Source organism: uncultured Chitinophaga sp., assembly GCF_937898475.1.
GTDB lineage: Bacteria > Bacteroidota > Bacteroidia > Chitinophagales > Chitinophagaceae > Chitinophaga.
In genome coordinates this window covers 1-230686 of record NZ_CALEJS010000011.1, presented here as the reverse complement: position 1 = coordinate 230686, position 230686 = coordinate 1, and the positions used below count along the sequence as shown (strand labels likewise).

The window sequence follows — 230686 nt, the reverse complement described above, 5'->3', positions numbered from 1 at the left end:
CTTGTTATCATCCAGCCACATGGTATACTCCGGCAAATTGCTGGAAAACTGCAGGTGGATCTGCTGTTGTTCAGCAAGGTCATTGAAGCTGTCGCAGAGGTCCTGCAGGAAGGAGATGACCTCCACTTCCCGTATCTGCAGCTTCATACGCTGGTGCTGAAGCTTGCGGAAGTCCAGCAACTGATCGGCCAGGCGCATGAGGCGTTGTACATTCTTCTGCATGATGTGCAGGTGCCGCCCGTTATGTAAGGCCCCCTGGCGGTTGTCCAGCAGGTTTTCCATGGCGCTGACGATCAGGGACAGCGGCGTACGGAACTCGTGTGATATATTGGTGAAGAAATTGAGCTTGTACTCTGTCAGTTCTTTTTCCAGCGCAACGGCGTGTTGTAAACGGAAGATGCGTTTGCGTACAAAACTGATGGCCGCTATCAGTCCGCTGATCACACAGATGTACAGTATAAAAGCCGGTGTAGAGCGCCAGAAGGGCGGCAATACGGTGATGTGGATAGCGGCTTCCTGTTTGCTCCAGCTGCCGTCATTGTTAGTGCCTTTTACACGGAAGGTGTATTCGCCCGGGGGCAGATTACGGTAGGTGGCTACATTATAAGCGGCAGGCGGGTTCCAGTCCTCTTCATAATTTTCCAGTATATAGGTATACTTGTTCTGTTGCGGATTGCGGTAGGCCAGTGTGGCGAACTCGATGCTGAACACTTTCTGATTGGGCTCCAGGGTGATCGTTTGTGCAGCGTTCAGCGCCTGTTGCTGCGGGCTGCTGCGTTTCAGCGGATTGCCGGCAACACTGAACCCGGTGAGCACTACCGGTGCATCGCCGCTGTCTGTATGCATCAGTGCGGGATGACAGCTGTAAAAGCCATCCAGGCTGCCCCAGAGATGCTGTCCATTTCTTCTTTTACAGCAGGCAGCTTCTGTAAAGAGATTGCCGAGAGTGGTATTGGAGAAGTAAAAGATCTCAAAGGTGTTCTTATCCGGATTAAAACGGGTGAGGCCATTTTCGGTACTGATCCACAGATCGCCCTGTTCATCTTCCAGCATGCCATTTACAATATCATGCGAAAGTCCCTGTTGGGTGCCAAAGGTCTCAAAGTAAGCAGCACGGTCTTTAGTGGCAGGAATAAAGCGGCTGATACCGCCGCCGGAAGTCCCCGCCCAGATACGGCCTTTATGATCTTCGCAGATGATCTTGACTACATTGCTGGTTAGCCCGTTGGGCTGCCCGGGATCTGAACGGTACAGGGTAAACGCTTTGTTGTTTTGCAGCAGCGCCTCCGGCCGGAAGCGCAGCAGGCCGTTGTTGGTACCCGCCCATATATTTCCCTTGCGATCCTGCCGCATACAGCGTATATCCTTCAATGTTTCATGTGTGCCAAAGAAGTTACGGAATGAAATATGCTGCCCGCCGTTGTAGACAGCGAGATTCAGTCCACCACCAAAGGTGCCTATCCACATACGCTGCCGGCTGTCTTGCAGGATGGTATACACCTGGTTGTTTCTACTGGCGCCGGGCGCCGGTTCCGGTAACTCAAAATGGCGGGCCGCCTGCTGCAATGAATCCAGGTGTGCGATGTACAGTCCCTGGCCTTTGGACCCCAGCCAGATGAAACCTTTACTGTCCTCCTGTATGCAGTATATATTGGGGCTTTGCCCATGGAAGAGGTGGGAGAGCGGACGTATGTTTTCCAGTGCAGGGTCATACAGGTACAAGGCGCCGTTCTTGGTGGTCACCCATATATTACGGCGGCTGTCTTCAAAGAGTGTTTTTACAATATTGGCGCTGTAAGGCCTGTGATTTTTTGTGTCAGGATAGAGATGCGATACAGAGAATGATTGTGGTACCAGTTTGTTAAGACCTGTATGTTCCGCCCCTACCCAGATCAGACCGGAACGATCTGCGAGTATGCTTAAGAGATAGTTGGAGCTAAGGCCGTTGGCATTGTCGCCGTTATGGCTGAAATGCTGCAGCGTATCCCTGAGACGGTTGTAACAATACAGTCCGCCGCCATAGGTAGTAAGCCAGGTATTTTCTTTATGATCCGTTTGAATGGCAAGGCGGTCATCATCCACCTGGTGCATCACCTGCGGGGAGACCAGTGTAAAGCGGCGTGATTGCTGCCTGCGTATATCGTAATACCATACAACGCCTGTATGATTATTAAGCCAGATACCCTGTGCTGCGCTGACCGTGATATCTGTATGGCCGGATATAAGCTCTTTAAAGACCGTTTGTGCGCTGTGCACCTGGCCGCTTTTTAACTGCAGTATCCAGGCGCCTTCGCCCTGCGTACCCAGCAGCAGCTGTTCAGGATTAAGGAGCGCGCCACTGCTAAGCTGCAGGGAACGGTCCATAGCCAGTTTATTGAATTGCCGTTGCTGGAGGTGGTAGGTAAATATGCCGTTGTTGCGGGTAATAAAATAAAGGCGGCCATTAGCGGGCAGCGCCTGTATAAAATCATATCTGCTCTTTTCCCTGTAGGCCGCTGTAATGCTGCCATCCGGGTTTAAAAGGTACAGTCCATTGGCCGTACCGACCCAAAGATGGTGCATTACATCTTCAAACATGAAATTTACCTGGTTGCCTGCGGGAAGATCATAATGGCGGGTAGTGAACACCCCATTCTCACGGCGGATGCGCAGGCATCCGCTTGCGCGGCCATATAGCCAGGTATCGCCGCCGGTGCTTTCAAACCATTGTTCAAAAGGCAGTTGCTCCTTAGCCTGGCCGTATTCGATAAAATCTTCCTTTACCGGGTCAAAGCAATGAAAGCGGCCTTCAAAGGTCTTTACCCAGATAAACCCATGACGGTCTTCATGCAGTTCACGGATGCGGGTATCGCTGATGGAATGAGGGTTGCCGTATTCGGGGCGGTATACTACAAACTTTTTGCCATCGTAACGGTTCAGGCCATTCAGGGTGCCGATCCAGATGAAGCCTTTTTTGTCCTGCAGGAGGCAGCGTACCGTGTTCTGCGAAAGTCCGTCGCGCGTGGTCAGCTGTTCCAGGCATATGTTATTATTCAGGCGGGCGGGCTCAGTAGGTTCGCTGGTGGCAATAGCAGCCGTGGAGGGTAATAACAGGAATACGCAGCTGCAAATGTTGGATAGACATTTGGTTAATCTCATAACGGGAAAAATTCCAGATCCCAATATCCAAATTCCAGGCATCCGGTTTTGATATCCAAGGTGCTTTCAGGATCCGGTATCTGGAATTTGGGATTTTAATTCCGGAAATGCATCCTATACTTTCCCAGTGGGCGCGTTACTGCGTACATTTTTACAGTATAAAGTCAATTTCTCCATGTTGCCGGCTGCGGTTTCCTGTCATCTTTACACTTTCAATGACGGACATATGCGGAAGACATTTTTTATACTATGTACGGCAGTCTTTTATGCATGGCAGGTTTTTGCGCAGGCAGGAGATTATCGGCAGGATCTTAAGCGGGAAGGCAACATCTTTCATTTTACCACTACAACAGGGCAGGTGCAGCTGGAATTCTGTACACCCTCCCTTTTCAGGGTAAGAATGAGCCGTAACGGCGGCTTTGCCCCCAGTGAGCCGTGGATGGTGATGCAGTATCAATGGAGCCAGGTGCAGGTACAGGTATCGGAAACAGCGCAGCAATTCCGGTTGCAGACCCAGGATCTCTGCATTATCGTACGGAAAAAACCTTTTGCTATTGATGTATGGAGCTCCGACGGAAAACTGCTATCCGCAGAATCCGGCCTGTCAGGCAATGGCGCATTTTTAATCGGCGATACGGCCGCCTGCCGTAAGACTCTGCAGCAGGATGAACATTTCTTTGGTTTCGGTGAGCGCATGGATTTTTTGGACAGGCGCGGCAAAAAAGTAAAGCTGGATGTGGGCCGCGGGGCAGGTATGCCGCACATTACCGGCGCCTATAATATACTGGCCGCCAATTATAGTCCGGTACCCTTTTTTATGAGCACCCGTGGCTATGGTATCTTCCTGCACACCAGTGTGGCTTCTTCGTGGGATATGGGCCAGGCGCGACCGGATCAATATAGTTTCAGCGCACATGAGGGCAACGGAGAGCTGGACTATTACTTTATATATGGTCCCCGTTTTGCCACCATCCTTGAACAGTATACCCATCTGACCGGGCGTTCGCCTCTTATGCCCCTGTTTGCGATGGGACTACACGTGGGTACTTACAGCGGCGGTACCTGGGGGCATGAAAGTGAGACCTCCGATGCTTATGTAATAGCGCTGGCCCGGCGTTTCCGCGCGATGGGCATACCGGTGGATATACTTTTCCTGGATTCTACCTGGCGGCTCTTTGGCAAGAACGGCGGTAAAGGCGCTACCAGTTATGAATGGCGGGAAACGTTCCGCGACCCGCGTGCCATGATGGATAGTTTGTACGCCCTCCATTTTAATATGGTGGGCCTGCACATACGGCCGCGGCTGGATAACGGGTTGCATAACCGTTTACTGGATAGTGCCGCTGCACTGGGCTATACCTATCCGGAAGCCAACAGTGCGGGTGAGTTCCTGAACTTCTTTGACTCTACTGCGGTGAACTGGTGGTGGCGGCATGCCGCTATGAAAGTAGCGGGTATGGGCGCCCGTTTCTTTAAAACAGATGAGGGCAGTGCATTTGGTCACCTGGCCAATGAAAGTAACAAAACGGGTCCTACAGATGCCAAAGCCAGGCAGCTGCATAATATATTCCCCATTGCCTATGCTAAAGCGGCGTATGAAAAATTTGCGCTTCACAACGGTATGCGCGGCATGAACCACACACGGGAGGGATATGCAGGCATCCAGCGTTATCCTTTCATTTTTGCGGGCGACTGGCCCAGCGAATGGCAGTATTTTGAACCGGTGATCCGCGCTGGACTGAACATTAGTCTTTCGGGGGTGGGATACTGGGCGCATTGTATGGGCGGCTTTGAGCATCCGGCAGATCCTGAACTGTATATACGCTGGTGTCAGTTCGGAATGCTGAGTCCCGTGGCCATGTTATTCGGGATGGATCACCCGGGATATAAAGAGCCCTGGAACTATGGTAAAGAAGCGCTGGAGATTGTTACACAGTACACCCGTTTACGTTATCAGCTGCTGCCCTACCTGTATCAGCACGCTTATGAGATGTATGCCACCGGAATGCCGCTGATGCGTGCACTGGTACTGGAATACCAGGACGATCCCAACACCTATAATATCACTGATCAATACCTGCTGGGCAGCAGCATTATGGTTTGCCCCGTTACGCAGAAAGGGGCTGCCACACGGGTGGTTTACCTGCCGGAGGGGAAATGGATAGATTACTGGAGCGGAAAACGTTATGAAGGCAAACAATACCTGAATGTACTGACGCCTCTTGATAAAATACCGCTGTTCATTAAAGCCGGCAGTATTATTCCCACACAACCCGTATTGCAATACACCGGAGAGAAAACCATCGACACAATAACACTGGATATCTATGCCGGTGGCAACGGCGTTTGCCGCCTGTATGAAGATGATGGTAAGAGTCTGCAGTACCGGGAAGGACAGTTTGCCATTACAGCAATCAGCAGCACAACAGCACCCGGTGAAATAAGCATTCACTTTCAGCCTGCCAGGGGTAAGTACCACAGCACGCTGAAGGGCTATCAATTGAAAGTACATCTGCCTGCCCGGCCATCGGCTGTAATTACTGCCAATAAGAACCGCTGGGATTATGACAGCGTATCGCAAGTATTGCACATTACGGGGGTACCGGCAGGACAGGAAAACCGGGTGACTGTCAGATTTTCCATGTAATTGTATGATCCTCCATTGGTACAGCTACCGCCTGCCGGTAATTTAGGCCCTGAGTTGATACAGATGGAGCATCCATATAAACAACAGGAAAATATGAAGCGCATTGCGAAGCTGAAACGGCTGGAGCGGATATTGATACTGGCCTTCATCCTTGTTTGTGCCCTGTTAATATATTTTCTGACAACCGGATAAATACTATCACAAGATGGATTACATAAACAGCCGGGGACTGTTCCGATTATTATGCTTTTTTTGTATGCTGATGGCGGGGACGGATGTTGTACATGCCCAGCCACCAGCTTCCACCGAAGCAGTATTAAGAAAGATAGCCAACCGTATTGTGCAAAGCACGCCTTACCAGTTCATTGATCCCAATACACAGCAGACCTATAGCAACCTGGCGGGAGTGCCTTTCTCTATGGACATGAAGGTGAAAAGCCAGTATAACGACTGGCACTATACCAACGGGCTGTTGCAGATCGCGATGATGGAGCTGTCGGATCAGCTGAAGGATACGCAGTACCTCCGTTATGTGAAGCGTAATATGGAGTTTGTCTTTGACACGGCCAACCTTTCTTATTTCCGCAGGCAGTACAATACCTGTATACAGCGTCCGGATGGCGATGAAAAAGCGCGCCGGTATTCCTGGCATATGTTCTTCCGCATGGTACGGCTGGATGATTGCGGCGTGATAGGTGCCAGCCTTATTGACCTGTACCAGCGGGATAAACGCGCCGCTTACAAAAACTATTTCGATAAAGTAGCGGAACACCTGCTGCAGCGGGAGCCCCGCCTGAAAGATGGTACCATTGCACGTTTATGGCCGCATGAAATGACGATATGGGCAGACGACCTGTATATGAGCGTATGCTTCCTGGCGCGTATGGGGCGGCTCAGCGGCAACCGGCGTTATTTTGATGACGCAGCCAGACAGGTGATCCAGTTTACCCGCTATCTCTGGGATGCAGAGAAGCAGCTGTACTATCATTGCTACCATTCTGATGTGCAGCAGCATGGGGTAGCTTACTGGTCAAGGGCCAATGGCTGGGTCATGATGGCGCAGTCAGACCTGCTTGCGGTATTACCGGCTGACCATCCCCAGCGGGCAGCACTGCTGAAGATCTTTCAGCAGCAGGCCGCAGGTATTGTGCGGTACCAGGGGCCATCGGGTTTGTGGCGGCAATTGTTAGACAAAGGAGACGCCTATGAAGAAGTAACGGGAACGGCTATGTTCACTTATGCCCTGGCCACCGGTGTTAAGCGGGGATGGCTACAGCGCGACTACGCCTATGCGGCGGAGCAGGGTTGGAAGGGCATTCTTACAAAGATCAGCGATGCGGGAGACATAAGCGGTATTTGTACGGGTACCGGTATTATGCCTTCGCTGGTATTTTATTATAACCGGCCCTTAGAAACCAATACGCCTATGGGGGAGGCGCCGGTATTAAGAGCAGGTATTGCGATGATGGACCTGCCGCCGTTCAGGGATCCGCCGGCGCATTTACAGTATCCGCGTATCCGGGCAAACAGGAATGAATAATTAATCATTAAGCATTCATAATTAAGAATAGATTCCACATGAAAACTGATACTAACCGCAATTGTGCAGGGCGGCCTATATTGTTTTGGCTGCTATGCCTTGCACTCCTATTACAACATCTTCCGGGGTATGCCTTCCAGGGCAAAGAGGGGGTAGGGGGCCGGGTTACAGACCAGCTGGATCATGTCCCGTTGCCAGGGGTGAATGTCCGCATAAAGGGGAGTAATAAAGGCACGGTGACGGATGGATCGGGACAGTTCTTTGTTCCTGCTAAAACCGGCGATGTGCTGGTGTTCACCTATGTAGGTTATGAAAGCAAAGAAGTGACCTTAACCGGTGCAGCGGAGATCTCTGTCAGCATCACTAAAAGCAACCAGGATCTGAACGAGGTGCTGGTTGTAGGTTATGGCACACAGAAGAAAGCCAATGTTACGGGGGCTATTGCCACCCTGAACGCACAGCACCTGGACGAGCGCCCTATTGCGCGGGTAGACCAGGCGCTGGTAGGGCAGATGGCCGGCGTGCAGGTAAAGCAGATCAGCGGTGCCCCGGGTAAGGGCTTTCAGATAAAGGTGAGAGGCACCGGCTCTATCAATGCAGGTACAGAGCCGTTGTATGTAATAGACGGTTTTCCGCTGGATGTATCCAGCGCCAGTGCCAGTGGCGGTTTTGCCCAGGGCTCTGCGCTGGACAATATCAACCCTAACGATATCGCTTCCATACAGGTACTGAAAGATGCTGCGGCCGCCGCTATCTATGGCTCGCGCGCGGCGAACGGTGTGGTGATCATCACCACCAAATCCGGCAAGTCAGGCAGGAACCGTATGGAGTTCAACACGTATGTGGGGTGGCAGGAAACCGTGAAAAAACTGGACCTGCTTTCTGCAGAAGAATGGATAGACCGGGCACGGGAGATCATTGACTACAACTATGTGAATCCGGCGCTGGGCAGGCTTGCCAGCGATGACCCCGAAGTAAGGCGGCAAAAGCTGGGAGGTTTTGATTTTAACAGGATCTATGATGAACGCTGGTATCAACCGGGACACCCGGGATTACGGTATGTAGACTGGCAGGACGAATTGTTCCGCAGGGGAATGGTGCAGAGCTACCAGCTGGCGGCTTCCGGCGGTACGGATAAGGTTACCTACCGCATCTCCGGCGATTACCTGAACCAGGAAGGTATAGTCATCCACACAGGGTATAAAAGATATTCCTTCCGTTCCAATGTAAACCTGAAAGTGAATGAGCGCATCAACCTGGGCCTTAACCTGGCGCCTTCGTATAGCGTGGTCACAGACCCGGGCGCAGAAGGTAAAGATCAGCAACTGCATAAGGCTGTGAGTGCAACGCCTGTGGTGGAAGAAAGTGCAGGACTGGAAACCGGTGTTGTGCCCAACCCGCGTTATACCTGGGCCAGTACCACGGTGAGCCCCGTGGCCGTGCTGCGTGAACAGATGGGAGAGGAACGTACGCTGCGTACACTGGGTAGTATTTATGGCGACTATAAACTGCTGGACGGACTGGTGTTTAAGAGCACCCTGAACCTGGATAATGCAGATTATCGCCGTAAAGCTTTTTCGCCCAGCGTGATCAGGAACGGTAACGCGGGAACGGGCTCTTCCCGCACCTATCGTAAAACCACACTGGTAAATGAGAATACTTTATCCTATAACAAGCGCCTGGGCAGTCATGATATAGCCGCTGTAGCCGGTTACGCCTATAACCAGACGAATTTTGAAGAAGCCAGGATAGGCGGCTCCAATTTCAGCACAGATGATATCTATACGTTGAACGGTGCAACTACACTTACACTATCAGATACGTATACACGGGAAACCAAGAATGTGCTCATCTCTTATTTCGGAAGACTGCAATATGGTTACCGCGACAGGTACCTCCTGTCTGCTTCCCTGCGCAGGGATGGTTCTTCCCGTTTTGGCGCCAATACCAAATGGGGCATCTTCCCGGCGGTATCTGCCGGATGGCGGGTACTGGAGGAACCGTTCATGAAAGGGCTGCCCCATGTAAGCGAATTGAAACTCCGCGGCAGCTGGGGACTTTCCGGTAATAACAATATAGGCGACTTCAGCCAGGCGGCTCTGCTGGGCTTTTACAACTATGTGCTGGGCACCGGCGAAGGCGCATTGGTAAAAGGGCAAACAAGCTCCAATATCCCGAATCCTGACCTGGGCTGGGAGAAATCAGAAACCATTGATGCAGGTCTTGACCTGGGGTTATTTGATAACCGCATCTTTGTTTCTTTTGATTACTACCGTAAGCTGAATACAGACCTGCTGTTAAATATACCGGTGGCAGCGGTAACCGGTTTCAATACGGCTATCACCAACATCGGTAAAGTGGAGAACAAAGGATGGGAGCTGGAGCTATCTACCCGTAACCTTACGGGTAAGCTGGAGTGGAGCACCAACCTTAACCTGAGCCACAACACCAATAAAGTACTGCAGCTGGGGCCGAACAATACACCCATCATCTACGGCAATTTTGATAATATGGGCCATCATATCACCACCGTTGGCCAGCCGATAGGCGCGTTCTATGTAATAGAAACGATCGGTGTGCTGAAGACGGCTGCAGAAGCAGCATCCAGCCCGATCATTGCCGGTGAGGAAGCAGGTGATCCCAAATACCGTGATGCCAACAATGATAAGGTGATCGATGTAAAAGATGCCGTAATAATGGGACAACCGGATCCTACCTATGTATGGGGCATTACCAACAATTTCAGCTACAAGGGCTTTGACCTGAGCTTCCTGTTCCAGGGACAATGGGGCAATAAGATCTATTCCACATTTGGCCGAGCCATAGACCGTATGGGAAGCGGTATTGTAGATAATTCACTGGGTATATGGCGCGACCGCTGGCGTTCTGAATCGGATCCCGGCAATGGCATTGTGCCCAAGGCCTGGCCCATTACATACGGGCGCCTGAAGGATTCACGCTGGTTGTACAATGCGAGCTACTGGCGTTTGAGAACAGTTACGATGGGATATAACCTATCTAAACTGCTAAAACACATTCCAGGTGTGAACGGCGCCAGGATTTATGTGTCTGCTGAAAATATATGGGGAAAGGATCATTATACCGGTGGTTTTAACCCGGAAGCAATCAATGATTCAGGCGATGATTACGGAGCTTTCCCGCTCGCGAAGTCATTCATCTTAGGTGTTAACATTTCATTCTGAGCTTATGCAACTTACAAACGCTGCAAAACATCAACTGCATGCCATAAACTGGTGGATGCTGCTGATCATCCTCATCCTGAACAGCTGTACAAGCAAGCTGGATGTAAAGCCGATCTCTGATCCCAGCGTGGAAAACTTTTACCGTAACCAGCAGGATTTTGAGCAGGCGGTGAATGCTGCCTATAACGGGCTGGGTACATATCCTACCCGTCACTTCTTTTTGTCGGAGATAAGGTCTGATAACATGTATGTGCCCGGAGACGGCGGTACCTACGACTGGAACCCGGTGAACAACTTCATTGTAAATGCTTCCAATACGCTGATGTCAAGTGCATGGAGTGATTGCTACAATACTATCATGCGTTGTAATTCCGTACTGGACAATATTAACGAACAGAAAGTTCCAGATCAGGCTGCCCGCGATCAGCTCACAGGAGAGGCAAAGTTCATCCGCGCGCTGATGTATTTTGACCTGGTGCGTTTCTTTGGCGCCGTACCGAAGATCACGAAACTGGTGGGTGCTGCTGAAGCGCAGGAGATTGCCCGGTCTCCGGTGAGTGAGATCTATGACGTGATCATTGCAGACCTGGAATCCGCCAGCCAGCTGTTACCAGACACTTACAGCGGAGCGGCCAAAGGCCGCGCTACCCGTTATGCCGCTGCGGGTTTGCTGGCGCGGGTGTATCTTACCCGGTCCGGGCCGGTGTTATTTGACAAAGGGCCGGTGCTTAATTCCAATGAGTATGGCAAAGCACGTGATCTGCTCAGGAGCATCATCAACAGCGGTAAGTATGCTTTTATCAGCGACTATGCACAGATCTTCAGTTATGATAATGAGAACAATTCCGAATCCCTGTTTGAAGTGCAGTTCAAGAGCGGTGGCACAGGTACAGGAACGGTGATACCTGCGGAAATGCTGCCTACCGTATATATGCGCGCCGCCAAGATACCTGTACAGGGCGGTAATGATTTTAAATTTGTATCCAATGATCTGCTGCAAAGTTACCCGGTAGCAGATATGCGACTGGCGTTTAATATACTGCAAGGCTACACCGATGAGGGTGGTAATTTTGTGAACCAGAATTATTTTAAGAAGTTTCTCGATCCCAAACGTTATGGTGTAGACCTGCGCGACTGGGGCATTAATCAGCCTGTATTACGTTATACTGATGTGCTGATGATGTATGCAGAAACATTGCTGCATACCGGCGGCAGCCAGGCAGAAGCAGATAGTATTGTAAACATGGTGCGCACCCGTGCAGGTTTGCCTGCTGTGAACGGCGTGAATGCAGACCAGTTACTGGAAGAACGACGCCGGGAATTTGCCGCAGAAGGGCTGCGATGGCATGACCTGGTTCGCACGGGTAAAGTGGTGACCGTGATGAATGCCTGGATGGCGAAAGAAGATGAACGCCATGTAATGAAGCCGATGCAGCCAGCGTATATACTGTATCCCATTCCGCAGACGGCGATTAATATCAGGCCGGGATTGTATGAGCAGAATGAGGGGTACAATTAGCCGGTATAATTTGTAATTTAAGCGGACCACTTATGAAAAGACGAACCTTTATTACCGGATTGGGCGCTTCGCTCCTGTATGGAAAACTTGTTGCCGTTGCGCGAAGCGGAGATCCCGTGTCTGCATTCGGCAAACACCTGCAGCCGGTAGGGCGTGCGCTGGAGATGAAGGATTATTATGTATGGTGTAACAGCCCCATAGAAGGTCCGGATGGTAAGATACACGTTTACTTTTCCCGCTGGCCTGCGGCACGCGGTATGGGCGGTTGGATCAACTGCTCTGAGATTGCCCATGCGGTTGCGCCTGATCCGGAATCACCTTTTGAGTTTGTGCAGACTATACTGTCGCCAAGAGGTCCGGGTTACTGGGATGCTACTACCTGTCATAATCCGCATATACAGCACCTGAACAACCGTTACTACCTCTTTTATATGGGCAATTCCAACGGCAGGACCAATACCAAGCGTATAGGCCTGGCAGTGGCAGATTCGCCCTACGGCCCCTGGTCGCGCAGCGATCAGCCGATATTGGAAGCCGGCCCGGCAGGCGCCTGGGATGATCATTGCACTACAAATCCATCACTGGTGCATCACCCCAATGGTGAATACTGGCTATACTATAAATCCTGGAATACGGCGGAGTATGAACAGGCAAACGGCGCTATCAGGGGCAATCGTAAATACGGCCTGGCTGTTGCACAAAAGCCCGAAGGCCCTTATCATAAGTATCCGCAAAATCCTTTAATAGATTTTTCGAAGCTGGGAAACAACAAACAACTGGAAGATGCCTTTGCCTGGTACGGGAACGGGCGGTTCAATATGCTGGCCAGAGATATGGGCGTGTATGATCAGCAGTCAGGATTATACATGGAAGCAAAAGATGGATTGCAATGGTCTTTTCCTTCCATTGCTTATTATAATGTAGCTCACTATATACAGGAACCGCCCCCCGCACCGCATCTGAAAAGATATGGCCGCTTTGAAAGACCACAACTACTGATGCACAAAGGCAAACCCGCTTACCTTTTTACCGCAGCACAAGGCGGACAATACATGACGGCTTCCGCTTTTATATTCAGGATAAAACCATGATACCATGCGTATGTACAGGAAAGGACTACTGACCGGATGTTTACTGATCATTTGCCTCATGGCCAAAAGCCAGTTGAACTGGCCACGTGCTACAAGAGAGGCGCAACCCTGGACACGCTGGTGGTGGCTGGGCAATGCGGTGGACAGTGCTAATCTCTCCTATAGCCTGCAGCAGTTCCGAAAGGCAGGGATAGGAGGTGTGGAGATAACTCCTATCTATGGCACCAAAGGTTTTGAACAGCAGTTCATCAATTTTCTGTCGCCGCGGTGGATGCGGCTATTAGGCTACACCATCAGTGAGGGCAAACGTCTGGGCATTACCGTAGATATGAATACGGGTACGGGCTGGCCTTTTGGCGGACCGGATATCCCCCTGAAAGATGCCGCCGGTAAGGTGTATTTCAGGGAGTTCACAATGCAGGGTGGTGAATCGCTCAAAGCGCCCGTACGCTATGAAGGCTCCAGCCAGCAACCGGCCCCTTTGCAGGTATTAATGGCGTATGGTCCGGCTCATCAGAAGCTGAACCTGACAGCGAAAGTAGATGCAGCAGGTAAACTGCAATGGACAGCCCCTCCGGGCAGCTGGCAGCTGGTAGCCCTCTTCAATGGAAAGACCGGACAGAAAGTAAAAAGAGCTTCTCCCGGCGGAGAAGGATGGGTGATGGACCATTTCTCAAAGCGGGTGGTCAGCGGCTATCTGCAGGGATTTACAAAGGCATTTACACAAACACATACACGGATGCCGCATGCATTCTTCAATGACTCTTATGAAGTGTTTGGTGCAGACTGGTCTGCTGATTTGCTAGCCGAGTTTGCCCAACGCCGGGGATACCAACTGGAAGATTACCTGCCCGCATTTCTGGGACAAGGTAATCCTGATACGGTACGCCGTGTGGTGAATGATTACCGCGTTACACAGTCTGATATGCTGCTGGAAAATTTTACGCATAACTGGGTAAACTGGGCGCACCAGCTGGGTAGCACTACCCGCAACCAGGCGCATGGTTCGCCGGCCAACCTGCTGGACCTTTATGCGGCGGTGGATGTGCCCGAATGTGAATCGTTCGGCACAACGCATTTCGATATACCAGGACTACGTGTAGACAGCAACGAAATAAGGCATACTGAGTCTAATCCCCTGATGCTGCGCTTTGCCGCTTCTGCAGCGCATGTTACGGGGAAGCGTTATGTATCGGCAGAAAGTTTTACCTGGCTGACAGAACATTTTAAAACAGCTTTGTCGCAGTGCAAACCGGAGCTGGATAACCTTTTGTTGTCGGGCGTGAACCATGTGTTGTTCCATGGCACGCCCTATTCTCCCAAAGATGCACCGTGGCCGGGATGGTTGTTCTATGCATCTGTGGAATTCTCTGAAGCGAATACTTTCTGGCGTTATATGCCTGCTTTCTGTAGTTATATTACCCGTGTGCAATCTTTTCTGCAGGATGGACAGGCAGATAATAATGTGCTTTTATACTGGCCGGTGTACGATGTGTGGCAGTCGCCCATGGAAAACCAGTACTACCAGTTTGTGATAGGTAAGACATCGGAATGGATGAAGCCTTTCCCTTTTTATGATGCAGCTGCAACATTGGTAGAGAAAGGCTATGGCGTTGATTTTATATCAGACCGTCAACTGCTGCAAACCAAAGTGGATAAAAAAGAGATCCTTACAACAGGGAACCGTTATAAAACCATTGTAGTACCTGCCTGTAAGTATATGCCGACTGCCACCATGCAACAGCTGGTGAAGCTAAGTAAGGACGGCGCTACGGTAATATTCCTGGAACACCTGCCGGGAGATGTGCCCGGACTTCACCAGTTAAAGCAACGCAGACAGGCACTGCAGGCGTTGAAGCAATCTGCGAAAGGTCATGTCATTACGGCTAGTACTGTAACGGCAGCGATGGCTGCTGCAAAGATAGCCCGTGAGCCGATGGTGGATGAAGGCTTGCGATATGTTCGCCGCAGACATAGTACAGGGCACTATTACTTTATTGCCAACCAGCAGGGCAGGGAGACAGACGGGTGGATAGCGTTGGGCACTGCTGGTCGTGCTGCTGCCTTGTTCGATGCCTATAGCGGAAACAGTGGCATTGCACGTACCAGGGAACAGCACGGACGTACGGAGGTATACCTGCAACTGAAACCCGGTGAATCAGTGATCATTAAAACGGATACTACGGGGGCATTACGGGGTGCCGCCTGGCCTTATACGCAGCCAGCGGGCACACCGCAGGAGATCCATGGAAAGTGGGCGCTTTCTTTTACGGATGGTGCGCCGGCTATTAATAACAGGTTTACACTGGATAGTTTGTATTCATGGACATTATTGCCGGATAGTGCGGCTAAGATATATGCGGGCGCTGCGCGGTATCGTATCAGTTTTGACAAGCCGCCTGCTGCAGCGGATGATTGGGAACTGGACCTGGGAACGGTACGGGAGAGTGCCGTGGTACGTTTGAATGGGCGGATAGTAGATACATTGTGGGCATTGCCGTTTAGTGCACGGGTAGGTGCGTTTTTAAAAGAAGATAAGAATGAGCTGGAAATAGAAGTGATCAATTTACCGGCTAACAGGATAGCGGATTATGACAGGAAGGGGAAAGAGTGGCGGATATTTTATGAGATCAATTTTGTAAATGTATTTTATAAGCCGTTCTCCGCGAAGGACTGGGCGCCGGTGGAGTCTGGATTGTTAGGGCCGGTGCGGTTGAAGCCGTTGAAGAAGATTTGAGGTTGGGGGGATGGACGGCCCCCGCAATGACGCCCATAAATCACCCACATTAAAAAGCCCGCCGGCAATTCTGCCGGCGGGCTTTATTTTATCCATCCTCAACGTATCAACCTGTGTTCTTACGTGTTAAATATACAGTTCGTTTGAAAGAGACGACCGGGGCTAGACAACCCCGGTGATTGCATTATTCATATTTAAACTAAAACCTGTGTTGATAACGACCTCAGTAGTTAAATCCTTTGCGTTTGAACATCCAGAGGTTGCGCCAGCCATCGCCCTGCTGGGCCAGGGTGAGCTCATTCTGGTTCAGGGTAACTACCACGTAGGTGATGCCAGCGCCATAACTGATGTCTGAACCTAATATCCTGATGGTCCTGTTTAGCGTGTCGAGTACGAACAGGCCTTTGGTAGTACCGGTGGGCGTTACTTTCGTGAAGTTGGCAGCGCCTTTCAGGTCAAAGGTCATTTCATCACTGGCCACTCCCCAGCCGGTAACATCGGCGGGGGTAGGCTTCCACCATTCAGGGGCGGCGGCGCCGCCGGAGCCATTGCCGTAAGGAGCGCCGCCGGGTGTGTCCATGGCCCATACCCATGTTTTGCCCTGGTCACCATTGGTGAGCAGGTTCCACATAGGACTGCTGAAATAGCCGGGATCATTTTCTGTAACGGTGATCTGGATGGAGTCCTGTACGGGACCACCACCCGCATACGCGGTGTATTTGATATAGTAAGATCCTGCAAACGGAATATTGATAGTGTCTTTAGCCTTGTTGGAAAAACCGGTGCCATAGTCCCAGAAGGGCAGGGCGCCTTTGGTTTTGCTTTCCAGGTATACCACGTTGTCGTAACCTGCTTTTTGTGTAACAGAGAATTCCATTTCAGATGACTGCATAGGTGCAGGCAGATCGTCGCGATCTTCCCGCGGATCACAGGCGGCCAGTGCGCACAGCGCCAGGCAGGAATAAAAGATATTGCTGATGTTCGTTTTCATTACGTGTTGTTTTGGCTTGGTCATTATTGATTCCATCCTTCGTTTTGCTTCAGGGTACCGTTAGAGAGGTTTAGCTCCTGCTGTGGTATCTGGAACAGTCCCTTTGTTTCGGGCCGGAAGTTTACCCTGAACTGCGGGTCAGGATTGTTGTCGCTGATGGCTTGCTGGGCTACGGGTATACCCTGGCGGAGCAGGTCCCAGTAGCGGTGGCCTTCCAGCGCAAGTTCATAGCGACGTTCGTCCATGATCAGCTTTTTACCGGCGTCACCGGCAGACAGTGTTCTGCGATGGGTCTGATCCAGGAAGGCGCGGTCGCGCACCATATCGTAGTAACGCTGCGCTTTACCCAGGTCGCCATCCAGGTTCAGCTCTGCACCCATTAGCAGTACATCGGCAAAGCGGATGGCTACGTAATCGTAGAAGTTGTCGATCTGGAAATTACCATTGTGGTCTTCCGCTTTCATGTCCACCATCGGCATATACTTTTTCCACATGTAGTTGGTCTTCTGTGGATACACTTTGGGATAGTCCAGGTTTTCACCGGTGATGGAGATAATGGAACCTGCGCGGCGGGTATCGCCCACTTCAAACGCTTCCCACAGTCTGGGGTTTACCGGACCGGCTCCCCATCCCATGTAGTAAGGACCTACGGCGCCATCGCGGAAGCCGATCATCACCTGCATGCGGTTGCCATCGTGTTTGTCCCAGTTGCCCAAGCCTTTCCAGGTGTATTTGATGGCGAATACGGTTTCCTTGTTATCCTCGCCCACAAAGCGGGAGAGGGATGCCTGCCACAGGCGGGGGAAGGAGTCTACCAGTCCATGGCCGCTGGTATTAATCACATCATCAATGTAAGTGCGTACATCCTGTTTGGTAACGATGCCGGGTATATCGGGTTGGTTGTAATAGCCGGTGTAATACAGGAACACTCTTCCCAGCAAAGCGGCTGCCGCCCATTTTGTTACGCGGCCGTATTCTGCCCGGGGAATGGCGTTGTAGGGGGTGCTGGCCAGGTTGTCTGCCGCAAAGCGCAGGTCGCCGGCTATCAGTTTGTACACGTCTTCCGGTTTGGCCTGGGGAACATTGTATTCGCCGGGCACCAGTGGTGTTGTTACCAGGGGCACATTACCGAACATGCGTACCAGGTCAAAGTAGAAATAGGCGCGCAGGAAGCGGGCTTCTGCTTCGTAGCGTGTTTTGAGTGCCGCATCGCTGCCCCAGTTCACGCCTTCCAGTTTGGAGAGCAGGATATTGGCGCGGTAGATACCGGTGTAGTATTTGGTCCAGTTACCGAGGTTGGTATTGTTGTCGTTCTCGAAACGGTCCCATCTTTTCCAGGCAATATCCGTTTCACTGCCGCCGCCAAAGCAGTTGTCGCTTGCTATTTCAGATACCAGCTGTATATTATCATAGTCGCCGTACTGCAGCTCGTCATAAGCTGCTACCAGGCCTTCGAGGGCATCCTGCGGCGTTTTGTAAAAGGTTTCTTCCACCTTCCGGTCTATCGGCTCCCTGTCCAGGAAGCTCTTGGAGCAGGAGAGGGCGGTGGTTAATATGATTGCAGATACTATGAACTTCTTCATCCCGAAATAATTTGATGTGTTGCGTAATGGTTTATGATCAGAACTTCGCGCTTAACCCTACAATGAATGTACGGGGCTGCGGATAGGTACCCAGGTCTATTCCGGAGGCCCAGCTAACGGGGCCATAACCTACTTCGGGATCCATGCCTTTGTAGCCGGTAAAGGTGAACAGGTTGGTGCCCGAAACGTAGAGGCGTAACTGTTGCAGGGGTACATTGCGCAGCAGGGTCTTTTTAAAGTCATAACCCAGGTTAATGCTTCTTACCCGCAGGAAGGAGGCATCTTTCACAAACAGGTCGGAAGAGCGGCTCCAGTTCTGGTTAGCATCATCATTGAGCGTTACGCGGGGCAGCTTGTTGGAAGTGCCTTCCCCGTGCCAGCGGCCCAGAATCTCTGTGGTATAATTGCTTAAGGGAGAGCCAAAATCACGGGCGCCTTCGTGCACCTGGTTGCCGCTTACACCGTACAGTGATACGCCCAGGTCAAAGCCTTTGTAGCCCAGGTTAAGGTTCAGGCCATAGGTAAAGTCCGGGTTGGGATTGCCGATGATGGTCTTGTCGCGGCTGTCTATCACGCCATCACCGTTGAGGTCTACAAAGCGTACATCGCCGGGTAGCGCATTAGGCTGTATTACGGTACCTTTTGCATCGGTATAGCTTTGCACTTCTGCTTCGTTCTGGAAGATACCGGCTGTTTTCAGGCCGTAGAAATAGCCGATAGGATAGCCTACCTGCGCCCGGTATATTTCATCGATGGCTACGAATGTAACATTCGCATCGCCTACGATGATCTTTTCGGCATTGGGAATGTTGGTCACCTTATTATCATTCTTCGCCAGGTTGGCGTTGATGCCCACGCTAAGATCACCGAAGGTGTGGTTGTAGCCGAGCGACAGTTCTATGCCTTTGTTGGTAACGTCGCCGCCGTTCACATAGGGCGCCGGTGCGCCACCGATAGCGGGTATGGGAACTACCAGGATCCAGTCTTTCGTGGTTTTGTGGTACCAGTCAAAATTGATGGTGAAGTTTCTGAACACATTTGCATCAAAGCCAACGTTCAACTGTTCGGATGTTTCCCATTTCAGATTGGGGTTTGGTATCCTGTCTGGTGAAGAGCCAGTGAACTGCGTCTCATCGCCGCCAAAATAGTAATCTTTATTCAGGGAGCTGATGGTAGCCATATAGGCAAAGCGGTCTTGCGGTATGTTACCGTTGCGTCCCCAGCTGGCGCGCACTTTCAGGAAGTCGAGCCAGTTGGTTTTCATGAACTGCTCATTGCTGGCCACCCAGCCTGCAGAGAAAGAGGGGAAATTACCGAAGCGGTTATTGGCGCCAAAGCGGGAAGATCCATCTCTGCGAAAGATAGCGGTGAACAGGTATTTATCGTCATAGCTGTAGTTTAAACGGCCAAAGTAGGAGAGCAGGGCAGATTCGTTGCGGTTGCCAAAGATATTCTGTGTGCTCGCGTTGGTACCGTTGTCTATGATCGCGTGATCCAGGTCAGGTATGGTAAGGTCTTCCTTGTAGCCGTTCACGTACCAGGTGTTATCTTCCCAGGCAGTGGTACCAAGCAGCACGGTGGCATTGTGCTTACCGAAAGCGCGCTGGTAGGAGATGGTATTGTCCCAGTTCCAGGCGGTGTAACGGTTAAAGCCCATGGTAGCGCGTGAGTGCAGGTTGGAGATATTGGCGGAAAGATTGTACACGGGCAGAAAGCTGTTGTCGGTGGTATTGTTCAGGTCCAGCCCGAAATCACTGCGCAGGGTTAGTCCTTTAATGGGCGTCAGTTCCAGGTAAACATTGCCGAGTATACGGTCTGTTTTGGTCTTGTTCTGGTTCTGATAGTCCATCAGTGCAACGGGATTGGCTTCGTTGGTATTGAAAGCAGACCTTGCATAGGCGCCGGTGGAATCATACACCGGGTAGAGCGGATTGGCGTTCAGCGCCGCACGCATGGTATTGCTGTAGATGTTGCCTACGCCCACGCCTCTTTTGTTGGAAAGCGTGTAGGTAAAGTTCTGTCCGAATTTCAGTATGTCTTTATACACATTATGTGCGGAGTTCATCCGGAAAGCCACCCTGTTGTACTGCGACTGGCCTTCCAGGCCCAGCGTACCCTCCTGTTGCATAAAGGAGATGGAGGAAGAATATACGGAACGGTCGTTACCGCCGGAAATGTTCAGGGTATGACTTTGCGTAGGCGCGTTCTTGTTATACAGTGCTTCCTGCCAGTCGGTACCCTTGCCCAGGTTGTTGATCTCGCTTACCGGGATCCTGGGCGCCTGGCCGGAGTTGAGGTAGGCTTCGTTCATGATGATGGCATATTCCTTTGCATTGAGCACGGGTAGTTTGCGGGCCGGGTTTTGAATGCCATAGAAGCCATCATAGGAGATCTGCGTTTTGCCTTTGACGCCTTTTTTGGTGGTAATGAACACCACGCCGTTGGCTGCCCTGGTACCGTAAATGGCCAGGGAGGCAGCGTCTTTCACTACGTCCAGACTGGCGATGTCTGCGGAGTTAAGGTAGCCGATATCGTTGGTGGGCACTCCATCCACTACAAACAGTGGATCTGCGTTACCGATAGTACCGGTACCACGCATACGGATCTTCGGACTTTCACCGGGTTGGGCAGACATGGAGGTTACCTGTACGCCGGGTATCTGTCCCTGTAGGGCCTGATCTACCCGCAGGGTATGGTTCTCTTCCAGGCTGGCGCCCTTTACCTGGCCAATAGCGCCGGTGGTAAGGCGTTTCTTCGAGGTGCCGAAGCCTACCACCACTACTTCATCCAGGCCGGTGGTAGCGTCCTGCAGGGCGATGTTAACCGTGGTCTGGCCGTTTACCTGGAAAGATTGTTTGGTAAAGCCGATGAGCGACACTTCAATAATGTCTGTATCTGCTACCTGCAGGGAGAATTTCCCATTGGCATCGGTCAGTATTCCGCTGGTAGTGCCTTTGATCAATACTGCAACGCCGGGCAGCGGGCTGTTGTCCTTTGCGGAGCTTACAGTTCCGGATAGCTGATGTTTGTTTGCCTGGGCAAGGGCGCTGTTCACGGCCAACACGGGGGCCAGCAGCAGGATGCCACAGGCAGCCCAGGTGAATAGTTTTTTGTACGCGTTTTGCATGTGAAATTTGTTTGTCTACGGTGAATTGCTGGTCGGTCCGAGCTTTATTGTGTTTTCATAATTTTTCGTGGCATATTAACAGGGTGTTCATGGTAAACGGCGCTGCTATTGCAGCAGCACCGTTTGTTCCTTACCGTTATATTGCACCGTTTTATCTGGTTGTTGGTCAATATCCAGTCCTTTGGCTTTATCCTTGCTGATCTTTATTATACGGAATGTGCGCTGCTGCAGCATACCGGCAAAGCTGCCGGTTGTGGCGCCGATGCTGAGTGTTTGCCTGGCTTCGTTCCAGTGCAGCGCAATGCTGCTGAACTGTCCTTTCTCGTAGTTATAGTTCAGGCCTTCATCTTCATAAAGCGTGAATGTGGCGTCTTTACCTGTGTATACATAGAGTGTGATCGTATCTGCTGCTATTTCGCCGGTGTATTGCAGTGCCGGGCCAAAGGGCAGGATACTGCCTTCTTTTACGTACAGGGGCATACGCTGTAGCGGAGCAGCGGCTGAAATATGCTGTCCGCCATTATTATATTGACCGCTGTACAGGTCATACCAACCGGTGTTGGCGGGGAGGTATAGTTCCCTGCTGCGGGCCTGGTAAGTATATACCGGGTTTACCAGTAACGCAGGACCGAACATGAACTGATCTTTAATATTGCGTACGGCAGTATCCGCGGCAAAATCCATGATAAGTCCGCGCATGATCGTATAGTCCTGGTGGTAAGTAGCCCCTGCCAGTGAGTAGATATAGGGCATCAACCGGTAGCGCAGCTGGTTGTAGTACAGCATTGACTGATATTCTGTACTGTTCTCCGGCGCGATGTTAAATACTTCGCGGTAGGGGAATTGACCGTGACTGCGGAACAGCGGACAGAAAGCGCCGTACTGGAACCAGCGGGTGTTCAGTTCTCTCCACTCCTGCAGGGCGGCGCCCTGGGGAGCAGGCTGATCGTATTTATCTTCTACATAGAAGCCGCCGATGTCGGTGGTCCAGTAGGGCAGGCCGGAGAGCGAAAAGTTAATACCGGCGGGTATCTGGCGGGCCAGCTCATCGAAGCGGGAAGCAATATCGCCGCTCCATGTAGCAGCCGCATACCGCTGGATCCCTGCGTAAGCAGAGCGGGTGAGGATGAACACGCGCTGATCTGGTTTGGCCTGGCGTTGTCCTTCATAGATGCCGCTGGCGTTCATCAGCGCATAGCCATTGAAGTACTGGGTGGCGGGGCCCAACGCAGTAGGGTTCATCAGCTGCTTACGGTGTTCAATGCTGGCGTTGGATAAGATATCCGGCTCAGTGGCATCTAACCACCAGGCATCTACGCCTTTACTGAACAGGTGTTTGTCTAACAGGTTCCAAAACAGTTTACGGGCGTCTGCATTGTAGGCGTCATAGAAAGTGGATACATAACCTTTACCGATCCAATCGCGCTGGCGGTCTTTGATATTCTGTTTATAGAGCCATCCCTTTTCATCAAAAAGGCGGTAGTTTTCAATGCCCTCATAGAATTTGGGCCATACAGAGATCATGAAATGGGCATTGTACTGTTTGTGCAGTTTATCGATCATACCGGAGGGATCAGGGAAGCGGGTGGAGTCAAAATCCTGGCTGCCCCAGGCGTCTTCTTTCCAGTAGGACCAGTCTAACACGATGTTATCCAGCGGGATTTTCCGCTTGCGGAATTCGGCTACTGTCTGCTCAATTTCCTGTTGTGTTTTATATCGTTCGCGGCTTTGCCAGAAGCCCAGCGCCCAGCGGGGCAGCATGGTGGCGCGGCCGGTAATGCTGCGGTAGCCGCTGATCACTTCATCTGTATTGTTGCCGTATACAAAGTAGTAGTCGATCTTTTCACCTGCTTCTGAAGTGAGCGCCCATTTGTTCTGGAGGGTTTCCGGTGTTGGGCTCAGCCATTTGAGGGACACAAAGGCCTGGGTAGACTCGGGGATCCACTGTACTTTTAGGGCATGCTGTTTTCCTTTGTACAGCTGGTGCTGAAATACGCTGGGGCCGGGGTTCCATCCCTCGCGCCATTTATCCAGTACCAGGGCGCCGTCTACCCAAACTTTAATATACCCTGAGCTGGTCATAAAGAATTTATGCACCCCATCGGCCGAAGGCTCAATGAATCCTTCCCAGGTGACCTGGCCCTTGTCCATCGGGAAGATGGCCGGAACCTTTTCGAGGTCGGGCAGGAAGGTGTAATCGATCTTGTTCTCTTCCTGTTCCAGGAACACCTGGGAGGGTTGCTGGCGGGACGCATATGTAGCTGTCAGTCCGCCGGGTTTGTGCGCTTTGTTATATAAGGTAAGGCTGCCCAGCTGTTCATGGGGGCGGTCATCGCCAAAGCGGGTAATGGAATAGTTATCCCATAAGATACCGTAGTTGCGGCTGGACACCAGGAAGGGCACCACAGCGATGGAATTATACTGGGTCAGGTCAATATCCTGGCCTTTATAGTTCATTAAGCCGGTCTGGTGCTGGCCCAAACCATAGAAGGCCTCATCTGCCGGGGATTCAAACACCTGGCGGAGGCGGTACAGCGATTTACCGTCAATATTCACCGGGGTGAATGTCTTACTCTCTTCCGCTTCCTGTAGTACGGGATGGCCGTTGGCATCGGTAAAGGTGATGCGGCCATTGCTGAGCAGCACACGAGCCGTAATGGCAGCTGTTTTTAACAGCACGGTATCTCCCTTCTCTTCAGAGGTCCACTGTACGGCCGGATGATTGCCGGCGGCAGCCATGAGGCTGGATGTGGAGGAGATGTCGTTTTCGGGACCGGCTGACACGTGGATCACCTTGTCTGTAAGCACCTGGAGCTTGAGCTGCCGGGCGCCGTTTGCTGCCGGCTGTTTTAATTTAATGAGCAAACCATCATTCAGCCTGTCGATATTACCGGTATTACAATAACTCATCAGTAACGCGGATAGCACAACCGGGATCGTCCTCTTTTTGATCATATACATGGATTTAAATAGCAATGCTGGCAAATAGTGAATGTGTGGAATAATGATAGTATCAGTTTCGGATGTAGTTTTAGTTTAAACGTGTTAAGACAAATCTAACAGGAGGGATTGAATGGCAGGGTACGGTATTGTTTATGATTAGGGGTAAAAATGTTAACCCATGGGGGGTAAAATATGGATGAAAAGGGTGGTTAATGTAAAAAAGGAGGGTAGGGAATGTTAAGGGAAGCCGGGAATTGCTGCTGATAATCAGCAGTTTAGTGTTATCGGGACCATCTTTATTACGCTTCTTCGTCTTCTGGTTTCACCTGGCGGGTGATGAGCACTTTATCGATCCTTCTGTCGTCCATATCCACGATCTCGAAGGTAAAATCGTTCCAGGTGATCCGTTCACCTGCCTGAGGAATGTGGTGCAGGTGTTCCAGCAGGAAGCCGGCGAGGGTGTTAAAATTACCGGCGTCTTCGTCATGTTCGGGGAGCTCGAAGTAGTTGAGGAACTCAAAATAGGGGTACTGGCCATCCGCAAGCCAGGAGTGCTCGTCCCGTTTTACGATCTGGTATTCATCCTGGTTATACTCCGTGGTGTCTCCCACCAGGGCATCCACCACATCGTCCATGGCGATCATGCCCTGTATGGAGCCGTATTCATCTACCACGATGGCATAATGCAGGCGGTTGCCCTTGAAATGTTCCAGCGCGCGGTAGGCGGGTGTGCTTTCATGAAGGATAAGGGGTTTGCGGATGTATTGTTCCAGTTTGAAATCGTTGTTATTCAGGTTCTCGGGAAAAAGGTCTTTGACCGATATCACGCCCAGGAGGTTATCCAGGTTGCCGTTGGCCACGGGGTAAACAGAATGCAGCTCTTTGGCGGCTTTCTGCTTGATGGTCTGCAGGTTGTCTTTGATATCGAACCATACCAGGCCTGTGCGGTGGGTCATGAGTTCGCCTACTTTACGGTCGCCCAGGGCAAACACCCGTTCCACAATATCCTGTTCTATTTCCAGTATGGCGCCGCTTTCGGCGCTTTCCTGGATGATGATGCGCAGCTCTTCCTCAGAATGGATCTCACCGGTGCTGTGGATAGGACGGATACCCAGCATACGGAGGATGCTGTTGGCAAAGCCATTGAGCAGCCATATGAAGGGCCTGAAAATATAATAGAAGATGCGCAGCGGCAGGGCTACGGCAAAAGTTGTATTGGAAGGATAGCGGATGGCCAGCGACTTGGGCGCCAGTTCTCCGAAAACAATGTGCAAGATGGTGATCACGATAAAGGCGGTGGGAAGGGCCAGGTTGTGGGCAGCTGCAGGGGTAAGGGGGAGGTTAAACAGGTTAAAAAGTTTCAGCATAATAGCGGTTACCACATCTTCACCTATCCAGCCGAGGCCCAGACTTGCGAGGGTAATGCCCAGCTGTGTAGCCGCCAGGTAAGCATCCAGGTTATTAACGATCAGTTTAGCGAGTTTTGAAAGCCTTTTGCTGACGCCCTCTTTTATATCAATCTGCGACGATCGGACCTTTACAATGGCAAACTCGGCAGCCACGAAAAAGCCATTCAGCAAGACGAGTAATAAGGTTAGAAAAATATCGAGCACCATGCAGGCAAATATAATTAAATAAGTTATGTCGTATCATGTTGACGCCTTCCATATGCAGATGGCAGTACATTATACTCCATCTTAAAATACCTGGAGAAATACTTCGGGTTATTAAAACCTACTTCATACGCCACTTCCGCTACGGTGAGCTGGCTTTTCTCCAGTAGATGAGCAGCCCGTTTGAGGCGGATGGAACGAATAAATTCTATGGGTGTTTTTCCCGTAAGGGCAGAGATCTTTTTATAGGCGGATACCCGGCTCATATGCAGGGCGCGGCTTAGTTCTTCTACAGAGAAATCAGGATCAGCGATGTGTTGTTCCACTACCTGCAAGGCCTGCTGAATGAACTGTTCATCGGCAGAAGACACAGCTATTTCACTGGGATTGGCCTCTATCCGTTTGCGGAAGGACTTTCTCAGCTGGTCCTGTTGGGAGATGAGATTGCGGATGCGGGACAGCAGTACTTCAAAATTGAAAGGCTTGGTGATGAAATCAGTAGCGCCATGGTCCAGCGCTTCCAGCTGGTCTGCTTCCGTGGCGCGGGCGGTGAGCAGTATAATGGGAATATGGGCTGTGGGATGATGTGCCCTGATGCGGCGGCATAGTTCCAGTCCGTCTACCACAGGCATGCTCACATCGCTCACCACCAGGTGGGGCGTTTGCTGCTGCAGTATATTCCAGGCGCTTTGCCCGTTCTCCGCGGTAATAATCTGGTAATAAAGCCCCAGGTTATCTTTCAGGTAGAAGCGGAAGTCTTCATTATCTTCTACCAGTAGCACTACCGGCTTTTTGCTGTTATTGCGTATATCCGTTCCTTTTATTTCGGCAGCCTGGGAGGAATGGATGGCAGTAGTTGTGATATTGTCGGCGGGGAATATGCCGCCTGTCATTTTCAGCGGCAGCAGGATGGTGAAGCAGCTGCCCATTTCAGGTGCACTATCCACCGTAATGACCCCGCCGTGCAGTTTTACAAATTCTTTGGTGATGCTCAGGCCGATGCCGCTGCCCTGGTTCAGCAGGGAGCCCTGGCCTTCGTGCTGGAAGAAGCGGTCAAAGATGCGGTCCTGCTGTTCAAGCGGGATGCCGATACCTGTATCCTTTACCATTATCGCCAGTGTATTGCCTCCCTGCAGCTGCAGCTCTACGGAGATGCTGCCATGTTCCGGCGTGAATTTAAAGGCATTGCCCAGGAGGTTGAAGATGATCTTGCCTATTTTATCCGCATCATAATGCATTTGCAGTTGTGCCACTTTGCTGCTGAAGTATAGCCGTACCTGTTTCTTTTCAGACAGGTCAGAGAAGGAGGTCGTCAGTTCTTTTATATATTGAACGATATCTCCTTCGGTGGTATGCAGTTTTATTTCCTGTACTTCCATCTTGCGGAAGTCCAGCAGCTGGTTCACGAGGTTGAGCAGGCGTTTGGCATTACGCTGTACCAGTTCCAGCTGGTTTTTGACATTGACTTCGCCAGTGTTCCTGATGATCTTTTCCAGCGGGGTGATGATGAGGCTGAGCGGCGTGCGGAATTCATGCGATATATTGGTGAAGAAGCGGATCTTGAGCGCATCCAGCTCATGCATGCGCTGCGCTGCTGTTCTTTCCTGTTCTATGCGGAAGCGGAGCCGTTCTCTTTCGCGTATCACGCGTCTCCATAGCAGGAGGGCGCCTATGATCAGCAATGCGTACAGCACAAAGGCGAGCGGCGTTCTCCAGAAGGGCGGCAGTATGCGGATATGCAGTTCCAGCGCATCCTGTGTCCATACGCCATCGTTGTTGGAGGCTTTTACGCGGAAGATATAGCTGCCCGGGTTCAGGTTAGTATAGGTGGCGGTACGCTGTCCTGCACCAGTGGTGAGCCATTCATCGTTAAAACCTTCCAGCTTATAGGCATAGCTGCTCTTTTCCGGGTGGAAGTAGCTGAGGGCTGCGAAGGTAACGGAGAAGACGTTCTCCCGGTACTTCAGCGTGATGTCTTTGGCGGTGCTGATATCCTGCTGCAGCAGGATGCGGCCGTTAATCTTCTCGCCCGCTTTGACGCTTTTATTGAACACCTGGAAATCGGTAAATACCAGGGAGGGTACATGTTTATTTTGCCCGATGGTATGCGGGTAAAAGATGTTAAAGCCGTTGCCGCCGCCAAAGATCAGCTCTCCCTGGCGGGTGCGCAGGGCAGCGTTCTCATTAAAGGCAGCGCCCTGCAGGCCGTCTGATGCGTCGTAGTTACGGAAGCTGTACGTATATTCCTGGCTGTTAGCTGCCTGGCTGATGCTGAGATGAGAGAGCCCGTTGGTAGTGCTCATCCAGAGCGAGTGGGTCTGGTCTTCCAGGATGTTAAGTATCGTATTATCAGGCAGGCCCTGTTCTTTGCGGAAGATGCGGAACTGCTGCTTTTGCGGATAGAAGAGATTCAGTCCTTCGCGCGTACCGATCCAAATCCAGCCGCGGCTGTCTTCAAACAGGCACATGACCGTGTTGTTACTGAGGCTTGCAGGCTGGCTGACATCGTTCACATATGAACTGAAGCGGCCTGTTTGGGGATGCCTCACGTCGAGTCCATTATCGGTACCGATCCACAGATAGCCCTGTTTATCTTCCAGCAGCGCGGCGATATAATTGGAATGGATGGAGTTAGCCTGCTCCTTTCGGAAAACGCGGAAGCTTTGGGTAGCGGGATCGAAGAGATTGAGCCCGGCGCCCAGGGTGCCTATCCATAACTGCTGCCGGTTGTCTTCAAAGATCTCCCAGATGCTGTTATCACTGATGGAGGATGGATTGTCAGGATCGTGTGTATAGTGTATGAAGCGGCCGTTCTCAAAACGGTCCAGTCCACCAAAATAAGTACCCACCCATAACTGCTGCCGGTGATCGATGAAGAGGCTAACCACCACATCGCTGGCAAGGCTATTGGGATTGCGGGGATCGTGGCGGTATTGGGTGAAGGTATGATTGCTGCGGTTGAAGTAGATAAGTCCGCCGCCGTTGGTCCCGATCCAGAGATTGCCTGCGGCATCTTCCACAAAACGGTTCACGTCATCATAGGGCAGGCTGCCGGCCGTAAAAGCCTGGTGCTGGTACAGCGGGAATTTCACGATATTCTCGTGGTAGTAGCTGATACCTTTTTTATAGGTGCCCACCCATATGATACCCGTGTTATCTTTATACAAAGCGGTAATACTGTTCTGTGCCAGGCTTTTGGGGTTCTCCGGCATATTGGTAACGTAGTATATCCGATGTCGCTGTTTATCGATGATGTTCACGCCGCCGTGATCGGTGCCTACCCATATCAGTCCCTGGTTATCCTGTACTACACCTCTGACGATGTTATTATTTAGTTTAATAGGACTGCTGTTCTGATCATAATGGGTAAAAGTTTCGGTGGCGGGATCAAAGTACCAGATACCGCGTGCTTCTTTGGTGCTGTAGATCCAGAGGCCGCCATCACGGTCGGTCATGAGGGCATAGCCGGGCTGGCTGATCTTATTTTGCAGGTAGAGGTAGTCAATACGGTTGGTGATGCGGTGGGTGCGGGCATCCATTTTTTCGAGTACGCCGTTGTTGTGCAGTATCCAGTTAACATTGCTGGCGCCGGGAGCAAAGGCAGCAATATTGTTACCAGCTGCTTCCAGGTGAACGGCGGGTTTTGTGCCGGGCGTATAGCAATACAGGCCTGTTGTTGGGTGGATCAGCCATAAGTGTCCCTGTTCATCCTTCACGATATTGGTGAGTGCATTACCGGGAATGCCGAGTTGTTGCAGCAGCGGTTGCGGATCGCGGCGGAAGGTGTTGGTGGAGGGATCGAATATATGCTGACCATCGCGGGCGTAGATCCAGAGCAGGCTGTCGGGGCCGTCGGTAATGCGTTCAATAAAATTATCCGGCAGGGAGGTGGAGTCGTGGAGGTCGTTGCGGAAGATTCGGAAGGAGTATCCGTCATAGCGGTTGAGGCCCGACATGGTGCCGAACCACATGAAGCCTTTATTGTCTTTATATATACAGTTGATCTGGCTGTTAGACAGTCCCTGGTCTGCATCGATGCGGGTAAACTGGTATTGCGGCGTTTGGGCCACGGAGGGCAGAGCAGTCAACAGGCATAACAGGAAAAATATAACGGCGTATTGTTTCATCCCTTCCCTATCTCATTTACATTCACGGATTGTGTTGCCGTAAATTAAACTAAAAAGGTCGAAAGAATTCGACCTTTTGTGCTAAATTCCACGTTATGGTACTCAGGTCCATAATATAAGTAAAAATAAGCGGTGCTAAACCGCTGTCCAAATTTTAGCATTGCTTTTTTACGCAAACGATTGCACCAGGAGTGAAAATGGGGAGATAAGGGGCAATATTTGGAGTGGGAGCTTATTCACGCATATAATGACGTTGAGCGGTCAGCGAATGAGGTAAGAATAGCTTACTATCGCCCTGCGTAGCGCCTGGGAATGTTAAGGGCTTAACAGAGATAAGGTGGACTTGATCAGGAGTTGATGCGGGGAAGAAGAAAAGTTGGGTTTGAGGACAGACAACCGGCTACAGGATCTTTTCGGTTACAAAAGCGGCGTTTTGGGCAGGGTAGGGTAGGCCGGCCGTCTGCCGGGTTGATGCTTTTTGCGGGCAAGAGTTGCGGCATGAGGGGCGGAACTACGGCGATGATAACCTGCGGCGGAATACCGGAGGCCGCCAGTGGGGCATAGTTTTCCAATGCAACTGCCAAGCGCACGTGCCTGTACGACTACTATGAGTGTGCCTTTACCGGGAACAGGCGCATAAAGTTCTGTACCCTGGAAGGCTGATCCGGCTTACATATTTTCACATTTGTATTTACATTGACGATCCTTCTTTCCGCGAAATGAATGGGGGCGGTGATCAGCGTGATCTCCAGGTGACCGGCTTTTCCCGATTGGGCAGTTCCTGTGGGGGGATGTGCACACGGCTATCTTCCATAAGCTCTGGTGACAGGGGAAGGAGCTTTTTCAACGCGGTAAAACGGTTGAATTGAAAGCCATGGACGCCCTGCAGCTGGTGGTTTTCTCCCTGTATCAGCGCGGCGTTGAGGCGGTTGATGATGGTACCGTCATATTGCGCGTCCAGATAAGGACGAACGGCTTTCCGGAGGAGTTTTCCTTTACGGCTGGCCATGCCGAAGCGGCGGGCAGCCTGCCGGGTAGCGGAAGATTGTCTTACTTTTCCGGGCATGAAACGAACGCACCGGACGCCTTTACGGCGATAGCCAATGACGTTATCCAGTTTGCCGGTGAATTTGAAAAGGCCTGTTAGTTTTGCCATGATTTTTTTCTTTAAAATTACCAATGAAGAATGAGGGAAAAACTGATCTGGATCATCAAAATGGCTTTGTAACCTGCTGTATAACATAAATTATTGAAAAGAAAATACTGCATGAAACAGGAAATATTTTCTAAATATGTTTTTGAATTCCTGGAAGGATCATTCCCTGAATTTATTACAACCATAAAATATCATAAAGACGGGTCCTTTGATTGTAGCTTAAGAAACCCCTCTGGGGAATTTTCAATATGGATTGCAACCTGCAATGAGGAAATTACCATTGGCATAGCGGCGCCAGACGGCAAAACCGACATTCATACCCACATTAGCTGTTATGAAATTGATGACCTTCATGATTGCTTTAAACAGCTGACAGTGTTAATAAATGATATAAAGGACAATAAGGTTATTGTTTATGTTAACAATCAGAATGTGTATGCTTGGATAGACTACCATCGCTTAATTGAAAAGGAAACAAAGAACGGAACGAACTTTCAAAAGTATTTCTGGTCGGGCAGACCCTGAACATGTGAATAATCCCCACTAATTAGTATTTTGTACGTTTGAATTCCATGTACAAGATGCAACCTAAAATAAAACTACTCTCCATACTGCTGCTGACCGCAGGTATGGCCACGGCACAGCAACAGCGCGAGCCCGTGCTGAAGCTCTCGTATAAGCAACCCGCCAGGGAATGGACCGCCGCTTTACCTGTGGGCAACGGCCGCCTGGGCGCTATGGTATTTGGCGGAGTGGAGGAAGAGCTGATACAGTTGAATGAAGCAACTTTATGGTCCGGCGGGCCCGTAAACAACCAGGTAAATCCCAATGCTGCCAGCCATCTGCCGGCAGTAAGAGCTGCGCTGCGTATGGAAGATTATGAAGGCGCAGCAAAAGAAGTGCAGCAGATGCAGGGCGTATACAGCCAGTCTTACCTGCCGCTGGGCGACCTGAAAATCACGCAGCTGCTGCCTGAAGGGGCAAAACCTGAAGATTACCGCCGTGAGCTGGATATTCGCGGGGCGGTTACCACCACCAGTTTTACCATCAATCAGAATAAATATACCAGGGAGATCTTTGCTTCTGCACCTGACGAGGTGATCGTTATCAAGCTGAGCGCTGGCAACCGGCTATTGAATTGCAGGATCAGCGCCAGCAGTCCTTTACGCTATCACCCGGAAGTAAGCAGTAAACAGGAGCTCAGCCTGAAAGGCAAAGCCCCTGCACAGGTAGATCCCAGTTACGTGAACTCCGCCAACCCGATCATCTACGAAGATGTGAACGGCTGTAAAGGCATGCGTTTTGAATGGAAGATCCGCGTGGGCAGTACAGACGGTACGGTTAGTACAGATACCAGCGGCATTACTATTAAAAACGCTTCTGAAGCGGTACTGCTCGTATCTGCTGCCACCAGCTTTAACGGTTTTGATAAATGTCCCGACAGCGAAGGAAAAGACGAGCACCAACTCGTGACGGGTTATATAGCGAACGCATCCCACTATAACTACCAGCAGTTGCGTGCGCGCCACCAGGAAGACTTCAGCCGCTATTTTAACCGGCTCAGCCTTTACCTGGATGGCCGCCCTTCGGCCAAAACACCGTATACAGATGAACGTCTGCGGCAGTATGCAAAAGGCGCACAGGATCCGGAGCTGGAGATGACCTATTTCCAGTTCAGCCGTTACCTGCTCATCTCCAGCTCCCGCCTCAAAGGTGTGCCGGCCAACCTGCAGGGCATCTGGAACAAAGAGCTGCGCGCACCCTGGAGCTCTAACTACACCATCAATATCAATACCCAGATGAACTACTGGGCCGCAGAAGCGGTGAACCTCCCCGAAATGCATCAGTCGCTGCTTACCCTCATACCCGAGGTAGCTACCACCGGTCGTTACACCGCACAGCATTTCTACGGCACCAGGGGCTGGGCGGCAAATCATAACACCGATATCTGGGCACTGTCCAATCCCGTAGGAGACCTGGGCAAAGGCGATCCGCAATGGGCCAACTGGCCGATGGGCGGTAACTGGTTATGCCAGCACCTCTGGGAACATTACCGTTTCAGCGGCAATAAAGCATTCCTGCGGGATACCGCTTATCCCGTAATGAAGGCGGCAGCGCAATTCACGCTGGACTGGCTCATAGCAGACAGCAGCGGTTACCTGGTAACAGCGCCTGCTACATCGCCGGAGAACGTGTTCATTACAGAGAAGGGCACCAAAGGCGACGTGTCTGTTGCTACCACCATGGATATGTCCATTATCCGCGATCTGTTCAGCAACCTGATAGATGCGGCTGATGTGCTGCAGGAAGACCTGGCCTTCCGCGATACCCTGCTGCGGGCAAGAAGCAAACTGTTTCCTTTGCAGGTAGGCAAAAAAGGTAACCTGCAGGAATGGTATAAAGACTGGGAGGATGAAGATCCGCAACACCGTCATATCTCGCATCTCTTCGGACTGTTCCCCGGCAGGGAAATATCTCCGCTTATAGATCCAAAATTTGCAGAAGCCTGTAAGCGGACCCTGGAGATCAGGGGCGATGGCGGCACCGGTTGGAGCAAAGCCTGGAAGATCAATGTATGGGCGCGCCTGCTGGATGGCAATCACGCTTACAAACTACTAAGAGAGCTGCTGAAACTGACGGGCGACGGATCTACCGACTACCACAATGCGGGTGGCACCTATCCTAACCTGTTCTGTGCGCATCCGCCTTTCCAGATTGATGGTAACTTTGGCGGACTTTCAGGCATGACCGAAATGCTGCTGCAAAGCCAGCAGGAGGCCATACAACTGCTGCCCGCTTTACCGGACAGCTGGTCAAAAGGAGCGGTAAAGGGATTGGTAGCCAGGGGCGGTTTCGTGATAGATATGGATTGGAATAATGGCAGGCTGGCTATAGCTGCCATACAATCCAGGAATGGCGGGCCCTGCCAGCTGCGTACGCTGCAGCCTGTGAAAGGCGCGGGCGGTCTGCAGCTGACCGAATTGCCAGGGGATGGCTACGGTTACCGTTATACGTTTAATACTACGCCCGGAAAAACCTATGTGTTGCAAACTAAATAGCAGATAAAGAGAGAGATTCTATGCAAAACCGGCTTACTGTACTTGCTTGCTTATTATCAGTGGCATGCCCTTTTATGGCATTTGCGCAAACGGCCGCCAACGGCGGTAAGATAGACAGGCATGCATTGGTTACCCGTCATAACGTGATCGTGCAAAGCTTTGATTCGCTGTCATCCCTTTCAGTAGGGAACGGCGAATTCGCTTTTACGGTAGATGCTACCGGACTGCAAACCTTTCCGGAATATTATGAAAAAGGCGTACCGCTGGGCACGCAATCGCAATGGGGATGGCACAGCTTTGCCAATTCCTATAATTACCAGCGCGTGGAAGTATGGAAGAACTACACGATGAATAACAGGCAGGTACCTTACCTGTATGCGCATGATGGGCCGCCGCGCAAGAGAGATGCCAGCAACTGGTTAAGGGCCAATCCGCACCGCCTGCACCTGGGCATCATCGGCTTTAATATACTTAAGAAAGATGGTACTCCTGCGCAGATGAAAGACATACAGCGTATTCACCAGGAGCTGAACCTGTGGAGCGGGGAGATCAACAGTTCTTTTGAAGTGGAGGGCGTACCGGTGAAAGTACGTACGGTGTGTCATCCGCAGCTGGATATGGTAGCCGCTACAGTGCAGTCGCCCCTGGTGGCCCAACGCAAACTGAGCATCCATATCCGTTTTCCTTATCCCAAAGGCGACTGGGAAGGCGGTATTGATCTGCAGCAGCCAGATAAACACCGGACCAATGCACAATACCTCAACGACAAGCAGGTGTTGTTTGAACGGGAGCTGGACAACAGCCACTACAATGTAATGCTGCAATGGATCGGTGAAGAGTCGCTGTACAGGAAGGCGCCGCATGATTACTACCTGCAGCACCTGGGGGATGAAGATGAGCTTTCTTTCAGCTGTCACTTCTCGAAGTCTGCGCGCAAAGAGGCGGGCGGAGGATCCGGAGGGCCTTCTGCTGTTGATGCGATGAAAAAACATTTTCGTCCCTTTACATACAGGCAGATCAGGATGATCAACCGGGAGTTCTGGCAGGAGTTCTGGGAAAGCGGTGGAGCGGTAGATCTTTCGGGCAGCACAGATCCCCGTGCCAGGGAACTGGAACGCCGTATTGTATTGTCGCAATACCTTACCCGTATACAATGCGCTGGCACTATGCCGCCGCAGGAAACGGGCCTTACCTACAACAGCTGGTATGGTAAATTTCATATGGAAATGCACTGGTGGCATGCAGCGCATTTTGCCTTGTGGAATCGTCCCGCACTACTGGAGAGAAGCTTGCCCTGGTATTCGGCCATCGTGAGCAAAGCCGCGGAAACCGCGAGGTTCCAGGGTTTCAAAGGAGTGCGCTGGCCTAAGATGACAGACCCATCAGGCAATGAAAGTCCTTCGCCTGTTGGGCCCTTCCTCATCTGGCAGCAGCCGCATATCATTTACCTGGCAGAGCTGTGCTACCGCGATCATCCTGATCAGCAAACACTGGAGCAGTATAAAGACCTGGTATTTGCTACTGCAGAATTCATGGCTTCCTATCCCTGGTACGACAGCGCCAAACACCAGTATGTACTGGGCCCCGGGTTGATACCTGCGCAGGAGCGTTTTGATCCGGCTACTACCATTAATCCGTCTTTTGAGCTGACATACTGGCGCTGGGCCTTACGCACTGCGCTGGAATGGCGACACCGCCTGGGTATGGCGCCGGAACCGGAGTGGGAGAAAGTACAGGCGCAGCTGGCGCCTTATCCCACAAAAGATGGTCTTTACCTGGCAGCAGCATCAGCACCGGATTCGTATACCAATCCCCGTTATATGACGGATCATCCCACGGTACTGGGCATCAACGGTTTTGTACCGGCTGATTCAACGGTAGACAGGGCCACCCTTTTACGTACCTTTAACAAGATATGGACTTCCTGGAGTTGGGACGATACCTGGGGATGGGATTATCCACTGGTAGCCATGGCGGCCACCCGGCTGGGAGAACCCCAGGCAGCTGTTGATGTGCTACTGAAACAGGTGACAAAAAATACTTTTCTGCCTAACGGGCATAATTACCAACGCGACAACCTGCGGATCTATTTGCCGGGTAATGGGGCGTTGTTATCTGCGATTGCATTGATGTGTGCGGGCTGGGATGGGTATACAGGACCGGATGCACCGGGCTTTCCGAAGGATGGGAAATGGGTGGTGAAATGGGAAGGGCTGCAGCGGATGCCGTAGTTAGCGGTCGGTAGATTTTTATAGTCAAAGAAAGCATCGATATCTGCATTTAACATATTGCATTTAAAATTAGGAGTATCATACGGAGTAAACGGGTGGGTAGTGCTGATTTTAGCTTTTGAGGGGATATAAAGGTCCGAATACTGTTGCCACTATAGCATGTAATGGAGTATGCTTCGGATATATTAATGAATTCAGGATTTGCAAAATGCCTCATTCTCATTTCTTTTTAAGAATTAGTTCATTAATAGAATTTTCAATTTTCGCCTAAAGGAGATCCATCAGATTTAGTGTATCCAGCTTTAGGCAAATTCTCTTTTTTGCTTACGATTTCAAACCTTTCAAAGCTTACACCACCCCCTATATAATAAAAATACATCTTCTTTTTCGTTTAGTAAGGTGGCATACTTGTCTGCCTTTAACGGCACACTATCCGATAGTTGGCCATCCCGGTCATATACAAACATTTTTCCTGGTACCTGTTTGTTTAACATGATCCGGACAGCAGATGAAAGGGGATTGGCATTATAGTAAATTGTAGTATCGCCTTTATGCATCATCTTCCCCGCCAGCTGTTAACGAAGTTGAAAACTGTTATTGGGAGTCAATCTTTGAGGAGTGCTGGTATCAAAAAGAGATAGTTGCAGGTACAGGCATCCCATCAACTTTTCCATAGCCACCTCTTTTTGTAGTGTACTTCCGGCCTGTTGTACAGTGGGATAGGTATATACCTGATGATAAATACTGCCGGTATCTTTTAACGCATCTTCACCCTCTTGCCGAAGTCTTGTATCGGCGAGCCTTACATGGGAAAGTAAGTCGAAAAAGTAGTCCTTATAATAATCAAACGGGTTAAGGCTACCCGATTTGATCCGATATAAACGATATCTGTAAGCCTACATACATCAAAAGCCTGACCACGACAGGTGAACCAGGTAAGCGTACGGGTACTATCAACAATCACGGCCATATTCACGTACTTATCGTCTTTCCTGCCAAACATCGTCAGCCCGGGATGTTTTGCATCTACCTGTTTTAATAATGGGTCCACACGTCCGTCCTACTGGATTTTCGTTTGTACGTTCGTGCTAAGATGAATGAAAATGAATAGTAGGGTAAAAGGTTGGATTAACCGTCTTATTAGTATAGGGTAGATAGGTTACCAAAAATCACTGATTATTATGTGCGAAAAGTAATAAATAATCTGGAAAAACAGAAAGCAATAGTATTCTCCTCAAACAGATTGATACGTTTGTGTTATGTCACTTTTTTGTAATCTTACAACTACTCCGTCCGCAAACGCTACACCGGGTTTACCACCGCTGCCTTAATCGCCTGAAAACTGACCATAAGCACTGCTATCAGCATAGCCAGCAATCCGGCTAATACAAATAGCCACCAGGAAATATCCACACGATAGGCAAATTTTTCCAGCCATTTATGCATGAAATACCAGGCCACAGGGGCATCAGGTGGATTGCTGCACAATCAGGTTAGTAGCCAGTATCTTTCTTTCAAACTCTTTAACAGGCCTTTTGCTTTCTATCAGCTGCAGCAGCAGTTCTGTGGCTACCTGTCCCATTTCAAAAGCAGGTTGTCTTACAACGGTCAGCGGAGGGTCCAGCAGTTCGATCAGGTCGGAATTGGAAAAGCCTACAACGGCAATATCGTCTGGTATGCGGAGGCCTTTCTTTTTGAGCACGCGCATACAGCCGGTGGTGAGCTTGTCGGAGGAGGTAAAGATGGCATCGGGCCGGGGATTTGTTTTTATCAGCTGGGTGATGGCCTCTTCCACTTCAGAGAGGATCATGCCGCCGTGAAAACAGTATTTGATCATTGATTTGCGCGTCTTGATATTCTTTTGCGCCAGGGCTTCCGAATAACCGGCTACCCGCTCGCGGGTAATGGAAAGATGCTCTGAATTGCTGATGGCGGCGATATTTCTATAGCCCTGTTTGATGAGGTGCATCGTGGCGTCGTACGCACCGCGGAAATTATCCACCATTACCTTGTGGGTATTGATGTCTTCCACGATACGGTCAAAGAATACGATGGGGAAGCCTCTTTCATGCAGCGTGCGCAGGTGCTGCAGGTCCTGGGTGGCCGTAGATACTGATATCAGTAATCCGTCGATAGAGCGGGAGGCGAGGTATTGAAGGGTCATCACCTCTTTGTCATACGATTCATGGCTTTGTGAGATGATCACATTGTAGCCTTTATCGTATGCCACAGATTCAATACCGTTAATAGCCTGTGAAAAGAAACTGTTGGCAATTTCTGCTACGATCACCCCGATGGAGCGGCTCCGCTTCTCCTTCAGGCTGAGGGCAATCGGGTTGGGATGGTAATTGATCCGGGTGGCGTATTCCAGCACCAGTTGCTTGGTTTCCGTACTGATCTCGTGGCTGTCGCGCAATGCGCGCGATACCGTTGATGTTGACAAGCCGAGGGCTTTGGCAATATCTTTTATAGTTGCAGCTTCAAATTTCATAACGTGCTCTAAAAATAAGGATTTTTAATAGTTTTGTCTAATAGTGTAGCAATTACACTTATAACACGTTTTGAAAAGCCACTTTGCATGGGAAGAACTTTTTGGGCGATGGCAGCCTGCTGCCTCTCGTTATCCGCACAGGCACAACAGTCATTACAGACAGCATCACAGGAGATTTCTAAAGTGTGGACGCCAGACCTGGGGAACGGGCAATACAAAAACCCGGTACTGTATGCAGATTATTCCGACCCGGATGTATGCCGCGCCGGTAATGATTACTACCTTACCGCTTCCAGTTTTAACGCGATACCCGGGCTCCCCATATTGCATTCCAAAGACCTGGTGAACTGGCGCATTATCGGTCATGCGTTGCTGCGACAGCCACCCTTTGAACATTTTGAGCGCCCGCAACATGGCAATGGTGTCTGGGCGCCTTCCATCCGTTATCACCAGGGCGAATTCTATATCTACTATCCCGATCCGGATTTCGGCATTTACATGATAAAAGCGAAACAGGCTGCTGGTCCCTGGACAGCGCCGGTGATGGTGAAAGCGGGCAAAGGACTGATTGATCCTTGCCCGCTTTGGGATGATAACGGGGATGTATACTTAGTACATGCGTATGCAGGCAGCCGGGCAGGCATCAAGAGCATACTTACCATCAACCGTATGAACAGTGAAGGCACAACGGTAACCGATGATGGTATACTGGTATTTGACGGGCATGATGCGCATCCCACCCTGGAAGGCCCCAAACTGTATAAGCGTAACGGTTACTACTATATTTTTGCACCCGCAGGAGGTGTAAGCACCGGCTATCAGCTGGTATTGCGCTCGCGTAATATCTATGGCCCATATGAGGAGAAGATTGTGATGGATCAGGGCAGTACGCCGGTGAACGGCCCCCACCAGGGTGCCTGGGTAGCATTGCCATCCGGTGAGCATTGGTTCCTGCATTTCCAGGACCAGGAGGCTTATGGCCGTGTAGTACATTTGCAGCCCATGCGCTGGATAAACGACTGGCCGGTGATTGGAGCAGACAAGGATGGCGATGGAAAAGGAGAACCCGTACTCACTCATAAAAAGCCCAATGTCGGGAAGGAATGGCCCGCTGTTACGCCGCAGGAGTCTGACGAATGCAACACCCCGACTTTGGGCCTGCAATGGCAGTGGCATGCAAATCCGAAGGCCACCTGGATGATGCGCGCAGCTAACCTGAGCTATATGCGGCTCTTTGCCGATAAGATTCCTGACAATGCACGCAATTACTGGGAGGTACCCAACCTGTTGCTGCAGAAATTCCCGGCGGCGCAATTTACAGTAACTACAAAACTGACGTTCAAACCGCGCCTGGAAGGAGATAGAACAGGTTTGATCATCATGGGCGCCAGTTATGCGTACCTGAGCCTTACCAGAAAAGGAGATGCCATAGCAATTGACTACCGCACCTGTAAGCAGGCAGACAAAGGCGCCGCAGAAACCTCACAAATACTGGGCAAATGCAACGGAACAGACATTTACCTGCGCGTAAAGGTAACGAAAGGCGGTATTTGTACATTCAGCTACAGCGAAGACGGTAAACAGTTCTCTGCAATTAATGAAACATTTACCGCGGTTCCCGGCCGCTGGATAGGCGCCAAAGTTGGATTATTCTGTACCCGTACCCGGCAAACCAACGACTCCGGCTTCGCCGACATCGACTGGTTCAGGATCAACAACGAACCATGAACATTCCATAATTCCGCCACCCCTCCGCATCTCTTAAATATTCATTATTAATTCCCCTGTTATCGTTCCCGGTAACGTTTGCGTAAATAAATACATTCAAACACTTCTGCATTCCCGAATATATCATTAGACTTGCCATATCGGATACCGGTATTCAGAAACTGATACAAATTTGCTGTGCCACGAAAGGGGGGTACGGTAGTGTAGTTATAATCAAAATCGCTCGCATGGAAATAGTACTGTTCCACGATACAGAAACAGCGTAACATCCATTCATATCACCAATTCACCCTACGTTATGAACAGAATTTTATTTATCTGCTGGCTGCTCCTGGGCAGCGCCGGATGGTGTCTGGCGCAAACACAGACCATAAGAGGAAAGGTGACCGATGCTAACGGGCAGGCACTGCCTTTTGTGAATGTGCAGCTTAAAGGAGCCAGTACCGGAACACAAACAGATGCATCCGGTAATTATTCACTCTCTGTACCGCAAGGAAAAAATGCTGAACTCCTGTTCAGCTATATGGGCTATCAGCCGGTAACGCATCATGTTAACGGTGATGGCCCGGTGAACATTCAATTAAGAACAGACAACAAAAACCTGGATGAAGTGATTGTAGTTGGTTACGGACAAGTGAAGAAGAGAGACCTTACAGGAGCCGTGGTTTCTGTAAAGGGAGATGAATTGAGAAAAGTGCCTGTTACCAACGTCATGGAATCTGCGCAGGGTAAGCTGCCCGGTGTTGATATTACCCGCAGCAGCGGGGCGGCCGGCGCCAAGGTAAATGTAACGGTTAGGGGTAACCGCTCTATCACCGCCAATAATGGCCCGCTGTATATTGTAGACGGCGTGCAGTATGGCAGTATAGAAGACATTAACCCCAATGATATTCAATCCATGGAAGTGTTGAAAGATGCTTCCTCTACCGCCATTTACGGTTCAAGAGGCGCTAACGGGGTTATAATCGTAACTACCAAACGGGGCACGGGCGGGCGGCCTAAAGTGAATGTCAGCTCTTATGTCGGCATTTCGCAGGTGGCAGGCTACCCGGCAGTGAGTACAGGTCCGCAGTATGTAACACAGAAAAGAGAAGCCAACCGTACCACCGGTACCTGGAACAGTGAGGCGGATGATCCGAAGATATTCAATGCATTTGAACTGAATGCCATACGGAATAACCTTTGGACCAACTACGCTGATGAGCTGATACACGATGGCTTGCAGCAGGATTACCAGGTAGGTGTGTCCGGCGGATCAGAAAAGACCAAAGTGTATCTTTCGCTGGATTATTTTGATGAGAAGGGCCTCTTCAAACTGGACCGTCTCAAACGTTATTCCGCCCGTCTGAATATTGATCAGACCATCAACGAAGTGTTGAAGGTGGGCATGCAAAGCCAGATCACATACTATGACCAGAGCACCCGCCGCGACCCGCTGAACCAGGCTAACAAGATCATTCCACTGAGCCGTCCATATGATTCAACAGGTGCGCTGGTACTCTTTCCCAACAACGGATCGGCCATCAACCCGCTGGCAGATGAACAACCGGATGCATACCAGAACCAGAACCGTATTACGCGCACATTCGCCAATGCCTATGTGGAGCTTACGCCCGTAAAAGGTTTAACCTTCCGCTCTAACTTTGGTGTTACACTGGAGAACCTGCGTACCGGTATTTTTGCATCCCGGTATACCATAGACCGTGCTACTTCTTCCACCTCCAGGGCGCAGTATAATACGGGCGCCATCCGCAACCTGAACTGGGAGAACGTACTGACCTACCAGCATACCGCAGGCGATCATTCCTTTGGTATTACCGGTGTAACCAGCTACCTGTCTGACAGCCGCGATTCCAGTTTCCTGCAGGGTGAAGGCCAGCTGTTGCCAAAACAATTGTATTATGCTTTGCAGAACAATTCCAGCGGCATCGCTATCAGGAGCGCATACCAGTCGAGCAAACTGATCTCCTTCACCGGCCGTATCAACTACGCCTATAAAGGAAGATACCTGTTGTCACTGACAGGCCGTTCAGACGGTTCTTCCAAACTGGCGCCGGGTAACCAGTGGGCTTTCTTTCCCTCGGTGGCAGGCGCCTGGCGCATCAGCGATGAGCAATTCATGCAGTCACAACGGGTTTTGAGTGATCTGAAGCTAAGGGCCAGCTGGGGTATAGCAGGTAATGACGCTATCCGCCCTTATTCCACGCAAACATATGTGTCCAAGATCCCCTTCTCATTTGATGATACCAATGCGGCGCTGGCTTATGGCCTGAGCGACCAGGTGGGCAATAAACAGCTCAAATGGGAGCTGTCTGCCACCACCGATATAGGATTGGATATAGGCCTGTTTGATGGCCGTATCAGTGCTGCTATCGACTATTACGATACCCATACCAAAGACCTGCTGCTGCAACGCACGCTGCCTACTTCCAGCGGTGTGAACACGGTTGTGCAGAACATTGGCAAGACCAGGAACAGGGGTATAGAGATAGGCATCAATACCACCAATATCAGTACAAAGGATCTCACGTGGACCTCCGGTATTGTGTTCTCCCGCAACAAGGAAGAGATTGTATCCCTCGCAGATGCAAATACCAATGACGTTGCCAATAAATGGTTCATCGGCTCCCCGGTTAAGGTGTATTATGATTACGAAAAGGTGGGCATCTGGCAGCAGAAAGATGCAGACCTGGCCGCCAGTTATGGTCCGTATAAACCTGGCGACATCAGGGTACGCGACGTGAATAACGATGGCCAGTTCACTACCACAGACCGTGTAGTGCTGGGCGCCCAGGTGCCTAAATGGAGCGGTGGTTTCAACAACGATATCCGTTATCGCAATTTTGATCTCAACATCTACGTATATGCCCGTATCGGGCAGTGGATCCTGTCTGAATATGAGGCCAAGTTTGATCCGCAGGGACTGGAGAACAGCGCACAGCTGAACTACTGGACGCCGGAGAATCCTACCAATGATTACCCGCGTCCGAATGCCAGCCGTTCAAAGGCCAGCACACCTTTCATCAGCTCACTGGGCTTCAGGGACGGTTCATTTGTGAAGATCAGGAACATTTCGCTGGGCTATAGTTTCCCGGCTGAAAAGCTGAAGTCCATACATCTCAGCGCACTGCGTATATACGTAACAGGTAAGAACCTCTTCACCTTCAGCAAAGTGAAGAACTATGACCCGGAAAGAGGGGGAGATCTGAGCAACCCGATGACCAAACTGTATGTGGCAGGTTTAAATGTTGAGTTTTAACGGCTAAAAAAAGAAGTTATGCAACTGAGTATAAAGAAAGCAATTGTATTACTCGCGCTTTCAGCTGCCGGCTTTACCGCCTGTAACAAACAGCTGGAAGAGTATAACCCTTCCGGCCTGACGGTAGACGCTATACTGTCTACCCCCGATGGCATGGAAACACTCGTGAATGCGGCTTATACCTATACCCGCTGGTGGTATGGGAAAGAGCAGGGATATAACATCGCTGAAATGGGTACCGATATCTGGACCAGCGGCACCGGCGACGTGTATCCTGATCTTACCCGCTATGATAACCTGCAGGGCAGCAACGCCGTGGTAAGCCTGGAATGGAAGCAGCTGTATGCTGCCGTGAATGTCTGCAATACCGGTCTGTCGAAGATCGCTGATGTTGGATTCCCGGATGATAAACGCAGGCAAAGAGAAGCGGAGCTGCGTTTCCTGCGCGCCTTCTATTACTGGCATATTGTAGAAACATGGGGTGGGGTACACTTTACACTGGAGCCTACCACAGACATCACTACCACTGCCAACCGTACACCGGTAGACACTTTCTATGCACAGATCTTCCGGGATCTTGAGTTTGCCACCGCCAACCTGGCGGCCACGAATGCAGATTACGGCAGGGCCACCAAACCGGCGGCAGAGGCTTTCCTGGCCCGTATCTGTCTTACCCGTGGCAGGAACCAGGAGGCGGCAGATCTGGCGGAAAAGGTGATCAGCGAATACGGATATGGTTTGCTGGATGATTATGCTGACTTGTGGAGTATGGATAACCTGAAGAACAAAGAGATTATCTGGGCGGTAGACTATATGAAGAACCTGGTGTTCAACGACCGTACAGATGCTACCCTGTTTCCCAACGGTCACTCACGTGGCGCTAATAACGGTCACCTGCTGTTCTGGATGAAATATGATGATCTGCCCGGTATGCAGCGCGATATTGCCAATGGCCGTCCGTTTAACCGCTATATGCCTTCACGCTTCCTGCTGGATCTTTTCGATGAAACGGCAGACGCCCGTTATGAAGCCAGTTTCAAGCAGGTATGGTTCTGTAACAATACCAATACCGCGCCCGCTGGTATGCAGATCGGCGACAGCGCCATCGTGATCACCAAACAGGTAGTATCTGCCGAAGAAAGAGCCAAACACCTGTACCGCATCTACGACAGGAACGATATCTATAATACAGATGGCACCGGGAAAGACCGCACCCGTTATATCTCCCTGCAGAAATTTGCTGATCCTACACGCGCGGGCAGCAATGAAGAACAGAGCGCAAGAGACGCCTATGTGATCCGCCTGGCAGAAATGTATCTGATTGCGGCAGAAGCGCAGTTAAAACTGGGCAATGCAGGCGGCGCAGCCACTTACCTGAACACATTACGCAGGCGCGCTGCTATTCCCGGACGGGAAGCCGCAATGGAGATCACAGCCGCCAATGTAACGCTGGACTTTATACTGGATGAAAGGGCCCGGGAGCTGGCGGGCGAACAGTTACGCTGGTTTGATCTTAAACGTACCGGCAAGCTGGTAGAACGTATCACCCTGCACAACCCGGATGCAAAGAATAACATTCAGGCTTATCACCTGGTACGGCCTATTCCGCAAGACCAGGTAGATGCGGTGACCAATAAAGGAGAGTTTAAGCAGAATGAAGGGTATCAATGATCAAAATCGTATTTTGTAAGTAGTAATAAAGGGAACCGGATGAAAATATATCTTACCATACTGTTATCGCTGTTAGGACTTGTTGAGCAGGGGCCTGAACCCCGTATATTCATGATCGGCGATTCCACAATGGCCAACAAGCCATTGATCGATAACCCGGAAAGGGGCTGGGGTCAGCTGTTCCCCATATTTTTTGAACCCGGTGTGGAAATAAAGAACTACGCTGTGAATGGCCGGAGCACCAAAAGCTTTATCAATGAGCACCGCTGGGACAGCGTGCTGGCGCAGCTAAGGCCGGGCGACTGGGTGATGATCCAGTTTGGACATAATGATCAGAAAGTATCTGACAGCAGCCGGTATGCGGCTCCTCATACTACTTACAAACAGAACCTGGAGCGCTTTGTACAGGATACCCGGGCAAAAGGCGCTCACCCTGTGCTGCTGACGCCTGTGATGCGCCGTAAGTTTGATGATAAAGGCCGGTTTGTAGACCAGCACGGAGAATATCCCGGAGTGGTAAGAGCGGTGGCTGCTGCTAACGACGTGCCGCTGATAGACCTCCATAAAAGCACGGAAGCGCTGCTGGCGCGGCATGGTGTTGAAGGTTCTGTGAAGCTGTTCAAGACAACCCCCGCAGGACATTACAGCACATTGCCCAACGGCGTGGAAGACAATACGCATTTTAACACGTATGGAGCCACCCTGGTAGCAGGTCTTGCTGCCAAAGCCATCTATGAGCAAAAGCTGCCGCTGGCCCAATACCTGGCTAAAACACCGTTTGAAGGCAAGTACCGTTTTGACCTGCCGGAGATCTATGAACCCCATTTCAGAAAAGACACCTTTAACATACAGGCCTTCGGTGCCAAAGCAGACGGCTTTACACTCAATACACAGCCTATCAACAAGGCCATTGAAACCTGCAGTGAGAAAGGTGGCGGCGTGGTGCTGATACCGGAGGGCATGTGGCTGACCGGGCCTGTTACTATGAAGAGCAATGTAAACCTTCACCTGGTAGCCGGAGCAGTACTGCAGTTCACTGAAGATCACAGCCAGTATCCCATGGTTGAAACTACCTACGAGGGCCTGCAGGCTTACCGCTGCCAGGCGCCTGTCTGGGGCGTTAACCTGGAAAATATAGCCATTACCGGTAAGGGGATTATCGATGGAAATGGCGACAGCTGGCGCGCTGTGAAGAAAGATAAGCTTACGGAAACACAATGGAAGAAGCTGGTAGCATCCGGCGGTCTGACAGGAGAAGGAAAGGACAGTTCTACCTGGTACCCTTCTGAAGGATCTTATAAAGGCTCTAAGATAAAGCTGGCAGGTGTGATTATGCCGGGTAAAAAAGCGGCTGATTATGCAGATATAAAAGATTTCCTGCGGCCTAACCTCATCAGCTTAACGGGCTGTAAGAACGTGCTGCTGGAAGGTGTTACATTCCAGAACTCACCTGCATGGTGCCTGCACCCGCTTTTATGTGAGCACATCACCCTGCGGAACGTGTATGCAAAAAATCCCTGGTATGCACAGAACGGGGACGGGCTGGACCTTGAATCCTGCAGCTATGCACGCGTTACAGGTTGTACCTTTGATGTAGGCGATGATGGCATCTGTATCAAATCTGGCAGGGATGAGCAGGGCCGTAAAAGAGGCAAGCCCACGGAAAATACAATTGTGGACAACTGTACCGTATATCATGCCCACGGTGGTTTTGTGATAGGCAGCGAAATGTCGGGCGGCGCACGTAATCTTTTTGTATCCAACTGTACCTTCATGGGTACCGATATAGGCCTCCGATTTAAAACCACCCGCGGCCGCGGTGGGGTAGTAGAGAAGATCTATATCTCCAACATCACCATGAAGGATATTCCTGGCGAGGCCATCCTGTTTGACATGTACTACATGGCAAAAGACCCGGTGCCGTTGGCAGGAGAAAAAAGGGATGCACCAAAAGTACAGGCCTTCCCAGTAACGGAAGCTACGCCGCAGTTCAGGGATTTCCATATCAGCAACGTGGTATGCAGGGGCGCCGCCAAAGCAGTGTTTATCCGCGGTTTGCCGGAGATGCCGATCAGCGGCATACATATCGATCACCTGGCTATCAGCGCCCGCAAAGGCATTGAATGCATGGAAGCAAAAGATATTCACCTCACGGATGTGCAGCTGTTCACCAAAGAGGAAGGCCCCCTGGTAACGGTACGCGGCAGCCAGGATATCAGCCTGAACAATATCCGGTATGACCAGGCAGCCACCTTTCTGTCTGTTCAGGGAGAGAGCAGCCGCAATATCCTTGTTACGGGTACAGACGTACGTAAGTCGAAGGAGAGCGCACAATTCAGCGCAGGGGCAACGTCCAAAGCCCTTCAGGTGCGTTAAAAAGGATATAAGTAAATACTCAGATACATATGCGGAAACAAAAAGCACTGATCATTACTACACTGGCGCTGGTGCTAAGTACTACCTTCGTTTATGCCCAATCGGCTGAAATGGCTGCCACTATGATGCGCATCTGGAAAGACGCAGCTTCCGGTCCGCCGCGCTGGACCTATGACCAGGGCGTTATACTGGAAGGTATTGCCGGCCTCTGGAAAAATACCGGCGACGGTAAATACTTTGAGTATATCCGCCAGAGCATGGATGCCTTTGTGGATGATCAGGGAAATATACGTACCTACAAAGAAGAAGACTATAACATAGACAATGTCAAGAATGGCCGCACGTTGTTACTGCTCTACCAGGTAACCAACGAGGAGAAGTATAAAAAGGCGGCGGACCATCTGCGTCAGCAGCTGCGTAAACAGCCGCGTACGAACGACGGCGGCTTCTGGCACAAGAAACGCTATCCCTACCAGATGTGGCTGGACGGACTTTACATGGGAGAGCCCTTCTATGCGGAGTATGCACAGCTATTTCATGAAGAAGATGCATACAACGATATTACCCGTCAGTTTGTGCTGATGGAAACACATGCACGTGATACCCGCACCGGTTTGCTGTATCACGGATGGGACGAATCGCGTCAGCAGCGCTGGGCGGATAAGTCCACAGGACGCTCTCCCAATTTCTGGGGCAGGGCCATGGGCTGGTATGCCATGGCGCTGGTAGATGTGCTGGATCATTTTCCCGCCAAACATAAAGGAAGGGACAGCCTGATTGCCATACTCAGCCGCCTGGCAACAGCGGTTAAGAAATACCAGGACCCTGCTACAGGACTATGGTACCAGGTGCTGGATAAGGGCACTGCAAAAGGCAACTACCTGGAAGCATCGGCCTCCTGTATGTTCGTATATGCATTGCAGAAGGGCGTACGTAAAGGATACCTGCCGGAAAGCTATCACCAGGTAGCACAGAAAGGCTTTGCAGGTATCAACAAACAATTCATTAAGAAAGCCCCCGAAGGTGGTGTGAACCTGGAAGGCACGGTAAGCGTAGCCGGTCTTGGTGGCGACCCCTACCGGGATGGCAGCTATGAATATTACCTCAGCGAAAAAGTGGTGACCAACGATCCGAAAGGAACCGGCGCCTATATGTTGGCTGCCAATGAAATGGAGATCGCACCTACGCTGCACAAGGGTAAAGGGCTGACCATCAAGCTGGATCAATACTTTAATAACGAATGGAGGAAGGATGCTACCGGCCGTATGATGCGCTGGCACTATGTATGGGATGAGCTGGACAATGGCGGCTTTTCACTCTGGGGACACATCTTCCACCGCTATGGCGTGAAGACGGATACTTTGTCTGTAGCACCAACTGCCGCTGGTTTGAAAGATGCGGATATCTACCTGATCGTTGATCCGGATACAGAGAAAGAAACCGCCCAACCCAATTATATGACAGCAGCAGACGCTGACCAGATCTACAACTGGGTAAAGGCAGGCGGTGTGCTGATACTGATGGAGAATGATTCCATTAATGCAGAGTTTAAACACTTCAACATACTGGCAGAACGTTTTGGCATGCACTTCAACCAGGACAGCCGTAACCGTGTACAGGGACGGCAATTTGAACAGGGTGCATTTATCATTCCCGCAGGGAATCCCGTATTCAGCCATCCTGGTAAAGTACATATCAAAGAACTGAGCAGCCTGGAAGTGAAACCACCCGCAAAAGCGGTGTACAAAGACGGTGATCATGTGATCATGGCGGTAGCGCATGTAGGCAAAGGCGCTGTGTTTGCAGTAGGTGATCCCTGGTTTTATAATGAGTACCTGGATGGCCGCCGGCTGCCGGTTGAATATGAGAACTACCAGGCAGCTACTGACCTTGTTCAATGGGTGATCAGGCAGAAGAAAAAAGGGAATTAATAGTGAATAGTTAATAATTAATAATTAATAATTAATAATTAATAATTATAGGGCGCGTGTCAGGCTGAGCACCGGTGTAGCTGGTTATTAGTTGTTAGTTCTTAATTGAATTAAAGAATGCAATGAGATTATCGAAAGAGTTGTTACCCGTGTTAGACGGTAAGAAGGATATACAGGCGCCAGTAGAAGACCATTTACGGCTACCTGAAAAGGTATTGCAATTTGGCACGGGAGTGCTGTTACGCGGACTACCGGACTACTTTATAGATAAAGCTAATAAGACTGGCTTATTCAATGGCCGTATTGTGGTAGTGAAGTCCACCGGGAAAGGGACTACTGACGCCTTTGCGGAGCAGGATGGTTTATATACGCAATGTATCCGCGGGATTGAAGATGGGCAGGCCAAACAGGAAAATATCCTTAATGCAGCTATCAGCAGGGTGTTGAGCGCCGCAACGCAATGGCAGGAGATATTGCAATGTGCGGAGAATCCTGCGATGGAAATAGTGATCTCTAATACCACAGAAGTAGGCATCACGCTGACGGATGATGATGTACACGCCGTACCACCCGTATCTTACCCGGGCAAGCTGCTGGCATTCCTGTACAGGCGTTATGAATATTTTAAGGGTAGTGCAGACAAAGGGATGGTGATCATCCCTACAGAACTGATACCGGATAATGGCAGGAAGCTCAGGGATATTGTGTTGGAGCTGGCCGCCAGCAACAATCTGCCGGAGGCTTTTATCCGGTGGCTTAGCAGCGCTAATCATTTCTGTAATTCGCTGGTAGACCGTATTGTGCCTGGCGCATTACCGGCTGCGGAACAGCAGGAAATGGAAGCGGCGCTGGGGTATGAAGATGCGTTAATGATCATGTCTGAAGTGTATCGCCTGTGGGCTATTGAAACAACGGATGCAGGTGTAAAAGAGCGACTGGGATTTGCTGCGGCAGATAAAGGAGTGGTGCTCGCTCCGAATATCAATGTATTCCGCGAGTTGAAGCTGCGCCTGCTCAATGGTACGCATACACTGAGTTGCGGACTGGCTTTCCTGGCCGGTTTCGATACAGTACAGGCGGCCATGGAAGCTCCTGACATGGAAGCCGCTATCACAGCTTTAATGATGGAAGAAATGGCGCCCGCCATTACGGATATCTACATTACCGAAACGGCGGCTACACAGTTTGCCGCCAGTGTGCTGGACCGCTTTCGTAACCCGCATATTGCACATCAGTGGTTAAGCATTACGATGCAGTATACCTCCAAAATGAAGATGCGTAATGTGCCCGTGCTGCTGCGTCACTATCAGCGTTCACAGGAAGCGCCGCACTGGATATCACTGGGCTTTGCCGCTTACCTCCTGTTCATGCGCAGCGAGCGCGGTGCTGACGGGGCCTTTAAAGGGACGGTCAATGGTGAAACTTATACCATACAGGATGATCATGCCAGTTGGTTCTATGAACAGTGGAAACGACTGGAGCCTTCTGTACTGGTCAAAGAAGTACTGGCCAATACCGCATTGTGGGGCACTGATCTTACCTTACTGAAAGGCTTTGCACCTGCCGTGAACAATATGCTGCAGCAGCTGCTGCAACACGGTGCAAAGGCGGTAGTAGAAAATTTTAATCATGCGAATGCGGGTAAATGAAAAGGTCCTACCCGTTTGTAATATTTAATCATCGTAAATTATGAAAAGGTTCCTCGACGAGCATTTCCTGCTGAATACGCCCACTGCTCAACGTTTATATCATGAATATGCAAAAGAAATGCCGGTGATAGATTATCATTGTCACCTGCCGCCTGCACAGATAGCGGCAGACCTGCAATTCGGGAATCTGACACAGGCATGGCTGTATGGAGATCACTATAAATGGAGGGCCATGCGCACCAATGGCGTACCGGAGAGCTATTGCACCGGCAACAAATCTGATTGGGAGAAATTTGAGAAGTGGGCGGCTACTGTGCCCTACACCCTGCGAAATCCTTTGTATCACTGGACGCATATGGAGCTGCAGCGTTATTTTGATGTGAATGATATCCTGAGCCCTGCTACTGCTGCCAACATATACGGCGCTTGTACAGAGAAGCTGCAGTCGCCTGATTACAGTGTGCGCAACCTGCTGCGTAAAATGAAGGTGGCCCTGGTATGTACCACCGATGATCCGGTAGATTCACTGGAACACCATGTGCAGTTAAAACAGGAAGGCTTTGAAATACCGATCCTGCCGGCCTTCCGGCCTGACTATGCCATGAATGCAGATGACCCGGTGAAATATAACCAGTACCTGGCTAAGCTGGAAAAAGCCGCAGATATGTCTATCAGTACCTATGATGAACTGCTGCAGGCATTGAGAAACCGGCATGATTACTTTGCCGCCATGGGTTGTTCCGTTTCCGATCATGGTATAGAAGAGATCTATGCAGATGAATTTACGGAGGCAGAGATCAAGGCTATTTTCCTGAAAGTAAGAGGAGGCATAGTATTGTTGCCGCAGGAAAGCAGGAAGCTGAAAGCGGCCCTGTTGCTTGAACTGGCGGAGTGGGATTGGGAGAAAGGCTGGGTACAGCAGTACCACCTGGGCGCATTGCGTAATAATAATGCCCGTATGCTGCGGCAGCTGGGACCTGATACCGGCTGGGACTCCATCGGCGATTTTCCGCAGGCAAAGGCGCTGGCAAAATTCCTTGACCGGCTGGACAGCCGTGATAAACTGGCCAAGACCATCCTGTATAACCTTAACCCGGCGGATAATGAGCTGATGGCCACAATGATCGGCAATTTCAATGACGGGTCTGTAGCCGGTAAGGTACAATTCGGCTCTGCCTGGTGGTTCCTGGACCAGAAGGACGGTATGATCAGGCAGTTGAATGCATTATCCAATATGAGCCTGCTGAGCCGTTTTGTAGGTATGCTCACCGATTCACGCAGTTTTCTCTCTTACCCCCGGCATGAGTATTTCCGCCGTATTGTGTGCGACCTGTTCGGACAGGAGATAGAGCAGGGCGAACTGCCCGGTGATATTGACTGGGTAGGAAAAGTGATTCAGGACATCTGCTATTTTAACGCACAGCAGTATTTTAACTGGCAGTTCCTGGAGCAGCAGACAGCAGCTGTTTCCTGATCACGAGGCCACATTGGTTGAATTAAAATAGAACGGCACGGACATACAGGGTATGTCTGTTGCCGTTTTTTATATGACTTATTGCCGTTTGGCCGCCAGCTGTTGCAGGGGCGGTAAGGCCATGGCGAACAGCATTAACACTACGCCGCTCCATTGCAGCAGGGAAATATGTTCATGCAATACCAGCCGCGCCGTAATCACTGCCACCGGCAGCTCTACCGTCATCAGGAGCGCGCTGAGTATTACGCCGGTTTTAGGTATACCGGCGGAGAAAAGCAGCGGCGGAATAATGGTGCCGAACAATCCCAGGAAGATGGTCCATTTGACCAACCCGCTTAAGAGCTTGGGCATGAACAAAAAGCCTGGGGTGGCCACCAGGAAAATGGCGGCGGTAGAGCCGGTCATGATCAGCGCGCTTTTCTTCAATGCCGGAAGTTCGTTTCCGATGCGGCCGCTGGCCACTATGTATATGCCGTATACGGTGGCGGCAGCTATCGCCAGCAATACCCCTTTTACAGGCAGGGCCATGTGATGCCGAATGGACATTCCGCTGGCCATGATGGTACCTGTCATGATGAGGAAGGCCGCTATCCCCTGGAGCAGGGAGGGGCGTTTGCCGTAGATCAGCCATTCCAGCAGCAGTCCGATCCAGGTGAACTGCATCAGGAAGATAATGGCCACAGAGGCAGGGATCCACTGTACGGATAAGTAATACAGGTGCGTGCAAAGCCCAATGGAAGTGCCTGCCAGCATCACTTTCCAGGAGGCTGTATGTGGCTGGCTGGCGGAAGGGCTTTTCTGCCGTTGCAGCAGGTAAAGTGCCCACAATACGAGCATGCCAAAACATGCCTGGGAGCCGGAAATATCAGCGGTGGAATAACCTTCGTGGTAGGCCACCTTTACAAAAGTAGAGAGGATGCCAAAGCAACAGGCCCCGGCAAAGACCATGATAATATATCTTGTCATTGAACAATCAAGCTGTGTAAATGATAATGGTGAAGATCAACAGGAGAGGCAGGGGTATAACGATTCCGGGCAGTAATACGAAGTCTTACTGCTGATCACTGATGAAGGCACAATGCCGTGATCACTACCTGCCTTGGGTAAAAGGCGGGGGAGGGGGAGTGGATAAACCGCCGTTTGCACGGATGGCCACAGGGCGGTAATATGTTCCGGGTAAAGTCATAATGGATCGTTCTAGGCTGTAAATATAATTATTTTAATTTTACACAGATTTATTAGTCCCCCCTACATGGAGAAGATCGATATAAAGCAACTGGCCAAGGACCTTAATTTGTCAACTTCCACGGTGTCACGGGCCTTTCGTGGCAATAGCGATATTAACCCGCAGACCAAGGAGCGCATCCTGGCCAGAGCGCGGGAGCTGAATTATCAGCCCAACCTGTATGCCAGCAGTTTGCGGGAGAAGAAAAGCGATACCATTGCCATTATAGTACCCGAGCTGGCCAATAATTTCTTTGCACAGGCCATCAGGGGCATTGAGCAGGTAGCCCGTGAAAAAGGCTACCATACACTGATCTACGTAACAGATGACGAGTACCAGAAGGAAGTATCTTTCATTGATAACCTGTCAAACGGAAGGGTAGATGGCATCATCATGTCTGCTTCCGGAGAGGCGAAAGATCATGCCTACCTGAATAAGCTGAAGCCCCGCCATATGCCGCTGGTGTTCTTTGACCGTGTGTATGATGATATAGATGTGGCGAAGGTGACCACGAATGATTATGACGCCAGCTTTAATGCCACACGGCACCTGATAGATGCTGGTTGCCGTAAGATTGCTTTCCTGGTTATCAACAAGAGCCTCTCTATCGGCAAAATGCGTACCCAGGGCTATATAGACGCACTGGAAGCAGAAGGGCTGACATACGATAAAGACCTCATCATTGATTGCAGTAACGATCATAAGAAGAATTATAACATTCTCTCCAAGGTGATGAAGACGCTTAAGCCTGACGGGCTGTTCGCCTCTGTAGAGCGTTTGGCGATTGCCAGTTACTATGTGTGCCAGGACATGGGCATTGCTATTCCCCGGAAAGTGAAGATCATCGGCTTTTCCAGCCTGGAGATTGCGCCACTGCTGAATCCTTCCTTATCTACCATTACACAGCCCGCGAGAGAGATGGGTATCCATGCTGCACAGCTGTTGTTCAGGACGCTGGAAAGCAATCATCCGGTACATGATCATGTGGTGCTGAAGTCCAAGATCATTGCGCGGAAATCAACAAATGGATAAGGGCGCTCGTTTTTAGGCGTTTTTCATCTTTATCTGCGTCACTGCGGGATGCTCCAATTAAAATTTTTTTGTCGCTTTCAAAATTTCCTTACTTTAGCTGCACGTTATGTAATATTTTTTTGCCACGTATCGGGAACGTTCCCGGCATCGTTCCCGAATAGAACTAAAACTGAACAAAAATTTCACAGAGATGCAAAAACTTCTATTACTGTTGTGCTTTACGGCCCTATCCCTCGCCACTTATGCGCAAACAGGAAGTATCAGTGGAAAGGTGAGCGACGAAACAGGTCAGCCTTTACCCGGCGCCACCATTTTCATCAAGGGGACCAACCAGAACACAATTGCCGGGGCTGACGGCAGCTTTAAACTGCAACCGGTAAACGGCACAGCCACCATCGTGATCAGGATGATCGGTTATCAGCCTATAGAAAGACAATTGAGCGTGAACGGAGATTTGCAGCAGGATTTTCAGCTGACGGCAGATGCAAAGGGCCTCAACGAAGTAGTGGTGGTAGGGTATGGTACACAGAAGAAAAGCGACCTGACGGGCTCCATTACCGCCATTTCCTCCAAGGACTTTAACAAGGGGGTGGTAGCTACCCCAGAACAACTGATCATCGGTAAGGTAGCCGGTGTGCAGATCACCAACAACAGCGGTGCTCCCGGAGCAGGCAGCAGGATCCGCATTCGTGGTGGTTCGTCACTGACGGCCAGCAATGATCCGCTGATCGTAATAGATGGAGTGCCGCTGGATAATGCGGAGCTTAAAGGTTCTTCCAACCCGCTGAGCTTTATCAATCCAAATGATATTGAATCCTTCAACATATTGAAAGATGCATCTGCTACCGCTATCTACGGATCACGTGCATCAAACGGCGTGATCATCATCACCACCAAGAAAGGAAAGGCCGGCGACCAGTTGCGCTTCAATTTCAGTACACTGAATTCTGTTTCCCGGAAAACAGGCACGGTGCCTGTACTGACGGCAGACGAGTTCAGGAAAGTGGTGAATGAAAAAGGTACGCCGGATCAAAAAGCCTTGCTGGGCACTGCCAATACAGATTGGCAGGAAGTGCTTTACCGTACTGCTTTCAGTACAGATAATAACCTGAGTGTAAGCGGTGCACTGAAACAGTTACCCTTCCGCTTGTCTGTGGGATTCACCAACCAGGATGGCATCCTGAAAACTTCCAGCATGCGCCGTACTTCTGCAGGCTTAAGTCTGAGTCCGCGTTTACTCGACGATCATCTGAAAATAGATGTGAACGTACGAGGCGCTATCACCAACAGCCGCTTTGCAGACCAGGATGCGATCAATGCTGCGTTAAACTTTGATCCTACACAACCCGTGCACAACGGCAGTAAATTTGGCGGTTACTTTGAGTGGGTAGACCCTACATCCGGAGGCCCCTATACATTGGCAACGCGTAATCCATTGTCCATGCTGGAGCTGAAGAATGACAAGGGCGAAGTAAAAAGAAGCTTAGGCAACATCCAGTTCGATTATAAATTTCACTTTCTGCCCGAGCTGAGGGCCAATCTAAACCTGGGGTACGACGTATCCAAAAGCGAAGGCCGTAACCTGGTACCTTCGTACGCTGGTAATGCTTATAACCGCGGTGGCATCGATAAGGCCTATTCACAGACCAAGAATAACAAGCTGCTGGACTTTTACCTGAACTATGCAAAAGAGCTGAAAGGCATCAGCAGCCGTATCGATGTTACCGGCGGTTATTCTTACCAGGATTTTATCCGTACAGAACCCGCTTATGCCGACCTGAATGAAAAAGGTGATACGATTAATGCCGCCGCACCATTTCCCTTTAAAACACAGAACACGCTGGTATCTTTCTTCGGCAGGCTGAATTATACGCTGCTGGACAAATACCTGCTCACGGTAAATGTTCGCCGGGATGGTTCTTCCCGCTTTCGAGACCATTGGGGTACTTTCCCTTCTGTAGCCCTGGCATGGCGTATTAACCGCGAAAATTTCCTGAAGAACTCCACTCTCTTTTCTGAGCTGAAACTGCGTGCAGGCTATGGTGTTACCGGTCAGCAGGATCTGCTTACCAATGACTATCCCTACCTTCCCCGTTATACCAATGGCGATGCGAATGCACAGTACCAGTTTGGCGGTACCTACTATATGACCTTGCGCCCGGAAGGATATGACGCCAATATCAAATGGGAAGAGACAGAGACCTATAACATCGGGCTGGACTTCGGTTTCCTGAATAACCGGATCTCCGGTAGCATAGACTACTATAAAAAGAAAACAAAAGACCTGCTTAGTGTGATACCTGTAGCAGCAGGCTCCAATCTCACTAACCAGCTGCTTACCAACGTTGGTAATATCGACATCAAAGGCCTGGAATTTACTTTGAATGCAACGCCCGTCAGCACGAAAGACTTTAACTGGGATGCAGGGTTCAACTTTACCTACAATACCCTTGAGATCACCAACCTGAGCCGGGTTAAAGATCCGGATGCGATCGGTATAGAAGTGGGCACCATCTCCGGTGGAACCGGCAACACCATACAGGTGCATACAGTTGGATATGCACCTTACACCTTCTTTGTGTATAAGCAGCTGTATAAAGACGGCAAGCCGCTGGATGGCCAGTATGAAGACCTGAATAAAGACGGAAAGATCGATAAGGAAGACCGTTACAGGTATAAATCACCTAACCCTAAATACTTGCTGGGCTTCAATTCACAATTCTCTTACAAACACTGGAATGCAGGCTTCTCCATGCGTGGCAGTTTTGGTAATTATGTATATAATAACCCGAGCTCCGACCTGGGTTCTTACCGTAACATCACTTTCCCGAACTACCTGGCCAATATGCACAGCAGTGTGCTGGAAACCAATTTTACCAACCAGCAATTTTTCTCTGACTACTTTGTAGAGAATGCCTCTTTTGTGCGCATGGATAACATCAGCCTGGGATACAATTTTGGCCGCGTGCTGAAGGATAAAGTGAACCTGCGCGTATCCGCTACCGTACAGAATGTATTTGTGATCACCGGCTATAACGGCCTTGATCCGGAACTCGGGAATGACAAGGTGGGTACTAACAATATCGGCGAAGGTATAGACAACAAATTCTATCCCCGCCCGCGCATCTATTCCCTGGGCCTGAATCTCGATTTTTAATTTGACCAAAACCGGAAAAAATGATCAAGCAATATATCAATAAATGGACGCTGGCAGCTTGTATGGGATTAACCTTGATGACCGCTTCCTGTACAAAAGACCTGGACCGCGTACCTTTCTATGACCAGACATCCGCCAGTGTATACAACGATTTCAGGAACTATAAACCGATACTGGCCAAAATATATGCTGCCTACGCCATCAGCGGTCAGCAGGGTCCCGCGGGTAAACCTGATCTGACAGGTATTGACGAAGGCTTTTCCAATTATATCCGTCAATACTGGCAGGCGCAGGAGTTGTCTACAGATGAAGCCGTAATTGCCTGGAATGATGGTAACCTGAAAGACTATCATTTCATGACCTGGACCTCCGGCAATGAGTTCATCAAGGCTGTATACGACCGTATCTTCTACGTGATAGCGGTGGCCAATGAATTTATCCGTGAAACAACAGATGATAAGCTGGGTTCACATGGTATCAGCGGCGCAGACCTGGAAGAAGCCAGACAATTCCGTGCAGAGGCCCGCTTCCTGAGAGCGCTGGCGTATTACCATGCACTGGATCTTTTTGGGAATGTGCCATTTGCTACAGAGAATGATCCGGTGAGTGCCTCCTTCCTGCCAAAACAGATCAGCCGTGCAGACCTGTACACCTATGTAGAGTCTGAGCTGAAAGCAATAGAAACCGAACTGGTAGCTGCCCGTCAGAATGAATACGGACGTGCAGACCAGGCAGCTGCATGGACTTTACTGGCTAAGCTTTATCTCAATGCAAAAGTGTATATCAACCAGGATAAGTATACAGATGCGATCACCTATTGCAATAAAGTGATCGGCGCCGGTTATGGATTATCTGATGAGTACCACAAGCTATTCCTTGCTGATAACAATACTTCCCCGGAAATGATTTTTACCATTACCTATGATGGCCTGCGCACCAAGACTTATGGCGGCATGACTTACCTGGTGCATGCGCCTGTTGGCGGCAGTATGAGCGCAGCCAGCTTTGGCATTAACGGGGGATGGGCAGGCCTGCGTACCACCGCCGCCTTTGTAAACCACTTTTCAGATATCAGCGGCAACACCGATAAGCGTGCCATGTTCTACACCAATGGCCAGAGCCTGGAGATCGATGATGTGTTTAACTTTACCAATGGTTATGCCATTGCAAAGTTCAAAAATATAACCGTTGCAGGAGAACAGGGCTCAGACAAGACAGGCGATTTTCCTGATACGGACTATCCCATGTTCCGCCTGGCAGACGTATACCTGATGTATGCAGAAGCTGTATTGCGCGGCGGCACCGGCGGCAGTACTGCAACCGCGCTGCAATATGTGAACCAGCTCCGCCAGCGCGCCTATGGCAACGCCAACGGCAATATCACCGGCACACAGCTTACGCTGGATTTCATACTGGCAGAAAGAGGCCGCGAACTGTTCTGGGAGGGGCACCGCAGAACAGACCTGATCCGCTTTGGAAGGTTCACCGGCAGCACGTACATCTGGCCCTGGAAAGGAGGTGTGAAGGAAGGAAAAACAGTGGAGGACTTCCGCTCGCTGTACCCGATACCTTCTGCAGACAGAACTGCTAACCCGAACCTGGTACAGAATAATGGATATTAAAAGATGAAATTGAGACGCTATTTACTGGTATTAATTTGTATCTGTATTGCAGGTCCGCTGGCGGCACAGATACCCGCCCTGGAACGTATTGAACCTGCAAATTGGTGGACAGGCATGAAGCATCCCTTCCTGCAGCTGATCGTACATGGTAATAACATTGCACAACGCGATGTTGCGCTGCAGTACCCGGGAGTAACGCTCAAAGCGGTTCATAAGGCAGAAAATCCCAATTACCTGTTCTTGGACCTGGACATCAGCGCAGGCACAGCGCCGGGCACTTTTCCTATCCGCTTTATCAAAAAAGGAGAGAAGGAGCTGCGGTACACCTATGAACTGAAAGCGCGTGATCATGCGGCAAAGGCACAGGGCGTAACCAATGCAGATCTTATCTACCTGATCATGCCTGACCGCTTTGCAAATGGCGATAAAAACAATGATATTGTTAAGGGCATGCAGCAAACCACGCTGAACCGTGATTCGATGTATTACCGTCATGGTGGAGATATACAGGGCATCATCAATCACCTGGATTATCTGCAGGAGCTGGGCGTTACTGCGCTGTGGCTGAACCCCGTACTGGAAAATGATCAGCCTGCTGCTTCCTACCACGGTTATGCGGCTACAGAGAATTATAAAATTGACCGCCGTTACGGAACCAATGAGCTGTATAAACAGCTGATAGATGAGCTGCACAAGCGCGGCATGAAAATGATCAAAGACCTGGTGCATAATCATATCGGCAGCCAGCATTGGACCATGCGTGATCTGCCTTCCAAAGACTGGGTGCATCAATGGCCTGTATTCACCAAGTCAAATTTTAAGGAGCAAACCGTGTATGATCCTTATGCCGCTGCGGCAGATAAGCAATTAATGACAGACGGATGGTTTGACGGACACATGCCGGATATGAACCAGGCTAATCCTTATGTACGCAATTACTTTACACAAAGCCATATCTGGTGGGTTGAGTATGCGGGGGTAGACGGCTTTCGCCTGGACACTTACGGGTATAACGATCCCGGGTATATGAAGGAGTGGGGAGAGGCTGTCAAGGCAGAATATCCGCAACTGACCTTCTTTGGCGAAACATTTGTGCGTGGTACTGTTAACCAGGCGGTGTTTACCCAGGGGAATACGATGAACCTTGGATTTGATACACAGTTGCCGGGCGTAACGGATTTCCAGTACCTCTGGGCCATCACAGACCTGGTGAGTGGCAAAACTTCCGCACAGGATGGGGTAACCGGTATCTACAACACCTTGGCCAAGGATTTTGTGTACCAGGATCCCACCCGTAATGTGGTGTTCCTCGATAATCATGACCTCAGCCGCTTTTTCTCTGTAACAGGGGAGAACGTTGCAAAATATAAAATGGCTTTAGCCGGTTTGCTGACTACCCGTGGTATTCCGCAGCTGTATTACGGAGCCGAGATACTCATGAAGAACTTCTGCAATCCCGACGGCCTGGTAAGAGAAGACTTCAAGGGCGGCTGGCCTGGCGATAAGGAAGATAAATTTACTTCCGCCGGCCGTACTGCTGCAGAGAACGAGGTGTTTGAATACCTGCGTGCACTGGCTAATTACCGCAGGCAGAATGCCGTGCTGCAAAACGGCCGTATGATGCAATATGTGCCGGAGAATGGTGTGTATGTATACTTCCGCTATAATGAGGCAAAGACAGTGATGGTGATCATGAATGGCGATGATAAAGCGCAGGAGCTGTCAACCCACCGCTTTACTGAAAGGATAGGATCCTTCAGCAAAGGCCTGGATGTGATCAGTGGTCAGGAACAATCTATTACAGATACAATACAGGTACCGGCGTTCACCACGCTGGTGCTGGAACTAAAGTAAGAATGATCCAAGCATGCATTTTTGACCTGGATGGGGTAATCGTTGATACAGCTGTGTACCATTACCTGGCCTGGAAACGACTGGCCAATGAACTGGGGTTTGATTTCACCGAAGCACAGAACGAACGCTTAAAAGGTATCAGCAGGATGCGTTCCCTGGAGCTGATCCTGGAGTGGGGCGGCATCCGCAAAACCGCTGCAGAGCAGGAGGTGCTTGCCACCCGTAAGAATGAATGGTATGTGGAGATGATCAGCCACATGACACCACAGGAAATACTGCCGGGAGCCAAGGCATTTCTTGAGGCGGCAAGGAACGCCGGGCTTAAAACAGCCCTGGGCTCTGCCAGTAAGAATTCTTCTGCCATCCTCGAACGTACAAAACTATTGCCATTGTTTGACGCCATCGTAGACGGCAATACGGTTACTGCCTCCAAGCCAGACCCGGAAGTATTCCTGAAAGGCGCGGCAGCCCTGGGCATTGCGCCTGCAGATTGTGTGGTGTTCGAAGACGCCATTGCTGGTATAACAGCCGCCAGGGCCGCCGGTATGAAGGCGGTCGGCATCGGGCAGCAGGAAACCCTCACCGGGGCGGATATGGTAGTGCCGGGCTTACAGTTTATGTCTATTGAAAAACTAAATAAGCTGGCAGCTAACAGCTGACAGCTGTATGAATGCATATGAAGCAGTACATCAAAGTTGATGAGTGGAACATCATCGAAGAAGGATTTGAACCCCGCCTTAACAAGATCTCTGAAAGCCTTTTCAGCATTGGTAATGGAAGAATGGGCCAGCGGGCCAATTTTGAAGAGGCATATTCCGGGGAAAGCCTGCAGGGAAATTACGTAGCGGGCGTTTACTACCCGGATAAAACGAGAGTTGGCTGGTGGAAAAATGGTTACCCTGAATATTTTGCCAAAGTACTGAATGCCGCTAACTGGATCGGCATCGATATACGCATCAATGATGAAGTGCTGGACCTGCATACCTGCACCGTGGAAGATTTCAGGCGGGTGCTGAATATGAAAGCCGGCTACCTGGAGCGTTCCTTCACCGCTACATTGGCCAGTGGCAGACAGGTGAAAGTTTTATCGCGCCGCCTTTGCAGTATTGTGGATGATGAAGCCGGCGCTATCCGTTACAGCATAACACCACTGAACTTCGATGGGCAGCTGACCATTACACCTTTTATAGACGGAGATGTGAAGAACCAGGACGCCAACTATGATGAGAAGTTCTGGGAAGAAGTACAGCGGGAAGTAAACGAAGGCAGCGCCTACCTTACTTTGCGCACCAGGAAAACCGGCTTTGATGTATGTACGGGTATGAAGTTCCAGGTGCTTAGAGATGGTTTAGTGGCAGAAGAACCTGTTATGACGGTAACGGCAGAGAAGTATGTAGCGGGCCGTATTACACTACCGGCGAGATCAGGACAGGAAGTGCTGGTCATCAAGTATGCCGCTAATCTTTCTTCTGAAAATCATGCCCGGGAAGACCTGCAGAGCGCCTGCAGGGCAGTACTGGAAAAGGTAATGGCAAAAGGGTTTGACCGGATGATGGAAGAACAGGCGGCTGCATGGGCGGCCAAGTGGGAAGAAAGCGACATTGTCATCACGGGAGATGCAGCAGCACAACAAGGCATCCGCTTCAATATATTTCAGCTGAACCAAACCTACACCGGAGAGGATGCACGCCTGAATATAGGACCTAAAGGCTTTACCGGTGAAAAGTATGGTGGCGCCGCTTATTGGGACACGGAAGCATATTGCATTCCCTTTTACCTGGCTACTGCCAACCCGCAGGTAGCGCGTAATTTGTTACTGTACCGTTACCGCCATCTGCCAAAAGCCATAGAGAATGCAGCTAAGCTGGGTTTCAAAGACGGCGCTGCACTGTTTCCCATGGTGACCATGAACGGTGAAGAATGCCATAATGAATGGGAGATCACTTTTGAAGAGATACACCGTAACGCCGCTATTGCTTTTGCCATCTTTAACTATACACGTTATACAGGTGATACCAGCTACCTGGTGGAGTACGGACTGGAAGTGCTGATCGCCATTGCGCGGTTTTGGGCGCAGCGGGTAAACTGGAGCGATGCCCGCAACCAATATGTGATGCTGGGCGTAACAGGGCCCAATGAATATGAGAACAACGTGAACAATAACTGGTATACCAATACCATGGCCAGCTGGTGCATGGAATATACATTGGAGGTAATAGATCATGTGAAAAAACAGGCGCCTGAGCAGTATACCTCACTGGCCACACGCATCGGCTTCCGTGAACAGGAAGAAACCACCAAATGGCAGCACATCATTAAATACCTGTACTTCCCGGTAGATGAAGCAACGGGCGTTTTCCTGCAACAGGACGGTTACATGGATAAAGAGCAAATTTTGGTTAAGGATCTGGATCCTGCACAACGCCCGCTCAACCAGCACTGGAGCTGGGACCGCATACTGCGCTCCTGCTTTATCAAACAGGCGGATGTATTACAAGGCTTTTACTTCCTGGAAGACCGTTTTGATGAAGATACGCTGCGCAGGAACTTTGATTTCTATGAACCGCGTACCGTGCACGAAAGTTCGCTCTCGCCCTGTGTGCATGCTATCCTTGCCGCTAAGCTGGGAGATGGGCAGCGGGCCTATGAATTTTACCTGCGCACCTCCCGCCTTGACCTGGACGACTATAACAACGATACGGAAGATGGCCTGCACATCACCTCTATGGCAGGTACCTGGATGAGTGTAGTAGAAGGCTTTGCCGGTATGCGGGTGAGTAATGGACGTTTAAAATTTGCGCCTTTCCTGCCGGATAAATGGCAATCTTTCGCCTTCAAGATACGTTTCAGGGGCGCACTGCTGAAAGTGGAGATCAATAGAAAAGGTGTATTGATCCATAACTATTCAGATAAAGCAATAGAGATATACCTATATGAGCAGTTGCATGCAGTGAAGGCACAGGCCCAGCTGTTTGCGGCCAGTGAAGGAATAAAAGTATAAATTACGCTGAGCGCGAACCGCTAAAAGCAGGTTGCCGGCAGCGTTTTGCGTATCACATCAGCCTTAAGCGCCAGATACATGAATATGAGCAAGGATAAGCCTGGGATGAGTTTCCGGGAGATATTGAACATGAGCTTCGGCTTTCTGGGTATCCAGTTCGGTTTTGCCCTGCAAAACGGAAATGCTTCCCGTATACTGCAAACCTTTGGCGCCGATGTGGAGCATTTGTCCCTTTTCTGGCTGGCGGCCCCGCTTACCGGTATGATCGTGCAACCGATCATCGGGCACTACAGCGATCGAACCTGGAACCGCCTGGGAAGACGTAAGCCTTATTTCCTGGTAGGTGCTTTGGCAACTGCCCTGGCGCTGGTGTTGTTGCCCAATGCGGGCCTCATCACCGCTATATTGCCGCCTGTACTGATAGGGGCAGGCATGCTGATGATCATGGATGCTTCCATTAATGTGGCCATGGAACCATTCCGGGCACTGGTAGCAGACAATCTGCCGGATGCGCAACGCAGTACCGGTTTCTCCGTGCAGACCTTCCTGATAGGGATAGGGGCCGTAGTGGGCTCCTGGCTGCCTTACCTGCTGGCTGCTTATGCCAATGTACCTAAAACAGCGCCTCCCGGGCAGGTGCCTGCTAATGTAAGTTATTCGTTCTATATAGGAGCAGCGGTATTGCTGGGTTCTATATTATGGACGATCATCAGCACAAAAGAATATTCTCCGCAGGAACGTGCGGCTTTCCACCCTGCGGAAGCAGAAACAGCAGATCAGCATAAAGGAATAGGGGCGATCTTCGGGGACTTCTCCCGGATGCCCACGCCCATGCGGCAACTGGGCCTGGTTCAATTCTTTTCCTGGTTTGCACTGTTCTCTATGTGGGTATTCACTACACCTGCCATTGCGCACCATGTTTATCATGTGATGCCCGGCGATACTGCTTCCGAAAAGTTTGCAGACGCAGGTAACCAGGTGGGCGTGCTCTTTGGCGTCTATAATGGTGTGTCTGCGGTGTATGCTTTACTGCTGCCTGCTATCGCAAAAGCTACCAGCCGCAAAACAGCGCATGCCTTGTCACTGACGGCCGGCGGCCTTAGCCTGCTGTGGATCTATTTTATCCAGTCGCCTGCCATGCTGATCTATCCTATGATAGGCATCGGACTTGCGTGGGCCAGTATCCTTTCAATGCCCTATGCAATGCTATCCAGCGTATTACCGGTGAAGAAGATGGGCGTTTACATGGGCATCTTCAATTTCTTTATTACTTTTCCGCAGATCGTGAACGGATTGTTTGGAGGACTGATCGTAAAGTATTGTTTTGGCGGACAGGCAGTATATGCATTATCAATGGCGGGTGTTTTCATGTTGCTGGCCGCCGTAGCAGTCATGTTTGTAAAGGAAGGCGATAAAAAAACAAGGCTGCCTAAAACAGTGCGTCTTAGTCAGCCTGGTGAAGTTTAATGTTCTCCTCTCTTTACATATAGAACTGTTCGGAAATTATTTTTCCGTCTTTCACCTGGTACACACCCAGCTCGCCCATCTTCATACGGCTTTTTCCTTTCATGGTCATGTCCATGGTCATTACAAGTGCAAAGGAGTTTTCGGCCACCAGGGGCTCGGATACACTGTTGCTATGCATCTCTTCCACCATAGCCTCAAATTTGCGGCCTTTCTCTATAATAGCGTCCAGTCCTTTTGTTTCTTTCGCAAAGTCAGGTGTTTCATAAGGCTCTATGCTGATGGCATCATCGGCATATAACTCTTTCTGCGCAGCTTCATATTGACCCAGGCGGCAAAGTTCAGCGAGGCGGGTAGCAATCTGCTGAGTGGTCAGTGTCGTTTGTTGTGTGGTCATGATGGTAAATTTTTTGATGTGAGTACAGTAAAATAGTATATAAAGATACTGCCCTTCGCGCAACCACACAAAATGGACAGGTGATGATTGCGACATGATAATTTTTCATATCTTCAAAACATGTTCAACATTGTTTGCTTCGGAGAAATGTTATGGGATGTGCTGCCCGACAAAGAACTGCCCGGCGGCGCCCCTATGAATGCAGCCTATCATCTGCAGAAACAGTCCCAGCAGGTAGCGGTCATATCAAGAGTTGGAAAGGACGATTATGGAGAGCGGTTGCTGGACCTGCTGCGCAGGAACGGCCTGAACACTGCATGTGTTCAGCAGGATCCGGTACATGGCACTGGTAAGGTATTGGCACAGCCAATCAGTGATCATGATGTGCAGTACAACATCCTGTTCCCGGCAGCCTGGGATTTCATTACTTGGGATCCTGCATGGGAGAACCCGTTAAGGCAGGCGGAATATTTTGTATTTGGCAGCCTGGCTGCGCGCCATGAGGTGTCCCGCGAGGCCCTGTACAAAGTACTGCAATACAACGTGAAGAAAGTACTGGATATTAACCTGCGGCCGCCGCATTACACGCAGGAAGGAGTGAGCTATTTACTGCAGCATTGTCATATACTTAAACTGAACCAGGCAGAGCTTGAGCTCATCAGCAGCTGGCTGGGTGATTATCCTGCAAGAGAAGATAAGATGAAGGCGATCTCAAAAAAATACAATATCAGAACGATTGTTGTGACCATGGGAGGAGAGGGCGCTATACTATATATGTATGAACGTTTTTACTACCACCCCGGTTTCCGCGTACAGGTAGCAGACACCATCGGCAGCGGCGATGCCTTCCTGGCAGCTTTTCTCAGCAGCCTTATCCACGGGCGTACAGCAGAACAGTGCCTGGCCTATGCCAATGCTGCCGGTGCATTGGTGGCTGCGCGTTCAGGCGCCTGCCCCGATTATGACGTGTGGGAGATTGACACACTCCTCGATTAAGGCACCTCATCCCTTTTCAGCAAGGGCAGCAGTATAAAGCGGGTGCCAATGATCCCTACCAGTACACCTATTGCCAGGATGATCAGCAGTGAATTCAGCGGAATGCTGTGACACTGTTCCGGGTTATCAGTGATACCCAGCCATGGCAGGTGTTTACTCAGGAAGATAGCCATTGCGCTGGTGATCACCATTAAGTGCACCAGTATCATCAGCAATACCAGCGTTTTCTTTTTCAATTTCCACTCGTCGCCATTGCTACGTATACCGGCCACATAAAAAATAGCTGTTGCCAGCGTTAAGCAAGCCAGGACAATAGCGGCTATCGGAAAGTAGTGGTCTCCGGCATAATCGGTGGTTTTAACACTGCAGGGATCTTTGAACATCTGGTGATAGGCATTCAGTTCCCTTTTTACCTTCTGCCAGAAAGTGAGATGAACGGGGGCGGGGGGAATAAGCCGGATAGTGTCCAGGTATACCGTATCCATTACTACAAATTTATCTACCAGCTCATCCCACAAATCAGCATAGCCGTCATCTGCTCCCAGTGTCCAGATAGCCACGCCTCCCAGATCGTTATTTAATACATAATCATATTTAGGGCCAAGTGTACTGGCGTCATCAAACCATATTTCCTCGGCTACCTCGCCGGCAGTATTCTTTACTTCAATAAATGCAGAAGAGGCCGTTTCATCATAAAGAGCCACCGTATCTACAGGGTAGCGTGCTTTTATTTCGCGATAGGAAATATAATTACTAAAGCCGTCCGGCTGGCCGGGCAGCCCTTTTTTCCATACCGCTCCATAGTAGGGTAGCATCAGCACAAATTTGGCCGGGGGGATATCCCTTTGCAGGTAGCGGGCGACAGTGGCATCTATAGATTGGGCGGGATTCCCTTTCAGGGGCGCCAGCGCGCCGGCGTTGTGACCCGAGGCCCGGCTGAAATCTATCATGAAAAAAGTAACAGCGGTGTTCATGGCTTTCAAGTCGTAAGCAAGATCCTTGTCAAAAGAAGGGATCACCACGTTCACCGCATAATTAATGTTGTAAGTACGCAACTGGCTGCTCAGGGTGGAAATAAAATGACTGAATGCCTGCCGTTGTTTACCGGTCAGCTGTTGGAAGTAGATGGTCACCGCCGTAGCATTTTGCTGGGCCAGCACGCGTGCCAGCGTATCTGCAAAGATCAGCTGTACTTCCGGATGTTGCAACAGCGCGTTGATGTTAGCGGTATTTTTGTCGGATATGATCAGTTGAATATTACAGCCCGCTGTTCTGGCTGCCTGCACGGCTTTCAGATCACCCTCTTTGAACGCAGGTTTGACAAAACCTGTTTTGCCGTCCATCGTATAGCCCAGGAAACCGAATGTAGTGAGGGCAATGAAATTGTAATTAAGAAATTTGTCGCCCATCCAATAAGGATGGATGCCGGTTACATTTACTTTTTGTGTGAGGTCCAGGGTATATCGGACGCCTGTGCTGTCGCTCAGGGCAAGTGTATCCACCTGGTCGCCGGGACGGCCATATACGGCCCTTACCTGTTTCAGCTTTTCCTGTTTGGCTTTTTCAGATTGAGCGAGGTCAGTTTTCTGCTGAAGTATAGGAAGCATTTTATTGACCAGTGCATTCAGGTCATTTTCTGAACCGGATGCGCTGCCAGCGTCTGTTGCAGGTTGCGGCGTATCTGTTGGAGGCGGAGGTGGTACGCGGCAACATCCGAAGGTGTTGAGCAGTGCCACCAGTGAATCGAAATGCTGGTTCTCCGTTTTAGACAGCTCCTCATTCAGCAGTTGTATATCCCTGTTGGTTACTACCAGTGAGTCTGAAAGTACCTGGTTGATGATTGCGATAATACGTTCCTGTTCGCGGGCCCTTGCGTTTTTCCGGAACTTGAAAGCATTGAGTATTTTTTTGATCAGTTTAGTTTTTGCTTCCGCATCTTCCGGAGGTTTAGGCAAACTTGCCTTCTCCGGCATCTTTGGTTGCTGACCATAGGTGACCGTTATGCCAGTACTTAAAATAAGGAATAGGAAAGTACACAAGGCTATTTTTCGGGAGGGACTCATTGTCGTGCTTAATGTGTATAGAAGATAGAAAATTAAATTTTAAATAAAAATTTTTATCTTAATTTTTAAGCGACTATATTGTGGCGATAATTAGTAACACTGCAGCTATTACTCAATTTAACCAAAGTTTTTCAAAATAACTAACAGACAGTAACAATCAATCACCTTTACCTTAGGTCTGTCACAAGACAGCAAATTAAAACTTAATGATCTATGAAACCTTGATCTGCATTACAGACGAGATTAATAGCAATTTCAAGAGGAAGCTCCAAACTAATGAAGAGAAAGCGATCTTATCAGGTATTGTCAACCAGGATGGAACGGTTGCCATACAGGGTGAGAATAAGATCATAGTAACATTGTTGAATGTAGAGAAAGATACAATTGGTAGGAACGCTGCCGGGCTTCCTATTGGTGTGGCATCTCCAAACACAGCGCCGGCGGTTAATATCAATCTCTATGTCTTATTCTCTGCCTATTTCAGCAGTACAAACTATCATGAAGCCCTTAGATTTCTTTCCTTTGTAGTTGCCTACTTTCAGTCAAAGAATGTTTTTACCAATGCTAATACACCTGCTATGGACCCTAGGATAGGAAAACTCATTTTTGAACTTGAAAGCCTGGGAGCAGATAAGCTGAATAATATATGGACCACGCTGGGAGCCAAATATATGCCTTCCGTTGTGTATAAGGTGCGTATGCTTACGTTTGATGATTCTATTATCAGGGAGTACAGGCCGGTTATAGACGACGCCTCCGGAAATGTAGGGCCTGCATGACCACAACATATCTCAACTGATATAAGGTGAAATATGAGATACTGACCGCAGTATTCTACCGTCATACTTTTTCTCAGGGTTCCGGTTATGAAGGATTCAGCGTTGGTGTCCCTGCGCATACGGCAAAATGTATGTCTCAGCACGGTTTAATATGTAAACCGGTGCGCGATGGTTTTTTACTGTTACACCATACCAAAGCAATGGACGTTTTGCTGAAGGAGAAATTACGCCTGGTATTTGACCTGGCATTGAAAGATGCCTTGTTCTATAATTATACGCAATTGAGTGCCGGCAATATTGCCGGTAGCTTTTTTCGTTTTAATAATGAGCAGGAACGTGCATCAGCTGAGCTGTTGCACAAGGATGCGTTTGTAAAGGAAGAAGATTTCCGGCCTTTGACTGACCTGACAGAAAAGTATTTCGTCAAACCATTCGGGCAGGTAACACTGTTGCTGGACGAACAGCTGTTATCTTCTTACTACATCTCCTTTCAGGCCCGCGCTACCCGCTGGTGCTATTTTCTGATGAGTGAAGACCTGAAGGCGCTATCTCATCCGGCGATAATAGGTACTAACGGTAACGGGCATTTTGATTTACCGGTAACAGTTACGCTGCCGGACAATACAAAGGCGCCGGTGTTGATATCAAAAGCGCCTGTGCCGCTGGGAGCGGCTGCTGCGCATGCGTTTCAGCTGGTAGATTATACTGATGCAGCAGCAGGTCGCTACAAGGTGATCATTCCATCGTTGCCGGCGCCGGATATCAGCAGGATTTCAAATGCGGCCGCTGCCTTGTATGAAAAAGGGAATAATTACTCCGAAATATTTTTATACTAATCACAAAACTCACAAGATATGGCTTCAACATTAATGACCCCTGGGGTATATATTGAAGAGAAGAACGCCTTCCCAAGTTCGATCACTGCCGTTGCAACGGCAGTACCTGTATTTATCGGCTATACGCAGAAGGCCGAGCGGAACGGTAAATCGCTGGTACATAAACCTACCCGGATCACTTCTTTTGCCGAATACCTGGAGAATTTCGGCAGCGCGTTCAGGCCTAAGTTCACACTGGGCGAGCCTGATCCTAATGTGAAACAGGAAACTTTCCGATTAAACGGCAAGGCCACTATTGTAAAGCTGAATGATAAGAACACAGCTTATCTGTATAACAGCATCCGGCTGTTCTATACCAACGGCGGCAGTGTTTGTTATATACTTTCTGTAGGCACCTATGAAGAAACGCCGGATGGATTTGAAATAGCTGCGGATGATTTTATCGGTTCCGATTCAAAACCCAATGTGTTTTCTATCCTTGAAAAAGAACCGGAGCCTACCCTGATCGTAATGCCGGATGCCATTGCACTCGGTGAAGATTGTTATACCAGTGTTTATACCCAGGTGCTGAATCACTGTGCTGCCATGCAGAGCCGTTTCGGCATCTTTGACCTGGTAAAACAATCGCCTGCAGATACCACCGATGCCGTTGTTGGTGCATTCAGGGATAAGATAGGTATTAACTTCCTGAACTATGGCGCTGCCTACTATCCCTGGCTGAAAACAGCCATCGTACAGCCCGATGAGGTATCCTTCGAAAACCTCGATGCGTCTGTTGATCTTGAAACCGTGCTGCCCGAACCCGCTGCAGGCCAGATCGTAAAGAAGTATAAGGAGATTGCAACGCCGGATGCGCATGCCAAAAAGAACTATCATCAGTCTTTAAAAGCGGCCAGCCCTACTTATGTGCATATACTGGATGAGATCCGCTCCATGCTGAATGAAATGCCCCCCAGCGCCGCTATGGCAGGTATCTATACTTTGGTGGATAGTTCGCGTGGCGTATGGAAGGCTCCCGCCAATGTATCACTGGCTTCCGTAAATGCACCTACCGTAAATATATCCAACGAAGAGCAGAAAACACTGAACGTGGATATCATGGCGGGTAAATCCATCAACGTGATCCGGCCTTTCCCCGGCGTGGGCACACTGGTATGGGGCGCCAGAACCCTGGATGGCAACAGTCTTGACTGGCGCTATATCAACGTAAGGCGTACGCTGATCATGATAGAACAATCTGTGAAGCTGGCCAGCCGTTCCTTTGTGTTTGAACCGAATGACAATTCTACCTGGATCTCCCTGCGCACCATGATCAGCAACTTCCTGGAGAATTTGTGGAAACAGGGCGCCCTGGCAGGATCTGCCCCGGCGCAGGCTTTTGACGTGCAGGTAGGCCTTGGGGCTACCATGACGCCGCAGGATATCCTGGACGGTCTGATGCTGGTAACTGTGAAGGTAGCCCTTACACGCCCGGCAGAGTTCATCGTGATCACTTTCCAGCAGCAGATGCAGCAGGCATAAGTAAACAGTACATTCACCTCATTCCTAACCATAAAATTTTTAAGTCATGCCAGCAACAGACGGCTCAGCGCAATCAGCTAATGTATGGCCATTGGTCCGGTTCTCTTTTAAAGTAACCTGGGACGGCAACGAGATTATCTTCCAGGAAGTAACCGGCCTTACTTCAGAAACACAGGTGATCGAATACCGCGGCGGCAGCGCCAAGATCTACTCTACGGTGAAGATGCCCGGTATTCCCAAGTACAGCAACGTAACATTCAAGAAAGGCACTTTTGTAGGCGATACTACAATATGGAAGCTGTATACCGGTAATACCGGCATCAAGATGAACACCATCAAACGTGCCACCATTGTAGTAAGCCTGCTGGATGAAACCCAGGCCATTGTAATGAGCTGGACACTCACCAACGCTTTTCCCGTGAAGGTACAGGTAACCGATATGAAATCAGACGCCAATGAGGCCGCCATTGAAACAATGGAAGTTGCCCATGAAGGGCTGATGATCACAGAGCCGAAACTAAGCTGATATGCCTGAACCTACTGCTTCTTATTATCCGCCGTATGCATTCCATTTCAGTGTAACAGTGGATGGGTTCACCGGCGCGAATGAAGGGAGCTTCCAGGAAGTAAGCGGCCTTTCGGTCAAAATGACTCCAATGGAGGTAAAGGAGGGAGGGGAAAACCGCTTTGTACGGCGGTTGCCCGTCCCTCCCAAATATGAAAACCTGGTGTTAAAACGGGGCATGCTGGTAGGCTCTTCACTTACTAAATGGGTGCAGAACAGCCTTACCACATTCTCATTCACGCCTAAAACGGTATTGGTAAAGCTGCTGGATGGCGATGACAGTGTAATCGCTGCCTGGTCTTTCAGCAATGCCTACCCGGTGGCGCTGAAGGTGTCTGATTTCAAGGCGATGGAGAACAGTCTCGCCATTGAAACCCTGGAGCTTGCCTTTGATTATTTTAAACAAACAAAATAGCAATGCCGCTTGAAATCAGAGAGCTGGTGATCAGGGTCAGTATAGAAGAGCATACTGCCGCACCCGTGAATAACATCGGTGCCAAAGAATTGCAGGCGCTGAAAGATAAGATCATACGGGAGTGTATGGATAAGCTGCTTAGCAATCTGGAGAACTTATCAGTAAGGTAAACAGTAGAAAGACATGCCGAATTTCCCACCGGCCCAGCCAATAAAATTGTTGATACAGGGTTATTCAGACCCAAATGCTGTATCGGGATTGATGGGTTCAGTAACGGCTGCCATCAACCCGGAAAGCTATTCGCTGAGTTACAACATCGCATATAAACAAGCCGAAACATTGGGCGGCGCAGCTCCGACTGAGATATTCACACGGATGGACTCCGGCGATTTTGAGCTGGAGCTGCTGGCAGATGGAACAGGCGTAACGCAATTGTCAGGTGCTGCTAACGTAGACGAATATGTTAAAAGTGTAAAGAACCTCGTTTACAACTACCAGGGCACGGTACACCGCCCCAACTATCTGCGGATCACCTGGGGCAAAACCGTATTCACCGGGGTTTGTAAGAACATTACGGTAAAGTACACACTGTTCAACCCGGACGGCTCGGCCCTGAGAGCGCTGATCAAGCTAAGCCTGTCAGAATCGGTGCCGCTTACCACACAGGGACAGCAGGCGCAGAAGTCCTCTCCGGATCTTACGCATATGCGTACGGTGAAAGCCGGGGACACCCTGCCCCTGATGACCCATCGCATTTACGGGGAGCCTTTTCACTACATGGAAGTGGCCCGCGTAAATGGCCTGAACAGTATTCATGATATTAAACCGGGAGATGAGCTTTATTTCCCGCCACTAAAAAGATGATCCATGGCAGGTGCCATTCCTACAAATATACAGGACCCTACACTGCGGGTAACCGTTACCGCTAACGGTACCGCCATACAGGACCTGTTCTCACTGGTGTCAGTACAGGTGCATCATGAGATCAATAAAATATCCACAGCGGAGATTGTGATCACTGATGGCACCACTTCCGAGGCTTCGGGCGGCGTGGTAGGAGACTATCCCGCCAGTGACAGTTCTTATTTTATACCCGGCACTGCCATTGTTATTGCTGCCGGTTATGGTGTGCTGCCTGCAGAACAGCTGTTTTCGGGAATAGTGGTGAAGCAGGCCATACAGGCAAATGAAGACGGGCGGTTCAGCCTTATAGTAACCTGTAAGCACCCTGCGGTAAAGATGACCATCAGCAGGAAAGATGCGGTGTTTGCCAGTCAGACAGACAGCGCCATCATAGCCACCCTGGCAGGTAATTATGGTTTATCCGCCACAGTCACCTCCACATCAGACGTCAATGAGCTGATGTTCCAGAAGTTTGCTACAGACTGGGATTTCCTGTTGGCGCGTGCGGAGTTTAATGGTTTTATTGTTAAGCTGGTGGAGGGCGGCATCACCGTGGCGCCGCCTTCGGTATCCGGTTCGGCAGTGTTGCTGGTGGCCTTTGGGCAATCGATCAACAGCTTTCATGCAGAACTGAATGCTGAACGGCAGATCCCCTCCCTATCGGCTGCCGCCTGGGATCCACAGACGCAGACCATGCTTACGTCCAGCGCTGCAGAACCAACCCTGAACACGCAGGGTGTACCCGCCCCCAAGGCGCTGGCCGATGTTTTAAGCCAGACGGCAATGGAGATGGTAACAACATCCCCAATGACGCAGGCAGAACTGCAAACCTGGGCCAATAGCAGCCTGTTACGCCTGCGGCTGCAGGCAGTGAAGGGCAAAGTATCTTTTATGGGTAATGCCTCGGTATTGCCAGACACTATTATAGAACTATCCGGCGTGGGTTCCCGCTTTGACGGCAACGCCTACGTAACGGCTGTTACGCATGTAATGAAAGAAGGACATTGGCATTCGCACGTAAAGTTCGGACTGGATAGTAAACCGATCTATGAAAGAGAAAATTTCTCTTATCATCCTGCCAATGCACAGCTGCCGGCTATACGCGGTTTGCAGCTGGGAGAGGTGGTAAGCATCTCAGAGGATCCCGGCGCAGAATACAGGGTACAGGTAAAGCTGGCCTCCAATGCAGCCGGGCAGACGGGTACCTGGGCGCGCCTGGCCAATTTCTACGCAACCGCCAATGCAGGGGATATTTTTTACCCCGAGATAGGAGATGAAGTGGTAGTAGGTTTCCTGGAAAACGATCCCCGCTTCCCGGTGATCCTGGGAAGCCTCTACAGCAAGGGCAAAACGCCTCCGGTAGTACAGTCAGACAATAACAACTATACGAAAGGATTGTATACCAAAAGCCAGCTGAAACTTACATTCGATGATCAGAATAAGGTGATCACGATCGCTACGCCCGGTGGTAACACAATTACCATGAGCGATACAGACCAGGGCATCACAATCACAGACATGAACCAGAACAGCATCAAAATGTCTTCTTCCGGCATCAATATCAACAGCATGTCGGATATTTCGATACAGGCAACCGGTAACCTGTCGCTTACCGGGAACGCTGCGGTCAAGGTCTCATCGCCGGTAGATGTAACAGTAAGCGGCGCCAATGTTTCCGTTAGTGGCACGGCCGGTTTTTCGGCAACAGGGGCGAGCTCCGTTTCTGTAAGCTCCGGTGGAATGATGTCGCTTACCGGCGCTACTGTGATGATAAATTAAATGAAAGATGGGACAACCAGCTGCAAGATTAACAGACATGCATACCTGCCCCCTGGTGACGCCCGGTTTACCGCCCATTCCGCATGTAGGCGGACCGGTTATCGGTCCCGGTGTGCCCAACGTGCTGATAGGTGCGCTACCGGCTGCTGTGATGGGAGATATTATTACCTGTGTGGGACCTCCGGACACCATTGTCAAAGGTTCTGCCACGGTATTTATAGGCGGCCGTCCGGCAGCCCGTATGGGCGATACAACAGCCCATGGTGGTGTGATAGTGACAGGCTTCCCCACCGTATTGATAGGAGGATGAATTATGGCAAAAGAAATTCAAACATTTTTAGGCACAGGCTGGAGCTTTCCGCCTTCATTTGATAAACTGGATGCCAGTGTGCAGATGGTATCCGATGTTGCGGATATTGAAGAAAGCATCCGCATCATACTGAGCACCATCCCCGGCGAGCGGCTGATGCAGCCGGATTTTGGCTGCGACATAAAAAAGCTGGTGTTTGAAATAGCAGACACCTGGCTGGTGACCGAGCTGAATCATATTATCTATCACGCGCTGCTGCAGTATGAGCCCCGTATCAATTTCATTGGATTGACGGTGGCCGACAGAAGTGAGCAGGCTGGCGTATTATACGTACAACTTACCTACACCATTATTGCCACCAATACCAGGCACAATATGGTATATCCCTTCTATTTCCAGGAAGGTACCAATATCAGTGACTGATGAGCAATTTCTTTGAACATATAGAGGATGGTATCAGTCAGTTAGAAAGGCAGCTGGAATCGTTGATGCCGGACTATGTAAAAGTGGACGAAAGATCGCCGCATGAATTGTTACAGTTGCTCGCACGCCTTTCTTCCCAGTTTAATTACTATGATTTCCAGGACCGCATAGACGGAACCTGGGAAGAGTTTTTTCATGCCGACCTGCTGGTAATGCTCATTACCGCCGGCAGCCTGGATTTTACCCGCTATGAAGCTGATTTTCTACGCATCCGTAACAATCTTCACCAGGCAGAAAATGATGACAGCCTCTTTGACCATACACGCGCCCTTTTCCTCTTACTGTATGATATCGGCATTGTGCTGATGGACCTGATGTACAAGCTGCAGCGGGCAGACAGAAATTACCAGATAGGGCGGTACCTGGTACAGGTGATGGACAGCCTGGAAGAAGATATGACGCGCTTACACCGCTTTGAATACCAGGTGAGCAACCTGTTTCCGCGACAGCTGGCCCTGCATGAGCACCGTATACGTCCCCTGGAAACAACCCATCGTCTGCGCCGTTTATACCCTAAGGCATTTGATAATCCCGGTGAGGGACAGGAAGTGTTTGAAGGGTTCTTTTCCCTTAATACGCTGTATGATTCCCTTCGTTCAAAATTTTACCAGGTATCCAGTTCCGCTACCTATTACCTGCGTACCCAGCTGCAGGAAGTGCAGCACACCCCGCATATGGGGCTGCTGATCGCGTTCCTGGAGCTATATAAACATCTGCAGGCACAGATCAATAAAATACCCAAACGGCATCTTGATTTTTATTACCGGCAGATATTAGGCGTACAGGTGCTGCCCGCCGTGCCGGATAAAGTGCATATTTTCCTGGAGCCCGTGCCGCATATCCTCAGCTTTACCATCGAGAAAGGGCAGGTGCTGCTCGCAAATGTGCATGCAAGAAAAGAACCGTTGCAGTATATGCTGGAGGAAACGGTGAAGGTGCACAATATAAAGATCATGTCGCTGCATACCTTGTTTGTAAGCGACTATCTGCAGATCAGTGCTCCCGCTTTAGACCAGCAGGATATCAGGGAAGCGCAGGCCTACCTGGCGGTGCACCCCGTGATCCAGCCGGCTGACCTTGAGAAGGAAGGCACCGTTATCCGCCCCTGGCCGTTACTGGGAGAAGATCAGCATGATCTTTCCCCTTCCAGGCGTACAATGGAGGATACGGATATCGGGTTTATCGTAGGTTCGCCGGTGTTATACCTGCAGGAAGGCAGCCGCCAGGTAACAATAAAGCTTTACTTCGAGCCATCCACTTTCAGCGCTTTCCTGGCTTATATAAAGAATTTTGCCGCCGTGTCTAACCGCAGCGAAGCTGTTACGATGACCCAGTTACTTTCCGGCGCATTTCATCTGTACTATACAACAGAAGAAGGGTGGGAAACCGTATCCCGGTTCAGCGTCAGAAGCTCCCGGGAGACGCTCAATGAAACCTGCCTGGAGATCAATTTTTTGCTCGACGTTACAGACAAGGCCTGGCGCACCTATAATGAAGCAGTGCATCAGTGCGGGATAGATGCCCGCAGTCCCTTGCTGAAAGTGTTGCTGAACAACGCCTGCTTCCATCACCCCTACTCATTTCTGAGCAACCTGGTACTGGAACGTGTGAGCATGAACGTGAGAGTGGAAGGACATCGTTACGTTAAAATACAGAATAACATCGGGCTGCTGAGCCCTGCAGGCGCATTCATGATGTTTGGCCCCCAGCCTTATGTAGGCGCCTTTCTCGACATCAATAACAGCAATATCTTTAACCGGTTTACACGCAGCTTCAGCATAAAGCTGGAGTGGCTGAATCTGCCGAGGGATGAAAACGGCTTTGAAGCCTATTATGACGGATACGACGCAGGCTATCGCAATGATGCTTTTAAAATAGGCATCAGCAGCCTGAATCATGGCGCCTATTTCCCTGAACGGGATAGTCAGCAGCAGCTCACGCTTTTCCAGACCACGCGGGACAGGGAAGGAAATATCTATCTCGCGGAAGAAACGCTGCTGGAAAATATAGATATTTCCAAGCTCTCTTTTTCCAATGACATGCTGCTGGAAAAAGAACAAGGGCAACATGTGCCTTTATACATGGAAGGAGGCGTACGCCTCTACCTGGCAGCACCGGATGAAGCGTTCGGGCATCGCCTGTTTGAACAGATCTATCCCGGTGTGGTAATGTACAATTCACAGCACACCCTCTTGCCCAGGAAAAAAAAGCCGGTGCCTGGCCTGCCGTATACGCCAAGGGTAAAGACCCTCTCACTTAACTATACCCTGGAACATACGGAAGCGTTGAAATCAGTACAGTCGGCGCAGCAGGGCGATGGCCTGGAGGTATATCATGCCATGCCATCAGGTTTCAGCAAAATATATCCCCAGCCGGGAGGAAACACCTTTTCACTATTGCCACAGGCGCCTGATATGGCTAATCTATGCATTGGTTTTAACAGGCTCCATGGCAACGAAGAGCTGTCTTTGCTTTTCCAGCTGGATGAAAAGTATTACAGCGATACGGCATCAGCCAACGGGCCTTTAAAATGGAGCTACCTGGATAATAATGCCTGGGTACCTTTTGCAAGAACGCATATCCTTTCTGATGATACCAACAATCTGCTGAAGAGCGGTATCGTGAAGCTCCGCATACCCGCCGGTATCCGTAATGGTAATACCATACTGGATCCCGCCCTGTACTGGATCCGGATATCCTCCGAAACGGCCCTGAGCGCCAATCCCAGGGTAGTGGGCATATTCCCCAACGCGGTAGTGGCCCGGCGGCAGACGGAAGACATTGCACAAACACTGGAAGAAGCTTTGTCCATCGCTCCCTTTTCTATTAAGAAATTTAAGTCTGATATCAAGCCGCTGCAGCATGTATGGCAACCCTTTCCATCTTTTGGCGGCCGCCGCCAGGAAACGGAAGCGCAATACTATACCCGGGTAAGCGAACGCCTGCGGCACAAGGCACGGCCCGCCTTCGGCTATGATATTTCCCAGGTGCTGCTGCAGGAATTCCCAGAGCTGCTGATCGTAAAATGCCTGAGCGTGGAAGATCAGCAGTTTCACATGCCGGATATGCCAGACATTATGATCATTGTAGTGCCCTGCCAGACGGCCAACGGCTTGTTCAATACACTGGAACCCAAAGTAGACCTGGCCACACTATACAGGATACAGGCCTTTGTGCAGCGTACCATCTCTTCTTTTGTGAAAGCAGAGATCCGCAATCCCGTGTATGAGCGGGTAAAGGTAGTATGTAAAGTGCGTTTCAACGGGGAGCAGGATAATCAGAACGAGAACCTGTATCTCCAGATGCTCTATGATGATATTAAACGTTACCTGTGCCCCTGGCTCTTTGGGGAAGCGGCTAATTTTAAAGTAGGCAGCGTGTTGTACCGCTCGGAGATACTGAACTTCATTAACCGGCTCCCTTATGTGGATTATGTGACGGGGTTTTCACTGGTACATTTTTATTACGAGAAACACCCGCGTACAGGACAGGTCACCGCATGCATCACAGATACCGCACTGGATGACAGGCCTTTCATACGGGTATCTGTTCCCGAAGGCGTATTTATTCCCGCTGCCGAACACCTGATCAGCATATTACCCGAACCGGGTTACGAAGACCCTGCTCCGCTGGGTATACAGGGCCTGGAAGTGGGAGACGAGCTGCTGGTAGGAAAAGATCACGATACAGGTCCGCCGCCGCAGCCGCCGCCAGATCCTTTTGATGAGGAACTACTCACTATCACCATTCACCCAAAATAAAATTTCGCTGATATGGAACCTAAACAAAATAAAAAGGTATACGGCCGTGAAGAGCTTAAACAGTATTTCCGGAATGGAAAGATGCCGTCCGAAAACCATTTCGGCTACCTGATAGATTCTACCATTAATAAACAGGAAGACGGCTTTTCAAAAGATGAAGAGAACGGGTTGCAGATAGCCGCCCTCGGATCCTCCAAGCGGCTGCTCTCTTTCTACAAAGCTACCGACGACCTGGAGCCATTCTTTTTTGTGGAGAAAGATGAGTACGAGTATCCCGCGCTGCGCCTGCAGCCCTATCTTAACGGACAGGACGCCAGGGATGAAAAGAAGGATACCAGCGGTTTCTTCTTTCATACAGACGGTAAGCTGGGCATCGGTAAGAAATGCGATCCTGATTTTAAAGTGGATATTAAGGGCTTTACCGCCATGGAAGGGCGTACCGGCAGCTACAAGGTGGGAACGGTGCCTGCGGATGGAAAATGGCATCCCGTATTACAGGAGCTGGACAATTGCCAGGCATTCGAAATTGTAGCAAGAACGGGTCTGAAGCACGCCGGCCGTCACGCTATGATGCATGCATATGCGGTGAGCACTTTCGGCAGCTCGCGGAATAAGATCCGGCAGACATGCGCCTATTACGGGTTCTGCTGGAACAAGATCAAGGTACGCTGGAAGGGAAGTACCCATAACTATGAGCTGCAGATGCGCACCAACAGCAACTATGGCCTCGGCGTGGATATCTATTACCGCATTACCCGGCTCTGGGCCGATGAAATGTTTATGCCCGAAACCTATTACTATTAAAATATACTATCATGCCCGATACCCATATTGTTATTGAACGGGATAAGCGCCGGGATCCGGGATTTGATTATGAACAGCTGCGCCGTGAAGCCATTGAACATGTGCAGCGCTTATCTGGTAAAACGTGGACAGACTATAACCTGCATGATCCAGGGGTCACTATCCTGGAACAGCTGTGTTATGCCATCACGGATCTGGCATACCGTACAGATTTTCCGATAGACGAAATACTCGCAGATAGAAAAGGGGATATAGATCCGCTGCTACATGCTTTCTTCTCAAAAGGAGCGATCATGAGCAGCGCCGCCGTTACGATCAATGATTACCGTAAGCTGGTGCTGGATGAGGTGGATGAAGTGGAGAATATCTGGATAGAACCGGTAAAAGGGCTGCAGCCCTATGCATGTACAAAAGGCGTGTACAGGGTGTTCCTGCAGATGGAAGATGCATTGGTGGATGCCAGGCCGGAAGCACAGCAGGCAGTTATTGACGCCGTTTGCAATTGCCTGATGTCTCACCGGAACATCGGGGAAGATGTGGAGGAGATCATCGTGCTGCAACCCCAGTTCATGGCCGTACAGGCAGAGATACTGGTAGACGGGCGATTCGATGCCCAGGAGATAGCGGCGCATGTCTGCAATGCTTTTGAGTTTGCCATGCATCCGCCCGTACGCTATTTTACGGAAGATGAGCTGCTCAATAAAGGATATGCCGTGGAGGACATTTACAGCGGTCCCTTGCTGAAGAAGGGGTTTATCGCTGACAGCGATCTGACAGAACGCAAAACAATGATCGATCCGGCTGATCTGATGAAAGTGGTGTCTGAAGTACCGGGCGTACTGAAGGTAAAGAACCTGAATATTGCCGGTGAAGATGGTGTGTTCACCTCAAGACCGGTCATGGTAAAAGAAGGGCATTATCCTTTTTTGCAGGTACCCGGTGAAAAGAATGATATCAGGATCTTCAGTGACAAGTACGAATATCTTTTAAGGGATGTAGTGTTCTGGAACGCTTACCAGAAAGCAAAGACCATTACCCGGCGCAGGTTTGTCGGTCAGAAAACAGGAGAGGCTTATCCGCGCTTAAAAGCGGAATACCGCAGCGTAAGCCGTTACTACTCATTGCAACATCATTTTCCCGGTATATATGGAATAGGGTCTGAGGGACTGGATGCATCATCGCCCGACCGGCGCAAGGCACAGGCCAAACAGCTGAAGGCCTATCTTTTATTCTTTGAACAGCTGCTGGCTAACTACCTGGCACAGCTGGGCAACCTGGGCAGCTTTTTCTCTCCGTTGGCTGGTAATACACCGCCCTATACCTATGCTATCCAACCGCTTTATAATGTGCCGCATGTACGGCCACTGATCAGCGCGTTCACCAACGAGGCCCTGCCTGCGGGTAAGACCTGGGAACAGTTTGTACAGGATACCGGGAACGCCTATATAAAAGCTTTGCTGGAAGGGAATGAAACCGATAAAGTATACCAGGAAAGAAAGAACCGCATCCTGGACCACCTGATGGCACGCTTCAATCTTTTCCTGATCACCTATCCCGTCAGCTTATATCACCAGGTTTATGATGACCAGACCTCCAATAACAGGGTGAGCGCTGAACTGGAATGGAAGGCTGATATCCTGCGTCATGTAGTACGGCTGACCGGTAACCGCTTGCGTTCTTTCAACTACCGGGATGACCTGCTGGAACCGGGCCAGCTCTCCGGTTATGAAAGATGGCTCTATAAACTGTTATACATACCCGATGAAAAGAAGAAACGGCTCAGCGCTGTTTTTGACGCTCCTCACCTCAAAGTAAATGTGGGCAGCAGGACGGCGCATCAATCGCACTTCCATTTTATCAGGGAATATCATTTAAAGGATGAGGTACTGAAAGTAGAGCTGACAGACGCGCCTGCGGTAGCAGATCAGCCTCCGGTCTATAATTTTGCGGGCCAGCCCTTATCCTTTCTCAGAACGGGCCTGAGCATGGACAATTACCGGATCGTTCATGATGAAGAAACGAAGGAACACCTGGTAGTGTACCGTCACCATCACCATGATGCATGGAAGATCGTGCTCAGGGCAGCTGGCCGTGATCGTGCCGCTGCAGCGCTGAAAGATATGATCCGCCACCTGAAACAGATCAGCACAGATTCAGAAGGCTTTTACCTGGTAGAGCACCTCCTGCTGAAACCCAGACTGACAGAAGCCCGTTTCGGGTTCCGCATGTTTGACCGCAATGGACAGCAGTTACATCAGCATCCTTACTGGTCTACCTTTGAAGAAAGAGAAGCGCAGCTGCGCGCCTTGCAGGATGAGGCAGCAAAGCAACAGGCGTATTTTGAATACTATGTCAAACATGACTCCGGTAGAATGCTGCGGGAAGATTTTTTTCGTTTCGGGCTCACAGTAGTATTCCCCGCATGGCCTGCACGGTTTCAGCTGCCCGAATTCAGGGACTTTGCAGATGGATTGTTCAGGGAACGTACACCGGTACAGCTTCGTCTGCAGTTAAAGTGGCTGGGTATCGCCGCCATGCGCACTTTTGAAGAACATTATTTTAACTGGTTAAAAGCCATGCAGGATAACCGGGATGTACAGGCAGCCGCGCAGCCGCTGATCTCTTATCTTGCCAATGATCAGATGACCTGGTAACAGATCTGCATGAGCGCCTCTCACCATATTATCCGCCGTTATACATTTGATGTCCGGTTCAGCGCAAAGGCAAAAGCAATGGCATTGCAGGACAGCATCAGCAGCCTTTTCAGGCGAAGACTGGCAGCTGATACGGACGAGCTGCTGCAGCAGCTTTTGCCCGAAGATGTGGTAGCTGTACTGGATACACTGGAGCTGGATCTGGGTAGCATATCGTACAGGGATATGGAGACACAGCTGCCGCTTAAATTACTGGAAGCGCTGGAAAAAGCGCTGACGGGTATCCTGCGTAGCGGCACACCCGGTTCGCAGCATCAGCTGAGTGGCCAGGTAAGGGTGAAGACAGGCAGTGAACGGCTGGGCGAATTGCTGGAATATTACCTGCTTAGTGGCGCTATGCCCTGGTGGGCTGCAGCAGCAGAGCGGGAGCAACCAGACCAGGTGATCTTTCGGCTGGCAGCAGACGCGCCGGCACTGCTGGCAGTACTGATACGTAAGCTGGGCCAGTTGCAATATGTACGGAAACGCATTGCCTGGCAGTTCTCTATCACTGCCATACAACAGATCGTGCATGTATTGGAGCCGGCTGAAGCTGCATTCATGCTGGAGTATAGCCGCGAAGTATTGCATATACAACAGCACCGGCAGGTGGTGCAGGCAGAAGGCAAAGCGCTGGAGAGAGCGGTGTGGTGGTTTGTGCTCACCTACCTGCTCACAGACCGCGGTTCCAATTTTAACCGCAGGGAGTTTGTCCGCAGCCATCTCACGCAGATGGCGCATCATTTTAACGTGGACTATGATGCATTGCTGCAGCTGTTCTATGATGCCCTGGTATTTTACAGACAGGATATCCAGGCCGCTACCATAGGCGGTTTTATCAGGTCGCTGTACAGGGAGCAATACCCGGCAGGCAGTACCCGGTTCGGGGATCTTACCTCACGGCAACAGGACGAACAGGCAACCGCGCCTGTCAACCTGTTACGTTACTACCTGCAATCCGGATCCTTTCCCTGGTGGGCAGCACCCGCTTCGCTGACCACCTTGTATGAGGCCCTGTTATTATCTGCCCGCCGGTCGCCGGCGCAGCTGAAGGAAATGCTGACACTCAGCCTGCAACAGGCAACCGCCTGGAAGAGGTGGACAAACCTCTTTGCACCTGCGCAGCGCAGCACCCTGGTCATGCAGCTGAATGACCAATGGTTGCTGCAGGCCAATGAACAGTATTTTACCAGGCCATCGGCAGCGATAACAGGCACGCCATCATCCGGAGAACCTGAACATATTTTGCTGAGAGATGTGATCCTCTATCGCTTGTTGTATGGCAGCGTTCCCTGGTGGGGAAAAACTTATGCACATTTTTCCATTCACAGTTTGTTACAGCAGCTGATGGAGCGGTCGGAAACAGAACTGGTAATGGTTTTCAAATATGCCGGAACACATGCTTATACGATGGAGCGATGGCTGTCCGGTATCACAGCAGAACAGTTCTTTGCAATCGCACGCGCAGCCGGTCTCACAGATGCTGCCCGGGAGGCCTATGAGCAGGTGTATACATTATTGGCATCGGTGCACCGTTACATGATATCAGGTGTAAAAGCCGCCATCCTGCAGCAGCAGGTAATGAAGGCCTTTTGGCAGGTGTGGGCAGATGCGGGATATGGGCACTTTAATGCCGCCAGCTTTGCAGAAGAAGCGCTACATCATTGGGCAGCAGTAAGCGGCACTGGCTCCGGCAGCCTGGCAGTGCTTATGAGAAGTGTGTTACCAACGATCAGCGCAGCGGATGCAGGCGCTTATCAGTGGCTGGACAATCATCTGCAACAGCTTGTGAATGGCTGGCAAACAGCAGCAGCATCGCTATATCATGCATTTGCATCCGGCCATGTTCCGGAAACTTCGCAACACCTTCATCCGCTGATACGGTTTATCCGGGATAACGGGGCGCCTGCTACGATGGAGGAAAAGGAAGGAGCTGGCGCTACCATTACCACCTGGCTGCGGCATTTCCTGGAAGAAGGAACGCTGCCCTCGCAGGCGGGTTCCTTTACTGCAAGCGAGACCATCTGGTTGAGCGCCCGTATGCTGGAATGGCTGTATATCAATTATAAGGAAAAGCTGGCGGATACCGCCGCCGTTATACAGCGGTTGCCGTTTATGCTTAACCGTGTGTATGATCTTTGGCAGGTAAGCACTGCCCTTGCACCTGTCAGGGAGCTGTTGATGTCATGGATGAAACAGGTGCTGGCTCCGCCCGAGACCGGAACCATGGTGGTAATGGACGGCTTGTGGCAGGAGCTGCCGCAGCAACCGGAGCCGCCGCTGAGAGAACAACGGCCGGGCCTCCCCGCAGCGGTATCCCGTTTGCTGCACAGGTTCAGTCAATACGACACCATCACCAGCGCAACAGAAAAGCAGGAATGGCTGGAGCAGGCTATTAATTTGCTGAGTTACTTCCTGTCTTATAAACGCCTGCCCGACCATCTGTATGGAGTGGATGGCGCCACCGTACAGACCCTGCTGAAGCAATCTGTTATACTGCTTTTCCGCGAAAAGCCTGCCGTGTTGAACGCCCTGTTCAATGAGGGGAAAGGTTTACTGTCGGCAAGGATGGAGATATACCAGGTATTCACACCGCCCGTGGGGGGGCTGCAGGAGAACAATATCAGGCAAAGCCTGGAAGCTTTTGCAATAGCAGACAGCCTGCTGATATTGCAGGAAACGGTTGCGCCTTCCCTGAAAAATGCTGTTAGCAGCTTCAGGGATGCCGTGCGTTTTTATAAGCAACAGGGCAGGCAGGAAAGACAGCAGTTTTATAAACGCATCTTTCACTACCCTGCGCTGGTGCAGTATGCAGCGCAGCAGCTGGATGATGATACCTTCCTGGACATAATGGGAGATATTGAGATAGGATGGGGGCATCCCGCTACCGCAGCCCTGCGTGAGCTGCAACAGCTTTTTGACAGGATGGTAACAGATAGCGGAGAAAGAGCGCAGCTGCGCATATTGTTCAGGCAGTTTCATATTTTGCTGTTAACGGGGCAGTTCACATTGCCGGATGCAACGACATATGCGGCGCGTTTCCTGGAGTTCTTAATGAATAATGGCGCCGCCATTGCACGCGGTTTTATTGAAGAGCTGGTGGAGGTGAATGAGAAGACCGTCATCTCTTCTTATAATCATTTGCGTAATATCCTGCCTGCTTTGCAGCAACGCGCCATTAAGTATGCGCGGACGCATCTGCATACGGACAATATCCGCAGCAGTATGTATGAGAAGGATCTGCAGCTGCTGTCACCACGGCAGGTGCCAAACTCCGCATTGCCGGCTGTAAAGCCATCCGGGGCTGCAGCACAGCAAAATGATCGCCCTTTGCAGCAGGAGCAGCCCGCCAGGGAATACGAACCCTTAAAGATGCCCGAGCCGGATACTGTTTATGTAGGTAATGCAGGACTGGTGTTGCTGTACCCTTTCCTTACCTTCGCTTTTCAGCGCCTGGGATATGTAGCTGCGGGGCAGTTCACCAGCCCGGAAGCGCAGATAAGGGCCATACATTTTTTGCAGTATACCGTGAACCTGAAAGAAGAACATGCCGAGCATGAGCTGGTGCTGAATAAAGTATTGTGTAATTTCCCTTTGGAAGAGCCGGTGCCCCTGGAGTTGACATTGAAGGAAGAAGAAAAGCAGTTGTCGCAGGAAATGCTGCAGGTGGTGCTGCAACAATGGGAACGGATGAAGCATACTTCCGTTGAAGGCTTCCGGGAAGCCTTCCTGGTGAGAGACGGCGCATTATGGCAGACAGAAGAAGCCTGGTTCCTGCGGGTAGAGCAGCGGGGATACGACATGATATTACAGACCCTGCCCTGGAGCTTTGGTATGCTCAAAACTTCCTGGATGGACAAAATGTTATATACAGAATGGGTATTTCAATGATACAGGATAATGTAGCGGTGTTAAACCGGGAGCTAAGCTGGTTTCAGCAGCTGGCAGACCTGCGGATGAAAAGATACTTTGCAGCAGACGATACAGGCAGCGAACAGGAAGAGCCACCGCCGCCCGATCTCAGCGGAGAGCCGGCCGTATATGCACAGATCGTGCTGCATTACAAAATGAACACAATGGAAAGGCTGGTGTTGCTGCTGGCATTGATCCCGCATATCCGTCCGCAGTTACTGGACGTGTTCTTCATCAGGAACGCCACTTACGACCGTGGGTTTACGGAGTTTGGCGGGATTAAAGGCCTGCATCACGGCGGCTTTCTGCCTACCGGCGAAACGGCGGCATTCCTGCTGGCGGCCAACAGCCTGCAGCAACGTTTTCAGCTGATAGAGCTTTTCGGACCGGATCATTTCTTTGCCAAACACGCTATACTGAAGCTGATCCCCGCCAATGCAGAAGAACCGTTCTTAAGCGGCACGCTGAGCCTGTACCCGGAATACCTCAGCTATTTCACACTGGGTACCGCCCATAAACCGGATTACAGTATACACTTCCCGGCAAAACGTATCCATACGGGCCTCGAATGGAGCGACCTGGTACTGGAAGATCATACCATGGAGGAAGTGGACGAGATCCGCGCATGGATTGAGCATGGTGATACCCTGATGAACGAATGGGGTATGAGCCGTAAGATCAAGCCGGGCTACCGCAGCCTGTTCTATGGCCCGCCGGGCACCGGTAAATCGCTGACTGCCTGTTTGCTGGGAAAGAGCTTTAACATGGATGTGTATCGCATAGATCTTTCCATGATCGTGTCCAAATACATTGGTGAAACAGAAAAGAACCTGGCCCAGGTATTTGACAGGGCGGCGCACCAGCACTGGATACTGTTCTTTGATGAGGCAGATGCGCTGTTTGGCAAACGCACACAAACATCGTCTTCCAACGACCGTTATGCCAACCAGGAAGTAGCTTATCTATTGCAGCGGATAGAAGACTTCCCGGGAATGGTGATCCTCGCTACCAATCTAAAGGCAAATATTGACGAAGCTTTCAGCCGGCGTTTTCAATCGATGATCTATTTCTCCATGCCGGGGCCTGAGCACCGTTTACGTTTATGGCAGCAGGCTTTTCCGGCGCACCTGCAACTGGAGGATAAGCTGGACCTGGAAGATATCGCCAGGAAGTATGAGATGGCAGGAGGCGCTATTATCAATATCAGCCGTTATAGCTGTTTAATGGCGTTGAAACGGGGCAGCCAGACTATCCTGTATAAAGATGTGATGGCGGGTATCAGGAAAGAGTTTGGAAAGGAAGGAAAGACAGTGTAAGGGGAGTGTTATTTTGATATAAATATTCCTGACGGTGTTAACGCGTAATTAACTTATTTTCCGTTTAAGGGCTTTATTATTGCGCTTTATTTGATGAGTGTTATTAGTAAAGCAATAATCAGATGAACCAACCATCCTATTTGTTCACCCGCGTTAGTTCTGAACGATATGTTTTTGTAAGCTCAGGGAAGCAGGAAATTGAGAAAGCTGTAGAGTTTACGGCAATGGAAATACCACGGTACTATAATATTGGATTCGGTGATCAATTGCCAAATGGAACCCTGGACGATACTGTCGGTTCTAATAATGGCGATATCATAAAAGTGCTGGCTACGGTAGTTAAGATAATAGTATCCTTTTTAAGTGAGCTTCCCGATGCCACAATATTTTTTGTTGGTAGCAGCAGCGACCGTACCAGGCTTTACAGGCGCATTTTACGGAACTACTATTATGTATTTAGCAACGAATATTTAATCACCGCATTAGTGCTATCCGATGGTAACCTGGAAGAAGTCTCTTTCGATCCCTCATCAGCTATTGATTATCATGCATTTTTTGTCAGGAAAAATACTTAAATTTATGATTATGTCTATTATCAAAAGAAGCAATAAGAAAACTCAGAAGCGTACAATAATCCTGGAGCTTCCGGATGGTGAATCGGTAGTTGTTACCAGGAGCACCGTTGATGGTACATTGTTTCCTGAAAAGCTTGCAAAGGCAAATGCGATGTTGAAAAACGCTAAGTTGATGGATCGGAAGTAAGCGTTATCCCTCTGCCGCTTTTTGCCCCATCCTATCCGCTTCCTGTTCCAGCCCCGGATCATCATTCACCGGAATGCTTTCTTTCATTTGCATGGTAGGCTGCACCCTTCCCTGGCGTTGCTGCACTACATGCCAGGCCTCATGGGGCAGATGTTTTTCCTGGCCGGGCCCTACATGTATATCATTCCCCTGCGCGTAGGCGAGCGCGCTCAGCTGGGCCGGCTGACTTGAATTATAGTGTACTTTAACGTCTGACATATCCATCCCGGATAGCTGCTCTATTCCTGATTTCAGTTTATCCGGCATACCGGTTTTATTCTCCTTCAGCTGGGCCGGAAATTTTCCCTGCAGCAGTTGCTCCTCTTCCTTGGCTGCTTTCTGCAGCACAAACTTTCCCTGTACGGCTTTTTCCTCTTCCTCGGGCAATTGCAGCTGTGTAACGAATTTTCCCTGCAGCATCTCATCTTCTTTCGGTGCTTTCATTTGCAGGGCGGAGGTGGAAACGGCTTGATCCGCAGCAGCGCGGGAACCGGCAGAAAAGGTATCTTTTGAGGATTGTTGTGTAAACATGGGCATCAGGGTTTACCAGGTATGACATAAATGTAGGGAAAAAATTGTATAACCGGAAATATAGCTGGCAGCTATTAACGGTGAACCATTTACCGTTCCTGTAAGCAACAGTAACCTATCGTATTGTGGCATTGTCTTTGTTATATGAGTGCTATATTTAATATTCCGCGCACGAATATATCAAAACCTTCACAGCATGAAAACGTTTTTATTTTTACCGGTTCTTTTAATGGCCGTGCTATTTACGGGCTGCACCAAGAAATATGAGTATGTTACACCTAATCAGACGATCTTTTTCGATGTGGCAGCTACCGACTGGGAGCTGATCCCGAACCAGAGCTGGGTGGTTACCCTTCCCATCCCCGAGATCGATGGCCGGGTAAACCAGGATTTTGGCATAGTCGTGTCCATCTCCGGCGATAACGGTGGCACCTATGAGGCTTTACCGGAAGTTTATGCGGGTTTCTCCTACTCATATACCCACACCCAGGGAAGTCTTTCCATTGAAAGACAACTGCCAAACGGTACCCCGGGCGGTGCGCCGGAGGGGGCTGTCAGGGTAAAGATCGTATTGGTTGAGTCTCAACAGTAACCCGGACTGGTATAGATCCGGTAGTGAACTTAAGGTATTTCCGTAGACATTATATTGTAGTTATGTAGATGATGTGTATCTTTTAAGATACATATCATCTACATAACATGTACATAACATCTACATAACATCCTGCGGTAATTAACGAATATTGCATACCTCCACACTGCTTACCGGCTACCCCATCATTATGTAGTTGGCCAGAATATAAATATCCGTACCTTCATCTTCCGTTTCCATTATACAGTGTAGAGCCGTCATTAATATATGTCAAAATAACTTTAGATACGATACCAAGACCGGAATGACTGGTACAACAAGATCATTTTAGAAAACCCCCGTTAAACCTGTTTTAAACGTATGCTTAGGAAAATTCCACTTAGTCGCAGCAGTGTGCGCAACTATGCCATATTGTTACTTTCAATGTATTGCCCTTTAGTTACGGTTGCCCAGGGACCCGAAGCCGCTTCAAAGTTCTATGCACAATGGACCGCTAATGCAAGGCTTACCATTCAGTATGAACAGGTAAGTATATGCCAGGGTGATAGCGCTACCCTTACTGCCACCACCAGCACACCTTTTCCCGAAACGTTGTGGTATGATGCACCTGCAGGAGGGAACCTGCTGCATGTTGGCAGCCGGTACACCGTGAGTCCGGGAGTAAGTACTGTTTATTATGTTGTTTCCGAATTATTTGCTGACGACAGGATCCGCGATTCCATCACGGTAACGGTTAGTCCCTGTCAGCGCCAGCAGGCGATAGGAGATGCATCTGGCTTTGTAACCGTACCGCCAAAAGCGGTAAAACTGCATTTATCATCCAATACCTCTTCGGGAGAGTTATTGCTGGTAGGTAATGAACAATGGGCCGGCAGCCGGTTATCCATTCATGATATCAAAGGTAGGGAAATGCAGCATGAATTACTGGAAGACCGGCGCTTCCGCCTGTCCGGTCAGTATACAGACGGCGTGTACATTGTCAATGTAACTACGCCGCAAGGAAAGGTGATGATAGGGAAAGTAAGGCTATATCAGTAGCCAACTGGCATATGAAGCCACGAAACCACGAAGCAATCTCTTAACACCATCTTCTATTTCACCTTCATGAAGATAACGTTAAGAGATTGCTGACATCAGGGCAACCGTCGTATTAATTATTAATCCTTAATTACTCCAACCTCCACTTATTATCATAAAATCCAGCGGCCTTCACCGCATTGATATCCCCTTTCAGAAGTTCGGCGCTGAAGATCATATAATCGGGAAAGCCGCTGCCCCCTGCAAAATACTGGTTGGCTTCTGCTGCGCGGAGGCCGTTTAAGCCGGTGCCGCTGATCACTGCCACGGAAGCGGTTTTGCTGTCTTCCCTTGGCCAGACAAAATACGCGGCCAGGTCATCGCCGGTAAATTGCTTGTTGCCGGCCTGCAGTTTCCCCCTGTTAACCTGTATGGGGCAATGCTGCAGTAAGCTGTTCCATGCCTTGTTACTGGCTGCATGTCCGTATAAAATTACCCCTCTGTCTGCATAGGCGGCTGCGCTGAAATCCTTGTCTGCTATAAGATCCACCGCGCCATTACCCCTGTAGTACCATGTTTCCGCATCATAACGGGCTTTGTTATAGGCCCATTCATTTTCTTCCTTTGTTCCTGTTGTGCCATACACAAATACCATCCTGTTGTTGAAAGCTTCTTTAAGTGTGCCATTTCGTTGTACGCCTTTTTCGCCGGCAGGAGGTAATGTGCCTGTAGTCCACTGCGATGCCTTGTGCAGGTACAATGTATCGGTGTTTTGTTTGGTATAGGCAATAGGCGCTTCGCCATCCAGCTGTATGCGGACGGTGGTGCCAGGTGCGATGTCAGACAATATAAGTATCAGCGTTTGTACGTTGGCGGTAGTACCGCTGATGGTTTGCCTGTCGGCGCTCCTGCTTAGCTGTATGCGGCTAAACTCCAGGGACTGCTGTTGCTGTAATATATGCGCCCAGCGCATGCCTGAAGAGATAGCCGGATTGGCGGTGGTAAAGTCGATATTATTATAGCTGCTGTCTGGTGTGATAGTATGCCATTTGAAATAGGCAAACAGCGGATCCCAGTCCACACACTGGTTACCATACCAGTGTTCGCCACCCGGGTATTCATAGTAACTGAAGTCGGGATGAAAGCCAGACAATACCTGTTTCATCTGGCGGGCATAGTTTACAGATACCACTTTATCGCTATCCCCATGCAATATGTATACACCGGCTGCTTTATAGTTGGTGGCCAGCTGCAGCACATTGCTTGGGTTGCTGGCCCTGAGCAGCACTTTCTCTGTATTGTTGCGAGGTGAATCCGGTATGAGACCGTCTGCTGATCCGTAACCCATCAAAGTAGGATAGCCGGAGCAGGGAGCGATGGCCGCCCATTTGCCCGGGTAGGTGGCGCCCAGGTACCAGCTGCCATGCCCACCCATGGAATGGCCGGTAAGATAAATACGGCTGGGATCTGGCGAAAAGGTTTGCCGGGCGATAGTCAGTACTTCCAGTGCATCCAGCCTTCCCCAGTCTTCCCAGTTAAAACCTCTTGGGCGGCGGTTGGTAGGCGCCACCAGTACGCCCCAGTCTTTCTGCACATAGGCGCGGGCCTGGTTAATAGCCTGTACTTCAGCGCCGTGAACAGAAAGGAAAAGGGCAGGGGCTTTGGCAGTATCAGCCGCCGCGGGTACCTGTGGGGATACACTGTAATACTGAACACTGCCGTCAATATTACTTACAAAGGTGCTGCTGTAATGTTCACCGGCATCTGCTACCTGCAGGGCCAGTGTTTTTTCATCAACAGATTGTTTGTTATTGATCAGCGTCAGTGTGCAGGTGGCATCGCCTTTCTGACGAACGTTGCCGGCGTTTATCCGGAAACCAACCTTGCGGGTGGTCATCGGTGCAATGTCAGCTATTGCTGTAGTGATCCCTTTACCCGCTACACTGGCTCTCAGTTGCAGTCCTTTCAGTGGTTTGGCGGTAGTATTGACGATTACCACCGCGCCCCACAAGCCGTCATTTTCCTGACCGTTGACTATAAAAGGCATGGTGGAATCTGCTTTACTGATATACACGGGTTGCTGCGGAAATAGCAGTTGTGCCTGTATGCCTTGCCTGCCCCAGCTTCTGGCCGTACGTACATAAAATTCATTCAGGCCTTTTTTAAGCTGTATGGGCGAGTACATCCAGCCATAACGGTAGATATCGCCTGCATGCGGTACGCCATTTACATACACCATCTGGTGGCCGCTGATATTTAACACTGCTGTTTGTGCAGTAGCTGATTCATACGTTAGATAAAGATAGCCGTTATTGATAGCCCGTCCTTTGAACATGCCTGCGCTATCTGCCAGGATAGCCTGCCAGCTGCCGGCGGCATCTTTATCATTAACAGGAGCAGTGCCGCCTTCCACGGGTGCTGGCAGCTTACCCGCATTCAGCATCCAGGCCAGCTGGTCGGTAAAAAGGGCTTGTCTGCCATATTGATGGCATGGGCCGCTGATCAGTCCTTTGGTAAAAACATACTTTTCCTGGGCATGCAATATCGTTTGCCCCAGCAGTAAGATCCATAGTAACAGGGTTCGTCTGAGCATCATAAATCTGGATTATCGTTTTGCCGGTCAAAATAAAGAATAGGAAAATTAATCTGAAAAGAATAGGGGAAAGCGGTCATTTACAGGTTTGAGCGTATAGTTGCCTATACCAACTTTAGTGTTATAAGGCAAAGAGAAGAGTGTACTTATCAACGTAAAGCACATTTGCAAATATTTTAATTTAAATTTTTGTTATAAAGTCATAAGAAATGTCAGTATTTTATAGTTCAAAAAAAGGGAACTTTTGCTTTGGGGGAAGCGGGACTGCTTTTACAACCAAATGCCAACATGAACACACTAGATGCTGTATTAGTAGAAAGGTTACATAAAAATGATGTAGCCGCCTTTGATACCCTATACTGGAAGTATCACGAAGTGGTTTACCGCAATATCCTCAAATTTGTGAAGGAAACAACGGTAGCCGAAGATATCTTACAGGAGGTATTTATAAAGCTTTGGGAAAAAAGACAGGAGATCAGCGCCTCTCAATCCGTGGCTGGCTGGTTGTTTGTGATCAGTTTTAATCTATCTGTGAACTATACCCGGAAGAAACTGCGCGAACAAAACCTGCATAAAAAGCTACTGGCGCAGGAACTGGGAGACGAGTTATCCCTGGATTATAAAACCATGCAGGAAGGACAGTACCATCTGCTGGAAAAAGCCATTGCCGAATTATCCCCGCAAAGGCGTAAAATTGTTACCCGCTGCAAGCTGGAAGGTAAAACCTATGACGAAGTGGCCAGCGAGCTTAATATTTCCCGTAACACCGTGAAAGAACACCTCTCTGCCGCCATGGTAAAGCTTAATGACTATATCCAGAAAAACACGGAGCACAAGTTCATAGTGCTTTTACTACTGTTCCTCCACAACGACTTATAACGCGGAAAATGCATAACTTGCCAGCAGATGTATATTATTGTTAAATATATGTGATTATTTTGGGGAATACACCCACCCTTTTTTATCACCTCATTGTATTTAATTTAAACAACCGAACAGCGTGCACAATAGGAAGGAATATCTCAGGCATTTATTACATACCGAGGAGTGGACGATTGCTGAAAGGGAATGGATGCTGCAATATCTGGATGGGAATGATCTTTCGGAGCTGGAGCAAATAGCAGCGGAGGAATTTGATGCAGACCTATTATCTGTCAAGCACACCCTGGACAGGAAACTGTCAGAGAAGCTCTTAAAGAGAATTCATAAAGATATACCTGTTCCCACCGTTGCCGGTGGAAGGAAGATAAAGGTATATCGTTTACGGATAGCGGCAGCGGCAGCTATATTGCTGGCCCTGGGCATAGGATACTACCGTATAAGCAGGCAAACGCCCGCGCAGCTGGTGGTAAGCACCACCAGGGAGCGTAAAGCAATTACGCTGCCCGACGGATCACTGGTATCCCTGGAGCCTGGCTCTACCCTGCAGTATCCGCAGCACTTTAACCAGGGAAAGAGGGAAGTGAACCTGGAAGGTGAAGCTTTTTTTGAAGTGGCCCATAATGAAAAACACCCTTTTGTGATTCATTCGTCACTGATCAATACCACCGTACTGGCTACGTCCTTTAATATAGAGGCCCGTAATGCAAAAGAAGCGAGAGTAGTGGTAGTAACGGGCCGGGTACAGGTGCTCGCAAAAGGCGAGCCTGACAGTAATGCACAGGCGATGATCGTCACAGCCAATAAAAGCGCTGTATATAATAAGGCCACAGATCACCTGGAGATGAAGGATGCTGTTGACGATGCCCGCTTCTATGCGCAGAAACACAGCGGCAGGTTCATGTACAAAGGCGTACCGCTTGAAAAGGTTGTGAATGACCTGGAGCGGTATTATAACACAAGGATTGAAACAGACAGGAAGATCAGATCCTGCGCCTTTAACGGAGATTTTGATGTGGATGAAGACCTGGACAAAGCGCTTACGCTCATTGCAATATCTTTAAATGCGAATATTCATAAGGACAGCAGTACCAACAGCTATCGCATTACCGGAGGCAGCTGTCAGTAGTAAGTAATCTAAACTAAAACCTAGTTGAAAACCAAAATTCAATCGCTATTATGAACAGTCCCTATTTGACCCGGCCAAAGTAACCTTTCAGGTACAAGGAGGGTAAGGTTAATCCAGCAAACATTGTATTTGCAGAGAATCTATTGGTGTTTCTGGTGTCGTTAAACGACCGGAACGGGCTCCTATGCCCCTGTACTAAGTAGCATTGTGCATAATAAAGTAATACAACCTATTAAGAGTCAACCAAACTGAATCACTATGATGGAAAGTTATCAATTACCGCCAACCGGTTAGTCAATCATTTTACAGGATTATCCAATGTAAAAATCACTGCGCTGTATAACAGCTGCTGAACTATTGCCTGTTCCTGCAAAAGAACAGGACCGGCACTCTATTTCCTTAACTGTACAAGGCACCCGCAAAAACACAGGCGGATGCTAACGGCGCCCTATTGCCCTATACCTTGTACTTAACGCTCATTAAATCAACAAGTGCAACATGCGCATTAAAAAGAGGCTCCTTTTAAAACTATCAACACTGGTGCTGATGCTCTTACTGAGCACAATGAAAAGCCCGAAGGCTGCAGGTATGAGCACGCAGAACGCGCTCGACAAAAAGATCACTGTCGAATTAAAGGACGTGCTGTTAAAAGATGCACTGGAGAGGATAGGAGACCTGGCAGATATATCTTTTGTGTATGTAAATAACGAAGCACTGGATATTAACAAAGTGACGCTGCACGCGCATGACGAAAAGGTAGGCGCATTGCTTGACAAACTGCTCACACCTTATTCTCTTTCTTACTCGCTGGTGTATGACCGCATTGTGATCCGTAAGATAGAAAAGAAAGCGGCCCGCGCTGCAGAGGCGCTGAACATTGAACCAGTTATCGTGCCACAGCAAAAGGGTATTATAGATGTAAAGGGCGTCGTTACTTCTGAAAAGAAAGAACCTTTACCCGGCATTACGGTGGGCGTAAAAGGTGTTGCACGCGGCGCTATCACCAACGAGAACGGAGCGTTTGAGCTGAAGCGCATCAGCAGCGATGCCATACTGGTGTTCAGCGGTACGGGCTACCGGGTGGAGGAAGTTCATCTCAGCACGTTCAAAGGCGGCCTGCTGGCCGTACAGCTGAAAGAGAAGCCAACCAGTTTACAGGAAGTAGTGGTAACGGGTTTCCAGAACATAGATAAGAACAAATTCTCCGGCGCCGCTACCCGCCTTAAAATGGAAGACGCCAAAATAGAGGGTGTAGCAGATGTAAGCCGTATGCTGGAAGGACGGGTAGCCGGTGTAGCAATACAAAACGTTTCGGGCACCTTTGGTACGGCCCCCAAAGTACGTATCCGCGGCGCCACTTCCATTAACGGTGATAACAAACCGCTATGGGTGGTAGATGGCGTGGTGCTTGAAGATGTAGTGAATATTTCCAACGACCAGTTGTCCAGCGGTGATCCTACCACCTTGCTGGGTTCTGCCGTTGCGGGACTTAACTCCAACGATATTGAGAGCTTTGACATCCTGAAGGACGCCGCCGCTACTGCACTGTACGGCGCCCGTGCAATGAACGGCGTAGTGGTGATCACTACCAAGAAAGGACGTGTGGGCAAGGCCGTTGTAACTTACACCGGTAACTTCAGCACCCAGCTGAAACCCTCCTACAGCAATTATAACATTATGAACTCCGCGCAGCAGATGTCTGTGCTGGGTGAGCTGGAACGCAAAGGTATACTGACCTCTGACATTCTTTCCCGTGGTGACATTGGGGTGTATGGTAAAATGTACGAGCGCCTGAACGGGGATGACAACGGAAATTTTCCTTTGGAGAACACGCCTGCCGCCAGGAAAGCCTTCCTGATACGTTATGCCAAAGCGAATACAGACTGGTTTGATATTCTTTTCCGCAACAACTTTATCCAGGAGCATTCCTTAAGCATATCCACCGGGACAGACAGGTCGCAATCCTATTTTTCCACCAGCTACTATGGCGATAATGGGTGGACTATAGGAGATAAGGTGAACCGGTATACGGTGAACTATCGTAATAATTATAAATTTTCCGACCGGCTTTCTACCGGTTTTTCTACATTGGGATCTGTGAGGCAGCAAAGGGCGCCGGGTGCTTTAACCCGTACCAGCAACCCGGTAGAAGGTAAGTATGACCGTGACTTCGATATTAATCCCTTCAGCTATTCCCTCAACACCAGCCGCACTTTAACGGCTTTTGACGAGAATGGCAACCTCGAATATTTCAGGAGGAATTTTGCTCCCTTCAACATCATCAACGAGCTGCAGAACAATTACCTGAACCTGAATATGATCGATCTGCGCCTGCAGGGAGATCTTTCCTTTAAGCTGAACGATCATATCCGCTATGAATTTGTGGGCGCCCTGCGTTATGTGAAATCATCCCGCGAACACCAGATCACCGAGAATGCCAACATGGCCAATGCATACCGTGCAAACGGCAATGCTACCATTGCAGAGAACAATAAATTTCTTTACAGGGATCCGAACAATCCTGACGGGCAGCCTATTGTAGTACTGCCCTACGGCGGATTTTACAACCGTTCAGAAGATCAGCTGGTGAACTATGACTTCCGCAACAGCCTTACCTATAACAACACTTTTGGCGAGAAGCATAACCTGAACGTACTGGTAGGTCAACAGGTGAAATACGCCGACCGCCAGGCAGCTTCCAGTACAGGGTATGGATACCAGTATGAGAATGGTGGCGTACCCTTTATTGACTACCGTATCCTTAAACAAACCATCGAAGGAAACTTCCCTTACTACGGCATGAGCAAGGATTTTGATCGCTTTGCCGCTTTTTACGCAACCTCCACCTATGCTTACGATAGTAAGTATAATCTAACCGGTACGGCCCGTTATGATGGGTCAAACAGGTTAGGGCAGTCCCGCAAGGCCCGGTGGTTGCCAACATGGAGCGTGGCAGGTTCCTGGAATGTGGACAGAGAGCCTTTTATGCAACGGGTAAACGTGGTTGACTACCTGACGCTGAGGGCCAGTTATGGACTAACGGCCAGTATGGGACCTGCCACCAACTCCAACATCGTGTACCAGACCATCAACACCAACCGCCCTCACCTCAACGAGGTGGAATCTGTTATTAAGCTGGCACACCTGCAGAATGATGATCTCACCTGGGAGAAATTGTACACCACCAACCTGGGGGTGGATGCGAGCTTCTACGACAGAAGGCTGACCCTCAGTATGGACCTCTACACCCGTAAGAGCTTTGACCTGATCAGTGTTATTAAAACTTCCGGTATAGGCGGAGAAATCTATAAAGCTGCCAACTATGCCGATATGCAATCCAAAGGAATGGAGGTGATGATCGGCGGCCAGGTTATACGCCGTAAAGACTGGGGCTGGAGAACCAACCTTACTTTCGGTTACAACACCAACAAGATCACCAATGCCAAGAACATCCCCACCATCTTTGACCTGGTGGTGGCAGAAGGCGGAAACAAAGAAGGATATCCCGTAAGGGGGCTCTTCTCTATCCGGTACAAAGGCCTGGATGGCCGTACCGGTCTGCCGCTGTTTGTTAACCAGAACGGGGATAGTAAATCAGATGTATACCTGCAGGATAACCAGACCGCCCACCTGGTATACGAAGGGCCGGTAGACCCGCCTGTTACAGGCGGCTTCTCCAACACCTTTAACTACAAGGCGTTTTCACTGAATGTGTTCTTCACTTACCAGTGGGGAAACAAGATCCGCCTGTACCCGGCTTTCAAAACAGATTACTCTGACCTGGACGCTATGCCGAAAGAGTTCTATGACCGCTGGATGATGCCGGGCGAGGAGAAGCTGACAAACGTGCCTTCCATTGTAGATGCTTTTGAGCAGATCCTGTTTGGCGGCGCATATCCTTACAACAATTATAACTATTCGACCGAAAGGGTGGCAAAGGGGGACTTCATCCGTTTGAAGACCGTATCGCTCACTTACCAGATGCCGCCGGCGCTCATCAAGCGCGCAGGCCTGAGCACGATGTCGGTTACGGCGGCAGCCATCAACCCCTGGCTGATTTATGCAGACAAGAAATTAAAGGGACAGGATCCGGAGTTCTTCAATTCGGGCGGGGTTGCACAGCCTATCCAGAAACAATTCACGCTCTCATTAAAAGTAGGTATTTAAAAAGGACAGTATGATAAAACAACGTATCATAATCTTCTCTGTGTTTTTAGGGACGATGATATTTGCCGGGTGTAACAAATACCTGGACCAGGTGCCGGATAGTACCTGGACAGATCTCAGCACACCGGAAAAGGTATCCCGTTTACTGGGAACTGCTTATCCTAAATCAAATTACATCACCTTCTGCGAAGCGATGACTGATAATGTGACCGATAAGGGCACTGGTGTGGTAGAGCGGGTGAACCAGGATCCATTCATGTTCAATGATGTGCAGAATGATAAAGAAGACTCACCGGAAGCGTATTGGCATGCCTGTTATAATGCCATTTCTGCCGCCAACCATGCGTTACAGGCCTGTGATAAGGCCGGTAATACGCAGGCCTACATCCGCCAGCGCGGAGAAGCGCTGGTGGCAAGGGCCTATGCTCATTTTATGCTGGTTACCTTCTTCTCTAAATTTTATGATCCCGCTACTGCCGCTTCAGACCCCGGTATACCTTATGTAACGGAGCCGGAAACGGTGGTGATCAAACAATATGAGCGTAAGACGGTGGCCTATGTTTATGATATGGTGGAAAAAGATCTTTTGGAAGGCTTGCCATTGATCAGTGATGATATTTACTCAGTTCCACGTTATCATTTTAACAGGGCCGCTGCTTATGCTTTTGCCACCCGCTATTACCTGTTCAAAAAGGATTATGCCAGGGTGGTGGAATATGCCAACCAGGTGTTTGGCAATAACGACCTGGCCTCCAACATGCGGCCCTGGAACACCACTTACGCCAATATGTCGCCCGCACAGATCTGGAACACGTATGCCAATGCTACAGAAAATGCGAACCTGCTGCTGGCGGAAACCGCTTCTCTCTATGGAAGGTATGGCCCCCGTTACCGTTATGGTATGGACTATGCGCGGCAGACTTCCATACTGGCCTATAATGTAACTGGCGGCAGATGGGCCTATCCCGTATACTACTATGGTAACCAGGATTACTTCGTACCCAAGCTCACTGAATACTTTGTAAAGGCTTCCGTAAATGCAACGATTGGTGATCCTTATGTGATGGTGCCCCTGTTCACCACGGAAGAGGTGCTGTTTAACCGGGCGGAGGCTAATGCTTACCTGGGTAATACCGCTGCTGTGCTGCAGGACCTTAACCTGTTTGCCAGCAAAAGGATCAGCAACTACAACGCATCGCAGCATGCGGTTACGGCCGCGAAGATCCGGACTTATTACGGCACCAGTGATGTGCAGACTGGACTGCTGGCCACCATACTTGATTTTAAACGCGCTGAGTTTGTGCAGGAAGGTATGCGCTGGTTTGACCTGCAACGCTACAAGGTAGCTGTTACACATGGAACAAGGACCGGGCAGACTTATGTGCTGGCCGCCGATGATAAACGCAGGGTATTACAGATCCCGCAGTCAGCCACTACTTCCGGTATAGCATTAAATCCAAGATAAACATCATTTACCCGGCGCAATATAAAATAACCAAGCATGAAGACGATTAGCACACTTTTATTCTGCATATCGCTGGCGTTGCTGGCGGCCTGCTCCAAAGAGGATGATCTGGGTGAGATAGAAGATATTCCCGGCCTGGGTGGCGATACCTGGACGCCCGGTCCGCTGGACCACTGGCTGTACGATACCCTGACCGTGCCCTATAACATCGCGGTAAAGTATAAATGGGACCAGTTTGAATTTGAGCTCAATAAAGTACTGGTGCCTCCCAAAGAAGAAAAGGTGATTCCGGTAATGTCTGCGATCAAAAAGGTATGGATCAACAATTATATCGAAGAAGCAGGACTTACCTTTTTCAAAAAGTACAGTCCCAAATTCTTTATCCTGTCTGGCAGCGCCAGCTGGAACGAGAACGGCACTATTACCCTGGGCACTGCAGAAGGCGGCCGTAAAGTGGTACTGTACCTGCTGAATGATTTCCGGACAAAAGATATGCCGGGTTATGAGCCTGATGATTCTCTCAATGTAAAGCAGATGTTCCATGTAATAGAACATGAGTTCGGGCATATCCTGCACCAGACCATCATGTATCCGCAGGAGTTCAAGCAGATCAGCACCGGTTATTACACCGGTAACTGGAATAACATTTCCGATGCTGCCGCCAGGCAGGACGGTTTTGTAACTGCCTATGCAATGTCTGCCTATGACGAGGATTTTGTAGAGATGATCTCTATGATGCTGGTAGAAGGGAAGGCCGGTTTTGAGAAGATCGTGAACAGCATTCCTCCGGGCACCAGTATTAACGGTATGAGCCAGGCAGACGCCAGGGCGCGTTTGCGGAGGAAAGAGACCATGGTAGTAGAATACTTTAAAACCGTCTGGAAAATAGATTTCTACAGCCTGCAGGCCAAAACCCGTAAAACAATAGATCAGCTGTTGTATTGAGCAGCAACCTGCGTATCACGTCATACAACATAAACCAACACTATGAGAAAATATTTATTATACCTGATCCTGACTATTTCCGCTTTCACTGCCTGTAAGAAAGAGGACGACCCGGTTTTTGACCAGTCGCCCGATGCGAGGATCACAGCCGCTCTGAATAAATACCAGCAGGAGCTGGTGAATGCACCCTATGGGTGGAAGGGGCTGATCTTCCCGAAGGGAGTACCCCGCAGCGTATTCGGGTTTTACTTCCAGTTCAATGATAATAACCGGGTAAGCATGCTTGCTGATTTTGACGCAGGCACTGCTTCCACCCTGAAGGAAAGCAGCTATCGCCTGAAAGCACTGCAGCAGCCCTGTTTGTTATTTGATACTTATTCTTATGTGCATTTGTTATCCGATCCGGATGCGGGTGTGAATGATGGTGCATATGGGGCGGGACTGAGTGCTGATTTTGAATTCTCACTGGATAGCATATCCGGTGATACCATCCGGCTTACCGGCAGGTTTAATAAGTGTGAGGCCTATCTGGTAAAGGCTACCCGGCAGGAGCAGGCTGATTACCTGGGGCAGCAGCGTAACCGGGATTTTGAACATATCACAGACTTTCTCACTTACTGGAAAAGGCTTACAGCCGGCGGTAAGCAGTATGATATTATTATCAACAAATCCGGCCACATCATCAGGTTTATATGGCTGGATGAGAGTGGCGCCAGGCAGGAATTTGAGACCGGCTTTTACTACACGCCAAAAGGTGTGGCATTTGCACCTGCCTTTACAGATGGCGGGCAGACTATTGCCGGTATTGAGAACACCAGCTGGGACGAAAGCAACCAACTGATAAGAGGCACTGCAAATGGAGAGAACGTGACCATCGCAGGCTTTTCCCAGCCACTGGCTCCTGAAAAGGAGGGCCCGCGCCGCTGGTGGGAGCAGGGTAGAAGCCTGAGCTACTGGGTGGCGCCATTTGGCTTTCATTCCAATGGTGTGGACGATGCATTCGGCCTCGAAACACTCCCGGGTTATTACTTCATGGGATTGTGGCCGCAATATGATGGCAGCCCTTATGATCTCCTGGGTTTTGTAACTGTAGAAGGCAATGAGGCTGCACTACGGTACGGGCCTGCTTTCAGAGAGCCCACCTTCAGCGCCGATGGAAGAGTTGGTTTCACCTATTACGGTTACCTCGGCACATTTCCTCCCGATCAAACCCCTATCACAAGAACACGGTTGCAGCTGACGGATGCTGCAGGTTATTACCTGGTACAGATAGGTCCCCTTGCCTGGGACATGGTCAGTGCCAGGGACGGTAAAACCTGGATAACCTGGTTCAAGTGATCAACATAAAGCTATATCAATGATTGAAAAAAGTACCGTTATGCTAAATACTTTTACTGTACTATTCAGAAAAACCCTTATTCCCGGCCTGATGCTCCTGCTGCTGGCTTCCAGCGCCATGGCGCAGACAGATATCAGCATCGGCACAGGCACCACCGGTAACGGGAACAGTTCGTATCCCGCCCCATTACAGGATTATTGGGAAGGCAGCCGCGCCCAATATCTTTTCAGAGCATCTGAGCTCACCGCCGCAGGCATGGGCCCCGGCATGATCAGTGCCGTTAAGTTCAATGTGGTAGCAATGAACAGCGCGGAAACGATTGAACAGTATGCCATCAAGATCGCAACTACCTCATTGAACAGCCTTACTGCCACCGGCTGGGAAAACACCGGTGCGGCGCGTTACGGACCGGTAGACTATACGCCTGTAATGGGTATAAACGCGTTTCCGTTCACCGGAGGATCATTTTTCTGGAATGGCACGGATAATATTATAGTAGAGGTGTGTAACGGCGGTGACGACTGGAGCGGTAATGTTACCGTGCCCTGGACCACCGGCCTGTCGTTCAATGCTTCCCGTGGTTATGCAACGGATAACCAGGGGAGCCTTTGCGATTATACCGGTACCATCACCAACGGTACAGCTACCACCCGTCCCAATATTATCTTTACATGGCAGGCGGCAGCACCCTGTACAGGTACGCCCAATGGCGGTACTGCTGTCAGCAACATGGGCAGCGTTTGCCTGGGTGGTACTTTTTCACTCAACCTTACCGGTGCCACAGTGGCCTCCGGTCTGAGCTACCAATGGCAATCATCTCCTGATAATACCACCTGGACCAATATACCCGGCGCTACTGCGCCCGCTTATACTGGTACACAGGCCGCCAGCACTTATTACCGCTGCGTTGTTACCTGTACCAACGGCGGTGCTTCTGCGCCGTCTGCCAGTGTGCAGGTATCGTCTCCCACGCTGGTATCAGGTGTGTTCACCATTAATAAGGGCGCACCTACAGATCCTGTAGTGGCCCGCAACTTTAATTCTTTCAACGACGCCTATAACTACATTAAATGCGGGATCAGCAGTGCGGTAGTGTTTAACGTATTAGCTGGCAGCGGTGTATATGAAGAACAGCTGATAATGGAGCCTGTACCAGGTGCGTCTGCCGCCAATACAGTGACGTTTAACGGTAACGGGCAGACGATCTCCTATAAATCCACCAACAGCAATCAGAGGGCTACCATTAAGCTGGATGGTGCAGATCACATCATTTTCAACGACCTGGTAATCGAGGCAACCGGCGCTACTTCTTCAGAATACGGGTATGGCGTGCAATTGATGAACGACGCTGATTCCAACGTTGTTAACAATTGTACCATCAATATAAATACTACTTCTACTTCTACCAGCTTTGCGGGTATCGTGATAAGCTCTTCCGCTACTTCTCCAACAGGCAGCGGAGATGCGAAATGTGATGCCAACGTATTCAGCGGTAATACTATCACCGGCGGGTATTATGGTATGACACTGGTGGGCAGCAGCAACTTCGCCAACGGCAGTAACAAGATCCTTAATAACCAGATAAAGGAATTCTACACCTATGGTCTGTACCTGAGCTATACGTTCAATACATCGATCACCGGGAATACCATCAGCCGCCCCACCCGTAGCACGGTAGATGATTTCTACGGCGTTTATCTTACCCAGCTGAACACCAAGGACAGCATCTACAGGAACCGCATCACGGATCCCTTTGGCGGTTCGCTTACCAATACAAATGACTTTTACGGCGTGTATTTCACTGGTGTGGATGCATTGGTAAGCCTGGAAAACATTGTGGCCAACAACCTTATTTATAATATCACCGGCGCAGGGTTGGCATATGCGTTCTATAACAGCAGTTCAGACAACGTATATTACTATCACAATACCATTGCGCTGGATGGCAGCACTACCAGTGCTTCCTATGCTACCCGCGGCTTGTACATTACTACGAGCCAGGTAGATGGTGTGGCCTTCATCAACAACATTGTGGCCATTACCCGTACAGGTCCTGGTTCCAAGCATGCCATGTACATTGGTACTACCACCAGCAGCATAATTTCAGACAGGAACGTGCTGTTCATTGCCCCTAATGCAGGTAATGCCTTTATCGGCTATTATTCTTCCAATCAGCCTACATTGTCTGACTGGCAAACTGCTACCGGCGGACATGATACCACTTCCCTTACGTCCAACCCGATGTTCACTTCCGTGTCCACAGGCGATTACAGTCCTGTGAACGCATCTATCGATAACCGCGGCATGCCCGCCGGTTACCCTGTTGATATTAACGGCGCGGCGCGTAACGCCACCACACCGGATATAGGCGCTTACGAATTTACACCGCCTCCGTGTACGGTGCCTCCTACACCAGGTACTGCTACCGTGGCAGTGAACCCGGTATGTGTAAATGTGCGTGTGCCGTTCAGTCTTACCGGCAATTCCGTAGGCCTGACGCAAACATACCAGTGGCAGGCGGCCTCCAGCGCAGCAGGACCCTACACCAACCTGGGCAGCCCGCTGACCAACCCGGATACAATTATTACCGCAGCGGTAACTTCCTGGTACCGGGTAGCGGTGACCTGTAGCGGTAACACGGCCTATTCTGCACCGGTAGAATTAACGGTTACACAGGCACTGCCCGGCGATACCTATACTATAGACAAGGATGCTGCGCCAGGTACTCCCAAGACCTATACCAGCTTTAATGCTGCCAAGGCAGCATTGGAGTGCGGTATTGCAGGTCCGGTGATATTTGATGTGAAAGCAGGCGGTACGCCTTACCTGGAGCAATTGATCCTGGATTCCATCCCCGGCGCTTCTGCGGTGAATACCATCACATTCAAAGGCAACGGGAATACGATCAAATTCAGTGCTACCAGTACGGACGAACGCGCTGTGATCAAGCTGCGCCGTACAGACCATGTGACTTTTGACAGCCTGGTGATAGACGCTACAGGTAGCGGTAGCTATGGATATGGTGTACAGCTGATCAATAATGCAGACAGCAACACCATCCGTAAATGCCGGATCATTACTTCTACTACCTCCACTTTTTCAGATTACGCAGGCATTGTTGTAAGCGCTTCTGATAACAGTGCTACCAGCTCCGGTGCTACGCTGTGCGACAGCAATACTTTTGACGGTAACACCATTATAGGCGGTTACTATGGTATTACCCTGTTTGGCGATGATGATAAGATGCTGAGGAACAACCGTGTTATCAATAACGATATACGCGAATTCTACTCCAGCGGCATTTACATCAGCTATTCCCGGAATGGCCTGGTAGAAGGTAATACGATCAGCCGTCCCACCCGTACCAACAGTAGTTATACGGTGTCCGCTATCAATGTATACTATGAAAGCAATAAGCTGGTAGTATCCCGCAATACCATTACCAATCCTTTTGGCGGTGAACCGAACACCACCAATGACTTCTATGGTATCTACATGCAGTATGCCAATGCGGAGGAAGGACAGGAAAACCTGGTAGTGAACAACCTGCTGTATAATATCAATGGTAAGAGCTACCAGTACGGTATCAGCAACTACTACGCAGATAATAACTGGTACTATCATAACACAGTATCGCTGGATGATGCCTCCTATACAGGAACTGATTATACCAGGGCTTACTACGTGGAAGGTGAAGTAGCGGGCATACGGATCTTCAATAACATTGGAACCGTTACCCGTACCGGAACGGGTCGTAAGCATGGTATCTATATTGGTAACACCAACAGCGATATCATGTCTGACTATAATGATTTTTACGTAAGCGGCACGCAGGGCTTTTTCGGCTACTATGGCGCCGATATCGCCACCCTGCAAACCTGGCAGACCACGGCTTTCCAGGATGCCAGCAGTATGAGCACAGATCCTATCTATGCGGATATTGCCGGAGGCGATCTGTCACCGGTGATCTCTCCGCTGGACAATACCGGTACCCCGCTGAACGTACCGGTTGATATACGCGGCATTACAAGAAGCACCACTACGCCCGATATTGGCGCATTCGAGATCAGCATACCGCCCTGTGTAACTCCGCCTGCAGGTGGTACCGCAGTGGCTAACCCTGCCTCCAATGTTTGCCTGGGCGCTGATATAGCGCTGACGCTGACTGGTAACACATCCGGCGGTGGACAGGTGTACCAGTGGTTTGCGGGTAAAACAGCTGCGGGTCCCTGGAGAGCGATCAGCGAAACCCGCTATGTGAAGGAATTTAAAACTGAGCTTACAATGGAGAACTATTTCCGTTGTATGATCATCTGCGGCGGAACAGATACCGCCTACTCAACACCTGCTTTTGTGAACATGAACGCTCCGCTGCCCTCAGGGTTCTATACCATTAACCCGGCTGCCCCGGCAGGTAACAGGAACTACCAGTCCTTTACGCAGGCTGTAGCAGCCCTGGAATGCGGTATCGCAGGATGGGTCACCTTTAATGTATTCCCCGGTACTTATACAGAGCAGGTAAGGATGCACAGGGTATATGGAGCTTCCGATACCAGCCGCATTACTTTCCAGAGCCGTGATCATGATGCTGCGTCTGTAACGCTGGCATTTACCAATACCAGTGCAGCTAACTATGTACTGAAACTGGACAGCGCCAGCTATGTGACCTATAAGGAGATCACCATCAAATCAAACGGCACTACCAACGGCAGGGTAGTAGAACTGGCCAACACCGCTTCTTCCGACAGCCTGCTGAACAATATCATTATCGCCCCTGTATCATCCAGCAGTACCGCCAATGTGGCCGGCATTTATGCAGATGATCTGAAAGGCGCCGATAATGTGATCAAAGGCAATACCATTAACAACGGCAGCAGCGGTATCAATATATCGGGTACTGCTACAGATAACCTGCTGCCCACACTGGTAATAGATAGTAATACCGTAACGGGATCTTACCAGTACAACATCTATACTTACTACACTAACCGCATCAGGATCAGCAGGAACACGGTAACTGTAAGCGCGCCGCGCAGCAGTACTTCCTACGGTATCTATGCAGGTTACAGCGATACAGCCTACCAGATAAGCGGCAATGACGTCAGCATCAGGAATACTACCGGCACCATCTATGGTATCTATGTATACTATAGCGATGCCACACAGCTCCTGCCTGGCAGAATTGCCAATAACAGGATAAAAGCCTTTACCGGTAATACCGGCAGCCTGTATGGTTTGTCTAACTATTACTCCAGCTATAATGATGTGGTGAACAACGTTATCAGCATTAAGACATCCGGCAGCACTTCCTACGGTATTTACAGCTACCAGGACGAGTTCACCAATTATTACAATAACTCCGTACTGAGTACAGCTACTTCCGCAACCAATAATGCGGCGGCTTATTTCAACCCGGATGGTTTTGTGAAGCTGCGTAATAACATCTTCTCTCACCAGGCAGGAGGTAATGCATTGTATGCATATGATCCTGATGTGATCAACAGCGATTACAATACCTTCTATACTACCGGCGCTAACCTGGTACGCAGGGGCACACCGGCAGAAAGCTATGCCAGCCTGCAATTGTGGAGGGATACGAGTAACCTGGACCTGAGCTCCATTGTATACAAACCGGCATTTGAGAATGACTCCACCCTGGAGCCTGCAGTGAATGTACCGGATGTATGGGCCATCCATGGCCGTGGAGTACAGGTACCTGGCAACGACCGGGATATCAGGGACAGCATCAGACCTGTTACCCTGATCGCAGGCGTGCCGGATATGGGCGCTTACGAATTCCTGCCAACCGTATTGCCGCCTGCATTGCCGGCAACACCGGCTCAACCGGCGCCTGGCGTTACGCAGACCTTCATGTTCGGTACTGATACGGTTACCAAGATCACATGGGGCCCTTCAGCGCCTGATACCGTAGGGGTAAGACGCTACTCCGGTGTAATACCGCCCAATGTAGACCAGAGCAAAGAGTTTATGTACTTCTATACGGATGTAGACGCCAGCGCGCCTGCCAGCGGCTTCTCCGTACAGCAATACTATGTGGATTCATGGCAGGGCTCATTCCAGAAGCAAACCGATATCAGGCTGGGCAGAACAGACGCTGCCGATGCATGGCAGGTGAACGACAGCAGCTTGATAGACGATATAGAGAACATTATTGCAGATAACAGCCTGCCTTACGTGGATAAATACACGGGGCTGAAAGGCAGCATGGTAACACCGCCTGTCACCCTGCAGCCGGCAGACAGTTCCAACAGGGGCACGAAGTTCTGGGTAGGTTATGGCCATCACCAGTTCTTTGATCCCAACTACAGCTCTTACAACGAGCAGGGTATGGTACTGTACCTGAGCGCAGAAGACTCCGCGAATGTAACGGTACGTATTAATGGTACTTCTTATGCCAAGCGTTACCATATACCTGCCAACACGGTGATCACCAGCGAGGAATTGCCCAAGACAGGCCTGTTTGACGCACGCCTGCTGCAGGAAGGCGCTTCAGAAAGAGGTATCAGCATTGAAAGTGACATACCCATTGTAGCCTATGCGCATATTTATGGCAATACTTCATCCGGCGCCACCATGTTGTTACCGGTGGGTACTTACGGATATGAGTATTACACACTTTCAACCAAACAGAGCTACTCATCCAACACTTACTCCTGGTTCTATGTAGTGGCCGCGTATGACAATACCCAGGTAGAGATCATACCGAGCCAGCGTACACTGGGTGGCCGTCAGGCAGAGGTGCCGTTTACGGTAACCCTGAACAAAGGTGAGGTTTACCAGGTGCTGGGCGCTTTAATAAGCGATAACTCCAGCTCAGGGTTCGACCTCTCCGGCAGCCGTGTAAGATCTGTACAGAATTCAGCCGGTAAGTGTTACCCGATTGCCGTGTTCTCCGGCAGCAGCCGTACGTCCATCAGTTGCGACGGCGGTAGCGGCGGTAACGGTGATAACCTTATCCAGCAGAACTTCCCGTCTCAGGCATGGGGTAAACGTTACCTGACAGCGCCCACATCCATAGACAATGATCCTACGTCTTTAATGACCAATATCTACCGTGTACTGGTAAAAGATACCGCTACCAGGGTAACCAGGAACGGCCAGCTCTTAACAAACCTGATCAACAAACGTTACTACCAGTTTGAAAGCGATAGTGCAGACCGCATAGAGGCAGACCAGCCGGTGATGGTGGCGCAGTATATGGCTTCTTACGGAGGTTGTCCCAACACCCTGAGCGACGGCGATCCTGAAATGATCTATATCAGTCCGCTGGAGCAGGGCATCAGGAAAATGGGATTATACCGCAATACGGAAGAAGGTATCGCAGTGAACTACCTCACCCTGATCATTCCTACAGCCGGTATGTCTTCATTACTCATTGACGGCACCAATTCCTTTGATTTCGTGTATCCGCACCACAATATGCCTGGCTATACCGTAGTGGTAAAACGCTGGGATGCCGCCCAGGCCCAGTGTATTGTAACAAGTGATTCTGCCTTTACCGCCATTACCTATGGCGAAGGCAGTGCAGAAAGCTATGGCTACAATGCCGGTACACTGGTGAAGAACCTGAACGCGCTGCCGTCTTTCAATAACATCTACAATGGCAGCGGCCAGGCCAACAAATACACCTGTGCCAAAACACCGTTCCGCTTCTCCATGCTGATCTCTGTGAAGCCTACTTCCTTAACATGGAAGTTCAGTGAAGTGAGCAACCTGACATCCAATACAGATGTAACCCAGGCTAATCCTGTACCGGTGGATTCTGTAGAGGTGAATGGCCGTAAGTACTTTGAATTCACAGTAGATTCTAACTACGTATTTTCTACACCCGGTACCTACTATGTGCCCATTGTTATGACGCACCCGGATATAGAAAGCTGTGGCAACAGCCTGGAAACGATCCTGCCAGTAACGGTTATACCGGCGCCGGTGGTTGACTTTGACGTGTCTTATTCCGGTTGTATCGGCGATACTGCACGGTTCAACGGAATAGTGACCACCGCCAACGGAGTAGGGGTAAGCCAGTGGAAATGGGATTTTGCAGATACTGATACTTCCAACATACAGCACCCGGCCAAGAAATTCAATGCAGCAGGCGTATACAATGTGAAGCTGAGCATCATTGCAGAAGAGGGTTGTATAGGCGATACCACTATTCCTGTAACGGCGAACGCGGCTCCGCAGGTATTGCTGGTAAGAGACACGCTGATGGTTTGCGCCGGATCTGATGCAACATTCGAGGTACAGCATCCTGACCCGGATGTAACCTACAACTGGTACGATGCCGTTACCGGCGGCACGGTGATAAGCAGCGGCAGCAGCTTCACCATACCCGGTATTACCAACACATCCATCTATTATGTAGAAGCGGTGAAAGCAGGTTGCGCCGGCGAAGCACGCACGAAAGCAGTGGTTACTGTATTCCCGCAGCTGGTAACGCCTGTGGCCGAAGTGGATTCTGTGGGTGTGAACCTGATCAGGTTCAAATGGGCCGCAGTGCCGAATGCAACAGGTTACGAAGTGTCTATTGACGATGGCAATACCTGGAACATTCCTTCTTCCGGTGAAACAGGCCTCAGTCATACCGTTACCGGTTTGCAACCTGTACAAAGCGTTACGCTGATCGTAAAAGCGAAAGGATGTGAAGATAGATTGTCTGCCCCGGTTACAGGCAAAACTTTACCGGATGGCGTCTTCATTCCCAATGCCTTCTCACCTAACGGCGACGGCCTGAACGATGAGCTGAAAGTGTATGGCTATATTATTAAGAGCGTGCACTTTATGATATTCAACCAGTGGGGTGAAAAGGTGTTTGAGACCAATACGCAGTCAAGAGGATGGGATGGTAAATACAAAGGAAAGGAACAACCTTCCGGGGTTTATATATATGTTTGCAGACTGCAATTGACGGATGGTACTGTAGTAGACAAAAAAGGTGCTATTAACCTGATCCGGTAATGTAAAACCTAATTAGCTATCTATGAACAGCACGTATCGCGCTATCGCCCTATTAACAGGATTGCTGTTGCAAAGCATGTTGGCTGGCGCCCAGAACTTATCCAACAGGGGTAAAGAGTTCTGGGTGGCCTACGGGCACCACCAGTTTATGGAGCCGGGCATGGGCAACAGCCAGGAAATGGTATTGTATCTCAGTGCGGAACAACCGGCCAACGTAACCGTAAGGATATTTGGTACTGCCTGGGTACGTAACTACAGCATTCCCGCTAATACCGTGATAGCCACAGAAAATATTCCCAAAGCGGGATTCTATGATGCCCGTTTGTACTCGCCGCCCCCCTCTTTTGGGGGGACCGGCGGGGAAGGGGTCTTCTCCAATAAAGTAATCCAGATCACCAGCGATGTACCTATCGTAGCCTATGCCCACATTTACGGCAGCGCCTCTTCCGGTGCTACCATGCTGATGCCGGTGGAAACATGGGGTTACTCTTATGTGTCACTGAACAGCCAGCAGTACTACCAGGACAACTGCTTTTCCTGGATGTATGTGATCGCCAAAGAAGATAATACCGTGATCGAGGTCACTCCCTCAAAACCCAGCCGTAATGGCCGCGCAGCAGGTGTTCCTTTCACTCAGACACTGCAGAGAGGCGAGGTGTACCAGCTGATCGGCGCCACTTTAGGCGGCGGTTACGGTAATGAGCTCACGGGTACCAAGGTACGGTCTATCGGTAATGCAGCCGGTACCTGTTCGCCGATAGCCGTATTCTCGGGCAGCAGCCGTACCTATATATCCTGTCCCGGGGGAAGCGCCGGTGGCGGGGATAACAATATGCAGCAGATCTTTCCTTCGCAGGCCTGGGGTAAACTCTACCTGACGGCACCACAGTCCAATAGCAGTTCGGCCACCAGTTTCCGTACGGATATATACAAGGTGCTGGTAAAGGACCCGACAACAAAAGTATACAGGAATGGTACCCAGTTAACAGGTTTAATAGATAATGCTTACTACGAATTTACCAGTAACGCCACCAATTACATTGAAGCGGATAAACCGGTGCTGGTAGCCCAGTTTATGTCGTCTGTCGGTGGCTGTAATAATACCAGTGGCGACGGAGATCCTGAAATGATCTATCTCAGCCCGGTAGCGCAGGCTATCAAGCATATTGGTTTTTACCGTAACACCCGGGAAAGCATTAATTATAATTACCTCACACTGATCATACCTGACAGCGGGTTGAACTCCCTGCAGATAGACGGTGTACCCAATGCGTGGACGCATGCATACCCGCATAACAAAGCCGGATATACAGTCGTCATCAAAAGGTGGAATGCGGCGCAGGCCCAGTGTATTGTTACGAGCGATTCCGCCTTTACCGCTGTAACCTATGGTATAGGCAGTGTGGAGAGCTATGGTTATAACGCGGGTACCCTGATCAATAACCTGAACGTAGTGGGGGCTATCCATAACACCCTGGATTCAACTTCTATCACCAACGAATTTACCTGTACCAATACGCCGGTAGAGCTGTCGGTGCTCATTGCCTACCAGCCCACCAAAATGGTGTGGAAGCTCAGCCAACTGGGTAGCGTAGTGACGCCTAATGCAGATATAACAGATAATGCGCCGGTGAGCACGGGCACTGTAGTGGTGGATGGCGCTACCTATTACAAATACACGTTGCCGCAAACCTACACCTTTAACACGATTGATACTTTTGAGATACCGATACTCACTACCCATCCCAGCATAGAGAACTGTACCAATACAGAGGAAGTGAATTTCTCGGTGATCGTAAAAGGTAAACCACAGCCCAATTTCTCCTGGACACATAGCGGCTGTACGCTGGACACCGTTTACCTGAAAGGGGATACCAGCAGTACCAATGGCTTCCTGATCGACCGCTGGAAATGGCAGTTCGCAGGTCCTGCGCTGGACAGCGGGCAGAACGTATGGAAACTCTTCCCGGCGGGTACCCACAACGTGCAGCTGCAGGGCATTTCCAAAGAAGGTTGTGTGGGTGATACTACCAGGACGATCACTGTTCATCCCAGACCAGTGGCAGATTTCACGGCTTCTTCCACAGCGGTCTGCGAGGGAGGAGATGTAACGCTGACGGATAATTCCACTTTCGGCGGTTCAGCCCCCATCAAAACCTGGTACTGGAATTTCGGGAACGATACGGTTCGTACAGACACCAGTGCTGTGCAGCAGACTATTACCTACAAGGACTATAATTCCTATACCATTAAACATGTGGTAAAGGTGAGTGACCGCTGTATCAGTGATACCGTGGTAAGAACGGTGAACGTGTATGCTAAGCCCGTACCCAACTTTGCCTACCCGCAGAACTGTTTGCCGGTGGATGGTATTGTACAGTTTAATAATACTTCTACTGTGCCGGACGGGCAGGCGATCAGTACACATGCCTGGGATTTTGGCGATGCCAATGCCACGCCTGCCAACCCGAACACCTCTAACCTGGCCAGTCCGACACACGCCTATACCACTTTCGGTACCTATAATATCAGGTATACGGCTACAACGGCGAACGGCTGTTCCAGTGATACGACCATCACTGCCAGCTTTAACCTGAAACCGCAACTGGCATTCGGAGCACTGGCGCCGGTTTGTGAGAATGTGAAGGTTCCCATATCCGTATCAAAAGGCAGTGTGCTCAATGGTGTTACAGGCAGCGGCACCTACCGCGGCCCGGGCACTGACACCCTGGGTAATTTCAGGCCTTCACAGGCGGGAGCAGGTACGCACACCATCTGGTATGTATTTACCACTGCTACGGGTTGTAAGGATTCCGTTTCCGGTACAATCACAGTGTATCCAAAACCTGCTGCGGCCTTTACTGCAAGTCCCGATATATGTTTAGGACAGGCGGCAACTATTACAGACCAGTCGCAGATCCCCTCCGGCAGCATCAGCAGCTGGAAATGGACCTTCGGAGACGGCAGCAGCGCTACCTACAACAACGGTAACGTATTTACGAAGAACTATAGTGCACACAATACCTACAATGTTAAGCTGGTGGCCATCAGTGATAACGGTTGTTTGAGTGATACCATCGCGCATACGGTGAACGTACATCCGGAACCGGTAGCCGACTTCACACTGCCGGCTGCGCTTTGTCTGCCGGATGCCAACGCTGTCTTTACCAACGCTTCCACCGTAGCAGATAATTCATCACTCAGCTATCGCTGGAACTTTGGAGACGGTACGGCAGCGGCTACCACGCCCAACCCGTCACATATCTATACGGCAGCAGGTACCTACAATGTACAACTGACGGCTACATCCGCTTTTGGCTGTGTACACGATACCACTAAAGTGCTGGATAAGTTCTATGACAAACCCATTGCCAGCTTCTCTGTTGAACCGGATACCTTATGCCAGGGAACAGACAATGTGTTCACTGACGCCAGTACAGCGCCTAACAGCAGCATTACCAAATGGAGCTGGGATTTTGGAGATGGCAGCACCGCTACCACCCGTAACCCGGTGAAACGTTATGATGCACCTGGTAACTATGATGTAACGCTTACCGTTACCAACACGGCTGGCTGTGTGTCCAATGTATTCACTGACCAGGTGATCGTATACCTGCAGCCGGTGATAGACGCAGGTCCTTCCTTTACGGTAACACAGGGCACGCTGGTTCAGTTCAGGCCTGCTGCCAATGATTCGTCTGTGCTGACCTTCCTGTGGACACCCGCCGGCGACCTGACCAACCCGGCTGTATTAAGGCCATCACTGATCGCTATGCAGGATCAGACATACACGCTCACGGCAACAGGGCAGGGCAATTGTACTGCCAGCGATGCACTGACAGTGACCGTACTGAAACCGGTGAATGTACCCAATGCATTCTCTCCGAACGGAGACGGTATCAATGATACCTGGACCATTCCCAACCTGGGCGATTACCCCGGCGCTACCGTGGAAGTATATAACCGTTACGGACAGCGGGTATTCTCTTCCTCCGGTTATGGCACTCCCTGGAACGGTACCTGGAACGGCAAAATGCTGCCGCTGGCCACTTACTATTATGTGATCAAACTCCAGAATGGATTTCGCCCGCTGACGGGACATGTAACCATTTTAAGATAACGATAAAACTGTTTTTCAAGATGAAAGCTATCTTTATAACATCGTTCTTACTGATCATTATGATGCTCTCCGCCTTCGAGTCAAAGGCGCAGATCGACCCGCACTTTTCCCAGTACTATGTGTACCCCGCATGGCTGAACCCCGCATTGACGGGTGCATTTGACGGCGACTACCGTTTATCTGCCATTTACCGCACACAGTGGGGCAACGTTACCAGCCCCTTCTCCACCTTTGGCGCAGCGGCAGATATCCGGACAGATAGGAACTTCAACTTTGGCGCCAGCGTGTTGAACCAGAGCGCCGGCGACGGTGGTTATAACTACACAACCGGCTATGCCAACTTTGCCTACACAGGCGTAAAGCTCGGCGCAGCGCAGACCCACCAGCTGGCCTTTGGTATGCAGCTTGGCTTTATACAGCGAAAGTTTGATCCTTCCAAGCTTACGTTCGGCGATCAGTGGAACCCTATTACCGGTTACAATCCCGGCGCACCTTCTGCTGATGTGCTGACACGGACCTCCGCCATGTCATTTGATGCAGGCGCCGGTGTACTGTATTATGATGCAGCACCCGGAAAGATGGCGAATGTGTTTGGTGGCTTTTCCGTATCGCATCTGACAAAACCTAAAGATCAGTTCAGCAGCAAGGGCGATGCCCGTTTCCCCATGCGTTATATCGGTCATGCGGGTGTGAGGCTCACGCTTTCCGAACAGATAAGCCTTACACCTAACGTTATGTACATGCGCCAGGGCTCTGCCTCTGAGAAGATGATAGGCGCTTATGCGCAGATGAATGCGGCTATGAATACAGACTTCCTGCTGGGTGCCAACTATCGCCTGAAAGATGCTGTTTCTGCATATGCCGGATTTATTTATAAAACACTAACGCTGGGCGCCAGCTATGATATCAATACATCAGACCTGGGTAAGATGGTGAACGGCTCCAACAGCTTTGAAATATCCCTGACCTTCATCGGCAGAAGAAAAAGCAAAACGCCGGAGGTGGAATTTGTTTGTCCAAGATTATAAAAGAAAGACGATCATGCAAAAGATATTCCTTACAGCTGCTATTGTTTTTGCAGCGATGGTTGCCAGGGCTCAGTTTACCTACGACTACCTGAAAGCGGCCGATCACTATTATAAGAAAGCAGACTACAATTCTGCCGCCGAGTATTATGAAAAGTACCTGGCCTCCCGTAAAACGATTGTCCGCCCTGCCGCCTATAATCCGTATACGGCGCAGACCCTGAGCAAAAAACCGGTAACGGTGGTGAGCAGCGAACAGCAGGCTATTTATTACCTGGCAGAAAGCTATCGCCTCCTGAATAATTATAAGAAGGCGGCGCCTTACTACGAAGAAGCGCTGGAGTTTGATAAAACACAGTTCCCGCTGGCGGCCTTCCACTATGCTACTGCACTGCGGGCACTGGAAAAATATGAGGCAGCAGAAAAAGCTTTCAGCTATTTCCTGGACATTCACTCAACACAGGACGAATGGCGCAGCGCTGCAGAACGTGAAGTGAAGAACCTGCGCTTTATCGTAGAACAGCTGAACAGAAAAGACCTTCATCTTTATTCGTTGCAGAAAGGCGTTTCAGGCCTCAATGCCACGGGCGCCAGTTATGCACCCGTATGGCTAAACGATCATACGCTGGCATTCACTTCCACACGTCCGGACAGCGGCGGCAGTAAAAACTATGTGCACCTGAACCGTATATACCAGGCCGAGGTGAACGGTGATAACACCGGCAGCATCAGCCGGATAAGGATACCGCAACCCAAGGAAGAGCACCAGGGTGTGATCAGCGTTACGCCCGACGGCAATACCCTGTTCCTGACCCGCTGGAAGATGTCGGATGGAAAGAAAACATCTGCTATTTATTCCAGCAGGAAGATCGGTGAAGCCTGGAGTGAACCGGCAGCGCTGGATGAACAGGTGAATGCATCCGGCTTCAACGCGCAGCAGCCATTTGTAATGCCTGATGGCAGATACCTGCTGTATGCCAGCGACCGTAAAGGCGGCTATGGCGGCTTTGACCTCTGGTATGCGGAACTGGATGCGCAGGGAAGGCCCATGAACAGCAGGAATCTGGGTAATACCGTGAACACTACCTACAATGAACAGGCGCCCTTCTTCCATGCCGCATCCGGTGTGCTGGTGTTTTCCAGCGACGGCGGTGTTGGTATGGGCGGATATGATTTCTTCTACAGCAAAGGCGGCTTTGATAACTGGGAAGCGCCGGTGAATTTCGGTTATCCGGTGAATTCAGTAAAGGATGATATCTATTTCACCAGCCGTGGCACTGCTAATAACATCCTGCAGGATGCATGGCTGGCCTCTGATCGTTCTGCAGACTGCTGCCTGGAGCTGTTCTCCCTCAATAAGCATGTTCCGGTGCCGCCGCCACCTCCGCCGCCTGTGCCTGAAGTGGTGAAGGAAGTACCGCCGGTTGAAACACCGAAGGTACTGGAGAATGTATATTATGACTTCAACGTGGCTACACTGAAACCTGAATCTTATCCTGCATTGGATGAGCTGGCAGATATGCTGATCAGGCATCCTGAGATAAAGATAGAGCTCAGCGCGCATACAGACAGCAAAGGCCCGGATAAATTCAACCAGCGCCTCTCTGAAGCCAGGGCCAGGAGTGTGGTTGAGTACCTGGTAAGCAAAGGTATCGATCCTGCCCGTTTGCAATCCAAAGGCTATGGCGCCAGCCAGCCTATTGCGCCTAACCAGCATGAAGACGGAACAGATAATCCGGAAGGAAGGCAGCAAAACAGGAGAACGGAATTTAAAGTGCTAAAAGACTAAAAAATATGTAGGTTTGAAGGTTTACGCGTTTGAAACGTTGACGACTATATCAAACCTTCAGACCATTACACTTTCAAACCTTCTAAAATAAAAGGTTATGATCTATAAAAAATGCCTGGCCGTTGCCCTGATCTGTTTAGGGACCTATGTGGCAAAAGCACAGCAACAGCCGCATTATACGCAGTACATCATGAACCCTTTCATTATTAACCCCGCTGTTGCAGGCATTGAGAATTACTGGGATGTAAAGGCCAGTCACCGGCACCAGTGGGCCGGGCTGAACGGCTCACCAGTAACTACGTACCTCACGGTGCATGGGCCGCTTCGCAAGTCAGATTACCCGCAGGCATCGCCTACCGGTTTTGATATAGAAGGGGAGAACCCGCGCGGCAGGGCATACTGGAAGGAGTGGGAGGCGCCTGCATCGCATCCCGGTGTAGGGCTCACTATCCTCAATGATAAAACAGGGCCGCTGAACCGTTTTTCTTTCAGCGGTACCTATGCCCATCATATCGGGTTGGCGCCCAGAACCAGTTTAAGTGCAGGCATCTCCGTTGGTATGCAGTCTATTACACTGGATGCCGGTAAGCTGCAGCTGCAGGATCCGAATGATCCGGTGATAGCTGGCAGCAGTGCCCTGCTGAACCGCTGGAAGCCGGATGTAAGCGCCGGATTGTGGTTGTATTCTGCGGATTACTTTATCGGCGCATCTGCGCAGAACATCATCCCTATGAACCTGGGTTTTGACGATGGCAAGGTAGTAGGCGATTCTGTTTACCGCGGCAAGCTGATACCACATCTGTTCTTTACTACCGGTTACCGTTTGTGGCTGACAGACGATCTTACCCTGCTGCCTTCAGTGATGGTGAAGTTCATTACGGCTGCCCCGGTAGGTTTTGATATAAACGCCAAAGTGCAATTCCGCGACCGTGTGTGGGCGGGCGCTTCTTACCGGCTCAACGATGGTGTGGCGGGTATGCTGGGCATCAATATCAATTCCACTTTCAACATCGGGTATTCGTATGACTACACCAGCTCTTCGCTGAATACGGTGAGCAAGGGATCTCATGAGATCGTGATCGGGTTTCTGCTGGGCAATAAATTTGGCGATCTTTGCCCGCGCAATGTGTGGTAATAATATGTTTTTTATTTTTCAACCTAAATACAAACAAACAAGAGTTTATGAAACGTTTTTTCCAGATGTCATGCGGCATTACCTATGCATTATTATTTACAGCTGTATTCGCGATGGTGTCCTGTTCCAAAGAGGGTGATGCCGGTCCTGCGGGCCCTGAAGGCCCTGCTGGTCCTGCTGGTGCTGCCGGTCCTAAGGGGGATGCAGGATCTGCGAACGTGATCTATTCCGACTGGCTGGATGCCTCTTATACAACCGAAGATGATTCTGTTTCCTGGGTGGCCGAGATTGATGCGCCGAAATTAACCACCGAAATACTGTCGAAAGGTGAGATAAAAGTTTATGTGAACCTGGCTGCTGCGGAGAATCCGGCAATTGTGCCGCTGCCTTATTTCGACGGCGCCTTCCTCATCAATGTTCAAGCGGTTGAATCAGCCATTATCCTGATCAGCAATGCCGACCTTTCTACCTACATCCATGAGGCGAGCGGCAAAAAAGTGCAGCAGGTAAGATATGTGCTGATCCCCGGTGGTACGGCTGCCCGTCAGTCCGCCGGTATAGACTGGAACGACTACCAGCAGGTGAAGAAGTATCTTAATTTGAAAGACTAGGTATACTAATAACTCCATCACAGATTAGATTATAGGATAAACGGCTGCCTTTTTCAAGGCAGCCTATTCTTAACCTAAATTTTTTGGAACTCCATATTGCTACTATGAACAGATATTGTGATTTTACCGACGAAGAATTGATCCGGCTGTATTTATCGGGAGATAACGCCGCTTTCTCCCGGCTTGTTCACCGGCATAAGGATAAGATCTTTACCACCATCGTATTGCTGGTGAAGGACCGTAACCTGGCAGAAGATATTTTCCAGGAAACCTTTATTAAGATCGTCAATGCCCTGAAGAAAGGTCATTATACAGACAACCGCCGCTTCCTTGCCTGGGCTGCCAGGATAGCGCATAACTGCTGTATCAACCATTTCAGGAAACAGCATGTTTCTCCGGCAATAGTACTGGGTTATAAAGATGGTGTGCTGTCCGTTATAGACGATCAGACGGAACAAAGTGAAGAGCAGCGCCTGATAGCCAGGGAATGGGCACATGAGCTGCAGGGGATGCTGGACAAACTTCCGGAGTCACAACGGGAGGCCCTGATCTTACGCTATTATGCCGATATGAGCTATAAGGAGATAGCGCAGGTGGTGAATATCGGTATCAATACAGCGTTAGGGCGTGTGCGTTATGCCATCATGAACCTCCGCAGGATCATGGAGCGTGAACAGGAGAATGCTATCATTTAGAAAGACAACATTTTAACCCAATAATCACCCAGCATGAAAAAGTTAACCATTCAACTGACCGCAACTTTCACTTTTTTGTTAATCGCCGCTTTTACGCTGCAATCATTCAAACCCTGTCAGGATGCCGCTAAGACAGCGGGTATTAATTTCCAGGTAACTACATCCAGCGGATGTACGGTTGAGATCCTGGGTAATGCATCCTATGACACGCCGCCGTTGAAAGTTATCTGGTCTTCCGGCCGTGTAAGCCTTAGCGGGCGTTGTGGAAACACTACAGCGGATCTGATATTTTATGTTATTACAAATACCGCCGGACAGATCGTAGATATTGAATGGAATGTACCGGAATCAGCCGATGTGGAGAATTTACTGGCAGATCCGGAAATTGAGGATGCGTTTAAGGCTTATTTGGAGCAGGTGTTGATATGATCAGAACAGAAAGGAGCGCTAAGTTCTGATTAGCGGTTTGCAGTTACAAATGGACATAAATTCGTCCCTCCGGATTTAAACCATGTAACTGCAAACAAATATGAGTAAAGCGGGAAAAACGACAATGGTCGCAGATATAACCGGCTCCGTAATCGTAATACAATTGGATATTTGGGAATTTGTATTAAAATACGCCCTTTCAATACTATCAGGCAGTAACTTCTTTAGCCGCTGTAAGACCTTTGGCAGCTTTTGACTTCTTTACTTTCACATCAGCTGTTTTCTTATTAACCGGCAAGCCTTTGCTTAGCAGTTTTGCCGCCTTTTTGATACGGTTCCTGAATTTCTTTTCACCTAACTGGTCTTTCCATCCACTCAGCAGTGTTGACAACTGCTGTTCGATATTTTTACGGGCATCCTTAGCGGACAATTTCCCGTTTCCCTGTTCCTTATTCGTTGCTGACATTGGTTTATAATATTTAATGTTTATGGTAATATAAAATTAACGATAAGTTAATACAGTCAATGTTAAGTTTTTGGTAAGTTGTTTTGCATCCCTCATAATTTTATTTGGCCGGCTGCGTACGCTTTGGTAGATTCCCGGGAAATATCCCCAGTATGAAACAACTTTTTTACCTTGTTATCTGTATTGCCTTTGTCCCACTCACGGCATTTTCCCAGTTCCTTACGATTGCGCCGGAAGGCGGTAATAAAGAAGCCTCGGTCACGGAAAAGATCGGCCTGACGGATGTAACCGTTCATTATAACCGTCCGGGCGTAAAGGGCCGTGAAGGAAAGATATGGGGCCAGCTGGTCCCCGTAGGCTTTACCAATCCCGGTTTTGGCAGCAGCAAGTCCTCTCCCTGGAGGGCAGGCGCCAATGAGAACACCACCATTGAATTTACCAACGATGTAAAGATCGAAGGGCAGGCCCTTCCCGCAGGAAAATATGGCTTTTTCATAGCCTACGACCCGCAGGAATGTACCCTTATCTTTTCTAAGAACGCCCGCTCCTGGGGTGCTTATTACTATGATCCTAAAGAGGATGCATTGCGGGTGAAGGTGAAGCCTGCCGCCCTGGATAAAAGTGTGGAATGGTTGAAATACGAATTCCTCGACCAGACGGAGAATGCCGCTACCGTTGCCCTGCAATGGGAAAAATTAATGATCCCCTTTAAGGTGGAGACGGACTATGTAAAAGACCAGATAGCCTCCTTCCGCCAGGAACTGAGAACAGAGAAAGGTTTTACCTGGGAAGGATGGAACCAGGCCGCCGCCTGGTGCGCCCAGCGTAAAGTGAACCTGGATGAGGCCCTGCTCTGGGCTGATTCTGCTACCAGCACCAATTTCGGCGGCGACCGCTCCTTTGCTGCCTGGAGCACAAAAGCGCTGGTTTTACAGCAACTGGGCCGTGGTGCAGAAGGAGAGGCGCTGGTTAAAAAGGCGCTGCCGCTGGCTACTATGATAGAATTACACCAGTATGGCCGCCAGCTGCTCCAGCAGAAAAAACAAAAGGAGGCCCTGGAGGTCTTTAAACAGAATCACCAGCAACATCCCGGAGAATTCACCACGCTGATGGGCCTGACCAGGGGCTACTCTGCCAACGGCGATTATAAACAGGCCGCAAAATATGCCAGCCAGGCATTGGCCCTTGCACCCGATCCTGCCAATAAAGCCTTTATAGAGCGCATGATAGGCCAGCTGAAAGAAGGAAAAGACATCAACTGATCAACAGGGGCCGCTGCCATACTGGCGCAGGCATCCGGAAGAGGCTGCCGTTTGTTCAACAGGCCTTATTTTTGAGGTACTATCCGGAAAAGAGCGAAGATGGAAACACAAAGTGGAAAAAGATCATTCCAGGATATCATCAACGGTGATAAGCCCGTATTGGTTGACTTTTCGGCAGAATGGTGCGGCCCCTGTAAAATGATGCCCCCCATCCTGAAAGAGCTGAAAGGCATGACCGGGGATGATCTGATCATCCTGAAAATGGATGTAGATAAGAATCCCGCCATCGCCGGCGCTTACCAGATACAAAGCGTACCTACCATGATCGTTTTCAAGAATGGCGAGGTAAAATGGCGGCAAAGTGGTGTAATGAATGCCCGTGCATTAAAAAGCGCGATTGACCAGGTTACCCGATAATTCGGGTATCCATTGTACCTTGCGCTCAATATGCCGCTAATTCAACAATCAGACTATAAAGCTCCTTTCTTCCTGAAGAACCGTCATCTGCTGACGATCTATCCCACCCTGTTCCGTAAGATCAGGAACGCTGATTATCAGCGTGTACGCATATCAACGGCGGATGAGGACTTCCTGGACCTCGACTTCAGCTATACGGACAGCGACCGGATCGTGATCATCCTGCACGGCCTGGAAGGAAGTGCCGACCGCAAATATGTACTGGGAATGGTGCATATTTTCAACAACGGAGGATACGACACCGTGTCCCTGAATTTCCGGGGCTGCAGCGGTGAACCTAACAAGAACCTGCGTTTTTATCACAGCGGGGAAACCGGCGACCTGGCACAGGTGGTAGAGTACCTGGCAGCTACCGGGCGCTATCAGTCCATCCACATCGTTGGCTTCTCACTGGGCGGTAATGTTGCCCTTAAATACCTGGGTGAACAGGGCGCCAATGTACATCCCCTGATCCGTTCTGCCGTGACCCTGTCAGTACCCTGCGATCTGCGAACCAGCTCACAGGAGCTGGAAAAAAGGCATAACAGTATCTACATGCAGCGTTTTATCCGCGCACTGGGATATAAGCTGGAACTAAAGGCCCGGCGTTTCCCGGATATGATCCGCCTGGACAATTATCACCAGGTCAAAACCTTCAGACAGTTTGACGATCTTTACACCGCTCCCATACACGGCTTCAAAGATGCCCTGAGCTACTGGGCTGCCTGCAGCTCAAGGCCCTTTCTGAAAAAAATATGTGTGCCTGCCTTGCTGATCAATGCCCTGGATGATCCCTTTTTGTCTCCCGAATGTTTTCCTTATGAAGAAGCGGCACAAAGCCGGTACTTCTACCTGGAAACGCCCCGCTACGGCGGACATGTTGGTTTTGTAACATTCGGGCAGCAACGGTACTGGTCAGAAAAGAGGGCGTTTGCTTTTATCAATGAGCATCATTAATTACTCCTGCTCACCCGGCATATCCGTGTTTTCCTGTCCTCCCAGCAATGTATTTGTCTGATCCTGCGGCAGCTCCTGCACGTTCCGAAGTTTTCTTTCAATAGAGCGGGACCTGCGGCCTGCTTCATCTATTACATTGCTGGCCTCCTGCAGTTTTTTCTGTGTTTTTTCCAGGATGGCGCCGAAGTTGCCGAACTCTGTTTTAACGGCTCCCAGCAGCTGCCATACCTCACTGGAACGTTTCTCGATTGCCAGTGTGCGGAAACCCATCTGCAGGCTGTTCAGCAGGGCGGAGAGGGTAGTGGGGCCGGTGATGATCACCCGGCATTCCCGCTGGATGCTTTCAAACAAACCGGGCGTGCGCAGCACCTCTGCATAAAGGCTCTCAAAAGGCAGGAAAAGGATGGCAAAATCCGTTGTATTGGGCGGGTCAATGTATTTGCTGTAAATATCCGTTGCGTTCTTTTTAATGCCTTTAATGAAGCTTCTCCGGTATTCTTCCACCAGTTCAGGCAGTGCTTTATCGTAAGCGTCCATCAGCAGCTCAAAATCCTCCTTGGGAAACTTGGCATCAATGGGCAGCCACACGATCTTGTCTTTATCTTCTTTACCAGGTAGTTTCACGGCAAATTCTACCAGCGCATTGGAACCGGGTTTGGTCTTTACGTTCTTTGCATACTGGTCTGGCGTCAGCAGCTGTTCCAGCACGTTTTCCAGCTGGTATTCACCCAGCACGCCTCTTGTTTTTACGTTGGTTAGTACCCGTTTCAGGTCGCCAACCCCGCTCGCCAGTTGCTGCATATCCCCCAGGCCTTTATGTACAGCTTCCAGGCGCTCGCTTACCAGTTTGAAAGATTCTCCCAGGCGGGTTTCCAGTGTTTTCTGCAGCTTCTCGTCTACAGTAGCTCTCATTTCTTCCAGTTTCTTTTCATTACCTGCCTGCAGGTCTGTGATCTTCTTTTCAAGCGATCCCGTTAGGAAATGCAGTTTCTCTTCTACAGACCGGGTGAGCATATAAAGATTGGTGGAGAAGGTTTCACCATACAGGCGGAGCGATTCGGTAAGCGCCGCCCGGGCATGATTAGCCGCTTCACTGGCTTCGGCGCGGTTGGTAACGATCTCGTTCTTCACAGAGGCCTCCAAACGGTCAATTGCATTGGCCAGCGATTCCAGCCGGTATTGCAGTTGCGCCTGTGATGCATTGCGGGCGGCCTTGTTTGCCAGAACAAGTATGATCACTAATAAGACCAGGATAAGACCCAGTAATACATATAACATTTCCATCGTTGTAGTTATTTAATGTTCGTGCTGCAGGTGCTCCAGCAGCATTTTCATTACACGGTTGGGGTCAGCCAGCCAGTCCTTTGCATATACATGTGCTATCTTCCAGCCGAAGGACTGCAGGATAGCGGGGCGTTGATAATATTGTTCTATAAGATTGTCGTTGTTGTAATGCTGTTCATCATCCATTAATATGCCAAGATGATACTGACTGTCATCCCGACGGCGTTTAACCGCCAGCGTGCAGCGGAAGCTGCTTTGCCCTACCGCTTCATCTACTGTAAAACCGGCTTGCTGCAGCGCGCTTTTTACCTGTTGCATGGTAACGGAAAGCCGTGCTGTATTTTGCCGCATGGCGGTATTGTCAGGAGGCAGAAGACTGTCAAGTATATGGCGTGCTGCTTCCATGCGTCCGCTGCTCACCATCTCCGCATAATGCAGGAAACGTTTGAAGTAACGTGCGCCGTCGTTATGCTCATTGGTAATATGATGATGTTTGATGCTGCTGATAACGGCCATATGTTTTTTAGCCCGGCTGAAGATCACGTTCAGTCGCTTTTCTCCGCCACGGCGGTTCACCGGGCCGAAGTTCATCAGCATTTTTCCCTGGCGGTTATGACCATAGCAGATGCTGATGATGATAATATCCCTTTCATCTCCCTGCACGTTTTCAAGGTTCTTTACAAAGAGGCCGGTGTATTGTCCTTCTTCGCTGCGGTTAACCGCCATATCCAGTGCGGCTTCAAAAGCGCGGTCTTCAGCCGCCAGTGCGGCGATAGCGTCTTCAATAGCGTTCTGTTGTTCCTGGCTGAAAGCCACGATGCCGATGCTGTCTTTTACCTGGTCCAGCAGCAGCTGCTTTACCATTTGCGCAATATAGGCTGCTTCTTCCCGGTTGCTGCGTTCTTCATAGATGCTGTTGGGCAGATAATGGAAACTGATGCTGTGCTGCAACAGGCGCTGTGCGGTATGGCTGCCTTCTTCAGGCGATTGTACGATGATCTCCGGCCGGTGGTGATGTTGTACCATCCTGTCGGGGATAGTCAGCAAGCCGCCACCGTAGAAAGCATGGTTGGAATAACTGATCAGGGCTTCATAGCGGCTGCGGTAATGCCAGCTAAGCATGGTGCTGTGCAGTTTGCGGGAGCCTTGCGCCAGCAGGCTGTCTGCATCTTCGCTTAATATATCCGCTTCGCTTTCTCCTTCAAACAGGTCGAGGTCGTCAGGATCTGAAGCGCCGTTGCCGAAGAAATTGGCCGGCGGCATTTGTTTGTCATCACCTACGATGATGGCCTGCGGTGCACGGAAGAGGGCGGGGATCCCTTCTTCCAGCGGGATCTGGCTGGCTTCATCAAAGATCACAACGTCAAAAGAGTGCATATCCAGCGGTAAACTATCGCTTACGCTTAATGGACTCATGAGCCATATGGGCTTGATATCCCTTAACACCACACCGCTTTCGCCGGAGGCCATTTCCCGTATGCTGCGGAAGCGTATGGTCTTGCTCATTTCATGCTCCAGCACACGTCTTCCTTCTGCATATATTTTCTTTAACTGTTTTTGTTCTGCGGATAGTTGTCCGGCTGCGATATTGGCCAGTGCATAACGTCTCAGGAACTGTTGCCGGCGACTGGCCCTGATATAGTCACTGTTTAAAAGCAACAGCTGCTGATAGGTTTGTGCAATTTCCCTGACGGCCTGCTGCAAACCAGACTGGGTGGTGGCTGCAAAGCCCGGGTGGCTGTTAAATACCGCCTGCAGCGTTTTATGCGCCATTGCGGCTTCCGCCTGCCGGGGACTAAGCGGTAGCGCACGTAACATTTCCTGTATAGCCGGCGGTAGTATGGCAAAACGCTGCAAAGCAGGCAGCAGCTCCTTTAATAAAGGCGCCTGGCCACTGATGGCCGTCAGTTCCTCATGCACCTGCTGCAGGGATTTTTCTGCGTAGCCATGCAGCGCCTGTTGTAATTGCAGCTCCAGCTGATGCAGGATATTATTCAGTTTACTCAGCTGCATTACCAGTTCGTTAGCGGAAGGATGCTGCAGCAGGTAGGTAACGGGGCCGTCGCCCAGTTTGCGGCGCAATGCCTCAAGTCCTACGTAAATGGTAGTGATATTATCTATGCCGTATTGTTCCTGTATGGTATGCTGATGCTGCTGTACTTTTTCTTTCGCATCATATTCATCCCGCAGTTGCTGCAGTATCTCGCTGAACGCAGGAGGCAGCTGGTGAGCGGAGAAATTATAGGCCTTTTTCAGCTGTTGTTTCAAGCGCCGCCAGTCTCCGCTTAAAAACTTAAAAAAGGAGCGCTCATACCTGGCTGCGATACGCAAACCCTGCTGCACTTCCTGTTCGCTGAATTTTTGCAGCCAGTGCTTGTTAAGCGCCGAAGCCTTCTTTACACCCTTTTGCAGCTGGCGGTATTTGCGGTATACCTTTTCAAAACGGCGGGCCGCTTTCCCTGACTGATCTACCAGCTGCAGGTTACTGCTGGCGGCCAGTGGTTCCAGCACCGCAGCATTTTTTACCAGGGTAATGATGTCTGCCAGCCTGCCGGTGAACTCCGGCGGAATATTGTTCCGCACAATGATGTGCGCTATCTGATCGATGGTAGATTTTGCGTGGCTGCTGATGCTTTCCATGAGCGTAAGCGGCTGTGCATCCTGCATCAGCCCGTTGCCTAAATGGCGGAATGGATGTTGCGCAAATACAGGCGCTGCACCGGTTTGCTCCAAAGCGTCGCCCAAAGCGCGGATGGCTTCACCATAATCCAGCCATTGTTTATAGCCCGGCAGTAATGCTGCTTCCTGCGGATTAACAGCTGGGATATGCGCCTGCAGCTGTACCAGTGTTTCGATCAGCTGGCGGGTGGAAATCCCTGCTTCTTCGTGCACGGCGCGCTGCTGTTCATGATAGGCCTGTAACAGCTGCAGCTGCCGTTGCAGATGGTCCAGCGCAATTTTGCGGCGCAGGGTGATATGGGTAAGATCCATCTTGGTGCGCAGGAAGTCATCGTACACCGTTTTCAGTTCACGAACAAACGCTTTCTTGTCTGCCTGGCTATCGTGTATGTAACAGCAGAGCTCTGCCAGTTTATTCTGTTGCAGGCGGTGATATACCACATCCAGCGCCGCTCTTTTTTCACATACAAACAAAACGCTTTTGCCCCTGGCTGCAAAGTCGGCTATCAGGTTGGTGATGGTTTGACTTTTCCCGGTTCCCGGCGGTCCCTGGATGATGTAGCTTTGTGCGCTGCTGCCGTGCAGGATGGCATTGGTTTGCGCAGGATCTGCCGCGATCACGTGGTACCATTCCCGTGGCGATTGATCGGTAATGATGGGCGCCGGCGTTTTGGGCATATTATTGAAAAGGCGGCTGAACACGGGGTGTTCCATGCCTTGTGCGCTTACCTGGTTATAATCGCTGACCAGGCTCATTTTTTTATAATTGAAGTTGCCCAGTACCAGGTTGGTGCTGTCCAGCTTCCACAGCAGGGGTTGAGCGGGCAGGGGGGCTGGCTGGCTGATAGCAGCTGCATTCAACAGATGCGCCGGTATGGTGTCTTTATTGCGCAGCTTCTTCACATATTGCCGGATAGTATAGCGGGCGGTTTGCTCCAGGGCGGCTGCATCCGGCTGATGAATATGCTGCAGCTCCACGCCCTGTTCCGCTGCATCGATGCGGGCTTTCAGCGCGAGATAAAATTCTTCCATACTGGTTTTATCCAGCGCAACAGTTTCAGGCAGAAGGATGCCGAAATTGTCTTTCCAGCTATGGGCCAGTATGGGATTTACAATCGCCTCATTATCCAGTATTTCCAGCGTAAACAATTCTTCTTTAAGCGCCTTGCTGCGTTTCAGTTTAACAGGCAGCAGGAGCAGCGGACTCTGTATAGGCTGAGCGGTATCTTCTTTCAGGTTGTACCAGTGCAGGAAAGCTATTACCAGCTGCAGCTGGCTGAAGCCGTATTCTTTTTCGTCATTCTCTGCTTTTTTGCGCAGGGTGTTAAGCTGTGTTTGCAGGTAGGGATGATCGGCAAATTGCAGGTGCTTATTCAGCTGCAGAACTTTCATGCTGCCCGCCAGTTTAGCCATGGCTGCATTCCAGGTAAGGAGGCCTTCCGGCAGTTTAGCGCGTTCAGGCGGCAGTATGGGTACGCTGCCTGCGCTCAGGTTTACAAAGCGGCTGTTGGGCTTATAATAGAGCAGCCGGTTACGCCGGCTGGTATCAAAGAGCCGGTTGCGCAACCTCGAAAGGATGAACGCATTTCTGTCTGCAGGCTGTTTGGCCTGCAGCATGGCATCTTTGGATAGGTCAGACATAACAGGTACAGTGATTTTGCATGCAATTGAAGACAAAAAAAGGTTATTGGACCGGATAAAACAACATAATTTAAGTTGAACGGATTAAAAGTTTCAACATTTGAAAGTTTAAGCGTTTAAAAGTTAGATGGAGCCCAGGATAAGCAGCTACCCTCAAACCTTCAAGCCCTCAAACTTTTAAACCTTCCGATTTTCAAACTTTTTCCGTAGATTAGTGTACACACGTCATTATTAATAATTTCCAAAATTCCAGTTATGAATCAATTGAAAACCATCTCACAAGTCTTCCTTCAGCTCAAAATGTGCAATCGTTTGCAATTTTATGAGGAAGAACCGCGTTAAAGGCTAAGCAGATTAATTTATCAACCTAAAGCATCATCAAAACACGTCATTAATGCGCATTAAGGCCTTTGCATTTATTTTCTAATCATTAAACACAAACCGGAATGAAAACCAGTGTGATTCTCAACACACCGGCATGCCTGTTGGTATTGCTGGGTGTAATGGCTGTCTCCTGCACTAAAGACGCCACCCCTGATTCTTTATTAAAAGCTGATCAACCTGCAGCTAGTGATGTAGCAGCAGCTGCAGATGTTTCGATCAGCGCGATTAACAGCAACTTGTCCGTAAACTGGGACAACTACGCGCACGGTGTTACCTACACCAGCAGCAATGCCGCAACAGACTTCGGCAATATCAGTTCCTGGGTAAACAACCGCGCCATGATCTCTAACGGTAACCTGCGTATTACCCTGCTGAAAAACGCTTTATCAGGCGCCGGCGGTGTGATCGGCAACATCGATGTGTCTGATGGCAGCGCTTATGAAATGGATTATGACATCCGCTTCCACAGCCAGTTTGACTGGAGCCGTGGCGGCAAGGTAGGATTCGGTTTCTCTGTAGGTGATGGTAATACCGGCGGAGATCCCGGATGGGATGGCAACGGCGGCTCTTTACGTTTGATGTGGTACCAGACAGATGCAGGCCGTGTGTTTTTCCAGCCCTACATTTATTATAAAGATCAGCCGGGGCAGTATGGGGATACGTTTGGTAAGTCTTATCCTTCTTCCGGCAGCATTACCAGGGGCACTACCTACCACGTGCATATGTATATCAAGAGCAATACCGGCAGCAATACGGATGGTCATGTACAAATCGTGATCAATGGCACCGTAGTACTGGATAGGGCCATCCGCTGGACAACCAACGATAGCAAGCGCCTGATCAGGAATGTGACTTTCCATACTTTCCGCGGCGGCAGCCAGTCTTACTGGCAGTCTACTACAGATGGGTATATTTATTATGACAATTTAGTGGTGCATAAGATACAGTAGCGGGAGGGAGGGGCTACTTTCCTCGCCAGTTCTGCAAATGGTAAACGGGTCTTCATCAATCGTCATTGCGAGGCCCTGCAGCGCCCTGGCGGGAAGCGGGGCCGAAGCAATCTTTTAAATCATGAATAGGTTTCGTTTATTACTTTGTGTTTGCCGTTTAAAGGATTGCTTCGTCGCGCTCCACACTGAGCCCTGCGCGGCTCCTCGCTATGACGGGGATGAAGGACTGTTTGTTGTTGACGGGGGATGAAGACCTTTTTGTCATTAACATTTGCTAAAAGACGTTTACGCCAACGCCTCAAACAACACCTCCGCCGGATGGAGCGCTGTTCTTTTTGTGCCATCCCATATCTGGTGACGGCAACTGGTGCCTGGCGCTGCGATGATCACTTCTTCGTGCTGCGCCCTTACGGCAGGAAAGAGCACCAGTTCCCCGATCTTCATGGAGGTAGCATAATGTTCCTTATCAAAACCAAAGGAACCGGCCATGCCGCAGCATCCGGAAGGGATCACGGTTGCCTCGTAGTTAGCGGGCCAGGATAATACTTTACTGGTAAAGCTGACGGATGATAGGGCTTTCTGGTGGCAATGGCCATGGATCAATACTTTCTTTTTATCCGCTTTGAAGGACGCTTTTTGGATGTTGCCTTTGTCTATCTCGGCAGCCATAAACTCTTCAAAGAGCAGGACTTGCTGAGCGAGCGCCGTTGCTTTTGCTTTCAGCGCTTCCGGAACAAGATCTGCGTATTCATCCCGGAAAGTAAGAATGGCGGAAGGTTCCAGGCCAATGAGGGGATAAGGGCCATCTGCAATAAAAGCCAGTAATTCGATGTTTTTCTTTGCGATCTGTTTGGCGCGTTTCACCAGGCCTTTTGACAAATGGGTGCGTCCGCTTTCTATATGTTCAGGGATGATCACTTCATATCCTAGTGCGGTCAGCAGGCGGATACAGCGGACGCCGATAGTTACATCATTATAGTTGGTGAACTCATCGCAGAAGAGATATACTTTGCTGAAGAACTGTTTACCTTCCTGTTCACGTTTGAATTTCGTGTACCAGCTTTTCAGCGTATAGGGGTGCATGGCAGGTACATCACGCTGGGGCGCCATATGCATCATGCCCTTCATCATCCCGGAAAGGAATTTATTCGAGAACACGAAATTGTACAAGCCCGGCGCGATGGCGGCCAGTTTACTCAGCTTCGGGAATTCTGCTATCAGGCGGGCGTTCACAGGAACACCGTGTATATCATAATACTGCTGCAGGAATTCCGCTTTCAGCTTGGATACATCCACACTGGAAGGACATTCTGTTTTGCAGCCCTTGCACGACAGGCAAAGGTCCATTGCGTGATGGATCTCTTCATGATCAAATGCCTGCGGGGTATTGTCCTGCGCCAGGAATTGACGCAGCACATTGGCCCTGGCCCTGGTGGTATCTTTTTCAAAACGGGTAGCCATATAGCTGGGGCACATGGTACCGCCTGCAAAATGTGTTTTGCGGCAGTCGCCTGAGCCGGAGCACTTTTCTGCCAGCTGCAGTATGTCGCCTTCCCTGCTGAAATCAAAATGTGTTTTGATCCCTGGTCCTTTTGCAGCTTCCTTGAAGCGGAAGAAGGCATCCATCGGCGGCGTATCAACGATCTTACCGGGATTGAACAGGTTGGCGGGATCATAGATCTGCTTTACCTGTTTACAAAGCTCATAACATTTTTCGCCCAGCATAAAGGGGATGAACTCTCCGCGCAGGCGTCCGTCTCCATGTTCTCCGCTTAATGAACCTTTATATTTTTTAACCAGCGCGGTGGTCTTTGCCAGTAGTGCGCGGAAGGCGATCCTGCCTTCAGGACTTTTCAGGTTAATGATAGGCTCTACGTGTATCTCTCCGGCTCCCGCATGTGCATAATAGGAAGCCTGCAGCTGCATATCTTTTAGCACACCTTGCAGCTCTTCGATATAATCAGGCAGGTTTTCAGGCGCTACTGCACAGTCTTCGATCAGGTTCACCGGCTGCGCATCTCCCTTGATATTACGCAACAGACCGAGTCCGGCTTTTCGCAGGTTCCATGCCTTGTTGATGTCTGCCCCACGCAGTACCGGGTAGGCATAACCAAGTCCGGCGGCTTGAATTTCATTGATAAAGGCAGTGGTTTGGGCCTGCAGTATTTCTTCTGAAGGACACATAAATTCCACCATCAATATAGCAGCAGGATCTCCTGCAACAAAGAAGCGGTTCAATGAATGTTCGGGATGCGCTTTCGTGAAATTCATGATCACATCATCCACCAGCTCTGCTGCCGTTACCGGGTGTTTCACCGCCACCAGGTTCACCAGCAGGGATTCTTTAAGCGTGCTGCAATGCACGCACACCAGCGCGTTATGTGCAGGCGGCAGCTCCATCAGCTTCAGCTTAGCTTCGGTAATGAAGGCAAGCGTACCTTCAGAGCCGGCTATCAGGCGCGACATATTGAAGGGCGCTGTACCGCCGTAAGGCTGCGTATCCAGCAGCGCATCCAGTGCATAGCCCGTGTTCCTTCGCTTTACGGAAGGCGCCGGATAGCCCTCTTTGATAGCCTGTTGATTTTCTTTATCGGATAATATGGTGTGGATGGAGCGGTAGATCTTACCTTCCAGGTTATCCTGCCCCAGCTTGGTATTCAGGGCTGCTTCATCCAGTGCGGCGAATGTCACTTCCTCACCGTTACTTAACACAGCGTTTACAGAAAGCAGGTTATCGCGCGTAGCGCCCCACACTATAGAGTGTAGTCCGCAGGAGTTATTACCGATCATGCCGCCTATCATGGCGCGGTTGGAAGTAGAGGTTTCGGGGCCAAAGAAAAGCTTGTAAGGTAATAGCCATTCATTCAGCACATCCCTTTCTACACCGGGTTGTACCCGCACCCATTTTTCTTCCGTATTAACTTCCAGCATCTTATTCAGGTAGCGGGAAGTATCAACTACCAGGCCCGTGCCCACTACCTGCCCGGCGAGTGAAGTACCCGCCGTGCGGGGGATCAGCGGCACCTGGTGCGCCTGGCTCATTTTTATCAGCAGGCTGATATCTTCTTTGTTTTTCGGGAGCGCTACTGCCAGCGGATGTTCCTGGTATACGGATGCATCGGTGGCATAAGCCATGAGCACTGTTTTGCTTAGCGGATCATCGCCAAAATAAAAATCGCCAGCCAGTTGTTGCTTTATTTCGCTGAAGATCTGATGTAATTGTGCCTTGTCCATAACCATATGTTTTGCCTGTTAGCGGGAGCTGATCGCTGAAAGCGCTTTCTTGACAGCACCATGTTGTAACAGCAGTGTCTTTGCCAGGATACCCGGGCTTCCGCCGGTACCCGCGCCCGGGTAAAAGAGGTGGCCGGCGGCCGGCATTTTATCTGCGGCAGCGCTTACCAATGATGCAGTTGCAGGGGTGGCATTGTGTACCGCAGCGGGAACGCCTGTGTTTTCCTCATTGATGTTGGTCAGCAGTTCCTGCACGCTCATCTTTTCCAGGTGGCGATGGCGGGAGGCCTGCTCCGTTGTATTAATAAACTCTTTATGCGGGGAAAGGTTCATGATCTAATGTGTTGACGCTGTTTTCCTGCCCGGTATCAGGCACAATCCCAGGAAGGTAAGCAGGCCGTTGATGAACAGCAGTTCCAGCCCGATACCAAAGTTACCGAAGATATACTGCTGGTAGTGATCGATAATGAAACATATGATCGGCGATACCACAACTACCACCGGTACCAGTTTATCGTTCACGGATCTTTTAGTAAGAATACCGAAGGCAAAAAGTCCCAGTAAAGGTCCGTAGGTATAACCCGCTATCTTCAGGATGAGGCCGATCATGCTTGGGTTGTCCATCCATTTAAAGCCCATTACAAACAACAGGAAGATGGCTGCAACAGCAAGGTGAACGATCTGGCGGATGCGTTTTTTCTTTTTATCGTCCAGGTTTTCGTTCCGTTGTATACCCAGTATGTCAATACAAAAAGAGGAGGTGAGTGCAGTGATAGCGCCGTCTGCACTGGGGAAGAGGGCGGAGATCAGTGCAATGATAAAGATGATGGAGACGATGCCCGGCATGTATTGCAATGCGATGGTAGGGAACAGTTCGTCGCCTTTGGCGCTGATGCCTTTGGCATCTGCAAACAGGTAGAGCAGTCCGCCGAGGAAGAGGAACAACAGCACTACGAGCATGAAGATGAAGGCGAAGGTCATCATATTCTTCTGGGAGTCTTTCAGCGTTTTAACGCTGATGTTCTTCTGCATCATTTCCTGGTCCATACCCGTCATGGTAATGGAGATGAACGCACCTGCCACAATCTGTTTCAGGAAGTAATCCTTACCTGCAGGATCGGTCACAAAGATCTTTGAGTAACCTTTTTCTGCCAGTACCTGTGCGCTTTGCAGCAGGTTAAGGTCCAGCTGGTTCAGGATATAGAACACGCATACGATCAGGCCGATGAGCATACAGGCAGTTTGCAGGGTATCTGTCCACACGATGGTCTTAACGCCGCCTTCAAAGGTATACAGTAATATCATCAGCAGGATGATGAGGGAGCCCAGCCAGAAAGGCATATTGAAATTCTGCAGGATGGTATGATGCAATATATTCACCACCAGGTATAATCTTGCGGTGGCGCCCAATGTGCGTGATAGGATAAAGAAGGATGCGCCTGCTTTGTAGGAATGTACACCCAGCCGGTCTTTCAGGTAATTGTAGATGGAGGTAAGATTCATTTTGTAGTAAATAGGCAGCAATACATAAGCTACCACGGCATACCCGATGAAGTTACCGATGATCACCTGGAAGTAGGAATAGGCGCTGAACCCAACGGTACCGGGTACACTTACAAAAGTAACGCCGCTGAGGGAAGTACCGATCATCCCGAAGGCTACCAGCATCCAGTTAGAGCCGCGATTGCCAATGAAGAAGGATTCATTGGTGGCGTTACGGGAAGTGAACCAGGCCACAACCAGCAGCAGAACAAAGTATGTGATAACAAGCGAAAATAATAAGACTGGTGACATGCGCTATTGATGTGTTGTTTAGACTTATAAAATCCTGAGGCCGGTTTCCCGGTATGGTTTAAGGGCTGGATCGCCCGGGTTCAGTTCAGTGATCAGTGTATTGATACCCGACAGGTCGCACACCTTGATGCGTTGTACGGTATTCAGTTTTTCCGTGATGGCCAGTGATACTGTGTGGGCAGATGCTTCGATCATGGCTTTCTTCACTTCTGTTACCTCCCAATCATTATCTGTAATGCCTTTTTTAACGTCAATGGCATTGGTGCCGAGGAAGCAGAGGTCTGCCTTGATACCGTTCAGGCGGGAGATGACGCTGCCGCCAACCGCGATCCGGGAATTTTTAGAGATCCTGTCGCCCAGGAATACCAGGTCAATATTAGGATGATGACTGTATTCGTATGCTGCGGGCAGGCTTACGGTGATGAAGGTAGCGCGCAGCTCGGGCGGCAGTGATTTGGCAAGTTCGATAATGGTGGTACCGCCGGTGGTAAGCACAAACATGCCGTCTTTGATCAGGCGGCAGGCTTTGGTGGCGATGAGCTTTTTACTGTCCAGTGCGTACACATTTTCTGATGCTACGGACAGGTGGAATGATTTGGACAGTGCGCCGCCGTGTACTTTGATCAGCTTATCCTGTTCCGCCATCTGGTTGAGATCCCTGCGGATGGTATCTTCAGAAACGCCCATTTGCTGGCTCAGATCTACTGACAGCACTTTGTTGTGCAGGTTTACCTGGCGCAGGATAAATGACTGGCGTTCCTTCTTTAGCATGCCCGGAGCGGATTTGATTCCGACTAAAATAATGTAATATTTTAATAAACATGCAGGAAAACGCAGTTTTTTGATCTTAATCCAGAAAATAGCTGCAAAAAATGCAGGGATGCTAATCTAAACATGCAGTTTGGGGAGCCAGGCTAAGATAGACCAATCTGTCTGTTAAGTGATAATTTTTTACCTTTGCGGGATGAAACAGAAAGCAAATGATCCTAAGCAGCGGATACTGGAAACCGCTACGGAGCTGTTTTACAGGCAGGGGTATCATGCTACGGGAATAAACCAGGTGATACAGGAAGCGGAGGTGGCGAGGGCTAGTCTTTATCAGCATTATACCTCGAAAGAGGCTTTGCTGGCGGCTTTTCTGCAACACCGGCATGATTACTGGTTTGCGAAGCTGAAAGAAGCAACGGCGCATACCAACCAGCCTAAGAAGAAGATCCTGGCATCGTTTGATTTTCTGCAGATGATGAATGAGCAGGAGGATTACCGGGGTTGTGCTTTTCTGAATATACTGTCTGAAGTGACCGATAAGGATGCGGAGGCGCTTGCTATCATCCAGGATCATAAAAAGGAACTACGTACTTATTTATCTAATATCCTGGCTGGGGAGCCGCAGCAGCTGAAGGACCAGGTGTATTTACTGTTTGAATCTGCGATGGTGGAGAGCCAGTTGTTCAGGAACAAGTGGCCGGTGGTGGAGGCAAAGAAGATAGTGAGCGGCTTGCTGCGCTGATGGGCGGGCTAAGGGGCTGTGTTTGCCAGGTGGGGGAAAATTCCAGTTAGCTTACGCCGTCGTTCTGTTGTCTTACACTGTAGTTCTGTAAAGTGGCGGCTCCGTTCTGTTATCTTACAACGCCGTTCTGTCAGCTGGCGCGTTCGTTCTGTTGTCTTACACTGCCGTTCTGTAAAGTGGCGGCTCCGTTCTGTTATCTTACAACGCCGTTCTGTCAGCTGGCGCGTTTGTTCTGCTGTCTTACACTGCCGTTCTGTAAAGTGGCGACACTGTTCTGTTATCTTACAACTCCGTTCTGCTATCTTCAACTCCGTTCTGCTATCTTCAACACTGTTTAGTTATCTTACAATGCCGTTCTGCCGGCCGGAAGCCAGGGCGGTTTGCATTCCCTGAAGAGCTTCTAAAATAAACAGACCGATCTGTCTGTTTTTAACTAATAAGATATTATCTTTGCATTGAGCTATTGATTGAAACAATTAATTAGTATAGTCTTTAGCAGACAGATTGGTCTGTACAACTTATTATATTTCATTCACTATTAAATTGAAGTTATATGGAACAGCGGCATCCATTACCGCCATTTACATTGGAAACAGCTTTGCAGAAAGTGCAAATGGCGGAAGACGCCTGGAATACACGGGATCCGCAAAAGGTAGCGATGGCTTATACTGTTGACACGGAGTGGCGCAACCGGGATCAATTTGTGAACGGACGGCAGGAGGTGATAGCTTTTCTGACAAAGAAATGGGAACGCGAGCTGGATTATAAGCTGAAGAAGGAGTTGTGGGCATATACGGATAACCGTATCAGCGTTCGGTTTGAGTATGAATGGCACGATGAGGAGGGGAACTGGTTCAGGTCTTATGGGAATGAGCAGTGGGAGTTTGACGCGAATGGGCTGATGCAAAGAAGGTTTGCATCGATTAATGATCTGAGGATAGAGGAGGGGGATAGGAAGTTTGTGTAGTGGCAGTTTATGGGGGAGGCCAAAGTATTGAAGGAATTGGGCAAGCGGCTTCAGGGACTCCGTAAGAAGAAGGAATCAAGTGTTAGAAAGTTCTCTTATTTAGCAGATCTTTCAGTAAGCTATGTACAAAGGCTTGAAGCGGGGGATTCAAATCGGTCTTATACTACCTTGATAAAACTTGCTGAAGCGTTGGAAGTAGGACTGGGAGATTGTAAATCTATTAATCTGAATGCTCTTCATTACCTCTGACATCTTCCTCTCAATCAAATCGAAGCCACCGGTTTCCCCTCCATTCCCCTTTGCACAAGATACCCAACAAGTGGAGCAAAAGGCTCAATATTCCCTTCTACACTAGCCCTTTCAAGTGCCGCCATATATTCATCCCTTTGCTCAACCGGAATAACTGTCCAGGGATAGCCACCTGATGCCAGCATCACGTTCAATGAAAATATTATTAAAAGCGCTGATATTATTCTGCTCATTTTATACACAGTGGAATCTACCGCCCGGAATGAATGAGCTAAAATGAGCTTTATTTTGACTTAAAGTGAGCTTAAACTGGTTTGCAGCTCAATTAACCCCCAATTCAAGCTTAAAAAACGGCATTTTTGAGCTCTACCCGGCAACATGGTGAGCTTTAAATCACTAGCTTCGCTAAACACCCAAATCTCTTTTCTTATGCCCGATTTCATGACCGCCGCCATCCGGGAAGCATTAACCGGCCTTAAAGAGGGTGGCATCCCCATAGGTGCCGTACTGGTGCACAACGGAAACATCATCGGACGCGGACATAACCGGCGTGTCCAGCAAAACAGCGTTGTCCTCCACGCAGAAATGGACGCACTCGAAAATGCAGGCAGACTTACAGCTGCAACGTATAAAGATTGTACAATGTACACCACATTATCTCCCTGTCCCATGTGTACGGGTGCTATATTGCTGTATGGCATTCCCCGGGTGGTGATCGGTGAAAACCAGACATTCATGGGCGCCGAAGGTCTGCTGAAGGCTCACAATGTTGAGGTCACTGTTCAAAACAGCAGGGAATGTATTGAGATGATGCAACAGTTCATTCAAAGCCGTCCGGAACTTTGGAACGAGGATATTGGTAAGTAATAAATAATATTTTTTCCATCCCTTAAAATATTCCCCCGCCTCAGCCGTCAACATACCTGTATGAAGAAATTTATCAGGATCATCATCAAATGCCTGACAATAACACTCGTCATACTTGTGTTATTCACAATCACTGTATTAATATATATGAGACATCCGTTATTCGGGGAAAAGCCTTCAGGAAAGAGATTGGAATTGATCAAACAATCACCTCATTATAAAGATGGGCAGTTCCGGAACCTTCATCATACACCGTCACTTTCAGAAGGACATAGTATGACCGGCGTGCTTTATGATTTTATATTTAAAAAACGCCTGCGGGCCCGCCCGGTAGATTCGTTGCCTTCCGTAAAGACTAATCTGTTGACACTTGCACCGCAGCAGGATATACTGGTATGGTTTGGCCACTCATCTTATTTTATACAGGCAGGAGGGAAGCGTTTCCTGGTTGATCCGGTGTTTTCAGGCAGCGCATCACCATTACCCGGGGGGACAAAGGCCTTTAAAGGCGCTGATATTTATACTGTTGAGGATTTTCCGCCAATAGATTACCTGTTTATTTCGCATGATCACTACGATCACCTGGATTATAAAACGATGTCGGCGTTAAAAGGAAAAGTAGGTAAAGTGATCTGCGGACTAGGGGTAGGTGGGCACCTGGAAAGATGGGGCTATACACCAGCCCAGATCATAGAAACTGATTGGTGGCAGGATGTGGACCTGGGAGATGGCTTCCTTGTACACACAGCCCCTACCCGGCATTTCTCCGGCAGAACCTTTGTACGTAATAATACACTCTGGCAGTCGTATATATTACAAACGCCAGCTATGAAGATCTATATAGGAGGAGATAGCGGCTATGACACGCACTTCGCTGAGATAGGAAATAAGTTCGGCCCGATAGATTTTGCCATCCTGGAAAATGGCCAGTACGACCTTGCATGGAAGTACATCCACATGCAGCCGGAAGAAGTGCTGCAGGCTGCTAAAGACCTCCAGGCAAAAAGATTGTTACCGGTGCACTCCTCCAAGTTTACACTGGGCAATCATCCCTGGGATGAACCCCTGGAAAGGATAAACGCCATTGCAGACATTCCGCTGGCTACTCCAATGATAGGCCAGCTGGTAGATCTGCAGGATGATCAACAGGTGTTTGAAGCATGGTGGAAGGGAGTACAGTAAACATTTTAGTTATGCAATACATCCAGGTAGATCATTGTCAAAGCAATGGTATCATACAGCGCATGTGAAATCATAGGATACCATAGGTTGCCATCATATCGTTTAAGCAGGTACGTCCAGTACAAAGCGCCGAGCGTAGCCGGAACGACACCAAATACGCCTTGTTGCCAGTGATATAAGCCAAATAGCACGCTTGTCAATAATCCCGCCAGCCAGAATGATGATGCAGACCTTACAAACCATCCCTGTGTAGTTCTCAGAATAAATCCTCTGAAAATAATTTCCTCATAGCATCCACCTACGATCCAGGCCGCAACGATGATAATCAGCAGGTTTGTAAAATTATGTTTGATAAAGTCATATTCCGTGTATGCCTGGATGTAGTCTTTGAAGAAATAATTAATGAATGGAAAGTAGATCAATTTTATGAAGGCCATCCAGATGATGGCTGAGAGTAAGCCTGCAATAAAAGTATGAACAGACAGCGCTTTCCATTTAAAGCCGAGATCAGCCAGTGATTTATTTCTCTTTTTCAGGTAGATCATCAACACAGCAAAGCATACAATCGCATAAGAGAAAAAAGGCAGCGGAACAAAATGAGGAAATAAAACAAAAAATGCAATCAAAAGAATAGCTGTCAGGGTCTTCTGGTACCTGGGTTTATCCATACTGTTTCACGGTTGTAGTCTACAATTTAACCATCAAAGGTTAGAAATACAAGGGCAGTCATCCCGGCCATAGCATGCCCTATGACCTGGGGCTTAATGCCCACCGTTTAAAATACCAAACCGTTTATGCTGTAAATCCAGCAACAATACCGACTGCAGGAACAACTTATTCCCCGTCATCCCTCCGATGCCCATTTTCATCATCCCGTTTACCTGGGCATCGCTGGCGCCTTCAATATAACTTGCCCTGTTCAGGGGTATTTTAACAGCGGCGATCTCTATGCTGTCTGCAGATATATAGCTGGTGGCAGTCAGCACCTTGCCCCAGGAGGTTACGGGATAGCTCACTGGTTGTGACCCGGGAACAGCTAACATATTGGCCGTCTCCTTATTTGTCAGCAATTCAAAGGCACTGGAGCCGGAATCGAAGAATAGCAATGTTTTCTTCCCTCTTATGAAAGCGGGTAGCAGAATACTCCGGTTAGTGTATATAAAATCACTAAGCGTCAGGCCTGGCCGTTCAGCAATGCTGTAGCCGGCAGTGATGGTTTTCCCGGGATAATCGATCACGAATGTATGCGTCCCGATAAAATCTGCGCCCAGGGTGCCGATGATCTCAACGGCATTTTTCTCCCAGTTTATCCGGCCGGTTCCCAATTGTTTGAGAGCCATCCTGCGGGCTTGTATCCGGGTCTTCCCGGCTGTGAAACTAAACGGCTGTTGTATAAGCGCGGAATCTGACAGCTGCATCCCTAACGGATGACGGCTGTTAATGGCTGCCAGCTTATTACTGTAAAACACGGAATACGGGGCGCCCAAATCAAATTGCATATAGAACTGTTTAGGACAACCCTCCAGTTTTACAGGAACCAGCATAGCGGCATGCTGCTCCCATTGACCATTAATACTGTCTCCTTTCCATATAAAGGGAACTTCAAATGCTTCTCCGGGCAGGATCAGCTGGCTGGTAGTTGTATCCTGCGCCAGGGAACACCAGCTTTGGAACAGGAGCACCGGAAGGATAAAGATGGATCTTACTTTGAATAATGACGGCATCGCTTTTTTTAAAATGTGCTGTAAAGCTATACCGCAGAACGGGTTTAATATGCCGTCATTCTTACGACATTTCTACGACAATAAATGAAAATCAATCAGTTAAATTCCTTCCTGATCAGCAGGGCATTGACCAGGATAAGGGCGGCATTCAGGAAGTACATGATAAACACCGGCCATAAATAATGTGCGAAGTACTGCGGTTGATGAAAAATGGATACCTGGAAAAAATTATATGCAAACGTTAACAGCAGCAGCAAGTGCAGGGTAATCACCCAGTACACCTGCTGGCGAACAATCTTTCTGCCCCGCTGCATAGCATGTTCATCCAGCTGGCTGCGTTTTTTCAGCAGATAGTAGGGAACCAGGAAATGCCCCCAGGGTATTATAATACAGGCAAAACAGGAGAGGTTGAATAACAGCAGAAAATGCCGGGCATCCGGAGCGGGATGATCCGGCGTCGGGGTCTCTTTTACGGTCAGTTGCTCATAAGATTGTTCCAGGGCGCCTGCCAGCGCCTTCAGGGTAAAGCTCCGCGGAACACTTTCGCCGCTTTCAATCCTTTGAACGGTTCGGATGGAAAGTCCGGACCGCTCCGCCAGCTCTTCCTGTGTGAGGCCCTTTTGTTGTCTTGCTGATATGATCCGTTGGGAGAGTTCCATTGTGCCAGTGTTGGCACTAATATAGGTAAATGTTTGTATTGCAACCAGCCCGAACGCCGGAAGTAATAGTAAACCACCACACAGATGGTAAGGGTAGATACCACCACCAGCGGGTAACCCCAGTGCCATTCCAGCTCCGGCATAAATTTAAAGTTCATGCCATAGAAGCCGGCCACCATGGCGTTTCTCCAGATTCAATGGAACGTTCCCTGTTTATTTGAGCGGTGCGCATCACTATAAACAGGGAATCGCCATACAGCGCTATCTTGGGTCGCTGGTGTGCCTTGTGGGCATCTTCCACCGCCAGGTCATGCAGGCAGAACTCCTTTTGTACCCGTTCAAGTAATGCTTCTGAAGGTTCATAGAGCCCTATCCACACAAACTGGCTGGTATCCTGTATATTTCGTGACAAACGGGAAAAAACAGCCGGTGCGCCGTTAAACCGGTATTGTTTTCGTTGAAATACCTACGCGGTTCAGGAAATTAATATAACAGGCACATACAATAATATCTGCTATTTCCCTGGTGTTGAAATGTGCCTTCAGCTTTTCATATGCTGCATCTTCCACACCATGCACGGAAATATGCGTGATCTCATCGGCCACCTGCAACGCAGCTTTCTCACTGTCGCTGAAAAGCGGGCTTTCATGCCAGGCGGCAAGGGCAAAGATCCTGTTAGGTGTTTCACCACGTTGCAGGGCGTCCTGTGTGTGGTATGCGATACAATAGACACATTTATTAACCTGTGAAGTGCGGATCTTGATCAGTTCCAGCAGGCTGCGGGGTACGGTAGAAGCTGCCAGGCGTTTATCTATTCCCCCTATCATATCCCAGTACAAGGGTTCTTCTTTCCAGACGTCCAGGCGATGTTTAATTGACTTGACCATGATTATATGATTTTATTTACGCTGCAAGTTGCATCGAAATAGGGTCCTGTCGCTTAAACTGGTTTAAGAAAGATATTTCCTCCGTATTTCGCTCAGGTATTCGGGGGTAAAGCCGAGAAAAGAGGCCAGCAGGTATTGGGGAACGCGTTGGATAAAGCCGGGAAAATGCTGGTGAAAATGACGATACAATTCTTCCTTCGGAAGCTCGTACAGCAGCTTCATTCTAACCTGGGAGGCAGCATAGGCTTTCTGGAATACCAGGTGGAAATATGCATGCATTTCAGGCACTTCGTTCAGCAGCGCCCGCTGACTGTCTGCAGAGATACATAGTACTTCTGTATTTTCTACTGCGCGGATGGAAAACTGCGCCGGTGCGCCGTTGGGGAAGGCCATGAAATCTGAAATCCACCAGTTCTCGAGGGCAAAGTCGATGGTTTGCTCCACCCCGTTCTGCTTCAGGTAGCAAATGTGTACACAGCCTTTAAGGATGAAGAATTTCTCATAGCAGCGCTGGCCTTCGTCCAGTAAGGAGGCCTTCTTTTTATAAACCCGGTGTTCAAAGAAGGGGGCGATGATGCCTGATCTTTCAGGGGGCAGCTGGCAAAACTTTCCGATATGGGCCATCAGCGGTGCTATCACTGGTATTTTGTTTGGTAGTAATGGCGAAATTAGTGCTTTATTAGTTCTTCTGTTGAGCTGTTCATGTTATCTTACAGGCTCATTAAACTTCCACGTCCTATGAACAGATTAACCCGTTTTGTATTGTTCACTGTCCGGTTCTGCGGCAGTGCTTTTCTTTTACATGCCCAGGTGGCCCCGCCCGCACAATCTGTAACCGGTAAAGTGATCTGCGGTTACCAGGGCTGGTTTAACTGCTATGGTGATGGCTCGCCGGTGGCCCGCTGGCGGCATTGGTCCTCCGGGCCTTATAACTCACCTGCTGGCAGTCCTGCACCGGGGGCTGTTACTTTTGAAGCCTACCCGGATATTACGGAGTATCCTTCCGGGGTCATGTTCCCAACCAACCTGGGGAACCTCAATGACGGCCGGCAGGCCCGTTTGTTCTCTTCCTATCCGGCTGCCACGGTCGACCTGCATTTTAAATGGATGCAGCAGTGGGGGATAGATGGCGTGGCCCTTCAGCGCTTTTTAGGAGAGACGCGCGATGGTGTGTTTAAAGACAGCCGCGACAGCATCACGGTACGCCTGCACCGCGCTGCCGAGAAGTACCAGCGCATCTTCTACATCATGTATGACATGGCGGCAGACGACACTACCTTTTTTAAGAACGACTGGCTGCACATCGAAAACGACCTGAGGGTGGTAAACAGCCCTTACTACGCCCACCAGGATGGCAAGCCCGTGATCTGTATCTGGGGCTTCGGGTTTAACCACCGCCTGAACGCACCCGCCGCCAGCCTGGCTATCATCAACTGGTTAAAGGCAAAAGGCTATTACGTGATCGGTGGGGTGCCTACGTACTGGCGTACGGAAACCAATGATTCTTATAGCGGTTACAGCCAGGTGTACAATGCTTTTGACATGCTCTCGCCCTGGTCTGTTGGCCGCTTTGTCAACAATGCGGAAGCAGATGATTTTAAAAACAACCAGCTGCAGCCCGATCTTGCCTATTGTAATGCCAATGGCATCGATTATCAGCCGGTGATCTTCTCCGGTTTTTCCTGGAGTAACTGGAATGGCGGTAACCGTAACCAAATACCCCGCAACAAGGGCGCGTTTTACTGGCGGCAGCTGTATAATATCAAAAGCCTGGGCATGAATACGGCTTATGTGGCCATGTTTGATGAGTATGATGAAGCTACCAATATCATGAAAATGGCGGACAGCTATTTTGCAGTGCCCAACAACCAGTACTTCCTGACCAGCAGTGCAGATGGGACATACCTTTCCGGCGACTTTTACCTGCGGCTTACCGGTCAGGCGGCCAAAGTACTGAAGGGCGATGCGCCGCTTACCGCCAATGTCACTATTCCGTATTCAACAGCGCCACTCTGGTTCCGTACCAGTGTGGAAACAGATTATGATGCCGTACCTACCTGGACCAACAGCGCTGACCCCAGTTCCATACCGCGGAATGTAAGCAATCCTCTCTGCGGGGTAGTAAGCGGGGAAACCGCTCACCTGGGCAATGCCTCCATTCGTATATCCGGTACAGATAATGCCGCTACGGGTGGCTCTTACTATTACTTCCGGGTGTTTGATGTGGACATCCCCGTGAATGCCGACACCAGGCTAAGCTTCCGGACATTCCCTACCAACAGCCTTTCCCGTTATGCCACGGTAGATCTGCTCATGACAGACGGCAGTACCCTGCGGGATATAGGAGCAGTAGACCAGAACGGTACTTCCATGCATCCCGGCGCAGGTCATGGTACCGTCAATACCTGGCAAAGAATCGTCTGCAATATCGGCCACTGGCTGAACGGAAAAACCATAGACCGGATCATGATCGCTTACGACCATGGCGCTGAAACCGGTAATTTCAAAACGTATTTTGATGACATCATCATCAGTGATACAGCATCCTCCTTACGCACAATGGATAAAATAAACGACACGCTGATACATGGGCAGGCAGACGCGAAATACCAGCTGTCAAAACAGGTAAAGGTATTTCCCCAGCCTGCCACCAATACCGCCACTATCCAGTTTGGCGATGCTTTGCGGGGAACAGGATATTTAACGGTCCTCACCGCGGGCGGTGAAGCGGTTGCCCATCAGCTGATCAATATGGACGCTGGCCGGGTTAATATCTCTGTCAACCATCTGCCCGGTGGTTTATACCTGTTGCGCATCAATACAGGAAAGGAAACCCTTACGCAGAAGCTGCTGATCGTAGGTGAGTGATCATTTACTGTCTGTTATATACCGGAAGCCTGCTCAATGGAGCAGGCTTCGCACTTTGCATAAGTGCCTAAAAAACATATCTTTGGATAAAACAGCTTGCTATGGGTAAAGTACATTATGACACCGTCACCAATGCTATTGATGCATTGCGGAAAGAAGGATTTACAGTGGACTTTAACATTGTTGGTGATCACCTGGCGCACGGGGATGAGAAAATACACCTCGATGATTTTTCAATTGTGGATGTATACCGGTATGAAGGTAATTCCGACCCGGCAGATGAGGCAGCGGTATATGCCATTGCATCAAAGACCGGCGTGAAAGGCGTGCTGGTAACGGGGTACGGAAGTGCATCGGATGAAGTGTCGGAGGCGATGCTGGAGAAGTTGAAGGTGAGGTGAATTGCTCCCCCCAATTTCCTACCTTTACCCCACAGAGAATAACCCGTCATGAAAAGTTCCATATTTGACGTCTCCGGCAACCGGGCGTATGCTTTGCCCATCGATGCCGAGATTTCCTTCCAGCCAGTGATAGACCGCATCAGGAAAATGGCTGGCGCCGATAAGACCATTAAAAGTGTATATCATAAGGACGTACTGCAGCGATTCGAAGAGCGGGGCGTTTACGATCAGGATATCCCGCTTGATAAGATCCATGAATACGAACCTTTACTGGAGCTTTTATACGCCTGTTTCACACCTGCGCTGTACCCGGAGAAGCAGCTGGCCTGGGGCCTCAGCTTTCCTTTCCGGAAACCGATCATCTTTTACGGTACCGATTTGATGTATGAACTGCTGGGAAGGCGTAAAGGCGGACAGGAAAACTATGTATCGGAAAAAAGCCCGGAAGACTATCACCGCGAAAGGCTGCAGCTGGTCTACTCCTTTATCCTGAAAAGGCTGTATAATTTTGAAGTGCCGGTGAAAACAGGCATTGTGCATGCGGGCGTCAACTCGGAAACCGGTTTGCTGGAATACTACAGCGTAGACATCAATACAGATTGCATAGATGTAACGGTGAACGGGGAGCTGCCTGAACTGGATTGCAGTGCGCTTTATACCCACCTCAGTGCAGGCGCCAGCTATGAGATCCTGGAATCCATGCTGCCCCTGAACCTCTTCCGCTTCCGGGGAATAGCCATGCTCAAGGTGGTGGATGTTACCCCGCAGATGGCGGTGAAGAACATCCTGCAGGTACGCCTCAGCCGCAGCAGCGATGACGACGGGGAAAGCCAGAAAAGTGTGATCCGTTCACTCAAAACGCTGGTGAGGAGCAATAAAATAGAATTCGACCTTTTTCCCTTTGTAAGAGTGAACAATGAACCGGTGTACGGCTTCGCCAAAGGAGGCACCGGGGTGCTGTTTGCCGTATGGGGAGAAAATACCCTCACGCCAAAGGAGTTCAGCGAAGAAGCGAAGTACTATGCAGCACACCCGGAATTCTTTTTCTCACAGGATATTTTCAAAGCACCGGAGAAAGAATATGACAACGACCCTTACCTTAAACAGTTCCAGGACCTCGGCGTAAGATCACTTGCCCTGATGCCGGTAATGCAGAACAATGTGCTGGTAGGCGTGCTGGGTGTGCATACCTGGGGCGACGATACCTTTGACGAAAAAACGCTGGCCCTGCTGGAACCCGCGATGGGCCCTATTGCGCAGCTGCTCCAGGTGTATATCGATGAATTCAACCTGGAGATAGACAACATCGTAAAAGAAAAATACACCGCCATACAGCCCGCGGTACAATGGAAATTCAACGAGGCCGCCTGGCATTTCATGATACAGCAAAAGAAGAAGCTGCCCGCAAAAGTGGAAAGCATTCTCTTTAACGACGTGTACCCGCTGTACGGCGCTATTGATATCAGGAACTCCACCATTGAAAGGAATACCGCCGTAAAAGCCGACCTGGATGTTCACCTGAACCTCCTGTCTGAAATGCTAAACGGCCTGCAGGAATACCACCGCTCTTCTTTAATGGAAGAAACCATTTTCAACTGTAAGAAATGGCAGCAGGTATTGGCCCAGGATCAGCTGAACCCAACGGAAGAGACCAACCTGAACTTTTTCCTGACAGAGGGGACCGTGCCCTACCTGCGGCACCTGGCCCACCAGGAACCGGCTACCCGCCCGGTCATCGAAAACTACATAGAACTGATCCATAGCGGCAACGGGGCTATCCACGAGAACCGCCAGGCACTGGAAGCGGCCATGCAGATGATCAACAGCGCCGTCAACGATTACTTTGAAACGGAAAAGCATACACTGCAACAGTCCTATCCCTGTTATTTCGAAAAATTCAGAACAGACGGGATAGAGTATGATATCTATATTGGCCAGTCCATCGCGCCGGACAGGCCCTTTGATCATTTCCATCTCAAGAACCTCCGCCTCTGGCAGCTGTCTTCCATGGCGGCTATTACCAAGCTGACCCGCTCACTGATACCGCAGCTGCCCCGCGAGCTGCATACTACACAGCTGATCTTTGCCCATAACCATACCATAGACATCTGCTTCCGTGCAGATGAAAAGCGCTTTGATGTGGAAGGCACCTACAACATCCGCTACCAGATGATCAAGAAACGGATCGATAAGGTACATATCCGCAATTCCGACGAGCGCCTTACCCAACCCGGAAAGATCGCCCTGATCTATTTCAGCAGTAAGGATGTGGATGATTACCTGCCGTACATGCGCTACCTGCAGGAAAGCGGCGTACTGCATAATGACCTGGAAGAGCTGGAGCTGGAAGACCTGCAGGGACTAAGTGGTTTGAAGGCATTGAGGGTAGGGGTGGTTTAGGAAGAGCTGCTGGCTGTAAGTAACTTGCTGACGTTAGGGGTTAGTCGTTAGTGATTAGTGTAATGCAATGAAGATATAATTTCGATGCGTTCACTAATCACTAACGACTAATTTTTTACTGCAGAGTCAGCTCCTAAGAACAGCATTATGAAAAGATTGCGCAGACTTAATGCAGTGGCGTTAAATTGAGGGTGAAAATTACTTTAAAGTGAGGTAAAGATGAGCTAACTTACGCATATCAATTATCTAACAAATCCGGGGAATGGCTACAAGAAAAAAAACTGCAGTACCGGAGTCCACGCCGGCGGCAGCAACAGTAACCAGCGATGAGCTGAATCCGCATCAGCTCTTACAGGTGCTTTCAGAAGTGAAAAACGGAAATTTCAGTGCACGTATGCCGGTAGATAATCTCGGGCTTACCGGGAAGATCTGCGATACGGTGAATGAGATTATCACCCTGAATGAAATGCTCGTGGAAGAACTGCTTTTGGCGCGCAACACCATCGGTAAAATGGGAAAGCTCAATCACCGTGTATCCATGCCGCGTACGGCAAAAGGTTCATGGAATGAAGCCGTGCTTTCTATCAATACATTAATATCTGACCTTGTTCACCCCACCATTGAAATTGCAAACGTGATCAGCTCTGTGGCAAAAGGTGACCTCTCAAAAGAGATGCCGCTGCAGATAGAAGATCACATCCTGCAGGGTGAGTTTGCCCGTATTGCCAAAGAGGTGAACGGCATGGTGAAGCAACTCAACCTTTTCTCCCGTGAGGTAACGCGTGTAGCCCTGGAAGTAGGTTCTGAAGGTAAGCTGGGCGGCCAGGCAAAAGTAAAAGATGTGGCGGGTGTGTGGAAAGATCTCACAGACTCTGTAAACCAGATGGCGGATAACCTCACCGCCCAGGTGCGCAACATCGCGGATGTAACTACCGCGGTGGCCAGGGGCGACCTTTCCAAAAAGATCACGGTAGATGTAAAAGGAGAAATACTCGAACTGAAAGACACCATCAACACGATGGTGGACCAGCTCAACTCTTTCTCCTCAGAAGTAACGCGCGTAGCGCGTGAAGTGGGTACGGAGGGTAAGCTTGGCGGCCAGGCTACGGTAAAAGGCGTAGGTGGGGTGTGGAAAGATCTTACCGATTCTGTGAACCAGATGGCCGGTAATCTTACGGCCCAGGTGCGTAACATTGCAGACGTAACCACGGCGGTGGCCCTGGGCGACCTCTCGCGCAAGATCACCGTGGATGTACGCGGAGAGATCCTGGAACTGAAGAACACCATCAACACCATGGTGGACCAGCTGAACTCCTTTGCTTCGGAAGTGACCCGCGTGGCGCTGGAAGTAGGCACAGAAGGTAAGCTGGGCGGCCAGGCAAAAGTACAGGGCGTAGGCGGTACCTGGAAAGACCTGACAGACTCCGTAAACCAGATGGCCTCTAACCTCACGGCCCAGGTGCGTAACATCGCGGAAGTGACCACGGCAGTGGCCAAAGGGGACCTGTCGCGCAAGATCACCGTGGATGTTAAGGGCGAGATCCTCGAGCTGAAGAATACCATTAATACCATGGTGGACCAGCTCAACGCATTCGGTTCGGAAGTATTTCGTGTAGCCCGTGAGGTGGGTTCTGAAGGTAAGCTGGGCGGCCAGGCAGATGTGCCCGGTGTAAAAGGCCTATGGAAAGACCTGACCGATTCCGTTAACATCATGGCCTCCAACCTCACCTCCCAGGTGCGTAACATCGCGGAGGTAACCACCGCGGTAGCCAATGGCGACCTTTCCCGTAAAATTGAAGTAGACGTAAGAGGAGAGATCCTTAAACTGAAGAATACCATCAACACCATGGTGGACCAGCTGCGCGCCTTCGCTTCGGAAGTGACGCGCGTGGCGCGTGAAGTAGGTACAGACGGTAAGCTGGGCGGACAGGCATTTGTGCCCGGCGTAGCTGGTACCTGGAAAGACCTCACAGACTCTGTGAACTCGATGACCGGTAACCTGACCTCCCAGGTGCGCAACATCGCGGAAGTAACAAAGGCCGTGGCCTCCGGCGACCTGTCTAAAAAAGTGACCATCGACGTTAAAGGAGAGATCCTTGATCTGAAGAACACCATCAACACGATGGTGGACCAGCTCAACTCCTTCGCCTTTGAGGTAACCCGTGTGGCGCGTGAAGTAGGTACGGAAGGTAAGCTGGGCGGCCAGGCAGAGGTGCAGGGCGTAGGCGGTACCTGGAAAGACCTTACAGACTCTGTGAACATGATGGCCTTCAACCTTACCAACCAGGTGCGCGGTATTGCCAAGGTTGTAACCGCCGTGGCCACCGGTAACCTGAAACAGAAACTGTCTATCGTGTCCCGTGGTGAAGTAGCACAGCTGACAGAAACCATCAATGAAATGATCGATACCCTGGCCGTGTTTGCCGACCAGGTAACCAATGTGGCGCGTGAAGTGGGCGTTGAAGGACGGCTGGGCGGACAGGCCAGTGTGCCCGGCGCTTCCGGTATCTGGAAGAACCTCACGGAGAACGTAAACCAGCTGGCGGAAAACCTGACCACACAGGTGCGCGCCATTTCTGCGGTGGCATCCGCCGTAACCAAAGGTGATCTTACACAGATGATCCGCGTAGATGCTAAAGGAGAGGTGGAAGAGCTGAAAGATACCATCAACCAGATGATCGCCAACCTGAAAACCACCACACTGCTGAACCAGGAACAGGACTGGCTGAAATCAAACCTCGCTACCTTCACCCAGATGCTGCAGGGTCAGAAAGACCTGAACACGGTAACCCGCCGTATTCTCTCTGAGCTGGCGCAGGTAGTGAATGCGCAGAAAGGTATGTTCTATATACTGGAACAGCAGGATGAATGGTCTCAACCCAAACTGAAACTATTTGCGGCATACGCCTATGGCGACGACGTAAGCCTGACCAGGGAATTTGCCCTGGGCCAGGGACTGGTGGGACAATGTGCCGTTGAAAAGAAACAGATACTGCTTACCAATGTGCCCAACGATTATATCAAGATCAGCTCAGGACTGGGAGAAGCCTCCCCACACAACCTGGTAGTATTGCCGGTATTGTTTGAAACGCAGATCAAGGCGGTGATAGAGCTGGCTTCTTTTGACAGTTTTAACCAAACCCACCTGGACTTCCTGAGCCAGCTTACAGAAAGTATCGGTATCGTACTGAACACCATCGAAGCCAATTCCAGGACAGAAGCACTGCTGGAGCAGTCGCAGTCCCTGGCTGATGAGCTGCGCAGAACCAACGAAGAGCTGCAGGATAAAGCACACCTGCTGGTGAAACAGAAAGAAGAAGTGGAAGGCAAGAACAAGGAAGTGGAAGAAGCCAGGAGATCACTGGAAGAAAAAGCCGAACAGCTGCAGCTGACCTCTAAATATAAATCGGAGTTCCTGGCTAATATGTCGCATGAGCTCAGAACGCCGCTTAACTCCCTGCTGATCCTCGCGCAGCAGCTGTACGAGAACCATGAAGGCAACCTCACGGAGAAGCAGGTACGATATGCGAAAACCATTCATAGCTGCGGTGATGATCTGATCCAGCTGATCAATGACATACTGGACCTTTCCAAGATCGAATCCGGTTATATCTCCACTGATTTTATTACCGTACGTTTCAGCGAGGTGATCTCCTTCGTGGAAACTACCTTCAAGCATATATCAGAAAGCAAGAACCTGCGCTTTGGTATCTCTATAGAAGAGCAGCTGCCGCAAAGCCTGGAAACAGACGTGCAGCGCCTGAACCAGATACTGAAGAACCTGCTCTCCAACGCGTTTAAATTCACTGACAAGGGAGAGGTACGCCTGCGCATATACGAGGCGCGGCATAACTGGAAGACCGCCAACGCGAGTCTTGACAGCGCTGAACGGGTGGTGGCCTTCGAGATAAAAGATACGGGTATTGGCATTTCCAGGGATAAGCAGAACATCATCTTTGAAGCCTTCCAGCAGGCAGAAGGTTCTACCAGCCGCAAATACGGTGGTACAGGCCTGGGGCTTTCCATCAGCCGTGGCCTGGCAGACCTGCTGGGTGGTTCCATTGAACTGGAAAGCGAAGTGGGCAGAGGCAGTACCTTTACGCTGTTCCTGCCCCTGGGCTATAACCCCGATACCATCATCAAGGAAAAGCCGAGCACGCTGAAGCCAGGAGAATATAAGCTGGAAGAAAGTGACAGTACATTGACCCTCCGCTCGGTTCCTACTATACGTGCCGTAGAACCGAGAGACCTGGAAGGCCTTAACGAGATCATCAATGAAACAGGCGACGACAGAACACATATAGCAGAGGGAGACAAAGTGATCCTCATCGTGGAAGATGATGTGCGCTTTGCCAAGATCATGCAGGAGAAAGCCCACGAAATGGATCTGAAAGTGGTAGTAGCCACCAGTTTCGGAGAAGTGCTGGACCTTACCAATAAGTACAGCCCCATTGCCGTAACCCTGGATGTGAAACTGCCTGACGCCAGCGGTTGGCGGGTGCTGGACATTTTCAAGAACGATGTGAACCTGCGGCACATTCCCATTCACCTGATATCCGGTGAAGAAAACCGCCAGCTGGCATTACAGCGCGGGGCACGCAGCTTCAACCTGAAGCCCATGAAAACCGAAGCGCTTACCGAGCTGTTCAAAGCCATTCTTGAACAGAACAACCGCAGGCAGAAGAAAGTGCTGGTTGTAGAAGATAACGAAACAGACGCCAGCCAGATCAGCCGTATACTGGATAATGACGACCTCATCCGGATCGATGTGATGGGGGATGGAAAATCAGCGCTTGAACAAATCAGGAATAATTTGTATGATTGCATTATTGCCGATTACACCCTACCTGATATTGAAGGGACAGAATTCATCTCTACGATTTATACCCTGAATAAGCATAATGGCACCCCTGTTATTGTTTATTCGGCAAAGGATTTCTCCAACATGGAGAAGTCTAAACTTAAGCAATACACGAATAAGATCCTGACAAAGGGTAGCAGCTCCCTTGAATTGTTGCTGGAAGAAACCGTAATGCAGTTGCATCTGAACCACCAGGTGCTGCCGCAGGAGAAGCGTAAGATCATCGAAGACCTGCGCTCCAGGAAAGACGTATTGCTTCATAAGAACGTGCTGGTGGTGGATGATGACGTAAGAAACCTGTTTGCACTGACCACCGCGTTTGAAAGGTACCAGATCAATACCATCACCGCGGAAAGTGGTATGGAAGCGATCAACATCATGACAGAGAACAACCAGATAGATATTGTGCTGATGGACATTATGATGCCTGAAATGGACGGCTATGAAACAATGCAGAAAATACGCCGGGAGCACAAGAACAGTGCACTTCCCATAATCGCGGTGACAGCAAAAGCGATGAAGGGCGACCGGGAGAAGTGCCTGGAAGCCGGCGCATCGGATTATATTACTAAGCCTGTGAAAATTGATCAACTGCTATCGCTGATGCGTATCTGGCTATACAGATGATCTGCTAAGAATAGTTATTTTAAAACTGACGGTGTGCACGAAAAAGATCAAATCAAAATATTGGTAGTAGACGACCGGCAGGATAATCTACTTTCCATATCCACTATACTGGAACGCGAGAACTATACTACCGTCAAAGCCAGTTCCGGAAGAGCAGCATTAAAAATACTGCTCGGGGAAACCGATTTTTCTCTTATCCTGATGGATGTACAGATGCCGGATATGAATGGCTTTGAAACCGCTTCCATGATCTACCAGCGCGAAAAGCTGAAGAACATTCCCATTATCTTTATCACCGCTTTCAGTCATGGCGAAGAAGATATGTTCAAGGGCTATAAAGCCGGCGCCGTTGATTTTCTGTACAAGCCCGTTAACCCTGAACTGTTACGGGTAAAAGTGGGACTGTTTGTAGAGCTGTACCGCAAAACGCTGTCCCTGGAGCGCGAGATAGAAGAACGCCAGGCCTCCGAGCTACGGGTGCGGGAGCTGAACAGCCAGCTGCTGCAGAACAACATGCAGCTGAAAGCGGCCAACGAAGAGCTGGACCGCTTTGCCTACATCGCCTCGCACGACCTGCAGGAGCCCCTGCGTAAGATCCGTATGTTCAGTGACCTCATCCTGCAGAAGAAACCGCAAACGGATGAAATCAGCAAGCATATCCTCAAGATCACCAATGCAACGGAACGGATGCAGCAGCTGGTGAACGACCTGCTGCGCTTTTCCCGCCACTCCGTCAGCAAAGGCGATTTTGTGGAAGTGAACCTGAACGGTATTGTGCAGGAAGCGGTGAAGGAGCTGGACCACCAGATACAGCAAACCAACACGCAGGTAATGATAGACCCGCTGCCTGCCGTGTACGCCATTCCTACGCTGATGCAGCAGGTGTTCTATAACCTGATCGGCAACGCCATCAAGTTCCGAAAGAAAGACGGCATCCCCCAGGTGCATATTTATGCAAAGCAGGAAGCGCCCCCCAAAGAATTGGTGAATGGCAACGGGGATATCAGCTTCTATAATATCTATGTAAAGGACAATGGTATCGGGTTTGAAAGCAAATACCTGGAAGATATCTTTATCGTGTTCAAACGCCTGCACAGCTATCATGAAATAGAAGGTTCCGGTATCGGACTGTCTATCTGCAAAAAGATCATGGAACAGCACAATGGCTTTATTACCGCCGTGAGCGAAGTGAATAACGGCGCCACCTTCATTATCGGCCTGCCAAGGGTAAAATAGCTGTTACCTGGCCTACATGGCTTGTTAAATCTGGACTATAGAGGGGTACCAGTAAGTATGGAAATTTGGAGTAGTAAAATTCAGCCATATGCTACTCAGAATTACACATACATACCGGTCATCCTTCTCTGACCTCAGCCGGGAAACCTGGCTGCTGAGCCTTGTAATGCTGGTGAACAGGGCAGGTACAATGGTAGTGCCCTTTATGAGTATGTATATTACGCAGCGTATGCACCGCAGCATTGCCGATGCGGGATTGATCATCACCCTGTTTGGCGCCGGCGCCGTGCTGGGCTCCTCTGTCAGCGGTTACTTTATTGACAGGATCAGTTTCAGGGCCGTGCAGATCTTCAGCTCCATTACCGGAGGCATTTTGTTCCTGCTCATGGGACAGATCAACAACTTCACCCTGCTATGCGTGATGATGGTAATACTGGCCTTTGTAGCAGAGGCTTTCAGACCTGCCAACGCGGCCGCTGTTTCCGCATATGCCACGCCACAAAATCTTACCCGCTCTTATTCACTCAACCGGCTGGCCATGAACCTGGGCTGGGCCCTGGGCAGCTCACTGGGCGGTATACTGGCTGCTGTAAATTACCAGTTGTTGTTCTGGACAGAAGGACTGGTATACATCCTCGTGGGGATCCTCATCGTTGTATTACTGCCCCCGGCTAAACCGGCGGCAAAGGTGGTAAAAACGGCACAGCCGGTTACGGAGGCTGCTTCTCCGTGGAAAGACAAATTCCTCTTACGGTTTTTAATACTGGTAGCCCTCTATTGTACCTTCTTTCACCTGTTGTTTCGCCTGGTGCCCGTTTACTGGAAAGAAGAGCTGCATATCGACGAGCGCATTATCGGCATGCTGCTGGGCCTCAACGGCATCATTATCGCGCTGTTTGAAATGGTATTGGTAAAGTACTGGGAAGGGCGTAAGTCCAACATGTACTATATCATCTCCGGTGTGGTGGCCACTGCCCTGGGCTATTTGCTACTGGTGATGCCAGGCATGCATCCTATGCTGATGGCGGTAGGCGCAGTGCTGTTCATTACCATGGGCGAAATGCTGGCCTTACCTTTCATTAATACGGTGATCATGAGCCGGGCCAATGAACACAACCGTGGAAAATATGCGGCTGCCTTTGCCCTGGCATTTTCAGTGGCCCAGATAGTTGGGCCCGCAGGCGGCGCCCTGATCACTGAAACATTTGGATATACTATACTGTGGGGAATGCTGGTGCTGTTGTGCGTGGGGTGTGCGGTGGGATTTAAGGCCATTAGCCGTTAGCTATTAGCTGTTAGCACTCGTTATATGCTAACAGCTAATAGCCAATAGCTAACAATTGGCAGCTGTTAAAAAATATGCAGCTTCTTTGTTTCTGTTGCTCCATTGGCGCTGATCCTTACCAGGTACATGCCAGGTTGCAGGTCTCCTACAGCAATATTGATACGCTGCGCGCCTGCAGCAGCGATCTTCTTCACTGTTTTCAGGGTGGCGCCCTGCAGGTTAAAGATATCGATAGTTACCTGCGCACGTTCTTTCAGTTCATAGTCAATGATCACATTTTCCGTAGCGGGATTGGGATAGAGTTTGAAAGAGGGGATAGGCGTTACCGTTGCCTTTACCATTACAGGTGCAGTGCTTCTGGCGGCCGCGTTCATAGTGCCCCAGTTAAAGGTTTCCCAGCCGCCGATGGCGTTGCGGTTGCAGTTCATAGCGGCAGCGCCATTTTCAGAACTAACATACTGTCCGGATGGGCTTTGTAATGCTACGGTATTCTCTCCCAGTTTGATCCACCTGAATTTGGTATTGCTGTTGATGTTGACATTGGTGCAGTACATGGGACTGGCAGAAGTAACGTAAGAGCCGTTGCTGCCTTTCAGGGCGATCAGCCCATCGCCTGCGTCCACCACTTCAAACTGTTCCCAGGGGCCTAAGGCGTCGCGGTTGCAGTTCATCGGACCAGTACCGTTCTCAGAGCACACATATCTGCCCCCGTTCATGAGCCATACCAGGCTGCCGATGGGAGCCACGGTAGCGGTGTCTGTATCCGGTTCTGATGGCGTAGCATCTTCAATGATGATGTCGTCAAAGTAGGCGGTGAAGTTGCCACCGGCAGCTGTACGGCTGTAGGCGATAATGATGCCGCTGATCTCATCGCCCACCAGTTCTCCCTTACCGATCTGGCAGGTAAATTTCTGCCATGCGCCGATAGTGCCTCTCCCTGCATTGGGGTGCATAGCGGCGCCGTTATTGTCGCGGTAAGCGCTCAGGTCGTGCAGTACTTTACCCGATTTAAAGGCAAGATCTACGGAGGTAAACCTGCCTGCATCGTTCACGGTATATTTCCAGAAGCTGAGCTGCATATTGGCCTTTACAGGTATTTTGGTGGCGGCTATCTTATAGTAATAATCGGCTGCACTGTTGGCAGTACCATCGATCTTCACGGAGTAATCGCCGCTTTTGGCAGACTGCCCCTTAACAATGGCGGTAGTGGTATTGCTTACTGCACGGCTGGATACCAGCGCGTGCTGATAGAAGCAGGCGTCTATGGGCGTTACAATATCCTGTGCTGCGCCATTGATAACGCAATGGGCTACACGGCTTTCAAAACTGTTGCGGTAGTATATGGGCCCGGTTGAGTAGGGTACCGGTATTTCCATAGGGGCGGTGGCGCTGGTCAGCATCCTGGCCGCAGCACCGGCCAGGCGCAGGTAGTAGTCGGATGAGGTCCAGATACCATCCTGCGAGAGCGTACCGAAGTACTGGTCTGTAGGAATGTCAAAGTAATCTACCGCAGAAGAGATGATGTTGGTAGATTCTTCAAACTCGTCCAGCATGGCAAAGTACATAGAGGTAGCGCCGATACTCTTGATGTTGCGGGCCTGGTTCCAGAGGAACTGTCCGCCGTTCCTCCTGGTATCATTAGGATACCCTGATACATGTTGAGACCAGGCGCTACCTGGAAAAATAACAGGATAGTAATCGAGCCCGTTCTGTGAACAGTAGGCTTTATCGGGCGCCATATAATTAGCCCGGTAATTATCTGCCCCGGCGTTATCGCTGTACGCGCCAACTGTCCAGGGAGAGATCATGTTGTATGCTTTGTATACTTCTTCAAAATCGGTGCGGGAGCCTTCATTCCGCAGTCGCCAGTCGCGCGGCACACCGGCAATCACATAGCAGCCACGGTCTTTAAAGAATTTAGCCAGTTCCAGCGCCTGGGGTTTGTTTACCAGGATGGTGCTGTAGCCTAATCCCCAGAGCTCTACTACGGGCTTGCCGTTCACGGTAGCGTAGGCAGGAGAGGAGGTAAGGGCATAGATCTGCTCCATCTGGTATACCCAGTCGCGCTTGATGCCTTCTACCAGGTCATCCGGTGATTGCGAGCCGTTGTTGATGTCCGGCATGCAATACATTACATAGAAGTAGCGGCCATTGTTTTCGCAGGCATTCTTAATATGAATGTAGTAATCGTCTGTAGTGGTGTATTTCATATCCCTTCCTACCGGGGCGTTGCGCTGGATGGCCACGCCATCAAAACCGGCTTTCTTCAGCAGCGACATCTGCACATCTATCACGCTTTTATCTGTTGAGTTGTAGAGTTTTGCAGGGCTGCCATTACCCAGGTTGGCAAAGTTGGTAGGATAGCGTTGTACGTCAGGGTTTTGCTGATAGTCTGCCAGGTAAGGAAATGTTTCCGTATTATGATTACCCCTGCCTGCTGCGGGCAGTTTACCATACGCCCAGTGGCGCCAGTCTTCCGGCTGATTGCCGGCTTCATGCCACAGCTGGTAGCCTGCAAATGATTTGCCTTTGAATTCTGATCCGGGATTATTGGGCTTTGCAGGAATGGGCTGTGCTTCAGGATTTAATGCGCCGATGTATACGGATATATCGGCAATATAATTATCCTCGCTGCCAAAGCCCAGGCGGATATCGCCGCCGTAGCCCATAGAGCCATCCAGTCCTGCATCATTCAATACGATGATGCGGGTGATCCATTTTTTGGTATTGGTCTTCTTGAAGTCTGCGCCTCCCCAGCCTGCACCTGAGCGGGTGTAGTTCATCCACAGGAAGTTCATGCTGTTGTCATAGTAAGTAACGGTCAGGATGAGCTGCCTGGCGGTAGAGGGCACGGCATTGCGGTTACAGGTAACGTACATAAATTTGCCTGCAGGGATCTTTCTGCATGGTACGCCATCTATGGTAGCCGTTTGCGTATAGCCTTCACCGGAAGGATTGTTTTCGTTGGCTAAGGTCAGCCCCGGTGATTGTATGGGAGTGGTGAATTTTATCCAGTCGGCAACAGGTGGAAGCGCAATATCGCCCGCCCTGGCAGCAATGTGAATGAATAGCAATAAGATAAGGGAAATGAAAACTGGTTTTTTCATAGATAGGTTTTTCTTCATAGTGTAAAGGTTCACAGATATGGTGCGGAAAGGTACAAAAAATTGATTTATATTTCCCGGAATTTATGGAAAATCATCAACCCGAAATAAGGTCTGTACATGTAACCCGCTATGTTACGCCATTGCGGGAGGGCGGCTCTATGCCTGCCATAGCAGAAGCGGACGACGGCTTCTTATACGTGCTGAAGTTCCGCGGGGCGGGGCAGGGCGTTAAGGCATTAACGGCTGAGCTGATAGGCGGAGAAATTGCACGCGCCCTGGGGATGAAAGTGCCGGAGATCGTGTTTGCGCAACTCGATAATGCCTTTGGCCGTACAGAGCCCGATGAAGAGATACAGGACCTGCTGAAGGCCAGTGTAGGACTTAACCTGGCGGTGCATTACCTGCAGGGATCCATCACGTATGACCCTGCGGTAACCCGGATAGACCCGCAGCTGGCTTCGCGTATTGTATGGCTGGATTGCCTGCTTACCAATGTGGACCGTACACCGCGCAACACCAATATGCTGATGTGGCACAAAGAGCTATGGCTCATAGATCATGGTGCATCACTCTACTTTCACCATACCTGGCATAACTGGAAGGAGCACGCGGTGCGTCCTTTTGTACAGGTAAAGGATCATGTGCTGCTGCCACAGGCATCGGCGCTGGAGGAAGCAGATGCCCTGTTCCGCAGCATACTGACGGAGGAGCGCATCCGCGGCATTGTATCACTGGTGCCGGATGAATGGTTCAATGATGCCTCGCAGGCAGCTACACCGGCAGCAGGAAGAGAAGTATACACACAATTTTTACTAACACGGATCGCATCATCCGCCATTTTTGTAAATGAAGCACAACATGCAAGGAAAGTTCTTATTTGAGTACGCGGTGATCCGCATAGTACCCCGCGTGGAACGCGAAGAATTCCTGAATGTGGGTGTGATCCTTTATTGTAAGGACAAAAAATTCCTGCAATGCATCTTTACACTGGATGAGGCACGTTTACGCGCTTTTTGTCCGAATACGGATCTTGCAGAAGTGAGGGCTTATCTCTGTGCCTTTGAGCTGATCTGCCAGGGCAGTAAGGAAGGGGGCCCTATCGCGCAGCTGGATGTGTCATTACGTTTCCGCTGGCTCACCGCTACGCGCAGCACCATCCTGCAAACATCCAAAGTACATTCAGGCCTGAGTGATAACCCGGAAGAAACACTGAAAAAACTGCACACACAGCTGGTACTGTAGACGATAATGATACTTATTAACTAAAGACCCGGAACAAGGAGAAGCCTATGAGAAGCCTGGGTGAAGAGCGGTAAAAAAACACCGTCATATTTTCAGTAAATTACTATTGAAAGTCTGATCTCTTCATTTTTAATGGCTAAGTTATGGAAAGTGCACCTTTACAGCAGGGCCAGTGGCCTGTGTTGAAATATGCCGAGCTCAGGGACACGCTGTCAGCGGTTCATTTATGGACGCAGATAGTGGGAAAGATCCGCCTCCGGCAGACGCCCTGGTTAAATCACTCCTGGCATGTTACTTTGTATGTCAGCTCGCAGGGACTCACCACAGGAAGCATGCCTTATGAGCATGGTATCTTCCAGATAGACTTCGATTTTCACCATCATCAGCTGGTGATCACCACCAGTAAAGGCAGCAGGGAAACCGTGGCATTAAGCGCGCGGACCGTGGCAGACTTCTATACGGAGGTGATGCAGAAGTTAAAGGCGGCAGGAGTACCCGTTAATATCCACAAAATGCCCAGCGAAATGGAGGGAGCAGTTCCTTTTGATGAAGATCATGTACAACGTGCATACGACCCGCAGAGAATGGAGGACTACTGGCAGGCCCTTGTAAAGGTGCATAATGTACTAAGCCGTTTCAGAACCCGCTTTACTGGTAAAAGCAGTCCCGTTCATCTGTTCTGGGGAGGCTTTGACCTGGCTGTTACGCGGTTTTCCGGAAGAGATGCTCCGCCGCATCCCGGGAAGGCGCCCCACATGCCTGCAGTGATCATGCAGGAGTCTTACTCAAAGGAAGTGAGCTCCTGTGGTTGCTGGCCAGGCAATGAGCAGTATCCCCATGTTGCGTTCTATGCGTATTGCTACCCGGGTAATGCGGCATTTGGTGAGCAGGCGGTGCAGCCGGCTGCTGCTTTCTATAGCAAGGATCTGGGAGAGTTCCTGCTTAATTATGACGAGGTACAGCAGGCAGACGATCCCGAAGAGACACTAATGGCCTTTTTACAAACCACCTATGAAGCTTGTGCCAACACCGCTGATTGGGACCGCAAGGCATTGGAATGTGATTTCTCCTGGCTGGATCAGCAATACGGATGTTATAAGGAGGTATAAGCCTGCATAAAAGGCATAAAAAAAGGTGTCCCTTTTGTTGAGACACCTTTTTTGATATATCAGACGGTTAATATTGCCTATTGCTTGCGGGTTTCTTTCTTTTTCTTCTCATGGTCAACAATAGCACCTACGCCAGCGCCTACACCTGCACCTACGATGGTACCGATAGCAGCGCCTTTAACGCGGTCGTTCTTGTTTACCACAGCACCGGTGATGGCGCCTGCACCAGCGCCTACTACAGCGCCTTTAGCGGTATGACTCCATCCTTTTTTCTTGGCAGGAGCGGCAGTACCTGCGGCGGAAGTGCTGGCGGTGCTGCTTTCAGTAGCGGCAGCAGGAGCAGCCGTACTTTTCTTTTTAGCGGCAACGGCTTTTGCTTCAGCTTCTGCACGGGCTTTTTCTGCGTTGGCGGTGTTGATGGAATCAATAGTAGCCTGTTTTGCGCTTTCAATAGCAGCTGCATTCTCAGCATTGTTGTGGCAGGCGGCGAATACCGCTGTTGCCGCAAGGGCTATCAATAACTTCTTCATGGTAAAAATTTTGCTGTGTGTTTACGATTTGCCCACAAATATCGAAAATTATGCCAGCCGTCAAAACGTGCAGGCGATGACGATAGGAGAATTCTCGCACTATAGATTGATAAATAGTTGTTTAGAAATTCTTATTTTTTTAAATTTTACTTAGCCGTGACGATGGTATTCCGGGTCTAATTGCGGGCGGTATTCAGGGTGATTTTTAACAAAGCCGGCTACGAAGGGACAGTATACCATTACCTTTCTGTGAAGGGTAGCCGCATAGCGGAAGGCCTCTTTAGCCAGGGCGGTGGCAATACCCCTGCCTTCCAGCGCTTTGGGTACGGTGGTATGCATAAAGGCAATGTCCTTCTTATAAAACCGGTAAGAGAGGAAAGCCTTTTCACCTTCCAGTGCAAATTCGAACTGCATCTCTTTTTCGTTGTTAACGATGGTGTATGGATGGTCTGCCATAGCTTAAAAGTACAAATAATAAAAGAAGCACTGTACGGATACAGTGCTTTTACCTTCGGTGATCACAGGAGTGGCAAATTCGTTGATGCTACGGTATATCCTAATGAACGGGCCTGGTATGGTGAACGTGCTGCGCTGCTGCATGCGGCCTCTTCTCCGTCATCATTGCAGCGCCTATTTCAATAAGGCCTACAATAAAGTGGGGCGCCCAGATATAGTCGGCAAAGCCGAACAGCCAGGGAGACACCATCAGCAGTAAACCACTCAGCATATCCAGCACCAGGTGCGTGCGCATGGAGATCATCCGCCATACGCCCAATTCATAATTGGTGAGCAGGCTGTATAATATAGCGCCTGCCCCCAGGATAACGGGCAGCCAGGTTTCTATGCCATTATCGGCAAAGCCTAATACCCAGGGTGCAATGATCAGCAGCACACCTACAATGTAGTCCAGGTATCCGTGTGTTTTAGTTCCTATCACTCTCATAGTCTGGTAATTTTGTTTGATAGATGAAATGCATCAATTATGCCAGTACCCTCCTGAACCCTGTACCAGGGCGGATTAACCAGGGAGTAGTGTAGAGTTGCGCCCTCGTTTTGGGCAAAAAGACGGGCTTTCATCCGCTGAAAACGCCACTTGTCATTATGCTACCCTTTTAACCCCTGTTTTTCATAATTTGCGACCAACCAATACGAGAGCGCAGCCGGTTTACCCCGCTGCTTTTAACAAAATCTGAACGCTTACACTTTTATGAAACGATTATTTATTGCCTGTGCGGCCTGTCTCCTGGCCGCAGCTACCTATGCCCAGGACAATGCCTTATGGCTCAGGTACCCAGCGATCTCACCAGATGGCAAAACCATTGCCTTTGGTTATAAGGGGGATATTTACCGGGTAGACGCCAGCGGGGGAGTGGCCGTTCCGCTCACCATCCATGAGGCGCAGGACATGATGCCCGTATGGAGTCACGACGGTAAGCACCTGGCTTTTGCCAGCGACCGTTACGGCAACTTCGACGTGTTTGTGATGCCTGCAGCCGGAGGAACGCCGGTAAGGCTGACCGCCAACAGCGCCGCAGACTATCCCTACGATTTTACACCAGACAATAAGCAGGTATTGTTTGGCAGCGGACGCAATGCGCCTGCCGCCAGTATACGCTTTGCATCACCGCGCTTGTTCAACAACCTGTATACCGTGCCTGTTACCGGCGGACGGTCAGTGTTGCTGAGCGCAGCAGGCGCAGAGTTTGCACACTATAACGCCAAAGGAGACCAGCTGGTGTTCCAGGACCGTAAAGGTTATGAGGATCCCTGGCGTAAGCACCACGTATCTGCCGTTACCAGGGATATATGGGTGTTTGACATTAACAAGGGAACCTACCAGCAGGTATCTGATTATGCAGGTGAAGACCGTGAGCCGCTGTTTGGCGATAATAACACGATCTACTTCCTGAGCGAAAGCGGCGGCATTTCACAGAACCTGTTCAAAACATCGCTGACGGAAAAAGGGAAGGCGCAGCAGCTCACCCGTTTTGATAAACACCCCGTAAGGCATTTGTCCAGGTCTGCCAATAATACTTTGTGCTTTACCTATAACGGGGAGATCTATACGCTGAATGAAGGAGAACAGCCAAAGAAAGTAAATGTAAAGATCTTTAACGATGGCCGCGCCGGTATCGAGAAATATGTTCCCATCAACGGCAACATCACTGAATTTGCCATGAGCCCCAACGGAAAGGAAATGGCCTTCATCGCCCGTGGCGAAGTGTTTGTAAGCAGCGTGGAAGGTAATATGACCAAACGCATTACCAGTACACCGCAGCAGGAAAGAATGGTGGCGTGGTCGCCTGATGGAAAGAAACTGGTGTACGCCGCTGAAAGAAATGGTAACTGGGATATTTACCAGAGCACCATCGTAAGAAAAGAAGATCCCTATTTCTTTGCCGCCACGGTGTTAAAGGAAGAGCCACTGATAGCAACACCTGCAGAAGAGTATCAACCGGTATTCTCACCGGATGGCAAGGAGATCGCTTATATTGAAGACCGCAACGTGCTGAAAGTATTTACCGTTGCCACCGGTAAAACCCGTGTAATGCTGCCTAAAGGACACAACCACTCTTATGCAGACGGCGACTGGAGCTTTGCCTGGAGCCCGGACGGCAAATGGATCGTAACAGATGATCAGCAGGGCTTCTTTGGATCACGCAACGCCGCCCTGATACCGACAGATGGTAAGGGCGCTATTATATACCCCGTGAACAGCGGCTTTGGTGAAAGCAACAGCAAGTGGCATGCAGACGGACGCATACTTACCTGGGAAACCAGCCGCGATGGCCGTAAATCACTGGCCCGGCAAGGCAGCAGGGAAACGGATGTTTATGCCGTATTCTTTGACCAGGAAACGTATGATAAATACAAGCTCACCAAAGATGAGTTCAACCTGCTGAAGGAAAAAGAAGATGCCGCAGCAAAAGGTAAGGATACCACTACGGCAAAAGCAAAAGATACTGCGGCGCCGAAAAAGCCCTTCACGCCGGACTTTGATAACCTGGAGAACAGGATCATTCGCTTAACCATTAACAGCGCATCCATCAGCGATTACGTGCTGAATAAAGATGCCAGCAAACTGTATTACACCGCTGCGTTTGAAAAGGGTTATGACCTGTGGGTAACAGAGCCGCGCACCGGCGATACCAAGATACTGGCCAAACTGGGCGGCAGTCCCGGCAGCATAGTGCTGAGCAAGGATGGCAATACCATCTTTGTAAGCAATAACGGCAGCGTGGTAAAAGTAGAAACAGCTTCCGGTAAGATCACACCGGTTGCCATCAGGTCAGAAATGATCCTGAACCAGGAAGCAGAGCGCGCTTACATCCTGGACCATGCCTGGAAACAGGTAAAAGAGAAATTCTATGATCCTACCATCCGTGGTATGGACTGGAAAATGTACCATGACAATTACGCCCGTTTCCTGCCGCATATCAGCAACAACTATGATTTCCAGGAACTGCTGAGCGAAATGCTGGGAGAGCTGAACGGTTCACATACCGGCGGCCGTTATTCTCCCCAGCGCCCGGATGGCGATAACACCGCATCACTGGGCCTGCTGTATGATGAAACCTATAAAGCAGACGGACTGAAAGTAGACGAAGTGATTGCCGGCGGGCCTTTTGATAAAGCTGCCAGCAAACTGAAGAAAGGCGTGGTAATAGAAAAAATAGACGGCGTTACCATCAGTACGCTGACAGACTGGTCAGCATTGCTGAACCGCAAAGCCGGTAACAATGTACTGGTAAGCATTTATGACCCCGCCACACAAAAGCGCTGGGATGAAACCGTGAAACCCATCAGCGATGGCGAAGAAGGCACCCTGATGTATAAACGCTGGATCAACAACATGCGTAAAATGGTGGACCGCCTCAGCAATGGTAAGGTAGGTTATGTACATGTACAGGGTATGAATGACGCCAGCTTCCGTTCTGTATACGATGAAGTGATGGGCAAGAACCGCGAGAAACAGGCCCTGATCGTTGATACCCGTTTCAATGGTGGCGGATGGCTGCATGATGACCTGTACAATTTCCTCAGCGGTAAGAAGTACCTGGAGTTTGCGCCGCAGGGAGAGAAAGTGAAAGGCGGCGAACCGCAGGGACAATGGCAGCGCCCCAGCTGTGTACTGATGAGCGAAAGCAATTACAGCGATGCATTCATCTTCCCTTATGTATATAAACAGGGACATGCAGGTAAGCTGATCGGTATGCCGGTAGCAGGTACAGGTACCGCTGTATGGTGGGAAAGGCAGATTGATCCTACACTGGTATTCGGTATCCCGATGGTGGCTACCATTGGCGCGGAAGGCCGTCCTACAGAGAACCTGCAGGTAGAGCCGGATATACGCGTACCGCTGCGCTATGAAGATTTCCTGGCAGGGAAAGATACGCAGCTGGAAGCAGCCGTGAAAGAAATGCTGAAAGCAATACAGTAAAAAAAGCGGATCAACAATAACAACCGCCGGGCTATTCGGGGAAGTCTTCCTTTGAATAGCCCGGTTTCTTTTGTATACAATTTTCCTCATAACGTTCAGATAATGGCGCAAGAACAGGTGACGGCACTGCGTCATGCGTGGTAAAGACACAATTGGTATGGTTTTTCTGTTCCTTACATAAAACCATTTACCATGCTTGCTATGAACTATCGCGGCCCTTACAGGGTTCGCCCGGATTTCAACAAGCCCTATCCTGAACTGCTGCATCCCGGCGATGCGATTGTACGCGTTACCCGCTCCTGTATCTGTGGGTCTGACCTGCATCTGTATCACGGGCTGGTGCCGGATACCCGTGTAGGAATGACCTTTGGACACGAGTTCACCGGTGTAGTGGAAGCAGTAGGATCGGAAGTGCAGCGGCTGAAGCCCGGCGATCATGTGCTGGTGCCATTCAATATTGCCTGTGGCGTTTGTCCCTTCTGCACACAGGGCCTGTTTGGCAATTGCCATGAATCCAATCCCGAGGCTACGGCTGTGGGCGGCATCTTTGGCTACTCGCATACCGCTGGCGGATATGATGGCGGACAGGCAGAATATGTGCGCGTGCCTTATGCAGATATTGGCCCTGAAATAATACCCGCTGGTATGGATCCTGATGATGCAGTGCTGCTGACGGATGTTTTTCCTACGGGTTACCAGGCGGCAGAAATGGGCGGTATCAGGAAAGGGGATACGGTGGTAGTATTCGGAGCGGGACCAGTAGGCATTATGGCCGCCAAAAGCGCCTGGCTGTTTGGCGCAGGCCGTGTGATCGTTATTGATCACCTGGAATACCGGCTGGATTTTGTACGCACCTATGCACAATGCGAAGCCTATAATTTCCGCTCCCTGGGCGACCCCGTACTGTTCATCAAAAAGACTACAGATTATTTCGGTGCAGACGTATGTATTGATGCAGTAGGCTGTGAAGCGGCAGGAAGCGCCATGCAAACCATCACCGGCAGAAAGATGTTACTGCAGGCGGGATCTGCAACTGCCCTGCACTGGGCCATTAATTCAGTAAAGAAGGGCGGTATTGTTTCCATAGTAGGTGTGTATGGCCCGACAGGCAACCTGATACCGATCGGTAACGTGGTGAACAAGGGCATTACCATCAGGGCCAACCAGGCATCTGTGAAACGCCTGCTGCCAAAACTGATCGATCATGTGATGTCGGGAAGGGTAAAGCCCAGCGACATCATCACCCATCGTATACCACTGGAGGAAGTGGCAGACGCTTACCAGATCTTCTCCTCCAAGCTCGACGGCTGTATCAAGCCGGTGCTGATTCCACCATCTGCAAATGCTTAAAAGACATTACCATGGAAGACCAAAACAATCAGTTTGCACATATTAAAGGTTGGGGCATTGACGCTGATCCTGAGAATGATCCTACCTACCCAATGAAGCGGTATAATGGCGATGATCATAAACGTTTATCTTACCAGGCGCCGCCGCCGCAGCCGCTGAGCGTTGAAGTACTGCATTCAAATGAACGTCCTTCTGTGTCTGCTGTTTTCGGCACATCTGTACCACCCTCCGGCCTGAGCGGAAAAATACGCCGCTATGCCTTTAACTACAGCGAAGGCAGCTTTGGCCACTGGATACCCCTGCTGCTGGCAGACAGGGTGAACGTGGTGGAAGGCATTGTGGATGACCTGAAGCAGGGGCATGTGCCCAATATCTTTGCTGAGTGGGGATGGAAAGCGGAATGGAAACACAGCCCTACCCGCCTGATCGGAAAGGTAGTGCTGTGTACCGTAGCTACTGCCGCGCTTATTGCTTTATGCAGCGGTAAAAAGAAGGGGAAGAAAGCGGTGAAGGCTATGCTCCCCAGGCGGTGATAACGAGCCTTCTTCTGCCGCCATAATCGCGGTGCTCGCACAAGTAAATTCCCTGCCAGGTACCCAGCGCCAGCCGGCCGTTCCGGATGGGTATCATCACGGAACTGCCGAGGATGGCTGCTTTCAAGTGGGCCGGCATATCGTCCGGGCCTTCATCATTATGTATATAATCCGGGTCGTTTTCAGGCACGGCTTTATTGAAGAAGGTTTCAAAGTCTACCCGTACGGTGGGATCAGCGTTCTCATTGATACAAAGCGATGCAGAGGTATGCTGAATAAAAACCTGGCACATGCCGCTGGTCAGCTGGCTGATCTGCGGCAGTGCATGCAGCACTTCTGCGGTGATCAGGTGAAAACCCCTGGATCTTTCTTTCAGCTCAATCATTTGCTGGTATATCTGCATGACGTTGTTCCGTTTAAATGTTCTATTCTATGTGCACTTTTTTTATGGCTTCTCGGCCGTTAAATATAGGAAAATACATCATTTCCGCCCTGGCGGGATTAAGGGTATAAACACCGGTGTACCTGGGCAGTAATGAAACGGTGAATACGTGTTTACCCTTGCGCAGGCTGCTGCAGAAGATGCTTACCTTGTTTTTGAAGTACTCACGATGCACTTCATTTCTGCCATATGACTGCATTTTATTTCTGTAGGAACAACCCGCAGGGATCGGTATTTCCACCATTACATAGTCAGCATCTGCTTTTACATGTACCGTTACCTTTAGCATTACCGGTGCGCCTGCCTTTAGCAAACCAAGCGGCTGACCGTTCTGCTCAAAAGAACTGCTTACTTCAAAATTGCCCGAAAGCTTTGCAGGATGAGGATCCCGGTAGCGGCGGTACGCAGTAAAATAAACCGGCATACTGCCTTGCTTGCTGATGCTTAGCGTTTCATTGTTACTGATCGTTTTGGAGAAAGGGAAGGAAGTGATGGTCATTTGTTCCCCGCCACGCATGCTTAAAGTGGCAGGCTGCAGGTGGTGGTTTGCATCCAGCAGATCCGGCAGGATCGTCTCCAGTATCAGCGATGCTTCATACGTATTACGCCAGTGACCGCTTTTTCTCTGTTCCAGCAAATAAGCGAGTGTTCTTTGCAGCAGATCATCATAGCCGCCAGTCCTTTTCAGCATACGGTACATGCACAAGGTGTTTTGTATAGCGTTGTCAAAGAACAGATAGCCGTCTTCACCCCAGTAAGTGTTGCCGAACATGGTATGCTGTTGTTTGCGGATAAAGGTGTCCAATACCAGGGGAAGGTTTAGCTGTTGTTTAAGCTCGGCAAGCCGCAGCTGTTCATACAGTGAGCGGGTAGCAGCAGATTTTTCAATGGCGGTGATATATGACTTGAAATCTGCCTGGGCGCCTAGTTGCCGCAGCAGGTGTAGAGCGGCGATCTTTTCAGTACCGTGGTAGCTGTCCAGGTTATAAATAAGATAATCTGTCAGCAGTTTCCGGTCTATGGAAATGGGATAGCCGTTCTTTTCGGCTTCCATCAGCGCTTCTATCACATGCAGGGAAATCCAGGTGGACGGGTGGGTATTGGCCCACCATCCCCAGAGCCCGGTCTGTGATTTGCCCTGGCCCAGCTGTTTGATCAGCTCGCGGATGTGTTTTTCATTTTTAAAGGGACGTTGAAGGAGCCGGTCTATTTTCTTTTGTGCCAGCAATGCCTTGAGTTTAGACGCCAGCTGTTCGTTACAGTAATATTCATAGCGGTGAATGTTTTCTGCTTCTTCGTACCACACCGGCAGTAAAGAAGTTTCTGCATAGAGCTGTATGGCGCTGGTATCGGGCGGCAGCGACAGCTGAAAAGTGGTATCCCTGTATAAAGGCGCAAACATACCCGAGGTTGCCGGTACGCCCTGCGGGTAAACCGGTATGGCCCTTTCTTCACCGTCAAAATAGCCATTGGATCTTTGTACCGTGTACTTCAGCTTCAGCGAATCAGGGTTGCCGGCGCTGATGGCAAAAGTATCGATCCAGGAATTGCGCAGGTGAAGGCTGTCTTCTTTGAACAGGGTATTATTCACGGAGAACGTTCTTTTTACGGCAATGCTGTCTGAAAGGTAATTCAGTGTTTTGCCGATCACGTGCATAGTATCACCTGCTATGGCAAACTGCGGAAGACTTATATTGCCACTCAGGGCTTTGAATGACTGAATGCGCTGTTCCAGGATGCCGGATTGCCGCTTACCGTTCATAGCAATAACGAAAGTGCGCCAGCTGGTAATATCATCGGGAAATGTTACCTGGAAGGAGGCATTCCCGTTGGCATCTGTCAGCAGGGCGGGCTGCCAGTAGGCATGATCGCGGAAATTGTGGCGCAGTGTATTACCGGGCAGCGTTACATCAGGGTTGCCGGATGGGGCCATTTTATTTGTAGTAACCACAATAACGCCCGCTGCCGCTCTTTCGCCGAACATAGCGATGGCTTCATCGCCTTCTAATACATCCACATTGGCCAGCTGCGTTTTATCCAGATCTGCCATACTGCCGTTGTAGGGCAGGCCGTCTACAATGATCAACGGTTGACTGTTAACGCTGTTGGTGTTTACTCCTCTTACAATAACACCCGCTACCTTCCCCTGGAGCAATCCGTTATACTCCCTGGTTACTGCGCCGGTAAGGGATCTTTTATGCTTTACACCGTATCCGCTTACTACTACTTCCTGCAAAGAGAAGTTGGACAGCGTGAGTTGAATACGATAAAAGTCCAGCTTACCCACTTTGATCTCCTGGGCAACATACCCAATGAAACTGATCACGATGGTGCCTTTGGATGGCGCCCGCAGGCTGAATTTGCCATTTTTGTCAGTAAGGGTTCCTACCTTTGTTCCTTTTACATGGATGGTAACTCCTGGTAGCGGCGTATTGAATTCATCAAGCACTACACCGTTGATCACTTCTGCAAAAGTGGCCGGGTTGAGATATTGTTCATTGAATGTTTCCTTGATCTCGTCCAGCTCATAGCTGCCCTGCCTGTATCCGTGTTGCAGTGCACGTTGTTCTATGATCCTGGCAATACGGATGCTGGTGCTGTCTGCAGCTTGCTGTTCCATATTTTCCATACTGTAGTAATTGGTGCCATCGGGCAGTATGGTTACACTGTCCTTAATAATGTAGCGGTTCCTTTTCAACAGGAAAAGCAGACGATAGTCTCCGGGGGGTAGATTGCCTAGATCAGTTCTGCTACCGGGGTATATGGCTATAAAATCAGGATTGTCATAACGGAAGAGGATAATGTTCTTTACAAACAGTTTTTTATTGGCTGTATCAACCGGCGGCCCTATGCGCAGCCACCCGTTGCCGGTTCCATCCGAGGTATTATTGAGGAAAAGATCCGCGGTATAGCTGCGGATATCCAGGTAATCCTGCCAGAGACTGTCAATTTCTTTTTCTGTGAGTACAAAATCGCGGAAGTTATGGGATGAAAAGCCGGGCAGCAATCCTGTTGGCAGATGAAATTGATGGTTAAATTGTTTTTGACGTATCAGTCCCTTGCTGATAGTATACTCCCAGGAACCTTCCGCTTCAAAGGGCTGTTTAAACTTGTTCTTCACCACCAGGCTGGCCCACTTATTGCCAAAGGGTCCTGCAAGTATGGCGGATGGGTAGTAGCCGCTGCCCTTGTGCAATAACGTATAGTTGGGTTCCTGGTGTATATAGGCAAAGTTTTCACCGAAATTGTTGTTGATGAGCAGCATGTATTTACTCCACAGCTGCAGTTCATATTTGCTGAGCTGGTGGGGCATTTTGGTGACCTTTACATGCTTGTGGGGTACATTCACATCAACAGACAGGAAGGTTTTCATACCCTTGGTCACCCATACACTGTCTATAGTGATCAGCTGGTTAAGGGTGCGAAGGCGTATGTTATGCCTGCCCTCCGTTACCCGGAAACTGTAGCGCTGCACTTGCTGTGCATGAAGGTAGAAAACAGGTACTTCGTCGATATATAGCAGCTGAATGGATTCCGCTTTGCCTTTATTTACAACAAAGGGAGCTACCTGGGTGATATTGTCTGCTGCGGGCTCCCGGTTAATATAGATGCCTTCGGGATGCAGGAATTTATAGTATTCCACCGTGTCCAGCTGCAGTTCCCGGCTCCAGCGTTGCCAGTCAAGCGCCGCCTGGTGTTCCATTGTCTCTTTTGCCTGCAGGTCCGGGAACTGATACCAGCGGCGGGCCGGGTAATTTTTACCGAGGTAGGGAATGGCGGGAGCGTTTGCTTTAAACTTGCCGGTATACCCATAAGCCGTTATATCTGCGCCGGGTACAGGATCTCCTTTATAGTCCGTTACGTGTATACCTATCCGTAGCTGCTGCCCGGGGTATACGGATGCGGGTTGGTCTGTATGGATATTCAGTATCCTGTCTTTATAAGGTATGCTGTAATTTTTATTGTAAACCTGACCTGCATAGATGTATTGGAGGGAAACATAGTAATTGCCCGGCTTTGTAATCTTCTCACGGTAGTTAAGTGAATCCCCGTAGCCTTTCAGCACTATTTTATTGCCCGCAAAAATGGTGTACCATACATGCAGGCGGCGGGGATTTACCAGTTGTACTTCCACAGTATCATATGTCATTAAGCTGAGACAGGATATCATTCCTTCTTCCCGGTGCAGCTGGTATTCATCACGAAGGCCATCACAGCTTACCTTGTATGCCGCAGCAAAGGGATTTACTTTAACAAGGGCCGGCATGGAAATGGGGCGGGTTTGGATCGTGTCGCCACTCTTTCCGGTGATATACAGCATACCTGTACGGGTTACGGCTTTGCCGGATAGTTGGTAGCTGATGGCAAGGCTGTCCCGCTGCAAGGTAAATGAAATGCTTTCGGGGTTGTGCCGGTAGGTCTGTTGAAGGTTTTTTGTTTGCAGTTCATTGCTGGTATTCAGGAAGGAACACTCGATCACATAGTTAAAGTCAGCAGGAGGGAAGATGCTGTCGGGTATAAGTACTTTTGTATCCCCGATGCTTTCCAGCGTCTGACTGTGTGTCCACAGTGTATCTGGTAAAAAGGCCCGCGGCGCATAAAAGCTATGGGCGCTGTAGGGACCGGTTTTTACCACTATGTTCACACGGCCGTCCATTACGGCCATCCCGTTTTCATCCGCAGCTTTCAGGAAGATGGATAGCTGTTCGCCGTTGCAATGTGTTGCCTGGCTGCTGCGCGCCTGGAAGGTGACAGCCTCCAGTTCATATTCTTCATATTCAAACTTACCGCGCATCAATACCTTTCGTTTTATGGCATATGCATCTTCGTCCAGGTCGCCATCGTATTCCTCCAGGTCATACTTTCTGCTGCGTTCTTCTTCAAGGGTGAGCAGGTATTCCTCATCCAGGTCAATATCCAGGCTGTCGGATAATACCAACTGGTAAGTATAGCCGCCCGGCCGGTAAGGCTGGATCACCGCCAGGATAGTATCTGTATCAAAATATTCGGTGCTGAGGCGTAGCAGGAGGGGCCTGTTTACGAGTTTGCCGCTGGCCGTTTCTACAAACGCTTTCAGGAACACCGTGTCTCCCGGTTTATATTTAGGTTTATTGAAGGCCATAAAACCCCTGAATCCTTTTTCATAGGGCACAGGGCCTGTAAAGTAAGCGCCATTGTAATCAGCGCGCTGTTTGTGGCGGAAGGGGGATAACATATACTTAAGCGGAAAACTGTAAGGCAGGTTGCGCAGAAAAGGCCGCCGTGTCCTGTTCTTTTGCATGGGAAACGCGTAACTGGTATTATTATAGTAAACCCTTACTTCGCCTTCCCTCCGCGGTTTTACTACGCCATAGGTATTGGTGGCAGGTTGATAGGTCAATTTTTTTTTCTTTACCATAACAGTGGCGTCACTGATCAATGCCCCTTGTTTGGAGTGTACGGCAACAGACAGGTCGTGAGCGTTACTGATGGTTTTCACGTTCAGGTCGGGAGTGGTGTACAACCGGTACTTCATTTGATCGCCACGGGCGTTCAGCAGCAGGTAATTGCCCGGCTGCAGCGCAGGGATCTTTGCGCCTGCAGGAAAAGAGTCTGTTAAGGAGTGGAGATATTTTTCAGCAGCCTTTCTGAAACCGTTCCGGTTCCTCAATGCGTCTGCCTCGCGGGGAGCCAGGCGGTATACGTAGGTATAATGACTACCTTGCATACTGCCGGATAGATTGCGCTGGGCAAAGGAATAAAGAGTGCTGAGTAACAGGATGGATCCTAAAAATAAGTACTTCATATGGGTCAGGGACATTGTTAAATTTAATACAGGATGCATTGCGTGCGCCGAAATACATAAAATTCCTGGAAATATTTTTCTTACAATCGATTGTTTTTTTATACATTTGTTTCAAGAGGACTTACTTTTTCCACGTTAAATGCTTCAGTATGAGTGTTTAATATGGATTTCCACGTATAGAAGAGCAAAAGCAATCACGTCGTCAGATTTAAACCAACATCTTGATCAATCGTTAAATTTCCAACTATGAACTTTCAGCCAATGGACTTTTAATGCTTCAGGAGTGCAAACGATTGCACTAGTTGTCCGAAAAGTCGAAACGTCATCACTTTTTAAAAACTAAACTTCCACTTTATGAACATGTAGTACAAAATACGCCCAGCAATTTACATGCAAACGATTGCACCGATCAGGAACTGACCCGTGCAGCTATCCTTATAACATACACGAAAACGTGTGTGCAGTTACCTTTTTGTCTTATACCAAACTAACAACATCATGCAGAAATTTCTACGCTTCCCGTTTCCACGCTGGCTGCATGCCGTACAGGCACTGCTTGTATTGGTATTTATAGCTTTCGCTGTTCCCGCAGCCCATGCCGCAGTACCGGTGGCAGTAAACTTATTCAGGCAGGATACTACGCAGCCGCAACAACGAACAGTAACCGGCCGCGTAACAGACGATGCCAACCAGGCCTTACCCGGTGTTACCGTTTCTGTAAAAGGCACCGCTAATGGCGCTGTAACAGATAACGAAGGAAAGTTCTCACTGGCCATAAGATCATCCCAGGCAACGCTTGTGCTCAGCTCAATGGGATTTGAGAAAACGGAGATACCTTTCAACGGGCAGCGCATTATCAATGTACAGCTAAAACCCGATCAGAAAGCTTTGGGAGAAGTAGTGGTAGTAGGTTACGGTACACAGAAGAAAGTGAACCTGGTAGGCGCGGTATCTGCCGTAAAGGTAGATCAGCAGCTGGCCAGCCGTTCTGTACCGAATGCATCTTCCGCGTTGTCGGGACTGGTGCCCGGACTGTCTGTTACACAGGCCTCCGGTATGGCAGGCAGGAATTCCGCCGACCTTGTCATTCGCGGCCTGGGTACGGTTAACAATGCAAGTCCGCTGGTAGTGGTGGATGGTATGCCCGATGTAGACATCAACCGCATCAACATGAATGATGTGGAAAGTATTTCCGTACTGAAAGACGCTGCTTCTGCCGCAGTATACGGTTCCAGGGCCGCCAACGGCGTAATCCTCATTACTACCCGCTCCGGTAAGGGGCAACGTAAAACGCAGATCAATTTCAATTCCAACTTTGCGCTGGTAAAGCCAACAAAGGCATACAAGTTCCTGGCAGACTATCCGCGCGCGCTTACACTGGAACAGCGGCTCGCGGCAGTAAACACGCTGCCCTCGCTCTTCCTCTTCAAAAACGGCACCATTGATCAATGGATGGCCATGGGTATGATAGATCCCCTGCGTTACCCCAATACCGACTGGTGGGATATCATCATGCGCGACGGGCAGATGCAGCAATACAATCTCTCCGCATCCGGTGGTACGGAAAATACCAACTTCTTTATCTCTGTTGGCGTACAGGATGAGAAAGGCCTGCAGATCAATAATGATTTTAAGCGATACAGCGCCCGCTTTAACTATGATGCCAAACTGCGAAAGAATATGAATGTGGGCGTTAAGTTCTATGGTAACTGGACGAAGTTCGTGTATGCATTGGAGGATGGTTTTACAGATGATAATCCAGGCAATACGGCTGGTTTTGACATGCGTTATGCTATTGCAGGTATTACTCCCTATGATCCTGCCACCGGTCATTACGGGGGGGTAATGGCCTACAACGAAGATCCGCAGGCCTATAACCCCTATACTGTTTACATGAACACGCTGAACCGGCAGAACAGGCAGGAAGCAAATAGCAGCATCTACTGGGACTGGTCGCCGTTGAAAGGGCTTACGGGCCGTATTGACTATGCGTTGAACTATTATAACCAGTTCCGCTGGAACGCCAATACCCCCAACACTTCCTATAACTTCCAGACCAATTCTTTCGGCAGCCGTATATACGTGGGCGCTAATGCAGGGGTAGGTAACTATACCAATACCGGTTACAAAACCATGCTCACCGGCCGCCTCAATTATGAAAAGACCATTGCCCGCCACCACCAGGTAAGCGCCATGGCCGCCTATAGTGAGGAGTACTGGTATGACCGTTATCAGGCTACATCCCGGAACGACCGCCTGCATCCCACCCTGCATGAAGTGGATGCAGCGCTCACGGACATACAGGGTACCGGTGGCAACTCCGGCACGGAAGGCCTGCGTTCTTATATCGGCCGCGTGAACTATACGGCTTTTGATAAGTATTTGCTGGAGGCTAATTTCCGTTACGACGGTTCATCCAAATTCCTCCCGGGGCACCAGTTTGGTTTCTTCCCCTCCATTGCAGCGGGATGGCATTTTACAGAAGAGCAGTTCATCCATCGCTTTACCCGCCGCTTCCTCACCCGCGGCAAGATACGCGCGTCTTACGGCAGCCTCGGTAACAACAGCGGGGTAGGAAGGTATGAGCAGCAGGAAACACTGTCACAGCTGAACTACTATACCAATGCCATACAGAAAGGCTTTGTTAACCGGAAGATGGTGAACCAGGATCTGAGCTGGGAAACTACACGTGTGTTCAACCTTGGTCTGGACCTGGGTTTCCTGGATAACCGCCTTACTGCGGAACTGGATTACTATAACCGTCTTACCACCGGTATGAACCGTCCTTCTGAAATGTCTATCCTCCTCACCGGCGCATATACTGCTCCGCGCAGGAACATCGGCGACCTGCGTAATCGCGGCGTAGAGCTCAACCTTAGCTGGGCAGATAAGATCGGGCAGATACGCTACGGCTTCAACATCAATGCATCCTATAACGCCACTGTGTTAAAAACATGGAATGAATTCCTTGCCAGGGGCTGGACATTCATCGGCATGCCTTACCATTTTCTGTATACCTATGAAGACACCGGCATTGCACAAAGCTGGCAGGACGTTTATAATGCCACTCCGCAGGGCGCTTCTCCCGGAGACATCCTCCGTAAAGACCTGAACGGCGACGGTAAGATAGATGGCAACGATAAGAAAGCCTATCCGCATACACAACGCGACAGGCCCACCACCAACTATGCGTTCAGCGGGCACCTTTCCTGGAAAGGGATCGATTTTTCCTTCCTGTTCCAGGGTGCTGCCGGCCGTAAGGATTACTGGATCAATAACTATAACGACGTAAACTTCTCCGCACAACGCTATGCTGCCACGGAGGCGCACTGGACCAATCCCTGGTCTGTTGATAACCGCGATGGTCTTTGGCCCCGTCTGGGCGGCAATGCCAACAGGGAAGAGACCACCTTCTGGCTGGATAACCTCAGCTACCTGCGGTTGAAAAACATCCAGCTGGGATACGCGCTTCCCGGCAGTTTACTGAAACGTATCGGCATCAGCAGCTTCCGGATCTTCGGATCTGCCGAGAACCTGGCTACCATCACTTCCTTCCGTGGACTGGACCCGGAAAAGACAGGTAACAAAAGCGATGCATATCCATTGAATAAGTCTTATTCATTCGGGTTTAACGTGGGGCTTTAAAACATTGAAACTATGAAGCGATCATCTTTAAGAATATCCATCATTTGCATACTGTCGGCCTGGAGTATCCTTACTGCAGGCTGTATGAAAAACCTGCTGGACCAGGAGCCCACTACCGAGTTAGGCGCAGCATCCTACTGGAAAACAGAGGACGATGCCACCTTTGCTATTATGGGCGCCTATGCCAACGTGCGTTCACTGTTTGACCGTGACTATTATCTCGATGGCCATGGAGAATACTTCAGGACCCGCGGCACCAGCACTGTTGCTGACGATCTGCTGCATGGCGATGCCTATCGCGACGGCAACTATAATCCCAGCGGATATGGCGGCAGCTTTGACAGGATGTTCAAAAACCTGTACGGCGGCGTAAACCGCGCCAACTACGTGATAGATAACGTTACCAAAATGCTGCCCAATGCCACTGCTGCTTCCCTCCCCAATCTGGAAAGGATCATCGGCGAGGCACGCCTGCTGCGAGGCATGGTATATTTCAGGCTGATATCCATGTGGGGACATGTACCTTACATTGGCAGTACCGTGTACAGTAACGCGGAAGTGGCAACGATTGCCAGAACGCCCATTGCACAGGTGAAAGATTCCATCATGGCTGATCTTACCTACGCCTTTGAGAAGCTGCCCGTGAAAGCGCCTGAAATAGGACGTGCTTCCAAAGCCGCCGCCCTTGCCTTCCGTGGTAAACTGCAGCTCTATTGGGCCTGCTGGAACGATTTCGGCTGGCCGGAATTAGAAGGCTTCACAGCAGATAAAGGAGCCGCTGCCGCTGCCTATAATGCCGCAGCGGCCGATTTCCGTAAAGTGATCAACGACTATGGCCTCACCCTCTTCCGTGGCGGCGCCCCCGGTGAAATAGACAGCCTGGGCAAAGCTGATAAGCTGCCCAACTACTATTACCTGTTTACACCGGTAGCCAATGGCGATCCTGAAATGATCATGGCCTTCAACCATGGTGGTACCGGTACCAACCAGGGTGAAGAACTGATGCGCGATGTGGCGGGCCGCTCGCACGAAAATTCCCAATGCTGGGTATCGCCCCGCTATGAAATTGCAGACAGGTATCAGTCTACCATAACCGGCGATTTTGCGCCCAAGCTGATACCCATGAATCCTGCTGCGCCCAATGCAAGAACAGCGTCCAATTCTGCTTTAAATCCGCGCAGCTATGCTGACCGCGACTATCGCATGAAGGCTTCTATTATGTGGGATTATGAAGTAAGTGTAGGACTGGCCTCGCTGAAAGTTACCAACTGGGTGCCCTTTATTTATAAAACATGGAACCAGCCGGTAACCATAGACGGCGAAAAATACACTACTTATAATACAGACGGCTGTAATTCCGGTTACGTGCTGCGCAAATTCCTGCGCAATTACGCTGGTCAGGGGCGCAGCGATGGGGATTACAACTTCCCGGTAATGCGCCTGGCAGATGTATACCTGATGTATGCAGAAGCTACCAATGCTGTGAATGGTCCGCAGGCAGACGCGATCGATCTCCTGAACAAGATCCGTCATCGTGGTAACCTGCCGCCCTTAAGCGGTGAGAAAACTGCCAGTAAAGAGGCTTTCTTCAGTGCCATTGAACAGGAGCGTATCATAGAACTGTTTGGTGAAGGCCACCGCGGTTTTGACCTGCGCCGCTGGCGTGCACTTGAAAGGGTTTGGGGACCTCCTGGCGGACCCGGTGTCTGGCGGATGGATACACACAATGCGCAGGTAACACGCTACTACCAGAACACCACGCCGAGGGAGTACCAGCAGAATTATATTTTCAGGATCCCGCAGAGTGAGCGAGACCGCAACCCTAACCTTACACAGAATACACCATGGTTATAAAACATAGCAACATGAGAAGATATTTATACTTAACGGCCCTGCTCCTGTGCTGCGCCTTCGCATGGATAAGCTGCTCCAAGGACGATTTTCCTGTTGATGAGGACGGGCTGCTGATCACTACCCGTGCAGAATGTTATGTGAGCGATTTTCAATTGCTGGGATCAGACTTCCAGACAGTGCTGACCGCCAAAAAACCGGTGATAGATACAACTGCCTGCACCATACATGCAGAAGTGCAGTACGGCACTGATTTGAAGAACGTATACCCACAGTTCTCACTGGTTACCGACGCCAAGCTGGATCCCAAGATCACCGGCAAAGTGGATTTTTCAGACCTGGCCAACCCGCGCAGCTACACCGTAGTATCCGGCAACCGCCAGGTAAGAAAAACCTACACCGTGCATATATCCATTCAACAGTGATCATCACATTAAAACATGATTTATGAGGAGTAAATACTTTCAATATACATCCTGGTTAATGGCGCTGTTGCTGCTGATGGCGTCCTGTAAGGAGGAACCCTATGCCGTGCCTGTACCGAAGGATGCCCTGCAGAACGATTGTATCAAACGTTCACTGGGGCCCAACATCGTTGGCAACAATATCGAGTTTGCATATGCCATGGCGCTGCCGGGCGACAAAGGAAAGCTTGTTTCCGCACAGGTGGAAGCTTCCATCGCCGGGGCAGCCACCACCTACCTGGAACACCGTTCTTACTATACAGACGGCAGCGGGGTGGATGTGGGCGTTGAAGTGGCAACGCCTTCCACCAACCAGGGCAACGTCACTACGGTGAATTTCAGCAAGGACACCAACGCTGTTACTCTCCGGTACTTCTATACCATACCTGAAGAGGCCCGTGGTAAAACAATCAGCTTTAAGTTCTCTGCCAGAAGCAGCAATGGTGAAACGGTTAACTATTCCATGGGGCCTTATACCATTGCCAGAATGGATATAGCGCTGGACATTCCCGTAATGGATGCGGCTAACTGCTTTATCTCCATTGAAGACATGAAAGCCTATGATGCAGTTGATGCAGCCGCCCATGCAGCGAATATCGATCTTGTGTATCTCTACCGTGCTATGCCTAATGTGGCCTTCAATCATTCACTCGTATCGCCTGGTACTAAATCGGAATATCTGCCGGGTGTAGTATTACCTCCAGGCGTCAATAAGGTAACGAAGATCAGTAAAGCATGGGCGCTGCGTGATAACAACCTGGCGCGCGATAAATACGGCATTTATATTGACGACATAGACTTTCAGCAGCTGGACATTGCCAACGCGCCTGATTACGCCATCAACCTGAAAGAGGAAGCCGGCGCCTGGATAGAAACAGCGGATGGAAAATACCGCGCCTATATTTACATCAACAAGGTGAATAACGGCGCCCAAAGTGCGGTGATCAGTATGAAGCGTTATACAATGAAGTAATGATTATTTTAGTACAGCCTAATAAATTCACGGAAATGATGATCAGGAAACTGTATGCTTTACTTTTGCTGGCCGCTGTTATGTTAACCCGGTCAGCCTTTGCGGCGGAAGATACCCCGCAAACCCTGCTGCTGAAGCCAGCCGTGCTGCAGCATGGCAAACAGCTGCTGGCGCAGCATGACCCTGCTGCAAAGCAGGCGTTGGCCAGCTTGCTGAAAGATGCCGATAAAGCACTGGGCCATGGGCCTTATTCAGTAGTCTATAAAAGCAAGCTGCCGCCCAGCGGTGACAAGCACGACTACATGAGCGTTGGTCCTTACTGGTGGCCCGACTCATCTAAGCCGGACGGCCTGCCCTACATCCGTAAAGATGGAGAGATCAATCCTGAACGCTATGCCGTCAAGGATCTCGATTTTCATAACGCACTCTGTAAAGACATATACCTGCTGGGATTAGCCTGGTATTACACCGGTCAGTCAAAGTATGCCGCCCATGCGGCAAAGCTGCTGCATACCTGGTTCATCGATCCCGCTACGCGCATGAACCCCCATCTCAATTATGGCCAGGCCATTCCCGGTATCACCGAAGGCCGCGGCATTGGCCTGATAGATACGCATAATGTTACCAGCCTGCTGGATGGCATACAACTGCTGAAAGATGCACCGGAACTGCCGGCGGCTGATTATAAAGCTATCCGGGAATGGTATACACAGTTCCTGCAATGGATGCGTACCAGTCCCATTGGCCTGGATGAAGCCGATGAAAAGAACAACCACGGCACCTGGTACGATGTACAGGCGGTGGCAATCGCCCTGTTCACCGGTCAGCATGATCTTGCTGCTGAGATATTAACAAAAAACACACAGCCCAGGATTGATAACCAGTTGGGGGAAGACGGCAGCCAGCCACATGAGCTGGCCCGCACCCTCTCCTGGAATTATTCCCAGTTCAATCTCAATGCTTTTTTTGAACTGGCCCGTTTGGCAGAGCATATTGATATCGATCTATGGCATTATGTAAGTCCGGGTAAAAAGAGCCTGAAAAAAGCATTTACATGGCTGCTGCCTTATGCAGAGAAAGTAAAGCCCTGGGAGCATAAGCAGATAAAGCCCATGGATATCGATGGATACCTTCGTCTGGCAAAACAGGCGGAGCAACATTATCCTGATATTGATCTTACCAGCTTGTGGAAACAGTATAAAGACTATGGCGGCAGCAGTGCGCTGCTTACCGGCTATACCGACTGATTTCCCTGCAATGCATTTGGCAATACCTGTGAAGAACCATTGAAAGAAGTGGAATAGTTGATAGCAAAGAGGGTGTTTGTCCGGCCGCTGGCGGACAACACCCTCACTTATATCGGTTTATCATGGTGGAATCTACATCATGGTTAATAGCCCAGCGCACCCTCGCCGATCTCCTCAAACATTGCTGCACCCGCGCCGCATAAGGGGCAGCCAAAATGCTCCGGCAGCGCTTCAAAGGCGGTGCCTGGCGCAATGCCCTGTTCTGCTTCTCCCAATGCTTCATCGTATACGCTCATGCATTGCCTGCACTGCTGAACTTTTCTCTCCGGCGGTTTTATGTGCGACAGTGATTGCTGGCTGCTCATCAGGTCCTGCAGCGGATTGGCCTCGCTGGCCTGCTCGTAGAAATATTTGCAGATAGATACCAGGTAAGGCCCCAGGTGTTCTTTGCTCACATTCTCCCTGAAGGGGATCAGTGTAGATGAATTGGGGTTAAAGCCCGGGGTGTACAGGATATCGTAGCGCTGCATGTACTTCAGCTTGCTGTTGTATTTATTCTCCTGCTTGCGTATTACCACAGATCCGAATTCACTGGTGGCGGACTCCATGCGAACGCTGAAACAGAGCCCGTAGGTACGTACATCCTCTTTATCAAAATGGCGGATGATGTGGCGTTTCAGCACCAGCCCATCCGCCGAATTATCTTCTACCTGCCAGTTCAGTTCATTGGCGGCATGCCGCACATTGATACGGTATTTACCCAGCACATAATCCCACAGGGGGCGATGTGCAGGATTGATATTTTTGATGATGATCGTTTTCCACGGTGTAGCATAAAGCTGTCCGGTTTTGGTTTCCAGGCAGATGGCGCAGAGGTCCTGCAGAAAGGCCACCGGGAACAGCTCATCCCGGCGGTAAATGCCTAACCAGTAGCTGTTTTCGTAGCGGTTAAAGCCCTCGTAGTAAGGCAGGTGGAAGTTGGGCATATCCAGTTCTTCTTTTACAGGGCGGCCCATATATTCCAGTGCAGCACGTGTGCGTTCATACAGGTTGCTGCCGTTCACATCTGGTGTTTGCAGCAGCGTTTCTATTTGCCGGCTCACCCGGCTGATATGATTGGTGTAAATCAGTTCGGGCCATGCCAGGAGTTGTCCCGTGCCCGGGAATCGTACAAAGAGATGCCAGTAATGCGCATGCTCAGACGTGATCCAGTTGATATGCCCTGTAAAAAAGGGGGTAAAGGTCTGATGGCGGTCGCAGATATTTAGCTTCAGGGATGGGGTATAGTCAAACAGGTCAAACACATCTTTGTAATCGCCTTCAGACAGCCAGCTGTTGCCATGCGTAAAGATTCCCGCAGCAGGATAGGAGCTGGTGATGTTATGGTTCACATCCGGCTCATGAAAGGCGATCTTCTGCTGTTTGCATTGCTGGCTGAACTGTTTAAAATGTTTTACCGGTACATCTACCAGCAGCTGTTGCCGCAGGCCAAAGCGTACCTCTGTTATCTTTACAGCAGCGGCTATTTTCAGGGCCTGTTGTAAATAACCAGGCGAGATAATGCCGCCTGTAAAATTGATGCTGACGGTATGTGTTTGCTTTGCCATTAGATAACCTCCTCCATCAGTTTTTTCTGCGTTTCTTTTGCGGATACCGCTCCGGTCATTTTTTCCAGTATGGCCTTCACCTCCGGTTTGCAGCTGCCGCAGCCCAGTCCTGCGCCGGATGCCTTGCACAGGCTTTCAAGTGTGGCATGTCCTTCCCTGATCTTATTGCAGATATTCCCTTCGCCTACATTGCCGCAGGAGCATACCAGCGGACCGATAACCGGTTCTGCCTTTTTACCGGAGCGTAATAATTCCAGCCGTTTTTCGCTCAGCTCCATCTGCTGTTGCATGAGCTCTTTGAACTCCAGGAATTCTGAACGGTCGCCGATAAGAATAGCTCCCATCAGGCGGTCGTTATGGATCACGCATTTCTTATAGTAACGTTTGGCTTTGTCAATGAACACCACCTCTTCATAGGCGGGATCGTCCGGGGTTTCTACCATACCCAGCGAACAGATATCCGTACCATGCATCTTCAGGATGTTCATGAATACAGAGCCCTGGTAATGGCTGCTGATATCGCCGCTCAGGAAACGGGCCACTACGGCCGCCTGCTGTTCTGCTGCGGCAGTAATGCCGTAGAGAGTGCCGTTAAACTCCGCTATCTCGCCGATGGCAAAAATATCAGGATCGCTGGTCTGCAGGTATTCATTGACCACTACGCCGCGTTTGCAGCTCAGCTGGACAGACTGGGCCAGTTCTGTATTAGGTACGGTGCCGATGGCCACTACCACTGCCTGGCAGTCTATCTGGCGGCCGCTTTTCAGCTGTATGCCTTCCAGCTTTTTTAAACCATTGAACCGCGCTATTTCATCATTGAACAATACTTCTATGCCCCGGTCTGTCAGCTCTTCCCACAGCAGCTGGCTACCCAGCGTGTCCAGCTGCCGGTCCATCAGGCGGGAGGTACGCTGTATCACGGAAACGGATATACCCATTTCGCGCAGCGAGGCGGCCAGCTCAATACCCAGCAGCCCGCCGCCGGCTATCACCACTTTCCCGTTCTCAGGCTTTATATGTTTCCTGAACGCGTCTGCATCCGGGCGGCTGCGCATGGTGAAAATACCCGTAAGGGGCGGCACGTCTTTCAGTTGTGCCGCTCTGCTTCCGGTGGCCATGATCAGTATATCGTAAGGGTGTTTTTTACCCCGGCTGTCTGTAACGGTTTTACGCTGCCGGTCTATAGCCGTAATGCTGACGCCCTGGTGCAGGGTAATGTGATAAGCATCTTCCTCATCCTGCGACATTTTCACCAGCTGCTCCCATGCCTGTGCGCCGCTGATATAGTCAGGCAGCATCACACGGTTGTAGAAAGGCTGCGCCTCTTTGCTGAAAATGGTGATCTCGTCTGTACGGTTAATTTCACGGTAAGATCTTACAAACCCACAGGCACCTGCTCCTGCACCGATCACTACGATCTTCTGTTTGGGTTTGCGGTAAACCTGTACCTGTACCGCTGCAAACTTCAGGTCGGGCTGTTTTGAGTAGGGGTCCAGCCTGCTTTCCGTCAGGTTATTGGCCCTGTGCAGGTCGCGCTGTAATATTTTGCCCCAGTGCATGGGCAGGAATACCACCCCTTTCTTAATGGTGCTGGTCAGCTTTGCCTTTACGCGTACCTTGCCTCGTTCATTGCTGATCTCTACAATATCGTCCTGTGAGATCTGGCGCTGGCGTGCATCTTCAGGATGGATTTCCAGGAAGGAGCTGGCAATATGCTGTTTCAGCTTATTCACCTTTCCTGTTTTACTCATGGTATGCCACTGGTCGCGTATACGGCCAGTGGTCAGTATCAGTGGGTGTGCCGGTGTAACGGGTGTTGAAGTGTTTTCATCCTCAAAAGCGTGTATCACTGCCTTTGAAGAGGGGGTGTAAAAACGATGATCGGTGAAAAGCCGGGTTGTTCCGCCGTTGGCAGCTCCTTTTGGATAAGGCCATTGTACGCTGCGCTGCTCGCGCAGGGTATCATAATTCAGCCCGGTAATATCAATGCGTGTACCGGCGGTTAAACGGCAATGTTCTTCGTATATCTCTGCCGGTGACTGGTAGGAAAATCCATGGTAGCCCATCTTCTGCGCAAAGCGGCAGATGATGGTGGCATCCGGCAGCGCTTCACCCGGCGCATCGGTGATCTTGTGCAGATAGGTAATGCGGCGTTCCGCATTGGTCATGGTGCCTTCTTTCTCCGCCCAGGTAGCAGCAGGCAGTATCACATCTGCATACTGCAGGGTTTCGGCCCGGCCGGATATTTCCTGCACCACTACAAACTTTGCCTTTTGCAGGGCTGCCTCGGCCCTTCTTACATCCGGCAGGCTTACCAGCGGATTGCTGCCTATTATCCAGATGGCTTTCAGGCGTCCTTCTTCCAGCGCCGTGAACATTTCTGTGGCGGTGAGGCCGGGTTTGGGAGAAAGGGTAGTACCGCCCCAGAAGGCCTGCACTTCTGCCCGGTGTTCGGGGTTATCCAGCACACGGTGCGCAGGCAACAAGTTGGCCAGTCCGCCTACTTCGCGCCCGCCCATGGCATTGGGTTGACCTGTTAAGGAGAACGGGCCGCTGCCGGGTTTGCCGATATGCCCGGTGATCAGGTTCAGGTTGATCAGGCTCAGGTTTTTGCGTACGCCTATTGCGCTCTGGTTCAGTCCCATGGTCCACATGGTAATGAAGCCTTTTGCTTTGGCAATATAAGCAGCTGCTTCACGTATGGCGGCTTCCGCTACGCCGCAGATCGCCGCCGCTTCTTCAAGGCTGCGTTGCATCACGGCCGCACGGTAAGCCGCGAATCCTTCTGTATGTTGCTGGATGAAAGTATGATCTATATGCCCATTGTCGATCAGCCATCTGCCAATGGCATGGTGCAGTACGATATCGGTACCGGGATTCAGCTGCAGGTGTACATCTGCAAGCGAGCATGTTTGTGTGGCCCGCGGATCGCTCACAATGATCTTCATGGCCGGGTTGGCCGCCTTTGCCGCTTCTACACGCCGCCATAAAATGGGATGGCACCAGGCCGGATTGGCGCCGGCCACAAATATGCAGTCTGCCTGTTCTATATCATCATAGCAAACGGGCACGGCATCTTCTCCCAAAGACATTTTATAGGCAGCTACAGCGCTGCTCATGCACAGGCGGGAGTTGGTGTCTATGTTATTGCTGCCGATAAAGCCTTTTATCAGCTTATTGATCACATAGTATTCTTCTGTCAGGCATTGCCCGGATGCATAAAAGGCAACGGCATCCGGACCATGTTGCGCAATCAGGGTGCGGAATACGGCAGCAGTCCTGTCCAGCGCCTGGTCCCAGCTTACACGCTGCCTGGACATTTGCCGGTTGTACCGCATTTCAGGGTATAGCAGCCGGTCTGACTGGTCCATTACCGTGTAGTGCAGGTTCATGCCTTTTGAGCAAAGCATTCCCCTGTTCACGGGGTGGTCTTTATCCCCGCTTACCTGCAACCGTCCCTGTCTGTCCTGCTGCACTACAATGCCACAGCCTACGCCGCAATAACAACACGTTGTTTTGAAAGAAGATGCCTGCATGAAAAATCCATTTTATGCTGAACGCTAAATGCTTGCATTAGAACCCGGTATTCAACCTTCCGGGTTCGCCGCTATTGCCGGTTGTGCACTCAGCGTTCCGCGTTTAGCGCCCTGCGTTCCGCGTACAAAGCTCGTGATCATCACGATCGCCGCTACCGTGATCACGATATAGCCGATATACGTGAACGCCTGTATGTAAGTAATACTTTCTGATTTGAAAAGGAAGCCAAACAACATGCCGCCCAGGTTACCACCTGCACCTACTACGCCGCTCACCAATCCCACATTCTTTTCATTGATGAAGGGAACGATACCGTAGGTAGCGCCATTGGCCATTTTCAGGAAGAGGGCAAAGCTCAGCATGGCGGCAATAGCCAGGCCAAGGGAATTGGCCTGTGCAAAAAGCAGCAGCCCTGCACCTTCAAAAAGTAGCATGAATGCCAGTAAACGGCCTTTGCCTTTCATACCTGAGCGGGCGCCTACTTTGTCAGATACAATACCGCCCAGCGCACGTGCAAAAATATTCATGAAGCCAAACACGCCTGCCCAAAAGCCTGCGCTGCTTTGTGAAAGATGGAAGGTGTCCACAAAGTGAAGAGAGGCTACGTTGTCAAACGTGATCTCCATGCCAAAACACATGGCATAGGCCATTGTGAGCGCCCATATACGCCAGTCGGCCAGTACACTCCAGTCTGTTTTGCTTTTGGCGGCGTTGTGGCCTGTTTCGTCGTAGTTGCCCGCCGGCGTATCCTTGGTATAGCGGTGGTATAAAAAGGCTACAACCAGCATCATCAGTCCGGGTATGATCATCGCGTAGCGCCAGGCTTCTTCCTTCGTAAAGCCGAAACCTACAATGGCTGCAAAGATCAGCGGCATCACCATGTTGGTAATACCGCCACCCAAATTGCCCCATCCACCGGTTACTGCATTGGCAGTACCTTTGATAGCCGGTGCAAACATCATGGAGGTATGGAACTGGGTCACTACAAAAGAGGCGCCTATCACACTGATGGCTAAACGGAACAGTAAGAAAGTCGTATAGTCATGTGCCAGTCCTACCAGGAACACCGGCAGCGAACCGGCCAGCAACAGGCGCACGGCTGTTTTGCGGGGGCCCCAGGTATCGCACAGGCGGCCTATTATCAGGCGGGCAATGATGGTACCCGAAACAGAAGCGATAATGATATTGCCGATCTGGCTTTTGTTCAGCCCCAGATCTGCACGGATGGTGGGCATCAGCGGGGCCAGGCCAAACCAGCCAAAGAAGCACACAAAGAACATCAGCCAGGTGATGTGGAAGGTGCGCATCTGTACTGAGTTCAGGCTGAAGATCCGCAGCTTGTCCAAAGGTTGATTGTCAGGAGTAAAAGCCATAAAATATCTTTTTTAAAAGGTGGTTCAAAAGATCATTTAAACAGGAATGAAGGCCGTATGCTCACCATCAGGTAAGCCCAGTTGCTATTGCTGCTGGCATTGGTCACGTTCTTTACGCCGGCTGCAGTTAAAGAGTTGGTGCTCCAGAAATGACTGTAACCTCCTTCAAAAGCGATCATTGGAGTGAGCGTAAAAACGGCCACCAGGTCGGCCTCCGTGCCGAAGTGGCGTGTCTGCGCGGGTTTATCAACCGCTGCCGGTATATCGCTGGCGCTGTAAAACTCATGCGCATCGGCGGTGATCAGCCATTTTTTGCCCGCTTTGATCTTTGTTTTTATGTAGTAGTCCTGCAATCCCCGGTTACCAAAACCGTTTGCCGCATAGAAATAATCCATCAAGCCCCAGAACTTGTGCGGTGTGCCGTATAAGGGGTCAAATGCGTGGCTGGTATTACCGCTGCCGCCACCCGAAGTGTAATCTACCCCGGCGCCTGCACTGAAGGCAGGGGTCACCGCATATTGAAAAGCGCCCGACAGTAAAGTGCCGCTCAGATCTGCCCCGTCGGCATTGCTGCCAAACTGGTAGTAGGCGGCTCCGGTAAGCGTAAGACGTTGAATAGTATTGTTAAAGTAAAGGCCCGTAGTCATACGGTTGTAAGTAGATCCCTCCCATACCTTCACGGGTACATTGTTCACACTGTCAGTATGGTACCTGGAGAACTGGTCTGCCAGGAACAGTAAAGAGATATTGCCCTTGGCCAGTTTCCTGCCCGCATATACAAATTCCAGGCTTTTATAGTTGTTACCACCGTTCGTATTGCCGGTATAGTTACCCGGGGGCGTGGCGTCATAGATAGTGCCGGAAGCGTTCTCTTTGTTCTGGTTAAATGCGCCGCCTGCATGCAGCATCCAGTCATTGGTTTCGTATTTTAACAATACCGCATCATGGCGCCTGGCCTGTTGCAGCCAGTCCAGGTTGCCCAGCAGGCGGGAGTCATCATACAGCAGCTCCTGGCGGCCGATCTTCAGCGCCAGGCGTTTGTTCTTAACGATAGTGTCTGTCAGCAATATCTCCGCCCATGCTTCATGCAGCATGAGCCCGTTATTATTGGCGGTGGTGGTACGGTTAATGGTAGAACCGTCCTGGCCCCATACCCGTACGTCCTGTATGCTCAGGCCCAGCTGGATACGGTAGGCGCTGAAACCTGCGGACAGGCGGGAACGTTGTGATGTGAATACGGCGGGAGATGCATCGCGGGCCAGCGGAGTGCCCTGGCCGTCACGAAATTCCGTGCGTGTTCTGAGCTGGGCATTGAGCGAGAATTGCCCATAGGAGGGAAGCGATAAAGCAGCACAGAAAAGTAAAAGCATTATCCCGCCAGGGAATGTTTTTTTCATGTAACTTTGGTTGGTTTTAAATGTGAGCCTATCATATTAAAACTGGAAGCCCGGATAGCCTGCCCGCTACCGGGTTTCTTTTATGCCATTACTTCCACCTGCTGTCCGCCGGCGCCAATGCCAATGTATACACGATCTCCTTCCACTTTTACCGGGTAAGTGTTCAGGGAGCATTCATGCTCATCGGTCAGACAACGTCCGTCTACCAGGGAGAAAGATTTTTTATGAAAGGGACATGCCACTTTAGGCTCGCCTTCCTGTGTGCCGGTCATACCGCGGCTGAGGGCCATCTGCCTGCGGTGCGGACAAAGATTCTGGGTAGCGTACCATTCATTGCGTCTGGCAAAACGGAACAATGCGATCTGTTCGTCAAAATACTTTACACATACGCCGCCATTGGCAGGTACGTCGTCTACTTTACAGGCGTAGAACCAGGTGAGCGTTGCTGAATTTTCTAATGACATACGAATTGGTTTTTGAAAGTTTATTTCCATTCTGCGGCTTTCTTCTGTTCCCGCAGGTTTTCAAATTTGATGGTCGGGTCTTTTTCTTCGGGCGCGTTTACAAAGTGGCTGAAGCGTTTTCTCAGCTCGGGGTTTTCCACCACTTCTTTCCATTCGCATTTATAATTGTCTACCAGTACCTGCATTTCTGCTTCCAGCTGGTCGGCTATACCCAGGCTGTCGTTCACCACCACGTTGCGCAGGTATTCTATGCCGCCGTCCAGTTTATTCAGCCAGGTGGCTGTACGGGTCAGCGGGTCAGCTGTTTTGATATAGAACATGAGAAAACGGTCTATGTAGCGGATACAGGTGTCACTGTCCACATCTCCGGCCAGCAGCAGGGCATGTTGTGGCTTGGAACCACCGTTGCCGCACACATAAAGGTTCCAGCCTTTTTCAGTGGCGATGATGCCAAAGTCTTTGGACTGAGCTTCCGCGCACTCGCGTATACAACCGCTCACAGCTGATTTCAGCTTGTGCGGCGCCCGTAATCCACGGTAGCGCTGCTCTATCCGGATCGCAAAGCTTACACTGTCGTGCAGGCCAAAACGGCACCAGGTGCTGCCTACGCAGCTTTTCACTGTGCGCAGCGCTTTACCATAGGCGTGTCCGCTTTCAAAGCCGGCTGCCACCAGCTCTTCCCAGATCAGGGGCAGGTCATTCACGTGTGCGCCGAACATATCTATCCGCTGGCCGCCGGTGATCTTGGTATACAGGTTGTATTTCTCCGCCACCTGCGCAATTACCATCAGCTGCCTGGGGGTGATCTCTCCGCCCGGTACGCGGGGCACCACAGAGTAGGTACCGCCTTTCTGGATATTGGCCAGGTAACGGTCGTTGGAGTCCTGTACAGTGTCATTGCCCTTGGTCAGGATCATTTCATTCCACAGGCTGGCCAGTATGCTGGCTACCACGGGTTTGCACACCTCGCAGCCGTCGCCCTGTCCATAATGGTCCAGTGCATCGTCAAAGGTGCGGATCTCTTTTATTTTGATGAGGTCAAACAGTTCCTGGCGGGAGTAGGAGAAGTGCTCGCACACCACATTCCGGATATATTTGCCCTGCGCCTTCATGGTGCTGGTGATCAGGTCTTTCACCATGGGTACGCAGCCTCCGCAGCAGGTACCGGCTTTGGTACATTTTTTTACGGCGTCCAGCGTTTCATTACCGGCTGTTACAGCATTGCAGATGGTGGCCTTGCTCACGTTCTCACAGCTGCAGATGGTGGCTTCATCCGGTAAGCCCAGTACGCCGGCGCCGCCTTCTGTCTGTGCGCCCCTTGCGCCCAGCAGCAGGTCTTCCGGGTTGGGGGGCAGTATCACTTTATTCTTGGCTGTTTGCAGCAGCATGTTGTAGGCATCTGCATCGCCGATCAGGATGCCGCCCAGCAGGTGTTGACCATCGTTACTGACATTGATGCGTTTGTAGATGCCTTTCATCGTGTCTTCAAAAATGATGGTCCTGCACTGATCTGCCGGAGCAAAGGGATTTCCGAAGCTGGCTACATCAACGCCTATCAGCTTCAGTTTGGTGCTCATATCAAAACCGGTAAAGGCTTTATGGGATCCGAGGATATGAGAGCAGGCTACCTCTGCCATTTCGTAGCCGGGGGCCACCAGGCCGTAGATCATGCCATTATATAAGGCGCATTCGCCAATGGCATAAATGCAGGGATCGGTGGTCTGTAACTGTTCGTTTACCACAATACCGCCACGGTGACCCGTTTCCAGTCCGCAAAGGCGTGCTACCTCGTCCCGCGGAGAGATCCCTGCAGAGATCACCAGCATATCCGCCTCCAGTATACTGTCATCGGAAAACTGAAGTCCGGTGATAGTGTCCTCCCCCAATATATTAGTGGTGGATTTGCTGGTATGGATCTCCAGTCCCAGTGTTTCCAGTTTGGCTTTCAACAGGTTGGAGCCTGCCTCGTCTATCTGCCGGGGCATTAGCCGGGGAGCGAATTCTATGACATGGGTCTTTTTCAGGCCCAGGTCCAGCAGGGCTTTGGCGGCTTCCAGGCCCAGAAGGCCACCGCCTATCACTGCTCCGGTAGTAGCTTTGGGAGCATAGTCCCGCATCATTTCCAGGTCTTCTATTGTCCTATATATAAAGACGCCCTTTTTGTCGACCCCGGGTATCGGCGGCACAAAAGCCGCCGATCCGGTGGCCAGTACCAGGTAATCATAACTTTCAGTAATGCCTTTGTAGGAGTGAACGGTTTTCAGCGTACGGTCTATCTGCTGTACCGGGTCGCCCAGGTGAAGGGTAATGTTTTGTTCAGCGTACCAGCTGGCCGGCGCTATTTCCAGGTCTGTTGCTGTTTTGCCGGAGAAGAATTCGCTCAGGTGTACACGGTCATAGGCAGGGCGGGGCTCCTCGCCAAAAACAACCAGTTCTACTGTACCAGGAGCGGCTTTGGCCATCATCTTTTCACAAAACTTGTAGCTGGTCATGCCGTTGCCGATAATTACAATTTTCATTGCCCGGATTTTAAATGTTGATCAATTTAATGGAAAGTGGATCCTTTAAATTGATATGATAAATATTTTAATATAATGTCTTGGATAAATTTACCGGGATTGTTTTGGCTGCTTTGTATGATTTACATCATGAAATTAGCTATTTTAATTTTAAATTTATAGCCGTAAGTATGATTAATATCATATAATTATAAATATAATATGAATAATGCTATGGTAGTACCATTATTATCCCTGGTAGGCGCAGGGCCCGGAGACCCGGAATTGATCACCTTGAAGGCCATAAAAACCATTGGCCAGGCAGCCGTTATATTATATGATGCACTGGTGAACGAGTCCCTCCTCCAGTATGCCGCTCCGGGGGCCATTACCCGCTTTACCGGTAAAAGGTACGGTTGCCATATACTCTCGCAGGACGAAATCAACCGCCTGATCGTGTCAGACGCCCGCGCCTATGGCCATGTAGTGCGGCTGAAAGGTGGGGACCCTTTTATATTTGGAAGAGCGGCAGAGGAGATTGAGGCCGCCCGTGGCGCCGGCATCCCGGTACAGGTGGTGCCCGGTATTTCAAGCGCGCTGGCGGTACCCGCCGGACAAATGATCCCGCTTACCTGGCGCGGTACCGCTGAGAGCTTCTGGGTAACTACAGGCACCACCCGTGATGGCAGCATTTCCCGGGATATTCACCTGGCCGCCAGATCTTCTGCCACCGTTATTATATTAATGGCCATGAGCCGCCTCGAAGCTATCATGGATATTTTTATAGACTGCGGTAAGGCCGGCCTGCCCGTCGCTATCATCCAGGAAGGCAGTACCCCCCGGGAAAAAATGGTAAAAGGTACCGTAAAGGATATTACCTTCAGGGCACGGCATGCAGGGCTGAGCAACCCCGCAGTGATCGTGGTGGGAGAAGTAGTGAACCTCTACGATGCTATGTTGCCAGCCCACATACAGGGCATTGCCGGTAACCTGAACAGTCAAACCGCGTGAAAAAGAAAGATAAACAGGAATGCGACCTGAACAGTTGTATGCTGTGCAGGCTATGCTTAAAAGAATGGAGCCCGGCCATCAACGCACACCGGAAGAATTTCTCACTGAAGAAAGGCCAGCTGCTTTTCCGCGAAGGAGAGCAGGTCAACGGTATTTATTTCGTATACGAAGGTCTGGTAAAAGTGCACAAGCACTGGGGTAAAGACAAAGAGCTGATTGTGCGCTTTGCCCGTAAAGGTGATATTGTAGGGCATCGCGGCGTAGGACAGGAGCTGGTATACCCCGTATCAGCCACCGCATTGGAACCGGTTACCGTATGCTATGTGGATATGGCCTTTTTCCAGTCCAGCCTCCAGGTTAACCACACCTTTTTATATGAGCTCATGCTCTTCTACGCAAAAGAGCTCCAGGAATCTGAAAAGAATATGAGGAACCTGGCACACATGTCTGTAAAAGGCCGTGTAGCCAATGCACTCTTACAACTGCAAAGTAAATTTGGCTTTGATAAAGAGGGCACATTAAATATGACCCTCAGCCGGCAGGACCTCGCCGCCTACACCGGCGCTACTTACGAAACGGTGTTCCGTACCCTCGCAGAACTGGCGCAGGACCGCATCATCAGCATTAACGGAAAAGAGATCTCCATCCTCCACCAGGGCCGGCTTGAACGCCTTGCAAAGGAAAATGAAGAGTAGTTCTCTCTCGTTTGTTGAGATTATTTCGTTATTTTAGCCCTGATGATCAATTGGCGAATTTCCCAGAATTATCTCCTACTATTCGCAATTGCCTTTAAGACGCTCATATTGGGGACGGTGCTCACATTGGCTACCCATAATATTTGTCTGGGGCAATTGTTGAATGATGATATTAACTGGACGCAGATCGTCAGCAAACAGCGGAAGAGAAATGATGATCATTCTTCCCATACTGTTGTATACATTCATAACGCCGTTATCCCCAAAGCAGACTGTGGCACCTGGATAAGACGAAGTTTTATTTTGCCTTTACTGCTCTTTGTATGTCATATTTGTTTTTTCCGCCGCCACACCAGCTTTAGCCGTTTTATTGTTCCTCAGACCGAATATCTGCCAGACAGGATCTTTATAAGACATTGCGCAATCGTCAGATGATATTCAGTTATCGGGAAACTTGCCGGTTCTCCATCCGGCTGATTTTATCATCAATGAACGAGAACGAGTGCGTAAATGAACAAGACTATCCTTATTATCGAGAAGAACATAGAGGCTTTCCTATACTATAAAAAGATTTTGTTGAAGGAAGGATTTAAAGTGCAGCATATATCATCAGACATAGAGTTGCTTAAATATGAATTTAATATACCGGATCTATTCATTGTCAACAGCCGTTTCTTAACGCTTACGATTGTTGAGATATGTCAGCATCTGAAAAACAACCCGCTCACCAGCATGGTGCCGGTTGTCATAGTGTCCAAGGGCGCGGATATTGAAGCACGGGCTTTGCAGGCCGGGGCGGCAGTTGTGATGAGTAGTCCCCTGGTAGTGACCGACTTGCTGGCTGCTATCAGGCGTTGCCTGAACTAGTTTATAAAATCCACCAACATGAAAACACTTACAACTTTTTCACTCCTGCTGCTAACACTGCTGGGAGTAAAGGCCCAGTCCCCGGTGATCGGCGCCTGGAAGTCCAGCGCCGGTACCACCACTTCCGTGCTGCTCATCACAGACGATTATTTTACCGTTACCGTGTATGACGGCAACACTTTTAAATCTACCTTGGGAGGTACCTGGGAGGGTACTTCGGAAGGAGTGGCCACCACTACCATAGAGTTCAATTCGCTGGACAAGTCAAAAGTGGGTACGCATCCTGAAGCTACTGCCGACTTTACCGGCGATCAGCTCACCAGCAGCATAGACGGTGAAAAGACCACCTGGACCCGCATCGATGATGGCAACAGCCCGATGCTGGGCGTATGGCAGATCACTGCGCGCGAGGCCAACGGCAAGATGAATGAAATGAAGCGTGGCGCCCGCAAAACCATCAAGATACTTACCGGCACCCGTTTTCAGTGGGTGGCTATCAATACTGAAACAGGAGAGTTCTTTGGCACCGGCGGTGGTACCTACACTTTTGAGAATGGTACCTATACCGAAAAGATCGAGTTCTTTTCCAGGGATAGCAGCAGGGTAGGCGCTTCGCTCACCTTCAAAGGCGTGGTGAACGGCAATAAGTGGGACCATAGCGGCAACAGCTCAAAAGGCGATCCTATTCATGAAGAATGGACCCGTCAGTGAGCCTGCCGCATACTGCCACTCGAAAAAGCGCCGGTCCAAACCGGCGCTTTTTCTGTATAATAAGATTCTGCCGTTGGTTTAACGGTAACAGAACTTTCCGTAAAAGAGCATAGCAGGTGTCATCTTGAACGTATCTCCCTTCTCATAAATGAATAGTAAGATATCGCAAAGCACAGCACTGTTGCGGCAATAAGACCGGTTAGCTGTGGCCATACTATCAGCAGGCTTTGGCTCAGTGGTAAAGGACTGGGTATGGCGCCGTATACCTGTTCCATTGTCAGTGGCCCCAGGCTGCGTACAGAAGGCATCAGCAGCGTAACGGTGGCGTCGCTGTATAACTGCGTGGGCACAATTCTCAGCAGGTTCAGTATCAGCTCCTGGTATTTAATGACCGCTTCCGGTGGCGCCATCTGTGAGGGCATGAACGCCTGTGCGATCAGTTTGATGATAAGCTGGTAAAAGATGCTGAAAAACAGCCACACGGCAATAGCGGCCAGCGCCGAAGTAGCCGGCTGGCGCAGCAGCACGGAGAAAAGGATGGAAAGGTTCAGCCAGAAAGCTACATGCAGGATGTTGAGCAATATAAAGAACACCACCCGCATAAACTCGCCGGGCGTGGGTGGTATGCCGATGATGATCAGCCCCAGGCCCATTACCAGGAAGCCCAGTGCAAAGAACAATACGCTGATCACGGTCAATGAGGCGGCAAACTTTGCGTTGATCAGGTAATCCCTGTGAATGGGTTGCGACAGGATGCGGCTGAGCGTACCGCTGTGCTGCTCTGAGTTAATGGCGTCAAATCCCAGGCTGATGCCCAGCAGTGGCCCCAGAAATCCCATCAGTACATGAAAGGGGGGCATCGTGCCATCAGAAGCAGTAAAGAGTTTCAGGAAAAAGAATGCCCCGTCAGGATCATCGGGTTTTATTGCTTTACTGAAATTGCTGATAGAAATATATAGTGATCCGAAACACGTGAGCAGGATCAGGGAGAGCAATATTATAAAACGCCAGCTGCGCACATGATCCGTAATTTCTTTATCTACGATCACCCGGAAGGGGTGAGGGGCTTCCGCTTTGCCTCCTTCCTGCGCGCCTCTCCCGGCGATCACCGTCAAATTGTGGCGAAGGTGCGCTACCCGCAACTGCTGTTTTAGTGAGGTAATGGTATTAAGAAGCTTGTTCATAACTGGTACTACCTTCAAAATAACGGTTATAAATATCGTCCAGCCCATAGGCTTTGCGGCTCAGGTGTGTGAGGCCTAATCCCGCGCCAACAATGGCGCTGGCAATAAGGCTGGCTGCATCGTGTGTGCAACCTATCCTGAAAAGGCCATTGTCATATAGTACAGAGCGGACGCCTTTGGTTTCCACCAGCTGTTGCTGCAGGTGTACAATAAGGGGGGAGGTGCTATCCGGTTTGGAGGGATCAGCCACCGATACGGCAACACCTGCTTCTATGGTGTAGGGCTCCCCTTCAAACAGTATACCCGACAACGTTGGGATGTCGCCTTCCGCCAGTAGTTTTCCTCCTACAAAAATGCCTACGCGGTCGCACACCTGTTGTACCTGGTGAAGGTGGTGGGAGGAGAGCAGAACCGTGATCTTTTCTTCCCGGCTCAGTTGCACAATAAGGTCCAGGAACTCGCGTACGCCCGTGGGATCAATGCCCAGGGTAGGTTCATCAAGGATGATCACTTCCGGCTGCTTGATCAGCACATCGGCCAGTCCTAAGCGTTGTCGCATACCGCGGGAATAAGTACGCGTTTTTTTATCCTTTACATCGTACAGTCCTACCCGTTGCAACAGCCGTGTGGCCCGCACTGCCGCCTCCTCCGCGGGTACGCGGTTCAACCTGGCGGTATACAGCAGGTTCTCAAGGCCGCTGCGGTTTTCGTAGAAGCCCACTTCATCCGGGAGGTAACCCACCCTGCGTTTAACTTCAATAGGATGCTTGGTAGAATCTATACCGCACACCGCTACAGATCCCGCAGTAGGCTCTGTTAATCCCAGCATCATGAGGATGGTGGTTGATTTACCTGCGCCGTTAGGCCCCAGTAATCCAAATACTTCTCCTTTTTTGATGTACAGGTTAAGCCCGTCCACAGCCTTCAGCGAGCCGTATGCTTTTGTAAGACCGGTCAGCGCAATGATATTTTCGCTCATGGCTCACCTCCGTCCGTATTTTCTGAATAAATAATATACGCTGCTTAATGCGCCGAGAATAATAATGATCCCCAGCCAGCCTGATAACATCGAGGTGCCTACAGACACCCGGAATGCTGCTTTAGAGGAAACTTCCGGGGCCCTGGCCTCCAGGTTGGTCACATAGTCGCCTGCAATGGCTTTCTTATCGGCTTTGATCACGGCGGCCACCTGGGCAATCTGTCCCGGCGCCAGCGATGTGATTTGCTTTGGATCGAAAGTTACTTCCCAGTTGGCAGGAGCAGCAGACTGCATATCTATATTTTTGAGCGGTGCAGATCCCTTGTTGATCACCACCAGGTCAATGCGTTTGTCGTCGCCCGCCGTCAGGCTGGTGCTGAGCAGTCCCTTAGGTGTGCTTAATTCCAGCGCATAAGACCCGGTAATGGCAGCCTGCAGTTCCAGCTGGGCCGATGTGCTGCTGGTAGTGGCCACAATAGGTATCTTATAAGTGCCGGCTGGCAGCTGATCCGGCGGATCTACCTCCACCGTGATCTCCTGGGTACGGTTAGCTTCCACGTTTACAGACGACACTTGTTTGTAATTGGCTTTAAAGGTCACGTTCCAGCCTGGTGCTGCGTTGGCGCCCAGGGCATACAGCTGGTTGTCTGCCGTCCGGTTCCGTAGTGTCACATTGTAAGTAAAGGTGGAATTCGCCGCTCCTTCAATGTTGGGCTGTGTGGTGCTCAGCTCTGTTTCAAAGGTGCCTGTCTGCGAAACGTTCACAGTGAGCGGTAACTGGGTTAATCCCTTTGCCTGCAGGGCAAAATGGTAGCTGCCTTTGTTGATTTTCAGGGGCACCTGCAGCTGAAGATCGAAGCTTTTCTTTTCTCCGGGCAGCACAGATAGTTGGTTAATGTTCCAGCCCCCTGATTTCAATACATAGCTCCAGTCTTTAGATAAGCCGGTTAAAACAATATCCGCGCTTTTCAGGCTGCCGCTTTTGTTGATCACGTCCACAGAATAAGTGATCGACTCGCCCGGCGAAACGGAAATTTTGGTGTAAGGTGTGTAAAGAACCACGCCCTGTGCGGCGCTGTTACCGTGGAATCCGCCTGTGAAAAATCCTGTAAGGAATAGTGGAATTAGGATCTTGATTAATCTATGTACACGTACTGGCATAATATATAACAGTAAATGGTTTCAATGACTAATTAAGCGTGCCAAATTTATTTAAATGGTGGAAATTGAGAAAGTGACAGGCAGGTTTTTTAAGGAAATTTTAAGAAATGGAGGCGGATAGGGAGCGGTCTTTTTTATTAATGCTCCAATTTTCTGATAATCTTTTCTTTAAGTTCTTGTGTGGCATCTTCAGGGAGGGGAGGTGCCTGTGTGTGATCATGTTCATGCCTGCTGAGCAGATCATGCAGCAGGCCGCTTTGTTTTTTATAGGTGCTACAGGCATCACACAGCGTAAGGTGCCAGCGCAGCTGTATCCTTTCCGGGAGGGAAAGTTTAAAGTAGAGATTTTTCTCTATCAGCCCGCTTGCTTTTTTGCAGGACAGCACAAAGAAATGTATGATCCGCTTCTTCATCGTTTACCTTTTAAACCAGTGTACCTCCAGGCACTTTCTCAATTGCAGTTTTGCACGGTGCAGCATCTGCCAGAAATTAGACGGAGAGATCTGCAGATCCTGACAAATTTCCTTGCCGTCCTTTTCACTCAGGTATTTCAGCTGAAGCGCTGCAGACCAGCTGCCCGGCAGCCGCCGCATACACTCGTCCAGAGTGTTCCTGAATTCGGGCCGGTCCAGCAGGTGACTGTCATCGCCGACCCATTGCTGCGGGCGGGAATGATCCCCCCATTCGCCATGATGATCAAAATAATGATCCAGCCCTGCGCCTCCTTCATTTACCAGCGGACTTTTCACCTTTTTACGGAAATGGTCGGTGATCTTATGGTTCAGGATGGAAAACAGCCAGGTCTTTGGCTGGCTTTCCTGCCTGAACCGGTCCAGCGACTGAAAGGCCGACAGGAATGTTTCCTGCACCAGGTCTTCTGCCGTGGCTTTGTCAGCTACTTTGTAGTAGGCCCATTCGTACATGCTGTGGGTGAATAATGTTACCCACGACTTCATCATCTCATTTGCATCCGCCCGAACATTTTTTACTGGCTCCTTCATTGATGGCGTCCGTGTTTTAAGATATTGGAGCTTGGCTCATATGCCAAAAATACTAAAATATCAGTAGCTGATCTTATACAGGCCTGCCCCGTGCGGGTTGATCTCCGGACTGAAACTTCCGCTGAACTTCCCCAGCACCTTACCCGTCCACAGATCCGTTACCTTACAGCTACCTGTGGCCCTTATCTGTGTAAGATCAACCGTAATGGCCGCCTTGTCAGTTCCCTTGTTAAATACAGCCACATACCGGCGGCCCGCGCCGGGTGCATCGGCTGTCCATATGGCCTTCTCCTCATCATTTAACAAAGGCTTGTTATTGCTGCTGTTCTTCAGAACGGCCAGCACGTTCCTGTTGGTCAGCAATGAAAGCGTAAATGGATCATTATCCGGCAGGTTGCCGCCAAACATCAGCGGCGAACGGAAGATACACCATAGCGTCATCAAAGTATACTGTTCATCCTTCGTAAATTTGGTCATACGCGGATTACCCCGTTCTGCACGGATACCGATCCGGCCCAGCGGCAGCATATCCCCATCCGGCCATGCACCGGCGGTACGCCATTTATTCCAGCGTTCAAACACTTCAAAATGTGCATGCAGCGGTTCCCAGGCATCCCAGAAATCATCCACGGTACGCCACATGTTGGCATGCTGCTGTACGTGTGCTCCCCGGGCAACCGGCGTCTCGCCCGGCGATGTACTCAGCAGGATCTTACGCCCCGTACGGTCTATTGCCTTGCGGATCATTTCTATTTCTTCCGCATGATAGACAGGCGCAGAAAGATCGTCTACCTTTACAAAATCCACACCCCAGGAAGCATACATGTCAAAAAGTGAGTTGTAATACTCCTGCGCACCTTCCTTGTCAGGAACAATGGTATACATATCCCGCAACCATTTGCACTGGTCCTGTGTTGAATAAATGTCTTTCGCTGTCACTTTCGTTCCTTTTACCGGCAGGCCCCGTTTTACTGCTACTACCGGTACACCACGCATGATGTGAATACCGAATTTCAGCCCCTTGCTATGCAGGTAATCTGCCAGCGGCTTAAAGCCTTTACCACCTGCAGCTGAAGGAAAGCGGTTCACCGCAGGTATGAACCTGCCGTATTCATCTATGTTATATTCCGCATTGGTTTCGTTATATCCATGCGCCTTGTCATTGCTCACATACCAGCGAATATCCACCACCACGTATTCCCAGCCATAGGCTTTCAGATGTTTGGCCATATAGTCTGCATTGGCCTTTACCTCCGCTTCCGTAACGGTAGGGCCAAAACAATCCCAGCTGTTCCATCCCATTGGCGGGGTAACTGCCCAGTTGTGAAAATCTCCTTTGCTTTGCGCCCGGACGCCCAGGCCAAAGATCACCAGTAGCAATGTATATACCTGTTTCATAACGCTTATTATTTTGTTTTGATACGGATCAGGGTAAAAGAGTAGGGGGGCAGTGTTGTTTTAAACTGTGCTGCCACATTGGTGGTGCTGTTTTCCTGTCTCGCATCCTCGCTTGCCGGCTGGCCCTGCAGCACGATCTTGTCAGCTTTGTCACTGAGCAGCGCAATACCGCCCAGGTCAATGCCTGATTCTACAGGCGCCGGAAGCAGGTTCACCATCTTCAGGATCAGCTCTTTGTTTTTTGTATTCCGTACAACAGATACCCCTACACGTTTGCGCACTGCTTCTTCGCTGTTGGAGAGTGTTACAGTACCCGGCAGGTATTCATCCCCTCCATACTGGCCATACAGCTGTTGTACATAATAATTTACGGTAGGTTTCACCGTGGTGTTGGTAAAGTAGATAAGATCGGGCTTCCATTGTGTATGCCCTTCTTTTGCCAGTAGAGGTGCGTAAGAGGCCATGCTTACCACATCCCCGTTCCTTTCAAGCGCTGTCAGGTACAAGGCTTCTGCCAGTGCAGACTCAATATTGCTGCGCCTTCCGGCTGTATGCGCGGCATACTCTCCCAGGTATACCTTAGACCTGGAGCGGTCATAGCTGTCATAGAAATCCTGGTTGTTAATGAACCAGCCGGGGGACATGTAATAATGTTCGTCTACCATCGGCACCTGCAGCTTATTGGCAATGTCCCATCCTTCCTCGTAATCAGTGCCCTCAAAGAAAGGGCCTGCTGTCCCGATCACCGTGATCTCCGGGTGCCTTTCCTTCACCGCCTTAAAGATCATGGTAAACCGCTCCTCAAACACATCTGTGATCAGGTCTTCATTCCCTATTCCAATGTACTTCAGGTGAAAAGGCGCCGGATGCCCCGCTTCGGCACGTTGCTTACCCCATTTTGTATGTACATCGCCATTCGCATATTCTATCAGGTCCAGCACTTCCTGCACATAATCATCCATCTGGTCCATAGGGATGCCTCCCTGTTGCCCGCTGCCTTTTTCACCTGGCCCGGAGTTCTGGCAGGGAACACCTGCGGGCAGCACCGGTAAGGGCTCCGCGCCAATGTCTTTGCAAAAGCGGAAGTATTCAAAATACCCCAGACCGGCCGACTGATGATATCCCCATATGTTCCGCTGCGGCACGCGCGCTTCCAGTGGCCCGACGGTATGCTTCCAGCGGTACATATTAGCCAGTCCGTCTCCATGCGCAACACATCCGCCGGGAAAACGCACAAAGCGCGGGTGCATATCTGCAATTACCTGTGCCAGATCTGCCCTTAAACCATTCTTTCTTCCTTTAAAGGTGTGCTGCGGAAACAGCGATATCATATCCAGCGCCAGCCGCCCTGCGGCCAGTGGCTGCAATTCCAGTTGTGCGCTGTCTGCATGCGCTTTTGCCGTCAAAACTGCCTTTACATTTTTCCAGGAACCCGGGGGTAGCGCTACCGTTGTTTGCGCCAGCACACTGCCTTGTTTATCCACCAGGCGTACGGCCAGCTTCCCGTTTTTCCCATCCAGCTGTTTACCAAACAACGAAAGCTCATATTGAGCTCCCTGCTGCACCGGTATCCCGTCAAACCCGCCGTTCACCAGGGCGCCCCCCGGCGCCTTCGTATCCAGCACGGCATAGTGCTGATTGTTAACATGGATCGGCGTTGAAGAATCTATATCAAAACTTATCTGCGCTCCACGTAATGTCCAGGAGTGCCTGCTGTTCCAGCCCGGATCCCTTCCTCTTTTATCGCCCGGGGTATATTCAAAATCCCGGTTCTGTACCAGCTCCGCATACAAGCCGCCATCTGCAGCGTAGTTAATATCCTCGAAGAATATCCCCAGCAGCAGATCACTGATCGGTTTGGCCTGCTCCGCTGCAATTTTGATATTTGCCTTAACCGGCTGCAGTTTTGCAAAACGTTCCCCATCCTGCTGGGTTGTCTCTGATTCCTGCGCCCTTTTGAATTGTTTTCCTTCATATGTTTTAACGAGCCGGTCTACCGTTGTCCAGGCTACCCGGTGTAGCTGCCCCCTGGTCATGCCTCCCGGTAATGCTATTTGTACGCTTCCATCGGCATACTGACCGGCTTCCACTTCTCCTGCAGGCGTATAAGTTTTAAAGTCAGCCGTATTTACCTGGTAATATCTGCCATCCGCACTGCTGTGTGTAATGGTATACACCTGCCGTTCTGCATCATACCTCAGCACCGGCTGCAATACATTACTGCCGCCTCCTGCCTCCGGGTAGCTTTGCCTTTTCCAGTTCACCAGGTCTGCAGACGCTGCATGGGCAAAAAGGTGGTCCTTTTCATTCAGGCTCCACACGCAATGCCACATCCCATCCCGGCCCCTCATCAGGTACGGACTGATCATCCGCTTATCCGTGCCCCACCTTCCATAGTCGCTTCTCAGGAATCCAAATTCATTCCCGATGGGATACCATTGCTGTCCATCCCGGCTCCACGCAAAATGCAGCCCGTTATGGTCATTGTTCTTCCCCGAAGCGTAGGAAAACAGGTATACCGAATCGCGGTTATTGGCAACAGCGCGTGCCACGGTCACTTTTCCCCAATGCATTACTATACCCGTTATTAACAGAAGGAGCAGCCAGCCCTTTTTCATAGTGGAATAATTTGTTTGTAGTTGAAGATAACTATGTCAGGGTCACAAAATAATCATTTAAAGTGTAAGTATGACATTTAAAGTTAAGCAGTTGGGCCTGCTACACTTTGGCGCAATTTTTTCGGGGAGAAAAGGTATGAGAACGATCCTTGTTTGTACAGATTTTTCAGCCTCGGCGGATCATGCGATGGAGTACGCCTGTATGCTGGCTACCCGTTTTAATTTTCCGCGTATTGCCTTGTATCACGCCTACCAGGTAATGGCGCCCACCACTGATCTGCCTGTGACGCCATATGTTGGCACAGAGCTGTATAATGCAGTAGAACGTAAACTGAATGAGCTGGCGGCAAAGGTAAAAGAGCGGACAGGTCCTGATGTGGTGGTGGATACCAGGGGCGAGGAGCGCATGATGGATGAAAACATTAACGAGATCTGTAAGCAGGAGGATGCACAGCTCATCGTAACTGGCGTATCAGAGAAATCAGGCCTGGAAAGAATGATCGTGGGCAGCACGGCATTAAGAATATCAGAGGTAGGGCAGTGCCCGGTGCTGATGGTGCCTCCTGACGCGCCGGTTATCCCACCCCAGCGGATCCTGCTGGCCTGCGACCTGGAAAAGGTGTCAGAAGCCACACCGCTGGATGCACTGGATAAAGTGCTGGAAACGTTCCAGGCCCGGCTGGTGGTGATTAATGTAGACGACGGCAACCACCGTTTTTCACCTAAAACAACTACGGAAATATACAGCCTGCATCACATCTTTGATAAGTATAAGCCGGAGTATGTTTTTGTTGAAAATAAGGATATCGGGGAAGGCATTATGGACTATGCAAAGGAACATGACATCTCATTGCTGATTACCATTCCCAGGTATTTCAATTTTCTCCGCAACCTGTTTCGTAAAAGCACCACGCGGCACCTGGTCTACAACGCAAAACTGCCGCTGCTTACCGTGCATGAATAACTGAAGGTGATCATAGCCGGAAATACATGCTAAGCAGGAACGTGGTACCTAACTGGCTGAAGTGTGCGCCATCGTGGGTGGCAATACTGTAACGGCCGTTAAAGGTAATCGCATTGATATTGCGCGTCACCTGTACCTGGTCGTTAAGCATGGCTTGCCCTTCGCTGTTCAGTGCTTTCAGCCGGTAGGCCGGCAGTACATTAAGTATATTATTCACTGCCACTGAGGTGCTGAACCCTTTGCTGAATTGATAGCCTGCATGAAGATCAGTGACCACCTTGCTGCGGAACACCAGTTTCAGCTGTTTATCCAGTCCCTCATTTCGGAAGGTGGCCGGGCCGAATAAGGTATTATTCAGATGCAGACTCCAGCGTGTAATAGCCAGGTCGCCACCGAGTATGGCTTTATATTTTGGACGGCTGCTCAGCAGCAACGCTTCCTGTACATCATCAAAGATCACCTGTCCGGCATCCTCAATCAATTTAAGATTAGACACCCCGCCCGTTACCTTGTTGGCAATGGTATAATTGCCCGCCAGGTTAATTGTCAGTTTGCCGGTTTGTCCTACGCGTATATTGCCGTAATTGGCTACCAGGTCAATACCCTGTGTGTTGGTGCGGATACCGTTGGTGAAAAAGCTCAGCCCCATCATATACCTGCTGTTCAGAAAATCATCCAGCCGGGTGCCCCCGCCGGGAGTAGGCCCTATATCTGCGCTGAGAATGATCCTGTTCCGGATATCGATATTGTAATAGTCCAGTGTCAGGCTGAAGTGCTGGGAAAGTATCAACCCTGCACCCGCTGTAAAGTTCAGCGACCGCTCCGGTTTAAGGCGGGGTACTTCCAGCAGCCTGGCTTCAGGACTGTTATTGCGGATAATGCCCTTCGTTTGTATACCGCGTCCGGGTACATATAGCTGCTGGGTCGTCTGCAGGTTGATCTGGTGAAGACTGGGCGCCCGGAAGCCGCTAGAGGCGGAGGCGCGTAAGGTGAGCTTGTCTTCCGCTAATTTACTTCTGCCACTCAGCTTCCAGACAAAGGCGCTGCCAAAATCACTGTAATATTCCTGCCGCGCCGTTGCATTGATCAGTACCGCCCTGCTCAGATCATAGCTGGCATCTGCATAGCCGCCAATATTAAAACGATGGGCAGTAATAGCATTGGCAGCGCTGATACCCGAAAAGGATACCGGCCCCACGCCATAGTAGGAAGCAGTATCGCCGTCTATAATACGAAAGGTCTCACTGCGGAATTCGCAGCCAAAGCCCACTGAAAGTTTATTATTAACCGCCTTGGTGGCATCCAGGTTGCCCACCAGGTGATGAAAGGCATAACCTCCGGGCCGGAAAAAAGTAGGGCTTTGTGCGCCCATGGAAGGGTTCCAGGTATTAGCTACGCTGTACAGCTGGCGGTTACCTCCCAGGGTAAGGCTCATATCTGTCTGCCAGCTTTTTTCTCTTTTCAGGCCAATGGTAGCATTGTAGTCATGCAGCGCTCCTTCAAAGGTTGGGCGGAAGCCCAGGTAAGTGCTGCCGGGCGTATGAAGTAAGTTGTAAGGATCTTGTTTCCAGTAGGGCGTTCTGTAGTTGGCAAAGCTCTGTATATTCTTATATACAAAGGCCGCATTCGCATAAAGAGTGTTACCTGTCTTCAACGGAATGCCGGTATTTACCTGGAATTTGGCTATTGTGCCGGATGGGGTGCCGCTGATATTATTGGCATCGGGAAACTGATCAAGGAACGCTTTCACCGCGGCCAGACTGGCGCCGGTGCCATCGCTGAGATCCATATTCTCCTGCCAGGCGTCTACCTTGCCTGCCCGGTTGGTTTTGTCCTCATGCTGAAAGCTGAAAGTATAGTTGATGTATCCTTTGTCGCCGATGTTGGCGCCGCTGTTAAGGCTGGCCAGGTAAGAAAAACCGTCCCCTTTATGCGTAATGCCGGTGGCCGTTTTAAACGTTGTATGTTCAAACCGGTCTTTCAGGATGATGTTCACCACGCCTGCAATAGCATCTGATCCGTATTGGGCCGAAGCGCCGTCGCGCAGTATCTCTACGCGTTTAATGGCTTCCATCGGTATGGCGGCAAGGTCTGTCTCCGTTTCACCGCGACCGATAGAGGTTTGAATATACACTATAGAGCCCGGGTTTTTCCTTTTGCCGTTGATCAGTACCAGGGTACGGCTTGGTCCCATGTTCCTGATCTCATAGGGATCAGAGAGTGAGGTGGCATCATGCACGGGCATGTTTACTGTATTAAAAGAGGGCGCCCTGAACTGCAAAGCCTTGTCCAGCGATAGTTGCCCGGTGGTTGCTAACTCCGCGCCATGAATATTATCCACCGGGAGTGAAGTGGTCGTAAACGTGCGCGGCGAGGCCCTGCTGCCAACAGATACCACCACGCCGCTCAGATCTGCCACGGATCTTGTAAGCTGTACATCCTTCCTCATATCCGTTGCGCTTGCGTTTATCGTAGTACTGTAGCTGTTATACCCGATATTGCTGAAGAGTATCTTATAACTGCCCGCTGGCAGCGGCAGCTGGTAATGTCCCTGGGCATCCGTTACTGTACCTTTCCCCTTGCCGCTTACGATCACAGATACAAAAGGCATGGGCGCATGCTGTTCGTTCCTTACAGTGCCGCTTAAGATCACAGGCGTACTATTATTCTCTTTGTCCGATGCTAAATGCCCCTGTTCCTTTGCTGCTTCCAGGATGATCACCTGTGTAGGGCTGGGCTTTTTGTAAGTCAGTCCCAGCGGCGTAAGCAGTATTTGCAGGGCAGTATCCACCGGGTAGCCGTCCAGGTTAATGGCGGGCGCCATTTTGTTGATCACCGTACTTTCTTTATAGAGGATGCTGATGTGGTATTTTGTTTCTACAGCGGATAGCATATCTTTCAGGGGTACGTAGGGCTCCTGTTTGTTGTGCCCTTTCGCGGAGTTACCCCTGTTTTTTTGATGCAATTGCACAAAGTCCTGTCCCTGTAGTCGGTTAACTACACAGCTCAGCAGGCTTACCGCAATAAGCCACCCCGGAAACAAGCTTTGTTTCATCCGCATGCTGATTTTATTTGGCTAACGGGTTTTGTTCTTCTGTTCGTTTATTTTTTCCTGGTTGGTTGTAAATGGTTGATAAAGGCTTTTCTATTCTATGATCACTTCTTCTCCGTTCCTGGTAACAGTGGCGTCCAGCAGATCAGCCAGCACATTGATCAGCAGGCGCTCGTCCTGCAGCTCCAGCGTGCCCGAAATACGCTGTTCTTCCAGCTCCGGCCGTTTGATCACGAAGTCGTAACCAAAATACGCTTTCAGTGTCTGGCATATTTCCCGGGCCGGTGTTTCCTGGAACCGGTATTTATGTTCCATCCAGGAGGTATACAACGCAGGGTTTACGGTACGTGTAGTAATGCCTCCCTGGCTGCTGTTATAGTAGCAATAGTCTGCCGGCCGCATTACGGTGGCAGCACGCTTGCCGGGAATACGGAAATTTACTTTACCACTGCGCAACATCACCGCGGTGCTGTGGTCAATGCTTTTTACATTGAATTCAGTGCCCAGCACTTCAATTTCTGCTTCACTGGTGTACACGGTAAACGGCGCTGCTTCCCCGCCGCGGGCAGGGCGTACTTTAAAGAACGCCTCACCGTCTACCCATACTTTCCTGGCATGCGTTTTCCAGTCGGGATAAAAACGGATGTCCGAGTTGGCATTCAGCACCACTTCAGAGCTGTCTGGCAGCACCACTGTTTTAATAGCCGCATAGGGCGTGCTGATAGCAGTGCGGGATGGCTGCATCAGTACATATACAGCTGCTCCGCCAATCAGCAGTCCGCCAATAATGGCAGCGGCTCTCCACATCTTTTTAAAAGGGGAGGGAGTGTTGAGCAGGCGCTCTTCTTCTTCTCTATGGATCGTGGTATCAATCCTTTTGATCAGCTCCGTATAGAAGCCGGCCGGTACAGGTTCCTGTTTGAAGTTGAAGGAACGGATAATATTGATGGCCTGCTGTACAGTATCTTTCTTAGCGGGATTGGCTTTGATCCAGGCAGTCCATGGGTGACGGGCTTTTGTTTCAGGGTTGAGCACCCACTCTACAAAAGACTCATCCTGGAGGAAATCCTCGGTTTCATATTCCGCATATTTTTCCATTGCATTTTTCATGGCGCGCTGCCTTTAGTGAAGAAAAATACCTCAATTTTTCCAGTTCCACAATACAATACACCAGGTTTCGCCATCGGGCGCCTGGTATTCATGAACTACTTCAAACCCGATCCTCCGGTGGGCGTTCAGGGAACGCGGGTTCCTTTTTGATATTTCCGTGATGGCAAAATCATATTTACCTTCAAAATGCTTTTTATAGGCCATATAGCAGTTGTCCAGTATACCGCGTCCGCGGTAGCCTGCTGCTACGCATACCTGCCCCACAACAATATAAGGTTGCTCGGATATTTTCCTGTCTCTGAAAATGATACTATCAAACAGGTCGAACATCGGCGCCAGCACCGGGATATCAGCTTTAGACAGTGTCGTCATCGCCAGCGCATAGGCTACTACCTGCCCGTCAATCCGGGCAATGATATGCGGTTCTATATTGTTCATATTGCGCAGATCTGCCAGGCTGTGAGACACGGTCACAAATCCCTGTGAGGCGATCTGCTCGCTGCTGAGGCTTGCCTGGAGGTTATTTTTTTGCAGCGCCAGTATCTGCAGCAGGTCCTGTTCAGTCTTTGATGTGGTATAGCTGATCATGTTCCCTTGGGTAAGTATGGATGGCAGTCTACCATCCATACTGTAAGTATAATTCATTTTTACAACTTAAAGTTCAGTGTCGCCAGGAAGGTAGTGCCCAGCTGGCTGAAATGGGACGCATCATAGGTCACCATGCTGTAACGCCCGTTAAAAGTGATCGCATTAATATTGTTCTTCAACCGTACAGGGTCATTCAGTACGTCGCTGCCATCGCTGTTCAGGGCCTTCAGCTCATATTTGGGTGTGATGTTGAAGACGTTGTTCACGGCCACAGATGCGCTTACCCGGCTACCGAACTTATAACCGATGTTGACATCGGTCAGCACTTTGGTCTTGAATTCCAGTTTCAGGTTGCGGTCCAGGCCGTCATTACGGAAAGTGGCAGGGCCAAACAGCGTATTGTTCAGTCCCAGGTTCCATTTTCTGAACTCCAGGTCGCCACCCAGGATAGCCTTGTATTTTGGCCGGCTGCTCAGCAGCAGTGCTTCCTGCATATAGTCAAAGGTAGACTGTCCCGCATCTCCTATCAGCTTGGGATTGGTAATATCGCCGTCCAGTTTGTTGTCTATCGTATAGTTGCCTGCCAGGTTAATGGTCAGCAGCCCGCTGCCCACTGCAATGTTCCGGTAGCTGGCTACCACGTCAATACCTTGTGTATTGGTGCGGATGCCGTTGGTAAAGAAGCTCACCCCTACAATACCGTTATTGGTCAGCACCGTATCCAGGGGAGTAGTACCGCTGGCAGTATGGGTAATATTGGAGCTCAGGATGATCCTGTCTTTGATGGTGATGTTATAGTAGTCTACGGTGAGGCTGAAGTTCCGGTTGGGACGGAACCCGATGCCGGCTGTAAAGTTGAGCGACTTCTCCGGTTTAAGGGCAGGTACGCCCAGCAGGTGCGCCTGCGGACTTTTATTATTCACAATGCCCTTGGTCTGGATGCCTTGTCCGGGAACAAAGCTTTGCTGTGCGATCTGCAGGTTGATCTGGTGAAGGCTGGGCGCACGGAAACCGGTAGATACAGAAGAACGGAAGGTCAGCATGTCGTCAGCTGTTTTAGCCCTTCCGCTTACCTTCCACACAAAGGCGCTGCCAAAATCACTGTAATATTCCTGCCTGATGGTACCATTCAACAGCACAGCCGGAGATATATCGTAGCTGAGGTCCAGGTAGCCGCCCAGGTTGAAACGGTTGGCCTTCAGTGCATTGATCTGGTTGATGCCGGGGAAGGAGTTGGCGCCTTCTCCGGAGTAGGAAGCCGTATCGCCTGCAATGATCTGGAAGTTCTCGCTGCGGAGCTCACTGCCGATACCAACAGACAAACGGTCGCCAACAGACTTTGTAATATCAATATTGCCTACCAGGTGGTTAAAGGCATAACCGCCGGGTTTAAATGCAATGGGGCTTTTGGCGCCCAGGGAGTGGTTCACTGTATTCTCTACAGTGTATAATTGTTTGTTGCCGCCGGAGGTGATGCTGATATCATGCGTCCAGCCGCCTTTTTCTGTTTTAAAGCCGAGCGTGGCATTATAGTCGCTCAGGTCGCCTTCGAAAGTAGGACCATAGCCCAGGTACTCGCTGCCGGCAGCATGTAAAAGGCCAAAGTCCTGCTTCCAGTAAGGCGTACGATAGTTGGCATAGCTCTGCACTTTTTTATAAACATAGGCAGCATTGGCATACAGGCTGGTGTATTCGTTCAAGGGAAAGCCCGTGTTCACCAGGAACCTGGCTGCCGTGTTCGTGGGCGTTCCGTTAATATTTTTAGCATCGGGAAAACGGGCCAGGAAGGCTTGTACTTCCGGCAGGCTTTCGGGAGTGCCGGCACTGAGGTCCCGGTTATCTCCTTCGGCATCTACCACACCAGGACGGTTGGTTTTGTTTTCCCGCTGAAAGTTGATCGTGTAGTTGATGAAGCCCTTGCTGCCGAGATTAGCCCCGCTATTCAGACTGGTAGCCAAAGAGAAGCCGTCTCCCTTATGGGTAACGCCGCTGGATATACGGAAATTGGTGTATTCAAATTTATCTTTCAGGATCACGTTCATCACCCCGGCAATGGCATCAGATCCATATTGTGCAGAAGCGCCGTCCCGCAGTATCTCCACCCGCTTAATGGCGTCTGTGGGAATAGCGGCCAGGTCAGCGCCTGTTTCGCCACGTCCCGGCGAGGTCTGTACGTATACCAGGGAGCTGGCGTTCTTCCGTTTGCCGTTAATCAGTATCAGGGTACGGCTGGGCCCCATGTTACGGATCTCATAAGGATCCAGCAGTGAGGTGGCATCATTCACCGGTGTATTTACGGAGTTGAAAGATGGCACCCTTAACTGTAAGGCCTTATCAAAGGTTAACTGGCCGCTGGTCTGCAGGTCTGATGCCCTGATATTGTCAATAGGGAGGGCAGTGGTAGTAGAAGTACGCTGTGATGCACGGCTGCCAACAGCTACCACTATTTCGCTCAGGTCAACGGCGCTGGCGCTCATCACCACGTCTTTGCTGATATCGGCATGTTCTATTTTAATGCTGAAAGAAGTATTGTTGTAACCAATGCTGCTGAGCATGATCTTATGTGCGCCCGCCGGCAGTGAGAGTTGGTAGGCGCCGCCTGCATCTGTAGAGGTGCCTGTCTTTGTTCCGGCAACACCAACGGATACATTTGCCAGCGGTTCGCCTTTTTCGTCTTTAACGGTGCCCTTCAGGATGCCTTGTGCAGGCGCTGCAAACTGGGATAACAGGAGGATAGCCATAACAGGGATGGCATGAATATACTTATTCATACGATTCAGATAGATTTTGGTTAATAAAACCGCACTTACATATTGATAGGTTGTTAACAGGCCTGCATCTTTCCCATAAAAAGGCGGATCAGGTACAAGAGGAGAAAGCCGGGAAATTTACCCCGCGGTTTTTAAGTTTTTTTTCAGAATTTTTTAAGTGCGGCCTTAAAACTGTTGCAGGTAAAGCAGGAAGAGCAGCAGCACACGGGAGTTAGGCATGTTTTCACGCAGCGTGGTAATAGCGCGCCCCATGATCTTATAACAGGCTTTTACAGAAAGGTTCATGTTGGCGGCAATGTCTTCAAAGCGCAGGCCTTCGTAGTAGCGAAGGTAGATCACTTCTTTCTGTTTGGCGGTGAGTGTGTTCAGCAGCCCGGCCACCTGCGCTCTTACCAGCCGCTGGTTTTCATTTTGCAGTGCGAGATTTTCGGGAGACAGTTCCAGTTCGAAGTAATAACTGTTCTCTTCTTCCGGCGCTATTGACCTGACTTTGTTGGTTTTTTCAAGTGCGTGCAGTATGGAGGTGCGTATAGATTTAAAAAGATAGCTTTTGATGGAATGGCGTACTTCCAGTTTTTGCCGGTTTGCCCATACCCATACAAATATATCATGCAGGCTGTCTTCTATTTCCGGCAAACCAACATTGAACTTGAGCCCGTATTGGGTCAGCGCCGGAGCGTATTTATTATAAAGCCGGGTGAAAGCGGTATAGTCACCTGATCTGATTTGCTGTACCAGGTATTGATCCTCATATGGCTGGTGTAGGTCAAAGGATGGGTTGGTCATGTAACCTTGACGTTATCACTTGTTTAGATAGAAGTATGCAATATTGACCCTTTTCCCTATAGTCTATCGTAATATAGGAATAAAAAACAGTTTTGTCGAATATGTTGATAAAATAATGGAACAGGTGCTCAAGCAGCTTGTTGCTGCTGACGTTTGCGCTTCACCAGCATAAAGCAGCCCAGCAGAAACAATACCCATATGGGTATCAGGGCCACAGGAAGCCGCATGCCGGTGATCCACATCAATACCAGGATCCCGGTCAGGAACACCAGGCAGATATAATTTGATAAAGGATAAAGGAATGATGGAAATTTGGTGTTGATCTGCGCAGCTTTCTTGCTACCCTTAAATTTCAGGTGCACAATACTGATCATCAGCCAGTTGATGATCAGCGTGGATACCACTAAAGACATCAGCGCTTCCAGCGCTTTTTCCGGCATCAGCTTATTTACTACAATACAGATGGCCGCAAACAGTCCTGATACCAGGATGGCGGTTACGGGCACATGGTTCTTGTTCAGTTTTGACAGGAAAGAAGGAGCGTTACCCTGTGCTGCAAGTCCGTACAACATACGGCTGTTGCTGTATACGCAGCTGTTGTAAACAGACAGGGCCGCCGTCAGTACGATGAGGTTCAGCACATGGGCTATCAGGCTGGTAAAATAGATGGTCTTTCCGAAAAGGCTGAACTGAAAGCCTTTAAGGCTTTCAAATACCATCACAAAAGGACTGCTGTCAGTTGTAATATTTTTCCAGGGCGATAAAGCAAAAAGGATCACCAGCGCACCAACATAAAAGATCAAAATGCGGTAGATCACCTGGTTGGTAGCTTTGGGGATCGTTTTTTCAGGTTGGTCTGCTTCAGCAGCCGTGATCCCGATCAGTTCCAGTCCGCCAAAGGAGAACATGATCAGTGCAATAGCGGCCAGCAATCCCTGGAAACCACCTTTACCATCGCTTTCCAGTAATCCTTTCGGGAAAAAGCCGCCGTCATGCCAAAGGTTGCTTACACTGGCCTGCGGGCCGCCATGACCGGTGAACAGCAGGTAAATGCCAAAAGCGATCATAGCGATAATAGCGGCCACTTTGATGATGGAGAACCAGAACTCCGCCTCTCCGTACACTTTCACCGCGCTCAGGTTCAGGGCATTGATGGCAATAAAGAAGAAAAGGCTGGAAAACCATAAAGGGATCTCTGGCCACCAGAAATGTACATAGATGCCGATGGCCGTCAGTTCAGACATACTGACCAGGATGTACAGTACCCAATAGTTCCAGCCCGCTGCAAAACCAGCAAAAGTACCCCAGTATTTGTAGGCAAAGTGGCTGAAGCTGCCTGAAACCGGTTCTTCCACCACCATTTCGCCCAGCTGGCGCATGATAAAGAAAGCAATGACGCCTGCCATGGCATAGCCCAGGATAACAGACGGCCCGGCCAGTACGGCGGCAGGACCTATGCCCAGGAATAAACCCGTGCCAATGGCGCCGCCAAGGGCAATAAGCTGAATGTGACGGTTTTGCAGGCCGCGTTTAAGGCCCTGCGTTGTATGATTGTCGCTTGCTGGTTTCAATGTAGTACGGCCTGGCCGGTTTGAAAAATGATTGAATTCCGGCAAAAGTATAAACTTATATGGGTATTTCGGCGGTTATGGTGTGCCAATGTGCTTGATGTAAAGCGGCTTCGCTGATAAACGTTTTCACTTTTATAAAAGATCACACCAGTCGCGTGCTGGTAATTATCCTGCAGTCCATGGTTTCCCTTCCATCCACGCCAGCAATGCCGGCGCTTTTGTTTTGCTCACCACAATGCGCTCTGGTGTTTCCACATTCAGTTTCACGACCAGCCGCCTGTTGAAGAAATGCTCCGCCATGATCAGCGCATGACGGTTAATGATGAACTGGCGGTTCGCCCTGAAAAACAGCTGTGGGTCCAGCTGCGGTTCCAGTTCATCCAGTACTTCCCTTAGCGAATAAACCTGGCGGTCGCGGGTACACATGCTTACCATACCGCCCGCAGAATAGATGAACGCAATATCTGTTGTTTTAACGGGGATGATCTGATCGTTCCTGAATACCAGCAGGCGGTCTTTATACCGGGGTTGTAGCTGCGCCAGCAGCGCCGGCAACTGATCGTTGATGGCGGGAGACTTTGCGCCCAGCACCTGCTTCAGCTGTTTGTATTTGCGCAGACTGCCGGCCAGCCTGTTTTCGTCTACCGGTTTTAACAGGTAGTCAATACCATTCGCTTCGAATGCCTGTATGGCGTATTGGTCAAAGGCTGTACAGAAGATCACGGGACAACTGACGGCAACGTTCCGGAAGATATCGAAGCAAAGCCCGTCTGCCAGCTGAATATCCGAGAACACAAGGTCGGGCACCGGATGATGCTGTTGAAACCAGTCTATAGCGCCTTTCACGCTTGCCAGGATAGCGGTTACCTGCAGCTCTTTGTCCAGCCGCTGTACCATATGTTTCAGTTCCCTGGCCGTTTTAGCCTCGTCTTCTATGATCAGGATGTTCATTGTTTGTGATCTAATAAAAATACGCTTACTGAAAATTTGCCAGCTTCTTCTGTAACATCAATGTCGCGCCCCGCCAGTATCCTGTAACGTTCACGGATGTTGCTGAGTCCTGTACCCGTTCCAATATTTTCAGGGCGCACGTTTTTTCGCTGCAATGAATTGCTGACCACCAGCCGGTCCGGCGCTGCCGCATGTATACAGATGCGTAGCGGCATTTCAGGACTGGCTACATTGTGTTTTACCGCATTTTCAATCAACAGCTGCAACGTAGCCGGCGGGATCTTTTTATGGTGATAGGATGCGGGTATGCGGATGTCTGTTACCAGGGCATCTTCAAAACGTTCCTGGAGTATATGAAGATAGGCCCTGATGAAATCCAGTTCTACATGCAACGCTACCAATTCGGCCATACGATTGCCTAAAAGATAGCGGTATACTTCAGACAGCCGCTGAATGAAGTCCCTGGCTGCCGGCTCCTCCACCATGCTACGCAGGGTGCCCAGGGAATTGAACAGGAAGTGGGGACTGATCTGCTCCTGCAACAGGCTTAGCCGCGCCTTTAAATGTTCCTGCTGCAATCGTTCATTTTCCAGCCTGGCTTGCTGACGCTGAGCCGCCATCCATAGCAGGAAGGCTATAAAATATAAAAAGCTACCTACTACCAGCCCTCTGGCAACGAGTACGGCATATACCGCGCCCATGCCCTTTTGTAACGCCTCCATGCGGTTCCTGACAGCAGCCACGTCTCTCAGCAGGAAAAAGAGCGCTATCGAGATGATAACACAACCGCTGACCGACAGCAGGGCTTTCCAGGCCTTGGCCGAAGGTCGGTTCCTTTGCAGGACATACTGTATCCAGCACCAGCTGAGAAATGCATTTACAAACGAAAGGGGCATGGTACTCCAGGAAGATAATACTTCTTCCCGCTGCGTGCGCAGCACCTGTCCCAGCAGGGCAATGAAAAAGGCGATCACAGCGCCTGTAAGCGGATAAAATCGCTTCATCATTACAAAAGTATCGAAAAGACCGGTTGAACGCCATAGTACTGTTATGAAACGGACAATCCGGCGGATGAAACGCCCGCTCAGGTTTTAAACCGCATTTGTGAATGGCAGTTCATCAGTGAAAATGTCCTTTTCATCTGCTGCGCCATGCTTTTTTTCTCCGTAGACCGTCTTATAAAGAAAATGAAAATGATCATGCAAAAAGTAATTATCTCCCTGATCCTCCTGACAGCCTGTGTTACAGGAACATTAAAAGCCCAGCGGGTGGTGGTGGCGCCGCCAGTGCGCAGGGTAGTTGTAACAGTGCCTCCGCCGCGTGTAACCGTGGTAGTACCGGCTCCCCGCCCGGTGATAGTTGCGCGGCCGGTGGCGGTAGCGCATACAGTAGTGGTAAGACGCCGCGTAGTGATACACTGATAAGTATTAAAAACTAATGAATAGCTGATGAAGACAAACAACGCTTTGTTGCACCTCCTGCCTTGCATCCTTATAGCATCGCTGGCGCTCACGGAATGTGAGGACAGTTGGGATAGCGATCTTGCCTTACCTGCTGAAGAAGGGCGTATCTGCCTTCCCGGTGGCAGGCCATGTATCCTTTTGGCAATGCCCGCCGCTTGCTGTGCGGGATCTTCATCCGGCACAAAAACAATATACAAATATGAAACGTTTAGCACTTTGCCTTTTGCAGATATGCCTGCCCCTTGTTTTCATGAGCTGTGGGAAAGATAGCGAAGAGCGGGTCTACAACCTGCAGGGACAAATTATGGTAGATGGCCTGAAACGCACTTTCTTACTGGATTTGCCGCCTCATTATTATGACAGTGCAGGCTTTGATCTTGTTATAGCATTGCACGGAACCGGTGGTAATGCTGATCAATGTAAAAGGGATTATGGCTGGTCACCCAAAGCAAGCCAGGCGGGATTCCTGGTGGCCTATCCCAACGGCATACGGAGTAACGGCCCGCTGGGTATCAGGACCTGGAACGCCGGCGGTTGCTGCGGCTATGCACAGCAAAACCAGGTCAACGATGTAAAGTTCATCAGTATGCTGATCGATTACCTGGCAGACAATTACCGCGTCAATCGCAAAAGGGTATACGTAACGGGTATGTCCAACGGCGCTATGCTCAGCTATCGCCTGGCCTGTGAAGTGCCCGGTAAGATTGCCGCTGTAGCGCCCGTGAGCGGAACGCTGATGAGTACTTCCCCCTGCAATCCTTCGCGGCCGGTGCCCCTGTTACACATACATTCCGAACTGGACACACTGGTGCCTTACCAGGGCGGCATTGGTATAGGAGGATACTATTTTACACCGGTAGACTCCGCGCTGCAGCTGTGGGCAGGTATCGATAAATGCTCCAATGGGCCCGAAACAGTGACGGATAATGAAAAATATACAGTTACCCGGTGGAGCAACTGCCAGGACGAAACAACCGTGATCCGTTACCTCACGAAAGACGGTGGGCATTCATGGCCCGGCGGACTTAAAGCCAGGCCGGGTGCGGATAACCCCTCAACCGCCATTAATGCCACAGATGTGATCTGGGACTTTTTCAGACAATATACATTACGCTAAATTTTGCTAACATGAAAAGAAGAAAACATTTTTTCACCTGCAGGATGTTCATCATCACAGCCATCCTGTTTACCGCTTTGAACATCCGTGCACAGGAAAAGAAAGAGCTGCCGCAACAGATGACAGACAAAATGAAAACGCAGCTGTCGCTGAGCGAAGAGCAATATCCCAAGGTGCTGGCCGCAAATGAGCAGTTCATTTCACAGATGAGCGCCATGAAGGACGGTGGTGGCAGCCGTCTTTCAAAACTGAAGAAGTTGAAAGCGATCGACAGTGAACGCGATAAGGCGCTGAAGAAGGTATTAACAGAAGAACAATATGCAGCCTTCCAGGAACAGAAGAAAGAGAACAGGGCAGCAGCCCGCAGCCAATCCCGGAACAAGCCCTGACATCGCCGCCATTCCATGCTGATAACAGGGCCGGCCCTATGCCATCAGGCAGACGGGCCGGTCCCATTTAATTATTCAGTAAGAAGGTAAGTCTTTACACCTTTTTCGCCCGCAGTATATTCCTGATCACACTCACTGCTTTTTCAGCGCCTGTAGGCGGTAGCGTTGCTTTTTCTCTTTGAGCCAGTGTGTTTGGACTGACGAGCAGCCGTATGCTCTCGCCGCTGGTAACTGACATCTGGAATTCCTGTGCTGCAATAAGTTGCTGGCCATCCGGCAGATGGTAGTTGACTGAAACGTCCTTCATGGCTACGGAAACAATATCCTTATCATGATATTCATGTGTGGTTTCATTCAGCACAATACCCTGTAGAAAATTATAATGACAGGTATAAGATGTTAATATGTCTTCATCCAGGTGAAACAGCGTGACCTGGTATACGGAAAAACGCAGCATCTTGTCCTTGCCTTTGCGAAGCCCAAGATCCTTCATTTCAACTCCCTTCACTTTCCAGTAAACAGGAGCGATGATGAACAGGGGAGCGGTGGGTCTTTCCGATTTTTTTATGCCAAGTTGCTGGTAAGCGCCTGTTACTAACTTTTCAATGTCTTCTTCCAGCCAGGTATCTATAGCAGCGTCCGGCGGAGCAGTATAGTAGCTGATAAGCCGGTAGATGATCAGGCCAAGGCTTACGACTCCTGCCATCAGTGCGAGCTGGTGGATAACAGGATACTGACTGCTGCTGACAGTGTAGTAAATCAGGGCGCATGCGCCAAGCGCAATACCTGGCCCTTTTAGCCTTAATGGATGGAAGTAATGTTTTAATTGCGGATGTTTAGTTTGTGCGTTCATGGCGGGGTATTAATGTGGGTTTAAAAACGTTGATTACATACGTTGATGCTACATGGGCAATGGGTTATGAGCAACGTAATGAAGGTAACGAATTTTACTGAAACATTGGATGGTATTACTTATTAAAATAAGATTAGCAGGCCTACTGCAATGCGGCCGCAGGCTTAAGCTGCTTTTCAAGTACCCTGATAACAGTTTCCCTGATGTCTTGATAAGGGGCATCGTCGTTAAATCCAATGCCGTAGTTGATATGCGCTCCGTTTCTCGTTGCGCACAGGATGTATTTGGCGCCGCCCAGGCTGATTGAGATAGGGGAGTACTCTGTCTGCAAGCGCTTTATCTGGTTGTGACATCCACGTAGATCTGGGGTATCATAATGAGTGCATAATCTGGTGGCTCCGGTAGTGTAGAAGCTTTTGTGAAGGCTTGCAGTGCCATCTCGTATTGTTTAAGCTGGTGGATTTATTATTGAGAACATCATGGCCGTCGCGCCGTCTCGCGTACAACCCTAGTACTACGGAACACCGCGCGGTGCTGAAATCGATTTGGTACTTGAATTTCCTGGCGGCACTAAATGGGCGATTGAAATCAAGCGCAGTTCATCGCCATTAATCTCAAAAGGTTTCTACGCAGGATGCAATGACATCAAGGCCGATAAGCGCTTTGTCGTTTATTCGGGCAAAGATAGATTTTCGATAGGTGAAGGTGTCACGGCGATTCCTCTGCCCGATTTAATGCAGGAACTTATGGAGCAGTAGATTTTGCTGGTATGCTTTCTCAAAGGGGAAAGTACAGTATACAAATGTGGTAATGTAGATACAAGCAGCCTTTCATTGCAAGTTGGGACAAACGATATGGAAGGATATTACAATCATTCCCCCCAAACAACAAAGGCCGCCTTTCAGCAGCCTTTATAAGTAATTATTAACCTCGTACCCGGGACGGGGGTCGAACCCGTACAGCCATTGCTGGCCACAGGATTTTAAGATGGTTAAATGGCCTTATTTAGCTTAACTAGGGCTAATTTGTTTTAACTATAGTGATTTGGCTATCAATAATTTGGATATTTTCACTACCTTAGACAACGACAGCCTGAAGGGAATTTAACAGGCCGTTTGTTTGAAAATTGTTTGAAAATTTTGAAGTGAAGGTTTTTGTGAAAGTGAAAATTTTCAAGCTATGTCAATATCATCAACTATTTTCCTGGACAACAGGAGGCTGAAAAAGAAAACCGAAAATTACCCGGTAAAATTAAGAATTACCTGTAACAGGCTAAGTAGGGAGTATCAAACCATCTACGACCTTACCGTACCTGATTATAACAAGCTAAAGGCTCCCAATATTTCTGAAGCATTACAGAAAGTACGTGATGGCTTAAGAACAATCCAATCGGAGGTTGATGCGGCGGCTAAAAGAATTGACCCCTTTAATTTTACTGAGTTTAAAAGGGATTTTATAGATACCCACCCCTTATTCAAACAAAGGAAGGATAGGAACAAGGTAATGCTGGCAGATGCTCCCAGCAGTTTTGATTATTCGGAGTACTATAAGAAATTTCCGTTACTAACAGAGAGATATGAATCTGCCTCAATAGGGAGTGTCTATTCTTCCTATATTAAGCAATTATTGAGCGAAAAACGCATCGGAAGCGCTCTCAAATACCGGGATAGCTATAGCTCTTTAAAGAAGTTTGGAGGTGCAGACAGGTTTTCCGATATTACCGTAAGCTATCTACGCCGCTATGAGACCTGGATGTTAGAACGGGGTTGTTCCAAAACGACCATAGGGATGATACTTAGAGCTTTACGTGCTATCTTTAATGAAGCGGATCACCAGGGTATCATCAATAAGAGTAAATGCTATCCGTTTGGACGAAGAAAATATCTGATCCCAACTTCCAGGAAGGTTAAGAAGGCCTTAAGTCATGAAAATGTCGCTAAGATATATTATGATCGGGCTACCTGTCGAAATGAAGAATTTGCAAAGGCTTTGTGGTTTTTTTGTTATTTCGGTAATGGGATGAACCCGAATGATCTTGCTCACCTCAAGTATAAAAACATTCATGGAGAATATCTACATTTTTACAGGGCTAAAACCGAGCTTACAGCGCGCAATGATCCCAAACTTATTACTGTATACATCAGCGAAGATATGCGTAATTTTATAGATCGCTGGGGTAACAAGGATGTGGCTCCGGATAATTATATCTTTCCAATACTGCAATCGGACTTAACACCCTTACAAGAATATAGCGCTGTAACGCGCCTTACCCAGTTTATTAATGATTGGATGAAAAAAATTGGACAAAGGCTAAACATTGCTATTGAGGTAACAACTGTGGTGACCCGGCATACTTTCGCAACTCTATTAAAAAAAGCAGGTGCTAGCACTGAATTTATACAGGAATCACTTGGGCATACCATCATAAGTACCACAGAAAATTATTTAGATAGCTTTGAAAATGAAGTAAAGAAAGAATTTGCAGGTAAATTAACTGCATTTAAGGAGTTTTTTTCCAATTCAGAAAGTGATTAGCGATTTTGCTGCTATACCAGAATGGAGATGGTCCAGGTTGTAGTTGAATGAGCCTTATAACTACGTAATTTTCAGTAATTTACGGGAGATTGAGTTAATAACAAGGAAATTTTGGACGTCATGGGTCTTAAAAAGTGGTTGTTTTCAAGTATGTTTCTTCGGAATATGTTGGCCGATTTTGGCTTCCGTTCTGCCTATTCCACCCAAAAAGGCGGCTTTGTTCCCTATTTTCAGTACATAATAGGCCCCTATGAGCAGAACTATTATTTATACTTCCGTGAAGAGCCATTTGTAAAACGTTATAAGAACGAAATCTTTAATAAGCTGTTTGAGTATGACCGGAATGATAGTAAAAAGTATCTGACATTCCATTATGATGCTTACCTGGATAAGCAAGACTTCTTACAGTTTCTGCAGGATGAAATTTTTGAAAGACTGGAACGCAGGCCACGGAGTACTCAAAAATCCAAACTGCAAGCTGCTCTGGATTGGGTAACTGAAAAACTGCAGGAGCACCGGACAAAGCAGGAAATAATGATTCGGCAGGAATTTAAACAGGGTGTACAAACCATTATCGAAAGTCAGCAGGTCAGAAGCCCCGAAGAAACAGACCAGCAGATAAATGCTGTACTGGAAAGGATAGTTCCCTCTATTGAAAAATTGTTTGAAGGTGTAACAGGGAGGATCAAATTGTCTCACCCAAAGTACCTTGACCTCCTTCTTCAACATTTATACATTCTCCGAAACTTGCAATATACTGATAGGACCGGAAAGGTGAAGGGTGAATTATTCAACAACTTTACTGCTACGGATCTTGCCTTCCTTTTACGCTTTCACTTTATCGATTTTAAAGGACAAAGGCCTAACACGGTTCAGCAGGGTATTGCAAAAGTCGAGGAAAATATTGATATAAACAGTGAGAAATTTAAGCGTCTAAACAAAGCATTGCGGGAGTTCTATTTCGATAACTAAGGAGTAGAAACAAAGTAGGTTAGTGAGCATAAAAGAACTATTAAAATTAAAGGCCGTCTCAGCCTCAATTTTTAGCGGCTTTTTTCAGCCCTTGGATTTGCTTAACCCACTTCAGTCCAGAACACTTTGTTGTTGAAAAATTTAGGTGCTGAAAGTAGCAGGGAGATCTTGCAAAGCGAAACGCTGTTTTAAACAACGTTATCAACCTGGAAATAAATATTCGGATTTCCATATAAATGCATAGCGGCCCAACCCGTAGGTGCATAAAATCCGTGATGTTCATTAAATCCGCTTTCCATCACTTTTACATTTGCATTTAATACGCATTCGCTCACTCTTTGCCCCTTTTTTAAACAATCTAGGAATTTCTCCAGCCACACCGGTGTAATAATCGGATTTAAACTCCATGCAGGAGCAATCACTGCCTTATACCCTAATGAAAGTACATGATGGCAAAGGGAGATCAACCGCTGAGAAAAAATTTCCGGGGATACATATGCAGAGTGACAGATAAAAAGAACCGCAATGATCCCACTTCCCAGGATTCTGTTAATGCCATTTTCTTTAATAATAGCATGTCCCTCTTCATTTCTGGTATAGATAGTCCTGAATCCTTCCACCCCCTTGCCACCATGCGCCATAAATACATTGATATTGGCATTGAGAGGAGACGGAGGAACTAGGTCTGTAATAATCTTAATGCCATATTGTTCTTCCAGTAAAGGAACTAGCTTTGTATGGCCTAAGTGTAACGCATAGTCATCGTCTTCCGTAGGAATCCAGCTGCTTATCGTAAAGTCTTCAGCAGATAGGGCGACCTGTGCATGATTCTCTGTAAACCATTCCATTGAGATAACATTTGTCACCGGTCTATAGAGTGAGATGAAGTCAGCTCCCTGGATTTCTATTTGTTCCTTTATTAATAGTTCATGCTTGTAATGGCAGGACTCGCCTTTTATGGGAAGATTGATCAGGTTATGAGGGAACGCAGATAAACCTAAACTTTTATAAAGAAAAACTTCTTTAATATTGTCAGCAAGCGGTAAGTGTCTAAAACGGAGGCCATTGGGCCATCGATTTCGGTGATGTTGGGCCACCCAT

General features: G+C 49.9%; 151 protein-coding genes (1 of these 151 cut by a window edge). 94 read left to right on the top strand and 57 right to left on the bottom strand.

The window, feature by feature from the left end; genetic code table 11:
- Positions 1-3138, bottom strand: partial view of a two-component regulator propeller domain-containing protein gene (locus Q0577_RS02610; protein ID WP_298732520.1) — the 5' portion only. 1206 nt of this gene lie to the left of the window's left edge; 3138 of the gene's 4344 nt are visible here — the first part of the coding sequence; the start codon lies at positions 3136-3138; its stop codon lies beyond the left edge, outside the window.
- Positions 3139-3364: 226 nt separating this feature from the next.
- On the opposite strand from Q0577_RS02610, the gene Q0577_RS02605 reads away from it, so the two are divergent.
- From Q0577_RS02605 to Q0577_RS02580, 6 genes are all read left to right on the top strand, one after another.
- Complete coding sequence (locus Q0577_RS02605; RefSeq protein WP_298732519.1) at positions 3365-5785, top strand: TIM-barrel domain-containing protein; 2421 nt, start codon at positions 3365-3367, stop codon at positions 5783-5785.
- A 205-nt stretch (positions 5786-5990) separates the two neighbouring features.
- The gene (locus tag Q0577_RS02600; RefSeq protein WP_298732518.1) at positions 5991-7325 is read left to right on the top strand and encodes a glycoside hydrolase family 88 protein; all 1335 of its coding nucleotides are present in this window, start codon (positions 5991-5993) and stop codon (positions 7323-7325) included.
- Between the two features lie 38 nt (positions 7326-7363).
- The gene (locus Q0577_RS02595) at positions 7364-10528 is read left to right on the top strand and encodes a TonB-dependent receptor (protein WP_298732517.1); all 3165 of its coding nucleotides are present in this window, start codon (positions 7364-7366) and stop codon (positions 10526-10528) included.
- A 4-nt stretch (positions 10529-10532) separates the two neighbouring features.
- A complete protein-coding gene (locus Q0577_RS02590) occupies positions 10533-12047 on the top strand; it encodes a RagB/SusD family nutrient uptake outer membrane protein (RefSeq protein WP_298732516.1) in 1515 nt (504 codons plus the stop codon).
- A gap of 32 nt (positions 12048-12079) precedes the next feature.
- Positions 12080-13138, top strand: coding sequence for a glycoside hydrolase family protein (locus Q0577_RS02585; protein ID WP_298732514.1), 1059 nt, complete (start codon positions 12080-12082; stop codon positions 13136-13138).
- A gap of 4 nt (positions 13139-13142) precedes the next feature.
- Positions 13143-15875, top strand: coding sequence for a glycosyl hydrolase (locus Q0577_RS02580; protein ID WP_298732512.1), 2733 nt, complete (start codon positions 13143-13145; stop codon positions 15873-15875).
- Positions 15876-16098: 223 nt separating this feature from the next.
- On the opposite strand, the gene Q0577_RS02575 is transcribed toward Q0577_RS02580, so the two are convergent.
- The 7 genes from Q0577_RS02575 to Q0577_RS02545 all read right to left on the bottom strand — a co-directional run bounded on the left by Q0577_RS02575 (position 16099) and on the right by Q0577_RS02545 (position 31415).
- Positions 16099-16866, bottom strand: a complete 768-nt coding sequence (locus Q0577_RS02575) for a hypothetical protein (RefSeq protein WP_298732510.1) — start codon at positions 16864-16866, stop codon at positions 16099-16101.
- A 23-nt stretch (positions 16867-16889) separates the two neighbouring features.
- Positions 16890-18449 (bottom strand): RagB/SusD family nutrient uptake outer membrane protein, encoded by a 1560-nt coding sequence (locus tag Q0577_RS02570; RefSeq protein WP_298732508.1) that lies wholly within the window; start codon positions 18447-18449, stop codon positions 16890-16892.
- 37 nt (positions 18450-18486) lie between these two features.
- Complete coding sequence (locus Q0577_RS02565) at positions 18487-21576, bottom strand: TonB-dependent receptor (RefSeq protein WP_298732507.1); 3090 nt, start codon at positions 21574-21576, stop codon at positions 18487-18489.
- A 105-nt stretch (positions 21577-21681) separates the two neighbouring features.
- Entirely contained in the window at positions 21682-24531 is a 2850-nt protein-coding gene (locus Q0577_RS02560; protein WP_298732505.1) for a TIM-barrel domain-containing protein, read from the bottom strand.
- 287 nt (positions 24532-24818) lie between these two features.
- Positions 24819-26135: a hemolysin family protein gene (locus Q0577_RS02555; protein WP_298732504.1), complete on the bottom strand. Its 1317-nt coding sequence runs from the start codon at positions 26133-26135 to the stop codon at positions 24819-24821.
- Between the two features lie 23 nt (positions 26136-26158).
- Entirely contained in the window at positions 26159-30259 is a 4101-nt protein-coding gene (locus Q0577_RS02550) for a two-component regulator propeller domain-containing protein (RefSeq protein WP_298732502.1), read from the bottom strand.
- Positions 30260-30995: 736 nt separating this feature from the next.
- A complete protein-coding gene (locus tag Q0577_RS02545) occupies positions 30996-31415 on the bottom strand; it encodes a hypothetical protein (protein WP_298732500.1) in 420 nt (139 codons plus the stop codon).
- Positions 31416-31526: 111 nt separating this feature from the next.
- Between Q0577_RS02545 and Q0577_RS02540 the strand changes: the two genes are divergently transcribed.
- The 3 genes from Q0577_RS02540 (at position 31527) to Q0577_RS02530 (ending at position 36705) form a co-directional block, all read left to right on the top strand.
- A complete protein-coding gene (locus Q0577_RS02540; protein WP_298732497.1) occupies positions 31527-31940 on the top strand; it encodes a hypothetical protein in 414 nt (137 codons plus the stop codon).
- 56 nt (positions 31941-31996) lie between these two features.
- Positions 31997-34474, top strand: coding sequence for a glycoside hydrolase family 95 protein (locus Q0577_RS02535; RefSeq protein WP_298732494.1), 2478 nt, complete (start codon positions 31997-31999; stop codon positions 34472-34474).
- Between the two features lie 74 nt (positions 34475-34548).
- A complete protein-coding gene (locus Q0577_RS02530) occupies positions 34549-36705 on the top strand; it encodes a hypothetical protein (protein ID WP_298732492.1) in 2157 nt (718 codons plus the stop codon).
- 1302 nt (positions 36706-38007) lie between these two features.
- Here Q0577_RS02530 and Q0577_RS02525 read toward each other — a convergent pair.
- Both Q0577_RS02525 and Q0577_RS02520 read right to left on the bottom strand, forming a co-directional pair.
- Complete coding sequence (locus Q0577_RS02525; RefSeq protein ID WP_298732815.1) at positions 38008-38166, bottom strand: hypothetical protein; 159 nt, start codon at positions 38164-38166, stop codon at positions 38008-38010.
- Between the two features lie 7 nt (positions 38167-38173).
- Complete coding sequence (locus Q0577_RS02520) at positions 38174-39196, bottom strand: LacI family DNA-binding transcriptional regulator (RefSeq protein ID WP_298732490.1); 1023 nt, start codon at positions 39194-39196, stop codon at positions 38174-38176.
- Between the two features lie 87 nt (positions 39197-39283).
- On the opposite strand from Q0577_RS02520, the gene Q0577_RS02515 reads away from it, so the two are divergent.
- From Q0577_RS02515 to uxaC, 7 genes are all read left to right on the top strand, one after another.
- The gene (locus Q0577_RS02515) at positions 39284-40924 is read left to right on the top strand and encodes a glycoside hydrolase 43 family protein (protein ID WP_298732488.1); all 1641 of its coding nucleotides are present in this window, start codon (positions 39284-39286) and stop codon (positions 40922-40924) included.
- Between the two features lie 298 nt (positions 40925-41222).
- Positions 41223-44183, top strand: coding sequence for a TonB-dependent receptor (locus Q0577_RS02510; RefSeq protein ID WP_298732486.1), 2961 nt, complete (start codon positions 41223-41225; stop codon positions 44181-44183).
- Positions 44184-44201: 18 nt separating this feature from the next.
- On the top strand, positions 44202-45854 hold the full coding sequence (locus Q0577_RS02505) for a RagB/SusD family nutrient uptake outer membrane protein (protein WP_298732484.1): 1653 nt from the start codon (positions 44202-44204) through the stop codon (positions 45852-45854).
- Positions 45855-45893: 39 nt separating this feature from the next.
- Positions 45894-48230 carry a glycosyl hydrolase family 28 protein gene (locus Q0577_RS02500; protein ID WP_298732482.1) on the top strand — a complete coding sequence of 779 codons (2337 nt, stop codon included), beginning with the start codon at positions 45894-45896 and terminating at the stop codon, positions 48228-48230.
- Positions 48231-48259: 29 nt separating this feature from the next.
- Positions 48260-50161: a DUF4350 domain-containing protein gene (locus Q0577_RS02495; protein WP_298732480.1), complete on the top strand. Its 1902-nt coding sequence runs from the start codon at positions 48260-48262 to the stop codon at positions 50159-50161.
- Positions 50162-50283: 122 nt separating this feature from the next.
- On the top strand, positions 50284-51810 hold the full coding sequence (locus tag Q0577_RS02490; RefSeq protein ID WP_298732478.1) for a tagaturonate reductase: 1527 nt from the start codon (positions 50284-50286) through the stop codon (positions 51808-51810).
- 40 nt (positions 51811-51850) lie between these two features.
- Positions 51851-53284, top strand: coding sequence for a glucuronate isomerase (gene uxaC / locus Q0577_RS02485; protein WP_298732476.1), 1434 nt, complete (start codon positions 51851-51853; stop codon positions 53282-53284).
- A gap of 78 nt (positions 53285-53362) precedes the next feature.
- Here the strand turns inward: uxaC and Q0577_RS02480 are convergent, their stop codons facing one another.
- A complete protein-coding gene (locus Q0577_RS02480; RefSeq protein ID WP_298732474.1) occupies positions 53363-54250 on the bottom strand; it encodes a DMT family transporter in 888 nt (295 codons plus the stop codon).
- A 286-nt stretch (positions 54251-54536) separates the two neighbouring features.
- On the opposite strand from Q0577_RS02480, the gene Q0577_RS02475 reads away from it, so the two are divergent.
- The 7 genes from Q0577_RS02475 (at position 54537) to Q0577_RS02445 (ending at position 66642) form a co-directional block, all read left to right on the top strand.
- Positions 54537-55541 carry a LacI family DNA-binding transcriptional regulator gene (locus Q0577_RS02475; RefSeq protein ID WP_298732472.1) on the top strand — a complete coding sequence of 335 codons (1005 nt, stop codon included), beginning with the start codon at positions 54537-54539 and terminating at the stop codon, positions 55539-55541.
- A gap of 190 nt (positions 55542-55731) precedes the next feature.
- The gene (locus Q0577_RS02470) at positions 55732-58698 is read left to right on the top strand and encodes a TonB-dependent receptor (protein WP_298732470.1); all 2967 of its coding nucleotides are present in this window, start codon (positions 55732-55734) and stop codon (positions 58696-58698) included.
- A 20-nt stretch (positions 58699-58718) separates the two neighbouring features.
- On the top strand, positions 58719-60320 hold the full coding sequence (locus Q0577_RS02465; protein WP_298732468.1) for a RagB/SusD family nutrient uptake outer membrane protein: 1602 nt from the start codon (positions 58719-58721) through the stop codon (positions 60318-60320).
- A 3-nt stretch (positions 60321-60323) separates the two neighbouring features.
- Positions 60324-62174 (top strand): glycoside hydrolase family 13 protein, encoded by a 1851-nt coding sequence (locus Q0577_RS02460; protein WP_298732466.1) that lies wholly within the window; start codon positions 60324-60326, stop codon positions 62172-62174.
- Between the two features lie 2 nt (positions 62175-62176).
- The gene (gene pgmB / locus Q0577_RS02455; RefSeq protein ID WP_298732465.1) at positions 62177-62833 is read left to right on the top strand and encodes a beta-phosphoglucomutase; all 657 of its coding nucleotides are present in this window, start codon (positions 62177-62179) and stop codon (positions 62831-62833) included.
- Positions 62834-62850: 17 nt separating this feature from the next.
- The gene (locus tag Q0577_RS02450) at positions 62851-65175 is read left to right on the top strand and encodes a glycoside hydrolase family 65 protein (protein WP_298732463.1); all 2325 of its coding nucleotides are present in this window, start codon (positions 62851-62853) and stop codon (positions 65173-65175) included.
- Positions 65176-65253: 78 nt separating this feature from the next.
- Complete coding sequence (locus tag Q0577_RS02445) at positions 65254-66642, top strand: MFS transporter (protein ID WP_298732461.1); 1389 nt, start codon at positions 65254-65256, stop codon at positions 66640-66642.
- Positions 66643-66655: 13 nt separating this feature from the next.
- Here the strand turns inward: Q0577_RS02445 and Q0577_RS02440 are convergent, their stop codons facing one another.
- A complete protein-coding gene (locus Q0577_RS02440; protein WP_298732459.1) occupies positions 66656-67036 on the bottom strand; it encodes a SnoaL-like domain-containing protein in 381 nt (126 codons plus the stop codon).
- A gap of 120 nt (positions 67037-67156) precedes the next feature.
- Between Q0577_RS02440 and Q0577_RS02435 the strand changes: the two genes are divergently transcribed.
- Positions 67157-68032, top strand: coding sequence for a carbohydrate kinase (locus tag Q0577_RS02435; protein ID WP_298732457.1), 876 nt, complete (start codon positions 67157-67159; stop codon positions 68030-68032).
- Here Q0577_RS02435 and Q0577_RS02430 read toward each other — a convergent pair.
- A complete protein-coding gene (locus Q0577_RS02430) occupies positions 68029-70005 on the bottom strand; it encodes a glycosyl hydrolase family 18 protein (RefSeq protein WP_298732456.1) in 1977 nt (658 codons plus the stop codon). The genes Q0577_RS02435 and Q0577_RS02430 overlap by 4 nt on opposite strands.
- Before the next feature lie 296 nt (positions 70006-70301).
- Between Q0577_RS02430 and Q0577_RS02425 the strand changes: the two genes are divergently transcribed.
- The 17 genes from Q0577_RS02425 (at position 70302) to Q0577_RS02345 (ending at position 90934) form a co-directional block, all read left to right on the top strand.
- Entirely contained in the window at positions 70302-70874 is a 573-nt protein-coding gene (locus Q0577_RS02425) for a DUF4255 domain-containing protein (RefSeq protein WP_298732454.1), read from the top strand.
- 131 nt (positions 70875-71005) lie between these two features.
- Positions 71006-71710 carry a hypothetical protein gene (locus Q0577_RS02420; protein ID WP_298732452.1) on the top strand — a complete coding sequence of 235 codons (705 nt, stop codon included), beginning with the start codon at positions 71006-71008 and terminating at the stop codon, positions 71708-71710.
- Between the two features lie 18 nt (positions 71711-71728).
- Positions 71729-73231 (top strand): phage tail sheath C-terminal domain-containing protein, encoded by a 1503-nt coding sequence (locus tag Q0577_RS02415; RefSeq protein WP_298732450.1) that lies wholly within the window; start codon positions 71729-71731, stop codon positions 73229-73231.
- A 46-nt stretch (positions 73232-73277) separates the two neighbouring features.
- On the top strand, positions 73278-73757 hold the full coding sequence (locus Q0577_RS02410) for a phage tail protein (RefSeq protein WP_298732448.1): 480 nt from the start codon (positions 73278-73280) through the stop codon (positions 73755-73757).
- Between the two features lies 1 nt (position 73758).
- Positions 73759-74211, top strand: coding sequence for a phage tail protein (locus Q0577_RS02405; RefSeq protein ID WP_298732446.1), 453 nt, complete (start codon positions 73759-73761; stop codon positions 74209-74211).
- Positions 74212-74213: 2 nt separating this feature from the next.
- Positions 74214-74381 carry a DUF5908 family protein gene (locus Q0577_RS02400; protein WP_298732445.1) on the top strand — a complete coding sequence of 56 codons (168 nt, stop codon included), beginning with the start codon at positions 74214-74216 and terminating at the stop codon, positions 74379-74381.
- A gap of 13 nt (positions 74382-74394) precedes the next feature.
- The gene (locus tag Q0577_RS02395; RefSeq protein ID WP_298732443.1) at positions 74395-75075 is read left to right on the top strand and encodes a hypothetical protein; all 681 of its coding nucleotides are present in this window, start codon (positions 74395-74397) and stop codon (positions 75073-75075) included.
- Between the two features lie 3 nt (positions 75076-75078).
- A complete protein-coding gene (vgrG, locus tag Q0577_RS02390; RefSeq protein ID WP_298732442.1) occupies positions 75079-76893 on the top strand; it encodes a type VI secretion system tip protein VgrG in 1815 nt (604 codons plus the stop codon).
- Between the two features lie 7 nt (positions 76894-76900).
- Positions 76901-77203, top strand: a complete 303-nt coding sequence (locus tag Q0577_RS02385) for a PAAR domain-containing protein (protein ID WP_298732439.1) — start codon at positions 76901-76903, stop codon at positions 77201-77203.
- A gap of 3 nt (positions 77204-77206) precedes the next feature.
- Entirely contained in the window at positions 77207-77626 is a 420-nt protein-coding gene (locus tag Q0577_RS02380; RefSeq protein ID WP_298732437.1) for a GPW/gp25 family protein, read from the top strand.
- Positions 77626-81447: a hypothetical protein gene (locus tag Q0577_RS02375; RefSeq protein WP_298732435.1), complete on the top strand. Its 3822-nt coding sequence runs from the start codon at positions 77626-77628 to the stop codon at positions 81445-81447. Before Q0577_RS02380 ends, Q0577_RS02375 begins: the two co-directional genes overlap by 1 nt.
- Before the next feature lie 12 nt (positions 81448-81459).
- The gene (locus Q0577_RS02370; RefSeq protein ID WP_298732433.1) at positions 81460-82251 is read left to right on the top strand and encodes a hypothetical protein; all 792 of its coding nucleotides are present in this window, start codon (positions 81460-81462) and stop codon (positions 82249-82251) included.
- An 11-nt stretch (positions 82252-82262) separates the two neighbouring features.
- Entirely contained in the window at positions 82263-84905 is a 2643-nt protein-coding gene (locus tag Q0577_RS02365) for a hypothetical protein (RefSeq protein WP_298732431.1), read from the top strand.
- A 9-nt stretch (positions 84906-84914) separates the two neighbouring features.
- Positions 84915-88835, top strand: a complete 3921-nt coding sequence (locus tag Q0577_RS02360; RefSeq protein ID WP_298732429.1) for a contractile injection system tape measure protein — start codon at positions 84915-84917, stop codon at positions 88833-88835.
- A complete protein-coding gene (locus tag Q0577_RS02355; RefSeq protein WP_298732427.1) occupies positions 88820-90172 on the top strand; it encodes an ATP-binding protein in 1353 nt (450 codons plus the stop codon). The genes Q0577_RS02360 and Q0577_RS02355 overlap by 16 nt, the downstream gene beginning before the upstream one ends.
- Before the next feature lie 122 nt (positions 90173-90294).
- Complete coding sequence (locus Q0577_RS02350; protein WP_298732425.1) at positions 90295-90747, top strand: hypothetical protein; 453 nt, start codon at positions 90295-90297, stop codon at positions 90745-90747.
- Between the two features lie 10 nt (positions 90748-90757).
- Complete coding sequence (locus tag Q0577_RS02345; protein WP_298732424.1) at positions 90758-90934, top strand: hypothetical protein; 177 nt, start codon at positions 90758-90760, stop codon at positions 90932-90934.
- A 3-nt stretch (positions 90935-90937) separates the two neighbouring features.
- On the opposite strand, the gene Q0577_RS02340 is transcribed toward Q0577_RS02345, so the two are convergent.
- Positions 90938-91504, bottom strand: coding sequence for a DUF4157 domain-containing protein (locus Q0577_RS02340; protein WP_298732422.1), 567 nt, complete (start codon positions 91502-91504; stop codon positions 90938-90940).
- 196 nt (positions 91505-91700) lie between these two features.
- Here Q0577_RS02340 and Q0577_RS02335 point away from each other — a divergent pair, with 196 nt between their 5' ends.
- Both Q0577_RS02335 and Q0577_RS02330 read left to right on the top strand, forming a co-directional pair.
- Positions 91701-92096: a hypothetical protein gene (locus Q0577_RS02335; protein ID WP_298732420.1), complete on the top strand. Its 396-nt coding sequence runs from the start codon at positions 91701-91703 to the stop codon at positions 92094-92096.
- Between the two features lie 423 nt (positions 92097-92519).
- On the top strand, positions 92520-93134 hold the full coding sequence (locus Q0577_RS02330) for a hypothetical protein (protein ID WP_298732418.1): 615 nt from the start codon (positions 92520-92522) through the stop codon (positions 93132-93134).
- Between the two features lie 130 nt (positions 93135-93264).
- Here the strand turns inward: Q0577_RS02330 and Q0577_RS02325 are convergent, their stop codons facing one another.
- Positions 93265-95709 carry an alpha/beta hydrolase-fold protein gene (locus tag Q0577_RS02325; RefSeq protein WP_298732416.1) on the bottom strand — a complete coding sequence of 815 codons (2445 nt, stop codon included), beginning with the start codon at positions 95707-95709 and terminating at the stop codon, positions 93265-93267.
- Positions 95710-95994: 285 nt separating this feature from the next.
- Here Q0577_RS02325 and Q0577_RS02320 point away from each other — a divergent pair, with 285 nt between their 5' ends.
- The 14 genes from Q0577_RS02320 (at position 95995) to Q0577_RS02255 (ending at position 124413) form a co-directional block, all read left to right on the top strand.
- Positions 95995-96585 (top strand): sigma-70 family RNA polymerase sigma factor, encoded by a 591-nt coding sequence (locus Q0577_RS02320; RefSeq protein WP_298732414.1) that lies wholly within the window; start codon positions 95995-95997, stop codon positions 96583-96585.
- Between the two features lie 121 nt (positions 96586-96706).
- A complete protein-coding gene (locus Q0577_RS02315; protein ID WP_298732412.1) occupies positions 96707-97714 on the top strand; it encodes a FecR domain-containing protein in 1008 nt (335 codons plus the stop codon).
- A 498-nt stretch (positions 97715-98212) separates the two neighbouring features.
- Positions 98213-101881 carry a SusC/RagA family TonB-linked outer membrane protein gene (locus tag Q0577_RS02310; protein ID WP_298732410.1) on the top strand — a complete coding sequence of 1223 codons (3669 nt, stop codon included), beginning with the start codon at positions 98213-98215 and terminating at the stop codon, positions 101879-101881.
- Positions 101882-101891: 10 nt separating this feature from the next.
- A complete protein-coding gene (locus tag Q0577_RS02305; protein ID WP_298732408.1) occupies positions 101892-103346 on the top strand; it encodes a RagB/SusD family nutrient uptake outer membrane protein in 1455 nt (484 codons plus the stop codon).
- A gap of 36 nt (positions 103347-103382) precedes the next feature.
- A complete protein-coding gene (locus tag Q0577_RS02300) occupies positions 103383-104291 on the top strand; it encodes a putative zinc-binding metallopeptidase (RefSeq protein WP_298732406.1) in 909 nt (302 codons plus the stop codon).
- Between the two features lie 42 nt (positions 104292-104333).
- The gene (locus Q0577_RS02295) at positions 104334-105629 is read left to right on the top strand and encodes a DUF4302 domain-containing protein (RefSeq protein ID WP_298732404.1); all 1296 of its coding nucleotides are present in this window, start codon (positions 104334-104336) and stop codon (positions 105627-105629) included.
- A 40-nt stretch (positions 105630-105669) separates the two neighbouring features.
- A complete protein-coding gene (locus tag Q0577_RS02290) occupies positions 105670-114609 on the top strand; it encodes a gliding motility-associated C-terminal domain-containing protein (RefSeq protein ID WP_298732402.1) in 8940 nt (2979 codons plus the stop codon).
- Between the two features lie 22 nt (positions 114610-114631).
- The gene (locus Q0577_RS02285; protein ID WP_298732400.1) at positions 114632-118729 is read left to right on the top strand and encodes a PKD domain-containing protein; all 4098 of its coding nucleotides are present in this window, start codon (positions 114632-114634) and stop codon (positions 118727-118729) included.
- A 20-nt stretch (positions 118730-118749) separates the two neighbouring features.
- Complete coding sequence (locus Q0577_RS02280; protein WP_298732398.1) at positions 118750-119757, top strand: PorP/SprF family type IX secretion system membrane protein; 1008 nt, start codon at positions 118750-118752, stop codon at positions 119755-119757.
- A gap of 13 nt (positions 119758-119770) precedes the next feature.
- Positions 119771-121543, top strand: a complete 1773-nt coding sequence (locus tag Q0577_RS02275; RefSeq protein ID WP_298732396.1) for an OmpA family protein — start codon at positions 119771-119773, stop codon at positions 121541-121543.
- A gap of 97 nt (positions 121544-121640) precedes the next feature.
- Entirely contained in the window at positions 121641-122678 is a 1038-nt protein-coding gene (locus tag Q0577_RS02270; RefSeq protein WP_298732394.1) for a type IX secretion system membrane protein PorP/SprF, read from the top strand.
- A 47-nt stretch (positions 122679-122725) separates the two neighbouring features.
- On the top strand, positions 122726-123289 hold the full coding sequence (locus Q0577_RS02265) for a hypothetical protein (protein WP_298732392.1): 564 nt from the start codon (positions 122726-122728) through the stop codon (positions 123287-123289).
- A gap of 104 nt (positions 123290-123393) precedes the next feature.
- A complete protein-coding gene (locus tag Q0577_RS02260; RefSeq protein WP_298732390.1) occupies positions 123394-123984 on the top strand; it encodes a sigma-70 family RNA polymerase sigma factor in 591 nt (196 codons plus the stop codon).
- Positions 123985-124017: 33 nt separating this feature from the next.
- The gene (locus Q0577_RS02255; RefSeq protein WP_298732388.1) at positions 124018-124413 is read left to right on the top strand and encodes a hypothetical protein; all 396 of its coding nucleotides are present in this window, start codon (positions 124018-124020) and stop codon (positions 124411-124413) included.
- Positions 124414-124621: 208 nt separating this feature from the next.
- Here Q0577_RS02255 and Q0577_RS02250 read toward each other — a convergent pair whose 3' ends face one another.
- On the bottom strand, positions 124622-124879 hold the full coding sequence (locus tag Q0577_RS02250; RefSeq protein ID WP_298732386.1) for a hypothetical protein: 258 nt from the start codon (positions 124877-124879) through the stop codon (positions 124622-124624).
- 152 nt (positions 124880-125031) lie between these two features.
- Here Q0577_RS02250 and Q0577_RS02245 point away from each other — a divergent pair, with 152 nt between their 5' ends.
- From Q0577_RS02245 to Q0577_RS02235, 3 genes are all read left to right on the top strand, one after another.
- Positions 125032-126141: a DUF2911 domain-containing protein gene (locus Q0577_RS02245; protein WP_298732384.1), complete on the top strand. Its 1110-nt coding sequence runs from the start codon at positions 125032-125034 to the stop codon at positions 126139-126141.
- A 99-nt stretch (positions 126142-126240) separates the two neighbouring features.
- Positions 126241-126558, top strand: a complete 318-nt coding sequence (gene trxA, locus Q0577_RS02240; RefSeq protein WP_298732382.1) for a thioredoxin — start codon at positions 126241-126243, stop codon at positions 126556-126558.
- A 30-nt stretch (positions 126559-126588) separates the two neighbouring features.
- Positions 126589-127554: an alpha/beta fold hydrolase gene (locus Q0577_RS02235; RefSeq protein WP_298732380.1), complete on the top strand. Its 966-nt coding sequence runs from the start codon at positions 126589-126591 to the stop codon at positions 127552-127554.
- Here Q0577_RS02235 and Q0577_RS02230 read toward each other — a convergent pair whose 3' ends face one another.
- Together Q0577_RS02230 and Q0577_RS02225 are read right to left on the bottom strand one after the other, a co-directional pair.
- Positions 127555-128838, bottom strand: coding sequence for a DNA recombination protein RmuC (locus tag Q0577_RS02230; RefSeq protein ID WP_298732378.1), 1284 nt, complete (start codon positions 128836-128838; stop codon positions 127555-127557).
- Positions 128839-128850: 12 nt separating this feature from the next.
- Entirely contained in the window at positions 128851-133158 is a 4308-nt protein-coding gene (locus Q0577_RS02225) for an AAA domain-containing protein (RefSeq protein ID WP_298732376.1), read from the bottom strand.
- Between the two features lie 446 nt (positions 133159-133604).
- On the opposite strand from Q0577_RS02225, the gene Q0577_RS02220 reads away from it, so the two are divergent.
- Positions 133605-134492 carry a polysaccharide lyase gene (locus Q0577_RS02220; protein WP_298732375.1) on the top strand — a complete coding sequence of 296 codons (888 nt, stop codon included), beginning with the start codon at positions 133605-133607 and terminating at the stop codon, positions 134490-134492.
- Positions 134493-134777: 285 nt separating this feature from the next.
- On the opposite strand, the gene Q0577_RS02215 is transcribed toward Q0577_RS02220, so the two are convergent.
- Genes Q0577_RS02215 through Q0577_RS02200 form a run of 4 tightly spaced genes read right to left on the bottom strand, consistent with a single transcriptional unit; the run spans position 134778 to position 140291 of the window.
- Complete coding sequence (locus tag Q0577_RS02215; protein WP_298732372.1) at positions 134778-137726, bottom strand: FAD-binding and (Fe-S)-binding domain-containing protein; 2949 nt, start codon at positions 137724-137726, stop codon at positions 134778-134780.
- Positions 137727-137744: 18 nt separating this feature from the next.
- Entirely contained in the window at positions 137745-138059 is a 315-nt protein-coding gene (locus tag Q0577_RS02210) for a hypothetical protein (RefSeq protein WP_298732370.1), read from the bottom strand.
- Positions 138060-138062: 3 nt separating this feature from the next.
- Entirely contained in the window at positions 138063-139520 is a 1458-nt protein-coding gene (locus tag Q0577_RS02205; protein ID WP_298732368.1) for a sodium:solute symporter, read from the bottom strand.
- Positions 139521-139544: 24 nt separating this feature from the next.
- On the bottom strand, positions 139545-140291 hold the full coding sequence (locus tag Q0577_RS02200; RefSeq protein ID WP_298732366.1) for a DeoR/GlpR family DNA-binding transcription regulator: 747 nt from the start codon (positions 140289-140291) through the stop codon (positions 139545-139547).
- Between the two features lie 193 nt (positions 140292-140484).
- Between Q0577_RS02200 and Q0577_RS02195 the strand changes: the two genes are divergently transcribed.
- The 5 genes from Q0577_RS02195 (at position 140485) to Q0577_RS02180 (ending at position 144295) form a co-directional block, all read left to right on the top strand.
- Positions 140485-141030 (top strand): TetR/AcrR family transcriptional regulator, encoded by a 546-nt coding sequence (locus Q0577_RS02195; protein WP_298732365.1) that lies wholly within the window; start codon positions 140485-140487, stop codon positions 141028-141030.
- A 553-nt stretch (positions 141031-141583) separates the two neighbouring features.
- On the top strand, positions 141584-141997 hold the full coding sequence (locus Q0577_RS02190) for a nuclear transport factor 2 family protein (protein ID WP_298732363.1): 414 nt from the start codon (positions 141584-141586) through the stop codon (positions 141995-141997).
- Between the two features lie 9 nt (positions 141998-142006).
- On the top strand, positions 142007-142246 hold the full coding sequence (locus Q0577_RS27195; RefSeq protein ID WP_366883721.1) for a helix-turn-helix transcriptional regulator: 240 nt from the start codon (positions 142007-142009) through the stop codon (positions 142244-142246).
- Between the two features lie 429 nt (positions 142247-142675).
- The gene (locus Q0577_RS02185; RefSeq protein ID WP_298732361.1) at positions 142676-143113 is read left to right on the top strand and encodes a nucleoside deaminase; all 438 of its coding nucleotides are present in this window, start codon (positions 142676-142678) and stop codon (positions 143111-143113) included.
- 147 nt (positions 143114-143260) lie between these two features.
- On the top strand, positions 143261-144295 hold the full coding sequence (locus Q0577_RS02180) for an MBL fold metallo-hydrolase (RefSeq protein ID WP_298732359.1): 1035 nt from the start codon (positions 143261-143263) through the stop codon (positions 144293-144295).
- A gap of 5 nt (positions 144296-144300) precedes the next feature.
- On the opposite strand, the gene Q0577_RS02175 is transcribed toward Q0577_RS02180, so the two are convergent.
- The 6 genes from Q0577_RS02175 to Q0577_RS02150 form a co-directional block, all read right to left on the bottom strand.
- The gene (locus Q0577_RS02175) at positions 144301-144963 is read right to left on the bottom strand and encodes a type II CAAX endopeptidase family protein (protein WP_298732357.1); all 663 of its coding nucleotides are present in this window, start codon (positions 144961-144963) and stop codon (positions 144301-144303) included.
- 93 nt (positions 144964-145056) lie between these two features.
- Positions 145057-146019 (bottom strand): hypothetical protein, encoded by a 963-nt coding sequence (locus tag Q0577_RS02170; protein ID WP_298732355.1) that lies wholly within the window; start codon positions 146017-146019, stop codon positions 145057-145059.
- Between the two features lie 95 nt (positions 146020-146114).
- Positions 146115-146678 carry a helix-turn-helix transcriptional regulator gene (locus Q0577_RS02165; RefSeq protein ID WP_298732353.1) on the bottom strand — a complete coding sequence of 188 codons (564 nt, stop codon included), beginning with the start codon at positions 146676-146678 and terminating at the stop codon, positions 146115-146117.
- 154 nt (positions 146679-146832) lie between these two features.
- A complete protein-coding gene (locus tag Q0577_RS02160; RefSeq protein WP_298732351.1) occupies positions 146833-147090 on the bottom strand; it encodes a CorA family divalent cation transporter in 258 nt (85 codons plus the stop codon).
- Between the two features lie 25 nt (positions 147091-147115).
- A complete protein-coding gene (locus tag Q0577_RS02155) occupies positions 147116-147565 on the bottom strand; it encodes a carboxymuconolactone decarboxylase family protein (protein ID WP_298732350.1) in 450 nt (149 codons plus the stop codon).
- Between the two features lie 63 nt (positions 147566-147628).
- Positions 147629-148204 carry a Crp/Fnr family transcriptional regulator gene (locus Q0577_RS02150; protein WP_298732349.1) on the bottom strand — a complete coding sequence of 192 codons (576 nt, stop codon included), beginning with the start codon at positions 148202-148204 and terminating at the stop codon, positions 147629-147631.
- Between the two features lie 99 nt (positions 148205-148303).
- On the opposite strand from Q0577_RS02150, the gene Q0577_RS02145 reads away from it, so the two are divergent.
- The 6 genes from Q0577_RS02145 to Q0577_RS02120 all read left to right on the top strand — a co-directional run bounded on the left by Q0577_RS02145 (position 148304) and on the right by Q0577_RS02120 (position 161243).
- A complete protein-coding gene (locus tag Q0577_RS02145; protein WP_298732347.1) occupies positions 148304-150433 on the top strand; it encodes a T9SS type A sorting domain-containing protein in 2130 nt (709 codons plus the stop codon).
- Between the two features lie 101 nt (positions 150434-150534).
- Positions 150535-150834, top strand: coding sequence for a hypothetical protein (locus Q0577_RS02140; protein WP_298732345.1), 300 nt, complete (start codon positions 150535-150537; stop codon positions 150832-150834).
- Positions 150835-150882: 48 nt separating this feature from the next.
- The gene (locus Q0577_RS02135) at positions 150883-153234 is read left to right on the top strand and encodes a GAF domain-containing protein (protein WP_298732343.1); all 2352 of its coding nucleotides are present in this window, start codon (positions 150883-150885) and stop codon (positions 153232-153234) included.
- A gap of 262 nt (positions 153235-153496) precedes the next feature.
- Complete coding sequence (locus Q0577_RS02130) at positions 153497-158722, top strand: HAMP domain-containing protein (protein WP_298732341.1); 5226 nt, start codon at positions 153497-153499, stop codon at positions 158720-158722.
- Between the two features lie 33 nt (positions 158723-158755).
- Positions 158756-159958: a response regulator gene (locus Q0577_RS02125; protein WP_298732339.1), complete on the top strand. Its 1203-nt coding sequence runs from the start codon at positions 158756-158758 to the stop codon at positions 159956-159958.
- A gap of 88 nt (positions 159959-160046) precedes the next feature.
- The gene (locus Q0577_RS02120) at positions 160047-161243 is read left to right on the top strand and encodes an MFS transporter (protein ID WP_298732337.1); all 1197 of its coding nucleotides are present in this window, start codon (positions 160047-160049) and stop codon (positions 161241-161243) included.
- A 65-nt stretch (positions 161244-161308) separates the two neighbouring features.
- On the opposite strand, the gene Q0577_RS02115 is transcribed toward Q0577_RS02120, so the two are convergent.
- On the bottom strand, positions 161309-164350 hold the full coding sequence (locus Q0577_RS02115; RefSeq protein ID WP_298732333.1) for a T9SS type A sorting domain-containing protein: 3042 nt from the start codon (positions 164348-164350) through the stop codon (positions 161309-161311).
- A gap of 83 nt (positions 164351-164433) precedes the next feature.
- On the opposite strand from Q0577_RS02115, the gene Q0577_RS02110 reads away from it, so the two are divergent.
- From Q0577_RS02110 to Q0577_RS02100, 3 genes are all read left to right on the top strand, one after another.
- The gene (locus Q0577_RS02110) at positions 164434-165231 is read left to right on the top strand and encodes a HipA family kinase (protein WP_298732331.1); all 798 of its coding nucleotides are present in this window, start codon (positions 164434-164436) and stop codon (positions 165229-165231) included.
- Entirely contained in the window at positions 165209-165592 is a 384-nt protein-coding gene (locus Q0577_RS02105; RefSeq protein WP_298732329.1) for a DUF3037 domain-containing protein, read from the top strand. The genes Q0577_RS02110 and Q0577_RS02105 overlap by 23 nt, the downstream gene beginning before the upstream one ends.
- Before the next feature lie 143 nt (positions 165593-165735).
- Positions 165736-166701, top strand: a complete 966-nt coding sequence (locus Q0577_RS02100; protein WP_298732327.1) for a DUF5996 family protein — start codon at positions 165736-165738, stop codon at positions 166699-166701.
- A 77-nt stretch (positions 166702-166778) separates the two neighbouring features.
- On the opposite strand, the gene Q0577_RS02095 is transcribed toward Q0577_RS02100, so the two are convergent.
- The 3 genes from Q0577_RS02095 to Q0577_RS02085 all read right to left on the bottom strand — a co-directional run bounded on the left by Q0577_RS02095 (position 166779) and on the right by Q0577_RS02085 (position 168174).
- The gene (locus Q0577_RS02095) at positions 166779-167231 is read right to left on the bottom strand and encodes a glycine zipper domain-containing protein (protein ID WP_298732326.1); all 453 of its coding nucleotides are present in this window, start codon (positions 167229-167231) and stop codon (positions 166779-166781) included.
- Positions 167232-167381: 150 nt separating this feature from the next.
- Entirely contained in the window at positions 167382-167687 is a 306-nt protein-coding gene (locus Q0577_RS02090; protein ID WP_298732324.1) for a GNAT family N-acetyltransferase, read from the bottom strand.
- A 100-nt stretch (positions 167688-167787) separates the two neighbouring features.
- Positions 167788-168174 (bottom strand): SPW repeat protein, encoded by a 387-nt coding sequence (locus Q0577_RS02085; RefSeq protein ID WP_298732322.1) that lies wholly within the window; start codon positions 168172-168174, stop codon positions 167788-167790.
- Between the two features lie 264 nt (positions 168175-168438).
- On the opposite strand from Q0577_RS02085, the gene Q0577_RS02080 reads away from it, so the two are divergent.
- From Q0577_RS02080 to Q0577_RS02070, 3 genes are all read left to right on the top strand, one after another.
- A complete protein-coding gene (locus Q0577_RS02080) occupies positions 168439-171672 on the top strand; it encodes a S41 family peptidase (RefSeq protein WP_298732320.1) in 3234 nt (1077 codons plus the stop codon).
- Between the two features lie 192 nt (positions 171673-171864).
- Positions 171865-173022 (top strand): zinc-dependent alcohol dehydrogenase, encoded by a 1158-nt coding sequence (locus tag Q0577_RS02075; RefSeq protein ID WP_298732319.1) that lies wholly within the window; start codon positions 171865-171867, stop codon positions 173020-173022.
- Positions 173023-173033: 11 nt separating this feature from the next.
- On the top strand, positions 173034-173555 hold the full coding sequence (locus Q0577_RS02070; RefSeq protein ID WP_298732317.1) for a hypothetical protein: 522 nt from the start codon (positions 173034-173036) through the stop codon (positions 173553-173555).
- Here the strand turns inward: Q0577_RS02070 and Q0577_RS02065 are convergent.
- A complete protein-coding gene (locus Q0577_RS02065) occupies positions 173536-173952 on the bottom strand; it encodes a secondary thiamine-phosphate synthase enzyme YjbQ (protein WP_366883788.1) in 417 nt (138 codons plus the stop codon). The two genes, Q0577_RS02070 and Q0577_RS02065, sit on opposite strands and share 20 nt — an antisense overlap.
- Before the next feature lie 28 nt (positions 173953-173980).
- A complete protein-coding gene (locus tag Q0577_RS02060; protein WP_298732313.1) occupies positions 173981-179782 on the bottom strand; it encodes a carboxypeptidase-like regulatory domain-containing protein in 5802 nt (1933 codons plus the stop codon).
- Positions 179783-180280: 498 nt separating this feature from the next.
- Here Q0577_RS02060 and Q0577_RS02055 point away from each other — a divergent pair, with 498 nt between their 5' ends.
- From Q0577_RS02055 to Q0577_RS02035, 5 genes are read left to right on the top strand one after another with little or no spacing between them, the layout of a single operon-like run.
- The gene (locus Q0577_RS02055; protein WP_298732311.1) at positions 180281-183427 is read left to right on the top strand and encodes a TonB-dependent receptor; all 3147 of its coding nucleotides are present in this window, start codon (positions 180281-180283) and stop codon (positions 183425-183427) included.
- Positions 183428-183439: 12 nt separating this feature from the next.
- Complete coding sequence (locus tag Q0577_RS02050; protein WP_298732310.1) at positions 183440-185281, top strand: RagB/SusD family nutrient uptake outer membrane protein; 1842 nt, start codon at positions 183440-183442, stop codon at positions 185279-185281.
- Positions 185282-185292: 11 nt separating this feature from the next.
- Entirely contained in the window at positions 185293-185703 is a 411-nt protein-coding gene (locus tag Q0577_RS02045; protein ID WP_298732308.1) for a hypothetical protein, read from the top strand.
- A 22-nt stretch (positions 185704-185725) separates the two neighbouring features.
- Complete coding sequence (locus Q0577_RS02040; protein ID WP_298732307.1) at positions 185726-186715, top strand: DUF4466 family protein; 990 nt, start codon at positions 185726-185728, stop codon at positions 186713-186715.
- Positions 186716-186750: 35 nt separating this feature from the next.
- Complete coding sequence (locus Q0577_RS02035) at positions 186751-187962, top strand: alginate lyase family protein (protein ID WP_298732306.1); 1212 nt, start codon at positions 186751-186753, stop codon at positions 187960-187962.
- Positions 187963-188105: 143 nt separating this feature from the next.
- On the opposite strand, the gene Q0577_RS27190 is transcribed toward Q0577_RS02035, so the two are convergent.
- From Q0577_RS27190 to nirB, 6 genes are all read right to left on the bottom strand, one after another.
- Entirely contained in the window at positions 188106-189569 is a 1464-nt protein-coding gene (locus tag Q0577_RS27190; RefSeq protein ID WP_366883712.1) for a rubredoxin, read from the bottom strand.
- Complete coding sequence (locus Q0577_RS02025; RefSeq protein WP_298732305.1) at positions 189569-193105, bottom strand: nitrate reductase; 3537 nt, start codon at positions 193103-193105, stop codon at positions 189569-189571. Before Q0577_RS02025 ends, Q0577_RS27190 begins: the two co-directional genes overlap by 1 nt.
- 51 nt (positions 193106-193156) lie before the next feature.
- Entirely contained in the window at positions 193157-194479 is a 1323-nt protein-coding gene (locus tag Q0577_RS02020; protein WP_298732304.1) for an MFS transporter, read from the bottom strand.
- A 32-nt stretch (positions 194480-194511) separates the two neighbouring features.
- Positions 194512-195876: an alginate export family protein gene (locus tag Q0577_RS02015; protein WP_298732303.1), complete on the bottom strand. Its 1365-nt coding sequence runs from the start codon at positions 195874-195876 to the stop codon at positions 194512-194514.
- A gap of 80 nt (positions 195877-195956) precedes the next feature.
- Positions 195957-196340: a nitrite reductase small subunit NirD gene (gene nirD / locus Q0577_RS02010; RefSeq protein WP_298732302.1), complete on the bottom strand. Its 384-nt coding sequence runs from the start codon at positions 196338-196340 to the stop codon at positions 195957-195959.
- A 20-nt stretch (positions 196341-196360) separates the two neighbouring features.
- Entirely contained in the window at positions 196361-198859 is a 2499-nt protein-coding gene (gene nirB / locus Q0577_RS02005; RefSeq protein WP_298732300.1) for a nitrite reductase large subunit NirB, read from the bottom strand.
- Between the two features lie 213 nt (positions 198860-199072).
- Here nirB and cobA point away from each other — a divergent pair, with 213 nt between their 5' ends.
- From cobA to Q0577_RS01985, 4 genes are all read left to right on the top strand, one after another.
- Entirely contained in the window at positions 199073-199849 is a 777-nt protein-coding gene (gene cobA / locus Q0577_RS02000) for a uroporphyrinogen-III C-methyltransferase (protein WP_298732299.1), read from the top strand.
- Entirely contained in the window at positions 199846-200544 is a 699-nt protein-coding gene (locus tag Q0577_RS01995) for a Crp/Fnr family transcriptional regulator (protein WP_298732298.1), read from the top strand. The genes cobA and Q0577_RS01995 overlap by 4 nt, the downstream gene beginning before the upstream one ends.
- A 510-nt stretch (positions 200545-201054) precedes the next feature.
- Positions 201055-201411: a hypothetical protein gene (locus Q0577_RS01990; protein WP_298732273.1), complete on the top strand. Its 357-nt coding sequence runs from the start codon at positions 201055-201057 to the stop codon at positions 201409-201411.
- Positions 201412-201429: 18 nt separating this feature from the next.
- The gene (locus Q0577_RS01985) at positions 201430-202122 is read left to right on the top strand and encodes a hypothetical protein (protein ID WP_298732271.1); all 693 of its coding nucleotides are present in this window, start codon (positions 201430-201432) and stop codon (positions 202120-202122) included.
- 119 nt (positions 202123-202241) lie between these two features.
- Here Q0577_RS01985 and Q0577_RS01980 read toward each other — a convergent pair whose 3' ends face one another.
- The 7 genes from Q0577_RS01980 to Q0577_RS01950 all read right to left on the bottom strand — a co-directional run bounded on the left by Q0577_RS01980 (position 202242) and on the right by Q0577_RS01950 (position 210463).
- Positions 202242-203306, bottom strand: coding sequence for an ABC transporter permease (locus Q0577_RS01980; RefSeq protein WP_298732270.1), 1065 nt, complete (start codon positions 203304-203306; stop codon positions 202242-202244).
- Positions 203290-204285, bottom strand: a complete 996-nt coding sequence (locus Q0577_RS01975) for an ABC transporter ATP-binding protein (RefSeq protein ID WP_298732268.1) — start codon at positions 204283-204285, stop codon at positions 203290-203292. The genes Q0577_RS01980 and Q0577_RS01975 overlap by 17 nt, the downstream gene beginning before the upstream one ends.
- Before the next feature lie 3 nt (positions 204286-204288).
- Positions 204289-205278, bottom strand: coding sequence for an NEW3 domain-containing protein (locus Q0577_RS01970; protein WP_298732266.1), 990 nt, complete (start codon positions 205276-205278; stop codon positions 204289-204291).
- A gap of 305 nt (positions 205279-205583) precedes the next feature.
- Positions 205584-205859 (bottom strand): hypothetical protein, encoded by a 276-nt coding sequence (locus tag Q0577_RS01965; protein ID WP_298732264.1) that lies wholly within the window; start codon positions 205857-205859, stop codon positions 205584-205586.
- Positions 205860-205862: 3 nt separating this feature from the next.
- On the bottom strand, positions 205863-206447 hold the full coding sequence (locus tag Q0577_RS01960; RefSeq protein WP_298732262.1) for a sigma-70 family RNA polymerase sigma factor: 585 nt from the start codon (positions 206445-206447) through the stop codon (positions 205863-205865).
- A gap of 60 nt (positions 206448-206507) precedes the next feature.
- Positions 206508-207845 (bottom strand): glycoside hydrolase family 27 protein, encoded by a 1338-nt coding sequence (locus Q0577_RS01955; RefSeq protein ID WP_298732260.1) that lies wholly within the window; start codon positions 207843-207845, stop codon positions 206508-206510.
- An 8-nt stretch (positions 207846-207853) separates the two neighbouring features.
- On the bottom strand, positions 207854-210463 hold the full coding sequence (locus Q0577_RS01950; RefSeq protein WP_298732258.1) for an alpha-L-arabinofuranosidase C-terminal domain-containing protein: 2610 nt from the start codon (positions 210461-210463) through the stop codon (positions 207854-207856).
- A gap of 136 nt (positions 210464-210599) precedes the next feature.
- On the opposite strand from Q0577_RS01950, the gene Q0577_RS01945 reads away from it, so the two are divergent.
- Positions 210600-211427, top strand: a complete 828-nt coding sequence (locus Q0577_RS01945) for a universal stress protein (protein WP_298732256.1) — start codon at positions 210600-210602, stop codon at positions 211425-211427.
- Between the two features lie 10 nt (positions 211428-211437).
- On the opposite strand, the gene Q0577_RS01940 is transcribed toward Q0577_RS01945, so the two are convergent.
- From Q0577_RS01940 to Q0577_RS01905, 8 genes are all read right to left on the bottom strand, one after another.
- Positions 211438-214482 (bottom strand): TonB-dependent receptor, encoded by a 3045-nt coding sequence (locus Q0577_RS01940; RefSeq protein WP_298732253.1) that lies wholly within the window; start codon positions 214480-214482, stop codon positions 211438-211440.
- Between the two features lie 90 nt (positions 214483-214572).
- Positions 214573-215589, bottom strand: a complete 1017-nt coding sequence (locus tag Q0577_RS01935) for a FecR domain-containing protein (RefSeq protein WP_298732251.1) — start codon at positions 215587-215589, stop codon at positions 214573-214575.
- A gap of 30 nt (positions 215590-215619) precedes the next feature.
- Positions 215620-216234 (bottom strand): GNAT family N-acetyltransferase, encoded by a 615-nt coding sequence (locus tag Q0577_RS01930; RefSeq protein ID WP_298732250.1) that lies wholly within the window; start codon positions 216232-216234, stop codon positions 215620-215622.
- 2 nt (positions 216235-216236) lie between these two features.
- A complete protein-coding gene (locus tag Q0577_RS01925; RefSeq protein ID WP_298732249.1) occupies positions 216237-218948 on the bottom strand; it encodes a TonB-dependent receptor in 2712 nt (903 codons plus the stop codon).
- 165 nt (positions 218949-219113) lie between these two features.
- Entirely contained in the window at positions 219114-219734 is a 621-nt protein-coding gene (locus Q0577_RS01920) for a sigma-70 family RNA polymerase sigma factor (RefSeq protein WP_298732247.1), read from the bottom strand.
- Between the two features lie 128 nt (positions 219735-219862).
- The gene (locus Q0577_RS01915; protein WP_298732245.1) at positions 219863-221305 is read right to left on the bottom strand and encodes an amino acid permease; all 1443 of its coding nucleotides are present in this window, start codon (positions 221303-221305) and stop codon (positions 219863-219865) included.
- Between the two features lie 165 nt (positions 221306-221470).
- The gene (locus tag Q0577_RS01910) at positions 221471-222256 is read right to left on the bottom strand and encodes a LytTR family DNA-binding domain-containing protein (protein ID WP_298732243.1); all 786 of its coding nucleotides are present in this window, start codon (positions 222254-222256) and stop codon (positions 221471-221473) included.
- Positions 222253-223260, bottom strand: a complete 1008-nt coding sequence (locus Q0577_RS01905; RefSeq protein WP_298732241.1) for a histidine kinase — start codon at positions 223258-223260, stop codon at positions 222253-222255. The genes Q0577_RS01910 and Q0577_RS01905 overlap by 4 nt, the downstream gene beginning before the upstream one ends.
- 195 nt (positions 223261-223455) lie before the next feature.
- Between Q0577_RS01905 and Q0577_RS01900 the strand changes: the two genes are divergently transcribed.
- The 3 genes from Q0577_RS01900 (at position 223456) to Q0577_RS01890 (ending at position 225225) form a co-directional block, all read left to right on the top strand.
- Positions 223456-223677 carry a hypothetical protein gene (locus Q0577_RS01900; RefSeq protein ID WP_298732239.1) on the top strand — a complete coding sequence of 74 codons (222 nt, stop codon included), beginning with the start codon at positions 223456-223458 and terminating at the stop codon, positions 223675-223677.
- Positions 223678-223918: 241 nt separating this feature from the next.
- Positions 223919-224836 carry a PHB depolymerase family esterase gene (locus Q0577_RS01895; RefSeq protein WP_298732237.1) on the top strand — a complete coding sequence of 306 codons (918 nt, stop codon included), beginning with the start codon at positions 223919-223921 and terminating at the stop codon, positions 224834-224836.
- A gap of 11 nt (positions 224837-224847) precedes the next feature.
- Entirely contained in the window at positions 224848-225225 is a 378-nt protein-coding gene (locus Q0577_RS01890; protein WP_298732235.1) for a hypothetical protein, read from the top strand.
- 94 nt (positions 225226-225319) lie between these two features.
- On the opposite strand, the gene Q0577_RS01885 is transcribed toward Q0577_RS01890, so the two are convergent.
- Positions 225320-226078, bottom strand: coding sequence for a hypothetical protein (locus Q0577_RS01885; protein WP_298732234.1), 759 nt, complete (start codon positions 226076-226078; stop codon positions 225320-225322).
- A 545-nt stretch (positions 226079-226623) separates the two neighbouring features.
- On the opposite strand from Q0577_RS01885, the gene Q0577_RS01880 reads away from it, so the two are divergent.
- The 3 genes from Q0577_RS01880 to Q0577_RS01870 all read left to right on the top strand — a co-directional run bounded on the left by Q0577_RS01880 (position 226624) and on the right by Q0577_RS01870 (position 229585).
- Entirely contained in the window at positions 226624-226836 is a 213-nt protein-coding gene (locus Q0577_RS01880) for a hypothetical protein (RefSeq protein ID WP_298732233.1), read from the top strand.
- Between the two features lie 421 nt (positions 226837-227257).
- Positions 227258-228613 (top strand): site-specific integrase, encoded by a 1356-nt coding sequence (locus Q0577_RS01875; protein WP_298732232.1) that lies wholly within the window; start codon positions 227258-227260, stop codon positions 228611-228613.
- A 120-nt stretch (positions 228614-228733) separates the two neighbouring features.
- A complete protein-coding gene (locus Q0577_RS01870; protein WP_298732230.1) occupies positions 228734-229585 on the top strand; it encodes a hypothetical protein in 852 nt (283 codons plus the stop codon).
- 188 nt (positions 229586-229773) lie between these two features.
- On the opposite strand, the gene Q0577_RS01865 is transcribed toward Q0577_RS01870, so the two are convergent.
- The coding region (locus Q0577_RS01865; RefSeq protein WP_298732228.1) for a hypothetical protein at positions 229774-230686 on the bottom strand (913 nt) is incomplete at its 5' end.

Excerpts from the sequence above, each read along its gene's own strand:
- Q0577_RS02605 (WP_298732519.1), top strand. The coding sequence starts at position 3,365 with ATGCGGAAGACATTTTTTATACTATGTACGGCAGTCTTTTATGCATGG.
- Q0577_RS02600 (WP_298732518.1), top strand. The coding sequence starts at position 5,991 with ATGGATTACATAAACAGCCGGGGACTGTTCCGATTATTATGCTTTTTT.
- Q0577_RS02595 (WP_298732517.1), top strand. The coding sequence starts at position 7,364 with ATGAAAACTGATACTAACCGCAATTGTGCAGGGCGGCCTATATTGTTT.
- Q0577_RS02590 (WP_298732516.1), top strand. The coding sequence starts at position 10,533 with ATGCAACTTACAAACGCTGCAAAACATCAACTGCATGCCATAAACTGG.
- Q0577_RS02585 (WP_298732514.1), top strand. The coding sequence starts at position 12,080 with ATGAAAAGACGAACCTTTATTACCGGATTGGGCGCTTCGCTCCTGTAT.
- Q0577_RS02580 (WP_298732512.1), top strand. The coding sequence starts at position 13,143 with ATGCGTATGTACAGGAAAGGACTACTGACCGGATGTTTACTGATCATT.
- Q0577_RS02575 (WP_298732510.1), bottom strand. The coding sequence starts at position 16,866 with ATGAAAACGAACATCAGCAATATCTTTTATTCCTGCCTGGCGCTGTGC.
- Q0577_RS02570 (WP_298732508.1), bottom strand. The coding sequence starts at position 18,449 with ATGAAGAAGTTCATAGTATCTGCAATCATATTAACCACCGCCCTCTCC.
- Q0577_RS02565 (WP_298732507.1), bottom strand. The coding sequence starts at position 21,576 with ATGCAAAACGCGTACAAAAAACTATTCACCTGGGCTGCCTGTGGCATC.
- Q0577_RS02560 (WP_298732505.1), bottom strand. The coding sequence starts at position 24,531 with ATGATCAAAAAGAGGACGATCCCGGTTGTGCTATCCGCGTTACTGATG.
- Q0577_RS02555 (WP_298732504.1), bottom strand. The coding sequence starts at position 26,135 with ATGGTGCTCGATATTTTTCTAACCTTATTACTCGTCTTGCTGAATGGC.
- Q0577_RS02550 (WP_298732502.1), bottom strand. The coding sequence starts at position 30,259 with ATGAAACAATACGCCGTTATATTTTTCCTGTTATGCCTGTTGACTGCT.
- Q0577_RS02545 (WP_298732500.1), bottom strand. The coding sequence starts at position 31,415 with ATGGCAAAACTAACAGGCCTTTTCAAATTCACCGGCAAACTGGATAAC.
- Q0577_RS02540 (WP_298732497.1), top strand. The coding sequence starts at position 31,527 with ATGAAACAGGAAATATTTTCTAAATATGTTTTTGAATTCCTGGAAGGA.
- Q0577_RS02535 (WP_298732494.1), top strand. The coding sequence starts at position 31,997 with ATGCAACCTAAAATAAAACTACTCTCCATACTGCTGCTGACCGCAGGT.
- Q0577_RS02530 (WP_298732492.1), top strand. The coding sequence starts at position 34,549 with ATGGCATTTGCGCAAACGGCCGCCAACGGCGGTAAGATAGACAGGCAT.
- Q0577_RS02520 (WP_298732490.1), bottom strand. The coding sequence starts at position 39,196 with ATGAAATTTGAAGCTGCAACTATAAAAGATATTGCCAAAGCCCTCGGC.
- Q0577_RS02515 (WP_298732488.1), top strand. The coding sequence starts at position 39,284 with ATGGGAAGAACTTTTTGGGCGATGGCAGCCTGCTGCCTCTCGTTATCC.
- Q0577_RS02510 (WP_298732486.1), top strand. The coding sequence starts at position 41,223 with ATGAACAGAATTTTATTTATCTGCTGGCTGCTCCTGGGCAGCGCCGGA.
- Q0577_RS02505 (WP_298732484.1), top strand. The coding sequence starts at position 44,202 with ATGCAACTGAGTATAAAGAAAGCAATTGTATTACTCGCGCTTTCAGCT.
- Q0577_RS02500 (WP_298732482.1), top strand. The coding sequence starts at position 45,894 with ATGAAAATATATCTTACCATACTGTTATCGCTGTTAGGACTTGTTGAG.
- Q0577_RS02495 (WP_298732480.1), top strand. The coding sequence starts at position 48,260 with ATGCGGAAACAAAAAGCACTGATCATTACTACACTGGCGCTGGTGCTA.
- Q0577_RS02490 (WP_298732478.1), top strand. The coding sequence starts at position 50,284 with ATGAGATTATCGAAAGAGTTGTTACCCGTGTTAGACGGTAAGAAGGAT.
- uxaC (WP_298732476.1), top strand. The coding sequence starts at position 51,851 with ATGAAAAGGTTCCTCGACGAGCATTTCCTGCTGAATACGCCCACTGCT.
- Q0577_RS02480 (WP_298732474.1), bottom strand. The coding sequence starts at position 54,250 with ATGACAAGATATATTATCATGGTCTTTGCCGGGGCCTGTTGCTTTGGC.
- Q0577_RS02475 (WP_298732472.1), top strand. The coding sequence starts at position 54,537 with ATGGAGAAGATCGATATAAAGCAACTGGCCAAGGACCTTAATTTGTCA.
- Q0577_RS02470 (WP_298732470.1), top strand. The coding sequence starts at position 55,732 with ATGCAAAAACTTCTATTACTGTTGTGCTTTACGGCCCTATCCCTCGCC.
- Q0577_RS02465 (WP_298732468.1), top strand. The coding sequence starts at position 58,719 with ATGATCAAGCAATATATCAATAAATGGACGCTGGCAGCTTGTATGGGA.
- Q0577_RS02460 (WP_298732466.1), top strand. The coding sequence starts at position 60,324 with ATGAAATTGAGACGCTATTTACTGGTATTAATTTGTATCTGTATTGCA.
- pgmB (WP_298732465.1), top strand. The coding sequence starts at position 62,177 with ATGATCCAAGCATGCATTTTTGACCTGGATGGGGTAATCGTTGATACA.
- Q0577_RS02450 (WP_298732463.1), top strand. The coding sequence starts at position 62,851 with ATGAAGCAGTACATCAAAGTTGATGAGTGGAACATCATCGAAGAAGGA.
- Q0577_RS02445 (WP_298732461.1), top strand. The coding sequence starts at position 65,254 with ATGAATATGAGCAAGGATAAGCCTGGGATGAGTTTCCGGGAGATATTG.
- Q0577_RS02440 (WP_298732459.1), bottom strand. The coding sequence starts at position 67,036 with ATGACCACACAACAAACGACACTGACCACTCAGCAGATTGCTACCCGC.
- Q0577_RS02435 (WP_298732457.1), top strand. The coding sequence starts at position 67,157 with ATGTTCAACATTGTTTGCTTCGGAGAAATGTTATGGGATGTGCTGCCC.
- Q0577_RS02430 (WP_298732456.1), bottom strand. The coding sequence starts at position 70,005 with ATGCCGGAGAAGGCAAGTTTGCCTAAACCTCCGGAAGATGCGGAAGCA.
- Q0577_RS02425 (WP_298732454.1), top strand. The coding sequence starts at position 70,302 with ATGATCTATGAAACCTTGATCTGCATTACAGACGAGATTAATAGCAAT.
- Q0577_RS02420 (WP_298732452.1), top strand. The coding sequence starts at position 71,006 with ATGTCTCAGCACGGTTTAATATGTAAACCGGTGCGCGATGGTTTTTTA.
- Q0577_RS02415 (WP_298732450.1), top strand. The coding sequence starts at position 71,729 with ATGGCTTCAACATTAATGACCCCTGGGGTATATATTGAAGAGAAGAAC.
- Q0577_RS02410 (WP_298732448.1), top strand. The coding sequence starts at position 73,278 with ATGCCAGCAACAGACGGCTCAGCGCAATCAGCTAATGTATGGCCATTG.
- Q0577_RS02405 (WP_298732446.1), top strand. The coding sequence starts at position 73,759 with ATGCCTGAACCTACTGCTTCTTATTATCCGCCGTATGCATTCCATTTC.
- Q0577_RS02400 (WP_298732445.1), top strand. The coding sequence starts at position 74,214 with ATGCCGCTTGAAATCAGAGAGCTGGTGATCAGGGTCAGTATAGAAGAG.
- Q0577_RS02395 (WP_298732443.1), top strand. The coding sequence starts at position 74,395 with ATGCCGAATTTCCCACCGGCCCAGCCAATAAAATTGTTGATACAGGGT.
- vgrG (WP_298732442.1), top strand. The coding sequence starts at position 75,079 with ATGGCAGGTGCCATTCCTACAAATATACAGGACCCTACACTGCGGGTA.
- Q0577_RS02385 (WP_298732439.1), top strand. The coding sequence starts at position 76,901 with ATGGGACAACCAGCTGCAAGATTAACAGACATGCATACCTGCCCCCTG.
- Q0577_RS02380 (WP_298732437.1), top strand. The coding sequence starts at position 77,207 with ATGGCAAAAGAAATTCAAACATTTTTAGGCACAGGCTGGAGCTTTCCG.
- Q0577_RS02375 (WP_298732435.1), top strand. The coding sequence starts at position 77,626 with ATGAGCAATTTCTTTGAACATATAGAGGATGGTATCAGTCAGTTAGAA.
- Q0577_RS02370 (WP_298732433.1), top strand. The coding sequence starts at position 81,460 with ATGGAACCTAAACAAAATAAAAAGGTATACGGCCGTGAAGAGCTTAAA.
- Q0577_RS02365 (WP_298732431.1), top strand. The coding sequence starts at position 82,263 with ATGCCCGATACCCATATTGTTATTGAACGGGATAAGCGCCGGGATCCG.
- Q0577_RS02360 (WP_298732429.1), top strand. The coding sequence starts at position 84,915 with ATGAGCGCCTCTCACCATATTATCCGCCGTTATACATTTGATGTCCGG.
- Q0577_RS02355 (WP_298732427.1), top strand. The coding sequence starts at position 88,820 with ATGGGTATTTCAATGATACAGGATAATGTAGCGGTGTTAAACCGGGAG.
- Q0577_RS02350 (WP_298732425.1), top strand. The coding sequence starts at position 90,295 with ATGAACCAACCATCCTATTTGTTCACCCGCGTTAGTTCTGAACGATAT.
- Q0577_RS02345 (WP_298732424.1), top strand. The coding sequence starts at position 90,758 with ATGTCTATTATCAAAAGAAGCAATAAGAAAACTCAGAAGCGTACAATA.
- Q0577_RS02340 (WP_298732422.1), bottom strand. The coding sequence starts at position 91,504 with ATGTTTACACAACAATCCTCAAAAGATACCTTTTCTGCCGGTTCCCGC.
- Q0577_RS02335 (WP_298732420.1), top strand. The coding sequence starts at position 91,701 with ATGAAAACGTTTTTATTTTTACCGGTTCTTTTAATGGCCGTGCTATTT.
- Q0577_RS02330 (WP_298732418.1), top strand. The coding sequence starts at position 92,520 with ATGTATTGCCCTTTAGTTACGGTTGCCCAGGGACCCGAAGCCGCTTCA.
- Q0577_RS02325 (WP_298732416.1), bottom strand. The coding sequence starts at position 95,709 with ATGATGCTCAGACGAACCCTGTTACTATGGATCTTACTGCTGGGGCAA.
- Q0577_RS02320 (WP_298732414.1), top strand. The coding sequence starts at position 95,995 with ATGAACACACTAGATGCTGTATTAGTAGAAAGGTTACATAAAAATGAT.
- Q0577_RS02310 (WP_298732410.1), top strand. The coding sequence starts at position 98,213 with ATGCGCATTAAAAAGAGGCTCCTTTTAAAACTATCAACACTGGTGCTG.
- Q0577_RS02305 (WP_298732408.1), top strand. The coding sequence starts at position 101,892 with ATGATAAAACAACGTATCATAATCTTCTCTGTGTTTTTAGGGACGATG.
- Q0577_RS02300 (WP_298732406.1), top strand. The coding sequence starts at position 103,383 with ATGAAGACGATTAGCACACTTTTATTCTGCATATCGCTGGCGTTGCTG.
- Q0577_RS02295 (WP_298732404.1), top strand. The coding sequence starts at position 104,334 with ATGAGAAAATATTTATTATACCTGATCCTGACTATTTCCGCTTTCACT.
- Q0577_RS02290 (WP_298732402.1), top strand. The coding sequence starts at position 105,670 with ATGCTAAATACTTTTACTGTACTATTCAGAAAAACCCTTATTCCCGGC.
- Q0577_RS02285 (WP_298732400.1), top strand. The coding sequence starts at position 114,632 with ATGAACAGCACGTATCGCGCTATCGCCCTATTAACAGGATTGCTGTTG.
- Q0577_RS02280 (WP_298732398.1), top strand. The coding sequence starts at position 118,750 with ATGAAAGCTATCTTTATAACATCGTTCTTACTGATCATTATGATGCTC.
- Q0577_RS02275 (WP_298732396.1), top strand. The coding sequence starts at position 119,771 with ATGCAAAAGATATTCCTTACAGCTGCTATTGTTTTTGCAGCGATGGTT.
- Q0577_RS02270 (WP_298732394.1), top strand. The coding sequence starts at position 121,641 with ATGATCTATAAAAAATGCCTGGCCGTTGCCCTGATCTGTTTAGGGACC.
- Q0577_RS02265 (WP_298732392.1), top strand. The coding sequence starts at position 122,726 with ATGAAACGTTTTTTCCAGATGTCATGCGGCATTACCTATGCATTATTA.
- Q0577_RS02260 (WP_298732390.1), top strand. The coding sequence starts at position 123,394 with ATGAACAGATATTGTGATTTTACCGACGAAGAATTGATCCGGCTGTAT.
- Q0577_RS02255 (WP_298732388.1), top strand. The coding sequence starts at position 124,018 with ATGAAAAAGTTAACCATTCAACTGACCGCAACTTTCACTTTTTTGTTA.
- Q0577_RS02250 (WP_298732386.1), bottom strand. The coding sequence starts at position 124,879 with ATGTCAGCAACGAATAAGGAACAGGGAAACGGGAAATTGTCCGCTAAG.
- Q0577_RS02245 (WP_298732384.1), top strand. The coding sequence starts at position 125,032 with ATGAAACAACTTTTTTACCTTGTTATCTGTATTGCCTTTGTCCCACTC.
- trxA (WP_298732382.1), top strand. The coding sequence starts at position 126,241 with ATGGAAACACAAAGTGGAAAAAGATCATTCCAGGATATCATCAACGGT.
- Q0577_RS02235 (WP_298732380.1), top strand. The coding sequence starts at position 126,589 with ATGCCGCTAATTCAACAATCAGACTATAAAGCTCCTTTCTTCCTGAAG.
- Q0577_RS02230 (WP_298732378.1), bottom strand. The coding sequence starts at position 128,838 with ATGGAAATGTTATATGTATTACTGGGTCTTATCCTGGTCTTATTAGTG.
- Q0577_RS02225 (WP_298732376.1), bottom strand. The coding sequence starts at position 133,158 with ATGTCTGACCTATCCAAAGATGCCATGCTGCAGGCCAAACAGCCTGCA.
- Q0577_RS02220 (WP_298732375.1), top strand. The coding sequence starts at position 133,605 with ATGAAAACCAGTGTGATTCTCAACACACCGGCATGCCTGTTGGTATTG.
- Q0577_RS02215 (WP_298732372.1), bottom strand. The coding sequence starts at position 137,726 with ATGGACAAGGCACAATTACATCAGATCTTCAGCGAAATAAAGCAACAA.
- Q0577_RS02210 (WP_298732370.1), bottom strand. The coding sequence starts at position 138,059 with ATGAACCTTTCCCCGCATAAAGAGTTTATTAATACAACGGAGCAGGCC.
- Q0577_RS02205 (WP_298732368.1), bottom strand. The coding sequence starts at position 139,520 with ATGTCACCAGTCTTATTATTTTCGCTTGTTATCACATACTTTGTTCTG.
- Q0577_RS02200 (WP_298732366.1), bottom strand. The coding sequence starts at position 140,291 with ATGCTAAAGAAGGAACGCCAGTCATTTATCCTGCGCCAGGTAAACCTG.
- Q0577_RS02195 (WP_298732365.1), top strand. The coding sequence starts at position 140,485 with ATGAAACAGAAAGCAAATGATCCTAAGCAGCGGATACTGGAAACCGCT.
- Q0577_RS02190 (WP_298732363.1), top strand. The coding sequence starts at position 141,584 with ATGGAACAGCGGCATCCATTACCGCCATTTACATTGGAAACAGCTTTG.
- Q0577_RS27195 (WP_366883721.1), top strand. The coding sequence starts at position 142,007 with ATGGGGGAGGCCAAAGTATTGAAGGAATTGGGCAAGCGGCTTCAGGGA.
- Q0577_RS02185 (WP_298732361.1), top strand. The coding sequence starts at position 142,676 with ATGCCCGATTTCATGACCGCCGCCATCCGGGAAGCATTAACCGGCCTT.
- Q0577_RS02180 (WP_298732359.1), top strand. The coding sequence starts at position 143,261 with ATGAGACATCCGTTATTCGGGGAAAAGCCTTCAGGAAAGAGATTGGAA.
- Q0577_RS02175 (WP_298732357.1), bottom strand. The coding sequence starts at position 144,963 with ATGGATAAACCCAGGTACCAGAAGACCCTGACAGCTATTCTTTTGATT.
- Q0577_RS02170 (WP_298732355.1), bottom strand. The coding sequence starts at position 146,019 with ATGCCGTCATTATTCAAAGTAAGATCCATCTTTATCCTTCCGGTGCTC.
- Q0577_RS02165 (WP_298732353.1), bottom strand. The coding sequence starts at position 146,678 with ATGGAACTCTCCCAACGGATCATATCAGCAAGACAACAAAAGGGCCTC.
- Q0577_RS02155 (WP_298732350.1), bottom strand. The coding sequence starts at position 147,565 with ATGGTCAAGTCAATTAAACATCGCCTGGACGTCTGGAAAGAAGAACCC.
- Q0577_RS02145 (WP_298732347.1), top strand. The coding sequence starts at position 148,304 with ATGAACAGATTAACCCGTTTTGTATTGTTCACTGTCCGGTTCTGCGGC.
- Q0577_RS02140 (WP_298732345.1), top strand. The coding sequence starts at position 150,535 with ATGGGTAAAGTACATTATGACACCGTCACCAATGCTATTGATGCATTG.
- Q0577_RS02135 (WP_298732343.1), top strand. The coding sequence starts at position 150,883 with ATGAAAAGTTCCATATTTGACGTCTCCGGCAACCGGGCGTATGCTTTG.
- Q0577_RS02130 (WP_298732341.1), top strand. The coding sequence starts at position 153,497 with ATGGCTACAAGAAAAAAAACTGCAGTACCGGAGTCCACGCCGGCGGCA.
- Q0577_RS02120 (WP_298732337.1), top strand. The coding sequence starts at position 160,047 with ATGCTACTCAGAATTACACATACATACCGGTCATCCTTCTCTGACCTC.
- Q0577_RS02115 (WP_298732333.1), bottom strand. The coding sequence starts at position 164,350 with ATGAAAAAACCAGTTTTCATTTCCCTTATCTTATTGCTATTCATTCAC.
- Q0577_RS02110 (WP_298732331.1), top strand. The coding sequence starts at position 164,434 with ATGGAAAATCATCAACCCGAAATAAGGTCTGTACATGTAACCCGCTAT.
- Q0577_RS02105 (WP_298732329.1), top strand. The coding sequence starts at position 165,209 with ATGCAAGGAAAGTTCTTATTTGAGTACGCGGTGATCCGCATAGTACCC.
- Q0577_RS02100 (WP_298732327.1), top strand. The coding sequence starts at position 165,736 with ATGGAAAGTGCACCTTTACAGCAGGGCCAGTGGCCTGTGTTGAAATAT.
- Q0577_RS02095 (WP_298732326.1), bottom strand. The coding sequence starts at position 167,231 with ATGAAGAAGTTATTGATAGCCCTTGCGGCAACAGCGGTATTCGCCGCC.
- Q0577_RS02090 (WP_298732324.1), bottom strand. The coding sequence starts at position 167,687 with ATGGCAGACCATCCATACACCATCGTTAACAACGAAAAAGAGATGCAG.
- Q0577_RS02085 (WP_298732322.1), bottom strand. The coding sequence starts at position 168,174 with ATGAGAGTGATAGGAACTAAAACACACGGATACCTGGACTACATTGTA.
- Q0577_RS02080 (WP_298732320.1), top strand. The coding sequence starts at position 168,439 with ATGAAACGATTATTTATTGCCTGTGCGGCCTGTCTCCTGGCCGCAGCT.
- Q0577_RS02075 (WP_298732319.1), top strand. The coding sequence starts at position 171,865 with ATGCTTGCTATGAACTATCGCGGCCCTTACAGGGTTCGCCCGGATTTC.
- Q0577_RS02070 (WP_298732317.1), top strand. The coding sequence starts at position 173,034 with ATGGAAGACCAAAACAATCAGTTTGCACATATTAAAGGTTGGGGCATT.
- Q0577_RS02060 (WP_298732313.1), bottom strand. The coding sequence starts at position 179,782 with ATGAAGTACTTATTTTTAGGATCCATCCTGTTACTCAGCACTCTTTAT.
- Q0577_RS02055 (WP_298732311.1), top strand. The coding sequence starts at position 180,281 with ATGCAGAAATTTCTACGCTTCCCGTTTCCACGCTGGCTGCATGCCGTA.
- Q0577_RS02050 (WP_298732310.1), top strand. The coding sequence starts at position 183,440 with ATGAAGCGATCATCTTTAAGAATATCCATCATTTGCATACTGTCGGCC.
- Q0577_RS02045 (WP_298732308.1), top strand. The coding sequence starts at position 185,293 with ATGAGAAGATATTTATACTTAACGGCCCTGCTCCTGTGCTGCGCCTTC.
- Q0577_RS02040 (WP_298732307.1), top strand. The coding sequence starts at position 185,726 with ATGAGGAGTAAATACTTTCAATATACATCCTGGTTAATGGCGCTGTTG.
- Q0577_RS02035 (WP_298732306.1), top strand. The coding sequence starts at position 186,751 with ATGATGATCAGGAAACTGTATGCTTTACTTTTGCTGGCCGCTGTTATG.
- Q0577_RS27190 (WP_366883712.1), bottom strand. The coding sequence starts at position 189,569 with ATGGCAAAGCAAACACATACCGTCAGCATCAATTTTACAGGCGGCATT.
- Q0577_RS02025 (WP_298732305.1), bottom strand. The coding sequence starts at position 193,105 with ATGCAGGCATCTTCTTTCAAAACAACGTGTTGTTATTGCGGCGTAGGC.
- Q0577_RS02020 (WP_298732304.1), bottom strand. The coding sequence starts at position 194,479 with ATGGCTTTTACTCCTGACAATCAACCTTTGGACAAGCTGCGGATCTTC.
- Q0577_RS02015 (WP_298732303.1), bottom strand. The coding sequence starts at position 195,876 with ATGAAAAAAACATTCCCTGGCGGGATAATGCTTTTACTTTTCTGTGCT.
- nirD (WP_298732302.1), bottom strand. The coding sequence starts at position 196,340 with ATGTCATTAGAAAATTCAGCAACGCTCACCTGGTTCTACGCCTGTAAA.
- nirB (WP_298732300.1), bottom strand. The coding sequence starts at position 198,859 with ATGAAAATTGTAATTATCGGCAACGGCATGACCAGCTACAAGTTTTGT.
- cobA (WP_298732299.1), top strand. The coding sequence starts at position 199,073 with ATGGTAGTACCATTATTATCCCTGGTAGGCGCAGGGCCCGGAGACCCG.
- Q0577_RS01990 (WP_298732273.1), top strand. The coding sequence starts at position 201,055 with ATGAACAAGACTATCCTTATTATCGAGAAGAACATAGAGGCTTTCCTA.
- Q0577_RS01985 (WP_298732271.1), top strand. The coding sequence starts at position 201,430 with ATGAAAACACTTACAACTTTTTCACTCCTGCTGCTAACACTGCTGGGA.
- Q0577_RS01980 (WP_298732270.1), bottom strand. The coding sequence starts at position 203,306 with ATGAACAAGCTTCTTAATACCATTACCTCACTAAAACAGCAGTTGCGG.
- Q0577_RS01975 (WP_298732268.1), bottom strand. The coding sequence starts at position 204,285 with ATGAGCGAAAATATCATTGCGCTGACCGGTCTTACAAAAGCATACGGC.
- Q0577_RS01965 (WP_298732264.1), bottom strand. The coding sequence starts at position 205,859 with ATGAAGAAGCGGATCATACATTTCTTTGTGCTGTCCTGCAAAAAAGCA.
- Q0577_RS01960 (WP_298732262.1), bottom strand. The coding sequence starts at position 206,447 with ATGAAGGAGCCAGTAAAAAATGTTCGGGCGGATGCAAATGAGATGATG.
- Q0577_RS01955 (WP_298732260.1), bottom strand. The coding sequence starts at position 207,845 with ATGAAACAGGTATATACATTGCTACTGGTGATCTTTGGCCTGGGCGTC.
- Q0577_RS01950 (WP_298732258.1), bottom strand. The coding sequence starts at position 210,463 with ATGAAAAAGGGCTGGCTGCTCCTTCTGTTAATAACGGGTATAGTAATG.
- Q0577_RS01945 (WP_298732256.1), top strand. The coding sequence starts at position 210,600 with ATGAGAACGATCCTTGTTTGTACAGATTTTTCAGCCTCGGCGGATCAT.
- Q0577_RS01940 (WP_298732253.1), bottom strand. The coding sequence starts at position 214,482 with ATGAAACAAAGCTTGTTTCCGGGGTGGCTTATTGCGGTAAGCCTGCTG.
- Q0577_RS01935 (WP_298732251.1), bottom strand. The coding sequence starts at position 215,589 with ATGAAAAATGCAATGGAAAAATATGCGGAATATGAAACCGAGGATTTC.
- Q0577_RS01930 (WP_298732250.1), bottom strand. The coding sequence starts at position 216,234 with ATGAATTATACTTACAGTATGGATGGTAGACTGCCATCCATACTTACC.
- Q0577_RS01925 (WP_298732249.1), bottom strand. The coding sequence starts at position 218,948 with ATGAATAAGTATATTCATGCCATCCCTGTTATGGCTATCCTCCTGTTA.
- Q0577_RS01920 (WP_298732247.1), bottom strand. The coding sequence starts at position 219,734 with ATGACCAACCCATCCTTTGACCTACACCAGCCATATGAGGATCAATAC.
- Q0577_RS01910 (WP_298732243.1), bottom strand. The coding sequence starts at position 222,256 with ATGAACATCCTGATCATAGAAGACGAGGCTAAAACGGCCAGGGAACTG.
- Q0577_RS01905 (WP_298732241.1), bottom strand. The coding sequence starts at position 223,260 with ATGAAGCGATTTTATCCGCTTACAGGCGCTGTGATCGCCTTTTTCATT.
- Q0577_RS01900 (WP_298732239.1), top strand. The coding sequence starts at position 223,456 with ATGCAAAAAGTAATTATCTCCCTGATCCTCCTGACAGCCTGTGTTACA.
- Q0577_RS01895 (WP_298732237.1), top strand. The coding sequence starts at position 223,919 with ATGAAACGTTTAGCACTTTGCCTTTTGCAGATATGCCTGCCCCTTGTT.
- Q0577_RS01890 (WP_298732235.1), top strand. The coding sequence starts at position 224,848 with ATGAAAAGAAGAAAACATTTTTTCACCTGCAGGATGTTCATCATCACA.
- Q0577_RS01885 (WP_298732234.1), bottom strand. The coding sequence starts at position 226,078 with ATGAACGCACAAACTAAACATCCGCAATTAAAACATTACTTCCATCCA.
- Q0577_RS01875 (WP_298732232.1), top strand. The coding sequence starts at position 227,258 with ATGTCAATATCATCAACTATTTTCCTGGACAACAGGAGGCTGAAAAAG.
- Q0577_RS01870 (WP_298732230.1), top strand. The coding sequence starts at position 228,734 with ATGGGTCTTAAAAAGTGGTTGTTTTCAAGTATGTTTCTTCGGAATATG.